Origin of the sequence: Pseudotabrizicola formosa, from assembly GCF_002900965.1 — a bacterium.
Classification (GTDB): domain Bacteria; phylum Pseudomonadota; class Alphaproteobacteria; order Rhodobacterales; family Rhodobacteraceae; genus Pseudotabrizicola; species Pseudotabrizicola formosa.
Window position 1 is genome coordinate 1 of record NZ_PJOM01000005.1, and the last position, 221,990, is coordinate 221,990.

At 62.9% G+C, this 221,990-nt stretch carries 200 protein-coding genes and 1 riboswitch; of the genes, 121 read left to right on the top strand and 79 right to left on the bottom strand.

The window, feature by feature from the left end; all coding sequences use genetic code 11:
• Positions 1 to 140: 140 nt before the first annotated feature.
• A complete protein-coding gene (locus CXR43_RS18245) occupies positions 141 to 332 on the bottom strand; it encodes a potassium-transporting ATPase subunit KdpA (RefSeq protein ID WP_354001018.1) in 192 nt (63 codons plus the stop codon).
• Between the two features lie 101 nt (positions 333 to 433).
• The gene (locus tag CXR43_RS15270) at positions 434 to 2,257 is read right to left on the bottom strand and encodes a hypothetical protein (RefSeq protein WP_146036534.1); all 1,824 of its coding nucleotides are present in this window, start codon (positions 2,255 to 2,257) and stop codon (positions 434 to 436) included.
• Between the two features lie 124 nt (positions 2,258 to 2,381).
• Between CXR43_RS15270 and CXR43_RS15275 the strand changes: the two genes are divergently transcribed.
• Positions 2,382 to 2,867 carry an FGGY-family carbohydrate kinase gene (locus CXR43_RS15275; RefSeq protein WP_103335433.1) on the top strand — a complete coding sequence of 162 codons (486 nt, stop codon included), beginning with the start codon at positions 2,382 to 2,384 and terminating at the stop codon, positions 2,865 to 2,867.
• Here the strand turns inward: CXR43_RS15275 and CXR43_RS15280 are convergent.
• The 8 genes from CXR43_RS15280 to CXR43_RS15315 form a co-directional block, all read right to left on the bottom strand.
• Entirely contained in the window at positions 2,864 to 3,802 is a 939-nt protein-coding gene (locus CXR43_RS15280; protein WP_168219861.1) for a choline/ethanolamine kinase family protein, read from the bottom strand. The genes CXR43_RS15275 and CXR43_RS15280 overlap by 4 nt on opposite strands.
• Positions 3,803 to 3,804: 2 nt before the next feature.
• Complete coding sequence (locus tag CXR43_RS15285) at positions 3,805 to 4,740, bottom strand: phosphotransferase (RefSeq protein WP_103335438.1); 936 nt, start codon at positions 4,738 to 4,740, stop codon at positions 3,805 to 3,807.
• Positions 4,737 to 6,020, bottom strand: a complete 1,284-nt coding sequence (locus CXR43_RS15290; protein WP_103335440.1) for a Zn-dependent hydrolase — start codon at positions 6,018 to 6,020, stop codon at positions 4,737 to 4,739. Before CXR43_RS15290 ends, CXR43_RS15285 begins: the two co-directional genes overlap by 4 nt.
• Entirely contained in the window at positions 6,013 to 7,854 is a 1,842-nt protein-coding gene (locus CXR43_RS15295) for an ABC transporter ATP-binding protein (protein ID WP_246831414.1), read from the bottom strand. The genes CXR43_RS15290 and CXR43_RS15295 overlap by 8 nt, the downstream gene beginning before the upstream one ends.
• A 4-nt stretch (positions 7,855 to 7,858) precedes the next feature.
• Complete coding sequence (locus CXR43_RS15300) at positions 7,859 to 8,806, bottom strand: ABC transporter permease (RefSeq protein WP_246831415.1); 948 nt, start codon at positions 8,804 to 8,806, stop codon at positions 7,859 to 7,861.
• Positions 8,770 to 9,750 (bottom strand): ABC transporter permease, encoded by a 981-nt coding sequence (locus CXR43_RS15305; protein ID WP_103335446.1) that lies wholly within the window; start codon positions 9,748 to 9,750, stop codon positions 8,770 to 8,772. Before CXR43_RS15305 ends, CXR43_RS15300 begins: the two co-directional genes overlap by 37 nt.
• A gap of 68 nt (positions 9,751 to 9,818) precedes the next feature.
• Positions 9,819 to 11,393: an ABC transporter substrate-binding protein gene (locus tag CXR43_RS15310; protein WP_103335449.1), complete on the bottom strand. Its 1,575-nt coding sequence runs from the start codon at positions 11,391 to 11,393 to the stop codon at positions 9,819 to 9,821.
• A gap of 70 nt (positions 11,394 to 11,463) precedes the next feature.
• A complete protein-coding gene (locus CXR43_RS15315) occupies positions 11,464 to 12,249 on the bottom strand; it encodes an inositol monophosphatase family protein (protein ID WP_103335451.1) in 786 nt (261 codons plus the stop codon).
• A 279-nt stretch (positions 12,250 to 12,528) separates the two neighbouring features.
• On the opposite strand from CXR43_RS15315, the gene CXR43_RS15320 reads away from it, so the two are divergent.
• The 4 genes from CXR43_RS15320 to CXR43_RS15335 all read left to right on the top strand — a co-directional run bounded on the left by CXR43_RS15320 (position 12,529) and on the right by CXR43_RS15335 (position 18,534).
• Positions 12,529 to 13,275, top strand: a complete 747-nt coding sequence (locus CXR43_RS15320) for a DeoR/GlpR family DNA-binding transcription regulator (RefSeq protein ID WP_246831416.1) — start codon at positions 12,529 to 12,531, stop codon at positions 13,273 to 13,275.
• 246 nt (positions 13,276 to 13,521) lie between these two features.
• Positions 13,522 to 15,795: a response regulator gene (locus tag CXR43_RS15325; RefSeq protein ID WP_103335457.1), complete on the top strand. Its 2,274-nt coding sequence runs from the start codon at positions 13,522 to 13,524 to the stop codon at positions 15,793 to 15,795.
• Between the two features lie 4 nt (positions 15,796 to 15,799).
• Positions 15,800 to 16,333: a putative pterin-binding protein gene (locus CXR43_RS15330; protein WP_210402106.1), complete on the top strand. Its 534-nt coding sequence runs from the start codon at positions 15,800 to 15,802 to the stop codon at positions 16,331 to 16,333.
• Between the two features lie 5 nt (positions 16,334 to 16,338).
• Positions 16,339 to 18,534: a hybrid sensor histidine kinase/response regulator gene (locus CXR43_RS15335; RefSeq protein WP_246831431.1), complete on the top strand. Its 2,196-nt coding sequence runs from the start codon at positions 16,339 to 16,341 to the stop codon at positions 18,532 to 18,534.
• Between the two features lie 6 nt (positions 18,535 to 18,540).
• Here the strand turns inward: CXR43_RS15335 and CXR43_RS15340 are convergent, their stop codons facing one another.
• Positions 18,541 to 20,319, bottom strand: a complete 1,779-nt coding sequence (locus CXR43_RS15340; protein WP_103335462.1) for an IlvD/Edd family dehydratase — start codon at positions 20,317 to 20,319, stop codon at positions 18,541 to 18,543.
• A 69-nt stretch (positions 20,320 to 20,388) separates the two neighbouring features.
• Positions 20,389 to 21,369, bottom strand: a complete 981-nt coding sequence (gene denD, locus CXR43_RS15345) for a D-erythronate dehydrogenase (RefSeq protein ID WP_103335464.1) — start codon at positions 21,367 to 21,369, stop codon at positions 20,389 to 20,391.
• Between the two features lie 151 nt (positions 21,370 to 21,520).
• Between denD and CXR43_RS15350 the strand changes: the two genes are divergently transcribed.
• The 6 genes from CXR43_RS15350 (at position 21,521) to CXR43_RS15375 (ending at position 27,346) form a co-directional block, all read left to right on the top strand.
• Complete coding sequence (locus tag CXR43_RS15350) at positions 21,521 to 22,237, top strand: FadR/GntR family transcriptional regulator (protein WP_103335467.1); 717 nt, start codon at positions 21,521 to 21,523, stop codon at positions 22,235 to 22,237.
• Between the two features lie 133 nt (positions 22,238 to 22,370).
• On the top strand, positions 22,371 to 23,537 hold the full coding sequence (locus tag CXR43_RS15355) for a fumarylacetoacetate hydrolase family protein (protein WP_103335470.1): 1,167 nt from the start codon (positions 22,371 to 22,373) through the stop codon (positions 23,535 to 23,537).
• A 1-nt stretch (position 23,538) separates the two neighbouring features.
• Entirely contained in the window at positions 23,539 to 24,093 is a 555-nt protein-coding gene (locus tag CXR43_RS15360; RefSeq protein ID WP_103335874.1) for a TRAP transporter small permease, read from the top strand.
• On the top strand, positions 24,090 to 25,367 hold the full coding sequence (locus tag CXR43_RS15365) for a TRAP transporter large permease (RefSeq protein WP_103335473.1): 1,278 nt from the start codon (positions 24,090 to 24,092) through the stop codon (positions 25,365 to 25,367). Before CXR43_RS15360 ends, CXR43_RS15365 begins: the two co-directional genes overlap by 4 nt.
• Positions 25,368 to 25,390: 23 nt before the next feature.
• A complete protein-coding gene (locus CXR43_RS15370) occupies positions 25,391 to 26,404 on the top strand; it encodes a TRAP transporter substrate-binding protein (protein ID WP_103335476.1) in 1,014 nt (337 codons plus the stop codon).
• Positions 26,405 to 26,488: 84 nt separating this feature from the next.
• Positions 26,489 to 27,346 (top strand): DMT family transporter, encoded by an 858-nt coding sequence (locus tag CXR43_RS15375; RefSeq protein WP_246831417.1) that lies wholly within the window; start codon positions 26,489 to 26,491, stop codon positions 27,344 to 27,346.
• 29 nt (positions 27,347 to 27,375) lie between these two features.
• Here the strand turns inward: CXR43_RS15375 and CXR43_RS15380 are convergent, their stop codons facing one another.
• The 3 genes from CXR43_RS15380 to CXR43_RS15390 are packed head-to-tail and all read right to left on the bottom strand — an operon-like array spanning position 27,376 to position 30,829.
• Positions 27,376 to 27,693, bottom strand: coding sequence for a hypothetical protein (locus CXR43_RS15380; protein ID WP_103335478.1), 318 nt, complete (start codon positions 27,691 to 27,693; stop codon positions 27,376 to 27,378).
• Complete coding sequence (locus CXR43_RS15385; protein ID WP_103335480.1) at positions 27,693 to 30,242, bottom strand: cytochrome c oxidase subunit I; 2,550 nt, start codon at positions 30,240 to 30,242, stop codon at positions 27,693 to 27,695. The genes CXR43_RS15380 and CXR43_RS15385 overlap by 1 nt, the downstream gene beginning before the upstream one ends.
• Entirely contained in the window at positions 30,239 to 30,829 is a 591-nt protein-coding gene (locus CXR43_RS15390) for a cytochrome c oxidase subunit II (RefSeq protein WP_210402107.1), read from the bottom strand. The genes CXR43_RS15385 and CXR43_RS15390 overlap by 4 nt, the downstream gene beginning before the upstream one ends.
• A gap of 144 nt (positions 30,830 to 30,973) precedes the next feature.
• On the opposite strand from CXR43_RS15390, the gene CXR43_RS15395 reads away from it, so the two are divergent.
• Positions 30,974 to 31,489, top strand: coding sequence for a DUF2231 domain-containing protein (locus CXR43_RS15395; RefSeq protein WP_103335486.1), 516 nt, complete (start codon positions 30,974 to 30,976; stop codon positions 31,487 to 31,489).
• Here CXR43_RS15395 and CXR43_RS15400 read toward each other — a convergent pair.
• From CXR43_RS15400 to CXR43_RS15410, 3 genes are all read right to left on the bottom strand, one after another.
• A complete protein-coding gene (locus CXR43_RS15400) occupies positions 31,471 to 31,947 on the bottom strand; it encodes a CopD family protein (RefSeq protein WP_103335879.1) in 477 nt (158 codons plus the stop codon). The two genes, CXR43_RS15395 and CXR43_RS15400, sit on opposite strands and share 19 nt — an antisense overlap.
• The gene (locus CXR43_RS15405) at positions 31,944 to 32,708 is read right to left on the bottom strand and encodes a cytochrome c oxidase assembly protein (RefSeq protein WP_246831418.1); all 765 of its coding nucleotides are present in this window, start codon (positions 32,706 to 32,708) and stop codon (positions 31,944 to 31,946) included. The genes CXR43_RS15400 and CXR43_RS15405 overlap by 4 nt, the downstream gene beginning before the upstream one ends.
• Positions 32,709 to 32,861: 153 nt before the next feature.
• Positions 32,862 to 35,321: a membrane-bound PQQ-dependent dehydrogenase, glucose/quinate/shikimate family gene (locus CXR43_RS15410; protein ID WP_103335488.1), complete on the bottom strand. Its 2,460-nt coding sequence runs from the start codon at positions 35,319 to 35,321 to the stop codon at positions 32,862 to 32,864.
• Positions 35,322 to 35,623: 302 nt separating this feature from the next.
• On the opposite strand from CXR43_RS15410, the gene CXR43_RS15415 reads away from it, so the two are divergent.
• From CXR43_RS15415 to CXR43_RS15435, 5 genes are all read left to right on the top strand, one after another.
• Positions 35,624 to 36,136, top strand: a complete 513-nt coding sequence (locus CXR43_RS15415; protein ID WP_103335491.1) for a 2Fe-2S iron-sulfur cluster-binding protein — start codon at positions 35,624 to 35,626, stop codon at positions 36,134 to 36,136.
• Positions 36,133 to 37,101, top strand: coding sequence for an FAD binding domain-containing protein (locus CXR43_RS15420; protein ID WP_103335493.1), 969 nt, complete (start codon positions 36,133 to 36,135; stop codon positions 37,099 to 37,101). Before CXR43_RS15415 ends, CXR43_RS15420 begins: the two co-directional genes overlap by 4 nt.
• Positions 37,098 to 39,272, top strand: coding sequence for a xanthine dehydrogenase family protein molybdopterin-binding subunit (locus CXR43_RS15425; protein ID WP_103335496.1), 2,175 nt, complete (start codon positions 37,098 to 37,100; stop codon positions 39,270 to 39,272). Before CXR43_RS15420 ends, CXR43_RS15425 begins: the two co-directional genes overlap by 4 nt.
• A gap of 231 nt (positions 39,273 to 39,503) precedes the next feature.
• Complete coding sequence (locus CXR43_RS15430) at positions 39,504 to 39,785, top strand: DUF2934 domain-containing protein (protein ID WP_103335498.1); 282 nt, start codon at positions 39,504 to 39,506, stop codon at positions 39,783 to 39,785.
• Between the two features lie 437 nt (positions 39,786 to 40,222).
• Entirely contained in the window at positions 40,223 to 41,227 is a 1,005-nt protein-coding gene (locus CXR43_RS15435) for a sensor histidine kinase (protein WP_146036535.1), read from the top strand.
• 12 nt (positions 41,228 to 41,239) lie between these two features.
• Here the strand turns inward: CXR43_RS15435 and CXR43_RS15440 are convergent, their stop codons facing one another.
• Positions 41,240 to 41,935, bottom strand: coding sequence for a response regulator transcription factor (locus CXR43_RS15440; RefSeq protein WP_103335504.1), 696 nt, complete (start codon positions 41,933 to 41,935; stop codon positions 41,240 to 41,242).
• Between the two features lie 413 nt (positions 41,936 to 42,348).
• On the opposite strand from CXR43_RS15440, the gene CXR43_RS15445 reads away from it, so the two are divergent.
• The gene (locus CXR43_RS15445; RefSeq protein WP_103335506.1) at positions 42,349 to 42,933 is read left to right on the top strand and encodes a TRAP transporter small permease subunit; all 585 of its coding nucleotides are present in this window, start codon (positions 42,349 to 42,351) and stop codon (positions 42,931 to 42,933) included.
• Positions 42,930 to 44,750 (top strand): TRAP transporter large permease, encoded by a 1,821-nt coding sequence (locus tag CXR43_RS15450; RefSeq protein WP_103335508.1) that lies wholly within the window; start codon positions 42,930 to 42,932, stop codon positions 44,748 to 44,750. Before CXR43_RS15445 ends, CXR43_RS15450 begins: the two co-directional genes overlap by 4 nt.
• 102 nt (positions 44,751 to 44,852) lie before the next feature.
• Here the strand turns inward: CXR43_RS15450 and CXR43_RS15455 are convergent, their stop codons facing one another.
• The 3 genes from CXR43_RS15455 to CXR43_RS15465 form a co-directional block, all read right to left on the bottom strand.
• Positions 44,853 to 45,959, bottom strand: coding sequence for a TRAP transporter substrate-binding protein (locus tag CXR43_RS15455; RefSeq protein WP_103335511.1), 1,107 nt, complete (start codon positions 45,957 to 45,959; stop codon positions 44,853 to 44,855).
• Positions 45,960 to 46,255: 296 nt separating this feature from the next.
• Positions 46,256 to 48,475: an NADP-dependent isocitrate dehydrogenase gene (locus CXR43_RS15460; protein ID WP_103335514.1), complete on the bottom strand. Its 2,220-nt coding sequence runs from the start codon at positions 48,473 to 48,475 to the stop codon at positions 46,256 to 46,258.
• A 98-nt stretch (positions 48,476 to 48,573) separates the two neighbouring features.
• Positions 48,574 to 49,302 (bottom strand): FadR/GntR family transcriptional regulator, encoded by a 729-nt coding sequence (locus CXR43_RS15465; RefSeq protein WP_103335885.1) that lies wholly within the window; start codon positions 49,300 to 49,302, stop codon positions 48,574 to 48,576.
• A 105-nt stretch (positions 49,303 to 49,407) separates the two neighbouring features.
• On the opposite strand from CXR43_RS15465, the gene CXR43_RS15470 reads away from it, so the two are divergent.
• Positions 49,408 to 50,094, top strand: coding sequence for a fumarylacetoacetate hydrolase family protein (locus tag CXR43_RS15470; RefSeq protein WP_103335516.1), 687 nt, complete (start codon positions 49,408 to 49,410; stop codon positions 50,092 to 50,094).
• Between the two features lie 26 nt (positions 50,095 to 50,120).
• Here CXR43_RS15470 and CXR43_RS15475 read toward each other — a convergent pair whose 3' ends face one another.
• Positions 50,121 to 50,798, bottom strand: a complete 678-nt coding sequence (locus CXR43_RS15475) for a FadR/GntR family transcriptional regulator (RefSeq protein ID WP_103335519.1) — start codon at positions 50,796 to 50,798, stop codon at positions 50,121 to 50,123.
• A gap of 299 nt (positions 50,799 to 51,097) precedes the next feature.
• Between CXR43_RS15475 and CXR43_RS15480 the strand changes: the two genes are divergently transcribed.
• The 17 genes from CXR43_RS15480 (at position 51,098) to gcvPB (ending at position 71,058) form a co-directional block, all read left to right on the top strand.
• Positions 51,098 to 51,922 (top strand): fumarylacetoacetate hydrolase family protein, encoded by an 825-nt coding sequence (locus CXR43_RS15480; protein WP_246831420.1) that lies wholly within the window; start codon positions 51,098 to 51,100, stop codon positions 51,920 to 51,922.
• Positions 51,923 to 51,987: 65 nt separating this feature from the next.
• Positions 51,988 to 53,016, top strand: coding sequence for an ABC transporter substrate-binding protein (locus CXR43_RS15485; RefSeq protein ID WP_103335888.1), 1,029 nt, complete (start codon positions 51,988 to 51,990; stop codon positions 53,014 to 53,016).
• Positions 53,016 to 53,825 (top strand): ABC transporter ATP-binding protein, encoded by an 810-nt coding sequence (locus CXR43_RS15490; protein WP_103335525.1) that lies wholly within the window; start codon positions 53,016 to 53,018, stop codon positions 53,823 to 53,825. Before CXR43_RS15485 ends, CXR43_RS15490 begins: the two co-directional genes overlap by 1 nt.
• Positions 53,822 to 54,688 carry an ABC transporter permease gene (locus tag CXR43_RS15495; RefSeq protein WP_103335528.1) on the top strand — a complete coding sequence of 289 codons (867 nt, stop codon included), beginning with the start codon at positions 53,822 to 53,824 and terminating at the stop codon, positions 54,686 to 54,688. Before CXR43_RS15490 ends, CXR43_RS15495 begins: the two co-directional genes overlap by 4 nt.
• Positions 54,689 to 54,691: 3 nt before the next feature.
• Complete coding sequence (locus CXR43_RS15500; protein WP_103335530.1) at positions 54,692 to 55,732, top strand: Ldh family oxidoreductase; 1,041 nt, start codon at positions 54,692 to 54,694, stop codon at positions 55,730 to 55,732.
• Positions 55,733 to 55,766: 34 nt separating this feature from the next.
• On the top strand, positions 55,767 to 57,299 hold the full coding sequence (locus tag CXR43_RS15505; protein ID WP_103335531.1) for an acyl--CoA ligase: 1,533 nt from the start codon (positions 55,767 to 55,769) through the stop codon (positions 57,297 to 57,299).
• Between the two features lie 88 nt (positions 57,300 to 57,387).
• Entirely contained in the window at positions 57,388 to 58,359 is a 972-nt protein-coding gene (locus tag CXR43_RS15510; protein ID WP_103335533.1) for a 2-dehydropantoate 2-reductase, read from the top strand.
• A gap of 318 nt (positions 58,360 to 58,677) precedes the next feature.
• Positions 58,678 to 60,057 (top strand): M20 family metallopeptidase, encoded by a 1,380-nt coding sequence (locus tag CXR43_RS15515; RefSeq protein ID WP_246831421.1) that lies wholly within the window; start codon positions 58,678 to 58,680, stop codon positions 60,055 to 60,057.
• Positions 60,058 to 60,073: 16 nt separating this feature from the next.
• Entirely contained in the window at positions 60,074 to 61,168 is a 1,095-nt protein-coding gene (locus CXR43_RS15520) for a M24 family metallopeptidase (RefSeq protein WP_267134645.1), read from the top strand.
• A 141-nt stretch (positions 61,169 to 61,309) separates the two neighbouring features.
• Entirely contained in the window at positions 61,310 to 62,887 is a 1,578-nt protein-coding gene (locus CXR43_RS15525; RefSeq protein WP_103335541.1) for an ABC transporter substrate-binding protein, read from the top strand.
• Positions 62,888 to 62,962: 75 nt separating this feature from the next.
• Entirely contained in the window at positions 62,963 to 63,940 is a 978-nt protein-coding gene (locus tag CXR43_RS15530; protein ID WP_103335544.1) for an ABC transporter permease, read from the top strand.
• Complete coding sequence (locus CXR43_RS15535; RefSeq protein WP_103335547.1) at positions 63,937 to 64,854, top strand: ABC transporter permease; 918 nt, start codon at positions 63,937 to 63,939, stop codon at positions 64,852 to 64,854. Before CXR43_RS15530 ends, CXR43_RS15535 begins: the two co-directional genes overlap by 4 nt.
• The gene (locus CXR43_RS15540) at positions 64,851 to 65,828 is read left to right on the top strand and encodes an ABC transporter ATP-binding protein (RefSeq protein WP_103335550.1); all 978 of its coding nucleotides are present in this window, start codon (positions 64,851 to 64,853) and stop codon (positions 65,826 to 65,828) included. The genes CXR43_RS15535 and CXR43_RS15540 overlap by 4 nt, the downstream gene beginning before the upstream one ends.
• On the top strand, positions 65,825 to 66,802 hold the full coding sequence (locus CXR43_RS15545) for an ABC transporter ATP-binding protein (RefSeq protein WP_103335553.1): 978 nt from the start codon (positions 65,825 to 65,827) through the stop codon (positions 66,800 to 66,802). Before CXR43_RS15540 ends, CXR43_RS15545 begins: the two co-directional genes overlap by 4 nt.
• Positions 66,803 to 66,913: 111 nt before the next feature.
• The gene (locus CXR43_RS15550) at positions 66,914 to 68,029 is read left to right on the top strand and encodes an ATP-NAD kinase family protein (RefSeq protein ID WP_103335891.1); all 1,116 of its coding nucleotides are present in this window, start codon (positions 66,914 to 66,916) and stop codon (positions 68,027 to 68,029) included.
• Between the two features lie 69 nt (positions 68,030 to 68,098).
• Entirely contained in the window at positions 68,099 to 69,505 is a 1,407-nt protein-coding gene (gene gcvPA / locus CXR43_RS15555; protein WP_103335555.1) for an aminomethyl-transferring glycine dehydrogenase subunit GcvPA, read from the top strand.
• Positions 69,502 to 71,058, top strand: coding sequence for an aminomethyl-transferring glycine dehydrogenase subunit GcvPB (gene gcvPB / locus CXR43_RS15560; protein ID WP_103335558.1), 1,557 nt, complete (start codon positions 69,502 to 69,504; stop codon positions 71,056 to 71,058). Before gcvPA ends, gcvPB begins: the two co-directional genes overlap by 4 nt.
• A gap of 13 nt (positions 71,059 to 71,071) precedes the next feature.
• Here the strand turns inward: gcvPB and CXR43_RS15565 are convergent, their stop codons facing one another.
• Entirely contained in the window at positions 71,072 to 72,208 is a 1,137-nt protein-coding gene (locus tag CXR43_RS15565; RefSeq protein WP_168219849.1) for an NAD(P)/FAD-dependent oxidoreductase, read from the bottom strand.
• A gap of 47 nt (positions 72,209 to 72,255) precedes the next feature.
• Between CXR43_RS15565 and CXR43_RS15570 the strand changes: the two genes are divergently transcribed.
• Positions 72,256 to 73,203 carry a dihydrodipicolinate synthase family protein gene (locus tag CXR43_RS15570; protein ID WP_168219850.1) on the top strand — a complete coding sequence of 316 codons (948 nt, stop codon included), beginning with the start codon at positions 72,256 to 72,258 and terminating at the stop codon, positions 73,201 to 73,203.
• Positions 73,204 to 73,205: 2 nt separating this feature from the next.
• On the opposite strand, the gene CXR43_RS15575 is transcribed toward CXR43_RS15570, so the two are convergent.
• Together CXR43_RS15575 and CXR43_RS15580 are read right to left on the bottom strand one after the other, a co-directional pair.
• On the bottom strand, positions 73,206 to 73,964 hold the full coding sequence (locus tag CXR43_RS15575; RefSeq protein WP_103335567.1) for an SDR family NAD(P)-dependent oxidoreductase: 759 nt from the start codon (positions 73,962 to 73,964) through the stop codon (positions 73,206 to 73,208).
• Between the two features lie 2 nt (positions 73,965 to 73,966).
• Positions 73,967 to 75,067 carry an NADH:flavin oxidoreductase/NADH oxidase gene (locus CXR43_RS15580; RefSeq protein ID WP_103335569.1) on the bottom strand — a complete coding sequence of 367 codons (1,101 nt, stop codon included), beginning with the start codon at positions 75,065 to 75,067 and terminating at the stop codon, positions 73,967 to 73,969.
• 109 nt (positions 75,068 to 75,176) lie between these two features.
• Here CXR43_RS15580 and CXR43_RS15585 point away from each other — a divergent pair, with 109 nt between their 5' ends.
• Positions 75,177 to 76,016: a sugar phosphate isomerase/epimerase family protein gene (locus tag CXR43_RS15585; protein WP_103335571.1), complete on the top strand. Its 840-nt coding sequence runs from the start codon at positions 75,177 to 75,179 to the stop codon at positions 76,014 to 76,016.
• Between the two features lie 29 nt (positions 76,017 to 76,045).
• Here CXR43_RS15585 and CXR43_RS15590 read toward each other — a convergent pair whose 3' ends face one another.
• Entirely contained in the window at positions 76,046 to 76,774 is a 729-nt protein-coding gene (locus tag CXR43_RS15590) for an SDR family NAD(P)-dependent oxidoreductase (protein ID WP_168219851.1), read from the bottom strand.
• Between the two features lie 137 nt (positions 76,775 to 76,911).
• On the opposite strand from CXR43_RS15590, the gene CXR43_RS15595 reads away from it, so the two are divergent.
• Genes CXR43_RS15595 through CXR43_RS15605 form a run of 3 tightly spaced genes read left to right on the top strand, consistent with a single transcriptional unit; the run spans position 76,912 to position 80,625 of the window.
• Complete coding sequence (locus CXR43_RS15595; protein WP_103335574.1) at positions 76,912 to 77,850, top strand: 3-hydroxyacyl-CoA dehydrogenase NAD-binding domain-containing protein; 939 nt, start codon at positions 76,912 to 76,914, stop codon at positions 77,848 to 77,850.
• Positions 77,847 to 79,511 (top strand): FAD-dependent oxidoreductase, encoded by a 1,665-nt coding sequence (locus tag CXR43_RS15600; protein ID WP_168219852.1) that lies wholly within the window; start codon positions 77,847 to 77,849, stop codon positions 79,509 to 79,511. Before CXR43_RS15595 ends, CXR43_RS15600 begins: the two co-directional genes overlap by 4 nt.
• Positions 79,501 to 80,625, top strand: a complete 1,125-nt coding sequence (locus CXR43_RS15605; protein WP_103335579.1) for an NAD(P)/FAD-dependent oxidoreductase — start codon at positions 79,501 to 79,503, stop codon at positions 80,623 to 80,625. The genes CXR43_RS15600 and CXR43_RS15605 overlap by 11 nt, the downstream gene beginning before the upstream one ends.
• Before the next feature lie 6 nt (positions 80,626 to 80,631).
• Here CXR43_RS15605 and CXR43_RS15610 read toward each other — a convergent pair whose 3' ends face one another.
• Positions 80,632 to 81,432, bottom strand: coding sequence for an IclR family transcriptional regulator domain-containing protein (locus CXR43_RS15610; RefSeq protein ID WP_168219853.1), 801 nt, complete (start codon positions 81,430 to 81,432; stop codon positions 80,632 to 80,634).
• A 268-nt stretch (positions 81,433 to 81,700) separates the two neighbouring features.
• Here CXR43_RS15610 and CXR43_RS15615 point away from each other — a divergent pair, with 268 nt between their 5' ends.
• Genes CXR43_RS15615 through CXR43_RS15670 form a run of 12 tightly spaced genes read left to right on the top strand, consistent with a single transcriptional unit; the run spans position 81,701 to position 94,054 of the window.
• A complete protein-coding gene (locus tag CXR43_RS15615) occupies positions 81,701 to 83,035 on the top strand; it encodes an ABC transporter substrate-binding protein (protein ID WP_103335583.1) in 1,335 nt (444 codons plus the stop codon).
• A 53-nt stretch (positions 83,036 to 83,088) separates the two neighbouring features.
• Positions 83,089 to 83,988, top strand: coding sequence for a carbohydrate ABC transporter permease (locus CXR43_RS15620; protein WP_168219854.1), 900 nt, complete (start codon positions 83,089 to 83,091; stop codon positions 83,986 to 83,988).
• A complete protein-coding gene (locus CXR43_RS15625) occupies positions 83,988 to 84,818 on the top strand; it encodes a carbohydrate ABC transporter permease (protein WP_103335588.1) in 831 nt (276 codons plus the stop codon). The genes CXR43_RS15620 and CXR43_RS15625 overlap by 1 nt, the downstream gene beginning before the upstream one ends.
• A 3-nt stretch (positions 84,819 to 84,821) precedes the next feature.
• Entirely contained in the window at positions 84,822 to 85,973 is a 1,152-nt protein-coding gene (locus CXR43_RS15630) for an ABC transporter ATP-binding protein (RefSeq protein WP_103335590.1), read from the top strand.
• Entirely contained in the window at positions 85,970 to 86,890 is a 921-nt protein-coding gene (locus tag CXR43_RS15635; protein ID WP_146036536.1) for a dihydrodipicolinate synthase family protein, read from the top strand. The genes CXR43_RS15630 and CXR43_RS15635 overlap by 4 nt, the downstream gene beginning before the upstream one ends.
• Positions 86,890 to 87,672: an SDR family oxidoreductase gene (locus CXR43_RS15640; RefSeq protein WP_168219855.1), complete on the top strand. Its 783-nt coding sequence runs from the start codon at positions 86,890 to 86,892 to the stop codon at positions 87,670 to 87,672. Before CXR43_RS15635 ends, CXR43_RS15640 begins: the two co-directional genes overlap by 1 nt.
• Entirely contained in the window at positions 87,672 to 88,370 is a 699-nt protein-coding gene (locus tag CXR43_RS15645; RefSeq protein ID WP_103335597.1) for an SDR family NAD(P)-dependent oxidoreductase, read from the top strand. The genes CXR43_RS15640 and CXR43_RS15645 overlap by 1 nt, the downstream gene beginning before the upstream one ends.
• Positions 88,367 to 89,746 carry an aminotransferase class III-fold pyridoxal phosphate-dependent enzyme gene (locus CXR43_RS15650; protein WP_103335600.1) on the top strand — a complete coding sequence of 460 codons (1,380 nt, stop codon included), beginning with the start codon at positions 88,367 to 88,369 and terminating at the stop codon, positions 89,744 to 89,746. The genes CXR43_RS15645 and CXR43_RS15650 overlap by 4 nt, the downstream gene beginning before the upstream one ends.
• 28 nt (positions 89,747 to 89,774) lie before the next feature.
• Positions 89,775 to 91,223 (top strand): NAD-dependent succinate-semialdehyde dehydrogenase, encoded by a 1,449-nt coding sequence (locus CXR43_RS15655; RefSeq protein ID WP_103335602.1) that lies wholly within the window; start codon positions 89,775 to 89,777, stop codon positions 91,221 to 91,223.
• A gap of 56 nt (positions 91,224 to 91,279) precedes the next feature.
• Positions 91,280 to 92,263 carry a TRAP transporter substrate-binding protein gene (locus CXR43_RS15660; protein WP_103335605.1) on the top strand — a complete coding sequence of 328 codons (984 nt, stop codon included), beginning with the start codon at positions 91,280 to 91,282 and terminating at the stop codon, positions 92,261 to 92,263.
• Between the two features lie 7 nt (positions 92,264 to 92,270).
• On the top strand, positions 92,271 to 92,774 hold the full coding sequence (locus CXR43_RS15665; protein ID WP_103335608.1) for a TRAP transporter small permease: 504 nt from the start codon (positions 92,271 to 92,273) through the stop codon (positions 92,772 to 92,774).
• Positions 92,771 to 94,054, top strand: a complete 1,284-nt coding sequence (locus CXR43_RS15670; RefSeq protein WP_246831422.1) for a TRAP transporter large permease — start codon at positions 92,771 to 92,773, stop codon at positions 94,052 to 94,054. Before CXR43_RS15665 ends, CXR43_RS15670 begins: the two co-directional genes overlap by 4 nt.
• 78 nt (positions 94,055 to 94,132) lie before the next feature.
• On the opposite strand, the gene CXR43_RS15675 is transcribed toward CXR43_RS15670, so the two are convergent.
• From CXR43_RS15675 to CXR43_RS15715, 9 genes are all read right to left on the bottom strand, one after another.
• Complete coding sequence (locus tag CXR43_RS15675; protein WP_168219856.1) at positions 94,133 to 95,431, bottom strand: type I glutamate--ammonia ligase; 1,299 nt, start codon at positions 95,429 to 95,431, stop codon at positions 94,133 to 94,135.
• Positions 95,432 to 95,489: 58 nt separating this feature from the next.
• Entirely contained in the window at positions 95,490 to 96,479 is a 990-nt protein-coding gene (locus tag CXR43_RS15680; protein ID WP_103335613.1) for a TRAP transporter substrate-binding protein, read from the bottom strand.
• Positions 96,480 to 96,509: 30 nt separating this feature from the next.
• Positions 96,510 to 97,781: a TRAP transporter large permease gene (locus CXR43_RS15685; protein WP_103335616.1), complete on the bottom strand. Its 1,272-nt coding sequence runs from the start codon at positions 97,779 to 97,781 to the stop codon at positions 96,510 to 96,512.
• Positions 97,782 to 97,784: 3 nt separating this feature from the next.
• A complete protein-coding gene (locus CXR43_RS15690; RefSeq protein ID WP_168219857.1) occupies positions 97,785 to 98,312 on the bottom strand; it encodes a TRAP transporter small permease in 528 nt (175 codons plus the stop codon).
• 114 nt (positions 98,313 to 98,426) lie between these two features.
• Entirely contained in the window at positions 98,427 to 98,891 is a 465-nt protein-coding gene (locus CXR43_RS15695) for a nuclear transport factor 2 family protein (RefSeq protein WP_103335622.1), read from the bottom strand.
• 44 nt (positions 98,892 to 98,935) lie between these two features.
• Positions 98,936 to 99,736, bottom strand: a complete 801-nt coding sequence (locus tag CXR43_RS15700) for an ABC transporter permease (RefSeq protein ID WP_103335625.1) — start codon at positions 99,734 to 99,736, stop codon at positions 98,936 to 98,938.
• On the bottom strand, positions 99,733 to 100,575 hold the full coding sequence (locus tag CXR43_RS15705; protein ID WP_103335628.1) for an ABC transporter permease: 843 nt from the start codon (positions 100,573 to 100,575) through the stop codon (positions 99,733 to 99,735). Before CXR43_RS15705 ends, CXR43_RS15700 begins: the two co-directional genes overlap by 4 nt.
• Positions 100,575 to 101,612 carry an ABC transporter ATP-binding protein gene (locus tag CXR43_RS15710; RefSeq protein WP_103335630.1) on the bottom strand — a complete coding sequence of 346 codons (1,038 nt, stop codon included), beginning with the start codon at positions 101,610 to 101,612 and terminating at the stop codon, positions 100,575 to 100,577. The genes CXR43_RS15705 and CXR43_RS15710 overlap by 1 nt, the downstream gene beginning before the upstream one ends.
• Positions 101,613 to 101,615: 3 nt before the next feature.
• Positions 101,616 to 102,809 carry an ABC transporter substrate-binding protein gene (locus tag CXR43_RS15715; RefSeq protein ID WP_103335632.1) on the bottom strand — a complete coding sequence of 398 codons (1,194 nt, stop codon included), beginning with the start codon at positions 102,807 to 102,809 and terminating at the stop codon, positions 101,616 to 101,618.
• Positions 102,810 to 103,070: 261 nt separating this feature from the next.
• Between CXR43_RS15715 and CXR43_RS15720 the strand changes: the two genes are divergently transcribed.
• From CXR43_RS15720 to CXR43_RS15750, 7 genes are all read left to right on the top strand, one after another.
• Positions 103,071 to 103,727 carry a cysteine hydrolase family protein gene (locus CXR43_RS15720; protein WP_103335635.1) on the top strand — a complete coding sequence of 219 codons (657 nt, stop codon included), beginning with the start codon at positions 103,071 to 103,073 and terminating at the stop codon, positions 103,725 to 103,727.
• A 172-nt stretch (positions 103,728 to 103,899) separates the two neighbouring features.
• The gene (locus CXR43_RS15725; RefSeq protein ID WP_103335638.1) at positions 103,900 to 104,799 is read left to right on the top strand and encodes a polysaccharide deacetylase family protein; all 900 of its coding nucleotides are present in this window, start codon (positions 103,900 to 103,902) and stop codon (positions 104,797 to 104,799) included.
• 19 nt (positions 104,800 to 104,818) lie between these two features.
• On the top strand, positions 104,819 to 105,508 hold the full coding sequence (locus CXR43_RS15730; RefSeq protein WP_103335896.1) for a glutathione S-transferase family protein: 690 nt from the start codon (positions 104,819 to 104,821) through the stop codon (positions 105,506 to 105,508).
• The gene (locus CXR43_RS15735) at positions 105,508 to 106,269 is read left to right on the top strand and encodes an SDR family NAD(P)-dependent oxidoreductase (protein ID WP_103335640.1); all 762 of its coding nucleotides are present in this window, start codon (positions 105,508 to 105,510) and stop codon (positions 106,267 to 106,269) included. The genes CXR43_RS15730 and CXR43_RS15735 overlap by 1 nt, the downstream gene beginning before the upstream one ends.
• A 153-nt stretch (positions 106,270 to 106,422) precedes the next feature.
• The gene (locus CXR43_RS15740; protein ID WP_103335643.1) at positions 106,423 to 106,842 is read left to right on the top strand and encodes a helix-turn-helix domain-containing protein; all 420 of its coding nucleotides are present in this window, start codon (positions 106,423 to 106,425) and stop codon (positions 106,840 to 106,842) included.
• A gap of 1 nt (position 106,843) precedes the next feature.
• Positions 106,844 to 107,551, top strand: a complete 708-nt coding sequence (locus CXR43_RS15745; RefSeq protein ID WP_103335646.1) for an autoinducer binding domain-containing protein — start codon at positions 106,844 to 106,846, stop codon at positions 107,549 to 107,551.
• A 101-nt stretch (positions 107,552 to 107,652) separates the two neighbouring features.
• Positions 107,653 to 108,537, top strand: a complete 885-nt coding sequence (locus CXR43_RS15750; RefSeq protein WP_103335648.1) for an acyl-homoserine-lactone synthase — start codon at positions 107,653 to 107,655, stop codon at positions 108,535 to 108,537.
• Between the two features lie 62 nt (positions 108,538 to 108,599).
• Here the strand turns inward: CXR43_RS15750 and CXR43_RS15755 are convergent, their stop codons facing one another.
• The 4 genes from CXR43_RS15755 to CXR43_RS15770 are packed head-to-tail and all read right to left on the bottom strand — an operon-like array spanning position 108,600 to position 113,321.
• Entirely contained in the window at positions 108,600 to 109,754 is a 1,155-nt protein-coding gene (locus CXR43_RS15755; RefSeq protein ID WP_103335651.1) for an OpgC family protein, read from the bottom strand.
• Complete coding sequence (gene mdoH, locus CXR43_RS15760; RefSeq protein WP_103335654.1) at positions 109,747 to 111,531, bottom strand: glucans biosynthesis glucosyltransferase MdoH; 1,785 nt, start codon at positions 111,529 to 111,531, stop codon at positions 109,747 to 109,749. The genes CXR43_RS15755 and mdoH overlap by 8 nt, the downstream gene beginning before the upstream one ends.
• Before the next feature lie 3 nt (positions 111,532 to 111,534).
• Positions 111,535 to 111,723: a hypothetical protein gene (locus tag CXR43_RS15765; RefSeq protein WP_146036537.1), complete on the bottom strand. Its 189-nt coding sequence runs from the start codon at positions 111,721 to 111,723 to the stop codon at positions 111,535 to 111,537.
• On the bottom strand, positions 111,720 to 113,321 hold the full coding sequence (locus CXR43_RS15770; protein ID WP_210402109.1) for an OpgD/OpgG family glucan biosynthesis protein: 1,602 nt from the start codon (positions 113,319 to 113,321) through the stop codon (positions 111,720 to 111,722). The genes CXR43_RS15765 and CXR43_RS15770 overlap by 4 nt, the downstream gene beginning before the upstream one ends.
• 489 nt (positions 113,322 to 113,810) lie before the next feature.
• On the opposite strand from CXR43_RS15770, the gene CXR43_RS15775 reads away from it, so the two are divergent.
• Both CXR43_RS15775 and tdh read left to right on the top strand, forming a co-directional pair.
• The gene (locus CXR43_RS15775) at positions 113,811 to 114,998 is read left to right on the top strand and encodes a glycine C-acetyltransferase (protein WP_103335659.1); all 1,188 of its coding nucleotides are present in this window, start codon (positions 113,811 to 113,813) and stop codon (positions 114,996 to 114,998) included.
• Between the two features lie 11 nt (positions 114,999 to 115,009).
• Positions 115,010 to 116,035 (top strand): L-threonine 3-dehydrogenase, encoded by a 1,026-nt coding sequence (gene tdh / locus CXR43_RS15780; RefSeq protein WP_103335901.1) that lies wholly within the window; start codon positions 115,010 to 115,012, stop codon positions 116,033 to 116,035.
• Between the two features lie 3 nt (positions 116,036 to 116,038).
• Here the strand turns inward: tdh and CXR43_RS15785 are convergent, their stop codons facing one another.
• Positions 116,039 to 116,509, bottom strand: a complete 471-nt coding sequence (locus CXR43_RS15785) for an Lrp/AsnC family transcriptional regulator (protein ID WP_246831424.1) — start codon at positions 116,507 to 116,509, stop codon at positions 116,039 to 116,041.
• A 105-nt stretch (positions 116,510 to 116,614) separates the two neighbouring features.
• Between CXR43_RS15785 and CXR43_RS15790 the strand changes: the two genes are divergently transcribed.
• The 10 genes from CXR43_RS15790 (at position 116,615) to CXR43_RS15835 (ending at position 127,559) form a co-directional block, all read left to right on the top strand.
• Positions 116,615 to 118,060 carry an aminotransferase class V-fold PLP-dependent enzyme gene (locus CXR43_RS15790; RefSeq protein WP_103335665.1) on the top strand — a complete coding sequence of 482 codons (1,446 nt, stop codon included), beginning with the start codon at positions 116,615 to 116,617 and terminating at the stop codon, positions 118,058 to 118,060.
• Between the two features lie 290 nt (positions 118,061 to 118,350).
• A complete protein-coding gene (locus CXR43_RS15795) occupies positions 118,351 to 119,829 on the top strand; it encodes an NAD(P)-binding domain-containing protein (RefSeq protein ID WP_103335668.1) in 1,479 nt (492 codons plus the stop codon).
• Positions 119,830 to 119,842: 13 nt separating this feature from the next.
• Positions 119,843 to 120,334, top strand: coding sequence for a CMD domain-containing protein (locus CXR43_RS15800; protein ID WP_103335904.1), 492 nt, complete (start codon positions 119,843 to 119,845; stop codon positions 120,332 to 120,334).
• Complete coding sequence (locus tag CXR43_RS15805) at positions 120,331 to 120,915, top strand: peroxidase-related enzyme (RefSeq protein WP_103335670.1); 585 nt, start codon at positions 120,331 to 120,333, stop codon at positions 120,913 to 120,915. Before CXR43_RS15800 ends, CXR43_RS15805 begins: the two co-directional genes overlap by 4 nt.
• A gap of 18 nt (positions 120,916 to 120,933) precedes the next feature.
• Complete coding sequence (locus CXR43_RS15810) at positions 120,934 to 122,052, top strand: NAD/NADP octopine/nopaline dehydrogenase family protein (protein WP_103335673.1); 1,119 nt, start codon at positions 120,934 to 120,936, stop codon at positions 122,050 to 122,052.
• 61 nt (positions 122,053 to 122,113) lie between these two features.
• A complete protein-coding gene (locus CXR43_RS15815; RefSeq protein ID WP_103335675.1) occupies positions 122,114 to 123,223 on the top strand; it encodes an ABC transporter substrate-binding protein in 1,110 nt (369 codons plus the stop codon).
• 95 nt (positions 123,224 to 123,318) lie between these two features.
• On the top strand, positions 123,319 to 124,290 hold the full coding sequence (locus CXR43_RS15820) for an ABC transporter permease (RefSeq protein ID WP_103335677.1): 972 nt from the start codon (positions 123,319 to 123,321) through the stop codon (positions 124,288 to 124,290).
• Complete coding sequence (locus tag CXR43_RS15825; protein ID WP_103335680.1) at positions 124,287 to 125,081, top strand: ABC transporter permease; 795 nt, start codon at positions 124,287 to 124,289, stop codon at positions 125,079 to 125,081. The genes CXR43_RS15820 and CXR43_RS15825 overlap by 4 nt, the downstream gene beginning before the upstream one ends.
• Entirely contained in the window at positions 125,074 to 126,156 is a 1,083-nt protein-coding gene (locus CXR43_RS15830; protein WP_103335683.1) for an ABC transporter ATP-binding protein, read from the top strand. Before CXR43_RS15825 ends, CXR43_RS15830 begins: the two co-directional genes overlap by 8 nt.
• 53 nt (positions 126,157 to 126,209) lie before the next feature.
• Positions 126,210 to 127,559 carry an MATE family efflux transporter gene (locus CXR43_RS15835; RefSeq protein ID WP_103335686.1) on the top strand — a complete coding sequence of 450 codons (1,350 nt, stop codon included), beginning with the start codon at positions 126,210 to 126,212 and terminating at the stop codon, positions 127,557 to 127,559.
• A 5-nt stretch (positions 127,560 to 127,564) separates the two neighbouring features.
• Here the strand turns inward: CXR43_RS15835 and CXR43_RS15840 are convergent, their stop codons facing one another.
• Positions 127,565 to 128,125, bottom strand: coding sequence for a helix-turn-helix domain-containing protein (locus CXR43_RS15840; protein ID WP_103335688.1), 561 nt, complete (start codon positions 128,123 to 128,125; stop codon positions 127,565 to 127,567).
• Between the two features lie 94 nt (positions 128,126 to 128,219).
• Between CXR43_RS15840 and CXR43_RS15845 the strand changes: the two genes are divergently transcribed.
• Positions 128,220 to 129,206 carry an EamA family transporter gene (locus CXR43_RS15845; protein WP_246831425.1) on the top strand — a complete coding sequence of 329 codons (987 nt, stop codon included), beginning with the start codon at positions 128,220 to 128,222 and terminating at the stop codon, positions 129,204 to 129,206.
• 37 nt (positions 129,207 to 129,243) lie between these two features.
• On the opposite strand, the gene CXR43_RS15850 is transcribed toward CXR43_RS15845, so the two are convergent.
• The 10 genes from CXR43_RS15850 to CXR43_RS15895 form a co-directional block, all read right to left on the bottom strand.
• The gene (locus CXR43_RS15850; RefSeq protein ID WP_103335694.1) at positions 129,244 to 130,302 is read right to left on the bottom strand and encodes a sn-glycerol-3-phosphate import ATP-binding protein UgpC; all 1,059 of its coding nucleotides are present in this window, start codon (positions 130,300 to 130,302) and stop codon (positions 129,244 to 129,246) included.
• Positions 130,303 to 131,106, bottom strand: coding sequence for a sn-glycerol-3-phosphate ABC transporter permease UgpE (ugpE, locus tag CXR43_RS15855; RefSeq protein WP_435530816.1), 804 nt, complete (start codon positions 131,104 to 131,106; stop codon positions 130,303 to 130,305).
• A 58-nt stretch (positions 131,107 to 131,164) separates the two neighbouring features.
• The gene (gene ugpA / locus CXR43_RS15860; RefSeq protein WP_103335700.1) at positions 131,165 to 132,046 is read right to left on the bottom strand and encodes a sn-glycerol-3-phosphate ABC transporter permease UgpA; all 882 of its coding nucleotides are present in this window, start codon (positions 132,044 to 132,046) and stop codon (positions 131,165 to 131,167) included.
• Between the two features lie 75 nt (positions 132,047 to 132,121).
• Positions 132,122 to 133,420 (bottom strand): sn-glycerol-3-phosphate ABC transporter substrate-binding protein UgpB, encoded by a 1,299-nt coding sequence (gene ugpB / locus CXR43_RS15865; protein ID WP_168219859.1) that lies wholly within the window; start codon positions 133,418 to 133,420, stop codon positions 132,122 to 132,124.
• 326 nt (positions 133,421 to 133,746) lie between these two features.
• On the bottom strand, positions 133,747 to 134,574 hold the full coding sequence (cysW, locus tag CXR43_RS15870) for a sulfate ABC transporter permease subunit CysW (RefSeq protein ID WP_246831426.1): 828 nt from the start codon (positions 134,572 to 134,574) through the stop codon (positions 133,747 to 133,749).
• Positions 134,571 to 135,413: a sulfate ABC transporter permease subunit CysT gene (gene cysT / locus CXR43_RS15875; protein ID WP_103335703.1), complete on the bottom strand. Its 843-nt coding sequence runs from the start codon at positions 135,411 to 135,413 to the stop codon at positions 134,571 to 134,573. Before cysT ends, cysW begins: the two co-directional genes overlap by 4 nt.
• Positions 135,410 to 136,396, bottom strand: coding sequence for a sulfate ABC transporter substrate-binding protein (locus CXR43_RS15880; protein ID WP_210402115.1), 987 nt, complete (start codon positions 136,394 to 136,396; stop codon positions 135,410 to 135,412). The genes cysT and CXR43_RS15880 overlap by 4 nt, the downstream gene beginning before the upstream one ends.
• Positions 136,397 to 136,407: 11 nt before the next feature.
• Positions 136,408 to 137,499 (bottom strand): sulfate/molybdate ABC transporter ATP-binding protein, encoded by a 1,092-nt coding sequence (locus CXR43_RS15885; RefSeq protein WP_103335708.1) that lies wholly within the window; start codon positions 137,497 to 137,499, stop codon positions 136,408 to 136,410.
• Between the two features lie 223 nt (positions 137,500 to 137,722).
• Positions 137,723 to 138,796: an FAD-binding oxidoreductase gene (locus tag CXR43_RS15890; protein WP_103335711.1), complete on the bottom strand. Its 1,074-nt coding sequence runs from the start codon at positions 138,794 to 138,796 to the stop codon at positions 137,723 to 137,725.
• 3 nt (positions 138,797 to 138,799) lie between these two features.
• On the bottom strand, positions 138,800 to 140,038 hold the full coding sequence (locus CXR43_RS15895) for an aromatic ring-hydroxylating oxygenase subunit alpha (protein ID WP_103335713.1): 1,239 nt from the start codon (positions 140,036 to 140,038) through the stop codon (positions 138,800 to 138,802).
• Positions 140,039 to 140,369: 331 nt separating this feature from the next.
• Between CXR43_RS15895 and CXR43_RS15900 the strand changes: the two genes are divergently transcribed.
• The 9 genes from CXR43_RS15900 to cobA all read left to right on the top strand — a co-directional run bounded on the left by CXR43_RS15900 (position 140,370) and on the right by cobA (position 151,573).
• Positions 140,370 to 140,951, top strand: coding sequence for an ANTAR domain-containing response regulator (locus CXR43_RS15900; protein WP_435530814.1), 582 nt, complete (start codon positions 140,370 to 140,372; stop codon positions 140,949 to 140,951).
• On the top strand, positions 140,948 to 142,123 hold the full coding sequence (locus tag CXR43_RS15905) for an ABC transporter substrate-binding protein (protein WP_103335716.1): 1,176 nt from the start codon (positions 140,948 to 140,950) through the stop codon (positions 142,121 to 142,123). The genes CXR43_RS15900 and CXR43_RS15905 overlap by 4 nt, the downstream gene beginning before the upstream one ends.
• Positions 142,124 to 142,409: 286 nt before the next feature.
• A complete protein-coding gene (locus CXR43_RS15910; protein ID WP_103335719.1) occupies positions 142,410 to 143,699 on the top strand; it encodes a CmpA/NrtA family ABC transporter substrate-binding protein in 1,290 nt (429 codons plus the stop codon).
• A 10-nt stretch (positions 143,700 to 143,709) separates the two neighbouring features.
• Entirely contained in the window at positions 143,710 to 144,594 is an 885-nt protein-coding gene (gene ntrB, locus CXR43_RS15915; protein WP_103335721.1) for a nitrate ABC transporter permease, read from the top strand.
• Positions 144,591 to 145,400 carry an ABC transporter ATP-binding protein gene (locus tag CXR43_RS15920; RefSeq protein WP_246831427.1) on the top strand — a complete coding sequence of 270 codons (810 nt, stop codon included), beginning with the start codon at positions 144,591 to 144,593 and terminating at the stop codon, positions 145,398 to 145,400. The genes ntrB and CXR43_RS15920 overlap by 4 nt, the downstream gene beginning before the upstream one ends.
• 5 nt (positions 145,401 to 145,405) lie before the next feature.
• Positions 145,406 to 147,832, top strand: coding sequence for a nitrite reductase large subunit NirB (nirB, locus tag CXR43_RS15925; protein WP_103335724.1), 2,427 nt, complete (start codon positions 145,406 to 145,408; stop codon positions 147,830 to 147,832).
• Positions 147,829 to 148,164 (top strand): nitrite reductase small subunit NirD, encoded by a 336-nt coding sequence (gene nirD, locus CXR43_RS15930; RefSeq protein WP_103335727.1) that lies wholly within the window; start codon positions 147,829 to 147,831, stop codon positions 148,162 to 148,164. Before nirB ends, nirD begins: the two co-directional genes overlap by 4 nt.
• Positions 148,161 to 150,758 carry a nitrate reductase gene (locus tag CXR43_RS15935; RefSeq protein WP_103335729.1) on the top strand — a complete coding sequence of 866 codons (2,598 nt, stop codon included), beginning with the start codon at positions 148,161 to 148,163 and terminating at the stop codon, positions 150,756 to 150,758. Before nirD ends, CXR43_RS15935 begins: the two co-directional genes overlap by 4 nt.
• Entirely contained in the window at positions 150,755 to 151,573 is an 819-nt protein-coding gene (gene cobA, locus CXR43_RS15940; protein ID WP_103335732.1) for a uroporphyrinogen-III C-methyltransferase, read from the top strand. The genes CXR43_RS15935 and cobA overlap by 4 nt, the downstream gene beginning before the upstream one ends.
• On the opposite strand, the gene CXR43_RS15945 is transcribed toward cobA, so the two are convergent.
• The 6 genes from CXR43_RS15945 to CXR43_RS15970 all read right to left on the bottom strand — a co-directional run bounded on the left by CXR43_RS15945 (position 151,570) and on the right by CXR43_RS15970 (position 157,307).
• The gene (locus CXR43_RS15945; RefSeq protein ID WP_168219860.1) at positions 151,570 to 152,511 is read right to left on the bottom strand and encodes an NAD-dependent epimerase/dehydratase family protein; all 942 of its coding nucleotides are present in this window, start codon (positions 152,509 to 152,511) and stop codon (positions 151,570 to 151,572) included. The two genes, cobA and CXR43_RS15945, sit on opposite strands and share 4 nt — an antisense overlap.
• A 66-nt stretch (positions 152,512 to 152,577) precedes the next feature.
• The gene (locus CXR43_RS15950; RefSeq protein ID WP_103335737.1) at positions 152,578 to 153,348 is read right to left on the bottom strand and encodes a glycosyltransferase; all 771 of its coding nucleotides are present in this window, start codon (positions 153,346 to 153,348) and stop codon (positions 152,578 to 152,580) included.
• A complete protein-coding gene (locus tag CXR43_RS15955; RefSeq protein WP_103335740.1) occupies positions 153,345 to 153,917 on the bottom strand; it encodes a DedA family protein in 573 nt (190 codons plus the stop codon). The genes CXR43_RS15950 and CXR43_RS15955 overlap by 4 nt, the downstream gene beginning before the upstream one ends.
• A 4-nt stretch (positions 153,918 to 153,921) precedes the next feature.
• The gene (locus CXR43_RS15960; protein WP_246831428.1) at positions 153,922 to 155,043 is read right to left on the bottom strand and encodes a ceramide glucosyltransferase; all 1,122 of its coding nucleotides are present in this window, start codon (positions 155,041 to 155,043) and stop codon (positions 153,922 to 153,924) included.
• Complete coding sequence (locus CXR43_RS15965) at positions 155,043 to 155,837, bottom strand: UDP-2,3-diacylglucosamine diphosphatase (RefSeq protein ID WP_103335742.1); 795 nt, start codon at positions 155,835 to 155,837, stop codon at positions 155,043 to 155,045. Before CXR43_RS15965 ends, CXR43_RS15960 begins: the two co-directional genes overlap by 1 nt.
• Before the next feature lie 138 nt (positions 155,838 to 155,975).
• Complete coding sequence (locus tag CXR43_RS15970) at positions 155,976 to 157,307, bottom strand: formimidoylglutamate deiminase (RefSeq protein ID WP_103335745.1); 1,332 nt, start codon at positions 157,305 to 157,307, stop codon at positions 155,976 to 155,978.
• 121 nt (positions 157,308 to 157,428) lie between these two features.
• Between CXR43_RS15970 and hutI the strand changes: the two genes are divergently transcribed.
• From hutI to CXR43_RS15995, 5 genes are read left to right on the top strand one after another with little or no spacing between them, the layout of a single operon-like run.
• Entirely contained in the window at positions 157,429 to 158,631 is a 1,203-nt protein-coding gene (gene hutI / locus CXR43_RS15975) for an imidazolonepropionase (RefSeq protein ID WP_103335918.1), read from the top strand.
• Positions 158,628 to 160,160, top strand: a complete 1,533-nt coding sequence (gene hutH, locus CXR43_RS15980; RefSeq protein WP_103335747.1) for a histidine ammonia-lyase — start codon at positions 158,628 to 158,630, stop codon at positions 160,158 to 160,160. The genes hutI and hutH overlap by 4 nt, the downstream gene beginning before the upstream one ends.
• A complete protein-coding gene (gene hutG, locus CXR43_RS15985) occupies positions 160,160 to 160,951 on the top strand; it encodes an N-formylglutamate deformylase (protein ID WP_103335920.1) in 792 nt (263 codons plus the stop codon). Before hutH ends, hutG begins: the two co-directional genes overlap by 1 nt.
• 12 nt (positions 160,952 to 160,963) lie before the next feature.
• Positions 160,964 to 162,649 carry a urocanate hydratase gene (gene hutU / locus CXR43_RS15990; RefSeq protein ID WP_103335750.1) on the top strand — a complete coding sequence of 562 codons (1,686 nt, stop codon included), beginning with the start codon at positions 160,964 to 160,966 and terminating at the stop codon, positions 162,647 to 162,649.
• Positions 162,646 to 163,152: a HutD/Ves family protein gene (locus CXR43_RS15995; protein WP_103335753.1), complete on the top strand. Its 507-nt coding sequence runs from the start codon at positions 162,646 to 162,648 to the stop codon at positions 163,150 to 163,152. Before hutU ends, CXR43_RS15995 begins: the two co-directional genes overlap by 4 nt.
• Here the strand turns inward: CXR43_RS15995 and hutC are convergent.
• The 12 genes from hutC to CXR43_RS16055 all read right to left on the bottom strand — a co-directional run bounded on the left by hutC (position 163,133) and on the right by CXR43_RS16055 (position 175,710).
• The gene (gene hutC, locus CXR43_RS16000) at positions 163,133 to 163,849 is read right to left on the bottom strand and encodes a histidine utilization transcriptional repressor HutC (RefSeq protein ID WP_103335756.1); all 717 of its coding nucleotides are present in this window, start codon (positions 163,847 to 163,849) and stop codon (positions 163,133 to 163,135) included. The genes CXR43_RS15995 and hutC overlap by 20 nt on opposite strands.
• Before the next feature lie 63 nt (positions 163,850 to 163,912).
• Positions 163,913 to 165,046, bottom strand: a complete 1,134-nt coding sequence (locus CXR43_RS16005) for an aromatic ring-hydroxylating oxygenase subunit alpha (RefSeq protein WP_103335758.1) — start codon at positions 165,044 to 165,046, stop codon at positions 163,913 to 163,915.
• Positions 165,047 to 165,166: 120 nt separating this feature from the next.
• Positions 165,167 to 166,399 (bottom strand): flavin-containing monooxygenase, encoded by a 1,233-nt coding sequence (locus CXR43_RS16010; protein ID WP_103335922.1) that lies wholly within the window; start codon positions 166,397 to 166,399, stop codon positions 165,167 to 165,169.
• A gap of 92 nt (positions 166,400 to 166,491) precedes the next feature.
• Positions 166,492 to 167,436, bottom strand: a complete 945-nt coding sequence (locus tag CXR43_RS16015; RefSeq protein WP_103335761.1) for a LysR family transcriptional regulator — start codon at positions 167,434 to 167,436, stop codon at positions 166,492 to 166,494.
• Between the two features lie 19 nt (positions 167,437 to 167,455).
• On the bottom strand, positions 167,456 to 168,127 hold the full coding sequence (locus CXR43_RS16020; protein ID WP_103335763.1) for a DUF1028 domain-containing protein: 672 nt from the start codon (positions 168,125 to 168,127) through the stop codon (positions 167,456 to 167,458).
• Positions 168,128 to 168,131: 4 nt separating this feature from the next.
• Positions 168,132 to 168,545: a RidA family protein gene (locus CXR43_RS16025; protein WP_103335924.1), complete on the bottom strand. Its 414-nt coding sequence runs from the start codon at positions 168,543 to 168,545 to the stop codon at positions 168,132 to 168,134.
• A 209-nt stretch (positions 168,546 to 168,754) separates the two neighbouring features.
• The gene (locus CXR43_RS16030; RefSeq protein ID WP_103335766.1) at positions 168,755 to 170,410 is read right to left on the bottom strand and encodes an amidohydrolase; all 1,656 of its coding nucleotides are present in this window, start codon (positions 170,408 to 170,410) and stop codon (positions 168,755 to 168,757) included.
• 1 nt (position 170,411) lies between these two features.
• On the bottom strand, positions 170,412 to 171,830 hold the full coding sequence (locus tag CXR43_RS16035) for an amidase (RefSeq protein ID WP_103335768.1): 1,419 nt from the start codon (positions 171,828 to 171,830) through the stop codon (positions 170,412 to 170,414).
• Between the two features lie 67 nt (positions 171,831 to 171,897).
• Positions 171,898 to 172,923, bottom strand: coding sequence for an extracellular solute-binding protein (locus tag CXR43_RS16040; protein WP_103335769.1), 1,026 nt, complete (start codon positions 172,921 to 172,923; stop codon positions 171,898 to 171,900).
• Positions 172,924 to 172,942: 19 nt separating this feature from the next.
• Positions 172,943 to 173,746: an ABC transporter permease gene (locus CXR43_RS16045; protein WP_103335771.1), complete on the bottom strand. Its 804-nt coding sequence runs from the start codon at positions 173,744 to 173,746 to the stop codon at positions 172,943 to 172,945.
• Positions 173,739 to 174,650 (bottom strand): ABC transporter permease, encoded by a 912-nt coding sequence (locus CXR43_RS16050; protein WP_103335772.1) that lies wholly within the window; start codon positions 174,648 to 174,650, stop codon positions 173,739 to 173,741. Before CXR43_RS16050 ends, CXR43_RS16045 begins: the two co-directional genes overlap by 8 nt.
• A 4-nt stretch (positions 174,651 to 174,654) precedes the next feature.
• On the bottom strand, positions 174,655 to 175,710 hold the full coding sequence (locus tag CXR43_RS16055; RefSeq protein ID WP_103335775.1) for an ABC transporter ATP-binding protein: 1,056 nt from the start codon (positions 175,708 to 175,710) through the stop codon (positions 174,655 to 174,657).
• A 296-nt stretch (positions 175,711 to 176,006) separates the two neighbouring features.
• On the opposite strand from CXR43_RS16055, the gene CXR43_RS16060 reads away from it, so the two are divergent.
• The 6 genes from CXR43_RS16060 to CXR43_RS16085 all read left to right on the top strand — a co-directional run bounded on the left by CXR43_RS16060 (position 176,007) and on the right by CXR43_RS16085 (position 182,005).
• Entirely contained in the window at positions 176,007 to 177,044 is a 1,038-nt protein-coding gene (locus CXR43_RS16060; RefSeq protein ID WP_103335778.1) for a substrate-binding domain-containing protein, read from the top strand.
• 81 nt (positions 177,045 to 177,125) lie between these two features.
• Complete coding sequence (pstC, locus tag CXR43_RS16065; RefSeq protein ID WP_103335780.1) at positions 177,126 to 178,586, top strand: phosphate ABC transporter permease subunit PstC; 1,461 nt, start codon at positions 177,126 to 177,128, stop codon at positions 178,584 to 178,586.
• Positions 178,586 to 179,950 carry a phosphate ABC transporter permease PstA gene (gene pstA, locus CXR43_RS16070; protein WP_103335782.1) on the top strand — a complete coding sequence of 455 codons (1,365 nt, stop codon included), beginning with the start codon at positions 178,586 to 178,588 and terminating at the stop codon, positions 179,948 to 179,950. The genes pstC and pstA overlap by 1 nt, the downstream gene beginning before the upstream one ends.
• Before the next feature lie 132 nt (positions 179,951 to 180,082).
• Positions 180,083 to 180,970, top strand: coding sequence for a YghX family hydrolase (gene yghX / locus CXR43_RS16075; protein WP_103335926.1), 888 nt, complete (start codon positions 180,083 to 180,085; stop codon positions 180,968 to 180,970).
• A gap of 99 nt (positions 180,971 to 181,069) precedes the next feature.
• On the top strand, positions 181,070 to 181,435 hold the full coding sequence (locus CXR43_RS16080) for a hypothetical protein (RefSeq protein ID WP_103335784.1): 366 nt from the start codon (positions 181,070 to 181,072) through the stop codon (positions 181,433 to 181,435).
• Between the two features lie 72 nt (positions 181,436 to 181,507).
• Positions 181,508 to 182,005, top strand: a complete 498-nt coding sequence (locus CXR43_RS16085; RefSeq protein ID WP_103335929.1) for a copper chaperone PCu(A)C — start codon at positions 181,508 to 181,510, stop codon at positions 182,003 to 182,005.
• A 39-nt stretch (positions 182,006 to 182,044) separates the two neighbouring features.
• Here CXR43_RS16085 and CXR43_RS16090 read toward each other — a convergent pair whose 3' ends face one another.
• The gene (locus CXR43_RS16090; protein WP_103335932.1) at positions 182,045 to 182,914 is read right to left on the bottom strand and encodes a MurR/RpiR family transcriptional regulator; all 870 of its coding nucleotides are present in this window, start codon (positions 182,912 to 182,914) and stop codon (positions 182,045 to 182,047) included.
• A 178-nt stretch (positions 182,915 to 183,092) separates the two neighbouring features.
• Here CXR43_RS16090 and CXR43_RS16095 point away from each other — a divergent pair, with 178 nt between their 5' ends.
• The 7 genes from CXR43_RS16095 (at position 183,093) to CXR43_RS16125 (ending at position 190,898) form a co-directional block, all read left to right on the top strand.
• On the top strand, positions 183,093 to 183,860 hold the full coding sequence (locus CXR43_RS16095; RefSeq protein WP_103335787.1) for an N-formylglutamate amidohydrolase: 768 nt from the start codon (positions 183,093 to 183,095) through the stop codon (positions 183,858 to 183,860).
• A gap of 3 nt (positions 183,861 to 183,863) precedes the next feature.
• Positions 183,864 to 184,370, top strand: a complete 507-nt coding sequence (locus CXR43_RS16100) for a TRAP transporter small permease subunit (protein ID WP_103335790.1) — start codon at positions 183,864 to 183,866, stop codon at positions 184,368 to 184,370.
• Entirely contained in the window at positions 184,370 to 185,713 is a 1,344-nt protein-coding gene (locus tag CXR43_RS16105) for a TRAP transporter large permease (protein ID WP_103335792.1), read from the top strand. The genes CXR43_RS16100 and CXR43_RS16105 overlap by 1 nt, the downstream gene beginning before the upstream one ends.
• 48 nt (positions 185,714 to 185,761) lie before the next feature.
• The gene (locus CXR43_RS16110) at positions 185,762 to 186,814 is read left to right on the top strand and encodes a TRAP transporter substrate-binding protein (RefSeq protein WP_103335795.1); all 1,053 of its coding nucleotides are present in this window, start codon (positions 185,762 to 185,764) and stop codon (positions 186,812 to 186,814) included.
• Between the two features lie 90 nt (positions 186,815 to 186,904).
• Entirely contained in the window at positions 186,905 to 188,272 is a 1,368-nt protein-coding gene (locus tag CXR43_RS16115; protein ID WP_103335798.1) for a glutamine synthetase family protein, read from the top strand.
• Between the two features lie 81 nt (positions 188,273 to 188,353).
• Positions 188,354 to 189,733, top strand: coding sequence for an aldehyde dehydrogenase family protein (locus tag CXR43_RS16120; RefSeq protein ID WP_103335801.1), 1,380 nt, complete (start codon positions 188,354 to 188,356; stop codon positions 189,731 to 189,733).
• Between the two features lie 4 nt (positions 189,734 to 189,737).
• Positions 189,738 to 190,898, top strand: coding sequence for an iron-containing alcohol dehydrogenase (locus CXR43_RS16125; RefSeq protein ID WP_103335803.1), 1,161 nt, complete (start codon positions 189,738 to 189,740; stop codon positions 190,896 to 190,898).
• Positions 190,899 to 190,952: 54 nt separating this feature from the next.
• Here the strand turns inward: CXR43_RS16125 and CXR43_RS16130 are convergent, their stop codons facing one another.
• The 4 genes from CXR43_RS16130 to CXR43_RS16145 form a co-directional block, all read right to left on the bottom strand.
• Entirely contained in the window at positions 190,953 to 192,014 is a 1,062-nt protein-coding gene (locus tag CXR43_RS16130; protein ID WP_103335805.1) for an ABC transporter ATP-binding protein, read from the bottom strand.
• Positions 192,014 to 192,796 carry an ABC transporter permease gene (locus CXR43_RS16135; protein ID WP_103335807.1) on the bottom strand — a complete coding sequence of 261 codons (783 nt, stop codon included), beginning with the start codon at positions 192,794 to 192,796 and terminating at the stop codon, positions 192,014 to 192,016. Before CXR43_RS16135 ends, CXR43_RS16130 begins: the two co-directional genes overlap by 1 nt.
• Positions 192,793 to 193,662, bottom strand: a complete 870-nt coding sequence (locus CXR43_RS16140) for an ABC transporter permease (protein WP_103335809.1) — start codon at positions 193,660 to 193,662, stop codon at positions 192,793 to 192,795. Before CXR43_RS16140 ends, CXR43_RS16135 begins: the two co-directional genes overlap by 4 nt.
• A 94-nt stretch (positions 193,663 to 193,756) precedes the next feature.
• Positions 193,757 to 194,860 carry an ABC transporter substrate-binding protein gene (locus tag CXR43_RS16145; RefSeq protein WP_435530815.1) on the bottom strand — a complete coding sequence of 368 codons (1,104 nt, stop codon included), beginning with the start codon at positions 194,858 to 194,860 and terminating at the stop codon, positions 193,757 to 193,759.
• 402 nt (positions 194,861 to 195,262) lie between these two features.
• Positions 195,263 to 195,455, top strand: a riboswitch (cobalamin riboswitch).
• Here CXR43_RS16145 and CXR43_RS16150 point away from each other — a divergent pair.
• The 5 genes from CXR43_RS16150 (at position 195,442) to CXR43_RS16170 (ending at position 200,735) form a co-directional block, all read left to right on the top strand.
• Entirely contained in the window at positions 195,442 to 197,439 is a 1,998-nt protein-coding gene (locus CXR43_RS16150) for a TonB-dependent receptor plug domain-containing protein (RefSeq protein ID WP_246831429.1), read from the top strand. It overlaps the preceding riboswitch by 14 nt.
• Before the next feature lie 53 nt (positions 197,440 to 197,492).
• Positions 197,493 to 198,344 carry an ABC transporter substrate-binding protein gene (locus CXR43_RS16155; RefSeq protein ID WP_103335818.1) on the top strand — a complete coding sequence of 284 codons (852 nt, stop codon included), beginning with the start codon at positions 197,493 to 197,495 and terminating at the stop codon, positions 198,342 to 198,344.
• A complete protein-coding gene (locus CXR43_RS16160; protein WP_103335821.1) occupies positions 198,341 to 199,327 on the top strand; it encodes a FecCD family ABC transporter permease in 987 nt (328 codons plus the stop codon). Before CXR43_RS16155 ends, CXR43_RS16160 begins: the two co-directional genes overlap by 4 nt.
• Entirely contained in the window at positions 199,324 to 200,067 is a 744-nt protein-coding gene (locus tag CXR43_RS16165) for an ABC transporter ATP-binding protein (protein ID WP_103335824.1), read from the top strand. The genes CXR43_RS16160 and CXR43_RS16165 overlap by 4 nt, the downstream gene beginning before the upstream one ends.
• On the top strand, positions 200,064 to 200,735 hold the full coding sequence (locus CXR43_RS16170) for an adenosylcobinamide amidohydrolase (protein ID WP_103335827.1): 672 nt from the start codon (positions 200,064 to 200,066) through the stop codon (positions 200,733 to 200,735). The genes CXR43_RS16165 and CXR43_RS16170 overlap by 4 nt, the downstream gene beginning before the upstream one ends.
• On the opposite strand, the gene CXR43_RS16175 is transcribed toward CXR43_RS16170, so the two are convergent.
• Positions 200,718 to 201,749, bottom strand: a complete 1,032-nt coding sequence (locus CXR43_RS16175; protein ID WP_103335830.1) for a LacI family DNA-binding transcriptional regulator — start codon at positions 201,747 to 201,749, stop codon at positions 200,718 to 200,720. The two genes, CXR43_RS16170 and CXR43_RS16175, sit on opposite strands and share 18 nt — an antisense overlap.
• A 43-nt stretch (positions 201,750 to 201,792) precedes the next feature.
• Positions 201,793 to 202,695 (bottom strand): GntR family transcriptional regulator, encoded by a 903-nt coding sequence (locus CXR43_RS16180; RefSeq protein ID WP_103335833.1) that lies wholly within the window; start codon positions 202,693 to 202,695, stop codon positions 201,793 to 201,795.
• A 149-nt stretch (positions 202,696 to 202,844) separates the two neighbouring features.
• Between CXR43_RS16180 and CXR43_RS16185 the strand changes: the two genes are divergently transcribed.
• The 9 genes from CXR43_RS16185 to gnd all read left to right on the top strand — a co-directional run bounded on the left by CXR43_RS16185 (position 202,845) and on the right by gnd (position 213,229).
• Positions 202,845 to 203,861 carry a zinc-binding alcohol dehydrogenase family protein gene (locus CXR43_RS16185; protein WP_210402110.1) on the top strand — a complete coding sequence of 339 codons (1,017 nt, stop codon included), beginning with the start codon at positions 202,845 to 202,847 and terminating at the stop codon, positions 203,859 to 203,861.
• A complete protein-coding gene (locus CXR43_RS16190; RefSeq protein WP_103335836.1) occupies positions 203,858 to 205,378 on the top strand; it encodes a sugar ABC transporter ATP-binding protein in 1,521 nt (506 codons plus the stop codon). The genes CXR43_RS16185 and CXR43_RS16190 overlap by 4 nt, the downstream gene beginning before the upstream one ends.
• Positions 205,375 to 206,373 (top strand): ABC transporter permease, encoded by a 999-nt coding sequence (locus CXR43_RS16195; protein ID WP_103335839.1) that lies wholly within the window; start codon positions 205,375 to 205,377, stop codon positions 206,371 to 206,373. Before CXR43_RS16190 ends, CXR43_RS16195 begins: the two co-directional genes overlap by 4 nt.
• A 65-nt stretch (positions 206,374 to 206,438) precedes the next feature.
• The gene (locus tag CXR43_RS16200) at positions 206,439 to 207,386 is read left to right on the top strand and encodes an ABC transporter substrate-binding protein (protein ID WP_103335841.1); all 948 of its coding nucleotides are present in this window, start codon (positions 206,439 to 206,441) and stop codon (positions 207,384 to 207,386) included.
• Positions 207,387 to 207,456: 70 nt separating this feature from the next.
• Positions 207,457 to 208,251: an L-fucose dehydrogenase gene (locus CXR43_RS16205; protein WP_103335844.1), complete on the top strand. Its 795-nt coding sequence runs from the start codon at positions 207,457 to 207,459 to the stop codon at positions 208,249 to 208,251.
• A gap of 8 nt (positions 208,252 to 208,259) precedes the next feature.
• Positions 208,260 to 209,768: a UxaA family hydrolase gene (locus CXR43_RS16210; protein ID WP_246831430.1), complete on the top strand. Its 1,509-nt coding sequence runs from the start codon at positions 208,260 to 208,262 to the stop codon at positions 209,766 to 209,768.
• A 39-nt stretch (positions 209,769 to 209,807) separates the two neighbouring features.
• A complete protein-coding gene (locus CXR43_RS16215) occupies positions 209,808 to 210,548 on the top strand; it encodes an SDR family oxidoreductase (RefSeq protein ID WP_103335848.1) in 741 nt (246 codons plus the stop codon).
• An 11-nt stretch (positions 210,549 to 210,559) separates the two neighbouring features.
• A complete protein-coding gene (locus CXR43_RS16220; RefSeq protein WP_103335851.1) occupies positions 210,560 to 211,405 on the top strand; it encodes a fumarylacetoacetate hydrolase family protein in 846 nt (281 codons plus the stop codon).
• A gap of 408 nt (positions 211,406 to 211,813) precedes the next feature.
• Complete coding sequence (gene gnd, locus CXR43_RS16225) at positions 211,814 to 213,229, top strand: NADP-dependent phosphogluconate dehydrogenase (protein ID WP_103335853.1); 1,416 nt, start codon at positions 211,814 to 211,816, stop codon at positions 213,227 to 213,229.
• Here the strand turns inward: gnd and CXR43_RS16230 are convergent.
• Positions 213,226 to 214,158, bottom strand: coding sequence for a LysR family transcriptional regulator (locus CXR43_RS16230; RefSeq protein ID WP_103335856.1), 933 nt, complete (start codon positions 214,156 to 214,158; stop codon positions 213,226 to 213,228). The two genes, gnd and CXR43_RS16230, sit on opposite strands and share 4 nt — an antisense overlap.
• 172 nt (positions 214,159 to 214,330) lie before the next feature.
• Between CXR43_RS16230 and chvE the strand changes: the two genes are divergently transcribed.
• The 6 genes from chvE (at position 214,331) to CXR43_RS16260 (ending at position 221,867) form a co-directional block, all read left to right on the top strand.
• Positions 214,331 to 215,398, top strand: coding sequence for a multiple monosaccharide ABC transporter substrate-binding protein (gene chvE / locus CXR43_RS16235; protein WP_103335938.1), 1,068 nt, complete (start codon positions 214,331 to 214,333; stop codon positions 215,396 to 215,398).
• Between the two features lie 72 nt (positions 215,399 to 215,470).
• Positions 215,471 to 217,000, top strand: coding sequence for a multiple monosaccharide ABC transporter ATP-binding protein (gene mmsA, locus CXR43_RS16240; protein ID WP_103335941.1), 1,530 nt, complete (start codon positions 215,471 to 215,473; stop codon positions 216,998 to 217,000).
• Positions 217,001 to 218,191 (top strand): multiple monosaccharide ABC transporter permease, encoded by a 1,191-nt coding sequence (mmsB, locus tag CXR43_RS16245; protein ID WP_103335859.1) that lies wholly within the window; start codon positions 217,001 to 217,003, stop codon positions 218,189 to 218,191.
• 8 nt (positions 218,192 to 218,199) lie between these two features.
• Positions 218,200 to 219,180 (top strand): AraD1 family protein, encoded by a 981-nt coding sequence (gene araD1 / locus CXR43_RS16250; protein WP_103335862.1) that lies wholly within the window; start codon positions 218,200 to 218,202, stop codon positions 219,178 to 219,180.
• 21 nt (positions 219,181 to 219,201) lie between these two features.
• Positions 219,202 to 220,944, top strand: a complete 1,743-nt coding sequence (gene araD / locus CXR43_RS16255) for an L-arabinonate dehydratase (protein WP_103335865.1) — start codon at positions 219,202 to 219,204, stop codon at positions 220,942 to 220,944.
• On the top strand, positions 220,944 to 221,867 hold the full coding sequence (locus CXR43_RS16260) for a Gfo/Idh/MocA family protein (RefSeq protein ID WP_103335868.1): 924 nt from the start codon (positions 220,944 to 220,946) through the stop codon (positions 221,865 to 221,867). The genes araD and CXR43_RS16260 overlap by 1 nt, the downstream gene beginning before the upstream one ends.
• Positions 221,868 to 221,990 lie beyond the last annotated feature (123 nt).

Consider the following 221,990-nt stretch of genomic DNA (forward strand, 5'->3'; position numbering starts at 1 on the left):
CGCGTGATCCACAAGATGTACCCTGCCCGCGCCAGACCCAATCCCGCTCTCCATTCTCCGACTCGCCCCATATTGCCTCCAGCCGGACCATGGGCCGCAAATCTTAAGAAAAACCTCCATCCCCTCCGAGATCACGTTCATCAGGACGCTGTGCAGCGGCTCTGTCTCGGGTGTGTTTCGCCCGAATACGCCTGCCAGTTGGTCTTGGTTACAAAGCTGACAGCCGTGTGGAAGGCCAGGTCAGGGGCCCGCAGGGGCGGCGAGGATCTGGCAATGGATGGCGTGTTTCTCGCTGAACGTCGTGCGTTCTGTGGCCCGCGCCGCGCAGGCACAGAAAGGGCAGCAGGCAAGAGGGAACAATCTAAAGCTTTAAAATGTCTGGAGCCGCCCGGTAGGGCGGCTCCAGTCAGAACTTTTCAAGGTGTCTGTCAGATCAGAAGCGTATGTTCATTCCGGCCGTCAAGGCAGTCGTGTTTGATGTCGACGAAATGGTCCGGCTGACCTCGGCCTCGAGGCTGTAATTTGGACCGATGTTGTAGGAGATATCCAAGCTTCCGCGGACAACACCATTCGTAGACCGTTCGATCGACATTTCGGCAAAATCCGCGATTTGGACTGACCCGCCGATCACAGCGTAACGGTAGAACTCGTCATCCGCCTCATAGGTGAGAGCGCTGGCGATGTCGCCTCCCTCTGTCCAAGCATCAGTTGCGCGTCTGCCCGTCACAAGGGCAACATGTGGCCGGAAGGTGCCAGAGTTGACGGCGGCCTTCACGACGACCCAACGATCGCTGGCGTCAAACGCGCCGGTGTTGGAAAACTCACCGATGGTGCGGCCGTAAGACACATCCTTATAGGCAAAATTTGCACTGCTCGACAGGGAGAAGCCCTCGAAGTCCTTTTTCAACCCTACCCCGAAGTGCCGTGTCTTCATTTCGCCACTGGTTGCGTTGGTCGAAAGGAGGTTAAAGCCACCAAAAACATGCACACCTTCCTGGGTGAGCTCGGAAAAACCGAAGCGCAGCAAGTTCGTATTCGCCGTCTCCCCAAATCCGATATTGCTGCTCAGGTGCCCTGCCTGTACGCCTTGGATGAACCCCAGGCCATAGAGATCAAGAGCGCTGGCAATGCGTTGCCCCTGATCCATGCGAGCGCTGAAAGGTTCAAGCGTCACACTCGAGAGCCGTGCTTCGCCGATGCTGCCGTCACTATAAACATAGCGTGCCTCTGTCGTTTCTTCGCGTGCGAGTGTCTGCACCCCATCAACGACAGAAGACTCATGGCGCAGAGTGCTGCTGAAGGTCTCCCCAACCACTGTTGGCCCCGACGCACTGTCTGTTGCGCTGCCGACATCCACCAATTCGCCGGTCAAGATGTCTTCCCCGCCGCCAGCGCCGCCTTCGACGGCAGATGTCGCAGCGGCAAAGGCGCTCGGGCCAAAGATATAGGCATAGCGCGCTGTCAGGATGTCCCCAGCATTCACGGCCGTCCAGTGCCAGCTCAGACCAATCGTGTCGTCACCCCGCCCGTAATTTACCGACTCGCCGCTTTCGTTTGTGTAAGGAGAGCCTGTGTAACCATCTGCTTCGGTCGTCCACCCACTGATGCCGGCATCGACATTGGCGTCAGTGGAGTACATTCCCAATGCGTAGCGCGAAACGATGGCTTCGGAAAACACGACATGGTTGTCTGGCACAGCGCCATAGCCAAGAACGTTGTCTGTGCTGCTGGAATCGCCGGGTTGCGGCATCGCATCGGGGTCGATGAAGCGACCAAACCAGACGTCTGCTGCGGCGCTCCCTGCGGTGATCCGCGTGGTGATGTCAACAAACTCACTTTCCGAAGGAAGGCTGTAGGTGTTTCGCAGGCTCCAGGTGCCGCCGCCAACCGTCCAGGTTCCAGTCCAGTCTGCCAAGCTTGCCGTTGGGGCCAAGCCGTCGGTCCATCCGCCTGCGATGTCAGCAGAATTCCCGGCATTGTTATTGGCCGTATTTACGCCATCGACTTTTACGCTGAATCCGTCGAAAGGGCTGCCTGGGGTCAGGTAGTCGCCTTGCTCACCATCTGCCGGGAATGATCCGCCGCCGGTCGCGTCAAACTGCAGCCCGGGCCGCGTGCCGTTGCCACTTCCAAAGGTGCCGGTGATTTCATTCACGCCAGCTTTTACAAAGCCATTTTCCAGCACGCCATTGTCAGCATAAGCGCCCCCGGCTACGATGGTCGCCGTAGCGCTTATTGCAAAAGTAATCTTCCTCATCGATCGAATCCTATCGTGGGCTTTCTTGTTTAAGGTTAACGTTTGGTTAACAATTAGTTGAAATGCCGACAATTTGTTGTGCGAAATCCCTATTTGTTGTGTTTTGCCGTGCTAAAAATGCAACATGGAACTGGTGGGTCGCCAGTCCACGCCTATGGGGATCAAGGCGGGCCAGTCCGCCACTGGCAACATCCTTGAGGCCATCGCACGCCGCGCTGGCTCTGATCTGGCGATGCTCAGCGGCAAGATCGCGGATCACGGGCCGGGCTCTACCGGGCTGTTGCGGATGGTGTGGGACAATGGCGACCGCACCGTGCTGGTTCGCCCGGACCTCGGCGGGGTGAGGCTGGGCTGGGATCTGGCCCATACCGCAGCCGATGAATTGCGTGCCGCCATCGAGGGCATGGCGATGCATCTCCGGCTGATCATCGAACGGATGAGCGAAGGGGGGCTGACGTTCCGGCGTGTGATCAACGCCGGCGGCATTCCGCAGAAGAACCGGGTGCTTAATCAGGTCTCTGCCACTGTGATGGGGGTCGAGGTGCACATGGTGTGGATCCGGTCCAATGCCTCCCGAAATTCGGGAAACCATGCTGTTTTCCCGCGCTAAAGCCGCGCCAGATGCAAGGGCCAGTCCGGATGTTCAAACAGCGAACGGGCGCGCATCTTTTTCCACATTCCATATTTGTGAAAGTCGAAGTCCAGCCGCGAGACTTTCAGCTGAACCATCGACCACAAGCACCATTTCACGTCGGCCAGCGCCTTGTGCACCGTGATGCGTGACACAATCTCAGGTCTTACACTGCCAAAGTACTCTTCGATCAGTTCCAGTTCGCGCTCTGGCTTGAAGAACATCTCTCCGAACCAGATCCCAAGATCATAACAGCGGTCGTTCATCGACGCATATTCATAGTCGATGAGCATGATGGACCCGTCCTTGCCGATCATGAAATTTCCGGGCATCGGATCGTTGAATGAGGTCACCAGATCAAGGCCAGAGGCGTGCATGGCATCGCGCGCCAAACGGGTGTTGAGGCGCAGCCAGTCTGCATCCTGATACATCGGTGCCCCAAGATCTCTGATCTGATCCAGGTGTTCATCGATCATGTCAAAAATCGTCTTTGTCAGGGACAGGGATGGCAAGCCGTGCATGACGCGGTAGGCGCTCATCGCGGCCTTGCACATCTGCAGATCGCGGAAATCGCTGTGGTTGGACGGGCGTCTGTCTTGGAGAAAATCGTTGATCTCGATCCCGCGTGCCGCAAGGTCATCGTGAACCTTTGGCCCCAGACCGGCCTTCGCAGCCTTGCGTGAAGCATCCAGCGCGGTTTCGCGGTCTATGAACATTTCGGTGCCTGCGCCCGGAACCTTGACGAACCAGTCGCCCGGACCTGCCGTATCGCGCACACGCCAGTTTTCGTTTGAAATGCCGCCAGATACAGCGCCGTAAACCATGGTCTGACCGCCCTTGAACAACGGGGCTTCGCGGATCGCAGCTTCGATGGTTTCTTCCATGGCGTTTTGCGCATTGCCCAAGGGTTTCATGGTCACGCTGCCCCCTTTGCTGTCAGGCGAACCCGTTCTTCAAACAAGGGGTGCTGCAAGGCCATCGTCAGTCGCAGCAACCGCCATTCGCCGTATTTGATCCATTCCACGGATTTACGTTCGGACTTATGGGCCATCAAGCCTGACCAAAGCGCATGCAGCATGTCATCCACATGCGACCACAGTCGGGCGCGGGCAAATGCAACCGGATCGAAGTGGCCGACATAGGCCTCGAACGCCGGCCGCATCTGGCTTTCGTGATCGGTCCGTTCGGCAAGCAGGCAGCCCAGATCGTAAAGTGGATCATTCATGCCAGCACGATCAAAGTCCACCAGCATCACCTGTGCGCCGGGTCCGATCATCAGATTGGAACAAGATCCGTCATTGCGGCAGGGTTTCAGCGGCACACCATCGGAGAGTCCTTTGGCCATCCAGACAAGGCTGCGCAGCCAAGCGATAGTGTCGGGCAGCGCCACCCCATCGGCTTTGTAGGCCGCGATCAGGTGATCGATTTCGGCAAAGGGATCAAATCTGTGGTCAATGACAGGGCCTGCGTGCAGCGTCTTCAGCGCCAGGACGGCGGATGTCATCACCGAGTCTTCTTGCAGGTCGTTTTGCCGCGCCGTAATCCAGTCTTCTCCAAGGCGGTCCATAGAGATTGCGCCTAAGCCCGTATCTGACCAGAGCACCTTCGGACCAACCCCTGCCGCACCCGCATCTCTTGCGGCCTGAAATGCCGCCTCAAGGTTGTAGGTCCCCTGCATTTCGGGGTGCATCCGTTTTACAAATGCGTCGGCGGTCAGGACGGAGCGGCTTTCAAGGGCCTTGTAGCTGGGGGAAGCGAGCGCCGAAGGGCCGTCAGAGACGACATCGGCCATTGAATACCCCGCAGCAGTGACAGCCTCTGCCATCATGGCATCTGTAACAAGTCCGGTCATTTTGCCCCCGCTGCCGTGTCAAGGCACCCGCCTGCCAGATCGATCCGGCGGATCATGTCCAGAACCACCTCGGCCCCTGCCCTCAGGTCATCTGCAGAAGTATACTCGTCGCATCGGTGGATCACGCCATTGACCGACGGTACAGCAAACACAAGGCTGGGCAGGATTGCATTCAGCGCAACGGCATCATGGCCTGCGATGGTATCGAGTCGCATGCGCGGCAGGGAAAACTGATCGGCAGCCTGTTCAGCCAAGGCCACCAATCGCGCATCGAACTTTCCGGCGGGGCGGATGTCAACGCCGACCACTTCGGCAGTGACTGAGGCCCGGCGCGCAAGCTCGGGCAGGGCCTTGCGCAACTCGGCCTCTGCCGCTGTCAGAGTGTCTGGCTCGGGGGCGCGCAGTTCTGCAAAAAGCACGGCCTTGCCCGGCACGACATTTGGCGAATTTGGCGTGACATCAACACGGGCGACAGAGGTATAAAGGGTGTCCTGGGCTTGATCGGCAAGCTCGCGCACCTTTGCAATGATATAGGCGGCCCCCAGAAGCGCATCCTGGCGGTCCTCCATCGGGGTCGGTCCGGTGTGGTTTTGTTTTCCCTCCACCTCGATGCGCAGTTTGACCGCGCCCCAATGCCGTACAAAGGGCGCAATCTTTGCGCCGCTGCGTTCCATGTGGCTGTCGCCTTCGATGTGGACCTCGATATAGCAATCGGGGCGCGGCCCTTCCTCTGGGCCCATGTATCCGGTCCGGGTCAATTCGGCCTCCACCGACGCGCCATCACGGTCTTTGCGCGAAAGGGCGAAATCGCGGGTGAGGGCACCCGTAAAGACCGATGATCCGAGCAGAGAGGGTTGAAACCGCGCGCCTTCTTCGTTCATCCAATCCGCGACGACATAGTTGCAGCGCGGCGTGATGCCGTTCAGGGTGCAGTGGGCGCGCCAGCTTTCGATGGCCACCAGTCCGGCGATCACACCGTATGCCCCGTCAAAGCGCCCGCCCTTGGGCTGGCTGTCCAGATGCGATCCGACCATGACCAGCGGCGCGCCGTCCTGCGCAATATCCAGCCGCCCGAACAGGTTGCCAATGGAATCGATCAGAACGGTGTAGCCGCGCCGTTCGAACTCGGCGCAGAGCCAGTCGCGCGCAGCTTTATGAGCATCTGTCAACGCCGGACGGTCTACGCCGCCATCGCCGGTGCTGCCAAACTCCGACACTTTCTCCATCAGCGTATCGAACATAGGCGCATCTATTCGCGCGAGTTTGGTGGTATCAGGCATCGGCAGTGGCTTTCGCTGTGGACGTGGCGTTCAAAAGAAAACAGGCGGCCAGCGCCTGGTCGCCCCGGCTGACAAGGGCGGGGTTTTCGCGGTAGCAACGGTCAAAGGCATGCGGGCAGCGACCGGCAAAGGCGCAGCCCGGTGGCAGGTCAATGGGCGAGGGTGGCTCGCCTTCCAGGAGGCAGTCTTCGGGACGATACCGCCGCTCTTCGAGGGTTGGGGCCGCGGACAGAAGCGCGCGGGTGTAAGGGTGCCCCGGATCAAAGAACATCCGCTCGTTGGGGGCGACCTCGACCGTTTCGCCCAGATACATCACGGCAATGCGGGAACAGACCTGACGCACCATCGTCAGGTCATGCGAGATGAAGATATAAGTGAACCCGTGCTGCGCCTGAAGGCGACTGAACAGGTCCAAGAGCTTGCCCTGCTCGGTCTGATCCAGCGCCGAGAGAGTCTCGTCCATGATCAGCAGGCGCGGCTCCAACACCATGGCGCGCGCCACCTGAAGCCTTTGGCGCTGTCCGGCCGAGAGACCGGTTGGCAGGAGGTCATAAAACCTGTCGCCTAACCCGACTTCGTTCAAGGCGGCGCGCGCGCGGTCCTGACGTTCCTTTTTGGTGCCGATGCCGTGAATTTTCAGGGGTTCTTCGACGATGTCACCAATGGAAGACTGGGGCGGCAGCGATCCGAACGGATCTTGCAGCACAAGTTGAAACCGTCTGCGCAACTGCCGCAGCCGCGCGGGGCTTGCAGTGCCTACATCTTCGCCTTCAAAGATGATCGACCCGGCGTCTGGTCGCTCCAGCCCGGTCAACAGACGCATGAGGGAAGATTTGCCGCAGCCCGACTCCCCCACGATTCCAAAATTGTCGCCGGGAAAGACGTCAAATTCCACATTGCGCACGGCCTGCACCACGGCCTTGCCTGCCTTGCCGCGTGTTTCATAGAATTTGGCCACCCCACGCACCGACATGATCGCTTGCCGGTTGCGGTCCTGCCGGTCGTCGCGCCCGTCTTTTCCGTTGGCCCAAAGCGTTGGCAATTCAGTGATCAGGGCGCGCGTGTAGCCATGTTGCGGCTCGGCAACCAGATCAGAGGAGGCTTGGCGTTCCACAACCTCGCCGGCGTGAAGCACCATCACCTCATTCCCCGCATCGCAGGCCACGGGCAGCGAAGAGCAGATGAACAGGATCGCGGTCGAGAACTCTTCGTTCAGCTCGCGCATCAGTTTCAGGATCTGGGCGGCAACCGTTACATCCAGAGGTTGGGTGATATTGTCGGCAATCAGCAAAGCGGGGTCTGAAATCAGGGCGTCGACGATCATTGCCCGTTGCATCATCCCACCCGAATATTGGAACGGGTATTCGTGAAAACGGCTGGCGGCCGATGGAATCTTGACGGCTTCGAGCAAGCGGATGGCCTTGGCCTGTGCGTCTTTTCCCGAAATCTCGGGCCGCACGGCGCGCAGCTTTTCAACCAGTTGCGCCCCCACCGTCATCGTGGGGTCCAAGGCCCCCGCGGGGTTGCCGCCGATATAGGCGATCTCGCGTCCGGCGAGGCCGCTGGCAAAGGACTTGTCGCGGATCAGGTCGCGCCCTTTGAACAGGATTTCGCCCGTCGTGATTTTCAACTGGGGTGCCATCCAGCCTACCAGTGCTCGGGCCAGCACCGTTTTGCCCGATCCGCTTTCTCCGATGACCGACAGGATCTGGCGGGGTTTCAGATCAAAGCTGATGTCGTGCAGGATCGTGCGGCTGACGCCTTCGCTTTGCGCGACCACGGTCAGGTTGCGCACGGAGAGCAGCGGTGCGACCGGGGATGAGGGGTCTGTCATCATCTCATGCGCCTCCGTAAATGCTGTTTCGGGCCCGCTCAAGGGACGACCCCATCAGATTGATGGATGTCAGCGTCAAGACCAGGAAAACTCCCGGCATTGTGGCTATCCACCAGGCGTTGAGCAGATATTTGCGCCCGTCTGCAATGATGTTCCCAAAAGTGGGGGTGGGCGGTTGTACGCCCAGTCCCAGGAACCCGAGGACGGATTCAAAGATCATCATGCGCGCGATGTCCAGTACCGCGACAAAGGCGATTGGTGGCAGGACCAACGGAAGGATCAACGTGAACATGATCCGCCAGTCGGTGGCCCCCAGAACCATGGCACCGCGCACGAATTCCTTCTTGCGCACCGACATGACACTGGATCGCATCACCCGCGCGTAGATGGGCCAGCCTGACAGGCCCAGAACCAGAATGATGGCCGGGATGGTCGGCCGGGAAACGCCCAGGATGGTGATGGCCAGAATGATCATCGGGATAGCGAGTTGCGCATCGGTCAGGCGCATCAGGATTGTGTCGACCTTCCCGCCGAAATAGCCAGAAAACAGCCCTACCATCGCACCGACGGCCACCATCAGGATGGTTGTCGAAATTCCGATCAGCAGCGAGTAGCGCAGCCCGACAAGGGAGCGCGAAAGCATGTCCCGGCCCAACTGATCGGTGCCAAGCGGGCGGGCCCAGCTCCAGCCTTCACCCATAAACAGGGGCGGCAGGAGTTTGGAGGAGATTGCCATTTTTGTCGGATCAATTCCGGAAAACATCGGATAGAAAATGGCGGCAAGAACGAGCGCCGAAAAGACGGCCAGCCCGATCTTGAACTCGATGGCGGCGTAGGCTTCCGACCAGATCCTGGCAGCAATCTTGCGGTCCTTGCGGGGCACCGGAAGATCAGAGGTCATGTCTTGGATGCTCATCAATATTCCAATCTTGGGTCGATTGCCGTTGCACAAAGGTCAACGACGATATTGATCAGGACAAAGGCCGCGGCGGTGACGATGGCAATGCCTTGGATGAGGGGAAAGTCTCGCTGCATCACGGCGTTGATCGTCAGAAGCCCGAGACCGGGATAGTCAAAGATAAATTCGATCACCAAGACGCCGCCCAGCAGCATCGAAAACTGCACACCAAGCAGGTTCAGCAAGGGCACCGAGGAGTTGCGCAGGGCATGGCGAAAGATGATCTGGTTGCGCGTCAGGCCGCGCACGGCTGCGATGTCGATGAAGTTTTCGCGCATCACCCCGGCCACAGACACCGTCAGGGTGCGGATGATGAAGGGCGCGATTTCAATAGCCAGAACAATTGCAGGGAGAATTGTATAGGCGAAGCCGCCATAGCCGATGGCTGGTAGCAGCTTGAGTTTTACCGACAGCAGCAAAGCCAGCACGATGCCAAGCCAGAAGTTCGGCAAGCTGACGAAAATGGATGACAGATACAGCGCCAGCTTGTCTGGAAAGCGCCCTGGCCTGAGCCCGCCCCACACACCGATTGGCACTGCGATGATCAAGGCAAACAGCATCGACAGCAGCGCAAGCTGCACGGTCATCGGGGCCGTCTGGGCAATAAGATCCCAGACTTCGGCGCGCTCGCTGCGGGTGTTGTCGTCAAAGCTGGCTCCGCCCACAGCCGCGCCGCTGGCGGGCCGCACAAAACTTTGTCCCAGATCGCCCTGCACGATGCCCCAGACATAGCGGCCAAACTGCTGATAGATCGGATCGCGCAGCCCCATCTCTTCGGCAATCTGCTCGATCAATGCTTCTGGGGCCATCCCGCCTGCCATCAGGCGCACGGGATCGCCCGGCACCACACGGAGCAGGGTGAAGATGACGGCGGACACAAGGAATACGATCAGCGCACCCTGAAGCAATCGTCTGGCAAGAAATCTGGCGATGAACATGGGTTTCTCCGGTCAGCGTGTCGAAGAAGGACCGGAACCCCCGCTGGCAGGGGTTCCGGCAATCCGTATCAGCCGCGCACTGCGCTGGCGGCATCCATCGTGCCGTCAGGATAGATGAACAAGTCTTTTACGTCGGCCCGAACCCCGTGCATCAAGACAGAGGTGAACAGGCTGTAGGCAGGAACCTTGTCGGCCAGCATCGGCATCAGGTTGGTTTGCAGGCTGGTCCGACGTGCCTCGATCGAGGGTGCATCGCGCTCTTCGTCCAGCGCCGCGTCGATTTCGGGGTCTTCGATCCCGCAGATCCGTTTCGATGTCGAATGGAAATGCGTGCGCAGGACCAGATCGGGTTCGGGCGAGGCACTGGTCCAGCCGCAGTCGATCATATGGCCTGGCCCGCCGCCGGGGCGGTCATAGAGCCGCTCGTTCCAGGCGGCGACTTCCATCACGTTCAGCGTGACGGGGAAGCCTTGTTCCTGCAGCATGGCGGTGATCACCTCGCCGTATTCCTTGGTTTTGGGATAGAAGCCGGTCGAGGTGATGTATTCCAGATCAGGCAGCCCTTCCCCCCCCGGATAGCCAGCTTCGGCCAGCAGGCGCTGGCATTCCTCGGGGTTGTATTCGGGATAGTTTTCCAGATCGATGTAGCCAAACTTGATCGGCGAGACAAAGTTCGACGACGGCTCGCCTGCGGTACCCATGACTTCCATGATCACGCTGCGGTCGATCGCGTGGCAAACGGCTTTGCGCACAAGTGGATTGTCAAAGGGCGGTTTCGAGCAACGGAACCACAGATACTTGTTTTCGACCGAAACAGCGCGGTTCAGCACAATGCCGGCTTCGCTTTCCAGTGTCGTCACCTGTTCCGGCTCCAGCCGTTCGATGACATCGGCCTGACCGTTCAGCAAGGACAGCATCCGCGTGGTTGAATCGCCCACGAAGCTGAAGTTCACGCCCGGCACTTTTGGCGCGCCGCGGAAATAGCCCTCGAAGGCGGTCATCAGCGTGTCATTCCCGGCCTGTTCCTTGAACCGGAACGGTCCGGTGCCGTTCAGCCGTTGCGACAGAGGTCCGTTCGGTCCAGCTTCGATATCCTTGGCCGACATGATTGGCAGGTAGGACGCAAGGAAGACGAACATCCCTGCGCCATATCCACCTTTGGTGGTGTCCACGATCACGGTGAAATCGTCGGGCGTTGTCACTTCGAACGTGTCGGCAAAGCCCGGATAGACTTGCCGCGCCCGCTCGGGCTGGGCGCCGTATTCGAAAGTTGCCTTCACGTCTTTGGCCGAGAAGGGTTCGCCATCATGAAACGTCACGCCCTCGCGCAGCTTGATCTCCAGCTTGAACGGGTCCAGCTGCGTGATCGATGTGGCCAGTTCGTAGACCACCTCATCCGGGTTGTCGGGCATCATCGGCGAGCGGGTCAAAAACCCCATGATGAAACCTTCAATGTTGAATTGCGACAGCGTTGTGTGCGCCATCGGATCCCAGTTTCCGGTGATGTTTTCCGCTGAAAGGATGGTCAGGGGCCGCGCCTCCTGAGCGAAGGCAGAGCTGAAAAAGAAGTCAGGATTCAGACGCATCGCGGCCATGGTCGCGCCTGCGGTCATGCCGTAGCGGAGGAATTTTCTTCGGTCCATTGTCTCACTCTCCTGATGGGGCCCGCAATGGGGCGGTTTTTTCATGATGGGGACGCGGTCTTTGTGCCGCTTATGTCACACGCAAGAGCTCAAGCTCTTTGAGCATCTGCGCGTGCAATTCAGGGGTGGCCGAGGCAAGTACGTCCCCGCCAGAGTCGATGCCAAGGTCTTGCCCTTGCCAATCAGAGATCACACCACCCGCGCCGCGGATCACCTGAACCACGGGCAGATAGTCATAAGGCTGAAGCCCGGTTTCCAGAACAAGGTCGCAATGGCCAGACGCCAAAAGCGCGTAGTTGTAGCAATCGCCACCAAAGCGCAGCAGTCTGACCCGTTCCCGAAGCCTGGTCAAAACAGGTTCGTTTTTGCCGGAAAACAACATCGGGTCCGTGGTATAGGCATAGCAAGTTGTCAGATCCCTGCAGCCGCTGGTCTTGACGGGTACGCCATTGAGCGTCGTCGGCATGCCCTTTATGCCGCACCAACGCTCTCCCATTGCGGGCATGTCGATCTGGCCTAGCTGCGGCTCTCCGTCCTTGAGCAAAGCCATGAGGCCGCCGAACATCGGATGCCCTGTCACAAAACTTTTTGTTCCGTCAATCGGGTCGACGACCCAGACAAACTCGCGATCAAGGTTAAGGTCACCATGTTCTTCCCCGAGGATTCCATGATCGGGATAGGCATTTTCGATCTTGTCGCGCAGAAACCGTTCGATACTGCGGTCAGCGATGGTGACGGGGCTGTCATCGCTCTTGTGTTCAACCTCGATGGCTTTTCGAAAGTGATCGCGTGCAATCTGTCCTGCGCCGTCTGCGGCGAGGTTCGCGAAATCCAAGGCAAGGTGCAAATCCAGCATACGGACCTCATGTGGACTATTTGAGGAGTGCATCGCAACCGATGGACTTGGTTAAAGCTGACTCGTGATCGCACACAAATCCACAAAAAAATCTCCAAAAGACACGCGTATCCATATTTAGCCCAAAATTTGGGCAGAAAATTCCGCTGTCAAGCTTAGCTGTCTGGCGAAACGGTCCCAAATCCACATTCGGGCTGGAATTTGTGGATTTCTGTCGCTATCGGTGGCGAATGACACTTTTCGGAGCGCGCAAGAATGTGGTCGCACGAGCGGCATTCCATGATCCTGGATCGGCTGTCCCGAGACGGGAAGGTGACAACCAACGAGCTTGCGGCCTTACTGCATGTCTCAAGCGAGACCATCCGGCGCGATTTTCTGGACCTTGAAGGGCAGGGCAATCTGAAGCGCGTTCATGGCGGCGCTGTTCTGTCAGATCGAAAGATTTTGCCGGAGCCCGCTTTCTCTGATCGTCTGAAAACGCATGCGGGTGCCAAAATGGCCATTGGCAGGGTTGCTGCCGGATTGATCCCGCCGGGCTCTACCGTCTTTGTTGATGCCGGCACCACAACACTTGCGTTCGCGCAAGAGATTTTAAAGCATCAGGACCTGCGGCTTATCACAAATTCCATCGAGATTGCGCAGATGGTGGCACCGTATCCGAATCTGGAGGTTTTGCTGCTGGGCGGCAAACCGCATTCAGAGGTACCGGCGACCTATGGGGAGTTGACGCTTTCAGAGGTTGATCGCTTTCTCGCGGATTTCGCGGTGATCTCGCCCGTTGCCTATCACTCGACGCGCGGAGCCACAAATTACGCGTTGCATGAGGCAGAGGTGGCGCGAAAAATGATTGTCTGTTCAAAGCGTTGTGTCATGTTGTGCCATGCTGAAAAAATATTCAAAGAGAGCCGTGTGGCGATCTGTCGCCCCGAAGAGATTGATCACCTGATCACGGATGGAAACACCGATTCACAGTTGTCTTTGCCAAGAGGGGAAGTCCATGTCGCACCGTTCCAAGGCGCGGAGTGACTGGGGCACATGTCGGTCCGCTGCATGATTGATGACATGGGATCGGACCTTTCGTCGCCAGCCTGCAAGTGAAGGCGTGGTGCGACCAATGGCATTCACGCGGTCCGGATGCACAGTTTTGGGGGTGGCAGCAGAAGGCCATCCGGAGAAAAGTCCCACTCTGACGCGTATCTTTGTGGGCGCACCGATTAACGGATCGTAAGCCCGCTGCGCTTAATCTGCCCTCAACCGCTATCGGAGGGGCCGGTGAAAGTCGCCGTGGTCGAAGACAATTCCGTGATCCGTGCTGTGCTGGTCGCGGCGATGGAAGGCTTTGCCGGGTCCGTCGTGACCGAGTTCTGCGCGGTGGGCCCCTTGCTGGACGCCTGTCGCGAGACATTGTTCGATGCCATCATTCTTGACTACCAGCTGCCCGATCAGACAGGGGTTGATGCCACGCGCAGGCTGCGTGCCGATCCGCGGTTCATACATGTGCCCATCATCATGGTCACGGCTGATTCTGACAGCGCCTTGCGGCTGGAGGCCATTCGTTCCGGGGCGACCGATTTTCTGACCAAGCCCGTCAATATTGAAGAGTTGCGTCTTCGGGTTGGCAATCTTCTGGCGCTGCGTCAGGCGCAGCTTGACGTTCTGGCGCGTGAAAAGCTGTTGGACGCGGTGATTGAATCTTCGACCGCCAGTATCGTGATCGGCGATGCTTCATTCCCCGATATTCCACTGATCTATGCAAATGGGGCTTTCGAGCGCTTGTCGGGCTTCACGCGCGACCAGGTGCTGGGCCGCAACTGCCGCCTTCTGGCCATGGAAGTGCCTGATCACCCGGTACGTTTGCAACTGCGCCAGGCGGTCTCCGCACGGGCGGGCGGCACATTCCGTCTGCGCAACCGCCGCCGCAACGGAGACGTGTTCTGGAACCAGATTGACCTGCATCCTGTCCCGGGGCCGGGCGAAAACGCGCGATTCATCGTTGCAACGCAGACCGACGTGACCGCAGAGGTGGAGGCTTCCCGCACGCGGGACAGGCTGGGTGCGCGTCTGAGCGATATTGCGCAGATCAGCGATGCCTGGTTCTTTGAATTTGACCGCTGGTTGTGCTTTTCCTACGTGTCGCCCGCCATGGCGAAGGCGTTGGATATCGCGCCCGAGCAGATCCAGGGTCTGTCAATCGATGTTTTCGCAGATCGCATCTGCGTTGACCCCGAAGGAGAAGGCGGTGATCTTCGCAGCTTGCTGTCGCGACGACAGCCGCTGGATCGGCTGCGCTTGCGGCTCAAGCGCCCCGATGGCACCTCCCGCTGGCTGCAAACCAGCACCACCCCATTTTACACGGCTGAGGGGGCATTTGACGGCGTTCGTGGTTTTGCCAGCGATATCAGTGACCTGATCGAGGCGCGTGATACCGCGCGCCAGGCCGCGCGGACTCAGGCCACTTTTGTCGCCATGATGAGTCATGAATTGCGCACACCGCTGACGGCCATCATCGGGCTGACCGAGCTGCTGGAGGGCAGTGATGTCTGTTCTACTGTGCACGCTGATCTGGCAACAATTCGGGGTTCCGCTCAGGCCTTGACTTGGGTTCTGAATGATGTGCTCGACCATTCTCAGCTTGAAGGCGGGCAACTGACACTGTCGGTTGTCGATTTTGACCTCGCGCAGCTTCTGGCGGGGCTGATCCAGTGGCACGGCCCGGCAGCGGGGGCCAAGGGGCTGTGGCTGCGGCTTGCCATCGAGGGGGACGCATCGCCCCACCGGCGCGGCGACCCGGACCGGTTGCGCCAGATCCTGCGCAATCTGATCGACAACGGTCTGCGCTTCACCCCGCAAGGCGGTGTGACGGTGACCCTGGTGCTGCGGAGTGAGAGCAGCATCTTGCTGCGCATTGCCGATACAGGCATCGGCATCGCACCCGAGGACTGGAACCGCATTTTTGACCCTTTTGTGCAGTTGGACGCCAGTATGGGCCGGGTGCATTCGGGCCGCGGTCTGGGGTTGACGCTTGCGCGCAAGCTGGCCGAGGCCATGGGTGGCACTCTTTTCGTGGACAGTCAGCCCGGCGCAGGCAGTGTCTTTGTCCTGGATCTGCCTTTGCCCCGCGGGGCATCTGCTGTCCTACCCCAACCCTTTTCGTTGCACGACACAGCGGTGCTTGTGGCCGATGACAACCGCGCCAACCGCAAGCTGCTTGAGATCATGCTGTCGCGCCTGGGGGCAAGGGTTACACTGGCCGAAAACGGACAGGCGGCGGTGCAAGCCTGGGCACCGGGCCGGTTTGATCTGCTGCTGCTTGACATCAACATGCCCGGGTTGACCGGCATCGAGGTGATCGTCCAGGTTCGCGCGCAGGAACGCGCTGCCGGTCTGGCCCCCATTCCAGCCTTGGCGGTCTCTGCAAATGCCCGGCCCGAGCAGGTGGCCGCCTATCTCGCCGCTGGGTTTGATGGCTGCATTGCCAAACCCTTTACCCTCGCCGCGTTGCAAAAGGCCCTCTCAGCGTCGGGACCCTCTCCCAAACCCAACTGATCTGGTGAAAGAAGTGAAAGTCATGCCGAGTTCTCGTATATTCTCCGTCTTGCTGACGCTCTGGTTTGGCGCGGTGGCCTCAGGCGTCTTTGCCCAGACGCTGGCGCAACCAGCGGATACGGTCATTCTGGAAGTCACCGGTCAAACGTCCGCCCCAGACGGCGCTGTGATCGCCGAGTTCGATCTGGCCATGCTCGACGCCTTGCCGCAGCGTGAAACCGTGACCAGCACGCCCTGGTTTGATGGTCCGCAGACCTTTTCAGGGCCACTTCTGTCCGAGCTTGTGAAGAGCCTTGGGGTTCAGGGCAGCGCGTTGCGGGTTGTGGCGATCAATGATTATGCGGTCGAAATCCCGGTCTCTGACCTGCTGGAATATCCTGTCATTCTGGCGTCGCGCCACAATGGCAACCTCATGCCATTGCGTGACAAGGGACCATTGTTTGTGGTTTTCCCTTTTGACGAGGTGCCCGCGCTCCAGAACGAAGTTTATTTTGCACGATCGGCCTGGCAAGTCCGGCGTATCGAGGTTCTTCCTTGATCAGCGTGTTGCCTCCGGCTGCCGGCCGCGCGCGCGTTTACCTCTGGCTCAACTTTCTGGCGGGCGCGGCGGTCTTTTTCATGGCCGTATGGGTCGTGTTCTTTCTGCGCCTGCTGGCGGCAGAGCGCGAAATCACAACGCGTGTGCGGGAAGATGCGATGTGGGCCGTGTTTCAGGCAGACCGCCACGCGGCTGCCCTGCTGCACATCCTGCGTGAGGGGGTGATGCAGGGAAACTCGGCCGGGTATCACGACCTGATGGTCGCATATGATGTCTTGTACAGTCGCGCGAAACTGCTGGAGCGTGGGGCCTTTGCCATTGATCTGAGTGGCCAGACCGCCTTGGGTCAGTTGAGCATCGCCCGCACTGCTGAGGTGACTTCGCTTGCCCCTGAATTTGATCGGCTGTCCCCGGCGAGCCGTGACTATCTTCTCGATCTCAAGCGCCTGGAACCGCGTATTGCAGCCCTGCGTGACGGAATGGGTCAGCTTGTGCTTGCCGCCAATGCGGCAGTCAGCGAAGGACGTGTCGCAGAGCGCGCGACACGCAAAGCCATCCATGACGGTCTTGGCTTGAGCGCTGCCTTTCTGGTCGTAGCCTTTTTCGGCATCGCAACACTGCTGTTGGTTCACATGCGGTTCTTGCGCCGGGCACATGCCCGACTGGCCCTGCTCCAACGCCGGAGCCTGCGCCAGGCCAACCGTGCCAAGGCAGCCAATGCGACGAAATCCATCTTTCTTGCCACCATGAGCCATGAAATCCGAACGCCTTTGAACGCGATCATTGGTTCAGCCGAACTGTTGGGGTCGGATGGGCTGGACACCACGCAATGCCAAAGGGTGCAGACGATCCAGAGTGCGGGGCAGCTGCTGCAAGATGTGATCAGCGACATTCTGGATTATTCCAAGCTGGAAAGCCGCGGGCTGGATCTGCAGCTTGTGCCGGTTGACCTGTCTGATGTTGCACGCACCATAGCCTCTACCTTTGAAGAGCGCGCAGCTGCGAAATCTCTGCGCCTGACCATCGCCTTTGAGCCCTGTCGCATCCGCACAGATCCGAGGCGTTTGCGACAAGTGCTGGTTAACCTGGTGGGCAATGCGCTGAAATTCACACCCAGTGGAGAGGTACGCGCAACGGCGGCGATGCGGGCCCCCGACCGGCTGCGCGTGGAGGTGATTGATACCGGGATCGGTATCCGGCCTGAGGATCAGGCGCGCCTTTTTCAGGATTTTGAGCAGATCGACGGCTCATATGCTCGCGCTTACGGTGGCACAGGGCTGGGCCTGGCGATCTGCAAACGCATCGCAACGGGAATGGGAGGTGAGATCGGGGTGATCAGTGCGCAGGGAAACGGCAGCACCTTCTGGTTCGAGTTTCCGGTTGAACCGTTGACGGATCTGCTGCCTGCCGCGGCTTTGTCGGAGCACCCTGCGCAGGGGGCGCTGGATATTCTGGTCGTCGAGGACAACCCGGTAAACCGCGCAGTCATCGCCGACCAGCTGGTGCAACTTGGCCATCGGCCCAGCATGGCCCAAGATGGATTTGTCGCTCTGGACCGGCTGGCAGCCGAGCGCTTTGACCTTGTTCTGATGGACATGCAGATGCCCGGCATCAGTGGCCCCGACACCGTGAAACGTCTGCGGGCCGGGGGCTGTGCCTTGCCGATCATCGGGGTGACGGCGAATGCAACGCGGGAGGATCGGAAAGCCTGCGAAGACGCCGGTATGAATGGGTTTCTGGCCAAGCCGGTCACCTTGGGCGCGCTGTCTGCCGCAATTTGCGACACGCTTTCCGGCGCAGCGCTGCGACCGCAGACTACGGTGTTTACGCCTGAAACCCCACATGCCCCTTCCAATCCCCAGCTTGACGACCTGCTGGCGTCTTTGGGTGCGTCGCGAGTGATCGGGCTGTTGGACCAGTTCGAGTGCACCTTGGCACAGACCCTGGCGGACCTCCATCACGCTCTTGAGCTTCAGAGCGACAGCGCGCTGGACGCAGCGCTGCATTCGCTCAAGGGCGCTGCGCTGACCCTTGGCCTTGTGCAGACCGCCGAGCAGGCGGAAGCGCTGCGCCCGCCCGGCCACGCGGCATCCGGTGCCGTTGATGCGTTGATGTCCCTGGCGCAAAGCGAAATCACGCGCGTGCAGGCTGGCCTGCGGCGCGTGACAGCGGTCGGATCATCGCCGATCGAAACGGTCTGATCCGGGTCAGTGATTGTGCCTTGGCAAGGTGCCGCTGATTTTCACAAACTTCTCCGCTCCGTCGATGGTCGCCCCATCGACGAGCTGGGTCACCGTGGCGCGATAAAGGTTCTGCCATGGCGTGGCCGAGGCGGGAACAGGGGGAAGGCCCTGTTGCTTGCGAACCTCAATCTCATCGGGGTCAACCAGCATGTCACAGCGCCCTGCGTTCAGGTCGATCCGTATCCGGTCACCGGTGCGCAGCCAGGCCAGCCCGCCGCCCGCCGCACTTTCCGGCGAGGCATTCAGGATCGAGGGGCTGTCGGCTGTCCCTGATTGCCGGCCGTCGCCAATGGTCGGCAGGCTGGTGATGCCACGCTGGATCAACCGGTCAGGGGGTTGCATGTTGACCACTTCGGCAGATCCGGGCCATCCCAGCGGCCCTGCGCCACGGATGACCAGGATCGAGCGTTCGTCGATGTCGAGCGCAGGATCATTGATGCGGGCGTGATAGTCTGCTGAGCCATCGAAGACAAAGGCAGTGCCCTCAAACACCCCTTCGCGCCCCGGCTCTGACAGGTAGCGCGCCCGGAACTCGTCCGAGATGACACTGGTTTTCATGATCGCAAAGTCGAACAGGTTGCCGCTCAGCACCAGAAAACCTGCCCGGGTCATCATCGGCGTCTGATAGGGCCGGATCACCTCGCGATCGTTTGCCTCGCGTCCGGTCAGATTGGCGGCCATGGTCTGGCCGGTCACGGTTGGGCAGGTGCCATCCAACACGCCGGCCTGGAGCAGTTCCCACATCACGGCGGGAACGCCACCTGCGCGGTGGAACCGTTCCCCAAGATAGGCCCCGGCGGGTTGGACATTCGCCAGAAGGGGTATGTCATACCCATGGGTCTGCCAATCCTCGGGATGCAGCTCCGCCCCCGCATGCCGCGCCATGGCCATCAGATGCGGCTGGGCATTGGTCGATCCGCCAATGGCTGAATTGACCCGGATCGCGTTCAGAAATGCGGCGCGTGTCAAGATCTGTGAGGGGCGCAGATCCTCGCGCACCAGTTCCACCGCTCGCAACCCAGTGCGATAGGCAATCTGTCCCCGTTCACGATACGCGGCCGGAATGGCCGCGCAGCCTGTGAGTGACATGCCAAGCGCTTCTGCGATGGCGTTCATGGTGGACGCCGTCCCCATCGTGTTGCAATGCCCGATAGAGGGTGCGGAATCGAGCGCGGTTTGCAGAAACTCTTCGCGGGTGATCTCGCCCGCCGCGAATTTCCGGCGCGACTGCCAGATCACGGTGCCCGACCCAACCAGTCGCCCCTCATGCCAGCCGTCCAGCATCGGGCCGCCCGACAGCACGATGGCCGGAAGATCCACCGTTGCGGCGGCCATGATTGCGGATGGCGTGGTCTTGTCGCAGCCCGTCGTCAGCACGACGCCATCGAATGGATAGCCATACAGCAGTTCGACCAGCCCCAGATAGGCAAGATTGCGGTCCAGCGCGGCTGTGGGGCGCTTGCAGTTTTCAAACAGCGGATGCGAGGGAAATTCGATGGCAATACCGCCCGCATCCCGGATTCCGTCCCGCACGCGTTTTGCCAGATCCAGATGGTGGCGGTTGCACGGGTTCAGGTCGCTGCCCGATTGCGCGATGCCGATGATGGGCCGCCCGGAGCGCAGTTCTTCGGGTGTGGTGCCGTAGTTCATGAACCGCTCCAGATAGAGCGCGGTCATGTCGGCATGATCGGGATTGTCGAACCAGTCCTGTGAGCGAAGACGGCGGGGCGACGGGTCGGTCATGGGATGTCCTTGTTCTTCTGCTCGGGCGGTTCAATGGGGGGAGGGTGAGATGCGGGCGCGCGCGCGCTGCTACCTCTGACCGTCTAACTCGTCTTCAATATGGGCGCGGATGATCTGGTCAAAACTGTCCTCGGCGGTAAAGCCAAGGGCGCGGGCGCGGGTGGCCTCGAACCCTGGGGCCCAGCTTTCGCACATGCGGGTGATGGTGGCATCAGGCTCGCGGCGGATCAGGGCGACAGCACTTTCCCCGGCGACGCGACGCAAGGCCTCGATCTGCTCCCCCACCGTGGCGCTGAGGCCAGGCATCGACAGGTTGCGCTGGGGGCCGACCGCGCCCAGGTCCATCGTCGCGGCGTGGATCATGAACCCCACGGCCGAGCGGGGCGAGGTGTGCCAGTGCCGGATGCTGTCAGGCACTGGCAGAATGGCAGGTTTGCCCACCAGAGGTTCGCGCAGGATGTTCGAAAAGAACCCCGAAGCTGCCTTGTTCGGGGTGCCGGGGCGAATGCAGATCGTGGGCAGGCGGATGCCGATGCCGTCAAAGAACCCGTGGCGGGAATAATCGGCCAGCAACAGTTCGCAAATCGCCTTTTGGGTGCCGTAGCTGGTCAGCGGGGTGGTGTGGAAAGTGTCCGGAATGGGATAAGGCAGGGGCGCGCCCATGACCGCGATGGAAGAGGCAAACACCAGGCGCGGGCGGTAGCCGTCGGCCAGATGCGCGCGGCGGATGGCTTCGAACAGATCGCGCGTGCTGTCGAGGTTGATGCTGTAGCCTTTCTCAAACTCCGCCTCGGCCTCGCCCGAGACGATGGCAGCCAGGTGAAAGATCACATCGGGCCTGCCGTCGATAAGCCGCTGTGCGATGCCGTCTGCAGAGAGATCCACGGCGAGGCAGTCTACACGGCCGGGGAAGCCGGAAGGTGGTTCTGGCACGATGACATCGACCAATGTCAGCCCAGAAACCTCGCGCCCTGCCAGACCGTCGCGCACCAGCCGGGCGGCAACCTTGCGGCCCAGCATGCCAGCAGCCCCGGTGATCAGGATGTGCATTTTCGTTCCCCCACAGGATACAGGCGCAAATCGCCCTCTTGAGTTCGTATGATTGTCTGATAACCTGAAAACATCAAGCCAAGAGAAAGCTTGGGAAGTTCGGCAGAAAAACTGGGGCAGATTTGCGACTGGCAAGCGAAGGAGCACGAGCATGACTGGCCCGCTTACCCAGATCAGTCGCACCGAGCATTTGCCTGCCCGCATTGCGTCCCACTTCGTGCGACAGATCCAGGAGGGGGAACTGAAGCCCGGAGACAGGCTGCCCACCGAAAACGAGATGTCGAAGAACTTTGGCGTAAGCCGCACTGTCATTCGCGAGGCGATTGCCCAACTGCGCAATGAAGGCATGATCGAAACGCGCCAAGGCGTCGGCGCTTTTGTCATCGGCCGCCCGACCCGCCATATCCGGCTGGATGATCGCCGCAAAATGGACCCCCATGGGTTCCGTGACCTGTTCCAGCTGCGGGTGCCGCTGGAAATCGAGGCGGCAGGGCTTGCCGCCACCTATCATCGTGCCGAGCATCTGCAACAACTGGATGAAGCGCTGCAACGGATGAACGTCACGGATGACGGGGCAGGCGACGGCATCATCGCAGACTTGGATTTCCATCGTGCCATCGCTACGGCAACGGGAAACGATTATTTCGTGCAGTTTCTGGGGGCGGTCTCGGACCGGATTTTGCAGACCATTGTCGAGTCGCGGGAGCGGATTCGCCTGGATAAAATCGTCGCAATCGTGAATCGCGAACATACCGAATTGCGGGATGCGATTGCCGCGCGCGATCCGGTGCGGGCGCGTGCCGCCATGCGGTCGCATATGGTTGGCTCGGCAGAGAGGATTGCGCTTCGTCTTGAATTTTACCTTTGAAGGGCTTGGATCGTCGCCTGCAAAAGATTCGGTAGACAGGCCAGAGAAGTCTCAAGTAGGGTTTAGTCATCATGTTGTCTGACATTGTCAGATCGTCAGGTGCTGGAGGCGCCGACGCAAGGGAGAGAGTGAATTGACGTCACATCAACTTTTGGCGGCTTCCGAGCTGTTGCCCGATGATGCCGCACGTGCGACGCTTGTGGGTCGGGTCTGGTCGGTTCAGCACGGCGGGCCGTGCCCGGTTGTGCTGCGCGACGGGCGCGTGTTTGACCTGACCGGCGTTTGCGCCACCATGTCTGGCTTGCTGGAGCGCAGTGATCTGCACGCTGCCTTGGCCTCTGACGGGCTGGCCGATCTGGGTCCGCTGGACGGGTTCTTGAACGGGGTCGCGGGTCATCTGCTGGCCCCCATTGATCTGCAGGCCATCAAGGCCGCGGGCGTGACCTTTGCCGACAGCATGCTGGAGCGTGTGATCGAAGAGCAGGCACGCGGAGACTCTGCGCGTGCCTCAGAGGTGCGGGCGCGGCTTGCCCCGGTGATCGGCGACAGTCTGCGCGGTGTTCAGGCCGGGTCCGAAAAGGCGGGTCAGGTCAAGGCGCTGCTGCAAGAGATGGGCCTGTGGTCGCAGTATCTTGAGGTGGGTATCGGCCCCGATGCCGAGATCTTCACCAAGGCGCAGCCGATGTCATCGATGGGCTGCGGCGATCTGGTTGGCATTCACCCGATGTCGGACTGGAACAACCCCGAGCCAGAGGTGGTGCTCGTCATCCGTTCAGATGGCACCATCGTCGGTGCCACGCTTGGCAATGACGTGAACCTGCGCGATGTGGAGGGGCGGTCGGCCCTGCTGTTGGGCAAGGCCAAGGACAACAACGCATCTTGTGCCATCGGGCCGTTTATCCGGCTTTTTGACGCTGGCTTTACGCAGGATGATCTGGACCGGACCACGGTGTCACTGCGGGTCGAGGGGAAGGACGGCTTTGTGATGACGGGCGAAAGCCCGATGCAGGCCATCAGCCGCAGCCCGGTCGATCTGGCAGGCCAGCTTCTGAACCGCTCGCATCAATATCCGGACGGGGCAGTGTTGTTTCTGGGTACAATGTTTGCCCCGGTGAAGGATCGCCGTGGCGCCGGCCAAGGCTTTACCCATGAAATCGGGGACCGGGTCGAGATCGCTTCTCCCCGTCTGGGGCGGCTGATCAACTGGGTGGATCGCAGCGACCGCTGCCCGGAATGGACCTTTGGCACCCGCGCCCTGATGCAGAACCTGATGGCACGTGGCCTGGGCGAAAGGCTTTGACATGACACGGATGTCGCGGGTCTTTTTCAGGTTTCTGGACATCCTGCTGGCCGTATTGCTTTCAGCCATGGCATTGATGGTCTTTGTCAATGTCGTGATGCGCTACACCATGAACTCGGGTCTGCCGTTGTCGGATGAACTGGCCCGCTTTGCCTTTGTCTGGCTGACCTTCATCGGTGCCGTTGTGGTCTATCACCATCGCCAGCACATGGGGATGGAGACGGTGGTCGCACAATTCGGTACGCGCGGGCGGCTGGTGCTGATGGGTCTGTCGGATGTGATGATCCTGGGCTGTGCGATCGTTCTGACACATGGCACCTGGAAACAACTGCCGATCAATGCGTCGATGAGCGCGCCGGTCTCTGGCCTGTCAATGGCTTGGGTCTATGGCATCGGTCTGTTTACCGGTGCCGGGATCATCGCAATCACAGTGGAGCGCCTGTTCAGGCTTGTAACAGGCCGCATCACTGAATCAGAGATTCGTGGCTTTGGCGGTGAAATGGAAGATCTCTACGGCACCGACGACAAGGTCAAGGCGGGAGATCGCGGGGAATGACCCTTCTGGTATTCATCGTGTCGCTGCTGGGGTCGATGGCGCTGGGCGTGCCGGTGGCCTTCGCGCTGATTTTCTGCGGCGTCATGCTGATGTCGTTCATGGGCATGTTCAACACCCAGATCATCGCGCAGAACATGCTGATCGGGGCCGATACCTTCACGCTGCTGGCGATTCCGTTCTTCATCCTCGCGGGCGAGCTGATGAATGCGGGTGGTCTGTCCAAGCGCATCATAGAATTTGCGATTACCTGCGTCGGCCATATCCGGGGCGGGCTTGGTCTGGTTGCGATCATTGCGGCAGTCATCATGGCATCGATCTCTGGGTCGGCTGCGGCGGATACGGCGGCGCTGGCCGCAATCCTGATTCCGATGATGGCGAAGGCGGGCTATAACGTGCCGCGTTCAGCGGGGCTCATCGCGGCGGGCGGCGTCATCGCACCCGTGATCCCACCGTCGATGGCCTTCATCATCTTTGGCGTTGCCGCCAATGTCTCGATCTCGCAGCTGTTCATGGCGGGGATCGTGCCGGGAATGCTGATGGCGGTTGCCCTTGTGGTGACCTGGCTGATCGTCGCCCGCAACGACAATGTAGAAACACTGCCACGGGTCGGATGGGCAGAGCGCGGCCGCGCGTCGGGTCGGGCGGCTTGGGCGCTCGGCATGCCGGTGATCATTCTGGGCGGCATCAAGATGGGCGTGGTCACGCCGACCGAGGCGGCCGTCATTGCGGCCTTCTATGCGCTGTTTGTCGGCATGGTCATCTACCGCGAACTCAAGGTTTCCGATTTGCTCGGCGTTCTGATCGCAGCTGGCCGCACAACAGCGGCCATCATGTTTCTGGTCTGCGCGGCGCTGGTTTCGGCCTGGCTGATCACTGCGGCCAATATCCCGAATGAAATCATCGGCTACATCGAGCCGCTGATCGAGAGTCCAAAGCTCTTGATGCTGGTCCTCATGCTGCTGATCCTTGTAGTGGGCACGGCCCTTGATCTGACACCGACCATTCTGATCCTGACCCCCGTGCTGATGCCGATTGTCGCGAAGGCCGGGATCGACCCGGTCTACTTTGGGGTCATGTTCATCATGAACTGCTGCATCGGCCTTTTGACGCCGCCGGTGGGGGTGGTGCTGAACGTGGTCAGTGGCGTGGGACGCGTGCCGCTTGGCAAGGTCATTCGCGGCGTCTGGCCGTTCCTGATTGCTCAGATTCTGGTGATCCTGTTGCTGGTGGCATTCCCCAGCATCGTGATCATTCCGGCAAGTTGGTTCTACTGACGACACATCCAAGGGAGGATACTATGAAACATTCCACACTGAAGACGGCGCTTTTCCTGACGACGGTTATCGCAGCGGCGAGTCCGGCCTTTGCCCAGTTCACCGAACGCACGTTCCGCGTCTCGAACGGTATCAACGAAGACCATCCGGTTGCCGTTGGCATGCAGGCCATGCAGGTGTGCCTGGATGAAAAGACCGGCGGCATGATGAAGATGCAGGGCTTCTGGGGCGGTGCTCTGGGCGGGGACCTGCAGGCCACGCAGGCCGTGCGCAGCGGGCTGCAAGAGGCGGTGGTGACCTCGTCTTCCCCGCTGGTTGGGATGGAACCGGCGCTGGGTGTCTTTGACCTGCCCTTCCTGTTCCGCACCCCGGAAGAAGCTTATGCGGTGATGGACGGACCGTTTGGCGAAAGCCTAAATGAAAAACTGGATGCGGTCGGTCTGGTCAACCTTGGCTATTGGGAAAATGGCTTCCGCAACATGTCAAACTCGCAGCGGCCCATCGAGACATGGGAAGATTTCGAGGGCATGAAGGTGCGGGTGATGCAGAACAACATCTTCCTCGACACCTTCTCGAACTTTGGCGCGAATGCCACGCCGATGTCTTTTGGCGAAGTGTTCTCGGCGTTGGAAACCAAGGCGATTGATGCACAGGAAAACCCCTATGTGACCATCGACACCTCGAAGTTCTATGAGGTTCAGTCCTACATCAGCGAAACCCGGCATGCCTATACGCCGTTCCTGTTCCTGTTCTCGAAGGCGATCTTCGAAACCTATTCGCCCGAAGAACAGCAGGCCCTGCGCGATTGCGCCACTGTCGGGCGCGATGTCGAACGCGCGGCCATTCAGGAACTAAACCTGGAGTCGCTGGCCAAGATGGAAGCGGCCGGGTTGAAGTTCAACACGATCTCGCCGGAAGATCAGGCAGAGATGCTGGCCAAGTCGCAGGTCGTCTATGACAAGCACAAGGAGTCGATCGGTGCGGATGTCGTCGATCAGGTGCAGCAGATTCTGAGCGAATTGCGCGCAGCCCAGTAAAGGCAAACTGAGTGACATAGACACGAACCAAGCGCCCGGGGTCGATATCGGCTCCGGGCGCCTGGATGATCACAGGGCCTTGAGATGAAACCGAAACTGACGGGCAACACCGCCGGCATTCTTTTGATGTTGCTCGGTATGGCTGCCTTTGCCGGAAATGATGCCATCGGCAAATGGCTGGTTGCCGATTACGGTGTGGCGCAGGTGATTTTGCTGCGCTCTGTGGCAGCACTGCTGATCATGGCCCCTTTTATCCTGCGCGGTGGCCAGGTTGTTGCCCGCATCCGCTCTGCCCCCCGCCCCGACCTGCAGGCCCTGCGCGCGGTTTGCGCCACGGCCGAAGTTTTCTGTTTTTATGCCGCCGTGTATTACATGCCCTTGGCTGATGTAATGGCGTTCTGGATGGCGGCCCCGATCTATGTTGTGGCAATCTCGCCCTTTCTGTTGGGCGAACGCGTTGGCAGGCGGACTTGGATGGCGGTTGCGGTCGGCTTTGTCGGTGTGCTGATCCTTCTTGCCCCCTCGCTCCAGCTTTCCGGCCCCGGGGCCCTTTTTGCCCTGTTGGGCACCGCAGCCTTTGCTGCCATCATGATTCTAGGCCGGTCCCTGCGCGAAACCGCTGACCGTGATCTGGTCCTTTTTCAGCTGGTGGCGGCGGGTGTTGCCGGGCTGGCCTTCGCGCCCTTTGACTGGCAGCCGATCCGTTCGGGCGGGGATCTGGCCCTGTTGTTTCTGTTGGGGGTGGTGGCGACCGCCGCACATATGCTGGTGACCCGGGCCCTGAAACTGGCTGATGCCTCCGTGGTGGCACCCTTGCAATATTCGTTGCTGGTCTGGGGCGTTGTCTTTGGATTTCTGATGTTCGGGGACGTGCCTGCGCCGGCTATGCTGATCGGGGCGCTGCTTATCGTATCATCAGGGCTGATCGTTCTGCGCCGCTGAACTCGGTCTGCGGGGGGGCGTCAGGCCGATCACGGCAGGGCCTGACAGGTCGTCAGGGTCACAACCGGCCAGAGGGTCAACAGGCTGGCGCACACTCCTATCCATCCGGTCATACGCAGCAGTCGGTGCTCCAGTGCCGGGCCCGTTGGTGCCGCCCGCAACAGCACAAGATGCACCGCCAGCCCCCCCAGCCAGACGGCGACCATGGCCACACCGTGCAATGACCCGAAGGGCGTGGAGACCGAAGGCCAGCCCCGGGCGCAGCCCAGACCATGCAGGGCATAGACCGCCGAGAAAAGACCCGCCCACAAGATCAGCGGGGCGGAAAAGGCCGCCAGCCAGCGCATCAGGCGATCTCCTGCAAGGTGATGACCAAGGCCGAGATCGCGGCTGTTACGGCTGCAAAATCCTGCCACAGCCGCCAGACCGGTGCCGTCCCTCTCCGGCCAAGTGACACCCGTCCATGACGATCATCGGTCCATGTCCGCAAGCCAAGCAAGGTGGCAATGCCCGCATGTACCGCGGCATAGGCCAAAAGAATGCCACGCAGGGCGTCGCGCGCGTGCTGACGGGGATCATCTAGCATGAGTGCCGCCCCCGCAATCGCCAGCAGCGCCACGCATCCCGCTGCGGTGCCAAGCAGAGCCCACAGCTGACCATGCGGGCTGGCACGGCCATCCTCGGCGCGGCGGGCCGCCAGCGCGGCAAAGGCCAGCATCAGAACAATGACGCTTGCCGTCAGCGGGGCCAGCAGCATGGGCAAGTCTGACGCCGGCGCAGGCCATCCTGGTGCCACGACTGACAGAAACGCCACACCGAACAGCAGCGAAGCAAACAGGGTGCCATCTGCGACCAGCGTGGCCACTGCCCCGCGATAGGCCAGAGAGCCGCGCGTGTGCCAGTGCAGGGGCAGCGCCAGATCCGGCGTCACGGCGACCGCCGCATGGTCTCGGGTGGTGCCCATGATATCGCCCCAGCGCCAGACGGCCAGGACGATCAGCCCCAAGGCCAGCGGGACAAGCCAATAGAGTCCGGCAAGCAAAAGCCCTACCAGAGTGCCGATGGCACCCGCTGTGATCAACGGCAGCACCGTGTTGCCGGGCAGTACGGCCACATGTGACGGTTTGCCCGTGCCAGGATCGACCACCAGAAGTTCGCGCCAACCACGGGGCGCACCGGGCAAAAGTCCTTCTCCGCGTGCCAGCGGCAAGATGAGGTCTGGCCCTTTGGGGCCCTGCATCGGAAGCGAGGCAAAGTTGTAGGCCGGTGCCGGCAGCACCATCGCCCAGTCCAGCGTGTCGGCCTGCCAGGGGTTGCGGCGGCTTTGGCGGCCAAAGAGAAATTGCATCGCGATGTCAAAGGCAAACAGCGCAAATCCGGTGGCCATGACCATGCTGAAGATCGACGAGATCAGATTGGGCAACACCCATTCCGGATTGTCAGGATAGATGTCGATCCGCCGTGGCATGCCCAGAAGTCCGGTCAGGTGCATGATGAAGAACGTGCCGTGAAAGCCGATGAGCACCAGCCAGAATGCGCCCTCTCCCAGACCCTTGATGCGCCTGCGCCCCGAAATCAGCGGCATCCAGTACGTAACGGCCGCCATCATCGGGAAGACAAAGCCGCCGATCAGCACATAATGCAGATGTGCCGTGACGAAGGCGGTGTCATGCGCCTGCCAGTTGAACGGCACGATCGCCAGCATGACCCCGGTCAACCCGCCCATGACAAAGGTCAGAAAGAACCCCAGCGCATAGAGCATCGGCAGATGCAGTTGCGGACGGCCTTTCCAGATTGTTCCGATCCAGGCAAACACCTGTACCGCTGTCGGCACGGCCACCAGCGCCGAGGCGGCACTGAAGAATGCCAACGCCATATGCGGAATGCCCACCGCAAACATGTGATGGACCCACAGCCCGAAAGACAGGAACACCAGGCCCATCACCGCCGCCACGATCGCGCCGTAGCCCAGGATCGTGGTGCGGCACATCACCGGGATCAGGGTTGACAGCGCCCCGGCTGCGGGGAGGAAGATGATGTAGACCTCTGGGTGGCCGAACAGCCAGAACAGATGCTGCCAGAGCAGCGGGTCTCCGCCGCGCGCCACGTCAAAGAACGGCCAGTCAAAGGCCCGCTCGACCTCGAGCAATATCGACCCGAGGATGAGAGGCGGAAACCCCACCAGCATCATGGCGGCAGTGCCAAGCATGTACCAGCCCATCAGCGGCATCTGGGTCAGCGCCATATTGGCCGCACGGCAGAACAGGATGGTCACGGTAATCTCGACCGCCGCCGCGACGGCTGAAATCTCGACAAAGGTGACGCCGATCAGCCAGATATCGGCATTGATCCCCGGTGTGTAGGTCTTGTCGGACAGCGGAGTATACATGAACCAGCCGCCATCGGGGGCCACACCGCCCAACAGTGACAAGACAATGATCAGCCCGCCAAACAAATAGCACCAGTACCCCAGTGCCGACAGACGCGGGAATGCCATGTCCCGCGCCCCAAGGATCTTGGGCAACAGCCACAGTGCCAAGCCTTCGAGCATCGGGATTGCGAACAGAAACATCATGATGCTGCCGTGCATCGTGAAGATCTGGTTATACAATGCGGTGTCAAGGAAGTCGCCGCGCGGCGTGGCCAGTTGCGCCCGGATCAGCATCGACAAGACACCGCCGATGGCAAAGAACACGAAAGCCGTCGCCATGAAGCGCAGGCCGATGGTGGTGTGGTTGACCGAGGTCAGTGTTCCGCGCCAACCTGGCGCATCGGTCCAGACTTTGGTCAGCTCCTTGTGCAGGCGCAGGGCGCGTTGCTGCGGGTTGGGGGTAAAGCTCTCCGCAACGGCCAGCAACGGATCTGAACCGGTTTTGCTCTGTGATCCCGTTGTCATGGCGAATCCTCCGGGCCGAACACATCAGCCTGCAGGTCGGGGAAGTCCCCCTCAGGGTAGACAACCACGGAAAACCGCATGGCACTGTGACCCACCCCGCAGAATTCGGCGCATAGGCCTTCGAGCACCTCGGGCACATCGGCCTGCAGTCGGGCGAGGTTCACCCGGCCCGGCACCGCATCCATCTTGCCGCCAAGGCGCGGCACCCAGAAGCTGTGAATGACATCGCTTGATGTGATCTCGATATCGAACGGCCGACCCGCAGGCACGTAAAGCACGCCCTGCGTGACAATGGCTGTGCCATCAGGCCCGGGCTGTGTAAACTCCCAGCCCCATTGCTGGGCATGTGCCGCGACACGCAGCGCGCCATCAGCACGGGCCAGGATGCGTTCGCCCACCCAGACGCCATAGGCCACAAGGACCACGAGCACCGACATGGTAAAGCCGACGCCCAGCCCCCAGATCCAGAGCCGTTCATTTCCCGTCCGGTTGGGGCCGCTCCGCCAGGCCAATGTCAGCAAAAGCAAGACCAGACCAGTGATTATCGCAGACCCGATCAGCATGGCCCACCACAGTCCCGCGACCATCTGTGACGATGGCCCTGCCGGGTCCAGCGTCGATAAAGGGCCGCCACAGCCCGTCAGGCAGGGAACAAAAATCCCCATCCGCGCTTTGTTCCGGTAGCGTGGCTTTTTGCCTCGCCCTGACTCAGGCTGTTTGAAAGGCCCGCCATGACCCGCAAGCCGTCTCGCCACTTTGTCGACCCCATCCAGAAATTCGACGCCTTTGACGATACGGAATCCGCCGTCGCCATTGCCGGACACCCGCTGCATGCGATGATGGTCGCCTTTCCCATCACACTGGCGTTCTGCACTTTTGCGGCTGACGGGCTTTATTGGTGGACCGGGGACGCTTTCTGGCCGCGCGTGGCCATCTGGTCGGCCGGAGTGGGTTTTTTCATTGGTGTTCTGGCCGGCATTGTCGGCACCGTCGAACTGCTTGCCGTGCGCGGCATTCGCGTGCGCTCGGCCAGCTGGACGCATTTCATCCTGGCAGTCATGCTGCTGTCGCTGCTGGGGGTGAACTGGGCGATCCGCCATGATGATGCTCAAGCCATTGTCTTGCCTTGGGGAATGCTGGTCTCGGCAATCTGTGCCGGGATGACAGCGATCACCGGATGGCATGGCGGTAAACTGGTGTTTGACTACCAGATCGGGACGAAAGATGATCACAGGGACCCCCCCTGAGGTTCAAGCGCCACTGCGGGCAAGAGGTTTGCCAGCCAGGCCAGATCAGGCTTGGCCAGGACCAGCCACAGGATGACCGCGATCTGCGTCAGCACCAGCGGCAGACCGATCAAGGGTGGCGGCATCTTGTAACGCCCCCCGGTTTCACCGGATCTCAGGATCAGATGGCCGAGCCAGGCGTGTACCAGCACCATCCCCGCCACGAAGGCCAGCTTGACCAGGAGCCATGGGTCATAAACCTCGGCCAGAAAAATCAGCAGGGTACCTGCTACAATGGCCACAATGGCCGCGGGCGAGGCAAAGGCGATGTAGCCGTAATGGGTGATCAGCCGATATTCCGTGAAGTCCGATTGCGTCTTGGCCCGTCGGTAATGGTGCAGCAATACGGGAAGACTCACCAATGCCGCCGACCAGCACAGCAAAGCTGCAATGTGCACGAACTTTACAACTGCGATCACGACACGAACCCCCGCGACCATGCGCGTGTACAGATGCGAAAGGCCAGGGCAGCAAGAGGCAAGAAGCCCGGCACCCACATGATCAGCCCCGCCAGCTGCTGATCCGCCAGAAGGCTCAGACCATAGGCCTCCGTGCCGAGCAAATGCAGCGGATAAAGCGCCGTTGGTGCAAAGGTCAGCACCGCCCCGATCAAGCCCATGATCCCCGCGAGCGCGGCGATCTGAAGGGCATCCATGAACACCACTTCGGCTTGCTGCTTGGGGCGCAGGACCGCTGACCAGAACACCCAGGCCGGGCCCAGCAGGGCAGCCTGCATCAGCCAATAGAGCGCCTCACTGTTCCAGGCAGCGGCATAGACTGACGGGACATGCCAAGCCAAAACCGCGCCCGCGGTCAGGATAAAGCCGATCCTGCCTGCGGCATGGAACAGCGGGAGGGCAATGGCGAGGGCCGGGGCAATCACGCTGATCAGAAGAATATGATGGACCGACCGGGCTGCAAACAGCGCGACGGTCGCCGCACACAGGGGCGACACAAAGGCCAAGATCAGCCCTGCAAAGGCGATGGCCAGCGCCCGGTGCTGTGCGGGACCGGAGATTGCCCTGTGCTTCATCGCCATGAGGGCGAGGCCAAACCCCAAGCCCAATCCTGCCAAGAGCACGGGGTCGACGTTCCACGCCGCCCATACACCGTCGGGCGCGACCAAGGGCCCGCAATAGGGAGTGCTGCCTTCAAACTGTGACAACGGCATCAATTTCATTTGCGGCACCACAGGATCAGTCTTCCCTTATTGCAGTTAAGTGGCGGCAGGGCCAAAGCTTTGCGTAGGCATGCAAACATCCAGGGCAATGGCCCCGCTTCTCCTTTGGTGAGCACTGCCGGAGCACTGATCCAACCATGGCAATCGCACAGACTAGGGCAGCGCATAGGCGATGAAGTGATCGCCAATCGGCGTTTCCATGAAATTGTGACCGCCCGCATTGATGATAAGATACTGCATCCCGTCTATTTCATACATGGCTGGCCCCGCTTGTCCGCCTGCTGGCAGACTGTCTTCCCACAAGACCTCACCGGTGGCGATGTCCATGGCACGGATCAGATCGTCGGTGGCCGCGGCGATGAAGATCAACCCGCCCGCGGTCACAACTGCACCACCATTATTTGGGGTGCCGATGTCCAGCGGCATCATCGAAGGAATGCCAAACGGGCCGTTCTTGCGCGCTGTGCCAAAAGGTTTGTCCCAGAGCACTTGCCGGGTGGCCAGATCGACCGCCATGATGCCGCCATAGGGTGGCTCTTTGCAGAGCAAGCCGGTGAGAGGCACCCGCCACCCCGCGTTAACTTTGATGGCATAGGGTGTATCCGCCTGCGGATTGTAATCTTTCGGCGTATCCTCGGCACCAGGTTCATCGATGGGAACCACGCCCAGCCGCTCGGCTTCGTCCCGTGGGATCAACCGGTTGAAGTTCGGTGTATCGTTGTAATTGGCAACCATGATCCCGCGCTCCGGATCGATCGCCACGCCACCCCAGTCTGATCCACCATTGTAACCCGGATACTGGATCCAGTCGCGGTCAACAGAGGGCGGGGTGTAGATGCCGTCGTAATGCGCCCGACGGAACTGGATGCGGCACCACAGCTGGTCCAGCGGCGTCATCCCCCACATGTGATGTTCCTGGATATCGGGCTTCAGGGTGCTGGGGAAATCGACCACAAAGGGTTGGGTCGGAGACAGGCGCTCTGACTCGACCCCTCCTTGAGGCACCGGGCGTTCCTCGACCTCCACCAGCAGTTCGCCGGTTTCGCGGTTGAAGATGAAGAACATCCCCAACTTGGTCGGCAGGATCAGCCCAGGGACTGGCCCATCTTCGGTTGGCACATTGATCAACGTCCCTTGTGACCCAAGGTCGTAATCCCAGACGTCATAGTGCACCGTCTGATAATGCCAGGCGACCTGTCCGGTTTCCACGTCCAAAGCGACCAGCGCGGTGGAATATGTATTTTCGGCTTCGGTCCGCGTGGCCCCCCAATAGTCGACCGAAGAATTGCCAAGGGGCAGATAGACAAGTCCGAGGTCATTGTCGCCGGATGCTATGGTCCACACATTGGGTGTGCCGCGGGTATAGGTTTCCCCCTCTGGCGGAAGGCCGGTTTCCCCCGGTCGTCCCATGTCCCATGCCCAAGCCATCTCACCGGTTTCGGCGTCATAGCCGCGTACCACCCCAGATGGCGCATCGCGCCGCTGGCCGTCACGCACCTGCGAATGCACCACGGCGATGTTGCGCACAACGGTTGGAGGGGAGGTCGGCGCGTACCAGCCGGGCACAGAATGGCCGATGCCCTCCTTCATATCGACCGATCCACCACTGCCAAATCCTTCGCACAATGCGCCGGTTCGGATATCGACGGCAATCAGGCGGGCATCAAGCGTATTCATAAGAACCCGCTGTGCACAGGGGGCATCTGGATCCAGAGTCGGCGACGCGTAATAGGCCAGGCCACGGCAGGTTGCGTTATAGGGAATGGCTTCGGTGGGAACCTGCGGATCATAGCGCCAGTTTTCCGCTCCCGTTCGGGCATCCACCGCAATGATCTTGTTCATCGCCGAACAGATCAGAACCTGATCCTCGATCTTGAGGGGAGTGTTCTGATTGGAATACCGCTCGTCATTCTGTGGCATGTCGCCTGTACGAAATTCCCAGACACGACGCAGACCGGATACATTTTGCGGTGTGATCTGGTCCAAGGGCGAATAGCGTGTCGCATGATGGCTGCCGCCATAGGCTGGCCAGTCCGCGCCCGCCTCGGGCATCGGAAATGAGGCGGTACTCTGTGAAGCGGTGGGCTCAGAATCGGGTGGCAGACTTGGTGTCTGGTCGATCAGGCGATCTGTGGGGGTGACGGAAGGCTCGGGAGTATCCTGTGCCAGCGCGGCACGGTTCAACGAAGGGTCCATCGCCAGCATTGTGCCCATCACCGCTGCGATTGACAGGACCCCTCGCTGCGCCGGAGCACCCAGCCGCCGAAGAGCCGGAATTGTTGCCAGCACCAGCACGAGGATCAGCGTCGGCGCGACCAGTCTTGGCACCTGCGCCCACCAGTTGAACCCAACTTCCCAGAAGGCCCAGGCAACCGTTCCAGCAAAGGTAAACGCATAAACCCAAACGGCCGCCATCGTCCTGCAAAAAAGACCATAGGCCGTCGCCAGCAGGCCCAGGCCCGCAAAAGCATAATACCACGACCCGCCCAGCAAGATCAGCCAAATGCCGCCGACAAAAATCGGTATGCCGAAGACAAGGATAACAACCGCAAGCGCCGTAACAGCGGCAAAACCTGCTCGGTTGGCGGGCGGGGCGTCAGAAAAATTGCGCATCGGGACTCCGCTGGAAAGGCCAATCCGTTGGTCAACCGCCGGATCACAATTACGTTCCCAGAAAAATGAGCGACGTCTGATGCGGGCAACAGGATAGCTCGGGAAGCGCCGGTCCCATGCCGCGGATGCCCATACTTTTGGCGCGGGTGCGGCGTCATCTGACGTCAAGAGGCCCGCGCCGGGGGGGTTGGCACTGCGCTTGTTTTCACCGCTGACACCCTGGCTTCGAAGGAACGAACCCGGCCGTGGAATGTTGTCATGGCAAGCCGCCCCTGCCGACAACCCCTGACGCCCGAGGACGCATGCAAATCTCATTGGATATCAACGGCAGCCTTCGGGATGTCTATCTGGACCCACGTACCACCTTGCTGGATGCCCTGCGGAGTCATCTTGGTTTGACCGGAACCAAGAAAGGATGCGATCACGGTCAATGTGGCGCATGTACGGTTTTGCTTGATGGGCGCCGGGTCAATGCCTGCCTGACCTTGGCCTGCATGGCTCAGGGGGCCAAGGTGACCACGATCGAGGGGCTTGGCAGTTCTGATGCGCTGTCTCCCCTCCAGGCGCAGTTTCTCAACCATGATGGATTTCAATGCGGGTTTTGCACACCGGGGCAAATCTGTTCGGCCACCGCGATGCTGGAGGAACTGGCGGCCGGTTGGCCAAGCCACGCCTCGACCGATCTTGAAGGACCATTTCCATTGAGCCATGCCGAGATTGCGGAGCGCATGAGCGGCAATCTGTGCCGGTGTGCCGCCTATTCCAACATCGTTGACGCCATACAGAATGCTGCAAAAGACGGTGACGCCAAATGAAGCCATTTGCCTATCATCGCGCCCAATCCCTGCGGGACATCCCGGACGGTGCGACCATTATTGCTGGCGGGACAAATCTGCTGGATCTGATGAAGCATGAAATCGCCACGCCGAACACTTTGGTGGACATTTCCCATCTCGACCTGAACCGCATCGAACCCGAAGCGGACGGGCTGCGCATCGGGGCCTTGGTGCGCAACAGCGATCTTGCGGCTGATCCAGTGATCCGCCGCGATTATCCCGTATTGTCGCGCGCCCTGCTGGCCGGAGCCAGCGGACAACTGCGCAACATGGCAACCACGGGTGGCAACCTGATGCAGCGGACACGCTGCCCCTATTTTTATGATCTGCGCACCCAATGCAACAAGCGTGCACCTGGCACAGGCTGTGCCGCGATGGGCGGTGTCATCCGCAACCACGCCATCTTCGGGGCCTCGCCCGACTGCGTCGCCACCTATCCCGGCGATATGGCAGTGGCCTTGTCGGCGCTGGGGGCAGAGGTGGAGATAGCGGGTCCGGACCCAAGGCGGGTGCCGGTTGCCGATTTCCATCTGTTGCCTGGCAATACCCCGCATGTAGAAACGCGTCTGAGGCCGGGCGAGATCATCACCGCGGTCATTTTGCCGGCACCGGTCACAGGCGAACAGCGCTATCGAAAGGTTCGGGACCGCGCGTCTTTTGCCTTTGCGCTTGTCTCGGTCGCGGCGGTGATCACCATGGTAGACGGTCGCATCACCCGCGCAGCGCTGGCCTGCGGAGGGGTGGCGGCAAAGCCGTGGCGCGACCCGGAATGTGAGGCGGCTTTGGTGGGCCGTGAGCCATCGGATGCGCTGTTTGAGCAGGCGGCCAGCCTGATGCTGCGCAGCGCCTCCAGTCAGGAAGGCAATGCCTTCAAGATCCCCCTTTTGCGCCGGACCCTGATCGCCACGCTGCGGGATGCAACCGGATTGGAGCCTGCCCCATGACCCAACACCTCAAGGTAGACGCGCCCGATCACGAAAGCCGGTTGGACCAGATGGCGCAAGGCGTGCTGGGCGAACCGGTTTCTCGCAGTGAAGGGCAGCACAAGATTACTGGCGGTGCCACCTATGCCGCCGATGCCGGGGCCGAAGGGATGGCTTACGGCGTGCTGGTTCAGGCATCTGTTTCCGCGGGACGGGTGACCGAAATCGGTGAAGTTCCCGGAGTGCTTGCTGTCATCCATGACCCACGCATGCTGCGACGGGCGGCACAGGGGATGTCGACCGAAGGCCCAGATGCCGGGCCGCAACAGGTTGACTTCATGGGGCAATCTGTGGCGCTGGTCGTGGCCGAAAGCCTAGAGGTGGCGCAGGCCGCCGCCCACGCCCTGCAGGTCCGCTATGAGGCCCGTCAGGTGCCGGTGATGCCGGATGCCGTTGACCCCGAGGTGCCAGAGGACAAGCAATCGGCCACGGGCGATCTGGATGCAGCAATGCGCGACGCTGCTTTCCGCGTGGATCAAGTCTGGCACACCCCATCCCAAGCCGCCGCTGCCATGGAGCCGCATGCCGCTGTGGCGCAATGGGCCGGGGATTGCGTGACGATCCGGGCAGGGTTGCAGATGCTTGGGTTCTGCCGCGAGCAAATGGCCGATGCCTTGGGCATTGACGTGGGTCAGGTCCGGCTGCTTGCCCCCTATGTAGGGGGCGGCTTCGGGTCCAAACTGGGCATCAATGCGGAAGCGGTCGCCGCTGCGATTGCCTCAAGACAGTTGGGAAGACCGGTCAAGGTTGTCATGTCGCGGCCACAGGTTTTTGATCTTGCACACAGGCGATCAGAAACCACACAGCGCCTTCGTCTGGCCTGCGACAGCAACGGTGTGCTTTCAGGTGTAGGCCATGAGGCACTTGTGTCGAACCTTCCTGGGTCCGAGTTTTCAGAGCCTGTAACGCAGGCGACGCCTTTCACCTATGACGCCGCCAATCGGCAGATCGTTCACAAGATTGCGAGGATCCACCGCAGTTGCGCCGGATCCGTCCGTGCCCCGGGCGAAGCGGTTGGGGTCACGGTGTTCGAATGTGCGCTGGACGAGCTCGCCGAAGCCGCTGGCATTGATCCGGTGGAGTTGAGGTTGCGCAACATCCCCGAAATGGAGCCCGGAACCGGCCGTCCGTTTTCCAGCCACAAGCTGGCCGAAGCCCTGCGTGAGGGGGCTGAGCGTTTTGGCTGGGCAGATCGGGTGGCACCGCGCGCCCGACTTGAAGGCGAATGGTACATCGGCATGGGCGTTGCTTCTGCGGTGCGTGTGAATTCGCTGGTCGAATCCCGGGCCAGGGTCACACTGACACCACAGGGCCGCGCCATCGTGGAAACCGATATGACCGATATCGGAACGGGCACCTATACGATCCTTGGCCAGATCGCTGCCGAAACATTGGGGCTTGATCTGGCAGGTGTCGATGTCAAGCTTGGTGATACCGATTTTCCGCGGGCTTCGGGGTCAGGCGGGTCCTTCGGAGCGGCCTCCAGCGGAACATCCGTCTATCTTGCCTGTGCCGAAATCCGCGACAAGATCGCTGACATGATGGGATGTGCCGAGGCTGGTCTGACCCTTCAGGACGGCACGGCGCGATGCGGCAACATCGTCCGGCGGCTTGACGATATCATCCGGACCCCTCTGGTCGGCGACGGGCATCTTGAGCCGGGCAAGACCGAAGACAGCGTGCGCCAGGCTACATGGGGAAGCCATTGGGCCGAGGTTGCGGTGAACCGCTGGACCGGTGAAACCCGTGTGCGCCGAATGCTGGGAGTCTTTGCCTGCGGCCGCGTCCTCAATCACAAGACCGCCCGCTCGCAATGCCTGGGCGGCATGACCTTTGGCATTGGCATGGCTCTCACCGAAGCGATGGAGCATGATCCGCGCGACGGCCATATGGTCACGCGGGATCTGGCCGAATATCACATTCCCTGTCATGCCGACGTGCCGCATATCGAGGTTCATTTTCTGACCGAACGCGATGCCTATGTCGGTCCTCTGCAAGCGAAGGGTCTGGGAGAGTTGGGGATCTGCGGCGCGGGGGCGGCTGTACTCAACGCAATTCACAATGCCTGCGGGGTGCGGGTGCGCAACCTGCCGGCGACCCCGGACAAGATCATTGCAGAACTGGAGATCTGATTCAGGTGCCTACCCAGAGAGTGTGACGCAGGCTGGCGCGGGCAACGCAGTCTGATTGCGAAGCTGGTCCTGATCTTGGGCGGCGAGCGATCTGCAGGCATCCATCGGCTCCGCCTGCTGTGCTGGTCACGGCCGTTGCAAGTTCGCATGAAGCTTTGCCAAACGTGCGGGAACAGGATGCCGCCTGCTCTGGTTGAACGCTTGTACGTAACCTAAGGGGAGCAAATTCAGATGACCGCGATTGAAGAAGACCGCATCCGCCAACGGGCCTATGAAATCTGGGAGGCATTGGGGTGCCCGGAAGGGTGCCACGAAGAGACCTGGCGGCAGGCGGAGATTGAAATTGCAGCGATGGACACCTATGGCCTCAACGCTGCTGAAGTCCGCACCATGCAGCATGCCGCTGCGGGGACTGACCCTGTGGCAGCTGATGCGTCTTTCGCCGAAGGGACAGACCCCGCTCCGCCCACGCTTGAGCAGCTCAAAGGTTGTCTGAGCGAAAAAGGCACCTAAGCGGGTCAGGGTCCCTGCTTGGATATCGCCACAACAAAGGTCAACGGCGCAAAGACCTGACGTCTGCCAGTTCTGGCCCTCTGCCCTGACCGTGGATCTGATGCGATCTGGCCCGCGACCCGCGTGGTCCAAACATGGCAACCTGTTCTTGAGTTCAGGGGCACGGCGGTGCCTCAAGATGTTGGGTGTCACCATTACTGCTCGGGCTTCTGGCCTGCCTTGCTTGGGATGTGGCGTGGCGCGCAAAAACTGCCCCTAGCGGGCGTTTATAGCGCTACACTGGCAATCAGCCGCCATAAGAACCTGTCTTGCACCCAGCTTGCTTGACTTTGGCACATGGCAAACGGATGTTTTGAAAAGACCTCGTAATTCCGAGACCTGTTGTCGGTCGTTGATGATGTTTTCGGCTCTAAGAGCAAAGTTTTGGAGAAGTTGAGTTGGACGATGAGTCCCACGTGCAAGCCGCTGATGTCTGGGATGAACGTCACCTGCGCATCGCGACGGGCGCGGCGGGAGTGGCGTTATGGTCTTGGAATGTCGATACGGATCGTATCACGATGGACAGCCGGGCTTTCGACCTTTGGGGATTGCCTCAAAAATCCAAGGTCACATTCGAAGATCTGTCAGCCTGCATTCATCCGGCAGACCTAGACAAGGTTCGGGCGGAGTTTTCGGCCACTAGGGATCTGCGCGGCCCGTATGAGATCGATTTCCGCATCCTGCACGGTGACCAGGAACGCTGGATTTCTGCCCGTGGCCGCGGTGAGGACGAGGGTATTGTTGGTCGGATCATGTACGGTGTCTTTCTGGATGTCACCTACCGGAGAAGTTTTGAAGAACAGCGCGAGCTTGTCGCCAGGGAAATGCACCACCGGATCAAGAATCTGTTCAGCCTGTCATCAGCACTTGCCTCGATCGCCGCCAGAAATACCGATACAAAACAAGAGATGCTTGAGGATCTCGCCCAGCGGTTTCAGGGCCTGTCAGCCGCGCATAATCTGATCTTTGCAAGATCTTACGATCAGAAAAAGGCGATCCGTCTGAATGAACTGCTCAGCGCCCTTTTGCAGGCCTATTTGCTTGATCCGTCTGCAGCGCAGAACATTTCCATTTCTGCGCCCGAGGTGCTGGTTGGCGAGCATGCGATCACGCCTCTGGCCATGATCATTCATGAGCTTGCCACCAACGCCACAAAATATGGGGCGCTTTCAAGTGACTCTGGCCGGATCGTTGTAACCGGTGAAGATGAAACCGACGTGGTCAGGCTGGTCTGGAAAGAAGCAGGCGGCCCGGCATCAGATCGCCTGGCATCAAAAAACGGCTTTGGAAACAAAATGACCGAGCGGGTCATTCAGCAATTCAACGGTTCGATTCATCGGGACTGGACGCCGGATGGTGTTCACATCACTCTGAGCCTGAACAGGGCTTTGCTGGTGGGGTGAGCGGTTGGCGGCTCAGCTGGTCTGTTGCGCCAACAGATACAGTTCCATCAACGCAGGAAGAGATTTCACCCCACATTTGTGCATCAAGCGGGCGCGGTGCCCTTCGACTGTCCGCTGGCTGATGCCCAGATCGGCTGCGATGTTTTTGTTTGCCATTCCGTCAAGCATCAGGGCCAGGATTTCGGATTCGCGTCGTGTGAGAACGCGGAACCGTGCTTTTGCCTTGTCGCGGAGAAGGGCTTGGGTGCGCAGTTCCTTGGCACCCTTGATTGCTTCGGAAATGCTTGCAATCAGCGCCGTTCTGTCTGCGGGCTTTTCGATGAAATCCGCGGCTCCAGTCTTCAGGGCGGCAACCGCAGTCGCAGCATCGCCCAGACCCGTTAGCATGATCGCCGGAGCCACCGATCCTTCCGCGCGAAGATTTTCTAGCAATGTCAAACCATTCATTCCGGGAAGCATGACGTCAATCACAAGACAGACATCGCCCGCAGGTCTTGGAGCGGCGAGAAAGGCTTCGGCGGAAAAGAAATCGCGCACGCGCCACCCTTCCGCCTCGAACATGTCACGGCTCGCTTCTCGCACTGCCGCATCGTCTTCAATCAGATAAATCGTGGCAGAGCCGGAAAGCTTTTGGCTAGTTGCGGGGCATGGTCCGTCCGAATGTGCGGCATCTGACCTTGACCGATCCGGATCGCGTAAAGCACACATGCGCCCCCCAAGAGCCCCCAGAAAATCTTCGAACAAAACTCACGGGCGCGTGAATGGTTCCCTCCCGATACGACACCGTTGCATGGCGCTCTGACTTGGCCCGGTTCGACACAAGCCAGCCCGGGCGACTCTGAGAGCGCCTCAGGCCCTGGTTGTGCGCCTGTTTTCAGGCATCCTTCGCAAGGCGAGCGGCGGGCTGGCCGAACTTATACACAGCGCCCACCATCCGTGGTCCAAATGGCCTTGTCGTCCACGCAAAATTGAAGGTGCGGCGGCGCAGATGCTGCGTTGACTGCGCTGCCGGATTTTGCGATTGACCCCCCGCACCTGTAGGGCCAATTGTACCAGACACAAAGTGCGGACCCGACCCGAGGCACATCGGGCGGGGGAACAGGGTCATGGGAGGCTATCGAATGGCGTTTCTTTTGGCGATCTCGCGCGGGATCGACCGTTTCAACGAGATTATCGGTCGCGGCGTGGCCTGGCTGATCCTTCTGTCGGCTTTGGTGAGCGCCGGAAATGCGGTAATCCGCAAGGTCCTGAACACCTCGTCAAATGCCTGGCTAGAACTTCAGTGGTATCTGTTCGGCGCCGCCTTCCTGCTGGCGGCCGCCTATACGCTGAAGCAGAATGAGCACATCCGCATCGATATCCTGTACGGCACGTTCAGCCGAAAGACTCAGCACCTGATCGACCTGTTCGGGCATGTGTTCTTTCTGATGCCCTTTGTCCTGTTGATGACGTGGTACTTCTGGCCCTATTTCACCCAGAGCTTTTTGAATCAGGAGGTGTCGACCAATGCCGGCGGCCTGATCATCTGGCCGGCAAAGCTCCTGTTGCTGGCGGGATTTGTGCTGCTCTCCGTTCAGGGTGTATCCGAAATCATCAAGAAGATCGCCATTCTTCGTGGCCTGATTGAAGATCCGCACCCGTTCGTGTCGACCCAGACGCTGGCCGAAGAAGAGGCCCTCGCGCTCATCCAGGACATCAAGAAATGATCGAATTCATCGCCCATTACCTGGCCCCGATCATGTTCCTGTCGCTGATCGGTTTTCTGCTGATTGGCTATCCCGTTGCCTTTGCCCTTGCGGCAAACGGGCTGTTGTTCTTCTTCATCGGCGTCGAGCTTGCCCCCTATTCCAATGGGCTGATCACCCTGAACTGGCCGTTGCTGAACACGCTGCCGTCGCGGTTCTGGGGCGTGCTGTCGAATGAGACGCTGCTGGCGATCCCGTTCTTTACCTTCATGGGCATCATTCTTGAACGCTCCGGCATGGCCGAAGACTTGCTGGACACCATCGGACAGGTGTTCGGCTCCATCCGGGGCGGGCTGGCCTTTGCGGTGGTGTTCGTCGGCGCGCTTCTGGCGGCGACGACAGGCGTTGTGGCGGCCAGCGTCATCGCCATGGGCCTGATCAGCCTGCCGATCATGCTGCGCTATGGCTATGACCGCAAGCTGGCCACCGGTGTCATCGCCGCGTCGGGCACGCTGGCGCAGATCATTCCGCCCTCGCTGGTTCTGATCATCATGGCCGACCAGCTGGGGCGGTCGGTCGGTGACATGTACCGCGCGGCGCTGGTGCCTGCACTGCTGCTGACGGCGATGTATACCGCCTATATCGTGGTGCTGACGATCATGCGCCCGAACGCCGCTCCCGCCCTGCCGCCCGAGGCGCGCACGCTGGGCAACGGTTTCCGGTCGCTGTTTGTCGCCGTGGCGGCTGTGGTGGCGATCAGCTACGGTGCACATGTCTGGCTCTATGAAAGCCAGGGGGGCAATGCCGATATTCTGGGCGTCGCGGTTGGCGTGATCGTGGTCTACTTCTATACGCTGGCTGACAAGGTGCTGGGTATGAACACCATGTCCCGGCTGGCGCAGCAGGTGATCATCGTGATGATTCCACCGCTTGCCCTGATCTTCCTTGTGCTGGGCACGATCTTCCTCGGCATCGCCACCCCGACCGAAGGCGGGGCCATGGGGGCTGTCGGCGCGATGATCCTGGCGGCCGTCAAGGGCCGTCTGAACTTTGGCGTGGTCAGCCAGGCGCTGGCGTCCACCACGCGGCTGTCGGCCTTTGTCTTGTTCATTCTCTTGGGCAGCCGGGTGTTTTCGCTCACATTTTTCGGGATCAACGGCCATGTTTGGGTCGAAGAGTTGCTGACCTCATTGCCGGGCGGCGAATACGGCTTTTTGTTCATCGTCAACCTGATCGTGTTCTTCCTGGGGTTCTTCATCGACTTCTTCGAGATCGTGTTCATCGTCGTGCCGCTGATCGTTCCGGCGGCAGAAAGCCTTGGGATCGACCTGATCTTTCTTGGCGTGATCCTTGGGATGAACATGCAGACCAGCTTTCTGACACCTCCCTTCGGCTTTGCGCTATTTTACCTGCGGTCCGTCGCCCCGCGTGGGTCTTATATCGACAAGCCGACTGGGCGGAGGATTGATGGGATCAAGACCACCGACATCTATCGCGGCGCGGTGAACTTTATCGCGATTCAAGTGGTGATGATCCTGATGGTCGTGCTTTTTCCGCAGATCGTAATGCACTACAAAGGGCCCGTGATCGACAGTTCTGACGTGCAGATCACCCTGCCGCAAGGCGGGGGGCTTGGTGGTGCGCTCGGCGGCGGCTTGGGCGGCGGGCTGGGTGGCGGCGGGCTTGGGGGAGGCGGTTTGGGCGGTGGCCTTGGCGCGCCGGGCGGTGGGCTGGCCCCAGGGGGTGGCACACCTGCGCCGCTTTCTCCGGCAATTCCGGCACCAGCACCTGCGGTCCCGGCACCTGCCACGCCTGCAACGCCGGCACCCGTAAACTGACTCTGGCGGCGTACCCGCCCCGATGCGGGGACGCTGTTCCGAACCAAAAGGCCCCGGGTTTCCCCGGGGCCTTTGCATTTCAGGCACTGTCTGGCACCAGGATCAGATCTTGCCGTTGTTCTTCTGGATCATCATGAACGTATCGTAGTTGTATTCCGCGATCTGCGTCCACTGATAGAAATCGCCGCGGAAGGCCTTGATTGAATCCCACAGCGTGGCAAATCCCGGATTTCCGGCCGATGTCTCCGCATAGACCTCTTCTGCGGCGTTGAAGCACGCTTCCAGAACTTCGGGGGTGAAGGGGCGCAACTGCGCACCTTGGGCCACAAGGTTTTTGACCGCGGTCGGGTTCTTGTGGTCATAGGACGACATCATGTCCATATTGACGGCCTGACAAGCGGTGCGCAGCAGCGACTGATAATTCGCAGGCAGCGCCTCATAGGCGGTCTTGTTGAACATGAAGTGAACCGTCGGCCCACCTTCCCACCAGCCGGGATAGTAGTAGTAGGGTGCAACCTTCACAAAGCCGAGCTTTTCATCGTCGTAAGGCCCGACCCATTCCGCCGCATCGATGACGCCACGTTCCAGAGACGGATAGATGTCGCCACCGGCGATCTGCTGCGGAACCACGCCCAGTTTTGACATGACCTGACCGGCAAAGCCGCCGATCCGCATCTTCAGGCCTGACATGTCGGCAACAGTGTTGATCTCGCGCCGGAACCAGCCGCCCATCTGCACCCCGGTATTGCCACCCGGGAAAGCGACCAGCCCATGCTGTTCGAGGAAGTTGTTATAGAGGTCGATACCGCCCCCGTAATAATGCCACGCATTCATGCCCCGCGCCGACAGAGAGAACGGCACCGCCGCCGCAACGGCATAGGACGGATCCTTGCCGAAGTAATAATAACCGACGGTGTGGCAGGCCTCGACGCTGCCGGCACCGACTTCGTTCGCGGCCTCAAGGCCAGGAACCAGTTCGCCAGCCGGAAAGACCTGAAGCGTGAAGTTGCCGTCTGTCGCCTCGCTCAGATACTTTGACAGCGTGTCAGCGCCCCCATAGATCGTGTCGAGTGATTTCGGGAATGACGATGTGAGCCGCCAGTTCACCGTCGGCGTGGTCTGGGCGACCAGTGGCGCGGCAAGCGTGGTTGATGCCGCAATCGCAGATCCGCCAATCGCCGCCTTACGAATAAAAGAACGTCTGTCCATGAATAGGTTACCTCCCCTTCGTGAAGTGCCAGGGTTCTGCCCGGTCACTGTTTGGTGCGCAAAGCCTAGTGAGGTTTGCGCCACAAGCAACCAAAATTGCGCGCTTTTGCGCCCGGTTTCGGGGGAAAATAAAAGGTGTCAGGGTGCCGCATCAGACAGGGCTCGCAGCGCTGTTTCTGAACCCGCATTTATGGCTGCATCGCGCGCCAGAATGCGCCGATCTCGCGGCCGTTTCTGTGCAAAAGATGAAAAAGCGGCAGGGCCCGTTCTCCTGGCCCTGCCGCACTGTCTCCGTCTCAGCCGATGATGTCTGTGAATGTGGCCGACGGCCGCATCACGGCAGCAACCTTCGCCTCATCGGTGTGGTAGTATCCGCCCAGATCCGCCGGGGTACCCTGCGCGCGACCAAGCTCCGATACGATCACCGCTTCCTTTTCGGTCAACGCCTGCGCGATCGGTGCGAAATGCGCAGCAAGCTCGGCATCTGCGGTCTGTTCTGCCAAGGCGCGGGCCCAGTACAGCGCGAAGTAGAAATGGCTGTCGCGGTTGTCCTTCTGGCCCACCTTAGCCTGAGGCGAATGGTTGTGGTCCAGAACGCCCTGGGTTGCGACATCGACCGCATCACCCAACACGCGGGCCTTGGCATTGCCTTTTGCCTCGGCCAGGAACTTCAGGCTTTCGCCAAGCGCACAGAATTCGCCAAGACTGTCCCAACGCAGGTGGCCTTCCTCGACCAGCTGCTGCACATGCTTGGGTGCTGACCCACCGGCCCCAGTTTCGAACAACCCGCCGCCGTTCATCAGCTTGACGATCGACAGCATCTTGGCGCTTGTTCCCAACTCCAGAATCGGGAACAGGTCGGTCAGGTAGTCGCGCAGCACGTTTCCGGTAATGGCGATGGATGTTTCACCCTTGCGGATGGTTTCCAGGGACAGGCGCGTTGCCTCGCGCGGGGCGAGGATCTGGAACTTGTCGGCCACACCCGCCGCCGCCAGCAGGGGTTTGACATAAGCGATCAGCTGGGCGTCATGCGCGCGGGTTTCGTCCAGCCAGAAGATGGCTTGGCAGTTTTCGGCTTTCTGGCGCGAGATTGCCAGATTGACCCAGTCCTCGATCGGAGCCTTGCGGGTAGAGGCGGCGCGCCAGATATCGCCGGCCTCTACGCTGTGCTGGTGAATCACATCACCGTTTTCCAGCACCATCCGGACGGTGCCATCGGCCGGAATCAGGAAGGTGGTCGGATGTGAGCCATATTCCTCGGCTTTCTGCGCCATCAGGCCGACGTTCTGCACTGTGCCTGCGGTTGACGGGTCAAGCGCGCCGGTCTGCTTGAAATAGCGGATCGCTTCGTCATAAACCGCTGCATAGCTGCTGTCCGGGATCACGCAGTTCGTGTCGGCCGGATTGCCGTCCGGACCATAGCCCTTGCCTCCGGCCCGGATGAGCGCCGGGATGGAAGCGTCGATGATGACATCTGACGGCACATGCAGATTGCTGATGCCCCGGTCGGAATTGACCATATACATCGGGGCTCGGTCTGCGATCACGGCATGAATCTGCTCGGCGATGGCCTTGCCTTCCGGCATGTCTGCAATCCGTTCCAGCATGGCACCAAGGCCCGAATTGGCATCGACCCCGGCCGCAGCAAGGGCCGGGCCGTGCGCGTCGAACACCGGCTTCAGGAATTGGCGCACGGCGTGGCCAAAAATGATCGGGTCAGAGACCTTCATCATCGTTGCCTTCAGATGGATGGAAAACAGCACCCCCATCTGTTTTGACGCGTCGATCTGTTCGGCCAGGAAGGCGTCAAGCGCGGCAGCTGACATGTAAGTGGCATCGACCACGGTGCCTGCGGGGTAGGATAGCTTGTCTTTCAGCACGGTTACGGTGCCATCTGCCGCGACATGTTCGATCCGCGCCGCCCCGGCCTGCCCAGCGGTAAGCGTCACTGAGGTTTCGTTCGACCGGAAATCTCCCGAGGCCATGGTGCTGACGCAGGTCTTGCTGTCTGCCGACCATTTGCCCATCGAATGCGGATTGGCCTTTGCATAATTCTTGACTGCAATTGCCGCGCGCCGGTCAGAGTTGCCTTCGCGCAGGACCGGGTTCACGGCAGAGCCCTTGATCGTGTCGAACCGGGCACGCACCGCTTTTTCCTCGGAGGTTTGCGGATCTTCGGGGTAGTCGGGAATGTCATAGCCTTGCGACTGCAGCTCTTTCACGGCAGCCATCAACTGCGGAACAGAGGCTGAAATGTTGGGCAGTTTGATGACGTTGGCATCTGGGGTTTTCACCAGATCTCCAAGCTCTGCCAGATCATCGGATTGCTTCTGCGCCGCCGTGAGCCGATGAGAGAATGCAGCGATGATCCGGCCTGCAAGCGAAATGTCCTTGACGCCCACCGAAACGCCCGCCGCCGCAGCAAAAGAGCGGATGATTGGCAAAAGCGAGGCAGAGGCAATCTGCGGCGCTTCGTCAACCTTGGTGTAGATGATGTCGGGAGTGGAATTGGCCATATCGTGAACCTGTCCTGTTTCGGTGCAAATGGTGTGACATTTCGTTAGCAGCATGCGGAAGGCGCGTCAGTCCCCAGAAAGCATGTCCGGGTCGAAAATTAGCCGAGCAGCCGGTTTTCGACGGTGCGCAGATGTGAGCGCATGGCATTCTGGGCGCTGTCGGGGTTGCGGCCGGCGATTTCATCCACAATCCGGAGGTGTTCTGCGAAACTGGAATGGTCTGTGGGCGGGCGTGTGCCGCTGCGCACCATTCGACCCCAGGACACCATACGCCGCAGCATGTTCAACTGGTCAAACAGCGCCAGCAAGGTGACGGATCCGCTGCTTTCCGCGATCAGACGGTGAAACTCGTTGTCGAGCGCTTCGTACTCTCGCCAGGTCGCGGCTTTCACGGCGCGATCGATGTTCAGGCGCATCTTGGAAATCGCTGCGGCAGAGGCATGCAGCGCCGCCTCACGGGTGATGGCAGGCTCAAGCGCGGCGCGTGCGCGCAGCACGTCCGCCGGGCTGACCTGCTGTGCCAGTTGCCCGAACGTATCCGCCTGCCCAGAAGAATGGGGGGCATCGGTCAGGAAGGTGCCCTTGCCGACATGGCGCCAGAGGCGGTTTTCTTCCTCAAGCACCTGCAAGGCCCGGCGCAGTTCGGCGCGGTTCAAGCCCAGATCTGCGCAAAGTTGCCGTTCCGGAGGCAGACGCTCGCCCGGTTTGAAGGCCCGGTCCGCAATATAGGCGCGCAACTGGGCCAGGGCGGCGGTACCGGATACGCCCGCTTCGCCCCCCGAGGGGCGTGCAAAAACGTCGGATTGCGATGGGATGTCATTTGGCATGCGCATTCAATATCTGAATTGGTTTGTCACGTCCAGAATGATCATGATTGATTTGGTGGTCGGAATCTGTGATCAAGGCGTGCCGCTGCACAAGGAAATGTTGCCATGTCAAATTACGCTTTCAGTCCACCGTCACCTGTAACTCTGCCGATCGAGGGGTCAGATGTCCTTTTCCCCGTCCGGCGGGTCTATTGCATCGGTCGGAACTATGCCGCCCATGCAATCGAGATGGGCCATGATCCCGACCGTGAGCCACCGTTCTTTTTTCAGAAGAATCCCAACAACTTGACCACCGGCGATACCTTTGCCTATCCGGATCAGACCAGCGATGTGCATCATGAGATCGAGATGATTGTCGCGCTCAAGTCTGGCGGCAAGAACATCCCGCTGGATCAGGCGCTCGATCACGTTTTTGGCTATGGCGTTGGCCTGGACATGACCCGGCGGGACCTGCAGGGCAAGGCCAAGGAAATGGGCCGTCCGTGGGAAATTGGCAAGGCTTTTGAAGAGTCGGCCCCGGTGAGCGCTTTGCGCCCGGTGTCAGATGTGGGTCACCCTGATGCCGGATTGGTTCAGCTCAAGGTCAATGGAGCGGCAAAGCAGACGGGTGATCTTAACCAGATGATCTGGAAAGTGCCGGAAATGATTTCGTATCTGTCTGATTACTTTGAACTGGCCGCGGGAGACGTGATCATGACCGGGACCCCGTCCGGGGTTGGCGCTGTGGTCCGTGGCGATGTGATGGACTGTCACGTTGCGGGCGTTGGCGACCTGAAAATCACAGTCATCTGAAGACTGTCGCTCTGAAGCCAAGGCTGTCAGCCTGCAAAGGCTGGCAGCACTCTCTCGCGAACGGACACCAGATGGTCACGCATCCGCAACGATGCCACCTGACCATCGCGGGCAAGAATTGCCGCGCAGATCGCATCATGTTCTGCAAAGCTCCGATGATCTTCCGGCGGCTTGCGGCTTGTTCTTGGCTGGCCCCAGACGGTGGATCTGCGCACCACGTTCAGAATGTCGAACAGGTAAATCAACAGCTTGTTGTGCGTGGCCTTGGCGATGGCATAATGCAGATTGTTGTCCCAGGCTTCATATATCCGCCAGTCATTCGCAGCATGGCATTTGTTGCTGCAAGACCGAATCTCTTCAAAATCGGCCCTTGTCCCGTAAAGTGCCGCCAGCCTCGCCAGTTCCGGTTCAATGACCAGACGCGCGGCAATGACCTGCGCCGGGCTTGCCAGCTCTCCCAGATAGGTCGCATCAGCAAGATTGAGGACCGGTCGCGCCCCGATGAAGGTGCCGCGTCCGACATGGCGCCAGATCAGCCCGTCTTTTTCCAGTTCCGCCAGAGCTTTGCGCAAATCCCCGCGCGTGACGCCAAACTGTTGCGCCAGCACACGCTCGGGCGGAAGTCGGTCGTTATGCTTGAACTGCTCGGCGGTCACATAGCTCATGATCCGCTCTGCAAGCAGCCGTACACCGGTGGAGTCCATCTGCACCAATCCTTTTATTGGTTATGCCAAAATTCTATGCATATGGCATAAACGTGGATAGCGTAATCCTCAGGAATGCGAATCCGTTCAGGTAGGTAGAGAACGGCAAACCAATTTCACAAGCAGAAAAGCCGGTCGGCGGCCAAAGTTCAAGGCGACCGCTCGTCCCTCATCCCTGACCAAGAAAGACCCTGCATATGCGCTTTGCGACCCTTCAGACATCCACCGGGCCGACCTGTGCGGTCCAGTTGAGCAACGGCCACTTTTTGCCGGTATCGGGTGCTTGCAAGGCCGCGGGTGTGGCGGACTCCGCCCTGTTGGACGGAAGCCTTCAGGTCCTGATCGAAGGCGGGGACGCGGCACTGTCTGCGGTCGCTGATCTGGTGTCGCGCGCAGAGGCAGAAGATCCTGCGCTGGCCAGCCTGATTGTCTCGGCACCGGTCTTGCTCGCCCCGCTGCCGCGCCCGCGAAAGAACGTGTTCTGTGTCGGGCGCAATTATGCCGAACATATCGCCGAAGGCGCGCGGGCCCAGAATACCAAGGTGGCCGTGACAGAGGTGCCCGTGTATTTTACCAAGCCCTGCACGGCCGTGATCGGACCGAATGCGCCAATTCCTGTCTTTCCCCATGTTTCCGAACAGATCGACTATGAGGTCGAGCTTGCAGTCATCATCGGAAAGCCGGGCCGGGATATTCCGAAAGACCGGGCCTATGACCACATCTGGGGCTATACAATCCTGAACGACATCACGGCGCGCGATGTGCAGCGCCGCCACGGCGGCCAGTATTTCAAGGGCAAGGGGCTGGATGGGTCCTGCCCGCTGGGGCCGGTTGTGGTCACGCGGGACGAGATGGCCGATCCGCAGAATGTCGGGTTGCGCACCCTGGTCAATGGTGCGGTGCGCCAGAACAGCACCACGGCGCTGATGATCTTCGACATCCCCACCCTCATTGCATCCCTCTCCGAAGGGCTGACACTGGAGCCGGGCGACATTCTTGCCACCGGCACGCCTTCGGGCGTGGGCTATGCGATGGAGCCGCCGTCTTTTCTGAAGGATGGCGACACGGTGGTTTGCGAAATCGATGGAATCGGGCGGCTGGAAAACCCGGTCCGCACCGCTTGAAACGACCCGGCCGGAAGAGCCGGGCGTCTCCGAAGTCTGAACATGAAATTCTGGGAGGAATGGAAATGCTGAATAGACGGATCTTCACGACGGCAGTGGCAGGCGCGATGGCGCTGTCGGTCTTTGGCGCGGGCTCTGCAGCGCTGGCACAAGAGCTTACGAAAGTAACCTTCGTGCAACCAAGCCCGTCGGCCATCAACTCGTTCAACGTGTTTGTGGCCATCGGCGAAGGCTATTTTGCCGAAGAGGGTCTGGATGTGTCGGTCGAGGCGATCAACGGGTCCGGTGCGGTGTTGCAGGCGCTTGCGTCCGGCCAGGCCCAGTTTGGCCGCCCCGGTCCCGGCCCGGTTCTGGCGGCGCGTGGGCGCGGTGAGGATTTCGTCTTCATCTACAACTTTTCCGCCAAGTCGAATTTCGGTGTCGTGGTTCCGGCCGACAGCCCGGTTCAAACCCCCGAAGATCTGCGCGGCATGGTGGTCGGCACCGGCACCGCAGATGGGGCTGAAGTGGGCTTTGCGCGCAACGTGATGTCTGGGTCAGGCATGACAGATGGCACCGATTACACCTTCCTGACGGTTGGAGATGGCGGGCCGGCGACGGCAGCGTTTTCATCGGGTGAAATTGCTGCCTATTCCGCCTCGGTGGCAGATGCCGCGATTCTGAATCAGCGTGGCGTATCGGTGCGCGATATCACGCCACCGGAATTCAGCCGCTTTTTCGGCAATGGTTTCGTGACCTCGGGCGCGCTGATCCGTGACAATCCGGACCTGGTGGAGAAATTCGTCCGCGCGATTCACAAGGGACATGTCTTTGCTTTGGATGACGCAAACCGTGAAACGGTTCTGGCCCATCTGGCTGCCGGAAACCCGCAGGAAAGTGAAGACCCGGCCTTTGCTGCTGCCCTGTTTGACGCGGTGAAAGACAAGACAATCCCGGTCGATATGGCAAATGGCTATGGCTATCAGCCGCCGGAAGTCTGGGAAGAATGGCAGGCGACACTGATTGCCGGTGGCGATCTGACCGGCCCGCTGCCTGATCTGACGGCGGCCTACACCAACGACTTCACGCTCAAGGTCAACGGGAGCGCGAACTGATGCAGGCTGCCGCAGCCATGACCGATCAGGCCACCCCGGTGCGAGAGCCTGTCTACCAGCTTCGCAATGTGGGCAAGACCTATGCGCGCAATGCGATCACGGCTTTGGAAGGGGTCAGCATGACCCTGACCAAGGGTAGTTTTTCCTCTGTGATCGGATCGTCAGGCTGCGGCAAGTCCACACTTTTGAAGATCATGTCAGGTCTCATCCCGCCCTCCACGGGGCGGGTTGTGCTGCAAGGCCGCCCCGTCACCGGCCCTCGCCGCGACATCGGCATGATGTTCCAGCAGGCCGTGCTGTTTCCCTGGCGGACCACGCTGGAAAACATCGTGCTGCCAATTGAAATCCGCGATGGCAAAGCCGCCGCCAAAGCCGCCGAGGTCCAGGCGCGCGAGTTGCTGGAACTGGTCGGCCTGAAAGGGTTTGAAAACACCTACCCGTCTGAACTGTCCGGCGGCATGGCGCAGCGCGCCTCCATTTGCCGGATGCTGATCACCCAACCCGCCGTGCTGCTCTTGGATGAACCGTTCAGCGCATTGGATGAGCTGACCCGAGACTTCATGAATATGGAGCTGCAGCGGATCTGCACGTCGCGCGGTGCAACGGCCTTTCTTGTCACCCACTCGATTCAAGAAGCGGTTATCCTGTCGGATGTGGTCTATGTGATGAAGCCCCGTCCCGGTCGGGTGGCCGAGGTGGTGCCCATCGACCTGCCGCGCCCGCGCACGCTGGACATGATGACCACGCCAAAGTTCGGCGCATTGGTCGAACATATCCGCAGTGCTTTGGATAAGGAGGCGTTCAAATGAGCAATCTGGAAACCATCGCAGACCGTTCGCCTGCAGCAGAAGATGATACCGTCTGGACCGAACACTCAAGCTGGATCGACCGTGTGCCCCGCGCGATCCAGATGCTCTTCGTCTTCGTGGTCTTTGTGCTGTTATGGGACACGGTCACCCGGTTTGGGTTTGTCAGCCCGATCATCCTGCCCACACCGCTTGAAACTTTCAACGACCTGATCTTTGTCGGCAAGAACCTTGTCACTGGCGGCTATATGCTGCCCGCGCTCTGGATCACGCTGAAAGAGGTGTTCTACGGCTTCCTGCTGGCCATCGCGATTGGCTTCACGCTTGGGGTCATCGTGGGCGAAACCGCCTTTGGCGAGCGGGCGATCATGCCCTATCTGGTGGCGATTGATACCATGCCAAAGGTTGCTTTTGCGCCCTTGTTTGTCGCCTGGCTTGGCTTTGACATTGACAGCAAGGTGGCCTTGGCCGCGTTCATTGCCACGTTTCCCATTATCGTTGGCACAGCTGCGGGCCTGCATGCTGCCGATACCAACAGCCGCAACCTGTTCAAGACCATGGGGGCCACCCGCTGGCAGACGCTTGTGAAAATGAAGTTGCCCATGGCGCTGCCACAGGTCTTTACCGGGTTGAAGATCGGTTCGGTGGGGGTGATGGCCGGGGCGATCACCGGCGAATTCCTCGGCGGCGGCAAGGGTTTTGGCGAGCTGATCCGCACCGCTGCCAGCCAATTGAACACACCGCGGGTGTTTTCACTGATCCTGTACCTGTCGGTAATCGGCCTTGGACTGTTTGCCTTTGTTTCCTGGGTCCAGCGGCGCTTCGTGTTCTGGCACAAAGAGCGGGTTTCGGCCGGGGGAGAATAGGCCATGTCCACCGTTGCTGTCGAAGCCCTGACCGGCTTTGCCACCCGCGCCTTCATCAGCCTTGGTGTCCCAGAACGGGATGCCAAGGCGGTGGCCGGTCTGATGGTCGAGGCCGATCTGCTGGGGTATGACACCCACGGCCTGTTCCGATTGCGACAATATGTGAACCGTCTGCGGGACGGCGGCTGCAACCCGCGCGCGCAGCCCCGGCTGTTGCGTGAAACATCTGCCACGGCGCTGTTGGACGGTGACAATGGTCTAGGCCATCTGGCCATGGCGCTTGCCTGTGATCTGGCAATGGTAAAGGCGAAATCGGCGGGCATCGGCTGGGTTGGTGTCCGGGGCGGCAACCATGCGGGCCCGGCGGCGCTCTACGTCAGGCCGCAGGCGGCAGCGGGCATGATCGGCATCTGCGCTGCGGTCGGCAGCGCCAATCATGTGGCCCCTTTTGGAGGCAGTGATCTGTTGCTGGGGACAAACCCGCTGGCCATCGCCACCCCTGGCGGCGAAGATCCCTTTGTGCTCGACATGGCGACAACCGTCGCTGCGGTCGGCAAGATCAAGACCCTTGCCCAGCGTGGTGAGCCGATGCCAGAAGGCTGGATGGTCGGGCGCGACGGGAAACCGCTGACAGATCCTGCACGCCGCGATGAAGGTTTTCTTCTGCCGATCGGCGGGCCCAAGGGCTACGGGCTGGCCATGGCAATCGGTTTGCTGGCGGGAACATTGAACGGCGCGGCGTTCGGCACCGATGTGGTTGATTTTACGACAGATACGGCCACGCCTACCAACACCGGTCAGTTTGTCGCCGCAATAAACATTGCGGCCTTTGGCGACCCCGCCGCCTTTATCGCCGCCGCGACCCGAGCCTTTTCCCAGATGCGGGCGTCAGATCCGCTGCCCGGCCACGAACCGGTCCGTGTGCCAGGGGATGGTCGAGAAGCGACCCGCGCGCGCCATCTGGCCAACGGCGTGCCAGTCCACCCGTCATTGCGCGCAGAACTCGGCCGTATTGCGGCTGACCTTGCCATCGCGCCAGTTTAGGCGCGCCGTCCCTCTTGCACAGGCAGATGATCCGATGACAGACACCATTGCCTCCCTTCTTGCCTCCGCCCGCCCCGATGCCGCCGCCATCGGAGCGCCTGACAGGGCTTGGCTCACCTATGCGGACCTCGCGGATCAGACCCGTCGCACCCTGGCGGCCCTGCATGCAGCAGGCGTCGGGCGTGGGGACCGGGTGGCCATTGTACTGCCCAATGGCCCGGAAATGGCCTCGGCTTTCGTCTGCATTGCACAAGGTGCCGTGACCGCGCCTCTGAACCCGGCTTACAAGCTGGACGAATTCGACTTTTACCTGTCAGACCTCAAAGCCCGGGCCATCGTCTTGCCCGAAGGCTATGACGGCCCTGCGCTAGAGGCTGCACATAAGCACAACCTTGCCATCCTGCGATTGTCCTTTGCCGATACCGACCCGGCAGGCCAGTTCACCCTCACGGCGCAAGGCACGACCGGGGCGGCACCAGATACCGCGCCGGCCGGGGCCGATGACGTGGCCCTGATCCTGCACACCTCGGGCACCACATCACGCCCCAAGATCGTGCCGCTGCTTCAGCGCAATGTGGCGGCGTCGGCCCGGCACATCGGTGCCTCTCTGGCGTTGGTGCCGCAGGACCGGTGCCTGAACATGATGCCGCTGTTTCATATTCACGGCCTGATCGCGGCGGTTCTGTCCAGTCTTGCGGCCGGGTCTTCGGTCTGGTGCACCCCAGGTTTTGACGCGATGCGCTTTTTTGGCTGGCTCGATACGGCGCGGCCCACGTGGTATTCGGCAGTGCCAACGATGCATCAGGCCATCTTGCAGCGCAGCGCGCGCAACGCCGAGATTCTTGCCCGGTCCCCTTTGCGTTTTCTGCGCTCGTCTTCGGCCAGCCTTCCTGCGCAGGTGATGCTGGAACTTTCCGCGACCTTCAAAGCACCGGTGATCGAGGCTTATGGCATGACCGAAGCCGCGCATCAGATGGCGTCCAACCCATTGCCGCCGCGACCTCAGAAGCCTGGGGCCGTCGGCATTGCGGCTGGTCCGGCCCTGAGAATCGCACATGAGGTGGAAGATCATCTTCTGGAGGGCGGAACGGGTGAGGTTGTTATCTCTGGTCCGAATGTTACACCCGGCTATGAAAACAACGATGCCGCCAATGCCAAAGCGTTCTTTGAGGCCGATGGCCTGCGCTGGTTCCGCACCGGTGATCAGGGCGCGCTGGATGATGAGGGCTATCTCACCCTGACAGGTCGATTGAAGGAGATCATCAATCGCGGCGGTGAAAAGATCAGCCCGCTCGAAGTGGATGGTGTGCTCATGGATCACCCTGCAGTGCAGCAGGTGGTGACCTTTGCCCTGCCGCACGCCAGTCTGGGCGAAGAGGTCGCCGCCGCTATCGTGCTGCGTGAGGGGCAGGAGGTAGACGAAGCCGCCCTGCGCGCCTTTGCCGCCACGCGACTTGCAGCCTTCAAGGTGCCGCGCCGCATTGTCATCCTGCCGGAGATCCCGAAGGGAGCCACAGGCAAATTGCAACGCATCGGCCTTGCGCAGAAACTGGGGCTGGCCCCCTGACTGATAAGCTGTTTCTAACTCTCTCCGCCGGAGGCACCGCCATCCACCACAGGTGCAGCCCTCTGGCCTCATGTGTTTCGGAGTCCCTATGAAAATCTGCATCTTCGGCGCGGGGGCCATCGGTGGCTATATGGGGGCCAAGCTGGCCGCTGTCGGGGCCGATGTGTCGCTGGTGGCGCGTGGTCCGCATCTGGCGGCGCTGCAATCCAAGGGTCTGACACTGATTGAGGATGGCCATACCAGCACGCATAAGGTGCGCGCCACCGATGATGCGCGCAGCCTTGGCCCGCAGGATTATGTCATCCTCACGCTGAAGGCGCATTCGGTGCCGGGTGTGGTGGATCAGATCACCCCTCTGCTCGGGCCTGACAGCACCCTTGTCAGTGGCGTCAACGGTGTGCCTTGGTGGTATTTCCATCGCCTTGGAGGCCCCTATGAAGGCACACGTCTGGCCTCGGTCGATCCCGGCGATGTGCAGTGGAACGGTTTTGGCCCCGACCGGGTTCTGGGCTGCGTGGTCTACCCGGCGGCAGAAGTGTCACAACCGGGCACCATCACCCATGTCGAGGGCAACCGGTTTTCCTTGGGTGAACCCTCTGGTGAAAAATCCGCCCGTGCGCAGCAGCTGTCTGCGGCGCTGACGGCGGCGGGCCTCAAGGCCCCTGTGCGGCCCCGTCTGCGCGATGAGATCTGGGTGAAGCTTTGGGGCAACCTGTCTTTCAACCCGATCTCCGCCCTGACCCACGCCACGCTGGACGTGCTGTGCACCGATCCCGGCACCCGGGCTGTGGCGCGCGGCATGATGATCGAGGCGCAGGCCATTGCCGAAAAGCTGGGCGTGAGCTTTCCGATCGACGTGGATCGTCGTATTGACGGGGGGGCAGCGGTGGGCGCGCATCGGACCTCGATGCTGCAAGACCTGATCGCGGGCCGCCCGATGGAGATTGAGGCTCTGGTAGGCTCGGTGGCCGAACTCGGCCGGCTGACCGAAACCCCAACACCCACCATCGACACCGTTCTGGCGCTGACCCGCTTGCGGGCGCGTTGTGCAACGGGTTGACGGTACCAGGTCGATGCTGATTGCTGTGCCTTGCCAGCCTGCCGTGGTGCCTGCGGCGCAAAAGGCATGCCAGATCAGTCCCGCCGGGCGGTGCGCCGGAAGCGGATAGGACCGTCCACCTTGGCCCAGCCCAGGGTCAACCCCACTGCGTTCCTCCCCTTGGCGACGGCGCGGCTCCGCCTTGCGCTCTGTCTGACAGGCAGAAAAAGTTCGCGTTATAAACAGTTGTGCGTTAAGCGGAGGGTGGTTGCACATCTGTGACACAACTCTGCATCTGGGAGGCATGTACAATTGAGAAATTCAGACGAGATATGGGCCTTGGTCGACGCCAAGAAAGAGCGGTTCACGGCGCTGGCTGACCAGGTCTGGGATGTGCCGGAAGTGCTTTATGAAGAATATGAAAGCGCGCGGCTTCACAGCGAAGCGCTGCAGGCCGAGGGGTTCCGCGTCACGCCAAATCTGGGCGGCATCGCGACGGCAGTGATGGGCGAGGCAGGGCAGGGCGGTCCTGTCATCGCATTTCTTGGCGAATACGATGCCCTCCCGGGGCTGAGTCAACGCGCCGGGTCCGACAAGCCCGAGCCTTTGGTGAAGGACGGCAACGGGCATGGCTGTGGTCACAATCTTCTGGGGGCTGGTGCGCTTGCGGCGGCCACTGCCGTGAAGGATTATCTGCAACGTCACGGATTGCCCGGCCGGGTGCGTTACTATGGCTGCCCCGCAGAAGAAGGCGGTGCTGCCAAGACATTCCTGGTGCGTGACGGACATTTTGATGATGTCGACGCGGCCCTGTCCTGGCATCCGATGTCGTTCAATGGCATCATCCCGCCACTCACACTGGCGGTCAGCATGGTGGATTTTCACTTCACCGGTCGGGCGGCCCATGCTGCCGTCGCACCGCATCTTGGCCGGTCCGCGCTGGACGCAGTTGAGCTGATGAGCGTGGGCGTAAATTATCTGCGCGAGCATGTGCCTCAGGACAGCCGCATTCACTATGCGTATCTGGACGCAGGCGGCCGCGCCCCGAATGTGGTGCAGGCACAGGCAACGGTGCGTTACTCCGTGCGGTCCTTGCGTGCGGCAGACATGCGCGATCTGGTGGCCCGGGTGACCAGGATTGCCGAAGGTGCCGCCCTGATGACCGATACGCAGATGCGGTCAACCGTGGTCACGGCGATGTCGGAAATGCTCGACAACCCGCCCCTGTATCAATTGCTGCATCACAATATGGCGCGACTGGGTCCGCCGGATTTTGACGATGAGGATCGCGCCTATGCCAAAAGGATGCAGGCGACCTTGTTGCCCGAGGCCATCGCGGCCGCCTTCGCCGGTGCTGGTGTCGCACCGGACCAATCCGCCTTGCACGAAGGGTTGGTTCCGCTGAACGCGCAGGGGGTGCCAATGCTGGGGTCGACTGATCTGGGTGATGTCAGTTGGGTGGTTCCCTTTGCGCAAGCCGGGCAAGCCACCCATGCGCTGGGCACTCCCGGTCATACTTGGCAGATCACTGCGCAGGGAAAGTCACCCGCCGCCCACAAGGCAATGATCAATGTTGCCAAGGTCTTGGCATCGACAGCCCTTGATCTTCTGACAGAACCAAAGCACCTTGCAGCGGCCAAGGCCGATCATGCAGGGCGGCTGGCGGTCAACCCCTATGTGCCGCCACTGGCACCGGAGGCCAAGCCGCATGTGCCCTGACAAAAGGAAGGTTATCGTGACCCAGACCCACACGCGTCTTGCTGCGCTGCGTGCCATCATGCAGCAAACCGGCACCACCCTGACTGCTCTTGCGCCGGGTGCCCATATGCATTGGGTGCTTGGCTATCACCCGCATCCGGACGAACGCTCCACCTATCTTCTGGTCGGCCCGGAGTCGGCGGCGATGGTCGTGCCATCGGTCAATGCGCAGGATATCGGGTCACGCGTCGATGTGCCGATGCATGTGTGGACAGATGAAGACGGCCCGTCGGCCGCCCTTGGCAGCGCCCTTGTTGCGGTGGTGCCGGCAGGTGCAGTGCGGGTATCGCTGGATGAGACGATGCGCGCAGACGCAGCGCTTTTGCTGCTTGATCAGTTGCCCGCGGCAGAGCGTAGCTTCGCGACAGAGACCGTCGGTGCCTTGCGGATGCGCAAGGATGACGCCGAATTTTCTGCGCTGAAGGCCGCGGCTTTGGTGGCAGACCATGCCATGCGGGCGGGTTTTGCGGCTCTGCGCCCCGGCCAGACCGAAAGGCAGGTGGCGGATGCAATCCGTGCAGGCTTCGCGCAGAAGAACACGCCCTCGGCCTTTTGCCTGGTGGCCAGCGGCCCAAACGGGGCCTATCCCCACCATTCAACGGGCGAGCGGGTGTTGCAGACGGGGGATGCCGTTGTCATCGACATCGGCGGCACCACGGGCGGCTTTCCCAGCGACATGACCCGGATGGCCATCGTCGGCCACGCGCCCGAGGGTTATGATGCGGTGCATGCCGTGGTCGAGCGCGCGGTGCAGGCCGCCATGGCTGCAGCGCGGCCGGGGGTGGCGGCACAAGCGGTCGACAAGGCCGCGCGCGATGTGATCACACAGGCAGGATACGGTGAATATTTTGTCCACCGCACCGGTCATGGCCTGGGGCTAGAGGTGCACGAACCTCCCTATCTGACCGCCACTTCCGAGACGGTCCTGCAAGAGGGGATGGTGTTTTCGATCGAACCGGGCATATACATCCCGGGTCGCTTTGGCATCCGGCTGGAAGAGATCGTCATCCTGCGCAAGGACGGGCCGGAAATCTTGTCGTCCCTGCCACGCACAGCTTTTGTCGCGGCCTGATCGGTTTGCCGCGCAATCCGACAATCGCCCAAAAATAGGGCTTGATTTGGGCGCGCAAAGCATCGCTTAATCCGCACTTATGTTCGCCAAGCGCACGCTGGAATCGGGCGCGGTGAGACTTCCAACCGGAGAGGAAATGTCATGAAAAGAAGCCTGTTTCTGTCAACCGCACTTGCGGTTTTGTCCTTTGGGGCAGCAGCACATGCCGAAACGCTGCGCTGGGCGCTGGCCGGTGACGCGCTGACGCTTGATCCGCATGCGCAGAACGAAGGTGTGACGATCATGCTGCAATCGCAGATGATCGAGCCGCTGGTGTCCCGCGCCCCGTCCGGAGAGCTGGAGCCCACGCTGGCGACGGAATGGGCCGTCAAGGCCGATGACCCGAACGTCTGGGTGTTCAAGCTGCGCGAAGGCGTGACCTTCCATGATGGCGCAACCTTTGACAGTGAAGACGTGGTTTTCTCGATGGACCGCGCCCGGTCGGAAGCCAGCCAGATGAAAGGCATCATCGCTTCGGTCGCCGAAGTGCGTGCCACGGGCCCCTATGAGGTGGAAATCGTCACCAACGGTCCGAACCCGATCCTGCCGGCCTCGCTGACCAGCATCATGATTCTGGACAAAGGCTGGACCGAGGCAAACAATGCCGTCACCGTGCAGAACGTCGCGGCGGGTGAGGTGACGTTTTCCTCGACCAACGTGAACGGCACCGGGCCCTATATGCTTGTCTCGCGTGAAGCTGATGCGCGCACGGTGATGCGCGCCTATGATGGGTACTGGGGCAAGGACGCGTTTCCGCTGGCCTTTGACGAGGTGATCTTTACCCCGATCCAGAATGCATCGACCCGCGTGGCGGCCCTGTTGTCGGGGGAACTGGACTTCATTCAGGACGTGCCGGTTCAGGACATCGAGCGGGTGAAGGCGACAGCTGGCCTGAAGGTGGAAAGCTCGCCTGAAAACCGGTCGGTGTTCTTTGGCCTGAACGTCAGTGATACGCTGGTGGCTGGCAACATCGACGGCAAGAACCCTCTGGCCGATGTGCGGGTGCGTCAGGCCATCAACATGACGATCAACCGCGATGCGATCCGCGATGTTGTGATGCGTGGCCAGTCGGTTCCGGCTGGCATCATCATGCCGCCCTTCGTCAACGGCTGGACAGAAGAGCTGAACGCCTATCCCACCCCTGACATGGATGCGGCCAAGGCGCTGTTGACCGAAGCAGGTTACCCCAACGGCTTCCCGATCACCGTCGATTGCCCGAATGACCGCTATATCAATGACGAGGCGATCTGTCAGGCGACGGTCGGCATGCTGGGTCAGATCGGCATTCAGGCCCGCCTGAACGCCACCTCGAAGGCGCTGTTCTTCCCGCAGGTCAACGCGATGGAAACCGATTTTTACATGCTGGGCTGGGGCGTTCCGAGCTATGACTCGGAATACATCTTCAACTTCCTCTATCATACGCGTGACGAGTCCTACGGCAGCTGGAACAGCACGCGCTATTCCAACGCCGAGCTGGATGCGCAGATCAAGGCCATCGCGGCCGAGGTCGATCTGCCCAAGCGCGATGCACTGATCGCCGAGATGTGGGAAACCGCAAAGAATGACCTGGCCTATATCCCGGTACACCATCAGGTGTTGAACTGGGCCATGAAGGACACACTTGCCGTAACGGTAGATGCTGACAATCAGGCACGCGTGAAGTATTTCGCGCTGAACTGATCCTGCCTTGGCCACAGAAAGATCCGGTGGCCGGTGCCGCCGGGTCTTTTGTCCTTTTACATCGAGAACGCCCTTATGCTTGCCTTTCTTATCCGGCGTCTGCTGCAGTCAGTTGTCGTCTTGCTTGTGGTGGGGGCTGTGTCCTTTGGCATGTTCCGCTTTATCGGCGACCCGGTGAACAACATGCTGGGGCAGGAACGCACGCAAGCCGATATCGCGGAATTGCGTGACAGGCTTGGTCTGGACCGGCCGGTGGTCGTCCAATACGCGGTGTTTCTGCGCAACGCCGTGCAGGGCGATTTTGGAACCAGCTACCGGCAAGGGCGGCCTGTGTCCGACATCATTGCGGAACGGGCACCTGCCACGCTGGAACTGGCGGCCGTGTCTGGCGTTATGGCTCTGGTGTTCGGGATCGGTCTGGGGGTCATCACGGCGATCAAACGACAAAGCTGGTGGTCCAGTGCCATCATGACGCTGTCGCTGGTGGGCGTATCCTTGCCGACTTTCCTGATCGGCATCCTGCTGATCTATGTGTTTTCCGTTCAGCTGGAATGGCTGCCCAGCTTTGGCCGGGGTGAAACGGTCAGCCTTGGCGGCTGGACCACGGGGTTTCTGACGCAATCGGGCATCACCGCGCTGATCCTGCCAGCCATCACACTTGGCCTGTATCAGATGACGCTGATCATGCGTATCGTGCGGTCTGAAATGCTTGAGGTGCTGCGGCAGGATTACATCCGCTTTGCGCGCGCCCGCGGCTTGCGGGACCGCTCGATCAATTTCCGCCATGCGCTGAAAAACACTCTGGTGCCGGTGATCACCGTGACGGGTCTGCAAATGGGCAGCATCATCGCGTTCTCGATCATCACCGAAACGGTGTTCCAATGGCCGGGTCTGGGCCTGTTGTTCATCAATGCGGTGCAGTTCGTCGATATCCCGGTGATGGCGGCCTATCTCATGCTGATTTCGGTCCTGTTCGTCAGCATCAATCTGGTGGTGGACCTTTTGTATTTCGCCATTGATCCCCGTTTGAGTGTGGAGGGAGCGAAAACATGATCCGCCGATTCGAAGCCTTCTGGCAGTCTGACTTTGGCTGGAAATTCCGCCATTCGCCGATGGCGATCCTGTCGGCGCTGATCACGGTTCTGCTGGTGGGGGCCGCTGTGCTGGCCCCGCTGATCGCGCCCTATAACCCGTTTGACTCGTCCAGTCTGAATCTGATGAACGGGTTTTCCGCCCCAATGGTCCCCAATGCCTTCACTGGCGATGTCTTTCTGCTGGGCACCGATGATCAGGGCCGCGATGTGTTTTCCACCATCCTGTACGGGTTGCGGGTCTCGCTGTTCGTGGGCGTTCTGGCCGTGCTGTTCGGGCTGGTGCTTGGGGTGACACTGGGGTTGATCGCAGGTTATGCCGGGGGCCGGGTTGATGGCTTCATCATGCGGGTGGCCGATATTCAGCTGACCTTCCCCGCCATTCTGGTGGCCATGCTGATCTTTGGCATCGCCAAGGGGATCATCGCGCCACAGTATCGTGATCAGATGGCGATCTGGGTGCTGATCATCGCCATCGGCCTGTCGGACTGGGTGCCGTTCGCCCGCGTCGTGCGCGGGGCCACGATGGTGGAGAAGAACCGCGATTATGTGCAGGCCGCTCGACTGATCGGGCGTAAACCAATGGCAATCATGGTTCTGCACATCCTGCCCAATGTCCTGAACCCCATTCTGGTGATTGCAACCATCTCGCTGGCGCTGGCCATCATTGCCGAAGCGACGCTCAGCTTTCTGGGCGTCGGTGCCCCGCCGACACAGCCTTCGCTTGGCACCTTGATCCGCATTGGGCAAACCTTCCTGTTTTCAGGCGAGTGGTGGATTTTGCTGTTTCCCGCCGCCACGCTGTTGGCGCTGGCGCTGGCCGTCAATTCTCTGGGCGACTGGTTGCGTGATGCCCTGAACCCGAGGCTGAAATGACACCTCCTGTTTTGTCTGTTCGCAACCTCGTGGTTGCCATCCCGTCACGGGCCGGTGTCAGCCGCCCGGTGAACAACATCAGCTATGACATCGCACAGGGCGAGATCCTTGGTGTCGTCGGTGAAAGCGGGGCCGGAAAGTCGATGGCGGGCAATGCCGTGATCGGCCTGCTGGACCGTCCCGCGCATATCGCTTCGGGGGAGGTTTGGCTGAACGGCAGGCGGATCGACAATCTGGGGCCCGAGGAGCTGCGCCGTATCCGGGGCCGCCAGATCGGGATGGTGTTTCAGGATCCGCTGACCTCGCTCAACCCGCTGCTGCGCATCGGCGATCAGCTGACCGAGACCATCCGCGAACATCTCCCGATGACAGCGGCCCAGGCGCGTGACCGGGCCGTGGCGGCGTTGGAAGAGGTGGGCATCCCTGCCGCAGCCGAACGGTTGAACAGCTATCCCCACGAATTTTCTGGCGGCATGCGCCAGCGTGTGGTGATCGCGCTGGCGCTCTGTGCAGAACCCTCGCTGGTGATCGCGGATGAACCCACCACCGCGCTGGATGTCTCGGTGCAGGCGCAGATCATCGCGCTCTTGAAGCGTCTGTGCCGCGACCGTGGCACAGCAGTGATGCTGGTCACGCATGACATGGGGGTGATCGCCGAGGCGGCAGACCGTGTGGCGGTGATGTACGCCGGACGATTGGCCGAGCTTGGGCCGGTGCGGTCGGTGATCAACACGCCGCGCCATCCTTATGCAGACGGGCTGATGGGTGCGATGCCGTCGCTTGCCGTGGGCCAGCGCCGGCTGCGTCAGATCCCCGGTGCCATGCCGCGTCCGATGAACATTCCCTCCGGCTGCGCCTTCAGCCCGCGTTGTCCGCGCGCAGCGGACAAGTGCCGGATCGACCCGCCCCCTACCCTTGGCGATGATCCGAAAGGCCGCGCCGCCTGCTGGTTCCCGATGGAGCATCCTGCATGACCGCTTTTGTCGAAGTCACCCGCCTAGGCCGCAGCTTTGATGTGTCAAAGCCCTGGCTCAACCGCGTGATCGAACGCCTGCCGCGCCGTAGGCTGGTTGCGGTGTCGGACGTGTCGTTCCAGATCGAGGAAGGGGCCGTCTATGCGCTGGTCGGCGAAAGCGGTTCGGGCAAATCCACGATCGGACGGATGCTGGCCGGGCTGATGACGCCCAGCGAAGGCGCGGTCCGGGTGGCCGGGTCTGATCTGCATGCCGATTCCGGCGCACGCAAGACGGCGCGCATCCAGATGATCTTTCAGGATCCCTATGCCAGCCTCAATCCGCGCTGGCGCGTGCGGCGCATCATCTGTGAACCGATGGTGGTGACCGGTGGAGAGACCGAAGGGTTGGCCGAACGCCTGCTGGAACAGGTGGGCCTGTCGGCGGAAGACGCCGACAAGTTCCCGCATGAATTTTCCGGTGGCCAGCGCCAGCGCATCTGCATCGCCCGCGCGCTGGCGGCCAATCCGCGCCTGATCATCTGCGACGAGCCGACCTCGGCCCTTGATGTCTCGGTTCAGGCGCAGGTCCTGAACCTGATGAGCGATCTGCGCGATGAGCTTGGCCTGACCTATATGTTCATCAGCCATGATCTGACAGTTGTGCGCCACATGGCCGACCGTATCGGTGTGCTCTATCTGGGCCGTCTGATGGAAGAGGCGACCCCGGCGCAACTTTTTACGCGGCCGCGCCACCCCTATACCCAGATGTTGCTGGCTGCCGCCCCGCTGATTGACGGCCGGACCCGCGACATTGACCTGCCGCGCGGTGAGGTGCCGGATCCGATTTCCCCACCGCCAGGCTGCGCCTTCAACCCGCGCTGCCCCTTTGCGGTAGAGCTGTGCCGCAAGCAGCGCCCAGAGCTGCGGGACGTAGATGGCGTGCGCGTCGCCTGCCACCTTGCGGAACAGATCGGCACCCCTCCGGCCCCCTGAGCCACGACCAGCCGGCGGGTTACCAGCGGTCTGGTGTATGCCCCACTCTCATGTTCCTTCTTTCATTTTCGCACAACTGTGCGCATAAAGAACGAATTGAAGGGTGCTTGGATGAAGATCGGTCTGGTTGTCAATCCTGTGGCAGGCTTGGGCGGTGCGGTGGGCCTGAAGGGGACCGATGGCCCTGAGACGGTGGCCGAGGCGCTGCGGCGTGGCGCCGTCGCACAGGCAGGCCCGCGCACGCGCCGGGCCTTTGCGCGTCTGGCCGACCGCGTTCCCGGAGCCGCGATCACCGTTGCCCCGGGCGCACAGGGGGCCGATTGGCTTGCGGGGCTTGATCTGTCCGTCACGATTGTGCCGCTGCCTGCCCCCACAGGATCGGCTCAGGATACGCGGGGCGCGGTGCTGGCGCTGCGTCAATGTGATCTGATTGTATTTGCCGGGGGTGACGGCACCGCCCGCGATGTCGCCGCCACACGTGCCGATCGCGCAGGCCTGCTGGGCATTCCCTGCGGGGTCAAGATGCACTCGGGCGTGTTTGCCGTTTCGCCCGAAGCGGCAGGCGCAGCCTTGGCCGATCTGGTCGCCAACCCCGACAGTCTGCGCTGGGATGACACGTGCGAAATCATGGATATCGACGAAGACATCCTGCGGGCAGGACGGCTGGTGCCGCGCCTGTATGGGCTGGCGCGGGTGCCACGGCTGCGCGCGCGGATACAGGCCGCCAAGGGCGGGCCGCGACAGGATGCGCAGGCGGCACTCGCAGGGGCCGCGGCAGAGATTGCCCGCCAGATGCAGCCTGGAACACTCTACCTCATCGGTCCCGGAACCAGTGCCGGGGCGGTGATGCAGGCGGCGGGGCACCGGCCCACACTTCTGGGCACCGATGCCTTGCTGAACGGCAGGGTTCTGGCCCGCGACGCCGGGTCAAAGGATCTGGAGTCCCTTGCACAGGACCGTCCGGTGAAAATCATTCTTGGGGTCACCGGGCGGCAGGGTTTCCTGCTGGGCCGCGGCAACCAGACCATATCCGACCGCCTGATCGCGCAGGCGGGCCGTGACGGGTTGATCGTCCTGGCCACCGCTGAAAAGCTGGATGCCTTGGCGCAGCCGGTGCTCTGGGTCGATACCGGTGATCCGGCGCTGGATGCTGCGCTGTCCGGTTTCGTTCAGGTTCATACCGGGCAGCGTCAGCGCCGGATGATGCGAATTGGCGCAGCCGCATAAAAGGACTTGTGCGCAGCGCGAACTTTTGTGCAAGAATTGCGGCGAAGTAGATTCGCAAAGGAGCGTGTGATGACGGGACCAGCCCGAGCCCATCCATGGATGGCCAATTCCGCACCGGGGATGATCGACGCCATGCTGGCCGAGATCGGAGCAGCCTCTCTGGCCGAGGTGTTCGAGCAGATCCCGCAGGACCATTTCCGCAAGACGCCGCTATCCCTGCCGCCGCAGCTGTCGTCAGAGATGGAGCTGAAGCGCGACCTGCTGGGCAAGCTGCGCAAGAACGCCACCTGTGAAGACAACCTCAGCTTTCTGGGGGCAGGGGTCTGGCAGCACCATGTTCCGGCGATTGTCGATGAGATCGTCGGACGCACCGAGTTTGCGACCAACGTCTGGGGCAGCTACCAATCCGACCATGGCCGCAATCAGGCGTGGTTCGAGTTTTCGTCCCAGCTTGGCGCGCTCTTGAACCTAGATGTTGTGCAGCTGCCGGTCTATTCTTGGGGCTGCGCTATCGGCCATGCCATCCGCATGGCCGCGCGCAAGACCGGGCGCAAGAAGGTGCTGCTGGCGCGGCTGTCCGATCCGGAACGGCTGTCGGTGATCCGCACCTATTGCCAGCCGCAAGAGATGGAAAGCGCCATCGAAATCGTATTGGTCGAACCTGATGCCAACTCTGGGCGTCTGGATCTGGCCGATCTGAAGGCGAAACTCGGCCCCGGTGTGGCTGCTGTCTATTTCGAAAATCCGGCCTATCTGGGCACCATCGAGACGGAGGCCGCAGAGATCGCCCGCATGACCCGTGCGGCCGGGGCTGAAACCATCGTTGGCGTCGACCCGGTCAGCCTTGGGGTGATGATGGCTCCGGGCGATTACGGGGCCGATATCGTCACCGGCCCGGTGCAGCCCCTTGGCGTGCACATGAACTGTGGCGGAGGCGTCGGCGGCTTCATCGCGTCGCGCGACGAGCCGGATTATGTGCATCAATACAACGGCTTTCTGGTCTCCATCGCCGAAACGGTACAGCCGGGGCAATTCGGCTTCGGTCTGGCCTGTCCGCATCAGAACTCCTACGGCCAGCGCGAGCATGGCAACGACTGGACCGGCAATTCCACATACCTGTGGGCCATCGCCGGGGCGGTTTACATGAGCCTGCTTGGCCCGGATGGATTTCGCGAGCTGGGCAACCTGATCATCTCTCGCGCTCGCTACGCTGCCCAGCAACTGTCGCAAGTGCCGGGGGTGCGGGTCCATTGGCAGGGCACCACATTCAAGGAATTTGTGGTGAACTTCGATGACACCGGCCTCAGCGTTTCTGAGATCAACGATCGCCTGCGGGCGCGCGGGATTTTTGGCGGCAAGGATCTGTCGGGTGAAGGCCTGGGCCTTGGCCAGTCTGCCCTGTGGTGCGTGACCGAAGTCCATAGCGCCGCCGACATCCGCCATGCCGCCAACACCCTCAAGGAGGTGCTGAAATGACCCGTTTGCCAACATTCCACGCCGCCAAATGGGACGAGCCCTTGGTGATGGAACTGGGCCGCCCCGGCGGGCGTGGCCAATTGTTCCCGGCCCCCGAGCCCGAGGTGACGGACGCCATCGGCGACAACCCGGTGCCAGCGGCGATGCAGCGCAAGGATCGCCCGGTTCTGCCTGAAATCACGGAATTCGAGGCGCAGCGGCATTACCTGCACCTTTCTCAGATGACCTTGGGGATGATGGGGGTCAGCTTGTTTGGCACCTGCACCATGAAGTACAATTCCAAAACCTCGGAATTTGCGACATGGCGGCCCCAGATCGCCGAGGTGCACCCTTATCAGCACCCCGATACCTTGCAGGGCGTGCTGGAAATCATCCATGACTTCGACGGCATCCTGCAATCCCTGTCCGGGATGGACCAGTTCGTGTTCCAGCCCGGCGGCGGGGCCGATGCCGCCTATACCATGACGGCGGTGGCGCGGGCCTATTGGGCCGACAAGGGCCAACTGGGCCAGCGCACCGAAATGGTCACCTCGATTCAGGCCCACCCCTGCAACCCCGCCACGGCGGCGGCGGCCGGCTTTACCGTGATCAACCTGCCGCTGGAAGAAAACGGCTATCCCTCGCTGGAGGCTCTGAAAGCCGCACTCAGCGAGCGCACGGCGCTCATCATGCTCAACAACCCTGACGACATGGGGATCTACAACCCGGAAATCCGCGAATGGGTGCAGGCGGCCAAAGATGTGGGCGCGCTGTGCTTCTATGATCATGCCAACTTCAACGGTGTCATGGGCAAGCTGTCGGCGCGGGAACTGGGCTTTGATGCCTGCATGTTCATGCTGCACAAGACCTTTGGCGCGCCGAAGGCGGGGGGTGGGCCAGCAGTTGGTGCCTTTGGGTGCTCGGCGGAACTGGCCCCTTACATGCCCGCGCCGGTGGTGGTGAAACAGGGTGACCGCTACGCGCTGGATGACGACCGCCCGAAATCCTGCGGCAAGATCCGCGAATTCTGGGGCAATGTGCCACAAGTGGTGAAAGCCTATGCCTGGGCCCGCGCCATGGGGGCCGAAGGCATCCAGATGGCCAGCGATATCTCGGTCGTGGCCAACAACTACATGGATCATCGCCTGGCCCAATTGCCTGGCATCGCCCGGTCCAACCCAGATGTGACCGCGCGTCGGATGGAAATGACCCGCTGGTCGCTCGCCCCTCTGCATGAGGAAACCGGGATCGGCACCGTGGAAATCGCCAATCGCATGGCCGATTACGGCATCGACCCGTGGTGGATGAGCCACGAGCCGTGGATCGTGCCACAACCCTTCACGCCCGAAGCAGGGGAGCTGTGGTCGAAAGAAGACATCGACCTGTGGATCGACGTGCTGGCCCAGATCATGCAAGAGGCGCGCGACAACCCCGAACTGGTGCGCACCGCCCCACACAACCAACCCATCGCGCAGGTCAAGGGCGATGCCTTTGAAGACCCGTCGCAATGGGCCATGACCTGGCGGGCGTATCAGCGCAAGCGCGATCAGGCCCAGGCAAAAGGCGCGGCCTGATCCGATGACCGCATCAGTCCGCCAGGACCGAAATGCCTTTCAGCGGCAAGGTTGGCGGCCGGCCCATGACAAGGTCGGCCGTGATCCGCGCGGTCATCGGCCCGGCGCTGAACCCGACCCATGGGAACAGCGCAAGGAAAAACCCCGGCAGCCCCGGGGCCTCGCCCAAGATTGGCCGCCAGTCCGGCGTGCCATTGACCCATGCGGTCCACGACCGCAGGGCGCGTACGCCCGCCACCGATGGCACCACCCCGGCGGCCATGCCCATGTTTCCGGTCAGACTGCGCGGATCGGTCACCAGCCCGTCACCGCGCCGGGCGGCGGGCCAGCCGCCGCCGATCACCAGCCCGCCATTGGCCACCTGTTTCAAAGACAGCTTGCCCGCCGCCGAATAGATCAGATGCGGGATGGTGGCCGCCATCGGCTCGGTCACCGTAACCTGCAACGGGAACCCGTCAATGCCCAGCGTCAGCCCCAGCATGCCAGCGATCTGCCCCGCCGCAGCGCCGGCGGCATTCACGACGCGGCCTGCCTGCACCCGGCCCTTGTCGGTCACAACCGTGTACCCGCCGCCTTCAGCCTCAATCGCGATCACGCGCGTATGACGGTGGATCACAGCGCCCGCCCGCTCCGCCGCCGCTGCGATGGCCGGGGTGGCCCGCAGCGGGTTGGCCTTGCCTTCGCGCGCGCAATACCCGGCCCCGATGGCATCCTCGGCCAGGTAGGGCGCGATGTCGCGCAGATCGGACCGGTTCAGCACAATCGTTTCAACCCCCGCCTCGGCCTCAATGTGCGCCTTGGCGGCAATGGCCTGCATCTGCGTCTCCGTCCGCGCCACCACCAGCCCACCGGCCAGCTTCACCTGCAAGTCCTCGCCCACGCGGTCAGACAGCCCCTGCCACAGTGTCAGCGAAGAGGTCAGCAGGCGAAGGCAGGGCGCGTAGGCGCGCGCCCAAGCCTCGCCATAGGCCACGAATTCCGGATACTGGATCTGCAGATGGATCGATCCCGCATTGGCCCCCGAGGCTTGCGCGCCCAATTCACCGGCCTCCAGCAGCAGCACATCCGCCCCGTCTTCGGCCAGATACATCGCCGTCATAAGGCCGGCGATGCCGCCGCCAATGACCACAACATCCGCTTTACTTTGCATCATACCCCATGTGCCGGCGTGCGCCGGTCGTCAGAAAGGACAAAGACATGAAAACCTTCTCCGGCAGTTACACTGTCACCGTGACCCCCTTCACCGAAGGCGGGGCAGAGATCGATTACGCCGCATGGCGCAAGTTCCTCGACTGGCAACTCGCTTGCGGCGTACCCGGCATCATCATCCTTGGCACCACCGGCGAATTTCTGACCCTGACCGATGACGAACGCGGTGCCTTCATCGAAGCCACGGTCAAGCATATCGCCGGACGCATTCCGGTGATGGTCGGCTCGATGAACGCCTATACGCCGAATGCCGTGCGCTATTCGAAACAGGCCGAAGATCTGGGGGCCGATGGTCTGATGATCATCCCACCCTATTACTATACCCCCACCGAGGACGAGATCTTCAATTACTACAAGGCAATCTGCGAAGGCTGCAATCTTCCGATCATGCTGTACAACAACCCCTTCACCTCGAACGTCGACATGTCGGCCAAACTGGTGGGGCGTCTGACCAAATCCTTCGAGCAGATCCGCTATATCAAGGAAGCCAGCCAGCGGATCGAGCGCATCCATGCGATCATTGTCGAATCCGATGGGCTGATGAATGTCTGGGCGGGTCAGCAGGTTCTGGAAAGCTACAAGATGGGGGCCAAGGGCTATGTGAACCCTTATGGCAACTACATTCCCCGCGCGAGCGTCAAGTTTGTGGAATATGCCGAGCAGGGCCGCTGGGATGATGTCTGGGCCATCCAGTCGCTGATCCAGAAGTTCGATGCGATCATCACCAAGGGCCATCCGCTGTACGGGCACCAGTGCTATTCCAAGGCGCTGGCGGCGGCGGCGGGCTATCCGGTGGGCGACGTGCGCGCGCCGATCACCACCTTTGCCAGCCTTGGCGATGAAGGCCGCGAAAGGGTGGCGGCGATGGTGCCGCTGATGGCGGAACTCGACCGGGTGGTGGACCGGATCGAGGCGCGCGCGAAAGCCGCGGAATAGGCTCATCGGATATAAGCCGCCCCGTTGACGTCAAGGGTCGCGCCGGTCAGATGCCGCGCGCGGCCCGAGGCGAGAAACACCGCCAGTTCGGCGATGTCTTGCGGTGGCACCCATTCGCCCATCGGCAGTTGTGCGGTGACAGCCGCCACCCCGCCCGTGCGTTCGGCGCTCTCCACGCTCATCTGCGTGGCGACCACGCCGGGGGCGATGACGTAGGCGAGGATGCCGTCCTTGGCATGGGTGCGCGCCACGGTTTTCGTGGCTGCCGCAATCGCCGCCTTGGTCGCGGCATAGGCGATGGCACCGGGATTGGTGGTGCCCCGCGTGGTGACCCATGAGCCGATGCCGATAATGCCGCCCGGTCGGCCAGCTGCCAGCCAGTCGCGCACCGCCAGCCGCATCAGCTGCGCAGGCGACAGCACGTTGACGCGCCAGGCCTCGTCCCAGGTCTCATCCCACAGGCCCGCATCATCCGCGATGCCCCCCGCCTGCCGCATGATCGCGGCATTGTTCACCACCACATCCGGCAGACCGTCCGCACAAACCTCGGCCCAGAAGGCCGGAAGGCTCGCCGGATCGCCAAAATCCGCCGACACAAGGCGTGCACGATCAGGGGCAGCGGCAACCGCCGCCTCTGCCCCCTCGCGGTCCCGCCCGTAATGCGCGATCACCTGCGCGCCTGCGCCCAGCATGGCCGAGGCGATGGCCGCCCCGATCCCTTTCGAGGCCCCGGTGACCAGAACGGTGCGACCTTCCAGCATGATTACTTCCTTGTGATAAAGGGTGTGTTGCGCAGCGCCGGGTTCGACCGCGCGTAAGACGCGGGCAGCACGATCTGCTCGCCAAGCGCCAGCGCCGCCCGCCAGGCCCAATGCGGATCCCACAGCATGCCTCGGGCGATCGAGATCATGTCGGCCTGGCCCGCCATCAGGATGGTCTCGGCCTGAACGGCTTCGGTGATCTGCCCGACCGCCATTGTGGGGATGTTGCTCTCTGACCGGATCTTGCCCGAAAAGCCGACCTGATAGCCCGGCCCCGTTACGATCTTCTGCCGGTTGTCCAACCCGCCTGATGACACGTCGATCATGTCACAGCCCGCCTCGCGCAGCGCGCTGGACAAGGCCACCGCCTCATCGGGAGTCCAGCCGCCCTCAACCCAATCGGTCGCAGACAGGCGCAGGATGACCGGATAATCCTCGGGCACCACAGCCCGCACCGCCCGGAACACCTCCAGCGTCAGGCGCAGGCGGTTTTCCAGCGATCCGCCATAGCGGTCGGTGCGCTGATTCGACAGCGGCGACATGAACTGGTGCAGCAGATAGCCATGCGCGGCGTGGATCTGGATCAGATCGAACCCGGCACGGACCGCGCGCTTGGCGCTGTCGGCAAAGGCGGTGATCAGATCGGCAATCGCCGCCTCGTCCATCGCACGCGGGGTGGGCCAGGTGTCCAGATAGGGCAGGGCGCCTGGCCCCACCGTTTCCCATGCAGCATCGCCCTGTGCCGGACCGCTGCCCTCCCATGGCGGCAGGGTACTGGCCTTGCGCCCGGCATGGGCCAGCTGGATGCCGATCTTGGCCGGGCTGTAACGACGCACGAAATCGACGACACCCGCAAAGGCCGCCTCCTGCGCGTCATTCCACAATCCGGGGCAGCCCGGTGTGATGCGCCCCTCGGGCACCACACCCGTGGCCTCGGCAATGATCAGGCCCACGCCGCCCAGTGCGAACTGCCCCAGATGCACCATATGCCAGTCCGACGGGACGCCATCTTGCGCCTGATACTGGCACATCGGCGCGACCACGATGCGGTTGGGCACCGTCAGGCCGCGGATGGTGATGGGGGAAAACAGGGTGCTTGCCATGTCCGTTCCTTTAATTTGTGATTGAACCCATGGTTCGTGCGATATATGAACTTATGTGCGTCATTATGATCTGCCTGTGAAGCCCCTGCAAACAAAAAGGACCAGCCCCATGACTGCTCTTTCTGTCGCCGCCAGCACGTTTCCGTTTCTGTATTCCCGCGATGGTCTGGATGCGCTGAAGCATTTGCGGGGGCTTGGCTTTGATGCCTTCGAGATGATGATCTTCCCTCCGCATTGCTGGCCGCGCGAGCTGAGCGTGGCACAGCGCCGCGAGACCAAGGCCTGGCTGAACGGCGAAGGTGCGCGCCTGACCTCTTTCTGCTATCCGCTGCTGGACAACAACCCGAATGGCGTTGACCGGCTGATGCGGGCCTATACGCTGGACCGCTACCGCGAGGCGATTGATCTGGCGGCGGAATGGAACTGCCCCTATGTCGTTGCCATTCCGGGCCCGGTCAGCTCGCTGATCAACCCGCCGCGCGACTGGATGCTGAACTGGTTTGTCGAAGGCGTGCAAGAACTGGTGCGCTATGCCAAGGGCACGGGGGTGGAAATCCTGCTGGAAAACGTGCCCTTCACTTTCCTGCCCACGGCGCAGGACATGGCCGATACCGCCCGGCTGATCGGGCCAGAGGTCGGCATCAACTATGACATCTGCAACGCCGCCTTCATCAAGGAAGACCCGGCAGAAGCGATCCGCATGCTGGGGCCGCTGGTCAAGAACGTGCATATCTCGGATTCGGGCTATGGCGAGTTCAAGCACGAGAAACTGGGCACCGGCATCGTTGATCCGGCTCCGGTGGCGGTTGCGCTGAAAGAGATCGGCTATACCGGTGCCACGGTGCTGGAGATCATCACCGACGCGCTGCTGCCGGGGGCTGATCCCGATGGTGACATCTTGGCCAGCAAGGATATTCTGGTCCAGAACGGCTGGCAGCCTCTGCGCTGAAACAGCTGGCCTGATCCCGCAACGCGGGATCAGGCCAGCCCCGCCTCGACCGGATAGACATGTCCCGTCAACCCGGCTGCGGCGTCACTTGCCAGAAAATGCGCCAGATTGGCCACGTCTTCCATGGTCGCCATCCGCCCCAACATGGTCTGCGCCGCCATCGCGCCAAGCGCCACCTCGGGCGGCGGTCCGCCTGCCGCATGTCGGGCAACCATACGGGATACGAGGGCCTCAGTGGCAATCGGTCCGGGCGCGAGCGCGTTCACCCGGACACCGCGCGTGCCAAGATCCATTGCTGCCGCCCGCATCACCCCGATGACCGCATGTTTCGACGCTGTGTAGAGCACCTGCTTTGGATGGGCGCGAAAGCCATTGATCGAGGCCATCACGATGCCTGACCCGTGACCGGATGCCGCAAGCGCAGCCGCAAAGCTGCCCAGCGTGATGGCAACGCCCCAGACATTGACCGTCATCACGCGGCTCCACTCTGCGGCATCCAGCTCGGTCACGCCACGCCAGGGTGGCACAAGGCCCGCATTGGCCACCACGACCGAAATCTTGCCCAGACGCTCGGCAAGCCCTTGCATCTGCGCCTCTGCCGCCGGATCGGTGAGGTCCTGTGCGACGCCTTCCCAACCGCGGGGCAAATCACCCAGCATCTCGGGCAGGTCGAGCGCCACGATCCGCGCCCCTGAGGCGGCCAGCCTCTCGGCGATCGCCCGGCCCAGACCGCCACCTGCCCCAGTCACAACAGCCACTCGGCCGGTCATGTCCTGCATCACGCTCATATTGCACGCCGCTTTCGTTCAGACTACAGTTCCATTTTAATTTCGCACTTTTGTGCGTCATGTGAACGAATGCAAGCGCAATCGCTTTAACTGGATGAGGCAGGCAGGTGACAGACACCCATCATGTGACAATTCTGGGCGCGGGATCGATCGGCCTGTCCTTCGCCGCCGTGTTTGCAGACGCCGGCTTTGAGGTGACCGTTTGTGACCCAGACCCAGTCCGCCGCGACCAGGCCCTTGGCGGTTTGGCTGTGCAGCGCGATGCCATTGCGTTGGCCGGCCTGCAGCGCGGTCTGCCGGGGCAGGTGACCTTTGCCGCCGATGGCAGTGCGGTCTTGCCCACATCCGCGCTGATCATCGAATGCGGGCCGGAGAACCTGTCCATCAAACAGGCCATCTTTGCCGACCTTTTGGCGCGATGTTCTGCCGACGCCATTCTTGTCACGGCCTCCTCTGCCATTCCGATGTCGCAGATCCTGCCCGCTTCAGCCGATCAGCGCCGCTGTCTTGTGGCCCATCCGGTCAACCCGCCGGCCGTGCTGCGGATGATCGAATTGTGCCCCGCGCCGGCAACCGAACCATCGGCAACCGACCGGGCTGCCGAGCTTTTCGCCGCCGCCGGTTTTGAACCGGTGCGCCTGGGCCATGAAATTGAAGGCTTTGTCCTCAACCGCCTGCAAGGCGCTGTGCTGCGTGAAGCCTACCGGCTTGTGGATGAGGGCGTCACCGATGTGGCAGGGATCGAGGCTGTGATGCGACTCGGCCTTGGCCCGCGGTGGGCGCTATCGGGCCCGTTCGAGACGGCCGAGCTGAACACCCCCGGCGGCATCCGGGCGCATGCGGCGCGGATGGGCCCCGCCTACGCCCGGATGGGGTCCGCGCGGGGTGAAACCGTGGACTGGCATGCCAGTCTGATCGACAGCGTCGACGCGCAGCGCCGGGCAGAGATCGCCGCCGACCAGCTGCCCGCCCGCGCAGCATGGCGCGCGCGCGCCGTCGCGCGGCTGGTCGCGGCGCGGGACCGCCTGATGGGGGAAAGACCATGACGGGACAGCCAGCTGGCCATTTCACCTTTGATGGCAAAAGCGTGCCGCTACGCCCTGGCCAATCTTTGGCAGCAGCCCTTACAGAGGCTGGTCTGCGCAGCTTTCGTCAGACTGCAAAGGGCGCCACGCGCGGCATCTTTTGCGGCATGGGCGTGTGTCAGGATTGTCTGGTTACCGTCAACGGTGCCCCGAACCGACGCGCCTGCATGACCCCCGCAGTTGCGGGACAGGATATCCGCACTCAGGTGCCCTTTCCTGATCTGGCAACTGCCCCCAACCCCCAGCCCGCCGCCCCGGCGCGGGTGATCGCGCCTGATCTGCTCATTGTCGGTGGTGGCGCGGGCGGCTTGTCGGCGGCCATCGCGGCGCGGCGGGCGGGGGCCAGCGTGACCATTCTGGACGAACGCAAAGTGGGCGGTGGCCAGTATTTCAAGCAATCTGCCGTCTCGGGCCCGCTGGATGCACAGCAATCCGCCGGGGCCGACCTGCTGGCGCAGGCCCTTGCCGCCGGGGCAGAGCTGATCGGCGAGGTGGAAATCTGGGGTGCCTTTGACGGCCTGCTGTTTCTGGCCGAACACAAGGGGGCGGCGCTGATCGCCCGCCCGCGCGCCGCCATCATTGCAACGGGTGCCTATGAGCGGCCCGAGATCCGCCCGGGTTGGACCCTGCCCGGCGTGATGACCACGGGCGCCGCCCAGACCCTGTGGCGCAGTTACCGCACCCTGCCGGGGAAGCGGGTCGCACTTGTCGGCTCGGGCCCGCTGAACCTGCAGGTCGGGCTGGAACTGGCCCAAGGCGGGGCCGAGGTGGTGATGATTGCCGAACGTGGCCCGGCTCCATGGCTGCGCCCCATCGCTGCGGCGGCGCTGGCCCTGTCCGGTCCGGCCCTCGCGTGGACCGGCCTGCGCTCGCTGGCCGATCTGCGCAAACGCGGCGTGCCGGTGCGCCATGGTGCGGCGCTGGACCGGATTGATGCGGCAGAGGGGGCCTTGCGTGTGACGCTCATGGGCGACCTGAGCCCTGTCATCGCCGATGCCGTGTTGATGAATGCGGGCTTTGACCCGCAGAACGAAATCCTGCGCCTGCTTGGGGCCGAGGCGATCTATGATCCTGCCTTTGGCCATCTGCGCATCACGCGCGACGACACCTGCGCCACCACCGTGCCAGGGCTTTATGCCGTGGGCGACTGCGCGGGATTGGGCGGGGCCCCTGCCGCGATGGCCGAAGGGCGCATCGCCGGACGCGCCGCAGCGGCGGCGTTGGGTTTTGGCGATGGCTATGACACGTTCGCCGATCAGCGCCAGCTTGGCCGCGCCCGCCGGTTTCAGCGGCACCTGTGGGCGTTGCACGATGTGGCCCCCCGCCTGCCCGATGTGCCGGACGATACCCTGATCTGCCGCTGCGAGGAAATCGATGCCGGACAGATCCGTGCCGGACTGGGCGAAAAGCCGGGTCATGCGGGCACGCTCAAGCGCGCCACCCGCGTTGGGATGGGCCGGTGCCAGGGGCGCTATTGCGGCCCGGTTGCCGCCCGGCTGGTGGCCGCCGCCACCGGCACCCCGGTTCAGGATCGAAGCTATTTTGCCCCGCGCGTGCCGATCAAGCCGGTGGCGATCTCTGCCATTCTGGCTGCAGAAGAGGCGCTGAAAGATGCACCCTGATGTGCTGGTGATCGGGGCCGGCATCACCGGCATGATGGCGGCGCTGCACCTGTCGGATGGGGGCGCGCGCGTCACCATGGTGGATGCGGGCGAAAACGCCGGCACCTGGGCCAATGCGGGCAGCCTGCATGTGCAGATGCAAAGCCGCTTCATGCGCCTCTACCCCGACCAGGTGCCGGCGGTGGAGGCATCCTTGCCGCTCTACAAGGCGGCGGCGGAGGAATGGGTGCGGCTTGATACGCTTTACGGCCCGTTTGAACTGGTCCGCAAGGGCGGGCTCATGCTGGCCGAAGGTGCCGAGCAACTGCGGTTTCTGGAGGCAAAGGCACAGCGCGAAACCGCGCGCGGTCTGTCGGTCGAATTGCTCGACCGCCCGGCGCTGGACCGGATCGCGCCTTGGCTGGGGCCGCAGATCGTGGGGGCAGAGCTGTGCCATGATGAAGGCAAGCTGAATCCGCTGATCGCGAATGCTCGCCTGCTGGCCGTGTTGGGCCAACGGGGCATTGCCACCCTCCGCGACCGTATACTGGCGATCTCACAGGACAAGGGCGGCATCACCGTTCAGGGCCAGAGCGCCAGCTACCGCGCAGATCAGGTCATCGTCGCCTCGGCCTGGGGCGCGGGCCATATGGTGCAGGGTCTGGGCGTGACCATCCCCACCCGGGCCGAACCGTTGCACATGAACATCACCGAAGCGGCAGCCGTCAGCATCAGCCATCTGATCCAGCATGCGGAACGGTCGATTACACTGAAGCAGCTTGGCCAAGGGCAGATCGTCATCGGCGGCGGCTGGCCCGCGCTGGATCGGGGTCGCAGCATGCCGCCCGGGGTTCTGGCCGCGTCGTTTCTTGGCAATGTGGCCCTGGCCGCACGGCTAGTGCCGCAAATCGGCGGGTTGCGGGTGATCCGCACCTGGGCGGGCATGAACACCACTGCCGACGGCGGCAGCACCATCGGGCGGCTGCCGCAGGCGCAGGGCGTAGTGATGGCCTTGCCCGGCGATGCGGGCTACACCCTTGGCCCCCTTGTCGGGCGGATGGCGGCACAGGTGGCGCTTGGCGCCCAGCCTGACGCCGACATGGCCCGATTTGCGCCGGCGCGTTTTGCGGCCTGAAGCGCGTCAGCGCTTCAGCGAATCGCTGATGTTGCGCACGGTGTCCTGCAACTTGGGCAGGACATATTCTATCGCTGCCGCGGGGCTCATGCGCACCGTCGGCACGCCGACATTTATGGCACCCACAAGGCCGCCGGCCGAATTGTGCAGAGGAACGGCAATCGACATCAGCCCGGTCTCCAGTTCCTGATCGACCAGTGACCAGCCTTGGTCGCGGACCTGTTCAAGCACGCGGCGGAATTCGCTGGGATCGGTGACGGTGTGCTCGGTCATCCGGGTCAGCGGAATGTGCTGCAGCATGCCCGGCCACATTTCAGGGGGCTGTGCTGCCAGCAGCACCCGCCCCGTCGCGGTGCAATGGGCGGGAAATCTGGCCCCGACGCTTATGCCGACGCTGATCACGCGGTGATATTGCGCGCCCGATACATACACCACGTCAAACCGGTCCAACACCGCCGCCGAAACCGATTCGCGCAGTTCGGTGGACAGATGGTCGATGAAGGGCCGCGCGATATCCCACGCCCCTTTCGAAGACAGGACGGAATAGCCCAGTTCAAGAACTTGCGGTGTCAGATCAAAGAGTTTGCCATCGGCCACCGCATAGCCTTCATGCACCAGTGTGAGCAAAATGCGCCTTGCACCTGCGCGCGTATTGCCGGTTTCGGCCGCCACTTCCGACAGGGTCATCTTGCGGCGCGTGCGGTTGAAGGCGCGCAAAACCTCAAGGCCACGGGCCAGGCTGGAGACATAGTCGCGCGGGTTCAACCCGCCGTTTTCGTCATCGCTCCAGTCGGGCGACGCGGTCATCAAACCTGTGCGCGCGGGGTTGCGCGGTGGAAGGACATCCACTGCGGACTCTGCCGGGACTTCGTCTTTTTCAATCACTTCCTTGGCCATAGGCCGCCTCCGTTAACGCATCCGGGTCTGGTCTGTGCGGCACCCTACGTAGCACAGCCAAAACACATCCTGTACCGGGAAATACGCTTGTTTAGGACTTGCTTTTCGATCGGGTTTCATTGTTATATCGCACAAGAGTGCGTTATGTGAACAATAACACTTCAGGGAGATCGCAAAAATGAAGAACACGCTCACTTTTCCGAACGGACTGACCAGAAGATCGATGCTCGCCGGGCTTGCCGCCGGCACCGCCGTATCCGCGCTGCCGCGCCGCGCGCATGCGCAGGATGTCACCCTGCGCTGGTGGTCGCCTCAGGGTGCCCCGGCACAGGCCGAAGCTTACAGATACCAGATCGCCGCCTTTGAGGCCGTCAATCCCGGCATCAAGGTGGTGTTCGAAACCACATCGGACGAAGGCTATGCGCCCCAACTGGCCGCCGCCTTTGCCAGCGGTGAGGTGCCGGATATCGTCACACACCTGCCATCCTTCGCGGTACAGACCTACTATTCCAATGGTCTGGTCGAGCCGATGGATGAGGTGATCGCCGCTGTTGGTGCGGACGATTATTATGAAGGTGCCAACGACGTCTTCAAAGCCGCTGACGGGAAGTTCTGCGCCACGGGCATCGGCAATACCGCGTCCGACATGCTGTGGCTGCGCCGGGATCTGATGGAAGCCAGTGGCATCGCCGAAGCCCCGAAAAACTGGGATGAGCTGCGCGCGGCCTGTCAGACGATGCAGAAAGACGGCATCTTTGGCGCACCGCTGCCCTATGGCCAGAACTCGATGACATCGCTGATCTTCATCGGTTTCATTCATCGCGCCGGCGGATCGGTGTTCACACCCGATCTGCAGCTCGCCATTGACTCTGACGCCACCCGCAATGCGCTGGAATTCTACAAATCCATGCGCGAACTCTGCCCGCCCGGAGCCACCAATTACAGCTGGGGCGAAAGCCTGACGGCCTTTGTTTCGGGGGCTTGCGCCACCGGCATCTATGCCGGCCGGGTGCTGGCCAACGTCACGGCGCAGAATCCCGGCATCGCCGATCAGATCACCTGCACCACCTACCCGACCATGCAGGCGGATATCCCTGCCTGGACCTTCAACGACTTCCCAAGCGTCTTCATCCCGGCGCAATCCAAGCAGAAAGAGGCCGCAAAGGCTTTTGCCGCCTTCCTGTTTGATCCCGAGGGCTACATCCGCCAGCTGCACGCGGCCCCCGGCCACGTTCTGCCAGTGCTGAAGTCAATCAGCGCGAACCCGACCTATCAGGCCAACGAGATCATCCAGAAATATTCGGCCGAGGTCGATCTGATGTCCTCTGCGGCGGCAGGCGGGTTCAACCTTGGCTATGAAACCAGTGAGCATGCCTCGAACGACAAGGCGGGTGAGGTGATTGCCTCGAACGCCATCGCCGATCTGGTGCAGCGCGTCGTGCTGAACGGCGACAACGTGGACACTGCGCTGAGCGATTGCTCCAAGGCCATTGAAGCCATCATGCAGGCATGATGCCCGCGCGGGCTGCCTGGCAACCGGGCAGCCCGCATCTTGAAGGAAATCGCATGACCACCCTGACCCAAACCCCGTTAGAGCGCCGCTATGCGCGGCTTGGCCTGCTGCTGATTGCGCCGACGGTGCTGATCTTCTGTGCCGTCATCATTTATCCGCTCGTCTCGGCGCTGTATTTGTCCCTGTTCAAGGTGTTCACCCCGACGCTGGAAAGCAGCTGGGTGGGGCTGGCGAATTATCGGGAATTGCTGGCAAGTGGCATGTTCTGGTCTGCGCTGGTCAATACCTTGGTCTGGACGGCGGGCACCCTGACGCTGCAGATCGTTCTGGGCATCGGGATGGCGCTGGTGCTGCATCAGAACATCTGGTTCCGGTCGCTCGCGCGGTCGCTGATCCTGTTTCCCTATTTTATCTCGACCGTGGTGGCGGTTCTGGTGTGGAAATGGGTGTTCAATGATCTTTACGGCATCCTCAACCACCTGCTGATGCAGGCGGGCATCACCAATATGCCAGTCGATTATCTGGGCAGCATGCCCAATGCGATGATCTCGGTCATTCTGGTGGGCGCTTGGAAGTACTTCCCTTTCGTGGTGATTGCCGTGCTGGCGCGGCTTCAGACCATCCCTGAACCGCTGTATGAGGCCGCCCGGATTGACGGTGCGGGGCCCATCGCGCGGTTCTTTGACGTCACCCTGCCACAACTGCGCGATGTGCTGGTGGTCATCATCATGCTGCGTGCGATCTGGGATTTCAAAGAGTTCGACCTGATCTGGCTGCTGACCGGCGGCGGACCATCCTCTTCAACCGAAACGCTGCCCATCGTGGTCTACCGACAGGCCTTTGCCCTGAACCAGATGGGCATGGCCGCTGCCTGGGCGGTGTCGATGATGGCAATCCTGCTGGTGTTCATGATCGTCTACATCCGCAAAACCCGCGACAAGGGGGCTGTCTGATGCGCAAGTTTCTTGGCCCCATCGTCCTGAACGTCTTTGCCTGGACAACCATTCTGGCGGTCGCCTTCCCGTTGTTCTGGATGCTGGTCACTTCGGTGAAGCCGCAGTCCGAGCTGTTCCGCCGCCCGCCGACCATGATGCCCGAGGTCTGGACGTTCGAGCATTACTGGCACCTGCTGACTCAAACGAACTTCCTGGTCTATTTCCGCAACTCGGTGATGCTGTCCACCGTGACAACGCTGCTGGTGGTGACGGTGGCCACGCTGGGGGCCTACAGCCTCGTGCGGTTCCGCTACCGGGGCCGTGAAAGCCTCGCCTTCATGGTGTTGTTCACCTATCTTCTGCCCTCCGTCGTGCTGATCATTCCGCTCTATCTGATGCTGGTCAGCCTTGGGCTGTCGAACACGCTGTTTTCCTTGGTGATCGCCTATACCACCTTTGCGCTGCCCTATGCGCTTTGGCTGATGCGGTCCTTCATGGCGGGTGTGCCGGATGATCTGGAATATGCGGCCATGGTGGATGGGGCCAGCCGGATGGGTGCCTTTGTCGATGTGATCCTGCCGCAGCTTCTTCCCGGCATCATCTCGACCGCGCTGTTCACCTTCATCCTTTCGTGGAACGAATATCTCTACGCGCTTGTCCTTGTGAACTCGGACGACGCGCGCCCGCTGACCACCGGCGTGATGAACATGCTGATCTCGTCCTTCAACATCGAATGGTCGCTGCTGATGGCCGCCTCGGTGATGATGAGCGTGCCCTTGATCATCGTTTTCGCCTTCCTGCAAAGCTATCTGACCCGCGGCTTCGGCGCGGGCGCCGTGAAAGGCTGACCCATGGCCAATGTCGATTTCCGCACCGTCGTCAAATCCTTCGGAACCTTTACCGCGCTGCACGGGCTGGACCTGTCAATCAAGTCCGGCGAATTCGTGGCCCTGCTTGGCCCGTCAGGCTGCGGCAAGACCACCACCCTGCGCATGCTGGCGGGACTGGAGTTTCCCACCTCCGGCGACATCATCATCGGGGACCGCCGGGTGAATGATCTGCCACCGGGAGAGCGGGACATCGCCATGGTGTTCCAGTCTTATGCGCTCTACCCGCATATGACGGTGGCCGAAAACATCGCCTATCCGCTCAAGAAACGGGGCGTGCCAAAGGCCGAGCGCGGCCCGATGGTCGCCAAGACTGCCGAAATGCTGCACCTCACGGCCCTGCTGGACCGCAAGCCCAAACAGCTCAGCGGGGGCCAGCAACAGCGTGTGGCTCTGGGCCGGGCGCTGATCCGCGACCCCAAGGTGTTTCTGCTCGACGAGCCGCTGTCAAACCTTGACGCCAAGCTGCGCAGCCAACTGCGGGCAGAATTGATCGAACTGCACCGCCGCCTTGGCCGCACCATGGTTTACGTCACCCATGACCAGCTGGAGGCGATGACCATGGCCGACCGCATCGCCATCATGGAAGGCGGCAACCTGCAACAGTTTGCCCCCCCGGCCGAAGTCTACGCCAGGCCCGCCAACCGGTTTGTTGCCGGTTTCATCGGCACGCCGGGCATGACGCTGATGGATGGCATGCTTGTACAATCTGGCAACGGCTGGGCCTTTGAAACCGAAGGCCTGCGCCTGCGCCTGCCCCGGCTGATCGACAGTGCCAAGCCTGGAGCCGCCGCCTTTGGCATCCGCCCCGAGGATGTGCACCTTGGCAGCGGCGATCTGACCGGTGAGGTGGTGCTGACCGAGGCAACCGGGCATGAAACCATTGTCACGGTCGCCATTGCGCCCGGCGTGCGGGTCATCGCCCGTATCCCCGGCACGCCCGCTTTGCGCATTGGCGACCGTGTTCCGGTCACGCTAGACGCCGCGCGCGCTCATGTCTTTGCAGCGGGCCCGCAAGGGGCCCGGCTGAACCATCCTTCCGGCACCGCTGATGCCGATGAAGCTTTCAATATCGCCACACCCCTGCGTGTGGCTTCCAAAGGAGTTCTGTCTTGAATCGCCATTCTGTCGACTGGGCGGGTCCAATGCCCGCGATCACCACGCCCTTCCGCAAGGATCTGTCGATTGACGAAGAGTCGTTCACAGCCAATATCGACCGCCTCTTTGCTGCCGGATCAACCGGCATGGTGGCGGCGGGCTGCACCGGGGAGTTCTGGGCGCTCAGCTTCAAGGAACGCGCGCGGCTGGCCAAACTGACCGCCGACGCTTGCCGCGGGCGCGGCCCCGCCATCGTGGGCACCGGGGCCATCCGCGAGGGTGAGGTGATCGAGCAGATCCACGCGATCAAGGAAGCGGGCGGCGATGGCGTGCTGGTGTTGCCACCGTTCTTCGCGCATCTGACCGAAGCCGAGATCATCGCCCATTTCGAGGCGGTCAACGCGGCCAGTGTCCTGCCCATCGTGCTCTACAACATCCCCGGCAATGCCGGAAATGCCATCACCCCGTCCATCGCCAGCCGCCTGGCCGATCTGGACAATGTGGTGGCGATCAAGGAATCCTCGGGCGACTGGAAGAATTTTCACGCCACCCTGATGCAGGTGCGTGACCGGATCCGGGTCTATTGCGGTCCGTCTTCGGTTTTCGGCGTCGCGGCCACGCTGGCCGGCGCGGATGGGCTGATCGACTGCTTCCCCAACGTCTGGGACAAGGGCTGCCTCGACCTGTGGCATGCCACAAAGGCGGGGCGGATGGACGAAGCCTGGGCTTTGCAGCGCACCGGGATCGAGATGACCGAACTTTTCACCACCGAGGGGCGCTCGCTTTATCCGGCCACCAAGGCTGCTATGAATTTCCTCGGTCTGCCCGGTGGCGGCGAGCCGCGCCCACCGCTTCGCGCGCTGTCGGGCGCGCCGTTGCAAGGGCTGAAGGCCGGAATGGAGGCGCTGTTGGCGCCGAATGCAAAGGTGGCATGATGGAACTGGGATTGAAGGGGCGGCGGGCCATTGTGACCGCTGCATCGCGGGGGCTGGGATTTGCGGCGGCGCGGTCCCTGGCACGCGAAGGTGTGTCGGTCGTGATGAACGCTCGCAGCGCAGGCCCGCTGGAAGAGGCGGCTCGCGCGATCCACGCCGAATTCGGGGTCGAGGCGATTCCGGTCGCGGTGGATTTCAACACCGCCGAGGGCCGTGCCGAAATTCTGGCGGCGGCCGGCGAGGTGGATATTCTGGTGAACAACCCTGGCGTGCGGCAGGTGCCCACCCCTTCGGCGCAGATCACCTCCGAAGATTGGCGGCACTGGCTTGAGGTGCATTTCCTGTCCTCGGTGGAAATGATCCAGGCGGTGACGCCGGGGATGATCGAGCGGCGCTTTGGCCGCGTCGTGAACATGAGCGTCAGTTTCATTAAGTTCCCGCAGGTGGGCTTTGCCCATTCCCACGCCGCCCGTCTGGCGCTGTCGGGTGCGGTGGCGGCAATGTCGCGCGAATTGTTGCCGCATAATGTGACCGTCAACACCGTCTGCCCCGGCCTGTTCGATACCGACGCGCTGCACACCAACCTGCACGGCCACGCCAAGCGCGGCAACACCACCTATGAGGCCATTTTGAAAAACCGGCTGGAAACCTGTCCGGCGGGCCGTCTGGGTGATCCGTCCGAATGTGGCGATCTGATCGCCTTTCTGTGCTCGGCACAGGCCGGGTTCATCTCGGGGCAAAACATCGTCAATGATGGTGGCGTCTATCAGGGGCTGTTCTGATGGCACGGGTGGCCCTTCTCTCCGGCGGCGGGCGTGGGCTTGGGGCCGCGATTGCCACCCGCTTGCTGGCCGATGGCTGGTCCTTGTCGCTCGGCCTGCGCGATGTTTCGCAAGCGAAACAATTCGGGCTGCCGGATCGGGTGCAGGCGGTGGCGTTTGACGCGACCGATCCTGCTGCGGCCTCTGCCTGGGTAGACGCAGCGGCAGAACGCTTTGGTCAGATTGACGCGCTGGTGAACAACGCAGGCATCATGAAGATGGTCGATTTTGACCGCGGCACCGAGGATGATCTGGACGCGATGTGGCAGGTCAACGTCAAGGCCCCGTTCCGCCTGATCAGCGCCACCCTGCCGCATCTGCGCAAAACCGGGCAGGGGCGGGTGGTCAACATCGCCTCCACCGACGCCAAGCGCTACCGGCAAGGCACCAGTGTCGGCTATTCGATGACCAAGCACGCGCTGCTCTCGATGACGCAGGCCGTGCGCGCCGCCGCCTGGGATGATGGCGTGCGCGCCACCGCGCTGTGCCCCGGGGCCATCGACACTGACCTCTTGGCCAATGTGGTCGGGGCCACCCCGAAACCCGATCGGCTGACCCCGGACACCGTTGCCGGCATGGTCGCCTTTGTCCTGTCGCTGCCCAATCAGGCCAGCGTGCCTGAACTGATTGCCAACACCCGGCTGGAGAGCCTGATATGACCCTTGATCCGCGCCTGAATGATGATCTTGCCGCCTGGGATGCCGCGCATTTCCTGCATCCCACCACGCATATTGCCAACCACGCCAAGGGCATGGTCGCAGGCCGCATTGTTACGGGCGGAGAGGGCAGCACGATTGTCGACCGTGACGGGAACCGCTTTCTTGATGGCTTTGCCGCGCTCTATTGCGTGAATGCCGGTTACGGTCGCCCGGAAATCGCCGATGCGATGGCGAAACAGGCGCATGATCTGGCATTTTTCCACAGCTTTGGCGGCCATGGGAATGAGCCTGCCATCCGTCTGGCCAAGATGGTGATGGACCGTGCCCCCGCGCATATGAGCCGGGTGTTCTTTGGGCTGTCCGGGTCTGACGCCAATGAAACCAACGTCAAGCTGGCCTGGCACTACCACATCCTGCGCGGCGAGCCGCAGCGGCGCAAGATCATCTCGCGCTGGCGGGGCTATCATGGCTCGGGCATCGTGTCTGGTTCCATGACCGGCTTGCCCGGCTATCACGCCCGCATGGGCCTGCCCTTGCCCGGTTTCCTGCACACCCATACCCCGCACCACCTGCGCCGGCCGCAGGATGACATGGACGAGGACACTTATCTGAACTGGCTGATCGCCGAGCTGGAGCAGATGATCGAAACCGAGGGCCCGGACACCATCGCTGCCTTCGCGGGCGAACCGGCCATGGGCACCGGCGGCATCATCCCGCCGCCCCCCGGCTACTGGGCGCGGGTGCAAGAGGTGCTGGACCGTCACGGCATCCTGCTCATCGCGGATGAGGTGGTGACAGGCTTTGGTCGTACCGGGTCGATGTTCGGGTCGGACCATTTTGGTCTGCGCCCCGATTTCATCACCGTGGCCAAGGGCCTGACCTCGGCCTATGCGCCCTTGTCGGGGTCGATCATCTCGACCCGCGTGATGGATGTGCTGCTGACCGGCTCGGAAGAGCATGGGATGCTGGCGCATGGCTTTACCTATTCTGCCCATCCGGTCTGTGCCGCGGCGGGTGTGGCAACACTGGAATTGGTCGACAGTCTGGGGCTGGTGGCCAATGCGGGGCGGGTGGGTGCCCATTTCAAGGGTGCGTTGCAAGACGCGCTGGGCACCCATCCGCATGTGGCGGAAATCCGCGGTGAAGGGCTGATGCTCGCGGTCGAGTTCATGGCCGATCCGGGCAAGCGCGAATGGTTCGCGCCGATGACCGTGGTGCCCAAGATCACCGCCGCCATGCTGACGCGCGGCGTGATCGCGCGGCCTTTGCCCGAAGGAAATATCGTCGGCTTCGCGCCGCCCTTGTGCCTGACCGTGCCAGAGGCGGACCGTCTGGTGTCCGCCCTCAAGGACGCGGTGGCCGAGGTTCTGGGCTGACAAAAGCCGCAATGACAAGGACGAAGACATGACTGATTTTTCCCATCTTGTGCGTGAGGCGAACCTGATCGGCGGCGCTTGGGTCGGTGCAGACGCTGGCACCATGATCGAGGTGACCAATCCCGCCAATGGCACGGTCATCGCCCGTGTGCCCAATGCGGGCGCAGATGAGACGCGCCGTGCGATTGATGCCGCCCATGCCGCCTTTCCCGCCTATGCTGCCCTGCCGCTGAATGAACGTGTGGCCATGCTGCGCCGCCTGCATCAGGCGATCATGGATCAGCAAGAGCCTCTGGCCCGGATGATGACCGCCGAACAGGGCAAACCCCTGTCCGAAGCGCGGGCCGAGGTTGGCTCCAGCGCGGCCTATGTGCTGTGGTTCGCCGAAGAGGCGCGCCGGATCTATGGCGAGATCATCCCCTCGCCTGTCGCCGGGCGGCGGCTGATGACGACCAAGCATCCGGTGGGGGTGGTGGCCGCGATCACGCCGTGGAATTTCCCCTCATCCATGCTGGCGCGCAAGATCGGGCCGGCACTGGCTGCGGGCTGTACGGTGGTGGTGAAACCGGCCAGTGCCACGCCGCTGTCGGGGCTGGTCTGGGGGCAGTTGGCGGAACAGGCGGGCTTCCCGGCCGGCGTGGTCAATGTGCTGACCGGCAGCGCCCGCGCCATCGGCGGCGAGATCATGGCCAACCCCAAGGTACGCAAGATCACCTTCACCGGGTCAACCGAGATCGGCAAAGACCTGATCCGCGCCGCCGCCGGCACGGTCAAGAGGGTGTCGATGGAACTGGGCGGCAATGCGCCCTTCATCGTGTTTGACGACGCCGATCTGGACCGTGCGGTCAGTGGCGCCATTACCGCCAAGTTCCGCAATGCTGGGCAAACCTGCATCTGCACCAACCGGCTTTATGTACAATCGGGCATCTACGACCGCTTCACCGCTGCCTTTGCCGAACGGGTTGCCGCGCTCAAGGTCGCGCCGGGCGATGAGGCCGGGGCCGAACAAGGCCCGATGATCGACGAAGCGGCGGTCGAGAAGATGGAGGGCCTTCTGGCCGATGCGCTCGACAAAGGCGGCCAGCTGGTCACCGGCGGCGGGCGGCACGCGCGCGGCGGGCTGTTCTTCCAGCCCACCGTGATCAGCAACGCCACCCCGGACATGCGGTTCAGCTCTGAGGAAATCTTTGGCCCTGTTGCCGCCGTCTACAAGTTTGACACCGAAGATCAGGCGATCAGCCTCGCCAATGACACCGAATACGGACTGGCCGCCTATGCCTTTACCCAGGACATGCGCCGCGTATTCCGCCTGCAGGACCAGTTGGGCTACGGGCTTCTCGGCATCAACGAGGTGCTGATCGTCACGCCCGAAGCCCCATTTGGCGGGATCAAGGAATCCGGCATGGGCCGCGAAGGCGGGCGCCAGGGGATCGAGGATTTTCTGGACCTGAAATACACGTGCATCGGCGGGCTTTGACCCGCCGCGACGCGCCCCTGCAGCAAACTGAACCATCAGCAAAAGGAGTCACCGAAATGTTTGCCCTGACCAGATCGGATTTCATGCGGGGGGCGATTGCGACCCTTGGCCTCGCGGTGCTTGCTGCCGCACCGGCATTTTCCCAGACCAGCCTGCGCTTTGCGCATTTTTCGGTCGAGGATGACCCGAACCACCGTGCGGCGACCGAACTGGCCGAACTGGTCGCCGCCGCGACCAATGGTGATGTGACCATTGCCATTTCGCCCAATTCGCAGCTGGGCGGCGAGGTGGAGGTGGTTGAAGGCATCCTGCTTGGCACCATCGACATGGCACCGCCCTCTGCTGCTGTGCTGGCCAATTGGGTGCCGGAAATGAACGTGCTGAACATGCCCTTCGTGTTCCGCGACTGGGACCACTATCAAAGCGTGCTGAACGGCCCGATCTATGATGAGCTGAGTGCTGCGGCGGCGCCCAAGGGTTTGCGCCTGCTGGGCTTCATGACATCGGGCCCGCGCCACATCATGACCACCTCTGCGGTAAACGGCATGGAAGATCTGGCCGGGCGCAAGATCCGGACGGTGCAGAACCCCGTCCATGTGGCCACGTTCAACGCTTTCGGGGCCAATGCGACCGCCATCGCCTATCCCGAAGTGTACAGCTCGCTGCAAACCGGCGTGGTTGATGGTGCGGATGCTGCCAATACCAACTACTTTACGGCCAAGTTCTATGAGGTGGCCCCGTTCTGGGCACAGGTCAGCTGGCTGTTCTACACCAACCCGATCGTGATCTCCGAAGCAAAGTTCCAGTCTCTTGATGCCGAAACGCAAGCGGCGCTGCTCGATGCGGGCCGCAAGGTGGGTCAGGATCAGCAGGCGGACTGGCGGGCGAGCGATGACAACCTTCTGGCCGAGCTGACCGCAAACGGTGTGACCGTCACCACCCCGGACCCCGCGCCGTTCCGCGCCGCAGCCGAGGCGATCTACGCGGAGTTTCTGACCACAGATGAAGAAAAGCGTCTTGTCGCGCTGATCAACCAATAGGCTGAGCATGCCCATAAAGCGCCTGATCACTCTGCTCCGATCCCTGACCACAGGCTTTGCAGTTCTCTGTTTCTGCTTCATGGTACTGGCGGTCACGGTGCAGGTGATCGGGCGCTACCTTTTGCCAATCAAACTGGGTAATGCCGTGGAAAGTGCGGCCTTTGCACAGGTCTGGCTCGCCTGTATCGGGGCTGGGCTGGCCCTGCGACATGGCGCTGTCTTTGCTGTGGATGCGCTGCCTGCCACCTTGCCGCTCTGGGCGGCGCGGGTGGTTTCGGTGCTGATTGCCCTGGGGTCTTTGATCTTTCTGGCCGTGCTGGTTTATGGCGGCATTCTTCTCATGCGTCAGGGGGCCTCACAAACCTCTCCCACCTTGCTCATGCCGATGTGGATCGTGTTCATGGCGGTTCCGGTCGGCATGTCCTTCATGGCGCTGGAAGTGGTGCTGCGGGTGGTAGACCGATGGTCAGACCCCTTCGCCCCGGTGTTCGAGATGGAGATGGCAGAATGATGCCGCTTGCCGGACTGGGCCTGCTGCTGCTTGCAGGGGGCGTGCCGATCTTTTTCGTGCTGGGGCTGACCGCGCTGATCTCGGTGCTTTATGCCGATCTGCCGCTGGTGCTGCTGGCGCACCGGTTTTATTCGGGCTTGAACAATTTTACGCTGATGGCCATTCCCTTCTTCATCCTGGCAGGCATGCTGATGGATGCGGGCGGGCTGTCCCGGCGGATTGTCGATTTTGCCATGGCGCTGATCGGCTGGGTGACCGGCAGCCTCTTGATGGTGGCCATCGTCGCGGCCACTGCCCTTGCCGCCATGTCGGGGTCGGGCAGTGCCGATACGGCGGCGGTGTCTGCCGTGCTGCAACCCGAATTGCGCCGGCGGCGTTACAATGTCGATTTTGCGGCCGCGCTGATTGCTGCCTCTGGCACGCTGGCACAGATCATACCGCCCAGCCTGATGCTGGTTCTGATCGGCGTGGTCAACAACCTGTCCATCGGGGCACTGTTTCTGGCGGGTATCCTACCGGGCCTGCTGATCTTGCCAGGGTTTTTCTACATCGCGCATCGCCATGCCTCGCGCGGGGGGCCGCAATACCGCGCCGCAGAGCCGTTCAACGGCCGCCGGTTGTGGCACAGCTTTGTTGCGGCGGTTCCGGCCTTCGGCATGGCGGTGGTGATCATGGGCGGCATCATCGGCGGCATCTTCACCCCGACCGAAGCGGCGGGGGCGGCCGTGGTCTATGCGTTGATCGTCGGGGCCTTCGTGTACCGCGAATTGACATGGGCGCGCTTTGTACACGCCATGGTGCAGGCCAGCGCCTTCACCTCTGGCATTCTGATCCTTGTGGCGGCGGCGACGACTTTCAACTGGCTGATTGCCGTGGCCGGTTTCCCAGAGATGATCAAGATCTGGTTCAGCGACAATATCAACAACTTCTGGATGTTCCTGTTGATCGTCAACGTGCTGCTGATGGCCTTGGGCATGGTGATGGAAAGCCTTGCCATCATCTTGCTGCTCAGCCCGATCCTGCTGCCGATTGCGGCGTCTTACGGCATCGACCCGGTGCATTTCAGTGTGGTGATGGTGTTCAACTGCGCCATCGGGATGATCACGCCACCCTTGGGCGGGGCGGTCTTCGTAGCCGCGACCATCGCCAGACGACCGTTTCTGGCGGTCGTGCGCCACATCTGGCAGCCCTGGCTGGTGATGACAGCGGTGCTGCTGCTGATCACCTTTGTGCCGGTGATCACCCTGATCTTGCCGCAACTGGCTGGCTATCTGAAATAGATGCCCCGGACAGGGTCATCGGACGTCTCTGACGGGGCAGTCGGAAGGGCGGCTGTCCTGCCAAAGCGACAGGTGGCGTCAATACACCAGCGACAGTTTTGCGGCGAGCGCGTCGAAACTATGATCGGCTGCCTGCAGGGCGTCATGTCGGCGACAGCTGTAATAGGCCGCCGCCAGATCCGGGCCAAACCACGTGGTTGCATCGGCAAGCGCCTGGGGGGTCAGCGCTGCGTCCAGAGCTGCAGGCAGCGGGCGCACCCGCAACGCCGCCCGCTGTTCCGCTGACAAGGTGTCAGGGTCTAGCTGCACATCCGGCGGCGAGGGACTGCCTGCTGCGATGCCGGCCAGCCCGGCGCGGATGAGTGCGGCCAGTGCCAGATAGATGTTCGCGGTCGCATCACAGACCCGGTATTCCACCGAGGCGCGCGGGCTGCTGCCGTCGGCTGCCGGCGCGCGTGGCACCAGCCGGATCATCGCTTCGCGGTTGCGCAGGCCGACACAGGTGAAGGCCCCGACCCAGGCATGCGGCCGCAGCCGGGCGTAGGAATTGGCCGAGAGCACGGTAAGTGGCACGAGGCTTTCCGCATGGTCGATCAGTCCGGCCACAAAGGGGGCAGAGCGGCCCGTCAGCCAATCCGACTGGCAGGTCACATTGCGCGTGCCATCCCAGAGTGAAAAATGGATATGCACGCCATTGCCCACCTCATCCAACGCCGGCTTGGGCAGGAAGCTGGCCCGCAGCCCCATGCAGCGCGCCGCATCGCGGATGGTTTCCAGCGTCAGAACCGTGCGGTCGGCCGCGCTGAGCGGATCGCTGGGCACCGAACTGATCTCGAATTGCGAGGCCCCGTATTCCGCCTGAAATTGCTCCAGCATGATGCCAGAGCGTTCCAGAGTATCCATCACCCTCTGGCCCAAGGGCGCAATGGCGCGTCCGGCAGACAGGGAAAATGCGACGTGGTTTGGCTCATTCAAGCCATGGACGGTGAATTCATGTTCGAGGGCGACTTTCATCGTCAGCCCCGTTGCCGCCAAATCGGCAATGGCGGCTTTCAACGCAGTCCTTGGGCAGCAGGCCCAGGCTGTGCCATCCATCTGCCGCGCATCGCACAGCGCCAGATCAAAGGCCGGCCCGCCCTGATGACCGCCCAGCGTGACGGTGGCGGCAGGGTCTGGCACGAAGCGGATTTCGCCCAAGGCGCCAAAGCCATTGTCGGGCGGCAAGCCGTTCAGCGCGCCGATGGTCAGGTTGGCGGGCACCCAGGGCAGCCCTTTGGCCATGGCTTCGCCCATACGGGCCTGCGGCACGGACCGACCACGCAGAATACCGTTCAGATCCTGATTTCCAAGAAACAGGAAATGTCCGGGGGACGCCATGTCATCTCTCCGCATCGGTCAAAGGGGATGGCGCGCGACTGGCGCGCCATCCTTGGGTTCAGCGGCCCAGAGCGGTCTGGATCCGGGCCAGATACTCCTGTGCCTCTGGCTGGTCCTTCAGGATCACATCCCAGGACTGCTTGGCCTTTTCCATGAACGGCCCAAGCTCCGGCTCGATGATCTCGACCCCGGCGGCGCGGGCGGTTTCGATGCCTGCGGCGGCAAGTTCGTCATGGGCAGCGATCCCGACAGCAATGGATTCGGTGGCCGCCGTCTGCACGATTTCCTTGAGGTCATCCGGCAGCCCGTCCCAGAAGGATTTCGACAGCAGGAACACGGTGGTCGACTGGTGCACGGTCAGCAAGGTGTAGCTGTTCACCGTCTCATGAAACTTGTCCGCGACCAGCGCGTCGGGCGAGATTTCGATGGCATCGACCACGTTGTTTTGCAGGGCCATGAACAATTCGCCATAGGCCATGGGGGTCGGCTGGGTGCCAAAGGCATTGTACGCCTCGACAAATCCCGGCGTCGGCAGTACGCGGATTTTCACGCCTGCCAGATCATCGACCGTTTCGATCTTGACCGGGTTGCGCGACGCCACGCTGCGCTCATAGCTCGACCCGAAGCCAAGGCCGTACATGTCATACTCGCCCAGCAGGTCCATCATCTCGCGGCCCATGTCGCTTTGCAGGATCTCATAGGCCTGCGCCTTGTTGTCGAACAGATAGGGCAGCGACAGAACGCGGTAGGCCGGCACCACGGTTTCGAGGGTGGACCCGCCGATGAATCCGCCGGTCAGAATGCCCGTGCGGATCGACTGGATCGCGCGGGTCTCGTTCCCGGCCTGCGCGCAGCACTGGATTTCCACATTGATCCGCCCGCCGGAGCGGTCTTCGACCAATCCTGAGAAATGGTTCAGGATCACCTGATACGGGCTCTGGTCGCTCAGCACATGGGCCAGCGTCATGTCATAGGTCTGGGCAGATGCGCCTCCGGCCAGCACAAAGGTGCTGGCGGCGGTTGCGATCATGGTCTTGAAGGCGTTCATGGGTCTTTCCTCCTGTGGTTTGGTTTTTGGTTATCGAAGCAGTGCCAGCGAGATGCCGGGGACGTAGGTAATGAGCATCAGGTTGCCGATCAGCACTGCCAGAAACACCAGCAGGGGCCGCATCAGCTGTTCCATCGAGATCTTGGCGATGCCGCAGGCAATGAACAGGTTGACGCCCACCGGCGGCGTCACCATGCCCACGGCCAGATTGATGATCATGATCATGCCGAAATGCACGGGGTGGACACCGTAGCTGGCAGCAATGGGTGCCAGGATCGGCCCAAGGATGATGATGGCGGCGAAGGTTTCCATGAACATGCCGACCCCGATCAGGAACACGTTGACCAGCAAAAGGAAGATCAGCGGATTGTCTGTCACCGTGCTCAGCATGCCGCCGATGATCTGCGGCGCGCGCATCAGATGCAGGGCGAACCCGAACATGGCGGCGAAGGCCACGATGATCATCACCACGGCCGAGGTCACGGCCGCCCCGGCAAAGATGCGGGGCATGTCACGCAGGCTGATTTCGCGGTAGACAACCACGCTCAGGAACATCGCATAGACCACTGCCACCACAGCAGCCTCGGTCGCGGTGAAGATCCCGCCAAAGATGCCGCCCAGGATGATCACCGGCAGGAACAGCGACAAGGAAGCGCGGACCGTGGCCGCCCAGACCCGGCGGACATAGGGGCCAAAGACGAAAGCTTCACGTTCGCCATAGCCCTTGACCATGGAGATCAGGATCACCGTGGCGATCAGCGACAGGCCGATCATCAGGCCCGGCAAAAAGCCGGCAATGAACATATCGGTGATCGATACGCCGGTGGTCACGCCATAGATGATCATGGCCACCGAAGGCGGGATGATCACGCCCAATTCCCCCGATGCCGCAGTGGTCGCAGCGCTGAACGGGCGCGGGTATTTCTGCTTTTCCATCTCGGGGATCAGCATTGACCCGACCGCCGCCGCCGTGGCCGCGGAGGAGCCGGAAATGGTGGCAAACAGCATCGAGGTCAGCACCACCGCCGCCGCCAGACCGCCCCGCACCCAGGCCAGCAGCGCCTTGGCCAGATCGACCAGCCGCTCGGCAATGCCACCGAACTGCATCAGCCGCCCCGCCAGCACATAGAGCGGCAGCGCCATCAGCGTGAAGCTGTCCAGCGATTCAAACACCACCTGCGGCACCGCGATCAGCGGGATGCCCCGGTCAAGCAGGATGGGCAGTGACGCCATTCCAAGCGCCAGCGCAATCGGCACGCTGATAAAGAACAGGCCCAGCAGCGTCAGGATCAGCGGAACCATGGCTCAGATCTCCGGCGCGTCATCGGCGGCGAAGCGGATATCGCGGCCGGAAAGACCAATATCGAGCACCAGCGCCAGTGCGTTGAGGATCATCAACCCTGCCCCAACCGGCATGGCCCAATACACGTAATCCTTGGTGATCCCCAGCACCGGGCTGGTTTCAGACCGGCCCAGATCGACAAAGGAGATCCCCACCCAGACCATCAATGCGAAAAACGCGACACACAGCACGATCGAGAGGTATCGCACCGGAATACCGATCCGCGCCGGCAATCTGCGCACCCCGAATTCCAGCGCGATCATCTGCGCGTGGCGCACGCCGACCCCGGCCCCGAGGAACACCATCCAGATCAGGGCATAGCGGGCCAGTTCCTCGGTCCAGGGGGCAGAGATGTTGATGCCGCCGGCCGTCAGCACGAAACGCACCGTCACCTGCCCGAAGACCGCCACCGTCACCACCATCAGCAGCAGGCCGACCAGGACCGTCACCGCGGCATTCAGTTTGTCGATGGCAGACAGGATGCTGTGCACAGGCGCTTTCCTCGGGTTGTGGTGCGGTTCCTCAATTAGTTCACCAGAATTCATTTGTGCGCAATAGTTTCTTTTGTTCGCATAATGAACATTTCACGATCTGATGCGCCGCGCTTAGTTCCGGCCAATCGGATGCATCCGTGCGCGATGGAAATCCTTGGTGCCGGCAGCCTTCAGCACCAGCCGGGTAATCTTCCATCCCGTGTCATCCCGCACAAAGGCGTGGTGATACTGCGCCCAGAGCTCGCCATCGGGCGCACCCGAATGATAACGGTGCCAAGCATAAAGATAGCAGATGCTGGTCGCCTGATCCGCGGTTTCGAAGCGGATATCGATGTTGGACACATGATGGCTTGTCGCCGCAAACAGGGTTTGCAGACCGGCAGCCACCCCCTTGAAGATCGCGTCCCGCCCAGTCAGCAGCGTCGCGTCCGGCCCGTAATCCACCACCGCATCAGGCGCGAAAAGGGCGGCAAGCGCCTCTGGCTCGTTGCGGTCAAAATGAAAGCAATAGGCCCGGATCACCCCCGCAATCGCCTCGCGGTCCATCAGTTGCTGTACAGCCGCACTATGACTCATCGCCTTATCCTTGTCCGAATGTGCGCCTGGCGCACATATGTTTCCTAAACAGGCTGATTTTTTCCAGCCAGCAGCCGTCGCATCAGCAAAAGCATCACCACGATCAGCCCTGACACACAGGTGCCGATCACCGCAATCGCGGGCACAAGGGGCGAATAATTGGTGGCCGTGCGCGAAAACAGCCACAGTGGCAGCGGCGTATCGGCCCCGCTTGTATAGACGGACAGCGGCAGGTTCGACCACGACAGCAGGAAGGCAAACAGCGCCCCCGAAAAGATGCCGGGCCACAGCGCTGGCAATGTCACCTCGCGCGCCACCTGCCAGCGTGACGCCCCCAGATCGAAGGCCGCCTCTTCCTGCGCCACGTCATAGCCAAACAGCCTGATCGAGATCACCAGCGTGACAATCGGCACGATCCAGACCGCATGGGCCACCACCGCGGTTTTCCAGCTCGGCGCAATCCCAAGTGCCGACATCGACAGCAGCAACGCCAATCCCAGCACCGGCTGCGGGAAAAAGATCGGCAGCACCAGTATCTTTTGAAACAGCCCGCGCCCGCGCCAGTCATGGCGGGCATAGGCCATGGCTCCGATGGTGCCTAAGGTAACAGACAACAGCACCACACAGACCGCGATCTGCAAGGAAATCACGTGCAGCGTCACCGTCGTGTAATCCGCCGCCGCTGCGCGATAGGCGTCCAGTGTCCATACCTTGTGCGGAAACCGCATGTAGCGGGTGTTGGCCAGCGAGGCGAGCACCACCGACACGATCGGCAGGTAAAGCGCCGTCACCACCGTGCCGACCCACAGCACCTTGAGCCACAGGATGTGCCGCCCGCCCCTCATCGCCGGATGATCCGGTTGAGGTCGATGCGCCGCACGGCGGGAAACACCAGCGCCGCCGTGACCGCAATCACCAGCACGGTCAGCGCCGCCCCCATCGGCCAGTCCTGCGCATAGTTGAACCGCTGCTCAATCGCCGCCGTGATCACCGTCACCGCCCGCCCGCCCAGGATGGCCGCCTCGGCATTGGCCCCAAGGCACAGCACGAACGTCAGCAACCCCCCCACCAGCAGCCCCGGCGCGGCCAGCGGCAGTTCCACCTCGCGCAGAACGGCCCAGCGGCCAGCCCCCAGATCCCGCGCCGCCTCGATCCGGTCAGCGGGGATCATCGCCACACCCAGCAGCATCGGAAACAGCATGAAGGGGAAATGAATGTAGATCATCCCCACCAGTGCCGCGAAGCGCGTGTTCAGAAATGTGCCGATCTGCACGTCGAACAGCGCGTTGAGCGTGCCCGCCAGAATTCCGCCGCCGGGCATGAGGAAGATCGACAGGCCAAACAGCCGCACGCTTTCCGAAATGAAGATCGGCAGTGCGATCAGCGCGGTCACGATGCTGGCCCACCGCCCCGCGTGGTGGTGCAAAATCTTGGCCGTGGGCCAAGCAAGCAGCCCGGTGATCAGCGTGGTCAGCGCGGCCCCGATCAGCGACCACATCAGGGGCACGCCATAGCCGTCGCCAAAGGCGGTCCGGTAGTTCTGCAAGCCAATATCGCCGGTCAGATCAAAGGTGCGCGGCGGCATCAGGCTGTACCAGACCACGATGGCCAGGGGTGCCGCAAAGAACAGCAGCATCAGCACGATCATCGGCAGTGCGTACCAGAACCCCGGATTGCGCCGCATCACGCGTCCACCCAGGCGATGTCGGCCATGTCAAAGCTGAACCGCGCCACCTGACCGATCTGCAAATCGGCCTGCGGTCCGGCGGCAACTTCGGCGATCAGCGCCGCCGCTCCGGCGCGCAGATGAAACTGCGTGCGTGACCCCAGCATCAGTCTTTGGGTCACCTCCGCATCGAAGCCGACTCCCGCATCCCCGCCCGGACGCACCGCTTCGGGCCGCAGCACGGCAAAGGCCCCCGCCGCCCCCGGTGCAGCCAGGCCAAGGTCGGTGAACACCGCTCCGCCACCGGCCTGCGACACCGGCAGAATGTTCACCTCGCCCATGAAGCCGGCCACGAACCGGCTGTGCGGGCGACGATATATCTCATCCGGCGTGCCGATCTGCTCAAACCGCCCGGCCCGCATGATGGCAATCCGGTCCGACATCACCATCGCCTCCTCAAGGCTGTGGGTGATGTAGATAAAGGTCTTGCCGGTGCGCTGATGCAGCTCCTTCAGCTCCACCTCCAGCGTCTTGCGCAGCCGGTAGTCGATGGCCGACAGCGGCTCGTCAAAGAACAGGATTTCCGGGTCCGATCCCAAGGCCCGCGCCAGTGCCACCCGTTGCCGCTCACCGCCCGAACATTGCGTCACCGGGCGGGGATAATAATCTTCGGGCAGGCGGACGAGGCGCAACAGTTCCAAGGCGCGGGCCCGCCGCGCCTCGGGCGGCACGCCCTTCATCTTCATCGCGAATTCGATGTTCTGCCCGACCGTGCGATGGTCAAACAGCGCCAGCGACTGAAACACCATCGCCGTGGGCCGCCGGTTGGCAGGCATGTCGGTGATGTCGCGCCCGCGCAGATGCAAGCTGCCCGCCGTGGGCACATCAAGCCCGGCAAGCAGCCGCACCAGCGTGGATTTGCCACTGCCCGACGGGCCGACGATGGTGAAAAACTCACCCTCGGCAATGTCGATCGACACGGCGTCCACGGCCGTTTTCGTCCCGAACCGCCGGGTCAGCCCTGTCAGCGACAGGGCTGGCGGAAGATGTGTCACGCCTCAGCCCCTTGCGCGCATCGCGGCGGCATAGATGTCATACAGACGGTCGTAATCCGGCACGATGTCGAACTCGACCGCATTGGCGATCCGCTCGTCAAACTCATCCCACTGGATTGCGGCCAGTTCTTCGGTGGAGAACCGCGACATCAGGTCGGGGTTGGCCATCTGCGCCACCGGCTGGAAGTTGCCGTTGCCGCGCGCCACGATTTCAGCCGCGTCCGGCGTGGTGATGAATTCCAGAAAATCAATCGCCTCGTCCAGCGGGTCGGGGTTCGCCACCGCCGAGTTGATCTCGATCCAGTTGATGCCGCCCTTGCCATCGGCGGGGCCGGAATTGGGGGTAATGGCATAGAGGTTACTGACCCCCTCCAGCCGCGCAGCGGCCGTGGTATAAGTGCCGCCGGTGAAATACATGTCGATCTCGCCATTCAGGATGGCCAGATTCAGCTGCACGAAATCGGTGGTGATCAGCTTGGCATTTTGAATCCAGCGCTTGGCCGTCTCTTCGAACCGTGCCACCTCTTCGTCGGTCTTGACCTTGAACGGATGCACACCGGCGCCCATGCAGATGTCCATCACATTCCAGTCTTCATAGGCCAGAATGCCGTAGCGCCCGCTGAAATCGGGGTTGTTGAACAGATCCCAGCCTTCGTCCTTTGCCAGATCGGGCGAAATCACATCGGAATTCACCACGAAGTCAAAGGTTTCATAGCGCTGCACCACGCCCAGCAGGTGGTTGCCATCCGCGCTCATCGCCCAAGGGTAGGGGGCGGCGAACTTGGGTTTCATCTGCGCATACAGCGGCTCGAACCGGTCGCGCGGCAATTCGCGGATCAGGCCCGCTGGCCACATCTCGTTCCGTGCCCAAGGGTTGTTGACGTTGATGAAATCCCAGACCGAGGTTTCCCCCGCCCGCAGCCGGTTCACCGAACTCGGGTCCGAGATGTGAATCTCATAGCGGATGTCGCCCCCGGTCTGCTCCTTCCACAGCGCCAGAAGCCGCGGGTCGGCATAGGCATCCCAGGTCAGCAGCGACAGGGGCCGCGATTGCGCGCGGGCTGCCATCGGCAGGCTGGCCGCCGCCGCTCCGGCTGCCAGACCTTGCATGAATTTCCGTCTGCTGAGGGAATGCTGCATCGGGGTGGAAAGCGGGTTGCGGGATGCCATCTGGCGCAGGACACGGTCGCTGTTCATGGGAACCTCCTTGTTCGCTATGTGAACTATTATGCGCGAATCGATTCATTTCAATGCATTTTCCGTCACTGCGGGAGCAATCGTCGATTTCCTCGCCGCCTTGATCCTCTGCTGTGCGAGCCTTTCAGCCCGTTCTGGCGGTAAAAACCCTTGTAAACACAGGCCTCGCACGCGCTCGGGCTTGGACGATGCCCTTGCCCAAGGGGGAGAAGTCATGAACACATGTGCGCAGAACCGCTCCTCTGTGATGAAAGGCCCGCCATGTCCTCCCCCTTCCTCTCCACCACATCGCGCGACATCCCGATTGTGCCGGACCGTGCGGCGCTCTTGTTCATCGATGTGCAGAACTTCTCCTGCCACCCTGACGGTGCGGAATGGGCCACGATGACCGCGCAAGATATGGCGCAGATCCGCGATCCTTTCCTGGCCCAAATGCGCGACCACGTGATTCCGCGCATGCAACGCCTGCAAACCGCGGCGCGCCGCGCCGGCATCGAGGTGATGTATACCACCATCGAAAGCCTGACGCTTGATGGCCGCGACCGCAGCCTTGACTACAAGATCAGCGGCTTCAACGTGCCCAAGGGGTCATGGGACGGCAAGGTGCTGGACCAGATCGCGCCGCAGGGCGATGAAATCGTGCTGCCCAAATCCTCCTCCTCTGTCTTTGTCTCCACCCATATCGACTATCTCCTGCGCAATCTGGGCGTGCAGCAGGTGATCATCTCGGGCGTTCTCACCGACCAATGCGTGGAAAGCGCGATCCGTGATGCCTGCGACCTTGGCTATCTGGTCACGCAGGTGACAGACGCCTGCGCCACCTTTGGCGAGGCGCGGCAGGCCGCGTCGATCAACGCGATCAAGGGCTATTGCCGCCAGATCACCACCGATGCGCTGATCGCCGAGTGGCAGGGCTGACCTGCCATTCTGGGCGCTGTGCGAACTTTCGTGCGAAAAATCTGGACAGGCGGGGCGATCCGTTTGTAGCATCGCGGGACGGCGACGACCTGCTGTCCTCGACCCGAACCGCTCATCCAAAGGTGATCCAGATGCCACAGACACGCCAGCCAACCACCATGGCGCGGGCCAGATGAACCCTGACCGCGTCTGGGAAACGCCCGAAGAGGACTGGCGCGCGCTGGTCAACCGCGTGCGTGCCGGGCAAGCGCTGAAGCCAAAGCTGTGGCCGGATGGCGCGCAATGCGCTGTCGCCCTGTCTTTCGACGCCGACCACGAGACGTTTGAACTGGGCCAGGGCCGCGCTGCCATCGGCCGGCTGGCCTGGGGCGAATTCGGGCGGCGCACCGGGGTGCCGCGCGTGCTTGACGTGCTGCACCGCCATGACGTGCGCGCCACCTTCTTCACCCCCGCCGTCGCCGCCCTGATCGACCCCGCCGCCATGCGCCCCATCACCGATGCGGGGCATGAAATCGGCGTGCACGGCTGGTTGCACGAAAACACCTCGCGCCTCGACCGCGCCACCGAACGCGAGCTGATGCTGCGCGCCCGCGACACGCTGGGGCAGATCACCGGCCAGCGCCCGGTGGGCCACCGCGCCGCGCAATGGGATCTGAGCCCGCACACCATCGAATTGGTGGCGGAACTGGGCTTTGCCTATGACAGCAGCTTGATGGCCGATGACGAGTGCTATGAGCTGGTCACCAACGGCACGCCCACCGGCGTGGTCGAGGTGCCGGTGGAATGGGTGCGCGACGATGCGGTCTACCTTCTCTTCAACCGCGACCCCGCAACCCGGCCCTGGACCCCGCCCGAAGCCGTGTTCGACATTTTTCGCCGCGAACTGGATGCCGCCTTTGACGAAGGCGGTTTGTTCCAGCTGGTGATGCACCCTTTTGTCATCGGCTACCGCTCGCGGATCTGGATCCTCGATCAATTGATCGCCCATGCCAAGGCGCGTGGCAAAATCTGGTTCGCCACACATGCTCAAATCGCCGATTGGGTCTGGCAACACCGCGCCACACCCGACTGACACCGCAAAGGACCGCACCATGCTGAAATTCTACTACAACGCTGCGCCCAACCCGCTCAAAGTTGCGCTTTTCCTTGAGGAATCGGGCCTGCCCTACGAAGGCGTGGCCATCGACACCAAGCGCGGCCAACAGCATGACCCTGCCTTCCTTGCCATCAATCCCAATGCCAAGGTGCCAGCGATTGCCGATGGCGATGTGGTGGTGTTCGACAGCAATGCCATCCTGCTGTATCTGGCCGAAAAGACCGGCATGTTTCTCCCCGAAAACAGCCCCGCCGCGCGCGGTGCCCTGCTGTCATGGCTGATGTTCATTGCCAGCGGCGTCGGGCCGTTCTCGGGGCAGGCCGTGCATTTTCGCAACTTCGCCCCCGGCGACAACCCCTATGCCCGCAAACGCTATGAGTACGAGGCCCGCCGCCACTGGCGTATCATTGACGACCGGCTGGGGCAGGGGCGCTACATGATGGGCGACACCTACACCATTCTGGACATGGCGGTCTGGGGGTGGGCCCCGCGCATCCCTTTCATGCTGGGCGAGGGCGCGATGGCGGATTTCCCCAATATCGCCCGCCTGATGGCCGAACTGGACGCCCGCCCTGCCGCACAGGCCGCGCTCACGCTGAAAGACCGCCATGCCTTCAAGGTGGAGATGGATGACGCGGCCATGCGGTCGATGTATCCGCAGATCTTTGCGCCGGACCCGGTCTGATGCGCACGGCTGTTGTCACCGGCGCAGGGTCCGGCATCGGGCGGGCCGTGGCGGCGCGCTTTGCCGCTGACGGAATGGCCGTTCTTTGCGCCGACCTGAACCAGACCGCGGCGCAGGCCGTCGCCGATGATTTGTCAGCCGCCGGGCATCCCGCGCGCGCGGTGCAGGCCGACATCACCGATGAAGCTTCCGTCGCCGCCATGGCTGGCGTGGCCATGGAGTGGACGGGCCGCATCGATGCCTGCGTCGCCAATGCCGGGGCCATGATCGAAGGCGATATCCTGTCCCTGTCGCTGGACGACTGGAACCGTGCGATGCTGGTCAATGCCACCGGAGCCTTCCTCACCGCCCGCGCCGTGCTGCCGCATCTTCTGGTGCAGGGCGGCGCGCTGGTCTTTACCGCCTCCACCGTCGGTCTGTCGGGGATGAAGGGGGTTGCGGCCTATTCGGCGGCCAAGGGCGCGGTCGTGGCGCTCACCCGTCAGCTGGCCGCAGATTTCGCCGGGCGCGGGGTGCGGGTCAATGCGGTGGCCCCGGGCGCCGTGCGCACGCCATTGTCCGAGTCGCAGTTTCGCGCCCGCGCAGCGGATGAGGCGGAATTTCAGACCCTTCTGGCCCAGGTCATCGGGCGGTACCCGATTTCGCGCTGGGGCACGCCCGAAGAGATTGCCGAGGTTGTGCTTTTCCTGGCCACCGACCGGTCATCCTGGATGACAGGTCAGGTCATTCCTGTCGACGGCGGGTTGCTGGAGCTGCGCTGACTCCCTCCCGCCGGTCAGCGTCCGCCAGGGCGCGGTCCAACAGGCAAGCCACCCCTGCGGAGGCTGCATCATTAAGAATGATTAACGATTGGTTGATCCAGAGACAGAGTGCTGTAAGATCAGTCATCCCGCAGATTTGACGGCATCGCTATCATGAACAGTGTAGACACATTTGTTGGCCGTCGCATCCGGCAGTTCCGCTGGGTCTGCGGTGTCACCCAGGCCGAGCTGGCCGCGCACCTGTCGGTTCTTCCAAGCCAGATCAGCGCCTATGAGGCCGGCACAGACCGGGTTCCTGCTGCACAGTTGCTGCAGATTGCCACCCTCCTTGACCTTCCCGTTGCTGCCTTCTTCGAAGGCATGGCGGCATCATCCGGTGCCGGTCGCAGCACGCAGCCAAAGGTGCCGAGCCCCGCCCCATCCGACCTGCCGTCAACGTCTCTTGGGATGACCGATCCGCGAAAAGTGGCGCTTCAGAACATGGCACAGACGATTGCCGCCCACTCTGGTCAGACAGCAACGCCGGCACTGGCCCGTACCAATCTGCGGCCTGCGTCCGCGGCAGAGCGCTAGGGTGAGCACCGATCTGATCGACCTTGGCAGCGAAAGCCGCAATGCCGGTAGCTTTGTTTCGTTCCTCGATCAGATCTGCGCCCGTTTCGAACTGGATCATGCGGCCTATGCCGGAACCAACCCGGTCGCCAGTGCCGTGCATGGCTATGTGAATTACCCGGACGCCTGGAAGCGCCACTATGCCGAAAACGGGTTGCACCGGATCGATCCGACCCTTCTGGTTGCCAGCCGGTCCATTGCTCCGGTGGATTGGAGCCGGCTGGATCAGACCGCGGGGTTTGAGAAAACCTTCCGCGACGCCCGCGATTTCGGCATCACCAATCGGGGTCTGACCATTCCGGTACGCGGGCCCTACGGCGATATCGGCATGCTCAGCGTAACCCGTGATTGCAGCGCGACAGAATGGGAAAAGCTGTCCCGACAGATTTTGCCGGATCTGCAGTCGGTCGCGGTCCATGTGCATGACACGGTGATGCGGTCTGATGTGCTGTCGCGTGCGCTGCGCTATCCGGCGCTTTCCACGCGCGAACGCGAGATCCTGCAGTGGATCGCTGCCGGCAAATCGCAGCAGGATGTCGGCGACATCCTGGGGATTTCGCATCGCACGGTCGAGGTGCACTTGCGGTCGGGACGCGAAAAGCTCTATGCGCTGACCACACCACAGGCCGTGGGCCGCGCCATCATGCTGGGTCTGATCTACCCGCTTTAGGCCTGTCATGGCCCCGATTACGGGATTCCCCTCATAGTCTCTGCCCTCTCAGACGCGTTAACCTTGATTCTGGGGAAGACCACTCATGTTTGGGGATAAATATGATCATCATCGTCGATGCACTGAACAAGGATCGTTTCGGCGACCTTCTGGATGAAATGTTCAAGCTTCGCGCCCGCGTCTTCGGCGACCGCCTGGGGTGGGAGGTCGAGATCATCGATGGCCGCGAAATTGACCAGTTCGACCGGCTTGATCCGGCCTATGTCATCGGGTTGGATGATGAGGGCCATGTCGTGTCCTGCGTCCGCGCGCTGCAAACCACCGGACCGCACATGTTGTCCGACGTGTTTCAGGTTCTGCTAGATGGTGAGCCGCCCCTGCGCAGCGCCACCTTGTGGGAATCCACCCGTTTTTGCGTCGATACCCAGCGGCTGTGCCGCGACGGCAATACGATGAAGGCGGTCTCGATGGCCACCTGCGAGCTGATGATCGGGTCGCTGGAATATGCGCGCCGCTCGGGAATTTCCGACATCATCACCGTGATTGATCCGGTGGTGAACCGGGTGCTGAAACGGTCTGACAACGCGCCTTATGATTATGTCGGGTCAACCAAACAGATGGGCAAGGTTCCTGCCATGGCAGCCCTGCTCGATTGTACCGAAGAGCGCATCAACCGCGTTCGCGCCTTTGCCGGCATCACGCATGATGTCTTTGCCAGCGAAGACGCTGTGCGTGACCTGCTGACCGCGCGCCATCTGGCCGAGTCGGGACGGGTGACTGCGCCGTCCGACTGGTCTGCGATGATCCTGTCTGATGCCCAAGAGCCGCTGCCAACGGTTCTGGTGGAAGACATTCAGGACTACTGCCGCGCGCAGATCGAGGCGGCCCGCACCGAAGAAGAACGCGCTGATGCGCTGCGTCTGGTCGGTGTCCTGGTCCGTGAAGGCATCCATCCTGCCCTGCATCAGGTGGTGTTCCAGAACTGAGCCGTGCGACCGCGGGCCTCAAGGCCGCAAGTGCCGGGCAGCAACCCTCTCGCGCCAGAGGATCAGGCCCGCGGTGCCACCGGCACTGTGGCGCGCCGGGTTTTGCGCAGGCTCAGCCATCCGGCCAGCGCAAACAGAATCGCGAACCCGGCTGCGATCAGCGCGGTGTCCAGCAGAAAGGACGGTCCCGCCATCGCCTTGGTCACCTGCGCCACATAGGCCAGCCCGGTGCTGACCGCAAAGACCGGCAAAGCATGCTGCCCAAGCGTCACCAGCGGTGCCAGCTTCGGGTTTACCGACAGCCGCGTCAGTGCGGGCAGGGCGCTCAGTACATAGGCCAGCGCAAGAATGTGCAGCAACCGGGGCAGGTGCAGAAAACTCTTGTCAAAAGATGTGAAGACAGACGGTGCACCAAGATATTCATGCAGCATCCACAACCCATGGCCGCCCCAGCTTGCAACCACCGGCACCCGCACCCAGACCGCCGCGATCAGCAGATAGGCCACCGCCAGCCGAAACGGCCATGGGCGCAGCGGCAGCCAGCGCCGCCCCTGCCGCATTGCAAGCCCGGTCAGCACACCCGCCACGAACACCACCTGCCAGGCCAGCGGATTGAAGAACCAGCCGTTTTCCAGCGGCCAGGTCGGCACCCTGATCCGGAAAACCCCAACCAGTACCCACAAGAGCAGCGACGCCAGCATCAGCCCGCGCGGCCAGCGCACACCCGCCGCCAGAATGGCCGGGGCAGCCATCAGCAGCGCAATATAGAGTGGCAGAATATCGGCATAGGCAAACTGATGGCTCAGGGTCATCAGCGCCGGAACAAAGATCATGGGATCTTCCAGCGCCGGGGCAATATTGCGCCGCACCGCCATGGCCGCCACTGCAGGATCGGGCACAGTCAGGAAAAACAGCGCGAGAATCCCCAGTACCACCAGTACATGCACCCACCACAGCGTCAGCACCCGTCGCCAGGGCCGCAGGGCCTGCGCCAGGGGCGGGTGCCGGTCGCGCAGGAAGATCGGGCCATAGGCCAGTGCGGTGGCAATCCCCGACATCAGGACAAAGCCTTCGGCTGCATCGGAAAACCCGAAATTGCGCGAGGTCAGATGTTCCCAGAGCGTGCCGGGAATGTGGTTGATGAAGATCATCATCAAGGCCGCGCCGCGCAACAGATCCACCCGGTAATCGCGCCGGTGCGGGGCCAGCTCAGGCAACGACCTTCTCCGCCATATCCGGGGGCGTCAGCCAGTCCCGAAGCACCGCATCATGGCGCGCGACGATCCCCGGAAGCGCCCGATCCTCGGGCACCGGAAAGCGGCCCCGGGCCGCTGGCTGCGAGGTCCACCAGATCAGCACCGGTGCCAGAAGCATCGGCAGCAGCACCGGCAGCAGCCAGAATGTCAGTGCTGGGGCAAAGACATGGGCCACGCCAAGCCCCACAACCCCCCAACCGCTGATCCAGCCGCCAGCAGCCCAGGCCTCGGCAAAATCCAGGCCGCCATCCCCGCGGTTGTTGGGTGGCCAGCCACTGTCGCGTCCCAGCAAGACCTGCACCACCGACCGGCTCTGGAAAGCAAGCAAGACCGGCGCAATCAGCGAGGACAGGACCAACTCGGTCAGCATGGCGCGCAATGACGCGCCGGTCCCGCCAAACGCGGCCGAACGGCCAGAGAGGGCTGCGTCCAGCACCACCAGCAGTTTCGGCATGACCAGCAAGCCGAAAACGCCCAGCGCCAGCCCAACCGCCTTTGCAGTCTGGTCATAGGGGAACACCGGGAAGGGCCAGTTTTCCTGTGGGAAATAATCCGGGCCGCTGGCCGTAGCGCTGGCCACCACCGATGCCGCGATAAACGCCAGCCAGATCAGAGGTGCGACATAGGCGAAAATGCCCTGAAACAGGGTGAATCTGCTCCACCCCTTCAGCCCCGGTGCCCCGATCACCTTGGAATGCTGCAAGTTGCCCTGACACCAGCGCCGGTCCCGCTTGGCATGATCGACAATGTTTTCGGGCCCCTCTTCAAAACTGCCGTCCAGATCATCATCCAGCCGCACGGTCCACCCGGCGCGCGCAAGCAGCGCTGCCTCGACATAATCATGGCTCAGGATATGCCCGCCAAAGGGCGCACGGCCCGGCAGTTCCGGCAATCCGCAGCTTTCGGCCCAGGCGCGGATGCGGACAATGGCATTGTGGCCCCAGAACGGCCCGGTGCGGCCCTGCATCGCCGCCAGCCCATGGGCGAAAACCGGCGAGTGGAACGAGGCCGCAAATTGCATCGCCCGGCCAAACACCGTCCGGGCCCGGATCACCCGGGGCAGCGATTGCAACAGGCCCAGCGTCGGATCCGCCTCCATCCGGCGGATCATGGTCAGAATCGTTTCGCCTTCCATCAGACTGTCGGCATCCAGGATCACCGCATACTCCCAGGCCCGGCCGGATGTGGCGATGAACTCCTCGATATTGCCAGCCTTGCGTCCGGTGTTCTTGGCCCTGCGCCGGTAAAAGATGCGACCCTGCCCGTTCTGCCGTGCCAGCAGCCGCGCGCACCATCTGCGTTCTTCGGCCGCAATCGTCTCATCCCGCGTGTCTGACAGAATGGCAAAATCCACCGTCACCCCGCCGCCTGCCGCCCGAAGGGAATCGTCCATTGCGGCGATGCGAGCGAAGGTGACGCTGGGATCTTCGTTATAGATCGGCACGATCACGACCGTTTTGCCGGCAATCGTGCCCCGCACCTCCGGGATCGGCGGCCGGGTGCCTGAAAACAGGCCCAGCATCGCCGTACCGGCCCCCCAGGCCAGCCACCAGGTTGACAGAAAGATCAGACCCGACCGGGCCAGATCCACTGCCGTGACCCCGTCTGCCGCGCCGTAGATGTGAAACACCATGCCCGCAGCGCTTGCCGACAGCAGGCTGAAGGCAAGCGCAAAGGCCCGCGCTCCCGTCGCGCGTTTTGGTGTCACAGGCGACAGGGCGACCGCGGACAGCGCCATGGCTTAGCCCACGCGGCCCATATCCCGGCGCAGCAGGGCCAGGACCATGCCAAGCCCACGCCACAGCGGCCCGGCCTCGCGGGTCAGGATTTGCTTTGGCATCGCCAAAGGGGCCACGGGAGGCAGCAGGCCATCCGGGTCGATCCCATCGTCGGGGTGTGTTTCTGCCACGGCAAGGGGTGCCATAATCATACGCTCATCCATTGATAGAGCCAATTTTCTGTCAGCTTGCGTCCGTAACCCGCCACATGCGCCACAAGTTCCACTGTGGCTCCCTGATCGGCCTTCACATCCACGACCAACCGCCAGACTGCATTATTTTCAATCTTTGACAGCGTTTTGACTATAATTTCACCGCCGGCGATGGTCACCACCGCGTCAACCTCGGCATCCGAAGGCAGACGCGACAACAGGCCTCCGGCGAAATCGACCACGAACTTCCGGCTGCCATCGGTATTTTCCACACCTGAGACCCCGCCGATCCCTGCGCGCGTTTTCTTGACGAAAGCCAGATCCGACGCCGGGTCGACCGGCAAGGCGCCCCAATGCAGGCGATAGCCGAATTCCAGCATTTCGCCGGGCACGGGCGGAGCCTCGGGCACCCAGAACGCCACGATATTGTCGTTGACCTCCAGCGGTGTCGGGATTTCCACCAGACGCACAGCACCCTTGCCCCATTCGCCCATGGGTTCCACCAGCAACGAGGGCCGGCGTTCATAATGCGAGACCGCGTCCTGATAATTCTCAAAATCCCGGTCCCGCTGCATCAGGCCAAAAGCCAGCGGGCTTTCCTCGACAAACCACGAATCCGACAAGCGGCTGGGGTTGTTCAGCGGGCGCCAGTTGCGGTCGCCGTCGCGGCGGTGAATGGCCAGCCCGTCGCTGTCATGCACGGCGGGGCGGAAATCGTCAAAATCGGTGCGGCTTTTCTCCGAAAACAGATACATCGAGGTCAGCGGCGCAATGCCGATCTGATCCACCTCTGTCCGGAAGAACAGACGGGCCGTCACGTCCATCACCGTATCGGTGCCGGGACGGATCACAAAGCGGTACGCTCCGGTGCAGCTTTCGCTTTCCAGCGCGGCATGAACCACCACATCCCGCGAGAAGGCGGCGGGCCGCTCCAGCCAGAAGCGCGAAAAGCGGGGGAATTCCTCGGGCTTGCCCAGCCCGGTGTTGATCGCCAGCCCGCGCGCCGACAGGCCATAGCCAGTATCCCGGCCAACGGCGCGGAAATAGCTGGCACCCAGAAACGCCACAACCTCGTCGAACAGGTCGGCGCGGTTCAATGGCGCATTCAGCCGAAAGCCGGCCACACCCGGCAGCGGCTCGTGCGGCGGCACCCGGTCGCTGATCCGGTCGTAATAGCGGAAATCATCGGTGGTGAACACCATCGGGCGCGCCACGCCGCCCTCAACCTCGAACAGCCTCACCGGTTCGGCAAACAGCCAGCCAAGATGAAAGGCATGCACGTGAAAGCCCGCATCGGTGCCTGACCAGCGCGCCTGTTCCGGATTGAACTGCACAGCCTGATAATCATCATAGCTGAAGTCGCTGAAGAAGCCGCTCGCGCGCTCTGCCGGGGCATGCGGCTCGGCAGCCAGGCTGCGCATTTCTTCGGTCAGGCGGTCGAAATCAAACGGCACACCGGCAGCCTCGGCGGGCGGCGGCGTCTGGGCATGACCGACGGTCACAAGCGCAGTGCTGCATTGCAGCAAGGCCGCCGTCCCAAGGAGCCCAAGGAAAGAGCGTCGCGGCATCATATCTGGCTGTCCCGGCATATCCGGCATTTTGGCTCCCGCACGTCGATTCGGTGAAAACTTAATGAAGTTCTCAGGTTATCAGGGGGCGCGCCAGACTGACTGCTATGTGCGCCACGCATGTCTGCCATGCTGCGTCTGCAAAGCATTTTCCCGAACTGCCCCCAAAAGCCCCCGGTCTTCATCAGTGGCGCAGATGGGGTATCGGACCCGCGCGCGTCAATGGTCCACGCGGCGTCGCATAAAATATTCTGCGACATCTGGCTGCTTTCCGCCGAATGACCAAGGCGTTTGCGGCCAAAACAGGTATGCTGGCGGTGCGATCAGCGGCAGACCGACCACCGGCGCAAAGCGCGTGCCGTGCCCCAAGCCGTTTGCGAATCGCCGGTCGCATCTGGAATTGTCGTCATACCCAAGCACCGCCGCGCAGAATTTCCGTGATTACGGATGATATTCTTTTATGTTGACATAAGGCACCGTCAGGCTCACCATCCGCAGCACCAAAATCAGGAGAGACCGATGTCGCGCACCGACTTTCTGCAGCATCTGGACCAGACCCTCGCCGGGATCGAGGCACAGGGCCTGTTCAAGCGTGAGCGCATCATGTCCTCGCCGCAATCGGCCCATGTCACCGTGGCAGAGCGGTCGCTGCTCAACCTGTGCGCCAACAACTATCTGGGGTTGGCCAATGACCCCGCGCTGATCGCCGCCGCCCATCGCGCGCTGGACGATCAGGGCTTCGGCATGGCCTCTGTCCGCTTTATCTGCGGCACCCAGGATCTGCACCGCCAGCTGGAACAGCGGATCGCGCAGTTCCTTGGCATGGACGACTCCATCCTGTTTGCCGCCTGTTTTGACGCCAATGGCGGGCTGTTCGAGCCCTTGCTTGGCCCCGAGGACGCGGTGATCTCGGATGCCTTGAACCATGCCTCGATCATCGATGGCATTCGGCTGTGCAAGGCAAAGCGCTATCGCTACGCCAATTCCGACATGGCGGATCTGGAGGCACAGTTGCAGGCTGCCCGCGCCGATGGTGCGCGCCATATCCTGATCGCCACCGATGGCGTGTTCTCGATGGATGGCTATCTGGCGAACCTGCCCGCCATCACCGCTCTGGCCGAAACATATGGCGCGCTGACCATGGTCGATGATTGCCACGCCACCGGTTTCATGGGGCCGCAGGGCCGGGGCACGCCGGCGCATCACGGCGTCAGCGTCGATATCCTGACCGGCACGCTGGGCAAGGCGCTGGGCGGCGCGCTGGGCGGCTATATCGCCGGGCCGCAGGCGGTGGTGGACCTGTTGCGCCAACGCGCCCGGCCCTATCTGTTTTCCAATGCGCTGCCCCCGGCCATCGTGGCCGCGGGTCTGGCGGCGCTTGATCTGGTCGAGGCGGCAGATGATCTGCGCGCCCAACTCTTCGACAATGCGGCCTACTGGCGCGCGGGCCTCTCCGACGCCGGATTCACCCTTCTGCCCGGCGAACACCCCATCATCCCGGTCATGCTGGGCGAAGCCACCCTGGCGCAGGCCATGGCAACGGCCCTTTATGACCGGGGGGTCTATGTCTCGGGCTTCTTCTTTCCGGTGGTGCCGAAGGGTCAGGCGCGTATCCGAACCCAGATGAACGCCGCATTGACCCGCGCCGATCTGGATTTCGGCCTCGATCAATTCCGTGCCGCAGGCAAAGCCACAGGGGTCATCTGATGCGCAACGACATGAAGGCCCTGGCCAAGACCAAACCCGAAACCGGATTGTGGATGGAGCAGCGCCCGGTGCCGGACATCGGCCCCGATGAGGTGCTGATCCGCATCCGCAAGACCGGCATCTGCGGAACCGACATCCATATCTGGAACTGGGACGACTGGGCCGCGCGCACCGTGCCGCTGGGTCTGGTCACCGGCCATGAATTCGCGGGCGAGATTGTGGAACTGGGCCGCAATGTCACCGGCCTTGCCATCGGTCAGCGTTGTTCCGGCGAGGGGCATCTGATCTCCAACCAGTCGCGCCAGTCGCGCGCGGGCAAGTTCCACCTCGACCCTGCCACCCGCGGCATCGGGGTCAATGAACAGGGGGCCTTCGCGCAATATCTGGCGCTGCCCGCCTTCAACGTGGTGCCGCTGCCGGATGAGATTGACGATGACATCGGCGCCATCCTCGACCCGCTGGGCAATGCCGTTCATACCGCGCTGTCCTTTGATCTGGTGGGCGAGGATGTGCTGATCACCGGGGCCGGCCCCATCGGCATCATGGCCGCCGCCGTCGCCCGCCATGTCGGCGCGCGCCATGTGGTGATCACCGATGTCAACCAAGACCGGCTGGATCTGGCCGCACAGGTGGCCGATGTCGTGCCGGTCAACGTCATGACCCAGGATCTGCGCGAGGTGGAAACCCGGCTGAAGATGAAGCAGGGTTTCGATGTCGGCATGGAAATGTCGGGCAATCAGGCGGCGCTTGATCAGATGATCGAAAACCTCGTCATGGGCGGTCGCATTGCCATGCTGGGCATCCCCCCCGGCAAATCCCCGGTGGACTGGAGCCGGATCGTCTTCAAGGCCATCACGCTCAAAGGCGTCTACGGGCGTGAGATTTTCGAGACCTGGTACAAGATGATCGCCATGCTGGAGAACGGCCTCGATATCCGCAAGGTGATCACCCACCGCTTTCCTGTCGACCAGTTCCGCGACGGGTTCGAGGTGATGCGCGCAGGGTCCAGCGGCAAGGTCGTGCTCGACTGGGGCTGACCGCTACAACAGCCGGTTCAGATCGGCCGGGCGGTTTTCAAAGATCTGTTCCATCGAGAACAGACCCGTCACCTTGTCGAATTCAAACCCGTCGATCAGCCGCTGATAAAACCGGTCATACCCCGCCATGCCGGGGGTGACGATCTTCAGCAAATAATCCCATTCGCCGCCGATCCGGTTGAAATCGATCACCTCGGGCAGGCTTTGCACATGGCGCGAAAAGCGGTCCACCCAATCGCGCGCATGGTGCCGGGTGCGGATCATCACGAACACCGTCAGATCCAGGCCCAGCGCTGCAAGATCCACCCGCGCCTGCGCGCCCGCCAAGATGCCAGCGGCCTGCAATGCCTGAATCCGCCGCCAGCACGCATTCTGCGACAGGCCCACCTGATCGGCAATCTGGCGCTGCGACAGCGACGAATCACGTTGCATCGTGGTCAGGATGCGCAGATCAAATATATCCATATTTTTCATATCTCGGATCATATGATCTGATATTTTGGATTTCCACCGAAATATCGCGGCATATGATCGCCCGAAACCGATCTATCGTGGGGAAAGACCAAGGAGTGCTGCCCCGTGACCAATGCCACTGATCTGTTCTTGCCATTCCGCGCTGCCTTACAGGGGGCAGATCCGCTGGCCGCGCTGCGGGCCGGGCTGATCGGGGAGGGCGCGCTGCTTGATGGCCCCTTTGGTCCCAAGCCGCTGATCTATGCCGATTACACCGCGTCGGGCCGCGCCCTGCGTCAGGTGGAAACCTTCATGATGGATCACGTGCTGCCCTGGTACGCCAACAGCCATACCGAAGCCTCGTTCTGTGGCGCGCGGATGACGCAGATGCGCCGCGCCGCCCGCGCCATCATTGCACGCTCTTGCGGGGCAGGGCCGGACCATGCGGTGGTGTTCTGCGGATCGGGGGCCACGGCGGGCATCAACCGTCTGGTGGCGCTGCTGGGCGCAGGCCCCGGTTGCCGGGTGATCGTCGGGCCTTATGAGCATCATTCCAACCTGCTGCCCTGGCGCGAGTCGGGGGCCGAGGTCATAGAGCTGGGCGAAGACCCGATGGGCGGCCCCGACCGAACCGAACTGGCACAGGTGCTGGCTTCGGCACCCAAGGGGGCGCGGGTGATCTGCGCCTTCTCTGCCGCGTCCAACATCACCGGCGAGGTGGCGGATGTGACCGCGCTGACCCGTCAGGTCCGGGCGGCAGGTGCGCGCATGGTCTGGGATTACGCCGGCGGCGGCCCCTATCTGCCGATTGCCATGTCACCGGCGCCCGATGCCGAGATCGATGCCATCGTCATATCCCCGCATAAATTCATCGGCGGGCCGGGGGCATCTGGCGTGCTGATCCTGCGCCGTGACGCCGTGGTCACGGAACGCCCCAGCTGGCCCGGCGGCGGCACGGTGCGCTTTGTCTCGCCCGGCGCGCATGATTACAGTCAGCGGATCGAGGCGCGCGAAGAGGCCGGCACTCCCAACGTGACCGGCGATCTGCGGGCCGCGCTGGCCTTCATGGTCAAGGAGTGCATCGGCACGGCCCAGATGGCGCGGCGCAACGCGGTGCTGGTGCAACGCGCCAATGCCGCATGGCAGGGCCAACCGCGTCTTGCCCTGCTCGGCCCCACGGACCGCAACCGCCTGCCGATCTTTTCCTTCCGGATCAAGGACGGGCAGGGCGGCTTTGTGCATCATCAGCTGATCACCCGGCTGCTGTCTGATCTGTACGGCGTTCAGGCCCGGGGGGGCTGCGCCTGTGCCGGGCCTTATGTGCACCGCCTGCTTGGGATCGATGCGGCGGCATCGGCCCGTCTGCGCCAGGCGATCCTGTCGGGCGATGAGCGTCAGAAGCCGGGCTTTGTCCGTCTCAACTTGTCACCGCTGATGGCGGACGATAAGGTGCAGACCATTCTGGACAGCGTCTCCGACCTGTCAGTCATCGCCGCAGATCTGTCGCGGCAATATCAGTGCGATTCTGCGAGTGCCATATTTTCGCCTATCCCAGAGGCAGCTTCGGCATGACCAGGCCGCATCGCGCGCCGGATCGTGAATTAAGTGATATTCTGGTAAAGAATTCTTGACATGGTAATCCGCTATGACAACACTGAATCCGTAATACTGGATGCCGCCCTATCGGAGACACCTGTCGCAATGGGTCAGAACCGTCACTCATCCCGGGGGGCAATCCCCCGGTCAGACGATCTTCCCCAGCCACCCGGCTCTGCCCGGTGGGGACAGATCAAAGCTGCGCAGCACGGTGCCGTCCCGGCCCTGCGGCTGTGCTCCAACGGCAACCGGCCAGAGGTTTCAAGATGACTGCACCTGAACCGCCCCTATCGGCCCATTCATCGGGTTTGGCACAGCTTGAGACGCGGCTGGCGCGTGATCTGCAGGATCTGTGCTATCCCCCCGCCAACTGGGTGCCGCCGCGGGAACAGGACGGCGAGGCCGTGGTGGATGCCGTGATCGTGGGCGGCGGCATGTGCGGGCTGGTGGCATGGCTGGCCCTGTCGCGTGCGGGCATCCGCAATGTGCGGATCATCGACCGCAATCCGCAAGGGCGCGAGGGGCCATGGGTCACCTATGCCCGCATGGAAACGCTGCGATCCCCCAAAACCCTGACCGGCCCGGCCTCCGGCCTGCCGTCCCTGACCTTTCAGGCCTGGTATCGGGCACAATACGGGCAGGCGGCCTGGGATGCGCTGGACAAGATCCCGCGTCCGATGTGGATGGATTACCTGTCATGGTATCGCCGCGTGATGCAGGTGCCGGTTGAAAACGGCGTGGCGCTGACCCGGGTGGAGCCCGAAGCTGGCCTTCTGCGCCTGCATGTCAGCGGCGCAGGCCAGAGCACCATCCTGACCCGCAAACTGGTCATGGCCACCGGGCGCGATGGCACCGGCGCCCCGCAGATCCCTGCTTTTGTGACCGGGCTGGACCGGGCCTTCTGGGCGCATTCGTCAGACCCGATCGACTTTGCCGCCCTGCGCGGCAAGCGCGTCGCCGTGGTCGGCGTCGGGGCCTCGGCCATCGACAATGCCGCCGAGGCGCTGGAGGCAGGGGCCGCAGAGGTGCGCCACCTGATCCGCCGCCCCAAAATGCCGACGGTCAACAAGTTCATGGGGATCGGCAGCTATGGCTTCACCTGCGGTTTCGCGGGAATGGATGACGCATGGCGCTGGCGCTTCATGAACTATTCCTTTGCCACCCAGACCCCGCCGCCGCGCGGGTCAACCCTGCGCGTCAGCCGCCATCCCAACGCCTATTTCCACTTCGGCAAACCCGTGGCCTCGGTGCGGCGCGACGCCGCGGCGCTGGAGATCGGCTTTGCCGATGGCACAAGGCTGGAAACCGATTTCCTGATCCTTGGCACCGGCTTCACGGTCGACCCGCTGTCGCGCAGCGAATTTGGCGCTGCCGCCGATGCCATCCAGCTCTGGCGCGATGTCTATACCCCGCCAAAGGGCGAAGAGTCGCGCGATCTGGGCCTGTTCCCCTATCTGAACCCCGATTTCACCTTCCGCGAGAAAGTGCCGGGCGAGGCCCCGTGGATCGGCAATGTCTATTGCTTCAACTACGGCTCCACCGTCAGCCTGGGCAAGACCAGCGGCGATATTCCGGCGGTGTCCATCGGGGGCGAATGGCTGGGCCGCGAAATGGCCCGCAAACTGTACCTCGAAGATATCGGCCATCACTGGCAGGCGTTGCAGGATTACGCCATCCCCGAACTGCGTGGCGATGAATGGCAGGCGTCCGACCTGCCCGCGCCCGCCGCGGCCTCTGTGGCGTGAGGAGCATATGGACATGACAGACACCCTCCAAAGCAGCGTTATTGCCAGCGTCCGGCCGCGCCCCGGGTCCGCGCTGGCGGCCGAGGTCGAAAACCGCCGCGACATCTTTGAAAAGACCGAGGCCGCCGAAGTGGCGGTGCTGACCCCGGTCGATCCGGGCGGGCTGTCGCATGACCTGCGCCACGCGCTTGCTGCACGGATCGCCGCGTTGCACGCCGAACCGGAACAGGCTTCCCGCTACGCCGCTGGGGTGACAGACGCTGCACTCCTTGCCGTGACCGACCCCGGCAGCGCGGCAGATGATCCGCGGGTGCAGGCCATGCTGGCCTTCACCGATGCGGTCAGCACCCATCCGCGCGACATCGTGGCGGCCGATGTGGCAGCACTGCAATCCGCCGGGATCTCTGACGCCGATATCGTGCGTCTGGCCGAACTCAACGCCTTTCTGGCCTATCAGCTGCGGGTGATTGCGGGCTTGCGTCTGCTGGCGGGGGTGCCGCAATGACCGACGAGATCATCCGCCGCTTCACCCGCAACGTCCCCGAATGGCGCCCGCGCGTCGTTCCGGTCAAACTGACTGACGCCACGCAGGACCAGTTGGACGCGCTTCAGGTCACGCCCTCGAACACCAAGGTCTCCGATTATGTGCTGGTGCTGGCGCATGATGTGGAAACGCTGAAAGTGCGCTCGCCGCTGTTCAACGCCATCATGTATGGCAAGGGTGGCCTCAGCCGGGCCGAGCGGGAATTGGGGGCGCTGGCCGCGTCGATCGTGAACCACTGCATCTATTGCGCCGCCGTGCACGCTGACCGCCATGCCCAGCTGTCCAAAGACAAGACCGTGACCGACAAGCTGTTTGCCATGGGCGAAAATGCCGACCTTGGCCCGCGTGACCGCGCCATCCTGACCTTCGGGATGAACCTGGCCCGCACCCCGCACAGCGCCAGCGCCGCCGATGTCGAGGCCCTGCGTGCCGCTGGCCTTGATGACGGGGAAATCCTCGACCTGATTTTGTCCTCCGCGCTGTTCGGCTGGGCAAACCGGCTGATGCACATTCTGGGCGATCCGGTCCGCAAGACCTCCTGACAGACCGAAAGGCAAGACATGACTGCAACATCTGACAGCCTGACCGTAGGCATAGCCGGTGCCGGCGCCGTGGCCTTTGCCACCGCAGCCTGTCTGGAACAGGCCGGCCATCGGGTCATCCTGTGGTCGCCTTCCGGCAAAAGCACGGCCCGTCTGGCGGCGGGCGCGCCGCTGATCGCAAAGGGCGCGCTGGAAGGCACGTTCCACCCCAAGGTCGCCGCATCGGCGCAGGATCTGGTGGCCGCAGCCGATGTGGTGATGCTGGCGCTGCCCGGCTATGGGCACAAGGCGGTGCTTGATGCGCTGGCCCCGCACCTGCGACAGGACCAGCCGGTGATCATCAGCTCGCACGCCTCCTTCGGCGCGCTTTATCTGCTGCAACGTCTGGCCAGCCGCGGCGTCCGCCTGCCGGTCACCGTCTGGGGTACCACGCTGGCCACCGCGCGCCAGCCTGATCTCGCCACCGTTTCTGTCAACACCATCCGCTCCAAAATCGACGCGGCCACCGTTCCCGTCGCGCAATCCGCCGACGGTCTGGCGCTCTGTCAGGCGTTGTTCGGCGACCGGTTTGTAGCGCGCGATGATCTGCTGGCCATTGCCTTGTCCAACCTCAACCCGCAGAACCACATGGGCATCGCCCTGTGCAACATGACCCGGATGGAACATGGCGAAACCTGGAGCCAGGGCGGCAATGTCACCCCCAATGTCGGGCGGTTGATGGAAGCGCTTGATGCCGAGCGTGTCGCGATTGCCACGGCCCTGGGGCTGAAGGTGCGCACCATCTTTGAACATTACCACCTGTCCTATCATGTCCCCATTGCCTCCATCGCTGACATGAACGCCGAGCTGCATGCCAAGGGCATCGGCGGGCAGGGCCCGGCCACCGCCGACAGCCGCTATGTCACCGAAGATGTGCCCTACGGCCTTGCCGTCACGGCGGCACTGGGGCAGATGGCGGGCCATCCGGCGGTGCTGCATCAGGCCGGGGTCGATCTGTTTTCCGCCCTCTATGGCCGCGATTTTCTGGCCGAGAATACGCTCCTGACCGCCATCGGGCTGGACCGCATGACCCTTGATCAGCTGCGCCAGGCCTGTCACGACGGACCCGCGCTGCCAGACAACAAGACGGGCAGTTGAACCCGCCGCAAAACAAGACTGCCACCGAAAGCCTGACCCCAACAGACAAGAGGATAGTCCCATGACCAAACTGCATCTGAACCGCCGCCGCTTTCTGCACGGCACCGCCCTGGGTGCCGCCGCCCTTGCCAGCCCGGCCTATCTGCGCCACGGCATGGCGCAGACCGGCGGCGAGGTGAACATCTGGACCTACAACAACTTTGTTCCCGATGATTTCAAGGCCCAGTTCGAGTCGGAAACCGGCATCAAGGTCAACATCCGTCTGGTTGACGACCAGGGCAAGCAGTTCAACCTGCTGGCCGCCGAACAGCCAAACCCCACCGTCGATATCCTCACCGTCGCCGGCCACCGCTACCTGCAGTTCATCGATTCCGACCTGCTGGCGCCGATGGACACGGGCCGCCTGTCCAACTGGGGCAACATCAACCCGGTGTTTTCCGAAAGCGACTGGGGCACGATCAACGGCGAAAAATGGGGCGCGCCCATCCTGTCGGGGGCCGAGGTTCTGGCCTATAACACCGAGGTCGTCAGCGCCGAGGAAGCCCAGAGCTGGGACACCCTGTTCTCGGATAAATACAGCCAGCAGACCGCCTATATCCTGCAAGACATGATGTCGGTGCTGATGCTGGCACGCGGCTATGACGGCAACATGATCGAATACCTGAACGACGAGGCCGAGGCCGCCCGCATCATGACGGAAATGCGCGATTTCCTGATCGAGCAAAAGCCACACGTCCGCAAATACTACGACGGCGGCGCCGAGGTGCAGCAGATGTTCGTCAATCAGGACATCGTGCTGGCCCATGCCTGGAACGGCCCGATCGCCACGCTGATCACCGATGGCTTCCCGGTGGCGATGACCATTCCGAAGGAAGGCAGCTACGGCTTTGTCTACACCTTCAACATTGCCAAGGGCGCGCCCAATGCCGACAATGCCTATCTGTTCCTGAATGCCCTGCTGTCCAGCCCGGAAATCGGCGCCAATCTCAGCCGCAGCTCGGGCTTCATCTCGACCTACAAGGACGTGGAACAGCACCTGACCGAAATCGAGCGCAAGGCCACCTCCTTCCCCGAAGAACAGCTGGCCGGCCTGCAATTCTTCCGCGCCGAAGCCAATGATCTGAAATACCGCCTGATGGATCCGGCGGTCGAACAGATCAAGGCCGCCTGATCCGAAAGCTGGTGGCACCTGTGGTGCCACCAGCCCCGGTCTTCCCTGCCGCAGCCGCCTGACGTCCCGCTCAGGCCCCCGCAAGGCATTTGCCCATGACCCTTTCCAACACGCGCCCCGCCTCCGGCCCGGCAGACCGCCCCGGCTTCTGGGGCCGGCTCAGCGGCTCCGGTCCCTATGCTGCCCTCACCGATGTGCTGCTGGCCTCTCCGCGGCGACAGTTTGCGATCCTGCTGATCGTTCCGGTGATCTGGGTTCTGCTGACCCATCTGGGGCCGATCCTGCAGATGATCAATGTCAGCCTGCTCACCAATTACCCGCCCGGGCCGAACAATGTGCCGACCTATACGCTGGAACATTACGGCAAGTTCTTCACCGACAGCATCTTCATCCAGCCCTTCCTGCGCACGCTGATCTTTTCATCCGTGCTGACCCTGACCACCCTCATCATCATCTATCCGGTGGCCTATTTTCTGGCCCGCCATGTCCGGCGCGACCGGCAGATGATGTTCCTGATGCTGCTTCTCATCCCGTTCTGGGTGGGAGAGATTGTCCGGATCTTCGCCATGATGATCCTGCTGGGCAACAACGGCGCGCTGAACCTTGCGCTGCAATGGCTGGGCCTGACCGAACGGCCGATCCCCTTCATGTACACCGGCTTTTCGCTCAGCGCCGGGATCATCTACCTGACCGCGCTCTACATGCTGATGCCGCTCTATTCCGCGCTCGAGAAAATCCCCCCCAGCCTGTTCGAGGCCGCTGCCGATCTGGGCGCCGGGCCATGGACGCGGTTCCGCCGCATCACCCTGCCCTTGTCGCTCGAAGGCGTCTCGTCGGGCTGTACGCTCGTGTTCCTGATCTCGACCGGGGTCTATGCCACGCCGGTCCTGCTGGGCGGCCCCAGCACCACGCTGTTTTCCGAGGTCATTGCCGGGTTCTTCCATGTCGCCGGTGACCAATGGCCGGTGGGTGCAGCCTTTGCCGTCATCATGCTGGTGACCGCATTGCTGCTGACCGGAGCGTTCACGAAACTGATGGCCCATCTGGCCGGGAGGGTAAAGCAATGACCCGCAACACCCGCATCCTGATGCAATGCATTTACTGGGCCTTTGTCCTCTATCTGCTGATCCCGCTCGCCCTGATGATGCTCATGGGCTTCAAGGATTCAAAGTTCATCGGCTTCCCGATCCGCGATGTGACACTGGATTGGTATCTGGCGGTGTTTCAGGACAGCCAGGTGCTCAACGCCATGGGCTACTCGGCGATCATCGGCGTCCTGTCCACGGCCATTGCCCTGTTCATGGGCACATGGATCGCGGTCGCCCTGACGGGCCGCAGCTTCTGGGGCCGGGCGATCCTTCTTGGCCTCACCCTTCTCCCCGCCGTGATCCCCGGTGTCATCTCGGCCATCGCCTTCCGCATTGCGGCGCGGCTGGTGGGGCTGGAGCCGGGCATGTGGGCGATCATCTGGTCGCATGCCATCCACAACGTGCCCTTCGTGGTGCTGGTCGTGATGGCCCGCCTGTCCACCCTGCCCAAAAGCTATGGCGAGGCCGCGCAGGATCTGGGCGCCGATCCGATCATCACCTTCTTCCGGGTGACACTGCCCTACCTCACCCCGGCCATGATCGGCGGCGGCATCTTCTGCCTGCTCCTGAGCTTTGACGACTTCGTCCGCTCCTTCTTCCTCGGCGGCTATGAACCCACCCTGCCGGTGCTGATCTTTGCCAAGCTCCGCTCTGGCATGTCTCCCGAAATCAACGCAATTTCCACAGTCGTTCTGGTGCTTACCGCTGTGCTCGGCCTCTGGGCCGAACGGTCGATGCGCGGAATGAAGAAGAGGGCCGCAAATGACTGATGCAAAAGACCCGATCGTCCGGATCGAAGGGGTCACCAAATCCTTCGGCAGCTTCACCGCGCTGCACGAGATGAACCTGAACATCGCCAGCGGCGAATTCGTCACCTTCCTCGGCCCCTCAGGCTGCGGCAAATCCACGACGCTGCGTATTCTTGGCGGGTTTGAGAAGCCCGATACCGGGCGTGTCATCCTGAACGGACAGGATGTCACCGCCCTGCCGCCCAACAAGCGCAATGTGAACATGGTGTTTCAGGATTACGCCCTGTTTCCCAACATGACCGTGCGCCGCAACATCGCCTTCGGGCTGGAGCTCAAGGGTATGGGCCAACAGGCGATCAAGGCCCGGATTGACGAGCTGGCGTCGTTCCTCGAACTCACCGCCTATCTTGACCGGCGCCCCGATCAGCTGTCGGGCGGCCAGCGCCAGCGTGTGGCCCTTGCCCGCGCGCTGGCCCCCGATCCGGCGCTTTTGTTGCTCGACGAACCCCTTGGTGCCCTTGATGCCAAACTGCGCGCGCAGGTGCAGGTCGAGCTGAAGGCGATCCAGCGCCGCACCAACAAGACCTTCTTCTTCGTCACCCATGATCAGGAAGAGGCGCTGACAATGTCAGACCGCATCGTGGTGATGAACAAGGGCCGCATCGAACAGGATGGCACGCCCGAAGAGCTGTATTTCCAGCCCGCAAGCCGCTTTGTCGCCGAATTCATCGGCGAGACCAACCTGCTGTCGGGCCGGGCCTTGCCGGGCGATCAGGGCGCTGCCGGGTTCGATTGGCAGGGCCATCAGCTGCGCGCCGCCGCGACAGTGGGCAAGACGGCCCCGGCCCAGGGGGCCGTCACCGCTTCCCTGCGCCCCGAGCGCATTCAGGTACAGCGGGACCGCCCCACCACCGAAAATGCGGTGCAGGGCCAGGTGGTTAACCGGCTGTTCAAGGGCCACCGGATGCTGCTGGATGTGGCGGTGGGCGATACGGTGGTGCAGGCCTATACCGATACCGACCGGGGCCGCGATCTGGCCGATGGTCCGGTCTGGCTGGGCTGGAACGCCTCCAGCCTGACCCTTCTGGCCGATTGACCCCCAGCGGGGCGTGACCGGGCACAACCGCCCGCGTCACGCCGGACACCATCATGACAAACCTTGCCCGGCCAGAGATCACCGCCTCCGCGATCACCCATCGCCGGGTTCTGAACATCGCGCTGCCCATCCTTGTGTCCAATGCCACGATCCCGCTGCTGGGTCTGGTCGATACGGCGGTGGTCGGGCAGATGGGGGCCGCCGCCCCCATCGGGGCCGTGGGTCTGGGCGGCATCATCCTGTCCACCATCTACATGCTGTTCACCTTCCTGCGCATGGGCACCTCTGGCCTGACCGCGCAGGCGCATGGCCGGGGCCAGCCGCGTGAAACCGCGCTTGTGCTGCACCGTGCCCTGCTGATCGCGGCGCTGTGCGGCGCGGGGATGATCCTCTTGCACATTCCGGTCCTGGTCGGGGCCTTCGCCCTGTCGCCCGCCTCGGACGAGGTGGAGGATCTGGCCCGCACCTATGTGTCAATCCGCATCTGGGGGGCCCCCGCCACCATCGCGCTCTATGCCATGACCGGCTGGCTGATCGCGCTGGAAAAGGCACGCGCGGTGCTGATGCTGCAACTCTGGATCAACGCCATCAACATTGCGCTCGACGTGCTCTTCGTCATCGTGCTGGGCCTTGGGGTGGCGGGGGTGGCCACGGCCACCCTCATCGGCGAATGGGCCGGTTTTGCCATGGCCCTCTGGCTGTGCCGCGCCGCCTTTGTCCCCGCCCTGCGCTCGCGCTGGGCCGAGATTTCCGAACGCGTGGCGCTCAAACGCACCATGTCGATGAATGCCGATCTGGTGCTGCGCTCGGTCCTGCTGCAGGCCAGCTACACCTCTTTCGTGTTTCTCTCGGCGGGGCAGGGCGATGTGAACCTTGCCGCCAATCAGGTGCTGCTGCAATTCCTGCACCTGTTTTCCTATATGCTCGACGCCTTCGCCTTTTCGGCCGAGGCGCTGGTGGGTCAGGCCGTGGGGGCGCGCTCTGTCGGCCCGTTGCGCCGCGCGGCCATCCTGTCCGGCAAATGGGCGCTGGGCGGCAGCCTTGTTCTCACCACCGCAGCCCTGTTCGGCGGCCCGCAACTCATCGCCCTGATGACCACCGCCCCCGAGGTGCAGGCCGAGGCGATGCGCTATCTGCCTTGGGTCTGGATCATGCCGCTGGCCAGTTTCGGCAGCTTCATCTTTGACGGCATCTTCATCGGGGCCACCATGTCGCGCCAGATGCGCAACGTGATGTTCCTCTCGCTCATCTTCTATCTGGCCACCATCCTGATCGGCCTGCCGCTGATCGGCAATCACGCCCTGTGGCTGGGGCTGATCGTGATGAGCTTGGCCCGCACCCTGCTGATGGCGCGCAGCTACCCGCAGGTCGAGGCCAAGGCCCGCCTGCCGCAAGCCGCATGACGCCGCTAGCTGTTCTGCACGATCAGGATGGCCCGCGCCGGTCCGGCCAGTGCCTCAATCCGGTGCGGGCGGTCGGCGAAATAGCGCGCCGTGTCGCCGGTGCCCAACTGCTGGCTTTCCTCCCCCGAGGTGACCGCGATCATGCCGTCCAGCAGGGTCAGATGCTCCCGGCAGCCCGGCCCATGCGGGTCGCTGATCAGCTTGCCGCCTTCCGCAAAGGTCAGGTCATACACCTCATGCACCCCCACCGCTTCGGCAGGCGACAGGATGCGGATGCTGACCCCAAGGCCGCGCCCGCCGATCACCGGGGCCGCCTCGGCCCGGATCACCTCGATCCTTGGGGTTTCCCGCGCCTCCAGCAGACCGGCGAAATCCACCTGCAAGGCCTGCGTCAGGTTCCACAGCGTCGCCACCGTCGGGCTGCTCTCGCCGCGTTCAATCTGGCTGACCATGGACCGGCTGACCCCCGACAGCCGCGCCACGGCATCAAGGCTCAACCCTTTGGCCGTCCGCGCCTCCTTCAAAGAGGCGGCAAGACGGGCGTGAATTTCCGAACGCGGGTTCATAAATGATCTCTGACTTGGGCCAAGACGCCATGCCGGACCGACGGGCGCACCCTGTGAATCGTGACCCAATACCGCTTGCATGGCAACATTTTAAGTGTCGCAGGCCGTGCCGGAAACGCCGGGTCAGCCGGCAGGCTGCTTTTGCCGGCGCGGAGTCTGGTCTTCGGGTCTTGGCCATGGCATCACACCCGTGATGGAACTCTGGATCGTCTTCACGGTTTTTGCCGCCCTCACGCAAACCCTGCGGTTCGCCTTGCAAAAGGCACTGGGGTCGACCGGGCTTTCCCCGGGCGGGGCCACCTTTGCCCGGTTCCTGTTTGCCGCCCCGCTGGCCACGGCAGCGGCCTATGCACTTTACCTGTCCTCCGGCGTCTCTCTGCCCATGCCCGGCGCGGTCTTCTTTGGCTATGTGGTCATGGGCGGCATCGCGCAGATCATCGCCACCGAACTGACCGTCCGGCTGATGGGAATGCGCAGTTTTGCCACCGGCATCGCCTTTACCAAGACCGAAGTGTTGCAGGCCGCGGTCGCCTCGGCGCTTATTCTGGGCGAGATGGTATCGCTGGGGGCCGCGCTTGCCATCGCTGTCGGCTTTGCCGGGCTGGTCTGCCTGTCCTTTCCGCGCGCGGCCGCCTTTGAAGGCCGCCCCGTCGCCTTCGGCCTTGCAGCGGGCGCGCTGTTTGCGGTGGCGGCCATCTGCTATCGCGGGGCCACCCTGTCGCTGGAACCGGCCCCGTTCCTGCTGCGCGCGCTCTTGGCCTTGGCGACGGCCACGGTGTTCCAGTCGGTCATCATGGCGCTCTGGCTCGCCTTGCGCGAACCCGGCGAAATGGCCCGCGTGTTGCACGGCTGGCGCCGCACGATGCCGGTGGGCCTCACCGGCCTTCTGGGCTCGCTGGGCTGGTTCGCCGCGTTTTCCCTGCAAAACGCGGCTTACGTTCGCGCGCTGGGGCAGGTCGAGGTGATCTTTACCCTGCTGTTCTCCACCCTCTGGTTCCGCGAAAAACTGGGCGGGCGCGAGGTGGCGGGTCTGCTGCTGGTCTCGGTCTCGGTGATCTTTCTGGTGCTCGGCACTGGTTAGGACGGGGCGGCCCTGCCGCCGCCCCTGTCCCAAGCGGTTACAACCGCTTGCCGGTCGCGGGCGAAAACAGATGGATGCGCCCCTCGGCCGCCGCCACATGCAGCCGGTCGCCACGTTTGGCCACCGTGTTGCCCGGCAGGCGCAGCGTCATCAGAACCTCTGACCCCTCGATGACGCCATAGCCAAAGGCATCCGCCCCCAGCCATTCCACCGACTTCAGCACCACCGGAATCGCTGGCGTTCCCGCCTCCACCAACACCATATCCTCGGGCCGCAACCCCAGCCGGACCTCGCCGCTGGCGGGCAGCCCCGGCAAGGGCAGGCGCTGACCGCCGGGCAGCACCGCCACCCCGGCCTCGGCCCGCACGGTAAAGATATTCATCGCGGGCGATCCGATGAACCCCGCCACAAACTCGCTGGCCGGGTTGGTATACACCTCATGCGGGGTTGCGATCTGTTCGGCCACCCCCTTGTTCATCACGATCAGCCGGTCGGCCAGCGTCATCGCCTCCACCTGATCATGCGTCACATAGAGCGTGGTCTGCCCGGTCCGCTGATGCAACTCCTTGATCTGCAAGCGCATCTGCACCCGCAGCTTGGCATCCAGGTTCGACAGCGGCTCATCGAGCAAAAACGCCGCCGGTTCGCGCACCAGCGCGCGCCCCATCGCCACCCGCTGCCGCTGCCCGCCCGACAGCGCGCGCGGCTTGCGGTCCAGATATGGCTCCAGCTCCAGCATGGTCGCCGCCTTCGCCACGCGGGCGTCAATCTCGGCCACCGGCATCTTGGCGATCTTCAACCCGTACGCCATGTTCTCGCGCACGCTCATATGCGGGTACAGCGCATAGTTCTGGAACACCATCGCGATGTCGCGCTCGCGCGGTTCCAGATCATTCACCACCCGGTCGCCGATGGAAATCGTGCCGGCGCTGATCCCCTCCAGCCCCGCCACCATCCGCAGCAACGTGGATTTGCCGCAGCCCGAAGGCCCGACGATCACCACGAATTCGCCGTTGGAAATGTCCATCGTGATCCCATGGATCACCTCTTGCCCGGCATAGCTTTTGCGCAGGTCGTTCAGTTGGATATGTGCCATTTACTTCTCCGTCTCGACAAGGCCCTTCACGAACCAGCGCTGCATCAGCACGACCACAAGGATCGGCGGCAGAATGGCCAGCACCGAAGTCACCATGACGAGGTTCCAGGGGGTATCGGCATCGGCAAAAGAAACCATCTTCTTCAGCGCGATGACGATCGTGTTCATTTCATTCGAATTGGTCACCAGCAGCGGCCACAGGTATTGCGTCCAGCCATAGATGAACTGGATCACGAAGATCGCCGCCACATTGGTCAGCGACAGGGGCCACAAAATGTCCTTGAAGAACCGCCAGGGTCCGGCACCATCCACCCGTGCCGCCTCCAGCAATTCATCAGGAATCGTCATGAAGAACTGCCGGAACAACAGCGTCGCCGTGGCCGAGGCGATCAGGGGCAGGATCAGACCGGCATAGGTGTCGATCAACCCCAGATCCACCATCACCTTGTAGGTCGGCTGAATCCGCACCTCCACCGGCAACATCAGGGTGATGAAGATCAGCCAGAAACAGGCCATGCGGAACGGGAACTTGAAGAACACGATGGCATAGGCCGAGGCCATCGAAATCACGATCTTGCCCACCGCAATCCCCACCGCAATCAGCGTGGTATTGCCCAAGAGCCGCCACAGGCTGACCCCGCCGATCCGGTCGATCTCGCCGGAAAACGCGGCGCGGTAGTTTTCGTACCCTTCTGCCCCCGGCAACAATGGCAGGGGCGGGCGCAGGATCGTCTGCACCGAATGGGTCGAGGCGATGAAGACATAATAGACCGGAAAGGCCACGATGATCACGCCAAGGATCATCCACAGATGCGCGATCGTCCGCGCCGCGCCCCGCGCCGCCAGCGGGCTGTGCGTTCCATTATCCATAATGCACCCGCTTTTCGATGAACCGGAACTGGAAGGCGGTCAGCGCGATCACGATCACCATCAGGATCACCGATTGAGCGGCAGAATCGCCCATGATCAGGTTGACGAACCCGTCGTTGTAAACCTTGTAGACCAGCGTTTCGGTCGATCTGCCGGGTCCGCCGCCGGTCACCGCATGGATGATCCCGAAGGTATCAAACAGCGCATAGACCGTGTTCACCACCAGAAGGAAGAATGTGGTAGGGGCCAGCAGCGGAAACACGATGGTCCAGAACGCATGCCTGCGGCTTGCGCCATCAATCGCCGCCGCCTCCAGCAAGGATTTCGGAATCGCCTGCAACCCCGCCACAAAGAACAGGAAATTATAGCTGATCTGCTTCCAGGTCGCCGCCGCCACCACCAGCGCCATCGCCTGCTCACCATCCAGCAGCGGGTTCCAGTTGATGCCCAACTGGCGCAAGGGCCAGGCCAATGTGCCAAAGGACGGGTTGAACATGAACAGCCACAGCATGCCCGCAATCGCCGGGGCCACCGCATAGGGCCAGATCATCATGGTGCGGTACAATCCCTTGCCCCGGATGATCTTTTCGGCCTGAACCGCCAGAAACAGCGCGATCCCCAGCGCAAAGAAGGCGACGAGCACCGAAAACACCACCGTGACCTGCAGGGCATTCAGATAGGCCGGATCGTTCAGAACCTTGCGGAAGTTCGCCAGCCCCACGAATTGAGACGACAGCCCGAACGGGTCTTCGCGCAGCACAGACTGGCGAAAGGCTTGCGCGGCAGGCCAATAGAAAAAGATCAGGGTGATCGCCAGTTGCGGTGCCAGCAAAAGCCAGGGCAGCAACTTGTGCGGAAAGACGGTGCGCCGCATCCATAGTCCTTGCGTTGCGAAAAAAACAAAGGCGCGCATCGGCGGGGGGCCGATGCGCGCCCGGGGGTGGCTGACTTAGCCGCCGGTTGCCTCGCGGATCGCGGCATTGCCGCGCTCGACCGCGTTGTTCAGCGCCTGTTCAGCAGTCTGCTGACCCGACAGCATGTTCTCATACTCTTCGTTCTGGATGTCGCGCAGCTGCGGCAGGTTCGGGGCGCGCACGCCTTTCGAATTCGCCGTCGGGGCCTTGCCCGACATCTGCAGGATCGGCACTTCACGGGCCGGGTTGGTTTCATAGAAGCCCGAGGCCTTGGTGGCCTCATAGGCGGCCAGAGTCACCGGCAGATAGCCCGACTGTTCGTGCAGATACTGCTGCACTTCGGTCTGCGACAGGTAGTTGAAGAAGGTGCCGACACCTTTGTACACTTCGTCCGACTTGCCGCCCATCACCCAGAGCGAGGCACCGCCCGGCGTGGTGTTCTGCGGCGCGCCTTCGGCCGTGTCGTCATACGGCAGCTGGCCGATGCCATAGTTCATGCCCGACTTGACGATATCGCCCAGCCCGCCCGAGCTTTCGGTCAGGATGCCGCACTCACCCGAGGTGAAGTTCTGCTTGGCTTCCGAGGTGCGGCCGCCATAGACGAACACGCCCTCTTTCGCCAGATCGGCCAGGGTCTGGAAGTGGTTGACGAAATTCGGTGCGTTGATCGCCAGTTCCGGGTTGCCGGCCAGACCGTTTTCGTTGCTGGCCCAGGACAGGTTGTTCCAGGCGGCAAAGTTTTCGGTGTGGATCCAGGTCAGCCAGGTCGAGGTATAGCCACAGGTGGCAGCGCCGCTTTCCTTGATCTGGCGCGCAGCGGCCCAGACTTCGGCCCAGGTGGTCGGCGGGGTATTCACGTCCAGCCCGGCCTTCTCGAAGATATCCTTGTTGTAATACAGGATCGGCGAGGACGAGTTGTAGGGGAAGGACAGCATTTCGCCTTCGGGGCTGGAATAATAGCCCACGATGCCCGGCAGATACTGGCTCTTGTCAAATTCGAAACCTGCCTCGCTCAGCACTTCGGCCACCGGCTTGATGGCCCCCTGCGCGCCCATCATCACGCCGGTGCCCACGTCGAACACCTGAATGATGTCCGGGGCCTGCCCTGCGCGGAACGCGGCGATCCCGGCGTTCAGCGTTTCAGGATAGGTGCCCTTGAACACGGGCATTACCTTGTATTCGGATTGGCTGGCGTTGAAATCGGAAGCAATTTTCTCGACCACTTCGGAGTTGGCACCGGTCATCGCATGCCACCACGAAATCTCGGTCTGCGCCTGCGCCGACATCGGCAGCGCGATCAGGCCAAGGGCCCACAGGTTCACGGTTTTCATCATTGTCTTCCTCCTAGGGATTTGCTGACTGGGCACCTATTCCCGAAAGACATGTCATCCATGTAACAATCGGCCTCCCCGGCACCCCTTCACCTGTTACAAAGGCCAATTTTTTACCGGCAAGTCAATTGTGAACCGTCATGATGCGGTTTTGCCCGCCGCAAAGGCCGGCTTCGGGCCAGGCGCGGGCGGTCATGCGGGGCAATGCCCCCGACGCCGGGCGCCTGGCCCAAAGGTAAACGAATCCTTAATGTCCCGGAGTCAAGTCATTGATATTGCATGATATTGAGGGGTGTAACACAGGGGGAACCCCGTGGTAAACCCGGCCCTCACGCACCCCGCCGCCCTTCCAGCACCGCCTTGACGACCAGCGCCACCAAGGCCAGCAGGGTCAGCACCGACGCCGCCGCAAAGGCCCCGGTCGCGTTCAGATCGTTGAACAACAGCTCCACATGCAGGGGCAAAGTATTGGTCTGGCCGCGGATATTGCCCGAAACCACCGACACCCCGCCAAACTCCCCCACCGCCCGGGCCGTGCACAGCACAGCCCCATAGAGCAGCGCCCAGCGGATGTTGGGCAGCGTCACCCGGGCAAACATCTGCCAGCCCGACGCCCCCAGCGTCAGCGCCGCCTGCTCCTGCTCCGACCCCTGCGCCTGCATCAGGGGCAGCACCTCGCGCGCCACAAACGGCGCGGTCACGAACATCGTCACCAGCACGATCCCGGGCAGCGCGAACATCACCTGCAGGTCATTGGCCTGCATCCACGGCCCCAGGATCCCTTGCCGCCCATAAAGCAACAGATAACAGATCCCCGCGATGATGGGCGAGATCGAGAAGGGAATCTCGATCGCCGTCACCAAAAGACTGCGCCCCGGAAAGCGGAACCGCGCCACAGCCCAGGCCGCCGCAATCCCGAAGGCAATGTTTATCGGCACCACGATCAGCGCCACAATACTGGTCAGCCAGATCGCATGCACGGTGGACGGGTCCATCAGATTGGCCGCATAGACCTGCCAGCCTTCGGCAAAGGCGCGCGCAAAGATATAAATCAGCGGCGCCACCACGATCAGCAGCGTCACCACGACCGCCACCCCGATCAACAGGCGCGGCATCATCCGGGTCCGGGTCGGGTCCATCGCAAGCGTCTGCATCATGCCCCCTTGAAGCGCATCGCCCAGGCCTGCAGCCGGTTCGATACCACCAGCAGCACCAGCGCAAACAGCAGGAGCACCAGCGCAATCGCCGAAGCGCCCTGATAGTCAAACTCTTCCAGCCGGATAAACGCCAATAGCGCCGCGATTTCCGTCTTCATCGGCAGATTGCCGGCAATGAACACGATGGCCCCGAATTCACCCAAGGATCGGGCGAACGCAATGGTGCAACCCGCCAGCCATGCTGGCAAGATCTGCGGGAACACCACGCGGGCAAAGATCGCCCCTTCCGACGCGCCCAGCGTGCGCGCGGCCTGCTCATAGGCCGGGTCCAGATCCTCCAGCACCGGCTGCACCGTGCGCACCACAAAGGGCACCGAGGTAAAGGCCATCGCCAAGGCCACACCCCAGATCGTGTAGACGATGGAAATGCCCTGCGGCTCCAGAAACTGGCCAATCCAGCCATTCGCCGAAAACAGCGCCGTCAGCGACAGCCCGGCCACCGCCGTCGGCAAGGCAAAGGGGATGTCCATCAGCGCGTCCAAGATCCGCTTGCCGGGAAACTCATAGCGCACCAGCACCCAGGCCATCAGCAAACCATAGACCGCGTTGAAAAGGGTCGCGATCACCGCAGCGGTGATCGTGACCTGAAACGCTGCCACGGCGCGCGGCGCCGTGACAATGGCCCAGAACCGCGCCGGGCCGATTTCGGCCCCTTTCAAGATCAGCGCCAGCACCGGGATCAGGATGATCACGGTCAGGTACAGCAGCGTCGTGCCAAGGCTCAGGGTGAACCCCGGCAAGACGCGCTTGGCGCGGACAGGCGCGGCAGCTTGACTCATTGGTTCACAAAGACCTGATCAAGGATCGCGCCATCGGCCAGATGATCCGCCCGCACGGCATCCCAGCCGCCGAACACCTCATCCACCGTGACCAGCCGCACTTCGGGGAAGTCGCCGGCGTATTTCGCGGCCACATCGGCATCGCTGACCCGGTAGAAGTTCTGCGCCAGAATATCCTGCGCCTCTGGCGTGTAGAGCCATTCAAGGTAGGCCGTCGCCACCTCGGTCGTGCCCTTCGCTTCGGCGTTTTCGGCCACAACCGCAACCGGGAAGGCCGCGAACAGCGACAGCGATGGCGTCACGCGCTCAAACCCCTGCGCCGCGTATTCACGCGCGATGCCGCCGGTCTCGGCCTCGAAGGTCACCAGCACGTCGCCCAGTTCCCGCTCGGCAAAGGTTTGCGTGGCGGCACGCCCGCCGGTGTCGAACACCGGAACCGAAGACAGGATGGCTTTCACGAATTCCTGCGCCTTTGCGTGGTCGCCGCCGTTCTGCTCCAGCCCGTAGGCATAGGCCGCAAGATAGGTATAGCGCGCGTTGCCGCTGGTTTTGGGGTTCGGGAAGATCGGGGCCACGTCTTCACGGGCCAGATCCGACCAGTCGCGGATGTTCTTGGGGTTGCCCGCGCGCACAAGGAAGGCGGGCAGCGAGTAATAGGGCGACGCCCCGTTCGGCAGCGCCTCGCGCCAGTTTTCGGGCAACAGGCCACCTTCGGCCAGCACGTCGATGTCGGTTTCCTGATTGAAGGTCACCACATCGGCCTGCAAGCCTTCCAGAATGGCGCGGGCCTGACGCGACGATCCGCCATGGCTTTGGTCAATCGTCAGATCGCGGCCGGTGTCGGCCTTCCACTTGGCGACGAACGCCGGGTTCAGCGCCTCGAACAGCTCGCGTGCGATGTCGTAGCTGACGTTCAGCAGGCTGTCTTGCGCAGCTGCCGGGGCGGCAACCCCCAAAGTGGCGGCCAGAACGGCGGCCTTGATCAATCCGTGTTTCATCGACGTATCTCCTTGAGAGGGGAAAGCGGCACGGCTGCTTGCGCGATGCCGTCCAATGGGAAAACCGCGCCGGTCAGCGGGCGCAGGCGGTATGCAGTGCCAAGGGTCAGATCCGGGGCCGAATGGCGCAACAGGTCCACCGGCACCAGGGTGCCATCGGCCTGCCGCAAGGTGGCGCGGATCATCGCGCCGTTGCTGGCCTTGTGGGTCAGCACCCAAGGGCTGGCAGGGTCGGCGTGCAGCGCAATGGCATCGGGGCGCAGGAACAGCTGTGCCGGGCCGTCGGCCATCGCCCGACGCTCCAGCCCGCTGGCGTCCAGCCCCGCAGCCTCGGCCCGGCCACCGCGCAGGGTGACAGGCAGCTCCACCACCGCGCCCATGAAGCGGGCGACAAAGGGTGAGGCAGGGGAATCGTGGATCTGGTCGGCGGACCCGATCTGCTCGATCCGGCCTTCGCCCATCACCACTACGCGGTCGGCCAGTTCGAACGCCTCTTCCTGATCATGCGTCACGAACAGCGTGGTGGACCCGGTTGCCTGATGCACCTCGCGCAGCCAGGCCCGCAGGTCGCGGCGGATGGCGGCATCCAGCGCGCCAAAGGGTTCGTCCAGCAACAGCACGGCCGGTTCGATGGCAAGGGCGCGCCCCAGCGCCACCCGCTGCCGCTGCCCGCCCGAAAGCTGCGCCGGAAAGCGGTCAGCCAGCTGCGGGATCTGCAACAGGTCCAGCAGATCATCAACCTTGGCGGCAATCACCGTCTTTGACGGGCGCTCGGCCTTGGGCCGCACGGTCAGGCCAAAGGCAATGTTGTCGCGCACGGTCATATGCGGAAACAGCGCGTAATGCTGGAACACAAAGCCGATCCGCCGTTTTTGCGCGGGCAGGGGCAGCCAATCCTGCCCATTGACCACCAGCCCCCCGGCATCGGGCCAGTCCAGCCCCGCAATGATCTTGAGCAGCGTGGTCTTGCCCGACCCCGAAGGACCAAGCAGCGCCACAAGCTCCCCGTCATTGATCGTCAGATCAATGCCGCGCAGAACAGCGGTCTGGTCAAAGCGCTTGGTCAGCGACGAAATGGCGATTGTCATGCGAGTCTTCCTGTGCTCGCGGTGACATGCGCTGATCGCCTGCGCAGTTCAATGGCCGCCCAGGGCGCCCAGCCGTTCCTTTCAGGGAGGATACGGGAACAACATTCCGGGCCGGCCATCGCGGCCGCGCTGTCGTTTGCCTGTGCCCCCGTCTTGCAGAACCCTGTGCGCCCGGGCCATGCCCCGCCATGACGCGGTTCTTTTTAACCCTACAGCGGGCGCGTCAGACCTCGACGCTGACCCGCCCGATCGGGTTGGAACAGCAGGCCAGAATGTACCCTTCGGCAATCTCGTCATCCGAGATCCCGCCATTGTGCACCATATGCACCTCGCCCGCCGTCTTGCGCACCTTGCAGGTGCCGCACAGGCCAAAGGTGCAGCCCGAGGGGATGTTCAGCCCCGCCTTGCGGGCCACGGCCAGCACCGTGTCGGTTTCCGCGCAGGCGGCGGTAACGCCAGAGCTGGTAAAGGTCACGGCAGCGCGGCTGTCGGCATCGGGCACCACATCGGTAATCGGCTCGGCATCGCTTTCCTTGCGCACCGGCGCGCCGAAGCTTTCCTGATGATAGCGCTCCATGTCATAGCCGATCGACACCAGCATCTCGCGGACCGATTGCATGAACGGTTCCGGCCCGCAGCAGAACACCTCCCGCTCAAGGTAATCCGGCGCCATCAGGCCCAGCATGATCTGGCTGAGCCGCCCCTGAAAGCCGTGCCAGGTGCGGAACGGGTCGGGCTCCTCGACCGTGAAGCGCAGTTTCAGCCCCGGCACCCGGTTGGCGAAATTCTCCAGCCGTTCGCGGAAGATGATCTCGGACGGGCGCTTGGCGGCGTGGACAAAGACGATGTCCGGCATCTCGCCCGAATCCCAGGCCCAGGTCGTCATCGACATCATCGGCGTGATCCCGGACCCCGCCGAGATGAACAGGTATTTCTGCGCCGGATGGCGATGAAAGCTGAAAATCCCCGATGGCCCGAAGGCCTTGATCCGCATGCCGGGCTTCAGGTGGTTCAGCATCCAGCGCGTGCCGATCGAGGTCGCCTGCGCCTTCACGGTGACCGAAATCGACAAGGGCCGCGACGGGCTGGAGCTGAGCGTATAGGTCCGCTGCACATTGCCACCGGGCACCGGCAAATCCAGCGTCACGAATTGCCCGGGCTGATAGTCGAACCACGCCCCCGATGGCGCGCGGAAGGTAAAGGTGGCGGTATCGGCGGTGTCGGGGACCACCATGGCGCATTCAAGCGGCTCGGAATCCTGCCACGGCTTTGCCGCCCAGTTCATCTGCTGCGCCATGGTCTATTCCGCCGCCATGCTGGGGGCCGGGGTCAGCTTTTTGGTCATCGACCCACAATACCAGTCGATGAACTGGATCACGCCCTCTTCCTGAATCGGCGAATAGGGGCCGGGTTCATAGGCCGGCGACAGAATGCCCTTCTGGTTTTCCTCGACCACCTGCCGGTCCTCGTCATTGGTGGCCAGCCAGACATGGGTCAGGGTTTCCAGATCGTAATCCTTGCCTTCGACCGCATCCTTGTGAACCAGCCAGGTGGTGGTCACTTGCGTCTCGGTCGGGCTGATCGGCAGCACGCGGAAGGTGATGGCATGATCGCCAAGGAAATGGTTCCAGGTGTTGGGGTAGTGATACATGAGCAGGCTGCCCGCATCGTTGAACGGCATCTGGCCCATGCGTTTGGCCACCGCGGCCTTGGTGCTCATCGTATAGCTTTCGGCGTTGTTCAGCAGCGGAATGCGCGCCAGCCGCCACTGGAAATCCGGGGCATGCACAAACCGCGACGGCAGGCCCGCCGCCTCGCAGCGCTCCCAATGCTCCAGAATTTCCGGGCTGGCCGAATGCGGCCCATCCATCGCCCCGATCTTGGGGTTATCCGAGAAGGTGCGGCATAGCGCCGGGTGCGAGCCACCACAATGATAGCATTCGCGGTTGTTCTCGATCACCAGTTTCCAGTTGCCCTTTTCGACAATGCTGGACGAAAACGCCACCTTGGTCTCGGCAAGGCCCGAGGGCGCCAGATAGGTCGCGGCGGTGCGGGCCAGATCGGCAATCGCAGGCGGCACTTCGGCCAGACAGATATAGACGACGCCGCCCAGATCGACGCAATGCACCTTTTTCAACCCATAGGCGGCGGGGTTGAAATCCTCGCCCATGTCACGCGCCCAGGCCAGCTTGCCATCCAGATCATAGGTCCACTGGTGATAAGGGCAGACCAGCTTGGTCACCGTGCCGCTGGTCTTGGCGCACAGGCGCTGGCCGCGATGGCGGCAGACGTTGTGGAAGGCGCGGATGCGGCCATCGGTGCCGCGCACGATCACCACCGGATAATCGCCCACCTGCAATGTCGCGTAAGATCCGGCCTTTGCCAATTCGCAGGCCGGCACGGCGAACAGCCATTCCTTGTACCAGATCTGCTCCAGATCGGTCTGATACACACCCGGATCACAGTAAAGGTCACGCATCAGGGCAAAATTTGCCTTGCGCGACTGGAGTTCGCGACGGATCTCGTTCTGGTTCAGCATCTGGACCTCGCCCTGCCCAATTCGCCGCTGTCGTCAGCGGCCCCTTAAAGCCGCAGAATATGCATTTGCAGCATGTGCCCTATCGCGGCGCCGACTTGACGTGATCGCTTTCCGACTTGGCAAAAAACCACAGGTCCGGCGGGCTTTGCTGCACCCGAGGCACGGCAGGTGAACAGGGCCCCAGCTTGAGTTCTTTTCGTGCTGAAGTTGTGGGCAGATGTCAGAAATTCAGGGAATTTCCGGGCAGTTTCCGGTCCCGCAGCGCGGCAGGGCGCAGGTCTTTCGCACCGGCGCTTGCCGCCGCGTTTTCCAAGCTGACGGGGTGATGGTCATGGCACGGCTTTCCATCATTGTGGTCGAGCGCGACAGGGACCGCGCGCTGCGCATTGTCGATGGTCTTATGGCCTCGGGCGATCATGCGATCACGGTCATTTCCGAAAAAACCGGCCTTGCCCGCAGAATCGCCGAGCAAAAGCCCGATATCGTGCTGATCGACGTGGCCGATCCGTCACGCGATGTGCTGGAGGAACTGGCACTGGTCTCGGGCCCGATGGAGCGCCCAGTGGCGATGTTCGTGGACCGCTCCGATGAACAGCTGACCCGTGCCGCGATCGAGGCCGGGGTCTCGGCCTATGTGGTGGATGGATTGCAGCCAGACCGGATCAAGCCGGTGCTGGATGCCGCCATCGCCCGGTTTCACATGTTTCAGAAGATGCGCGCCGAACTGGCCGCCACCAAGGCCGCGCTGGAGGATCGCAAGATCATCGACCGCGCCAAGGCCATCCTGATGAAGGCGCGCGGTATTGATGAAGAGGCCGCCTATGCCCTGCTGCGCAAGACCGCGATGGATCAGAAACGCCGTGTGGCCGACATCGCGCAGCAACTGGTCATGGCGGCAGGATTGCTGACATGAGCCTGATCCCCCTGCGCCTTGGCTATGTCCCGCTGACCGATGCCGCCCCCCTGATCATGGCGCAAGAGCTTGGCTTTGCGGCAGAGGAAGGGCTGCACCTCAATATGATCCGGGTGCAAAGCTGGGCGCAAAGCCGGGATCTGCTGGGCATGGGCGGCATTGACGCGGCGCATATGCTGGTGCCCTTGCCAATTGCGCAGACGCTGGGCCTTGGCCCCGATTATCCCCGGTTCGATCTGGTGATGATGCTGTCGGTGGGCGGGCAGGCGATTGCGGTCAGTGCCGCGCTGGCCGATGCAATGCGGGCGCAGGGCCATGGCTTTGGCTTTGACGATCCGGTGGCGGCCCGCACCGCCTTGGCAAGCGTCGCTGGCGGGCAATTGCGCGTGGGCGTGCCCTTCCCGTTCTCGACGCAGGCCGAACTGGTCCGGCGGTGGCTTGGCGGCACGGAACTGGCCGCAGGCGTGACCATCCACACGGTCCCCCCGCCGCTGATGGCCGACGCCTTGGCGGCGGGCGAGGTGGATGCCTTCTGCGTGGGCGAGCCCTGGGCCTCTTATGCCGTGGAAACCGGGGTCGGCGCGCTGTTGCTGGCGGGCCGGGCGATCTGGGCCTCGCCGCCCGAAAAGGGGCTGGTCCTGACCCGTGATTTTACCGAAAGCCGCGCGGAGGAAACCGGGCGGCTGATGCGCGCGGTCTGGCGCGCCTGCCGCTGGCTCGACCGGCCCGACAATCGCGGTACGGCGGCCGAAATCCTATCGCGGCCGGACTACCTGAACCTGTCACCGGAACTGACCGAACGCGGCCTTCTTGGCCGGTTGCACATCAGTGCGGCGGGAGAGGTGCGGCAGTTTCCCGGCTTTATCCGCTTTCACGAGGGCGGGGCGAATTTCCCGTGGCGCAGTCTGGCGGCGCTGCTGGCGCGGCGGATTGCCGGGCTGCACGGGCTGGACGTGGCGCGCGCGATGGAACAGGCGACGGAATGCTTCCGCACCGATCTGTACCGCCAGCATCTGCGCAGTGCGGGGGCCGATCTGCCGGGCGCATCGGCCCGAATTGAAGGCGCTATGGCGCATCCGACCGCTGTTGCGTCAGAGAAGGGCCAGATGATTCTGGCCCCGGATGCGTTTTTTGACGGCGAAACCTACGATCCGGCGTTTGCACTGCGCTGAAGGATTCAGCAGACCTAACCGCCTTTGCGCAAATGTCATGCTGCACCTGCGATGCAGCAGCGCAGCGCTTGACCGGCGAGCCGGAACGGTCGCATGCTGACAAGTAAGATCAAAGGCAATGGCGCTTTCGATCTGACCATCTTCCGCAAAGATGCGGTCCCCCAAAATGGCAACGCGGCCACCCGTCCTGACCTCACACCCGAGGCAGTGATCGAGGTGGCTTTTTGCCGTTCAGCCCAAGCCCGCCGCGCAGCCGCCGGCCCGGCCTTTGCCAGAGGACACGCCCATGACCCTGATCCAGCCCACCCGCCGCAGCTTTCTGAAATCCGCCGCCAGCGTCGCTGCAACCGCCGCCGCTGTCCGTCTTGCCCTGCCGGGCGGGGCATGGGCCGCCACGGCCACGCCCGAAGTCACCGGCTGTACGCTGGGCTATATCGCGCTGACCGATTCTGCGCCGCTGATCATCGCGCTGGAAAAGGGCTTCTACGCCAAACATGGCATGCCGGATGTGAAGGTGGAAAAGCAGGCCAGCTGGGGGGCCACGCGTGACAACATGGCACTGGGCGCGGCATCGGGCGGCATCGACGGCGGCCATATCCTGCGCCCCAAGGTGCATTTGTATTCCACCGGCAGCGTGATGCAGAACAACCAGCCGCTGCCGATGTATACCCTGCTCAACCTGAACGAGGACGCGCAGGCGATTTCGGTGTCCCAGACCTATGCCGACAGCGGCGTCGGGCTGGACAGTGCGCCGCTGCGCGAGATCTTCGCGGCCAAGCGTGCCGCAGGGGCCGAAATCCCCGTCGCCATGACCTTCCCCGGCGGCACCCATGACCTGTGGATGCGCTATTGGCTGGCCGCCGGCGGGATCGACCCGACCAAGGATGTCGATCTGATCGTGGTGCCGCCGCCGCAGATGGTGGCGAACATGAAGGTCGGCAATATGGAGGCCTTCTGTGTCGGCGAGCCGTGGAATGAACAGCTGGTCAATCAGGGCATCGGCTTTACCGCCACCACCACCGGCGAGATCTGGGCAAACCACCCGGAGAAGATCCTTGGCATGCGCGCCGAATGGGTGGACGCCAACCCCAATGCCACGCTTGCCCTGATGATGGCGGTGATGGAGGCGCAAAGCTGGTGCGACGATGCCGCCAACAAGGACGAGATGGCCGAAATCATCGGCCGCCGCCAATGGTATAACGTGCCGGTCGCCGATATCGTGACCCGGCTGAAGGGCGAGATCAACTATGGCAACGCACGGCAGGAAAGCCGCACCGATCTGGCCATGAAATTCTGGCGGAACGGGGCCACCTCTTTCCCGTGGAAGTCGCTCGATACCTGGTTCATCACCGAAAACAAGCGCTGGGGCTATTTCCCCGGCGATCTGGACACCAAAGCCGTCGTCGATGCCACCAACCGCAGCGACCTGTGGCTGCAGGCGGCGGCGGGTCTGGGAATCGACACCTCGGCCTTTGGCGACAGCCGCGGGGCAGAGACCTTCTTTGACGGCAAGACCTTCGATCCCGCCAACGCTGATGCCTATCTCGACAGTCAGTCGATCAAGGCCATGGTGTAAGGGGGTGGCCATGTCTGTCGTCGCACTCAAGAAAACCCCCGCCCCGGCCAAGCAGGCCCCGGCGCAGGTGCTGCCACTGCCGGTCCCTGCGAAACCCAGCCAATGGCTGCAGAAATCCGGGTCATGGCTGGTCTCCTCGGTGCTGCCGCCGCTGGTGGTGCTGATGATCCTGCTGGCCATCTGGCAGATCGCCTTTTCCGGCCCCACCGCCGGGCTGCCCACGCCCACCAAGGTCTGGGCCGAAAGCAGCGAGCTGATCCTAGATCCGTTCTTTGTCTACGGCTCGCAGGACATCGGCCTTGGCTGGCGGGTGCTGACCTCGCTGGAACGGGTGGCCTACGGCTTTGGGCTTGCCGCCGTGGCGGGGGTGTTGATCGGCGCGGTCATTGGCCAGTCGGCACTGATGATGCGCGGCTTTGACCCGATCTTTCAGGTGCTGCGCACCGTGCCACCGCTGGCCTGGCTGCCGATCAGCCTTGCCGCCTTCATGGACAGCCGCCCCAGCGCGATTTTCGTGATCTTCATCACCGCAATCTGGCCCATCATCATCAACACCGCCGCCGGGGTCCGCGCCATTCCCCAGGATTACCGCAACGTCGCCGCCGTCCTGCGCCTGAACCAGATCGAGTTCTTCTGGAAGATCATGGTTCCCTCTGCCGCGCCCTACATCTTCTCGGGCCTGCGCATCGGGGTTGGCCTGTCATGGCTGGCCATCGTCGCGGCCGAGATGCTGACCGGCGGCGTCGGCATCGGGTTCTTCATCTGGGATGCGTGGAATTCCTCGCGCCTGACCGACATCATCGTGGCGCTGATCTACATCGGAGTGACCGGCTTTGTGCTGGATCGTCTGGTGGGCTGGATCGGTTCCGTTGTCTCCCGGGGGACTGCATCATGACCATGGCACCGACCAGATACCTGCACATCGACCGTATCAGCAAAACCTTCACCAATGGCGCAAAGGTCACCGAGGTGCTGTCAGACATTCGCCTGACCATCGACAAGGGCGAATTCGTCTCGATCATCGGCCATTCCGGTTGCGGCAAATCCACCCTTCTGAACCTGATCGCCGGGCTGACCGACGTGACCACGGGTGCGCTGAAACTGGAAGGCCGCGAGGTGAACGCACCGGGCCCGGAACGCGCCGTGGTGTTTCAGAACCACAGCCTGCTGCCCTGGCTCACCGTCTATGACAACGTGAAACTGGCGGTCTCCAAAGTGTTCTCCGGCACCAAAACCCGGGCGGAACGGCATGACTGGATCATGCAGAACCTCGATCTGGTGCAGATGACCCATGCCGCCGACAAACGCCCCGGCGAGATTTCGGGCGGGATGCGGCAGCGCGTCGGCATCGCCCGCGCCCTGTCAATGGAACCCAAGGTGCTGCTGCTGGATGAACCCTTCGGCGCGCTGGACGCGCTGACCCGGGCGCATCTGCAAGACGCGGTGATGGATATCCACGCCCGCCTTGGCAACACCATGATCATGATCACCCATGATGTCGATGAAGCCGTGCTGCTGGCCGACCGCATCGTGATGATGACCAACGGCCCGGCGGCCACGATCGGCGAGGTGCTGGAGGTTCCCATCCCCCGCCCGCGCGACCGCATCGCGCTTGCCAGCCACCCCGATTACGTCCGCGCCCGCGAAGCGGTGCTGCGGTTCCTCTATGAACGTCATCGCTTCGTCGAAGCGGCGGAGTAACCGATATGAAACAAAAACTTGTGGTGATCGGCGCGGGCATGGCCTCGGGCCGGATGCTGGAGGCTTTGTTTGAGGCGGGGGGCAATTTCGATGTCACCCTGTTCAACGCTGAGCCGCGCGGCAATTACAACCGGCTGATGCTGTCGCCGGTGCTGTCGGGCGAAAAAACCTATGATCAGATCGTGACGCATGATGCGGCGTGGTATCAGGCCCACGGAGTCGATTGCCGCTTTGGTGAACCGGTCGTCAAGATCGACCGCACCAACCGCATCGTCACTTCCAACACCGGCGGCGTGCCCTATGACGCGCTGGTGATTGCCACCGGATCGGCCCCGTTCATCGTGCCGGTGCCGGGCAAGGATCTGCCGGGCGTGGTCGCCTACCGCGATCTGGAAGACACCAATGCGATGATTGCCGCCAGCAAACCCGGTGCCCGTGCCGTGGTGATCGGCGGCGGCCTGCTGGGGCTGGAGGCTGCCGCAGGCATGGCCGCACGCGGGGCCGAGGTCACGGTCATTCACCTGATGGGCCATCTGATGGAACGTCAGCTGGACCCCGCCGCCGGATACCTTCTGCAAAAGGATCTGGAACGTCGCGGCATCCGCATCCACTGCAAGGGGGCCACCAAGGCCATTCTGGGCACCGACAGGGTCGAGGCCGTGCTGCTCGAAGACGGCACCGTCTACCCCGCCGATCTGGTCTGCATGGCCGTGGGCATCCGGCCCGAGGTGCGGCTGGCCAATGACGCGCATCTGGAGGTGGGGCGGGGCATCACGGTGGATGACCAGATGCGCACCTCTGACCCGGCGATCTTTGCACTGGGCGAATGCGTGGAGCATGACAAACAGCTCTTCGGCCTCGTCGCCCCGCTTTACGATCAGGCCAAGGTGCTGGCCGCAACCCTGCTGGGGCAGCAAGCCGCCTTCAAGCCCGTCCAGACCGCCACCAAGCTCAAGGTCACCGGGGTTGATCTGTTCAGCGCAGGTGACTTTGCCGATGCGCCGGGGCGTGAGGATATCGTGTTCCGCGATCCGGGGCGCGGGGTCTACAAGCGCCTGATCCTTGAGGGTGATAAGCTGATCGGCGCGGTGATGTATGGCGACACCGCCGATGGCGCATGGTTCTTTGACCTGATCAAACAGGGCAAACCGATAACCGACCAGCGCGACACGCTGATCTTTGGCCCGGCCTTTCAGGGAGGTGCCCAAACGGACCCTCTGGCAGCCGTTGCAGCCTTGCCGCCTGAGGCGGAAATCTGTGGCTGCAACGGCGTCTGCAAGGGCAAGATCGTCACCGCCATCGGCGGCGGGGCCACCACATTGGATGCCGTGCGCATGGCCACCAAGGCCAGCGCCAGCTGCGGCACCTGCACCGGCCTCGTGGAACAGGTGATGGCCTTGACGCTGGGCGACAGGTTCAGTGCCAACACCAACCCCCCGATGTGCAAATGCACCGATCACACGCATGAAGACGTGCGCAGGCTGATCAAGTCGATGGGGCTGAAATCCATTCCCGCCGTGATGCAGGAATTGGGCTGGAAAACGGTTGGCGGCTGCGCGTCCTGCCGCCCGGCGCTGAACTACTACCTCATCGCCGACTGGCCGACCGAATACACTGACGACCGCCAGTCGCGCTTTGTCAACGAACGCAACCACGGCAATATCCAGAAGGATGGCACCTATTCGGTCGTGCCGCGCATGTGGGGCGGCGTCACCACACCCGCCGAGCTGCGCGCCATCGCCGATGCCGCCGACCGCTATGCCGTGCCGATGGTCAAGGTCACCGGTGGCCAGCGGATCGACCTGCTGGGCGTCAAGAAAGAAGACCTGCCCGCCATCTGGTCCGACCTGAACGCCGCAGGCATGGTCTCGGGCCACGCCTATGCCAAGGGTCTGCGCACGGTGAAAACCTGTGTCGGCACCGAGTTCTGCCGCTTTGGCACCCAAGACAGCACCGGGCTGGGGATAAAGCTGGAAAAGCTGCTTTGGGGGGCATGGACGCCCGCCAAGGTCAAACTCGGCGTCTCGGGCTGCCCGCGCAACTGCGCCGAAGCCACCTGCAAGGACATCGGCGTGGTCTGCGTCGAGTCAGGCTATGAAATCAGCGTCGCAGGCGCCGCTGGCATGGACGTGCGCGAAACCGAGTTTCTGTGCAAGGTCACCACCGAGGCCGAGGTGATGGAGGTGATCGCCGCCTTCACCCAACTCTACCGCGAAAACGCCCGCTACCTGCACCGCATCTACAAATGGGTGGCCAAGGTGGGGCTGGACTGGTGCCGTGCGCAGGTCGAAGACCCGGCCACCCGCCGCGCGCTCTATGACCGGTTCATGCTGTCGCAATCGGTCTACCAGACCGACCCATGGGCCGAACTGGCCGCCAAACCGGCGGATTGGGCCCCGATTGCCGACCTGACGCTGAGGGCCGCAGAATGAGCCGGTTCATCGACATCGCCGCCTTGGAGGATATTCCCCGTCAGGGCGCAAGGCTGGTCAAAACCGCGCTGGGATGTATCGCGGTGTTCCGCACCGCTGATGACCGGGTCTTCGCGCTGGAAGACCGCTGTCCGCACAAGGGCGGCCCGCTGTCCGAAGGCATCGTGCATGGCACTTCCGTTACCTGCCCGCTGCATGCCTGGGTGTTCGACTTGAACACGGGCCAAGCGCAGGGCGCAGATGAAGGCGCGGTGCAGACTTTTGCCGTGCAGCTGACCGCAGGGCGCGTGCTGCTGGATGCCACCCGCCTTGCCCGGCGCTCTGCCGCATGACCGCAGTCCGCACAACCTGCCCCTATTGCGGCGTCGGCTGCGGGGTGATTGCCACGACAGACGGCAAGGGCGGCGTACAGATCAAGGGCGACCCCGACCACCCCGCCAACCGGGGCCGGTTGTGTGTGAAGGGCGCGGCCTTGGGCGAAACCCTGTCCACCGAAGGGCGGCTCATGGCACCGATGATCCGGGGGCGGGAAGCCACATGGGATCGCGCGCTGGATGAGGTGGCCACGCGGTTCTCGCAAACCATCGCCAGGCACGGCCCGGATTCGGTGGCACTCTACGTCTCGGGCCAGCTGTTGACCGAAGATTACTACGTCGCCAACAAGCTGATGAAAGGCTTCATCGGCAGCGCGAATATCGACACCAACTCGCGGCTCTGCATGGCGTCTTCCGTTGCCGGCCACCGCCGCGCCTTCGGGTCAGATACCGTGCCAGGCCAGTACGAAGATCTGGAACTGGCCGATCTGGTGGTTCTGACCGGCAGCAATCTGGCATGGTGCCACCCGGTCCTGCATCAGCGCCTGATGGTCGCCAAGGCCGCCCGGCCCGCGCTGAAGATCGTGGTGATCGACCCGCGCCGCACCGCCACCTGCGAAGGCGCAGACCTGCATCTTGCCCTTGCCCCCGGCGCCGATGCCCATCTGTTCAACCTGCTTTTGTGCCACATCGCCGATCAGGGCCGCCTGAACCCGGACTTCCTGCCCCATGTGGCAGGGCTGGACGCGGCCCTTGCCACCGCCCGCATCAGCACCGCCGACGACACCGGATTGCCCCCGGCAGACCTCGCCGCTTTCCTCTCCCTCTGGGCCAGCACCAAGCGCGTCGTCACCGTCTATTCCCAGGGCATCAACCAATCCGACTCTGGCACCGACAAGGTCAACGCCATCCTGAACTGTCACCTCGCCACTGGCCGCATCGGCCGCCCCGGCATGGGGCCGTTTTCCATCACCGGTCAGCCCAATGCCATGGGCGGGCGCGAGGTGGGCGGGCTGGCCAATATGCTCGCCTGCCATCTGGATCTGGAAAACCCCACCCACCGCAATGCCGTGCAGGCCTTCTGGGCCGCCCCCACCATGGCAACCAAGCCGGGGCTGAAGGCGGTGGACATGTTCCGCGCGGTCGAAGAGGGGCGCATCAAGGCACTGTGTATTCTGCACACCAACCCCGCGGTCACCATGCCCGACGCCCATCGCGTGGCCCGCGCCATCGCCGCCTGCGACTTCGTCGCGGTCAGCGACATCTGGCCCAATACCGACACCGCCCGTCTGGCCCATGTGCTGCTGCCCGCCGCAGGCTGGGGCGAAAAAGATGGCACCGTCACCAATTCCGAGCGGATGATCAGCCGCCAGCGCGCCTTTGCCCCGCCCCCCGGTCAGGCCCGGGCCGATTGGTGGCACCTGGCGCAGGTGGCACAGCGCATGGGCTTTGCGGGGTTCGACTGGGACAGCCCGGCGCAGATCTTCGACGAATACGCCCGCCTGTCCGGCGTGGCGGGCCGCTTGGGTAGCGATTTCGACATCTCGGGGCTGGCCGGCACGGAGTACGAAACCTTCCCCCCGATGGTCTGGCCGCAGGCGGCGCGCAAGGGAGGGCGCTTCTTTGCCGATGGCCGGTTCCACACCCCCGACGGCCGCGCCCGGTTGCTGCCCGTCACCGCCCGCCTGCCCGCCCCCGCCACGCAAACCCTGCCGTTCCGCCTGAACACAGGCCGCGTCCGTGACCAGTGGCACACGATGACCCGCACCGGCATGGCCCCGCGCCTGACCCGGCATCTGGGCGAGCCCTATCTGGAACTGCACCCCACAGATGCCGCCCGCCTTGACCTCGCCCCCGCCGCACTGGCCGAGGTGCACAATGACCATGGCCGCAGCCTCCTGCGGGTGATGATCAGTGCCTCCGTGCAGCCCGGTCACCCCTTCGCCCCGATGCACTGGACGGGCGAGACCGCCCCCACAGGCCGCATCGACGCTTTGGTGCCCGCGCTGACAGACCCGGTCTCCGGCCAGCCCGCCAGCAAATCCGCCGCCGTGGCGATCCGCCCCTATGCAGCCCGCTGGTATGGCTTTGCCCTGTCACAGCGCGATGTGACCCCGATCTGCGACTACTGGGCCAAGGGTCGCATTGCAGGCGGCATCCAGCTGGAACTGGCGGGGCAGGCAGAGCCCGAAGACTGGGCCGATTGGGCCTGCACCCTGTTCGGCCTGCCGCCCCCGTCCGCCATGCTCTCCGACCCGGCGCAGGGCCTGCATCGCATGGCCTTTACGGCGCATGGCAGGCTGACCGCTGCCCTGTTCATCGCCCGCGATCCGGTGCTGCTGTCGCGCGCGCATCTGTCCACAGCGCTCGGTGACACCGACCTGTCGGTCCTCGCAGGCCGCCCCGCCGCCAACCGCCCCGATCCCGGCCCAACCGTCTGTGCCTGCCTGAACGTGGGGCTCAACACCCTCCTGCGCGCGATCAGCACCGATGGGCTGATGAGTGTCGATGCCATCGGTGCCGCCCTTGGCGCGGGCACCAATTGCGGCTCTTGCCGCCCGGAGCTTGCTGCCCTTCTGTCCCGCCACAGCCACCGCGAGGCCGCCGAATGAGCTTTCTTCAGAACCCCGCCACGATCATCCCCGGCGCTGACAGCCCAAGGCAAGGCCGCATCACCCTTGTCGGGGCCGGGCCGGGTGCGGCAGACCATCTGACACTCCGCGCCGTCCGCTGCCTGGGCCAGGCCGATGTGATCTACTATGACCGGCTGGTCGACCCCGAGGTTCTGGCCTTCGCCCGCCCCGGCGCAGAGTGCATCTTTGTCGGCAAGGAGGTTGGTGCCCACAGCTGGCCGCAATCCCGGATCGACGCGACAATCGTTGCCGCCGCCCTGCAGGGCAAGCATGTGGTGCGGCTCAAATCCGGCGATCCGTCAATCTTTGGCCGCGCCGGCGAAGAGATTGCCGCCGCCCGCGCCCATGGCATTGCCATCGACGTCATTCCCGGCGTCACCGCCGCCTCTGCCGCCGCCGCCAGCCTGTGCCAGCCGCTCACCCTGCGCGGCGTGACAGACCGGGTGGTGCTGGCCACTGCCACCTGTTGCACCGGCGACATGCCGTCAGGCGTGGCCGAAATGGCGCGGCCCGGCACCTCGCTGGTGTTCTACATGGCGATGAACCAGCTCGACGCGCTGACCGCGCAGCTGCTGCTGGCCGGGGTGTCCCCCGCTCAGCAGGTGACGGTTGCCGCCAATATCTCGCGCCCCGATGAACGTGCGATCACGACCACGCTGGCACGGCTGTCGCAGGATTGCCGGGCGGCACAGCTGCGCAATCCGGCGATCCTGCTGATCGAACTGGCAAAACTGGCCGGGGAGGCGATGGCACAGGTCGGGTCGGACCCTGCCAAAGTGGTCTGCCCTGCCTAAGACCCTGCATCCCGCAGCATAGCGCGCAGACTGTCCTCCAGCGCGATCTTCGGGGCCCAACCCGTGGCCGCCCTCAGGCGCGCGGGGCTGCCGATGCTTGTGCGGACAGCCGCGGGATTGTGCAGGCCGCCGTCGCGGATCACCGGCTGCCAGCCGCCAAGCCGGCACAGCAGGTCCAGAACCTGGTGCAAGCTGTGTCCCTGACCGCTGGCCACATTGAACATCCCCTGCGGACCTTTGGGCTGGCCCAGCCTCACCAGTGCCGCCGCCACATCGCGCACATCCACCCAGTCCCGCACCACCTGAGCGTTGGAAAGCGCGAAATCCGAAGGCTCCGCGCGCAGCTGCGCGGCAAAGAGCTGCGGCACCAGATGCGCAGGCTGGCCCGGGCCGGTCACATTGAACGGCACCGCGACCGCCAGATCAAGACCCAGCCGCTTGGCCTGTGCCAGCGCATGCAGCGTCACCGCCGCCTTGCTGACCCCATAAGCCCCGGCGGGGCGCAGCGGATGGTCTTCTCGGATGGCCTCCAGACCCTCCGGCATCGGCGCATAGATCGCGGCGGAGGACACCACCACCAGCCGCACGGGCCGCGGCAGGCCCGCCGCCGCCGCGATCAGCCGCGCCGTAGCGGTCAGATTGGCCGCCGTCAGCGCGGCCCGGCCCTCCTCGGTCGGGGGCGCTTGGGTCAGGCCAGCACAGTGGATGATGCCATCGGGCCGCAGGTCGGCCAGCAGGGCTTGCAGCGGATCGGTCACCAGATCGGCGCAACCTACCTCTGCCCCTGGCGGCACTGGCGCTGCCGGGGCCGTCCGGTACAGGGCAATCGCGCGATGACCGCTGGCCAACAGGGCCTGCACAACCGCCCCGCCGACAAAGCCGCCCGCGCCGGTGACCAGCACCCGCCGCCCTGTGTTGTCCTGCCTGATGGGGTCCAACGCGTCTTTCCGTGCCTGCCTGATGCAGCGCAGTTGGCGGCAAGACCCGGCGGCAATCAAGCCCTCTCAGCGCCCCGCATCCCCCTGTCTCGTGGCAAATGCGCCCTTGCCCTGCCGCAGCAATGCCATGCCGCCCCGCCCGGCCCCGGCCGGACCATACCGGGGATCAGCCCGGCGCAGATAGGCAATCTGGCGCAAGGTTGTCGTGACACAGACGGTTCCCAGAATGTCGCGCATCATGCCGATATCGGCCCTGATACCCTCCCGCCAGCCGGTCTTTGCGGCCTTCGACGGGCTGGACACGCGCGGCCAGCCGACAATCGCCACCGACAGACCGGCGGCCTGAATATGGGTGTTCAGGAACACCTCCAGCCCAAAGCGTGGCAGCGCGTTCAGCCCCGGCAGAATCGGCCGGATCAGCCACATCGGCAGCACCCGCTCGCCGGTGATGTAATCGACGCCCAGCCAGTGCCAGACTCTTGGCGCATTGCCCCGCAGCGACAGCGCCACATCGGTCCGCCCTTCGGCCACCGGTGCCAGCAACTGTGACAGGTCTGCCGCGCATAACCCGGTCAGATCGGCATCCAGCAACAGCACATGGCTGGTACGAACCTCGCGCAGCGCCTGCGCCACCGCCGCCGACTTGCCCCGGTTGGGCCACAGCCGCACCACCCGCACCCCGGCGACCCGGGCCACCGCCGCCGTGTCATCGCGCGATCCGTCATCCACCACCACAACCGACTGGATCATCGGGTGATTCTGCACGGCGGCCAATACGGCGGTGAGGCGCGCGGCCTCGTTATGTGCGGGGATCAGACAGGTGAAGGTGGGTGTCATGTGTCTTTCTCGCTGCGGGAGGTGAGATGAAAAAGGGCAAAGACAACAGCACAGAACAGCACCAGCAGTGCCGCGCCGATCAGCCCCAGACCGGCCCGGCCGGTCACCGCGCCAAACCACCAGCCGAAGGCAAGGCAAAGGCCGGTCTTGGGCAGGGTCGCCAGCGTGTTCAGAACCAGAAACCGCATCACCGGCATCCGGGCCATGCCCGCCGCCAGCAACACGGCAAAGCCTGCCGAATGCGTCAGCTTGCCCAGCACCAGAAGTCGCCCGCCATTGCGCCGGAAGGTCCGCAGCGCGCCCGCCAGCCGCCGCCGCGTCACACCAAACCGCCCCAGCCAGGGCAGCGCCAGACCGGCGCGCCCCCGGCGCCCGATCCAGTACAGCACGACATCGCCCGCCAGATCGGCCACGACCAGCACGACAAAGGCCAGTTGCAACGGCACCAGCCCGGCCTTTGCCAGATAGCCTGTCACCACCGACACCACCGGCCCTTCCAGCAGGGCCAGGGGCGCGATGATCAGCAATCCGTAGTCGCGGATCAGCGCACCGACATCCGCTTCGGTCATCCGCTTACTCGGCGGGCAGGGTGCGCGGCGCAGGCGACAGCACCGTGCCCCGCCAGTCAAAGCCCCGCCGCAGGAAGGTGGCCAGCCAGATCGGCAGCATCAGCAGATCGCGCAAGACCAATACCGGCACAGCCCACAGCCCCGCAGGCCAACCCGCGCGGGCGGCCACAAAGATCTCTGCCAGATACCACACAGCCGCATACAGCAGCCCGTAAACCGGATCGGCCCCCGTCATCATCAAGGCTCCGAAGGCAGCGGCAACCGGCACCAGACCGCCGTTCAGAACCTCAAGGGCGAACAGAACCGGAAAGGCGTCCCGCCGCACCCGGCTCCACCGCACCTGCCGGGTCCAGACCTGCGCAAGGCTGCGCCGCCCGATCGGCTGGGCAAAGGGCAGGGGGGTCAGCGTCACCTCGCGCCCCAGCGACCGCGTGATCTGCGTGGCGGCCGCATCTTCGGCCAGGGTCTGCCCCAAAGCCCGCAACCCACCGGCATGTTCCAGCAAGGGCTTGTTGAAGAACAGCGTCTTGCCCTGCGCAAAGGCGGGGCCGATGCTGGCGGCGGCATGTTGCAGCAGCGCCTGATTGCTGTTGAGAAAGGCACATTCCAAAGCGCCCCCCAGATTTTGCGGACGGCTCCCCACCGGGGGCGAAGACACCAGCCCGGTGGCGGGCCCCCAGCTTCCCACCACCGTCGCCAGATAATCCGGCGGCAGCATCAGATTGCTGTCGGTCATGCAGACCCAGTCCCCGCTGGCCGCAGCCCAGCCCTTGAACACATTGTTCAGCTTCGGATTGCCCGAAATCCGGTCCAGCCCGATCAGCAACCGCGCGGGTACCTGTGGGTTGCGCGCGATCAGACGGTTGACCAATGCGATCACCGGGTCATCCGGGCTTTGCGCGCAAAAGATAACCTCATAGCGCGGATAGTCCTGATCGAAGGAGGATTGCAGCGTTTCCGCGTCAAACGCATCCACCCCGCAAACCGGGCGCAGCAGGGTCACGAACGGGGTGCCGATCACACCTGCCGCCGGTGCCCTGCGCCGCAGCCGGTGCAGATACAGCCCCACGGCCCCCAGATGCGCCAGCAAAAGCACCGCCGCCACTGTGGTCAAAGCCAAAGCCATCATGTTGCCCCCTCCAGATCCTGCGCCGCCAATCCGCTGCGCAGGGCCGCAGCCTCTGGCCGCCAGCACAGCAGGCGCAGGCTGCCATCAGGCTGTTCCGACAGCGCCGTCATGCTGTCCAGCCAGTCGCCGCAATTGGCATAGGTCAGACCATGGTCATCATGCAGACCCGCGATGTGGAAGTGCCCGCAAATCACCCCATGCACCCCATGCGCCCGCGCCATCTCCACCAGCCGGCGTTCATGCCTGCGCCCCCGGTACAACAGCGAATTGACCCCGGCCAGCAGCGCCTCGATGGTGCTGCGCGCCTCTGCCGAACTGCCACGCCGCAGCACCGACAGCCCCCGGTCCACCCGCCGCAGCACGTGGTCGATCCGGCTGCCCAGACGGGTCATCGTATGAGACCGTACCGCGCGCGCATCCGCAATATCGCCATGCAGCACCAGATAGCGGCGCTGATCCCCGGCCTGATGGATCACATGATCCACCGCCGCCACGGCCAGATGCTTCGGGGCGGGGGCCTGCGTCGGGTCCGGGTCATGATTGCCGCGCAGATAGTGGATCACCGCCCCCGCCCTCTGCCGGTCGCGCAGGTGATCAACCACCTGCTGCGCCTCTTCGGTCCAATGCGGCAAGAGCGGCTGCCACAGGTCCAGCACATCGCCGACCAGAAAATAGGTCTTGGCATGGTTGTGCTGCAGGAAAGACAGGATCAGGTCTGCCCGGCTGCCCAAGGCCCCAAGATGCAGGTCTGACAGGAACAAGGCGCTGTGATGTCTGACTGATCCGGTCATGCGCCTGCTCCGCTTTGCCCTTTGCGCCAAGCCTTGGCGCAAAAGCGCAACGGTCGTGTGAAGGATTTGCTGCATTGCGGCGACAGTTGCGGCCAAGGCAGGCCCACTCATGGGCGCCGCGCCACCCGGCACGCCGGGTCAGATCAGCGCCCGACAGGCCTTTGCGGCGGCCTGCACGATGCCGTCGCGTGCGATGTGCCGCCCATCCCGCACCACATGCCGCCCCATCGCCCAGACATCCGCAACCGTCAGATCCCGCCCGAAAACCCAGCGGTCCAGCACATGGTCATCGGCCATATCAAGACCCATCGGGTCATGCAGCGCCACCAGATCGGCCGGCGCGCCCGCCGCGATCTGCGGGGCCGGGGCCCCAAGCGCCTGCGCCCCGCCACGGGCCGCCCCCAGAACCAGCCGCGCGCCGGTAGACCCGGTATCGGCACAGAGATTGCGCGCGCGGCGGTGCAGGCGCTGCGAATATTCCAGCATCCGCGCCTCTCCTGCCGCCGTGATCTGCACATTGCTGTCGGTGCCGAACCCGAACCGCCCCCCCGCCGCCAGAAACGGCTCGGCAGGGAAAATCCCATCCCCCAGATTGGCCTCGGTGATCGGGCACAGGCCGACCACGGCACCCCTGTCGGCAATGCCCTGCACCTCGGCCGGGGTCAGATGCGTGGCGTGGATCAGGCACCACTCCGGCCCGACCGGGGCCCGGTCCAGCAGATACGCCACCGGGCGCTGGTCGCAAAAGGCAAGGCAATCCTCCACCTCCTGCACCTGCTCGGCAATGTGCAGGTGCAAGGGCCGCCCCGGAAAGGCCTGCGCCAGCGCGGTGATCTGCTCCATCGTCGCCGCGCGCAGCGAATGCGGTGCCAGCCCCACCCGGTCCTGCCCCCGCGCCATCCCGTCGCAGGCCTCCACCAGACGCGCAAACCCGTCGATATCATCTAAGAACCTGCGCTGCCCCTCACCTGCGGGTTTCGGGCCAAAGCCGCCATGGGCATAGAACACCGGCAGATGCGTCAGGCTGATCCCGGTCTCCTCCGCCGCCGCGAAGATGCGGCAGGACATCTCGGCCGGGTCATCATAGCGCGACCCATCCGGGCGGTGGTGCAGATAGTGGAACTCCCCCACCCGGGTAAACCCCGCCTCGAGCATTTCCACATAGGCCAGCGCAGCAATCGCCTGCATCGCCTCCGGTGTCAGGTTCAGGGCAAAGCGATACATCATCTCGCGCCAGGTCCAGAAACTGTCTGGCCCCGGTCCGCGCTGTTCGGTCAGGCCGGAAAAGCCGCGCTGAAACGCATGGCTGTGCAGGTTTGGCAGGCCGGGAATCACACTCCCGGCCCGGTGATCCCCGGGCTGCGGCGGGGTGCCTGCCGTGACGCGCTCAATCCGCCCGCCCGCCAGCACCAGCCGCACATCGCGCGCCCAGCCTTCGGGCAGCAGAGCAGTCCGGGCGTGCAGCGTCATGGCGGTTTCCTCTGCCAAAGGGGCTATGCAAGTGATCTTTGATATGTATATACTTGAAACAGACGCAAAGGAAGCAAAACCTTTTCCACACACCCTTTCCCACCTGCCAAAGGGGGCCGCCATGCCAGCCACGCTCTGGACCAATGCAAGGGTTGTTACCGCCGATGGCGGCATCCCCCGCGCCCCGCAGCCGGGCGCGCTGGAGGTGCTGACCGAAGGCGGCCAGATCCTCGCCGTCGGCCCGGCGCTCCCCCGTGCCGGGGCCGCGATCATGGATTGCGCAGGCCGCCTGCTGACCCCCGCCCCGATCGACTGCCACACCCATCTGGTCTTCGGCGGCGACCGGGCGACCGAATTCGAAATGCGGCTCGATGGCGTGCCCTATGCCCAGATCGCGGCACAGGGCGGCGGCATCAGGGCCAGCATGCGCGCCACACGCGCCATGGATGTGGATTCGCTGGTGGCCGCCAGCCTGCCAAGGCTGGATCATCTGCTGGCCGAAGGCACCGGCACGGTCGAGGTCAAATCCGGCTACGGCCTGTCGGTTGCGGCAGAGCTGACCATGCTGCGCGCCGCCCGCGCGTTGGGCCAGGCACGGCGGGTGCGCATCTGCACCACATGGCTGGCCGCCCATGCCCTTCCGCCAGATTATGAAGGCCGCCCCGAGGCCTATATCGCCGAGGTGGCGATTCCCGGCCTGACCGCCGCCCATGCCGAAGGTCTGGTCGATGCGGTGGACAGTTTCTGCGAAACCATCGCGTTCACGCCCGACCAACTGGCTCCGCTCTACGATCACGCCCGCGCTTTGGGCCTTCCGGTCAAGATCCATGCCGAACAGCTGTCGCAGAGCGGGGGCACCGCCTTTGCCTGCGGCTACAACGCCCTGTCGGCAGACCATCTGGAACACGCAACTGCGGCAGACGCGCAGGCCATGGCCGCCTCCGGCACCGTGGCCGTGCTGCTGCCCGGTGCCTTTTATACCTTGCGCGAAACCGTCCTGCCCCCGGTGGCCGCCTTCCGGGCGGCGGGCGTGTCGATGGCGCTGGCCACCGATTGCAACCCCGGCACCTCGCCGCTGACCTCCATCCTGCTCACCATGAACATGGGGGCCACGCTGTTCCGCCTGACCGTGGCCGAATGTCTGCTGGCCGTCACCGCCCATGCCGCCCGCGCGCTGGGCCTGCAAGATGTTACCGGGCGCATCGCCCCCGGCCTCGCGGCGGATATGGCGCTGTGGGATGTGCAAACCCCGGCGCAACTGGTGGCGCGGATCGGATTCAACCCGCTGCATGCGCGGATCTATCAAGGAGAGCGGGTCGCATGACCGACATGATCCTGACCCCCGGCACAGTGCCGCTGTCTACCTTGCGTCACCTCTACTGGCAGGGCGGCGCGCCCAGCCTGACCCCCGCCTGCGCCCCCGCCGTGGCCCGCGCCGCGGCCCGGATTGCCGAAGTCGCCGCAGGCGACGCAGCGGTCTACGGCGTCAATACCGGCTTTGGCAAACTTGCCTCCATCCGCATCGCAGCGGGTGATGTGGCGCAGTTGCAGCGCAACCTGATCCTGTCGCATTGCTGCGGGGTAGGGGCCCCGCTCGACGCCTCCGTGGTGCGCCTGATCCTGACGCTCAAGCTGATGTCACTTGGCCGCGGCGCCTCCGGCACGCGGCCAGAGGTGGTGGCGCTGATTGAGGGGATGCTCGCCCATAACATAATGCCGGTAATCCCCGAAAAAGGCTCGGTCGGCGCCTCTGGCGATCTGGCCCCGCTTGCCCATATGGCAGCGGTGATGATCGGCGAAGGCGAAGCCTTTGTCGGCGACACCCGCCTGCCGGGGGCGCAAGCCTTGGCAAGCGCCGGTCTGGCCCCGGTGGTACTGGCCGCCAAGGAAGGTCTGGCGCTGATCAACGGCACGCAGGTCTCCACCGCCCTCGCCCTCGCCGGCCTGTTCCGGGCCGAACGCGCCCTGCGCGCGGCCATCGTCACCGGCGCGCTGTCCACCGATGCCGCCATGGGCTCCACCGCCCCCTTTGCGGCGGAAATCCACGCCTTGCGCGGCCATCGGGGCCAGATCGACGTGGCCGCCAGCTTGCGCGCCCTGCTGACCGGCAGCCAGATCCGCGACAGCCACGTAACGGGCGATGAACGCGTGCAAGACCCCTACTGCATCCGCTGCCATCCACAGGTGGCGGGGGCCGCGCTGGACATTCTGCGGGGCGTCGCCCGCACGCTGGAGATCGAGGCGAATGCCGCAACCGACAACCCGCTGGTCCTGTCGGATGGCTCGGTCGTCTCTGGCGGCAATTTCCACGCCGAACCCGTGGCCTTCGCCGCCGACATCACCGCCTTGGCGGTCGCCGAAATCGGCGCCATCGCCCAACGCCGCATCGCCCTGCTGGTCGATCCCGCGCTGAACTTCGGCCTGCCGGGGTTCCTCACCCCAAAACCGGGCCTGAACTCGGGCCTGATGATCGCCGAAGTCACCTCCGCCGCCTTGATGAGCGAAAACAAGATGCTGGCGCACCCGGCCTCGGTCGATTCCACCCCCACCTCGGCCAACCAAGAGGATCACGTGTCGATGGCCTGCCACGGCGCGCGGCGCCTGCTGGCCATGACCCAGAACCTGAACTGGATCATCGGGGTTGAGGCGATGGTGGCCGCGCAAGGTGTCGAAATGCGCGGCCCACTCACAACCTCCCCCGCCTTGCAGGCCGCGATTGCCGCAATCCGCGCCCAAATTCCGGCGCTGGAGGCAGACCGCTTCATGGGCACCGATATGGAGGCGGCGGGCGATCTGGTCGCCTCCGGCGCGCTGGAGGCGGCCGGCGCGGACCTTCTGCCATGGGTGGCATGATGTACCCCGTTCAGGTGCGCCGGGGCGACGGCCCGCTCATCCTCGCCTTCCCGCATGTCGGCACCGAACTCCCGCCACAGGTCGCCGCCCGCCTGAACGCCGAAGGCCAGCGCTTGCGCGACACCGACTGGCATATCCACACCCTCTACGCCAACCTGATCCCTGGCCTGACCACCGTCACCGCCACGCAATCGCGCTATGTGATCGACCTCAACCGCGACCCGTCAGGCGCCAGCCTCTACCCCGGCCAGACCACCACCGGCCTGATCCCGGAGACCACCTTCGACAATGTGCCGATCTGGCAGCAGCCGCCCGGCCCGCAGGATGTGGCGCATTGGCTGCAAGCCGTGCACCAGCCCTACCACGCCGCCCTCGCGTCTGAAATCGCCCGCGTCCAGGCGCGCCACGGGGTCGCAATCCTCTATGACTGCCACTCCATCCGCTCGCAGATCCCGTGGCTGTTCCCCGGCACACTGCCCGACCTCAACATCGGCACCAACAATGGCACCACCTGCGCCCCCGAACTGGAGCAAGCGGTGACCCGGATCGCCGCCGCCTCCGGCCACACATGGGTGCTGAACGGGCGCTTCAAGGGCGGCTGGACCACCCGCCACTATGGCCACCCCGAGGCGCAAGTGCACGTCCTCCAGATGGAACTGTCGCAGATCACCCATCTGGAGACCGAAGCCCCGCCCTTCGCGCTGCACCCCGCCCGCAGCGCCCATCTGCGCCAGACCCTTACCCAAATCCTCGCCACGCTGGCCGATCTGGCCCCGCGTCTGGCCCGCTGACAGGAGGCAAACATGACCCGCCACAACACCCGCGACATCTACCCCGCCACCGGCACCGACATCACCTGCAAAAGCTGGCTGACCGAGGCCGCCCTGCGCATGCTGATGAACAACCTGCACCCCGATGTGGCCGAAAACCCGCATGAACTGGTGGTCTACGGCGGCATCGGTCGCGCCGCCCGCACATGGGAGGATTTTGACCGTATCTGCGCCTCCTTGCGTGACCTCGAGTCAGATGAAACCCTGCTGGTGCAATCCGGCAAGCCGGTCGGCATCTTCCGCACCCACACGGATGCCCCCCGCGTGCTGATCGCCAATTCCAACCTTGTCCCCCACTGGGCCACATGGGCGCATTTCCACGACCTCGATCGCAAGGGCCTGATGATGTACGGCCAGATGACCGCCGGGTCCTGGATCTACATCGGCACCCAAGGCATCGTGCAGGGCACCTATGAGACCTTCGCCGAAGCCGGTCGCCAGCATTACGACGGCAGCCTGAAAGGCCGCTGGATTCTGACCGCGGGCCTGGGCGGCATGGGCGGCGCGCAACCCCTTGCGGCGGTGATGGCAGGCGCCTGCTGCCTCGCCGTGGAATGCGACGAGACCCGCGCCGATTTCCGCATCCGCACCCGCTATTGCGACGCCAAGGCCCATACCTTGGATGAAGCCCTCGCCCTGATCGACCAATGGACCAAGGCGGGCGAGGCGAAATCCGTCGCCCTGATCGGCAATGCCGCAGACATCTTCCCCGAGATCTACCGCCGCATGCAAGCGGGCGAGCCGATGCCCAACACCCGCCCCGATATCGTCACCGACCAGACCTCGGCCCATGACCCGCTCAACGGCTATCTGCCCCGCGGCTGGACCGTGGCCGAATGGCAGGCAAAACGCGAAACCGACCCCGCAGCGGTGGAGGCAGCCGCCCGCGCCTCGATGCGCGACCATGTGGCGGCGATGGTGGGCTTCTGGAACGCGGGCGTGCCGACGCTGGATTACGGCAACAACATCCGGCAGGTCGCCAAGGAAGAAGGCTTGGAAAACGCCTTTGCCTTCCCCGGCTTCGTCCCCGCCTATATCCGCCCGCTGTTCTGCAAAGGCATCGGCCCGTTCCGCTGGGTGGCCCTGTCGGGCGACCCCGAGGACATCTACAAGACCGACGCCGCGATGAAGAAACTCTTCCCCGACAACACCCATCTGCACCGCTGGCTTGACATGGCGGCTGATCGCATCGCCTTTCAGGGCCTGCCCGCCCGCATCTGCTGGATCGGTCTGGGCGACCGCCACCGCGCCGGGCTGATGCTGAATGACATGGTCCGCAGCGGAGAGCTGAAAGCCCCCGTGGTGATCGGGCGCGACCATCTGGACTCCGGCTCCGTCGCCAGCCCAAACCGCGAGACCGAGGCGATGAAGGATGGCTCCGATGCCGTCTCCGACTGGCCGCTGCTGAACGCCATGCTCAACGTGGCGGGCGGGGCCACATGGGTGTCGATCCACCATGGCGGCGGGGTGGGCATGGGGTTCAGCCAGCATGCGGGCGTGGTGATCGTGGCCGATGGCAGCGACGAGGCCGCCAAACGGCTTGAACGCGTGTTGTGGAACGACCCCGCCACCGGCGTCATGCGCCATGCCGATGCGGGCTATGACACAGCCCGCACCTGCGCCGCAGATCACGGGCTGCGCCTGCCGGGCCTCCTGTGAACGGCCTCTATCCCGCCGCCGCCCGCAGCTTCCGCCCGTGGAAGAACGGCGGCGGCCAGACGGCAGAGATCCTGTGCTGGCCCGAAGGGGCGGGCCTCAAAGACTTCACCCTGCGCCTCAGCACCGCGCGGGTGGAAACCTCCGGCCCGTTCTCGCTGACGGTGATCGAAGGCGGCGCCATGGTCCTGACCATCGACGGCAAGACCCACCCCCTCGGCCCCGGCAGCCCGCCTTTCGCCTTTGCCGGTGATACCCCCTGCACCGCGCAACTGACCGGGCCGCCGCTCCTTGATTTCAACGTGATGACCCGCCGCCCCCTGCGCGCGCGCGTTACCACCGGCCCCTTGGCCCCGGACGCCCGCTTTGCCCTGCTGCTGGCCCCCGCCGCCGGGCTGGCACGGCTGGATCTGCTGGATCTGCACCAGGCCGACCCAGGTCTGCTGGCGGCACTGACCGGCACCCCCGCCATCGCGGTCCACCTGCCTAGCCCGCCTCCGGCGTGAACCGGCTGACCAGCTGGTGCCTTGCGCCGGGGTAGGTCTGGCTGACCAGGGTCACCCAAAGCCCCGCACTCTCGGTCCGGCGGGTGACTTCCAGACAGGCCTCCCCCACCGGCAGCGCCAGGGCCCGCGCCATCGGCGCAGGCGCGTTCAGCGCCCTTATGCGGTGCTCGGCCGATGTCCACGGGATCTTGCGCAACAGCCATTGACCGGGGGCGACAGCACGAAAATCCTGCTCCAGCGCGGCAGGCGCGCTGACCGGGTTGATGATGCGCGCCTCATGGCAGAACGGTTGCTCTCCGGCATAATGCACCCCTTCCAGAGCCAGCACCTCGGTCGCAGCGTCAAGGCGCGCGGCCTGCATCTCATCCTTGCGCGGCGGGCGCAGCGCCCGCAGCGTCAGCGCAAACCGCCACTCCAGACCAAGTGCGCGCACCTCGGCCTCGATATCGGGAATCGCCATCACCGCCGCCTGCGCCATCGGCTGCGCCACAAAGGTGCCCAGCTTCTTGCGCCGCACCAGAAAGCCTTCGCGGGTCAGCTGGCCCAGCACCTTGTTCATCGTCATCCGCGACACGCCATGGCGTTCCGCCAAAGCCGTCTCGAACGGCAGTTGAAACCCCGGCGGCCAGTCACCACCGGTGATCCTGTCGCGCAACTCTGCAAGGATGCGGTCGTGATGGGTGGTGCGGCTGTCCACTTGGCCCTCGCTCTGGTCAGGGACCAACCTAGACGCGCGGGGCAGGGGGAACAAGCGGCGGGCTCAGGGCATCTTGCTGGCGATATAATTGGCGAATTCGAAATTCGGCCGCTCCAGATGGCTCAGCGCCCCGGGGGTGGACAGATCCGCACACAGCCCCCGGTACACCCGTTCCACACAGCCCTTGTCTTCCACATTCACATCATCCAGCAGCGCCTTCAGCGCCGCGAAATGCGCCGGGGCCTCCGGGTCCGCCGCCCAATCGGGCGCAAGGCCGCCGCCAAACAGCACATGCACCTTGCCCGGCCCGTCGGGCGTCAGGCACAGATACCAGAAATACCCCGGCGTCAGGGTGATCAAGAGGGCAGGGTAGATCGACAACAACCAGGTGATCCGCCGCTCCTCCCCCACCAGCGTGGTGTTTGACGGATGCGCCAGCGTCAGCGGCAGGGAGTCATTCTTGACGATGTAATGGTAATTGAACGCCGGAAACCCTTCGGGGCAGGTCATCTTGAGCAGATCCACCGTGCCGCCGATCGTGTCCTGATGGCAGACCGGCAGGTGATAGCTTTCCATGAAATTCTCGGCCAGCACCTTCCAGTTGGTGTTCCAGTGAAACTCCTCACGGAACGCCTCCACATATTTCCCCATATCCAGATAGCCGACCAGATCCTCCACATCGCGCAGCACCTCTGCGGGGGGCGGCGCATCCGGGTTCAGCGTGACCATGATCCAGCCCAGCCAATCCTCCACCCGCACCTTGGGCAGCGCGATCTGGTCCTTGCAGAACGATTCATTGAGCGTCATCGCAGGCGCCCCGCGCAAGCTGCCGTCAAGGTTATAGGTCCAGGCATGATAGGGGCAGACGATGGCCCGTGTATTGCCGCGCCCTTCCAGCAGCGTGCTCATCCGGTGGCGGCAAACATTGGACAACCCCCGCAGCACGCCCTCACGGTCGCGCAGGATGATGATCGGCTCGCCCGAGATTTCCATCGTCAGGTAATCGCCGGGGTTGGGCAGCGCATCGGCCCGCCCGGCACACAGCCAGTCGCGGGCAAAGATATGCTCCTCCTCCAGCGCCGCAAACTCCGGCGAGGTATAGACCGATTTCGGCATCGCCTTTGCCCGCGCGAAGGGCTGCGCCACATTGGCGCGCAATTCGGCAAGGGGGGTCAGCTCCGGGTCGTGGCGGGTCATCAGACACCTCCGTCTGCCATGGGTTCCTGTGTCAGAATGCGCAAGCATCGCCTCTCGGGCAAGCGCGCTGTGGCCGGATCGCCGTCCTTTGCGCGCGGCATCGGCCGGGGTGCCTGCGGCTCAGGCATGTGCAGGCACCCGCGCCGCAATATGCGCGGCCAGCCGTTCCGCATCGCGCCAGGCCCCCCAGATGAAGGCCGACCCCCGGCACGACAGCCAGGGCAGCCCGACGAAATACAACCCCGGCACCTGCGCCACGCCCTCGCGGTGCAGCGGGCGGCCCTGCGCGTCGAAGGCATCAATCTTGATCCAGCCATAATCCAGCGCATAGCCCGTGGCCCAGACAATGCTGGTCACCCCCTCTGCCGCCAGATCCAGCGACAGCCGGGGCTGCGTCACACAACCCGGCAAGGGCGCAAATACCCGCGCGCTTGGCTCCTCGGGCAAGCTCAACCCATGGGCGGCGGCATAGGCATCCGCCTCATCCAGCACCGACAGGTAATTGGCATCCCCCCGCGCGATGTTCTGCGCCAGATCACCGTTCACCGTCACCGCCCCATCGGCAAAGCCATTGGCCCGCCCCAGCAGCACCACGCCCTGCGCGGCCAGCCGGCGGAAATCCATCGTCTGCCCGCCATAGGCCCCGCTGACCGCAATCGTCACATGCTCGGTCCCCGGTTCCTTGGCCTTGGCGTCCCACTTGCCCAGTTTCCCCAGCCACCAGACGAAATCCTGCCCCCGGTAGCGCCGTGGCGGGCGGTCATGCGGCCCGACCGACAGAAACACCTGACGCCCCGACCGCTGCAATTCCTCGGCAATCTGCGCGCCCGACGATCCCGCCCCCACCACCAGCACCGCCCCCGCAGGCAACTGGCCGGGCGCCTTGTACGCGCTGGAGTGCAGCTGCATCAGCCCCGCCCGCGCCGGCACCATGTCGGGGATCAGCGGCTTCTGGAACGGCCCGGTGGCCACCACCACCTGCGCGGCTTCGATCACCCCGTCCCGGGTTTCCGCGCGAAACCCCGCCGCCGTGCGGTGCAGCGCCACCACCTCCACCCCGCAGCGCACGGGGGCGTTGATCTTCGCCGCAAAGGCCTCGAAATACGCCGCCACCTGCTCTTTCCCGGCAAAGGCATCCGGGTCCAACCCTTCAAATTCCTGTCCGGGAAAGCGGTCATGCCAGGCCGGGCCATTGGCCACCAGCGACTCCCAGCGTTCCGACCGCCAGCGTTCGGCAATCCGCGCGCGTTCCAGCACCAGATGCGGCACGCCCCGTTGCGCCAGATGGGCCGAGGTCGCAATCCCGGCCTGACCGGCCCCGATCACCAATGTGTTGACAGTCTCCACAGCCATCGGCCACCCTTTCCGCAACAGGATGCCCACAGACTACCCCGCCCCCTGCTTTGGAAAAACCATGACCTGTCTTAGCTTTGCTTAGGCACCGCCTAAGCGCCGGGGTCCACAACCGGGCGCAGGCTGCGCACCTTGTCGGGCGTCAGCGCCTCGCGGCAATGGGTCACAAAGCTGCGCACCGTCAGCGCGGCCTGCGCCCCCGGCGTCAGGATCAGCCCCAGCCGCATCGGCCGCACCGCCCCCACCAGCGGCACAAAGCGCAGCGGCTGGCCATCGGGCGACCGGTCCGACCAAGGCCGGATATTGGCGATGGAATAGCCAAAGCCTTGCCCGACAAGGCTTTGCATCACCCCCATGTCCCGCGTCCGCTCCACGATTCGCGGCTTGACCCCATCCGCCTCAAAGCAGGACAGGAAATAATCGGCCGACAAGGGCAGATCCAGCAGCACCATCGGATGCGCGGCCAGATCCTGCGGGGTCACAGTCTCGCACCCGGCCAGCGGATGGCCAACCGCCAGCACGGCATAGGGGGTCAAGCTGACCAGCGGCACAAATTCAAGCTCCGCTGGGATGTTGAGGTCATAGCCCAAGGCGGCGTCCAGCGTCCCCTTGCGCAAGCCGTCATACAGCTCTGGCTGGTCGCCTTCGGACTGGTGAAACGCCACCTGCGGATGCAACAGCGTGAAACTGCGCCGCAGCTGCGGCAGAATCACCTGCGCAAAGGTGATCAGCCCGCCCACATGCAGCCGCCCCTGCACCGTCTGCGTGATCGCCCCCGCCAGATCGGTCAACTGCCCCGCCTGCGCCAGAACCTGCCGCGCGTGGTCAGACAGCTGCCGCCCCGCACTGGTCAGCGACAACCCCTGCGCATGGCGGCGCACAAACAGCTGCACCCCGAATTCCTGCTCCAGATGCGCAATCGCGGCCGAGATTGAAGGCGACGACACATTCACCCGCTCCGCCGCCAGCGCAATCGACCCGGCCTCGCCCACCGCGACCAGGTATTCCAGCTGCCGAAGGGTGAATCGCAGGGGCATGGCGGCCTTTCAGACGGGATCATTCATCGCCGGGCACCCCATAGCTGGGGGCGGCGCTCGGGTCTGTCGCGCGTTGCACATAGGCCTGCATCTGCGGATGATACACCTCCCACGCCGCCCGCAGCATCCCGATTGGGTCATCCGCCCAGTCGATCCGCAGATCGGCCAGCGGCCAGCTCAACCGGTCCGCCAGCATCAGCCCGGCGGAATGCACCGGCCCCGCCTCGCCCCCCGCCGCCAGCCCCGCCTCCAGCGCCAGCATCAGCCGCGCCCCCAGATCGCCCGTCGCGGCCTCAAACCCCGCAACCATGGCGGCGGGAACGGCCTCATGCGCCAACAGATTGCCCCCCGCCGCACAATCCACACCCGCCGCCTCGCCCCATACCCCCAACACCTGCCGCCCGGAATGAAGGGCGGTATGCCCCTGCGCATCGATCACCAGCAATTGCCGGTAATCGATATGCGCCCGCCCCGCCGTCACCCTTGCCAAAGCCTCCGGCGCAGATCGCCCGGCTGCCATCTGATCCAGCAGCATCGGCCCCAGGCCTGGATCGGTCACATTCTGGCTTGCCACCGCCCCCACCCCGGCCCGCACATGCGCACAGCGCGCCGCCACGGCAGGCGAGGATGAGGCGATAACCATGCCGAACTGGCCGGTGCGCGCACAGCGCGCGATCAGCGAAAACGTCATGGCGCTAATCCGGGATCACGGCGGTGCCGTCAATCTCCACCAGCCAGTCCGGCCGCGCCAGCGCGGTCACCACCACCCCGGTGGAAACCGGATGCACATCCTTGATATATTCGCCCATGGTCCGGTACACCGCCTCGCGGTGGCGCACATCGGTCAGGTAGACCACCACCTTGCACAGATGTTCCATGCTGCCACCCACCTCCTCCAGCAGCTGCCGGATGTTCTGCATCACCTTATGGGTCTGCTCCACCGGGTCATGGCTGCCGATGTTCTGCGCGGTGTCCAGATCCTGCGGGCACTGGCCGCGCAGGAACACCATGCGCCCGCGCGCCACCACGGCCTGCGCCAGATCATTGTCCAGCTTCTGTTCGGGATAGGTGTCCTTGGTGTTGAACTTGCGGTGGCGGGTATGGGCCATGGGAACCTCTGTGATCGGGGGCGATGCCGCAGCATGCACCCTCCGTGGCTAAAGAAAAAGCACGGCATCCTGTCCCGCTGCTTAGGTTTTTCCTAAGCCGGCACCTCCGCCCCTTGCGCACAAACGTCATGACGTAAACCATACGCAGGCCAGACATGGATCAGACGCAAATCATACCTGAAATTTCAAGCATTTTCAGACGCTTGCCGTCACATCGCCTGATGCGTGATCCGCCCGCCGCAAACCGTCAGCGCGATGGGGGTGGACCCAAAGGCCTCGGGCGCCAGCGCCTCCACATCGGCGTCAATCATCACCAGATCCGCCGCCATCCCGGGCACCAGCCGCCCGACCAGCGTGTCCCGATGCGCCGCCCAGGCCCCGCCCGCGGTATAGGCGTGCAGGCTGGCCATCAGCCCCACCCGCTCATCGGCGCATCCGTCATAGGGCGCGCGCGTCAGCGCCGCCTGCAAGCCGCGCATCACCGATACATCGGTCACGGGCCAGTCACTGGCAAAGGCCAGTGCAGCCCCTTGATCCGCAAGGGTTTTCCACAGATACGCATCCTGCCATCGCGCCTGCCCGATCCGCTCCAGCGTCGGCATCAGCGGAAAATCCATCGCGCCGGGCGGGTGCGGCGGTTGCAGGCTGGCGGTAATGCCAAGCGCGCCAAGCCGGGGGATATCGGCAGGGTCGATCAGCTCGATATGCTCAATCCGGTGCCGGCTGTCGCGGCGGCCATTGGCCTGTTGCGCGGCCTCATAGCCGTTGATCGTGGTGCGCACCGCCCCGTCTCCGATCGCATGGACCGCAATCTGCAGGCCGCGCCGGTCGATCTCTGTGGCGATCCGATTGAAAATATCTTGCGAAAACAATGGCTCAGACCGATGCCCGGGCTGGTCCGGATAATCACGGATCATAAAGGCCGTCCGGCTGTCGACCACCCCATCCATGAACATCTTCACAAAACCCGCTTGCAACCAGTCATCGTTGAAGTCGCGGGTCATCGCCTCGGCCCGGTCCAGCGCCGACAGGTCCATATGCGGCTTGAAGTGGAACGGCACCTTCACCCGCGCGGTCAGCCGCCCCTCGGCCTGCATTTCTCGCAGCAATTCAAGCGTATAGCGGTTGCCATCCATGTTCACCATGCTGGTGATGCCATGCGCCGCACAGTGCCGCAGCCCCGCCTCGATCTTCGCCTTGTCAATCGCCCGCTCCGCCGCGTTGGGCGGTGATGCAGGTTCCTCGCCGGTCGCAATGCCAAGGTTCAGCCGCGCCTCACCCCCAAGGGCAATCACCGGCGCAAAGGCTTCAAATTCAAGCAGTTCCCCGGTGGCCATGCCATCGGACCCCATCACCACCTCATGCCCATGGGGCGTGTCCAGCCCATGCAGAATGCCCGCTGCGCGCAGGGCCGCCGTATTGGCCCAGACGGTGTGATGGTCATGCGAGGTCATCGCAATCGGGCGGTCGGGCAGGATCGCATCCAGATCATGCCGGGTGACCGGATGATCCAGCATGGCATAATCCGCCCCTTGGGCCATCAGCAGCGGCCGGTCCGGATGTGCCGCGCCAAACCGCCGGAACGCATCCGTCAAAGCCTCCATCCCATGCAGGCCCGACACATGCAGATGCCCCAGCTCGGCCCCGCCCAGCACCAGATGCAGGTGGCTTTCCACAAAGCCCGGCAACACGGTACGTCCTTTCGCATCAATGACTTGCGTGGCCGGCCCCGCCAGAGCCTCCACTTCGGCGCGCGTGCCAAGGGCAAGGATGCGCCCCGCCGCAATGGCCACCGCTTCGGCACGAGGGCGGGTGGCGTCCATCGTCAGGACGCGGGCATTGGTCACGATCAGATCGGGTGTCATCTCAGTCCTCAAGTTGCGGCGGGCGTTTGCGCGGCCAGTCGGTGGCAAGGTGATAGGCCTGACCCATGGCCAGAACGGCGGCATCGGCCCCCACAGGCCCCGCCAGTTGCATCCCCATCGGCAGACCATTGGCCCCAAAGCCAACGGGCACCGACAGGGCAGGCAGCCCGATCAGGCTGACCGGAATCACCACTTCCATCCAGCGGTGATAGGTGTCCATCGTCACCCCGTTGATCTCTTGCGGCCACCGCCAGCCGACCGGGAAGGGCCAGACCTGCGCCGTCGGCAGCGCGATCGCGTCAAACCGGGTGAACAGCCGCGCCATATGGGCATAATAGCGGCTGCGGATGGTCGAGGCCTCAAACACAGCCTGCGCCGTAAGACCTTGGCCCTGCTCGATTTCCCACAGCGTTTCGGGCTTCAACAGCGCCCGCTTGGCGGGGTCGTCATAAAGCGGCTTCATCCGCCCCGCGTTCAGCATCGCGCGCAGGGTGGTCCAGGCCTGCCACAGCTTTTCGGCGGGGAAGGGCGGGGCAACCGCCTCGACCTCGGCCCCTTGCTCGGCAAAGACCTGCAACGCCGCCTCGCACAGCGGCACGATCCCCGGTTCCATCGCATAGGCCCCGCCCCAATCGGCCAGCCAGGCAATGCGCTTGCCCCGCAGGCTCGCCTGCGCCAGTCCCGCGGTAAGATCCTGAACCGGCACTGAAAACGGCACCTCAGGGTTTGGCCCGGCCTGCACCTGCAACAGCCGCGCCACATCTTCGACAGTGCGGCCCATCGGCCCTTCGGTGGCCAGGGTGGCAAGGAAGGTATCGCCATCGGCATCACCGGGCACCAGCCCCCAGCTGGGCCGGAAACCATAGACGTTGCAGAACCCCGCCGGGTTGCGCAGAGATCCCATCATGTCGCTGCCATCGGCCACCGGCACCATCCGCGTGGCAAGCGCCGCTGCCGCGCCGCCGGATGACCCGCCCGCCGTGCGCGTCAGGTCATAGGGGTTGCGGGTGGCCCCGAACACCGGATTGAAGGAATGGCTGCCATGGCCCCACTCCGGTGTATTGGTCTTGCCGATAAAGATCGCCCCCGCGGCGCGCATTCTTGCCGCCAGCAGATCATCAGCCTGCGGCACATGATGCGCAAACAGAGGACTGCCCCACGTGGTCCGCAAGCCCTTGGTCGCACACAGATCTTTGACCGCCAGCGGCAGACCGTGCAGCCAGCCCTGCGGTGGTGCATCATCCGCCGCCCGTGCTTTGGCCATCAGCGCATCGGCATCGCACAACGACACCACCGCATTGACCTGCGGGTTCACGGCGGCAATCCGTGCCAGACAGGCCGCCATCACCTCGGACGGGGCCAGCTGCCGCGCCGCGATCATGCGGGCCAGATCGCTGGCAGACTGCTCGCACAGCTCCATGCTGTTTACACCTTTGGGGTCAAAGCTGTGGGGGGCAGACCGCCCCCCACGGACAGGCGAGGACAGCTTACTTCAGCAATTCGGTCCAGATTGCCGTCATGTACTGCTGCGCCGTGGGCGAGCAGGTGGGCAGGAACACGCCCGCCGCCTGGTGCTCTTCGGGGGTCACCACCTCGGGGGCGGTTTTCATGTCTTCGGGCATGAAGGCCTCGGAACCCGCTATGCCGTTGTTGTAGCGCGCAAAGGCCGAGATCATCGCGGCATTTTCCGGCTCCATGATGAAGTTCATGAAGGTGTATGCTTCCTCCACATTCTGGGCGTCGGCCAGCAGCATCACCGAATCCATGAAGATCGGATAGCCTTCCTTGGGGTAACCATGTGCAACGGTGTCATTGGCCAGACGTGCCCGCATGCTGGACCCGTTCCAGTTGACCGATGCCGCCCAGTCATTGTTGGCCAGTTTTTCGGTGGCCCCGTAATCCATGCTGATCCAATGCGGCTTGGCGGCCAGCAGCACGTCACGGGCCTTTTTCAGCACTTCGGTATCTTCGGTGCAGGGCTCGCCGCCGACATACATGACAGCAAGGTTCACCACATCGGTCATTTCAGGGACAACGTTGATCTTGCCTTTCAACTCATCCGGCACGTCCAGAAAGATCGCCGATGTATTGATGTCGCCAGTGTAGACGGCGGTGTTGACCGACATGCCGATCGACCCCCACTGCCAGGGAACCGAATGCGTGCGGCCCGGATCCCAGGCCACATCCATCCATTCGGGGGCAATATTGGCGTGGTTGGGCAACTTCGCCATGTCAAGTTCAACCGCCAGCCCCTTTTGGACAAAGATCGGGACATAGTTGGTCGAGGGCACCACCAGATCAAAGCCATGCCCGCCGGCCTCGATCTTGGCCAGGGCAGTGTCGTTGCTGTCGTAATCGGTGACGGTGACCTTGATGCCGGTTTCCGCCTCGAACTTTGCCAGCAGGTCCGGCCCGGTGTAATTGCCCCAGTTGTACAGGTTCAGAACCCCTTCGGCCTGTGCCAATGAGGTGGTTGCGGCCAGAAAGGCCAGAGCTGTCAATGTGCGTTTCATCGGTCGTCTCCCTGTGATGTCAGTTTTTTTTGCGCGTCAGGATGAAGAACAAGGTCAGCAAGATCACGGTCAGCCCCAGAAGGGCGGTCGAGATGGCGTTGACCTCGGGCGTGATGGCGCGTCGCATCTGGCCCAGCATGTAGGTGGGCAATGTGTCCTGCCCGCCCGACTTCACGAATTCGGTGATCACCACGTCGTCAAGGCTGATCACAAAGGCCAGCATCGCCCCGGCGGCAATGCCGGGGGCCAGCAGCGGCAGGGTAACATGGCGGAAGGTCTGCCAGGGATTGGCATAAAGATCTGTGGCCGCGGTTTCGAGGGACAGGTCCATCCCTTCCAGCCTTGCGCGGATCGGCAGATAGGCGAAGGGCGTGCAAAAGGCGGCATGGGCCAGGATCAGATAGCCCAACCCCTGATAGCCGGTGGCCTGTTTGACCACGCCGAACAGGATCAAAAGCGCTACGGCGGTTACGATTTCCGGCACCATCAGCGGCTGGTTGATCACCACATAGATAAAGGTTTGTCCGCCAAATGCCGCCCGCCGTGTGGTGCCAAGGGCTGCCATGGTGGCCACGGTGGTGGCGATGGCACTGGCGCAGGTGGCGATGATCAGCGACCGGGCAGTGGCACCCTTGACGGCCTCGTTGTTCCAGGCGTCGGCATACCAGTGCAGCGACCAGCCCTCCCACACGGCGACAGAGGGGCCCGAGTTGAACGAAAACACCACCAGGGTCAGGATCGGCAGGTACAGCAGGACAAAGACCGCAATGGCCACGCTGGCAAAGCCGGGCAGACGCGACACTTCGAACCTGCGCTCAGCCATGCGGGTTGCTCCCCTTTGTGCTGGCGCGGACATAGATCAGCAGGGCGGCCATCACGATCAGCAGCAATGCCATCGACAGGGCCGCACCAAGTGGCCAGTTGCGCCCCTGACCGAACTGCAATTCGATGAAATTGCCGATCATCATGTTCTTGCCACCACCCAGCACGCGCGGCGTGACATAGGCCCCGAGCGAGGGCACAAAGACCAGGATCGATCCCGCAATGATGCCCGGCTTGACGATGGGCAGGATGACATGGCGCAACACCTGCAACCGGCTGGCGTAAAGGTCATACCCTGCCTCCAGCAGCTTCATGTCAAAGCGGTCGATGGCGGCGAACAACGGCAGCACCATCAGCGGCAGGTAGACATAGGCCATGCCGATGAACACGGCCGTATCGGTGTTGATCAGGCGGATCGGTTCGGAAATCAGCCCGAGGCTGATCAGCACCGTGTTCATCAGCCCTTCATTGCGGATCACCTCGTTGATGGCAAAGGTGCGGATCAGCAGGTTGGTCCAGAATGGGATGGTGATCAGGAACAGCCACATCGCGCGCTGCGCCGGGGGGCGGGTGGCAATGAACCAGGCGGTCGGAAAGCCAAGGGCAAAGGTCAGGGCCGTCGTCATCAGTGACAGCTTCACCGAGCGCCAGAAAATCGTCAGATGCGCGTCGGCCAGATTCATCGTGCCGTCAAAGATGTCACGGGTGAACAGGATGCCGACCCAGCCATCCAGACTGAATTCCCATATCACATTGCCATATTGGCCGGGGGTCAGAAAGGAATAGACCAGCACGATCAGAAGCGGGCCAGATGCCGCGAGAAACAGCAGGCTCAGCGCCGGAGCGGACAGAAGCCAACCATTGCGGCTGGATTTTCTGCGCTGGCTTTGTTCGGCGGGGCTCATGGCGCTACTCCCGGATCAGCCGGGCAGCGCCCGGTTGAAAGGTCACGGCGACGGGCTGACCCGTGGTAAAATCCGCACCGCCATCCACGGGGCTTGGCACGCGCGCGGTCAGGGCGGTGCCGTCTGAAAGCTCCAGATTGACGTGAATATCGGTGCCGAAATAAACGACCCCCGTGACCGTAGCGGCAAGGCCGGCCCCAACCCCTGCCGGGCCAAGGCGCAGCTGTTCGGGCCGCACGATCAGCACGCTGCCCTCTCCCTCGGCGGCAATCACATCGCCTGTACTCAACCGCGCGCCTTGCGGCGTTGCGGTCACCGGCAGGAAATTGGTCTCGCCAATAAAGCTGGCGACGAAGCGGTTGACCGGGCGGGTGTAGATGTCTCGCGGTGCGCCGACCTGCTGAATGCGCCCTGCGCTCATCACCGCGATCCGGTCGCTCATGGTCAGGGCTTCTTCCTGATCATGGGTGACAAAGACAAAGGTGATGCCGGTTTCAAGCTGCAACCGCTTGAGTTCCACCTGCATTTCCTTGCGCAGCTTGAGGTCCAGCGCCGACAGCGGTTCATCCAACAGCAGCACCTTGGGGCGGGGGGCAAGCGCACGGGCGAGGGCCACGCGCTGTTGCTGGCCGCCGGAAAGCTGGCTGGTCTTGCGCTCGGCCATCGCTTCAAGCTTGACCAGTGCAAGCATTTCAGCCGTTGTCGCTGCAATCTCGGCCTTTGGCCTGCCCTGCATCTTCAGGCCAAAGCCGATGTTTTCTGCCACGGTCAGATGTGGAAACAAGGCGTAGGACTGAAACACCGTGTTCACCGGGCGGCGGTTGGGCGGCATCTCGGTCACATCGGCGCCGTCGATCAGGATCTTGCCAGCCGTCGGCATCTCGAACCCTGCGATCAGGCGCAAAAGCGTGGTCTTCCCGCAGCCAGACGGACCCAGCAACGTAAAGAACTCTCCGGTTGCGATGTCCACCGAGACATCATCCAAGGCGCGCAGCGCGGCGGCTCCCTGACCGAAGGCCTTGATGATCTTCTGCGCGGTGATCGCCGCCTTTTGGGTCAAGTGACTCGCTCCCTCATATTTTGATCAATCTGATCGTTGCTTGCGCAATGGGGCAAGCAAAACCTTTCCCGTCGCCTCTCGAATGTGACATTCAGCCTGCGGATCGCCCAATTTGCCGACCCGACATTGGGCATCGCCGTGGCGCGTTTGCAGGGAGGCTGCGGCAAGGGCGCACCGGGCACGATGCGGGCCGACTGTCATCCAACCTTCACATAACAGAGATAAATGCGTCATGCGGCGGCGCTATTCCCACCGGCAGGTCGACTCGACGGCCATGAGATTTAAAGGAGCGATCCATGAACATGTTTAAAATTTCCGCCTCGGCGCTGGCAATCGCCGCTGCTGCCACCGCTGCTGATGCGCGCGATCAGGTGCAGGTCACCGGATCTTCGACCGTTCTGCCCTATTCGACCATCGTGGCTGAAGCATTCGGCGAAAACTTTGATTTCCCGACCCCGGTCGTGGAAGGTGGCGGTTCGGGCGCTGGCCGCAAGAAGATGTGCGAAGGCGTGGGCCCCAATACCGCCGACATCGCCAACTCGTCGTCGCGCATCACCAAGGGCGACTATGAGCTGTGCATGTCCAATGGCGTGACAGAAATCATCGAAGTCCGCTTTGGCTATGACGGCATCGTCTTCGCCTCGGACGTCAACGGCCCGGAATTCGCCTATACCCAGGCAGACATCCATGGCGCTCTGGCTGCCAAGGTTCTCAAGGACGGCGCTCTGGTCGACAACACCGCCAAGACCTGGGCAGATGTTAACCCTGCTCTGCCGGCTCAAGACATCCTGGTCTTCGTTCCCGGCACCAAGCACGGCACGCGCGAAGTGTTCGATGAAAAGGTGATCCTGCAGGGTTGCGTTGACAATGGCACGTTCGAGGCCCTGAAGGCTGCTGCAAACGGCGACGAGGATGCTGCCGAGGAAGGCTGCATGGCGCTGCGCACCGACGGCCTGTCCGTCGATATCGATGGCGACTACACCGAAACCCTGGCCCGTGTTGACGCCAACAAGAACGGCATCGGCGTGTTCGGTCTGTCGTTCTACCAGAACAACACCGACAAGCTGCGCGTCGCCACCATGAGCGGTGTGATTCCCACCACCGAAGCCATCGCTGCCGGTGACTATCCCGTGTCGCGCCCGCTGTATTTCTACGTCAAGAAGGCCCATCTGGGCGTGATCCCAGGCCTGCAGGAATACATCGACTTCTTCGTGTCGGATGACATGGCAGGACCGGATGGCCCATTGGCCGCCTATGGCCTGGTGTCCGACCCGGAACTGGCTGCGACTCAGGCCATGGTTGCTGCCGGAACGCCGATGGCACCGATCGAGTGATCGACCGAAACATCGAGAGAGCGCGGCGTCGCGCTCTCTCTTTCCTTTCGCCCACGGGCGTCTCCTGAAAGCGGTTTTGCCATGAGTGTCGGCCTTCTTTCCCTGATCGTCCTTGTCATTTCGGCGGTGGGCTTCGTCATGGCGCGTGCCCGCGCCCTGAAAAGCGCCGGTGGCAATGTCCGGGCCCTGCATTCGCTGCCGTCCTACTATGGACAGGCAGCTCTTCTGTTCACGGCTGTCCCGGCCTTTGTGCTGATGGCCCTGTGGCTTTTGATCCAGGGGCCGATGATCGATGCACGCATCATCGGACAGTTGGGGCCAGACGTCGCCACCGATGCAACCGCCGCGAAACTGGCGATGAGCGACGTGCGCCGCATCGCCGGTGGTCTTGATGCCTTGCAAGTGCAGCTTGGCCTGTCAAACGCGGACCTCAGCGCGTTGCGCGCAGAGGTGAGCGATGTCCGCGCCAGTCTTGCACAGGTCGGTGTCGCTTTGGGCAGTGACATCAGGGCCGAGGTCTTCGAGGCCGCCAAGGCCTATCGTATCGCGCAATCCTCCAGCGCGTTGGCAATGAGCATCACTGTTATCCTGACGGCACTTGCCGGTTTTGGGTTTGCAGTCATGCGGACCACCCGCGATTTCCGCGCGCGCAACGTGACAGAGCAGTTCATTCTTTGGGTCTTCATCGCGGCGGCGACGGTCGCCATCCTGACGACCATCGGCATCGTCCTGTCGCTGCTGTCAGAATCGATCAGGTTCTTCAGCCAATACCCGATTTCCGAGTTCTATTTCGGCACGGTCTGGAATCCGCAGTTTCGCGGCGGGTCTGACCTTGGCCTTCTGCCCTTGCTGTGGGGCACGCTTTACATCAGCTTTGTCTCGATGCTGGTGTCCGTGCCGCTTGGCCTGTTCACGGCGATCTACACTGCCGAATATGCACCCCAGCAGGTGCGCAATGTGATCAAGCCACTCATCGAGGTGATCGCCGGCATCCCGACGGTTGTCTTCGGTCTTTTTGCCCTTGTGACGGTTGGCCCGTTCTTGCGCGACTTCATCGCCGTGCCGACCGGGCTTGGCAATTCCGGATCGTCCGTGATGACCGCCGGTCTGGTCATCGGCATCTTGAACACGCCTTTCATCTCGTCCTTGGCTGATGACATCATCAACTCGGTGCCTAATTCCCTGCGCGAAGGCTCTTATGGTCTTGGGGCCACCAAATCGGAAACGATCCGTCAGGTTGTGTTGCCGGCCGCTTTGCCGGGGATCGTCGGTGCGGTGCTGCTGGCTGCAAGCCGTGCGATCGGCGAGACGATGATTGTGGTGATGGGGGCAGGCGCAGCTGCCAAACTGGGGCTGAACCCCTTTGAAGCGATGACGACGATCACCGTGAAGATCGTCAGCCAGTTGACGGGTGACCTTGCCTTTGACTCGCCCGAAACGCTGGTGGCCTTTGCGCTTGGCCTTACGCTGTTTTTCTTGACGCTGGGGCTCAACATCTTTGCCCTGTGGTTCGTGCGCAAATACCGGGAGCAGTACGACTAATGACCGACATATCTCAATTCCCCGCGAGCGGCGCGCCTCCGGCGCGGGCCACAAGCTCGCTCATGGCGAATACGCCTCGCACCCTGCGTCGCAACGCGGCTGAAAAGCGGTTCCGCCTTTATGGGCTCATCGCGGTCTCTATTGCGCTGACAACCCTTGCGATCATGCTGTTCACGATCTTTCGGGACGGGTCATCCGCCTTCGTTCAGGCCAAGATTGTCTTCCCGGTGGCCATCGACGCGGCTGTCGTTGACAAGGCTGGCACCCGCGATCTTGCCGAGATGTCAAAAGTCACGACTGTCGGCTATGGCCGCGTGCTCGGGGCCTCTCTGGTGCAGCATCTGACCGACCGGAACATTGTGGTCGACGGCAGCACAGAGAAAGAAATCGCCGACATGATTTCGAAGGATGCTCCGGCACGCCTGCGGGACATGGTGCTGGCAGACCCTTCTTTGGTCGGCCAGACCATCAGTTTTGAGGCCTTCGCCACCGGCCGGATCGACGGGTACCTCAAGGGACGCGTGGATCGTGAAATCGCGGCACGCGACTCGAACGTCTCGGTGCTGCAGCTGGACCTGGCAGATGCCATGGTGGACGCCGGCATATTGAAAAGCAGCTTCAACTGGCGCTTCATCACCGCGCCGGACGCCTCTGACCTGCGTCCCGAGGCTGCGGGCCTGGGTGTGGCCTTGCTGGGCACGCTTTACATGATGGTTCTGGTGTTCATCTTCACGTTGCCGCTGGGTGTTGGTGCCTCGATCTATCTGGAAGAGTTCGCTCCGAAGAACTGGTTCACCGACCTTGTCGAGGTGAACATTTCGAATCTGGCAGCTGTGCCGTCCATTGTTTATGGCATTCTGGGTCTTGCGGTCTTTATCAACTTTGCCGGCCTGCCCTCCTCTGCGCCATTGGTCGGTGCCCTTGTCCTTACGCTGATGACCTTGCCGACGATCATCATCGCGACACGGTCCGCCATCCGCGCCGTGCCGCCCTCAATCCGCGATGCTGCCCTTGGGGTCGGTGCGTCCAAGATGCAGATGGTTTTCCATCATGTCCTGCCCTTGGCCGCGCCCGGCATTCTGACCGGAACGATCTTGGGTCTTGCCTCGGCGCTCGGGGAAACCGGCCCGCTGCTGCTGATCGGCATGGTTGCCTTTGTGACCAATTATCCGGCCAGCCCGTTTGATGGCGGTGTCATGGACCCGGCGACGGCACTGCCGGTGCAGGTCTATTCCTGGGCCTCGCGGTCCGATCCGGCCTTCATCGAGCGGTCGTCCGGCGCGATCATCGTGCTGCTGGCCTTTCTTGTGGTGATGAACGTCGCGGCGATCCTGTTGCGTCGCCGGTTCGAGCGGCGCTGGTAAGCCGCGATTCTTCAAACGCGCTCATCATGACGGGGGGCTTGCCGAAAGGTGGGCCCCTCTCGCATTTGTGACGCTGGTCAACGCGCGCTTCGGACTTAAGCTGTCAATGGAGTCAGCAGGATGGAGACCGGCATGAACAGATTGACCGCCAAGGATTTTCACCCCGATCTGCTGGAGCTTTACGATTTTTATGCCCATGGCAAGATCACGAAACGTGAGTTTCTGGATCGGGCAGGCCGGTTCACTGTTGGCGGCATGACCGCTATGGCGCTCTTGTCGGCAATTTCGCCCAACTATGCGTTGGCCCAGCAGGTGGCCTTTACCGATCCCGACATCGTTGCCGAATACATCACTTATCCTTCGCCCAACGGTCATGGCTCGGTGCGCGGCTATCTGGTGCGGCCTGCTGCGGCGACCGGCCGGGTGGCCGCAGTGGTGGTGGTCCACGAAAACCGCGGGCTGAATCCCTACATTGAGGACGTGGCCCGCCGTGTGGCCAAGGCAGGCTACATCGCGCTGGCCCCGGACGGTCTGTCATCAGTCGGCGGCTATCCCGGGAATGACGAAAAAGGGCGTGCGTTGCAGGCCCAGGTCGACCCGACAAAGCTGATGAACGACTTTTTCGCGGCGATCGACTTTCTGATGGCCCATGAAACGACCACCGGGAAGGTCGGGATCACCGGCTTCTGCTATGGCGGCGGCGTGTCGAATGCGGCAGCGGTGGCCTACCCGGAGCTGGCTTGCGCCGTGCCGTTTTACGGGCGTCAGGCCGCGGCGGAAGATGTGCCAAGGATCAACGCTCCCATCCTGCTGCACTATGCCGAACTCGACACCCGCATCAATGAAGGCTGGCCAGCCTATGAAGCCGCGTTGCAGCAGGCGGGCAAGACCTATGAGGCACATATCTATCCCGGCGTGAACCACGGGTTCCACAATGATTCTACCCCGCGCTATGATGAAGCGGCGGCCAAGCTGGCCTGGGACCGTACGCTGGAGTGGTTTGCCAAGTATCTCGCCTGATGCGTCAGATCTGCACGCGGCACAGGTCCGGGGCTGGCCAGATCGGGGTGACAGTGTGACCGGTTGCACAGGGCCGCATTTTGCGGCATCTGAACCGCCATGGTTCTGCGTCTGATCATGCGGTTGCGCCGTCTTGTCCTGATCGCCTTGCTGGCGGTTGGCCTCGCTGTTTCCGGTTTCGGACATCGCGCCCCGATGGCACAGGATGCGCAACTCGAGGCGCTTTTGCTGTCCGGCTTTACCATGGCCGATCTGTGCACCCCGTCCGGCTCGGATGAGGCGGCATCTGCTGTTCCCTGCCTTGCCTGCACGCCCTCGGGTCCGGTTCTTATTCCTGCCCTGGGCTGCATGTTGCGCCCGGCGGATGTGCAGGTGCTTGCGGCCGTGTTTGCCCCGCGCGAACGCAGAACCGTCGCCAGCGTTCATGACCCCGCCCACGCGCCGCGTGCGCCGCCCCTGGCCTGATCCTGTCTGTCTGAATCCTATCCAGTCCTGACAGCCGGCACAGTGCCGCGCTCAAGCCAAAAGGCAATTATCATGAATGCTCGTCTTTCTTCGTTCCGTCTGGCCCCCTCGCTGCTGGCCCTATGTGCAGCGCTTGCCCTGGCAACCGCTGGGCACGCCCATGGCGTCACTGCGGGTGATCTGGAAATCATCCATCCCAATATCCTTGCACCGGCACCTTCGGCCAAGTCGGCGGCGGGCTATATGGGCATCGCCAATGCCGGCACCACCGCGGATCGGTTGATCGGCATCGAAGTGCCCACGGTCGCGCGGTCCGAACTGCACACCACCGAACACGGCACCGATGGCGTGGCGCGGATGATGCATGTCGACGGCATCGAGATCCCGCCGGGTGAAACCGTTCTGCTGGAGCGTGGCGGCATGCATATCATGCTCATGGGCCTGACCGGCCCATTGGTCGAAGGCCAGATGGTGCCTGGCACACTGGTCTTCGAAAATGCGGGCCGGGTCGAGGTCGAGTTCAGCGTCGACCCGTCGGATGGCGTCGATCATTCCGACATGGGACACTGATCCCGCAACCCCCCGTGGCGGTCTGCTGCCACGGGGCTCCTATCGGTAGCGCCGGAAAAACCGTGATCGGTCGTACAGCGTTTCCATCCGTTTCATCCGGCCTTCGGTTTCCGCCCATGTCCGGCTTTGCACACTGGCGAGCAGCGTTTCCACCAAGACCAGAATCGACACTGTGGAATCCCAGGCCGAAGGCGCCTCGATATGTGCGGTCAGGGTGTGGCGGGCGTGCGCGGCGGCGGGGCTGACCCAACGGTCGGTGATCACCACCACCTCTGCCCCCTGTTCCACCGACAATTCCACCAACTGGAGCACCGAGTTTTCATAGCGGCGGATATCGAACGCCACCAGAACATCGCCGGGCTTCATGTCCAGCAGGGCGGGGGGCCAGGTGTTCGACATGTCGGACAACAATGTGACCTCGGGCCGCACCACCTTCATCAACGATACAAGATAGTCGGCATGGGCATGGGTGATGCGCCCGCCCATGGCAAAGATCCGGCGCGACGGGTCGGCCAGAAGGTTGGCCACCGCGTCGAAATCGCCATGGTTGATCTGACTCAGCGTCGCTTGCAGATTGGCCACCACCGCGGCGGCAAAGCGGTTCAGGATATGGGTGTCGGGTGCCCCCCCGGCCCAACGATCGTGCTTGACCAGCGGCGATTCGAGCATCGCCCCCACTTCACCGCGCAGGGCCGACTGAAAGTCAGGGTAGCCCCGGTAGCCCAGCTTCTGACACAGGCGCACCACGGTGGGGGTCGAGACCTCTGCCGCCCGTGCCAGGGCCGTGATGGAGCCAAGCGCTGCCACCGGATACTGGCGCAGGATATGGGTTGCCACCTGGCGTTCTGCGCGGGTCAGATCGGGCAGAGCGGCGCGCAGCCTGTCTTCAACGCCAAGGGGAAGGTCCATATCCATGCCTTTCCTGCCAGAATTGTGCCCCGCATAACGCCAGCGGAACGGTCGATTGCGCATCACTGTGCTGGATTTCCGAAATGATTGTAACAGAAAATGCGCAGAAGAAAAATTCTTGACAGAACCGTGTCAGATCAGGAACCCTGACGATACCAAGAGGGGCACCGAGTCACTGATGAGCCTGCAGTCCATCCAGACCGATTTTGTGGCATCTGTCGAAAACCGCGATGCTGCAGGGGCCATTCTGCTGGTCTGCGAGCACGCGAGCAACGCTTTTCCAGCGCCCTGGGGCCGGCTTGGCCTGACCGATGCGCAAGCCCGTGCCCATGTGGCCTGGGACCCGGGCGCGCTGGACCTGTCGCGCGCCCTTGCCGCACGTCTGGATGCCGCGCTGGTGCATGCCCCGGCCAGCCGGTTGATCTATGATCTGAACCGTGGCCCCAACCGCGCCGATGCCATGGCCCCGAGGTCCGAGGTGCACGACATTCCTGGCAACACGGGCCTGACCCCGCTGGACCGCCTGCACCGGGCCGAGGCGCTGTATCTGCCGTTTCACACCAGCCTGCAGGCCGAGATCGTGCGGCGACTGGCGCTCGGTCGGCCAACGGTTCTGATCACGATCCATTCCTTTACGCCGGTCTATCACGGTCAGCACCGCGCGGTGGAGTTCGGCGTGATCCATGATGCCGATGACCGCATGGCCCGGGCCATTGTGGCGGCGGCACAGGACCTGTCCGGGCTGGCCTGCGCGCTGAATGAACCTTATTCCGCTGCCGATGGTGTGACCCATACCTTGCGCCTGCACGCCACGCCCTATGGTCTGGCCAATGCGATGCTGGAAATACGCAATGATCTGATTGCCACGCCCGGCCAGGTGGAGGCCATGGCCAGTCAACTGGCCCCGGTGCTGCAAACGGCACTTGCCACCATGGCGGAGGGCTGATCGATGCCGCGTTTTGCCCTTGCCTTCGTGCGGCTGGTGGACCGCCTGAATTACGGCGTGGGCCGTATGGCGATGTACCTTTTGTTTGTTCTGATGGGCATCCTGATGTGGTCTACCATCAGCAAGGCCGCCTTCACCCCATCGCTCTGGACGCTGGAAATGGCCCAGTTCGTGATGGTGGCCTATTTTGTGCTGGGCGGACCCTATGCGATGCAGATGGGCAGCCATGTGCGCATGGACCTGTTCTATGCGAAGCAAAGCCCGGTGCGGCAGGCGTGGTGGGATGCGATCACCGTGCTGGCACTGATCTTCTATCTTGGGGTGATGCTTTGGGGGGCCGTCGATTCCACCCTGTATTCGCTGCAATACAACGAACGCAGCCCCACAGCCTGGCGACCCTATCTCTGGCCGATCAAGGTGATCCTTTGTGTCGGATTTTTTCTCATGCTGTTGCAGGCCCTCGCTGCGCTGATCCGTGACCTGGCCACCATCCGCGGGGACACCATCTGATGCCCTATGAGATGATTGCCGCCCTGATGTTCTCGACCATGCTGCTGATGATGATGACCGGGCAGCGGGTGTTCGGCATCATCGGCTTTGTTGCGGTGGTGGCGGCCATTCTGCTCTGGGGGCAGGGGGGCGAGCAGATGGGCTTTTCCGCCACGATGAAGCTGATGCGCTGGTATCCGCTGTTGAGCCTGCCGATGTTCGTGTTCATGGGCTATGTGATGTCGGAATCGCGGCTGGCCGATGATCTGTACCGCATGTTCTACCTGTGGTTTGGCCGGGTGCGCGGCGGTCTGGCGGTGGGGACGATCCTGCTGATGGTGCTGATCTCCGCAATGAACGGGCTTTCGGTCGCCGGCATGGCCATCGGGTCAACGATCGCGCTGCCCGAACTGCTGAAGCGCGGCTATGACAAGCGCATGGTCACCGGCGTCATTCAGGCGGGCTCCAGCCTTGGCATTCTGATCCCGCCTTCCGTCGTGCTGGTGCTCTATGCGATGATCGCCCGCGCGCCGGTGTCAGAGTTGTGGCTGGCGGGGCTGATGCCGGGCCTGCTGATGGCGGCCATGTTCATCCTTTATATCCTTCTGCGCTGCCGGTGGCAGCCCTGGCTCGCCCCGGCGCTGTCGGCCGAAGAGGCGTCGCAGATCACCCGGGCCGAAAAGCTGCGCAGCCTGCGGGCGGGGCTGCTGCCTTTTGTCATCTTCGGCGCGATGATGCTGCCCTTCATCTATGGCTGGACCTCTTTGGTCGAAAGCAGCGTGATCGGTGTGGCGGCAACTGTGGTCGGGGCGGTGATCAAAGGCACCTTCACCCGCCAGGTTTTTGAGGTTGCGACCCGCAATACTTTGGGCATCACCTGCATGTTCATGTGGGTGATCCTCGCCGCCTTGTCCTTCGGCGCGGTGTTTGACGGGCTCGGCGCGGTCAGGGCGGTTGAGACGCTGTTTGTCGACCGGCTGCACATGAGCCCCTGGACGATCCTGATCCTGATGCAGCTGTCCTTCCTGCTGATGGGGATGTTTCTGGATGACACGGCGATGCTGGTGATCGTGGCACCCCTGTATGTGCCGCTGGTCGCAATGCTGGATTTCGGGATGCCGCGGCTGGATGTGCTGGTCTGGTACGGGGTGCTGTATACCATCACCTGCCAGATTGCTTACCTCACGCCGCCATTTGGGTATAACCTGTTCCTGATGCGGGCCTTTGCGCCCAAGGAAATCAGCATGGGCGATATTTATCGCTCGGTCACGCCGTTTGTCGGGGTGATGATTGTGACCCTTGGGCTGATCATGGCCTTTCCACAAATCGCGCTTTGGCTGCCGCATCTGATCTATCGAAACTGAGGTGCGGACATACCGCGCCCATTCCCCCACCAACAAGAGGTATCAAAGATGACAACATCCAGACGTTCCTTTCTGACCAAGACCGCCAGCCTCGCCGTGGGCGCTGGGGCGGCAACCCTTGCCACCCCCGCAGTCACCCGCGCGCAGGACGTGATCAAATGGCGGATGCAGACCTATGCCGGGGCGGCATTGGGCGAAGAGGTGGTGAAACCCGCCATCGACGCCTTCAACCGCATGGCTGCCGGCCAGATGGAGATTGAGCTGTTCTACGCCGATCAGCTGGTGCCTACAGGTGAGCTGTTTCAGGCCATGCAGCGCGGGACCATCGACTGCGTGCAGTCGGATGACGATTCCATGGCCTCGCCCACCGAGGTGACCGTGTTCGGCGGCTACTTTCCGATGGCGCTGCGCTACAGCCTCGATGTGCCGGCGCTGTTCAACAAATACGGGCTCAAGGAAATTTGGGAAGAAGAATATGCCAAGGTGGGCGTCAAGCACATCTCGGCCGGGGCCTGGGATCCGTGCCATTTTGCGACCAAGGATCCGATCAACAGCCTCGCAGATCTGCAGGGCAAACGCATCTTCACCTTCCCCACCGCTGGCCGTTTCCTGACCCAGTTCGGCGTGGTGCCTGTCACCCTGCCGTGGGAGGATATCGAGGTTGCAGTGCAGACCGGCGAGCTGGATGGCATCGCATGGTCGGGCATCACCGAGGTCTACACGGTGGGCTGGTCGAATGTGACCAACTACTTCCTGACCAACAATATCTCGGGTGCATGGATCGGGCATTTCTTTGCCAATATGGACAAGTGGAATGCTTTGCCGCCGCATCTGCAGGAAATGCTGGCGACCTGTTTTGAGCAGTCGCATTACTACCGCCAGCACTGGTACTGGGCCGGTGAGGCTGACCTGCGCCTGAACGGCGGCAAGCTGCAGCTGACCACCATTCCCGATGAGGAATGGGCCACTGTAGAGGCGGCCGCCGTGACGTTCTGGGATGAAATCGCCGCTGAATCCGAGGTCAAGGCCAAGGTTGTGGCGATCTTCAAACAGTATAACGAGGTGCAGCAAAAGGCCGGGCGCCCCTATCGCTATGGCTGATGTTTCGCATGCGAAACAAGGGGGGTGCGCAGTCGGCGCGCCCCTGTCTATGCAAGACCATGATCGAATAATGACGGACGGGGATAAGGAATGCCGGGCAATCTGACGCTGGACGCTTTGCGCGAAATGGTGGACGCGGGCACTGTTGACACGGTTCTGGTGGCTGCGGTCGACATGCAGGGCCGCCTGATGGGCAAACGGTTTCATGCCCGGTTCTTTCTGGATGGCGGCTACAAGGAAACCCATTGTTGCAACTACCTGCTGGCGGTCGACATGGAGATGACCACGGTGCCGGGATATAAATCCGCCGGCTGGGAGCAGGGTTACGGCGATTACATGATGAAGCCGGATCTCGACACGATGCGTGTGGTGCCATGGCTGCCGGGCACGGCGCTGGTGCTGGCTGATCTGATGGACCATGCGGGCAAGGAAGACATCACTGTAAGCCCGCGCGCCATTCTGAAACGTCAGGTCGCCCGCGCGCGCGCCTTGGGGTTTGAGCCGATGATGGCGACGGAGCTGGAGTTCTACATCTTCGAAAACGCCTATGACGACCTGCGCGATGGCGGGCTTGCCCGGCTGAAGCCGATTTCCGGCTATAACGAGGATTATCACATCTTCCAGACCACCAAGGAAGAAGGGCTGATGCGCGATGTGCGCAACGGTCTGTACGCCGCCGGCATTCCGGTGGAGAACACCAAAGGCGAAGCGGATGCCGGCCAGCATGAGGTGAATTACCGCTATTCTGACGCGCTGGATACGGCGGACAACCACATCATCGTCAAGCAAGCGGTCAAGGACATTGCCCATGCCAAGGGCAAATCGGTGACCTTCATGGCCAAGTATGACCACCGCAAGGCCGGGTCTTCCAGCCATGTGCACCAAAGCCTGTGGACCAAGGACGGCAAGCCGGTGTTCTACGATCACGACGACGCAAACGGCATGTCGGCCACGATGAAGCAGTTTGTGGCCGGTCAATTGGCACATGCGCAGGAAATCACCGCTTTCCTTGCGCCTTACGTGAACAGTTACAAGCGCTTCACCATCGGCATGTTTGCGCCCACCAAAGCCGTGTGGAGCGCAGACAACCGTACCGCGGGGTTTCGCGTCTGCGGCGCGCATACCAAGGCGGTACGGGTCGAATGCCGCATACCGGGCAGTGACGTGAACCCGTATCTGGCCTGTGCCGCCTTGCTTGCGGCGGGTCTGGCCGGGATCGAGAGCAAGATGGACCTGGAGCCCGAGATGAAGGGTGATATGTACACCACAAAAGGTATCCGCGAAATTCCGCACAACCTGCGTGAAGCAGCGGATCTGCTGGACGGGTCAACGATGCTGCGTGCGGCCTTTGGGGATGATGTGGTGGAGCATTACACCCATGCTGCCCGCTGGGAGATTGCCGAGACCGACCGTGTGGTGACAGATTTCGAACTGCAGCGCCTGCTGGAGCGGGCCTGAGCACATTGAGGGGGGCGGGCTTTACCCCGCCTTTGCCTTGCAACAGAGGTGGGGTGAACCCCGCCCTTTGAGGACGCGACGATGAAGCCCATCCAACTGATTTCCCCGGTCGATGGCCGGGTCTATGCTGAACGCAGCCCGCTGGCCCCCGAGGCGGCGCAAGCCGCCGTTGCGCGGGCCCGCGCTGCGCAAAAGGCTTGGGCGGCGCGCCCGCTGGAAGACCGCATCGCGCTGGTCAAGGCGGGTGTTGCCCGGCTGAACGAGATGAAGGACGTGATCGTCGAAGAACTCGCCTGGCAGATGGGCCGGCCGACCCGTTTCGGGGGAGAGTTCGGTGGGGTGAATGCCCGCACCGAATACATGGCCGAAATCGCTGCCGAAACCCTTGCGCCGACGGTGATTGAAGACAGCGACAGCTTTCGCCGCTATCTCGCGCGGGAAGCTTTGGGCGTGGTCTTGATCATCGCGCCGTGGAACTATCCTTATCTGACCACCATCAATACTCTGGTCCCTGCCCTGATCGCGGGGAACACTGTGGTGCTCAAACATGCCAGCCAGACCCTGCTGGTGGGTGAGCGGCTAGCAGAGGCGTTCCATGCAGCGGGTGTCCCCGAGGACGTGTTCCAGAACGTGGTGCTGGACCATGCCACGACCGAAGGCCTGATCAAGGGCCGCGCTTTTGATTTCATCAATTTCACCGGCTCGGTCGCAGGGGGGCAGGCCATTGAACGGGCGGCTGCGGGCACCTTCACGCCGCTGGGGTTGGAACTTGGCGGCAAAGACCCGGGCTATGTGCGCGCCGATGCGAACCTTGATGCTGCCGTTGACACGCTTATGGATGGCGCATTGTTCAACGCGGGCCAATGCTGCTGCGGGATCGAGCGGATCTACGTGCATGAATCGCTTTATGATGCCTTTGTCGAAAAGGCTGTGGCATGGACCAACACCCTGAAACTGGGCAATCCGTTTGAGGCGGACAGCACGATGGGCCCGATGGCGCATGCGCGCTTTGCACGCGTCGTGCGCGATCAGATCGCCGAAGCGATTGCCGCCGGAGCGAAACCGCTGATCGATCCGACCAAGTTCCCTGCCGATGACGGGGGGGCCTACCTTGCGCCACAGGTGCTGGTGAATGTGGATCATTCGATGCGGGTGATGACCGAGGAATCCTTTGGGCCCGTCGTGGGCATCATGAAGGTCAAGGATGACGCCGAGGCCATTGCCCTGATGAACGACAGCCAATACGGCCTGACCGCCAGCATCTGGACGCAAGATTATGACACCGCCGCCGCCATCGGCGCGCAGATCGAAACCGGCACCGTCTTCATGAACCGTGCCGATTACCTCGACCCGGCGCTGTGCTGGACGGGCTGCAAGAACACCGGGCGCGGCAGCTCGCTGTCCTATCTGGGCTTCCATTCGGTAACCCGCCCGAAATCCTATCACCTCAAGAAAGTCTGACCTCATGTCGCACGGCGTGCCCCATCGCAACTGGTCCTATCCGACCGCCATCAAATTCGGCGTTGGCCGGATTTCCGAACTGGCCGATCATGCCAAGAGCATCGGCCTGACCAAACCACTGCTTGTCACCGACAAGGCCCTGGCCAGCCTGCCGATCACGGCAGAGGCGCTCTCGGTGCTGGATGCCGCCGGTCTGGGCCGCGCGGTGTTTTCCGAGGTGGACCCCAATCCGAATGAAAGGAACATGGCCGATGGCATCGCCATCTATCTGGCGGGCGGGCATGACGGGGTGATCTGCTTTGGCGGCGGTTCGGCGCTCGATCTTGGCAAGATGATCGCGCTGATGGCACATCAGCGGGCGGATCTGTCGGTCTGGGATCTGGAGGATATCGACGACTGGTATACCCGGGCGGACGGTGACAAGATTGCGCCCATTCTCGCAGTACCCACCACGGCAGGCACAGGGTCCGAAGTGGGGCGTGCAGGTGTGTTGACCAATTCGGAAACCCACAAGAAGAAGATCATCTTCCACCCCAAGCTGATGCCAGCAATCACGCTGTGCGACCCGGCCCTAACGGTGGGGATGCCGAAGTTCATCACCGCAGGCACCGGCATGGATGCCCTGGCCCATTGCCTTGAGGCCTATTGCAGCCCGTTCTACCACCCGATGAGCCAGGGCATCGCGCTGGAAGGGATGCGGCTGGTGTTTGAGAACCTGACCATCGTTTACGCAGAGCCCGCCAACCTGATGGCGCGCGGGCATATGATGTCTGCGGCGGCGATGGGGGCGGTGGCGTTCCAGAAGGGGCTTGGCGCGATTCACAGTCTCAGCCACCCGGTCGGGGCGATTTATGGCACCCATCACGGAACCACCAATGCGGTAGTGATGCCGATAGTGCTGGATTTCAACCGCGCCGCGATTGAAGGCCGGATCAACGCAGCCGCCGCCTATCTGGGCATTGCAAGCGGGTTTGACGGGTTCCGCGCGAAGGTCATGGAATTGCGTGAAACGCTGGCGATCCCGGCCAACCTGACCGCCATGGGCGTCAAAGCCGATGATCTGGACATGCTGACCGATATGGCGCTGGAAGACCCGTCCTGCGGTGGCAACCCGGTTGCGATGACGCGTGAGAACACCCGCGCGCTGTTTGACGCCTGCATGTGACAAAAGGAACGGCGGCGGGGGGAACCCCGCCTTCGTTTTGGGATCAGGCGACTCTTACGCCTTCAGCAGGATGAAGTCCCGGCCCGAGAGGCTGACCTCGACCGCGCTGCCCACGACGGGCGGCGGGGTGTCAGGGCGGTTGAACGTATCCAGCGACACCGCAGCGCCCGCCAGATCGGCCTTCAGACGGATCACCGATCCCATGAAATGCACATCCGTGACCTGTGCCGTCAGCAGCGACTCTGCATCGGGCTGGCGGCCCAGACGCAGGGCTTCGGGGCGAAGCGCGACCGACAGGGTTTCACCCGCGCGTGCTGCCAAGGGTGCATCGGGCAGGGTCAGGCTCTGGCCCGCCAGCGTGACGCGGCCAGAGGCCGGATCGGCGACCTCGACCTCGAAGGTGTTCAGCGTGCCGACAAAATTCGCGACAAACTTGGTGCGGGGGCGGTTGTAGATTTCAAACGGTGCGCCGACCTGCTCGGCCACGCCACCATTCATCACCACAATCCGGTCGGAAATGCTCATCGCCTCTTCCTGATCGTGGGTCACGAAGATGGTGGTGATGCCCAAGTCCTGCTGAATCTGGCGGATCTGGTTGCGCAAGGACACGCGCACCTTGGCATCCAGCGCTGACAGAGGCTCGTCCAGCAACAGCACCGACGGGCGCGGCGCAAGCGCGCGTGCCAGAGCCACCCGCTGCTGCTGACCGCCCGACAGCTGGAACGGATAGCGCCCGCCCAGATCGGACAGGCCGATCAGCGCCAGCATCTCGGCCACCCGCGCCTCGCGCTCCGCCCGTGGCGCGCCTTTGACCTTCAGTCCGAAGGCCACGTTGTCAGCCACGGTCATGTTGGGAAACAGCGCATAGGCCTGAAACATCATGCCGATGTTGCGCGAATTGGCTGCCAGGCCGGTCACATCCTTGCCGTCAATCGTGATGTCGCCTGCCGTGGGCTGTTCAAACCCGGCGACCATCCGCAGCACTGTGGTCTTGCCGCATCCAGAAGGTCCGAGCAGCGAGATGAACTCGCCCTTCTCGATATCCAAGGTGAAATCCTTGACCACGCGGTTCTGGCCGAAGGTTTTCTCAAGATGAGTCAGGGTCAGGAAAGACATCAGGCTTTCGCCCTTTCGTGTTTGGAGAACCGGGTGACAAGCTGGATGAGTCCCATGCAGGCCCAGGTGATGGCAAAGGCAATCACGGCCAGAGCCGAGGGCTCGTAGGCGCGGTTCGCGCCAAGGATCTGCATATAGGGGCCGAAGGCTGGCCGGTTCAGCAGCGCCGCCATGGTGAATTCGCCGATGACGATGGCAAAGGTCAGGAATGCGCCCGACAGCACCGCGCCCAGCACATTGGGCAGGATGATGCGCGACAGGATGGTGCCCCAGCCCGCCCCAAGGCTCTGCGCGGCTTCGGTCAGCGTGCCCACGTCAATCGTGCGCAGGCCCGTATCCACCGCGCGGTACATATAGGGCAGCGCCAGGGTGGCATAGCCGAACATCAGCAGGATGTTGGTGCCCATGGCGCTGCCGGTCAGCGGCAGCCAGCTGGAGGTGTTGTACAGCCGGATATAGCCGAACACGATCACGATGGCAGGGATCACCAGCGGCAGCAGGGTGATGAATTCGACCACCGGGCGCAGTTCGGGCATTTTCAGCCGCACCCAATAGGCGGTGGGCACGACCAGAAGGATGCCAAAGGCGATGGTGAACAGCGCCATGACCACGGAATAGCCAAACGTCGCCTGAAACTGCGGGTCAACGAGCACCGCGCGGTAGGCGTCCAGCGAATAGACGCCGCGCCGCATGCGCAGCGAAAATTCCGTCATCCCGTAGAGTGGCAGTAGGAAGAAGACGATGCCGGTCAGCAGGGCACCCCAGGCGAAGAGACGGGTCATTTCAGCCACCGTTCAGACCGCGCGCGCAGCCAGATATACAGCGCATTGGCCAGCCCGGTGATCACGATCATCCCGAAGGCCAGGGCATAGCCCAGATTGGGGCTGCCCAGCACGTCGCCCCGGATCTGGGCAAACAACAGGATCGGGGCAATGTTCAGCGACGGTCCGGTGAGCGCGATGGCCGTGGCGACAGCGCCAAAGGCATTGGCAAACAGCAGGGCCATGGTGCCAAGGATTGATGGCAGCAGGATGGGGAAGCCGACCATGCGCCAGTATTGCGGCCCGGTGGCCCCCAGGATCGCCGCCGCCTCGCGCCATTCGCGTTTCAACCCGTCCAGTGCAGGGGTGATGATCAGGATCATCAGCGGGATCTGGAAAAACAGATAGGTCACCGTCAGCCCCCAGGCCGACAGCAGGTTCCAGCCATAGGCGCGCAGGTTGATGCCGAATTCGGTGCGCAGGTACAGGGTGATGATCCCGGCTGGCCCCACCGTTGCGATGAAGGCAAAAGCCAGTGGCACACCAGCAAAATTCGAAGCCACGCCAGAGAATGTCATCAGCGGGTTGCGCAGGCCTTTTGCCGTATTGCCCACCGTGATTGCCGCGGCCATCGCAAAACCGATCACGCAGCCCAGCAGGGCCGACCAGAAGCTGATCTTCACCGAAATCCAATAGGCGTTGCGGATCGTCGGCGTGTTGAGGCCGATGATGTTGTCGAGCGTAAAGTCGCCCTGCGGGGTCCGGAAGGCGCCGATGACGATATAGAGCGTCGGCAGGATCAGGAACAGAACGGCAAAGGCGAAGAACGGCAGCACGCCCAACCAGCGCAGGGGCAGATGTTGGCTCAGGGTCACGGGCTTGGCCATGCGGTTCGGTGCTTTCGCAGGCGACACCCTTGGGTGCCGGATCAAGAAGATCGGTCCGGCCCTAAGGGGGCCGGACCAGAGCTGTCAGGCTCTCTTATTCGACGACGTTTGCGCCGACAACGCTGTCCCAGCCGGCCTTGACGGCATCGGCATTGGCATTCACGGCGTCGATCGTCGGGAACACGGCGCGCTCATAGGCTTCTGCCGGCGGCAGGGCATCCATCAGCTCTTGCGGAACAACGCCCCGCGCCACCAGATCGTTGAAGCGGATCGGGTGGCAGTAACCCGCCAGCCAGCCCAGCTGACCTTCGTCGCTGTAGAGGTATTCCATCCACAGTTTTGCGGCATTGGGCTGCGGCGCATAGGCAGAGATCGCCTGAACATAGACCCCGGCCAGCGTGACATCCGATGGCACGATCACCTCAACCGGTGGGTTGCCGCCCAGCGAGTCGCGGGTCGCCAGGGCATTGTAGTCCCACTGGATGACGATGGGCGTGGTGCCCTGGGCCAGTGTGCCGGCCTTGCCGATGACCGGCACGAAATTGCCCGCGTCGTTCAGCTCTTTGAAGAACGCAAGCCCGGCCTCGGCTGCTGCCGCACCGGGTTCTGCACCGCGGGCCATCCCGGCGGCCAGAACACCCAGAATGGCCTGGTTAGAGGCGCGCGGGTCGCCTGCCAGAGCCACCTGTCCGACATATTCCGGCTTGAGCAGGTCTGCAAAAGAGGTTGGCGGGTTCGGCACCAGATCGGTGTTCACGGCAAAGGACATCACGCCGTAATAATCGCCGTACCAATGGCCGTCGGCATCCTTGGCGTCATCGGGGATCGTGTCCCAGGTCGAGACCTTGTAGGGCTGCAGCAGGTTTTCCGCCTGAGCTGCCGGGCCGAAGGACAAGCCAATGTCCAGCACGTCGGGCGCTTGCGGGCCCTTGTTGTTCATATTGGCCTTCACAGCCTCAATCTCATCTGCCGAACCGGCATCCGGGTTCAGCTCGTTGACGGTGATTTCGGGGTATTTTGCCTTGAACCCGGCGATCACGTCGCCATAGCCACACCAGGAATGCGGCAGGGCAATGGTGGTCAGCATGCCTTCGGCTTTTGCGGCGGCTTCGAGCTCGGCCATCGACTGGGCCGATGCCAGCGGTGCGGTCATCAGCATCGCAAGGCTGGTCGTCAGCCCCAGCATTTTCTTTGTCATCATTGGAGTCTCTCCCGGTTGATCATTTCTGTCCCGCTTGCCTCTCCGTTCCGACTGCCCGATCAACCCGAACGGATTCGCGGTTTATCGGCGAAGGTTAAGGGCGCAGTGGCGAGTCAGACAAGCCACCTATCGCGGTCGTGTGACAATTTTTTCACAACAGGATAGGCTGAAACAATTATATCGGCTTTTCAGAGACTTTGTCCGGCGGCAGGTGGCGCTGATCGCCCATTGCCTGGGCAGAATGGTGACCGTCAGGGGGCAGCGCCAGCGTGCCCCTTAGATCGGGGCGCTATTGCGGTCTGGCTTGTCAGTTGTCCCGCCTGTTGCCTTGTCGAGTGCCGTCGGCCACAGTTTGGTGCCAAGGACGGGTCTTGCCCTTGACTTTGAGGCGTGCAGATCCATAGAAGCGCTGATCCAAGTTCCGGCACGAAACCGGATGAAAAGGGAACACGGAAGGGGCAAGCCCCAGGCCGTGGCTGCCCCCGCAACTGTGAGCGGCGAGCGACGTTGAGAATACCACTGGGGCAACCCGGGAAGGTCAACCGAGCGACGACCCGCGAGCCAGGAGACCTGCTTGGATGATCATCCTTTCCGGGCGCGGGGCGTGCCACGGGAGCGGTTTTTCCGCAGCGGTGACACTCTCGCATCGTCTGTGGAAAGCATCAGGCTTTCCCGGATCAAACCGCATTGCGGGTCGTCTGACCCGTCCGGCCAAAGGAACGCATCAGATGCATGGCATCTCCAGACTGGCACTTGTCTCCGCCCTTGCCACCACCGCCCTTGCCGACCCGATATGGGCACAAGACGGCGCTGACATCGCCCTTGATGAAATCACGGTCATCGCCTCGACCGAACCCGTGCCGCTGGGGCGGACCGGGGCCACGGTGAACGTGGTGTCTTCGGAAGACCTTGCGGCTGCCGGAAATCAGTCGGCCGCAGCTTTGTTGTCGCGGCTGCCAGGCGTCAGCATGTCGCGCAACGGCGGGCTTGGCACTTCTACGGCATTGCGCATCCGTGGCCTTTCCGGCCCCTACATCGGCGTGCGTATTGATGGCATTGATGTGGCAGACCCGTCGGGCACCCAATGCGCCTATGACTTCGGGTCCACCACCTCGGGCGGCCTGTCGCGGATCGAGGTGCTGCGCGGTTCGCAATCGGCCCTGTTCGGGTCCGAGGCGATTGGCGGCGTGGTTGATATCACCACCTTCCGCGCCACCCAAGAGGGGACCGAGGCGCAGGTCACGCTGGAGGCCGGCTCTGATGCGACCTATTCGGGCAGCGCATCGGTCGGCGTCAAGACTGACCGCGCCGAACTGGCCTTTACCCTGGCGCGGACGGTTACCGATGGCATCTCTGCCTATGCTTTCGGGACCGAGGATGACGCGTTCCGCGCGACCACCCTGTCCTTCTACGGATCTTACGCGGTGACTGATACGCTGACCCTTGGCATGAATGGCTTTGCCCGAGACAGCTATTCGGAATTTGACAGCCAGTACGGGGATAGTGCCGAGACTGAATCCGGCAAGCTGCGGGCCCTGCGCGGGTTCGCCGCGCTTGCAGCAGGAGCGACAGAGCACGAGCTGTCCTTTGCGCGCACCACGACGGAACGTGATTATCCGCTGGGCTTCCTGCGACTTTACAGTGGGGAGCGCGAACAGCTTGCCTACAAGGGGCGCTGGCAGGCCGGAGACCGTCTGTCTGTCAACTGGGGCCTGGACCGGACGTCAGAGACCTTTGGCGCGGGATCAGCCAGCGGCACATCGCGCACCACGTCGGCCCTGACCGAAGTGCTCTATGCGCCCAGTGATGCGCTGGATCTGTCGCTGGCGCTGCGCCATGATGACCATAGCCAATTTGGCGGTCAGGCGTCAGGTCGCGCAGCATTGGCCTGGCGTCCGAACGGCGACTGGGTGATCCGTGCGGTCGCCGGAACAGGCTTCCGCGCCCCGTCGCTTTACGAACTTTATGGGCCGTTTGGCACCATCGGCCTGAGGCCAGAGGAAAGCCGCAGTTTTGAACTGGGAGCCGAATACCTGCTTCCAGCAGGCGGATCGCTGCAAGCCACCCTGTTTGACACGCGGATCGAGGACAAGATCGATTTCGTCAGCAGCAACTATCGCCAGACCTCAGGCACCACCCGCACGCGCGGCATCGAACTGATCGGGCGCACCGCCATTGCCGAGGGCTGGGAGGTGTTCGGAAACTACACCTTCACTGATGCCTCGCTGGTGTCGCGCACGGGTGTGACAAGTGAAGCAATCCGCGTTCCCCGCCATGATCTGGTGCTTGGGGTTGAAGGACGGTTGGCCGAAGGCTGGACCGGACAGGTCACCGTGCAGCATGTGGCCGGCCTCAAGGATGATTATTACGATCTGTCGATCGGCCCCTTTGGGGCTACCCGTCGGGTTGCGTTGCCGGATTATACGATTGCCAATGTCAGCCTCGCCTATGAGGTCAATGACAAGACAACGGCCTATCTGCGGATCGAAAACCTGTTCGACGAGCAATACCAGACCGTCACCGATTACGGTCAGCCCGGCCGTTCGGTCTTTGTCGGTCTGTCGGCCCAGTTCTGATGGTCTCTGGTCGGGCGGCGCAGGCGGCCCGGCCACTTTGCGAAAGGCGATCCATGATCGTTCAGGTGCTTCAACTGGCAGTCAGGCGGGTCTGTGCGGTGCTGTGCACCTTTGCGATCTGCACGCCCGGTCTTGCCGAACCGCCAAGCCGCGTTGTCTCGATCAACCTGTGTACCGATCAGCTGGCCATGTTGCTGGCTGAACCCGGTCAGCTGATTTCGGTGTCTTTTCTGGCCCAGGATCCGCGGTCTTCGGTCATGGTGGACCAAGCCATGGCCTATCCCGCCAACCGTGCCCTTGCGGAAGAGGTCTATCTGCTCAACCCTGATCTGGTCCTGGCCGGCACCTTCACTGCGGGGGCCACCGTGTCGATGCTGAAGCGGCTGGGCATTCCGGTGGCGACCTTTCCGCCTGCCGCTTCCCTGGCCGAGGTGCGGCAGGGCATGATTGACATGGGTGTTGCCCTTGGCCAGCGGGACAGAGCGGCGGCAATGCTCGCCCGCTTTGATGCCGGGCTGGCGGAAGCGGCTGGGGCCGCCCCGGACGATCGCCCTACAGCTGCCACTTATGCCGCCAACGGCTACACCCCCGGCGGGAACAGCCTGTCTGGCGACATCATCCGCGCTGCCGGTTTCCGCCATCTTGCGGCAGAGCTTGGCCTGACCCAAGGTGGCTTTCTGCCGCTTGAGGCGCTTGTTCTTGCCGCCCCTGATCTGGTGGTGGTGGGCGAGACCTATCCTGGAAATTCGCGCGCCGAAGAAATTCTGTCGCACCCGGCGCTGATGCAACTGCGCGGAGGGCGCGAGACCCTGGAAGACCGCGACTGGGTCTGCGGCCTGCCCAGCGTGGTGGATGCCGTCGCCCGGATGCGGCACGCGCGCGATGCCATCGGGTCTGTTCCATGACCTTCCACAGGTTGCTCATGGGGCTGACGATTCTTGTCACGGCCCTGTTCACACTGTCGCTGGTCACCGGCGTGGCACCGGTCGGGGCCGGTGAAAGCCTTGCCGCGCTGCTGCGCGATGACGGTGGGCCGCTGACCATGGTGATGCGCGAGATCCGGCTGCCACGCGCGATCCTCGCCGTGATGATCGGTGTCAGTCTTGGGCTGTCTGGGGCGGCGATGCAGGGATTCTTGCGAAATCCGCTCGCAGAACCGGGATTGATTGGCGTCTCATCCTCTGCCGCTCTGGGGGCGGTTCTGGCCCTTCAGACCGGATTTGCAATGGCGTTCACGCTGGCACTGCCCTTTGCGGCCTTGCTGGGGGCAGTCCTTGGTGTGGGGGTGATCCTGTTTCTGGCCGGGCCGGGAGGCGGGGCCTTTATCCTGATCCTTGCGGGCATCGCCCTGTCGGCGCTGACTGCGGCACTGACCTCGCTGGTGCTGAACCTGTCACCCAACCCCTTTGCCGCGAACGAGATTGTGTTCTGGATGATGGGCTCGCTGGCGGACCGGTCATTCTCGCATGTCTGGATGGCGCTGCCGATCATGGCATTGGGCTGGCTCGCATTGGCGCGCACCGGGCGCGGGCTGGAGGCGCTGACGCTGGGCGAAGATGCGGCGGCCTCGATGGGGTTTGATCTGGCGCGGCTGCGGCTTTTGGTGCTGGGCGGTGTTGCAGCCTCGGTGGGGGCGGCGACGGCGGTGGCGGGGGCGATCGGCTTTGTCGGGCTGGTGGTGCCACATGTGCTGCGGCCGCTGGTGGGCGGCAGCCCGTCGCGGCTTCTGCCAGCCTCGGCGCTTGGGGGGGCGGCGCTGCTTCTGGCGGCGGATATTGCTGTGCGGCTGGTCTTGCCGGGGCGTGACCTGAAGCTGGGAGTGGTGATGGCCCTGGTTGGGGCACCGATCTTCCTGCACCTGCTCTGGCGCATGCGGGGGCAGACATGACCCTCCTGACGCTGAACAACCTGACAGCGCGACGCGGAGCCTGTCCAGTGCTGTCGGGCATATCGCTGCAGGTTGGCGCGGGGGAATGCATTGGCCTGATCGGCCCGAATGGTGCAGGCAAAACCACATTGATGCGCGCAGCCCTTGGGTTGATGCCGTCCGAGGGGCAGTCGTCGCTGCTGGCGCTCTCGGCTTCGGCCCGCGCGGCGCAGGCCGCCTGGTTGCCGCAATCACCCGAAATTGCCTGGCCGGTGACGGTGCAGCATCTGGTGGCTTTGGGCGCGATGGCGCGGGGGCGCGGTCCGGATCATGCAAGCGTGGACCGGGCCATCGACCGCATGAACCTTGGCGCCTTTCGTGACCGCGCCGCAAATGGCTTGTCAGGGGGCGAGCAGGCGCGGGTGCTGATCGCGCGGGCGCTCGCGCAGGACACGCCGCTGCTGCTCACCGACGAGCCCATTGCCGGGTTGGACCCGGCCCAGCAGATCCGCACCATGCGCGTGTTCCGTGATCTGGCAAGCGAAGGGCGTTCGGTGATGGTGTCGCTGCACGATCTGGGGCTGGCCGCGCGCCATTGCACGCGGATCATTGTTGTGGACAAAGGCGGCATCGCGGCCGATGGCCCGCCAGAGGCCGTGTTGACCGATGCTCTTATGGGCCGTGTGTTCGGCGTGACCGCGTTCCGGGCCGAGACCGTGCAGGGCCCGGTCTTTCAGCCAATGGAAACGCTTGTCCCATGATGACTGTCACGCTGGACCGCCCTTGGCTTGTGGCAGACCTTCAGCGCCCGCGCCGGATCTTGTCTTTTGCTCCGCATCGGCCCGGTTTTGTGACGGCCCGCCATGTTTTATGGCGAGAGGTGCGCAATGCCGACCTGACGACGGGTTTTGATGTGTCGGACTGGTTCGTCCGTGAGCTGGCGCAGCAGGGGCATGCAGAGGCGGTCGGCATGCTGACCTCGCGCGATATCGGTCGGTTTGTCCAGGCCGAGGCCCGGGTCGAGGGATATGAGGCTGCCTGTTTGGCGACTGTCGGTCTGGGCAATGCCGAAGCGGTCGGGTCGCGCCTGCCGATGCCACCGGGTCAAGGCGATTACGGCACCATCAACATTCTGGTGGTGATCACCCCGGGCCTGACCGAAGCCGCGCAGATCGAGGCGCTGAGCATTGCCGCACAGGCCCGCACGGCTGCCATCATGGACTGCGGGTTGCGCCTGCCGGATCGGCGCTACGCCACAGGCACCGGTACCGACTGCATCGCCATAGCGGCCGATCCGGGGGGCACCGATTTTGCCGGGCTGCACACGGCCGTGGGGGAAGCCATCGGCCAGGCGGTGCGCGGGGCGGTGGCCCAAGGCGCGGCGGAATGGCTGGTCGAAAACGCGCCGGTGTCAAACCGACTCGGGTAGGTGCAGATCCGGCGTCAGAAAATGCTGCCCCCCGGTCGGTTGCAGCCCATTCTGCGCTGCCTCCGCCGCAAGGACCACCAGATCGGCGCACAGCTGCGGCAGCGGTGTCGCGATCACCATTGTCACATGGCGGGAGATCAGTGCGGTCCTGCTTTCCGGCGTCAGCTCGTTGACGATCAGCGCCACGTCTCCGGGGACGCGGGTTTCGCGCAGCGCGGCAATCGCCCCTTCCATCCCACCGCCCGCGCAATAGATGCCACGCAGATCGGAATGGCGGCCCAGCAGGTCCAGCGTCGCCTCATAGGTCAACTGCCGGGTTTCAAGGTTCACAAGCGTATCCAGCACATGAAACGCAGGCGCATGCTCGCGGATATAGCTGCGAAAACCGGTTTCCCGCAGTTCGTGCCCGTGCCAGCGGGTGCCGCCGATGAACACTGCAATCTTGCCGGGATCGCGCGAGGCAAGGCTGATCATCTGCGCCGCGATCCGTCCGACCTTCATGTTGTTCATGCCGATGTACTGTTGCCGCACCCCTTGGGCAAAATCGTTGAGCAGGGCAAAACAGGGTATCCCCGCTGCATTGATCCGCCGGACAGCCTCGGTCACCTCGGGGTGGGCGACAGCGGTCGCGGCAATCGCATCCACCTTGCCGACCATGCCTTCCATGAGCGCGACAAAATCTGCCGGTGTCTGTGATGGGGCAAAGGTGATCTGCACGCTGGCCCGCACGCCAGCCGCCGAGGACACCGCCTTTTCGATCTCGGACCGGAACTGCTGGTAGAACGCCTGCCGCTCCTTGTGCAGCACGACGCCCAGCCGCAACCTCGGCCGCGCGTCTTGGACCCGTTGCCCGATCAGCGGGGCCGCGTGGTATCCAATGCGCCGGGCCGCCTCATACACCCGGTTGGCCGTGTCTTCGCGCACCTTTTCGCGGGCATTCAACACCCGGTCTACTGTGGCCGGGGACAGTCCCGCCTCGCGCGCGACATCATGAATGGTGGGGCGGCGGGCCATGATCCTCCCGGGGGTTTTCTTCGGTGTAACGGCAACGACAGCGCTACGCCAGATGATGCCCCCGCATCGACGACAGCAGCGTTTCTTTCGACGTGGCCAGATGGCCCCGCGCCCGCGCCTCGGCGGTCTGGATGTCGCCTGCCTGCAGTGCCGCGATGATTGTCAGATGTTCGCGGATCGCCGCCTCGTTGCGGTAGCGCTCCATCGTTTTGTCCCATTGGTAGTGATAATGAAAGATCAGTGAGATCACCTTCTGGAACTCGGCCACAAAGCGGTTGCTGACCACGGAATTGATCAGTGCATGAAACCGTCCGTCCAGCCGCGAAAAATCATGAAAGTCGCGATCAATGCGGTCAAGCAGGTCCAGATGTTCGTCGTGGACAGCTGCCAGTGCCGCCCAGGCCGGATGGTCGCCGGGCAGAGCGGCGAACACCCGTATGGCGTTCAGTTCCAGCACCTGGCGAAATTCTGACAGTTCCACTGCATAATCCGCGGTAAATCCCAGCAAGCGCCAACCGCCGCGTGCACGCCGTTCGATCAGCCCCGATTGGCCAAGACTGGCCAGAAACTCCTGCAAGGCATGCGGCGGCACGGCGAATTGCCGGGCCAGCTGGGTGATGTTCAGCGCCGTCCCCGCCGGCACGTCAAAGCGCAGCACCCAGTCCAGAAACCGCGCCTCAAGCTCTTCGCGGCCGATATAGTCTTCGCGCAGCGGCAAGCGGTCTTCCTGGCCGGGCAAGCGCGCCAGTCGTTTGTCGCGTCCGCTGCCCTGCAGGATGCCATCGGCCGCCAGTTTCTGCACCACGGCGCGGACCACCGTGCGCGACACGCCAAGCGTCCTTGCCATCTGCACTTCGGACGGCAGGCCTGCGCCCAGGCTCAGCCCGGACAGCATGTCGAGCATGGCATTGTGTGACTGGCGAAAACGGGTGTCGGTGCGCGCCATCGGGTGTTTCCCCTTCGGTTCCTGTTTCTATGCATTAAAAAATTAAAAACACTTGGCAAGGGAAAATCGACGCGCCATGGTGTCTTTAATGATAAAAACCACCGTGTGAGTCGGTGGCGCTGTCGAAGCCTTGGGAGGGGTTGCGGAGGATGGATGGTGCGGTCGGTCTGACCATGCTTTGTGGCAGCTGTGCGGCCCCTGGTCAGTTCACCCTGACGCAGCGCCCGCTGCCGCAGACCGCGCCGGAGGGCTGGGTGCTGGTCGACATCGACGCGGTGGGTCTGTGTGGCACAGATTTTCACATCTTCGAGGGCAAACACCCGTTTCTCGACTATCCCCGCGTGATTGGCCATGAACTGTCGGGCCATGTGGCGCAGGCGACCGGCGTCTGGTCGCAGGGCGCTCCGGTCGTGATCAACCCCTACCTGTCTTGCGGAATCTGCATCGCCTGCTGCAAGGGCAAGCCCAATTGCTGCACCGATATTGCCGTGCTTGGGGTGCATCGCGACGGTGGCATGTGTGCCCGGATTGCGGTGCCTTCGGGCAACCTCTATGACGCTTCAACCCTGCCAAAGGGTGTGGCGGTGCTGACCGAGTTTCTGGCCATCGGCGCACATGCCGTGCGTCGTGCTGCGCCGCAAGCCGGGGACAGCGTGCTTGTCACGGGGGCGGGCCCCATCGGCCTTGGCGTGGCGCTGTTTGCCAGGGCGCGCGGAGCCACGGTGCACCTGCGCGATGCCAGTTCTGCCCGGCTGGATGCCGCGGCAGGGTTCGGTTTTGCGCTAAGGCATGGCGTGACCGATCCCTTGCCGGAGGGTGGCTTTGATGTTGTCTTTGACGCCACCGGCAATTCCCGGGCCATTCAGGATGGTTTTGCCCATGTCGCGCATGGGGGCACCTATGTTCTGGTTTCGGTGGTCAAGGACGACATCACCTTTTCCGACCCAGAGTTTCACAAACGCGAAATGACCCTGATGGGCAGCCGCAACGCGACTGCAGAGGATTTCGCAACGGTGATGCGGGCCCTGAGCGACGGAACCATCGATGCGGGCCGCATCATCTCGGAAACTCTGCCGCTTGCAGATTTGCCTGCGCGGTTTCCGGCTTTGGTCGCCGACCGTGAGGCGCTGATAAAGGTCGTCGTGCAGATCGGGGATCGGTCATGACGCCTCTTGTCCGCATGACCGGCATCGACAAACACTTCCCCGGTGTGCATGCCCTGCGCGCCGCACGGTTTGACCTGATGCCGGGCGAGGTTCATGCGCTTATGGGGGAAAACGGTGCGGGGAAATCCACGCTGATGAAGGTGCTGTCGGGGATCTACCAACCCGATGGTGGCACGGTCGAGGTGTCGGGCGAGCCTGTCACCATCAACGGCCCGCGCGCGGCGCAGGCGCTGGGGATCGGCATCATCCATCAGGAACTCGCACTGATGAACGACCTTACGGTGGCGCAGAACATCTTCATCGGCCGCGAGCCCCGCCGCAGCTTTGGCCGGCTGGACGAGGCACAGCTGAATGCCGACGCAAGCGCAATCTTTGCCCAGATGAAAGTGCATATCGACCCGAAGGCAGAGGTTCGGACCCTGTCGGTCGCGCGTCAGCAGATGGTCGAGATTGCCAAGGCGCTGTCCTTTCGGTCGGGCATCCTGATCATGGATGAACCTACCGCGGCGCTGAATGATGCCGAGACCAATGAGCTGTTTGCCATTATCCGCGGCCTCAAGGCCGAAGGTGTCGGCGTGGTCTATATCAGCCACAAGATGGACGAGATCCGCCGCATTTCTGACCGCGTGACCATCATGCGCGACGGGGCCTATGTCGGCACCGTGCACTCCGCCGAGACCCCGATTGAAACCATCATAAGCATGATGGTCGGACGTGATCTGGAAAGCGTGCATGTCGACATTCCCGACCTTACGGCAGCACCAGTGGCGCTGGAGGTGCGGGGCCTGAACCGGGGCCGGATCATCCGCGATGTGGGGTTCAGCGTCAAACAAGGCGAAATCCTTGGCTTTGCCGGGTTGATGGGGGCCGGGCGCACCGAAGTCGCCCGCGCCATCTTTGGGGCCGATCCGCGTGACGGCGGCGAGATCATCGTGCACGGCAAGCCTGCCACCATCCGCACGCCCAAGGATGCCGTCGCTGCCGGCATCGGCTATCTGTCCGAGGACCGTAAACACTTCGGCCTCGCGCTCGGACTTGATGTGCGCGCGAATGTGGGCATGACCAGCCTTGCGCGGTTTTCCAACGCCATGGGTGTGCTGGACGAAGCGGAGCTGGAAAAAACTGCCCGCGATTACATCGCGCAGCTGGCGATCCGCACCCCGTCTGACCGGCAGGAAGTGCGCCTGCTGTCGGGCGGCAACCAGCAGAAGATCGTCATTGCCAAATGGCTGCTGCGCGATTGCGACATCCTGATCTTTGACGAGCCGACCCGCGGCATCGATGTCGGGGCAAAGGCCGAGATCTACCGCCTGATGCAGGCGCTGGCGGCGGATGGCAAGGCCATCATCGTCATCAGTTCCGAACTGCCCGAGGTGCTACGCTTGTCGCACCGCATTGCCGTGATGTGTGAAGGCCGTCTGACGGGCATTCTGCCCGGTGGCCCCGGCACGCGTCAGGAAGACATCATGCGCCTTGCCACCATGAAGCACAGCGCAGTTGAGGAGGCCCTAGCATGACAACTCTGCCCGCAGCCACGCCAGCCCGCAAACCCGCCTCGGGTGCGCAGCAAAAGCTGCTGGCCTTTGCCAGCCTGATCGCGCTCTTGGTGTTCTTCTCGGTGGCCTCGCCGAATTTCCTGCAAACCTCGAACATGCTGGCCATTTTGCAGGCCACGTCGGTCAATGGGGTGCTGGCGATTGCGGCCACTCTGGTGATCATCACCGGCGGCATCGACCTGTCGGTTGGCACATTGATGACCTTTTGCGCCGTCATGGCCGGGGTGATCCTGACCAATGCGGGGATGCCTCTGCCGTTCGGGATCATTGGTGCGATTGCAGTGGGTGCAATTTGCGGCACGATTTCCGGCACGCTGGTCGCCAAGATGAAGATCCCGCCCTTCATCGCCACGCTGGGCATGATGCTGATCCTCAAAGGTCTGTCACTGATCATCTCTGGCACCAAGCCGATCTATTTCAATGACACGCCGGGTTTCTCGGAGATTTCCACCGGGTCGCTGATCGGGACCTTCGTTCCGTCGGTTCCTGTGCCCAACGGTGTGCTGATCCTGTTCGTGCTGGCGCTGGTGATCAGCTATGTGCTGAACCGCACGGTGCTGGGGCGTTACTGCTTTGCGCTGGGCTCGAACGAAGAGGCCGTGCGCCTGTCCGGTGTCAACACAGACGCCTGGAAAATTGCAATCTACGCCCTGGCCGGCAGCATCTGTGGCATCGCCGGACTGATCATCGCCTCACGCCTGAACTCGGCTCAGCCGGCGCTGGGGCTGGGGTATGAGCTTGACGCCATCGCTGCGGTGGTGATTGGCGGTACCTCGCTTGCAGGTGGGCGCGGCTCTATCCTTGGCACCATCATCGGCGCGCTGATCATGGCCGTGCTGCTGAACGGTCTGCGCGTCATGTCCGTGGCGCAAGAGTGGCAGACCGTCGTGACCGGCGGCATCATCATCGCCGCCGTCTACGCCGACATGTTGCGCCGTCGCCGTGCGGCCAGCTGACACATCAACCAGAGGGCGACGAACGCCCCGCATTCATCAACATCGACACCATGGGAGGATACCCGATGTTCACCAGACGCACCCTGCTTGCCGCCGCATCCGCCACCGCGCTGATGCTGTCTGCCAGCCTCGCCACAGCGCAGGACAAGATCCTGATCCCGCTCGTCTCCAAGGGCTTTCAGCACCAGTTCTGGCAGGCCGTGAAGGCCGGTGCCGATCAGGCTGCTGCCGAATTCGGCGTCGAGGTCACCTTTGAAGGCCCGGACACCGAGTCACAGGTCGATCGCCAGATGGACATGCTCTCTGCGGCACTTGCGCGTCAGCCGGCAGCCCTTGGCTTTGCCGCGCTGGACAGCCAGGCCGCGACCCCGCTGCTGCGTCAGGCGCAGGAAGCGGGTATCCCGGTCATCGCCTTTGACTCTGGCGTCGACAGCGATATCCCCACCACCACCGTCACCACCAACAATGTCGCCGCGGCGGCCCTTGCTGCCGACAAGATGGCGGAACTGATCGGAGGCGCGGGCAAGGTGGCGCTTGTGGTGCACGATCAGACGTCACGCACCGGGATCGACCGGCGTGACGGGTTCGTGAATCGGATGGCCGAGGCCTATCCGGATGTCGAGATTGTCGATATCCAGTATGGCGGCGGCGATCAGCTGATGTCGACCGAGATCACCAAGGCGATGCTGACCGCACATCCCGACATGAAGGGCATTTTCGGGGCCAACGAAGGCTCGGCTCTGGGGGTGATCAACGCGGTGCGCGAAACGAACACCCAAGGGCTGGTCGTCATCGGGTACGACTCGGGCGCGGCGCAAAAGGCTGCCATCAAAGACGGTTTGATGGCGGGTGCCATCACCCAAAGCCCGGTTGGCATGGGATATGAAACGGTCAAGGCCGCAATTGCCGCGACCAAGGGCGAAACCTTGCCAAAAACCATCGACTCGGGGTTTGCATGGTATGACGCCACCAATATGGACGCGCCAGAGATCGCGGCCGTTCTGTACGATTGATCCCTGATCAAGGGAAAACCGGGTGGCCCTGCATCGCGCAGGGCCACCCAGACATGTCAAGGAAGACAAGATGGATCTGGGCCTGAAAGACAAGATCGTTGTGGTCACCGGCGGCGGCTCCGGCATCGGTGCCGCGATCAGCATGGCGCTGGCAGAGGAGGGCGCGATCCCGGTGATCTATGCCCGCCGCGCGCCGGAGGATGGTTTTCTCACTGCGCTGACGGGCAGATCCCCCAAGGCGGGTTGGGTCAAGGCCGATCTGTCGCGTGATGAAGACTGCCGAAGCGCGGTCGCACAGACCCACGCCCGTTGGGGCCGGGTCTATGGCCTGGTCAACAATGCCGGGGCCAATGACGGGGTAGGGCTGGATGCAGGTCCCGAAGCCTTCCGCGCCTCGCTGAACCAGAACCTGATCCATTACTATACCCTTGTTCATCTGTTGATGGAGGATCTGAAAGCCGAAAAAGGCGCTATTGTGAACATCAGTTCCAAAACTGCCATCACCGGGCAGGGCGGCACTTCGGCCTATGTCGCGGCCAAGGCGGCACAGCTGGGGCTGACGCGCGAATGGGCCGCTGCCCTTGCGGGCGATGGCGTCCGCGTCAATGCGGTGATTCCGGCCGAGGTGATGACCCCGCTCTATCGCCGCTGGCTTGACACGATGGATGACCCGGATGCCAAGCTTGCCGAAATCACCGCCCGCATCCCGCTGGGCCAACGCATGACGCTGGATACCGAAATGGCCGCCACCACGGTGTTCGCCTTGTCGGAACGGGCGGCGCATACCACCGGGCAATGGCTGTTTGTCGATGGTGGGTATACCCATCTTGACCGCGCGCTCTCCACCCTTGCCCCAACGACCTGAGGCCCAAATTGCCCATCAGCATCCGCCTGAACCCCGATGACAATGTCGATATTGCCCTGACCGATCTGGCACCGGGGGCGCAAGCGCTTGGGGTGACAGTCACCACATCTGTCGCGCGCGGCCACAAGCTGGCGAACCGTGCGATCCGTGTGGGCGAAAACATCCGCCGCTATGGTCAGATCATCGGGGCTGCCACGCAGGATATTCCCCCGGGCGCGCATGTGCATGTGCACAATATCGCCATGTCCGATCACGCGCAGGATTATGCCTTTGCCGCCGAAGCGCGGCCGCTGGCCCCTGCCACGCAACAGCGCACCTTCATGGGCTTTCGCCGCCCTGACGGCAAGGCCGGCACCCGCAACTACCTTGGCGTGCTGACATCGGTGAACTGCTCTGGCTCCGTTGCCCGCTTTATCGCGGAGGAGGCCGAGAAATCCGACTGGTTCAAGGCGCTTGGCAATGTCGATGGCATCGTGCCCATTGCCCATGCCTCGGGCTGCGGCATGTCGGGGTCGGATGAAGGCTATGCCACCCTGATGCGCACGCTGCAGGGCTATGCGCAGAACCCGAACTTTGGTGGCATTCTGCTGGTAGGTCTGGGCTGTGAAGTCCTCCAGATTCCAGATCTGGTCGGTCGGGGCCGGATGCGGGCCGACAATAATTTCCGGCATATGACCATTCAGCAGATGGGCGGCACCCGCAAAACCGTGGAGCGAGGGGTCGAGGCGCTGCGCGAAATGGCCGACATTGCCAACGCCTACACCCGTGAGCCGATTCCGGTATCGGAACTGGTGATCGGCATGCAATGCGGCGGATCGGATGGCTATTCCGGCATCACCGCCAATCCAGCGCTGGGGGTGGCCTCTGACCTCTTGGTGCAGCATGGCGGCACCACGATCCTGTCGGAAACCTCGGAAATCTATGGAGCAGAACACCTGCTGACCCGCCGTGCGGTCAGTGTCGAGGTGGGCGAAAAGCTGATCGAGCGCATCCGCTGGTGGGAAGATTACACCGCCCGCAACAAGGGGGAGATGAACAACAACCCCAGCCCCGGCAACAAGCGCGGCGGGCTGACCACCATTCTTGAAAAATCCCTCGGCGCGGTCGCCAAGGGCGGATCGGCACCGATGGAAGACGTGTACCTGTTTGCGGAACCCATCACCAAAAAGGGCTTCGTCTTCATGGACAGCCCCGGTTACGATCCCTGTTCCGTCACGGGCCAGATCGCCGCCGGTGCCAACCTGATTGTCTTTACCACCGGGCGCGGGTCGGTCTCGGGTTACAAACCCGTGCCCTGCATCAAGGTTGCCACCAACTCCGAAATGTTCCGGCACATGGAGGAAGACATGGACCTGAACACCGGCGATATCATTGACGGCGGGGTCACGCTTGCCGACAAAGGTGCCGAAATGTTCGAGCAATTCATCCGGGTTGCCAGCGGCGAGATCACCAAATCAGAGGCTCTGGGTTTTGGCGGCGCGGAATTCGTGCCCTGGCAGATTGGGGCCGTGATGTGATCCGGCACCTGAGGCGATAGGGACAACAGACAAGGGTGCTTGATGGGACGGTTGAACGGAAAGACGGCGCTGATCACGGCAGCGGGGCAGGGCATTGGCCGCGCCTCGGCGCTGGCGATGGCGCGAGAAGGTGCCACGGTCATTGCGACCGATATCAACGAGGTCGCCTTGGCCGATCTGGCAGCGCAGGGCATCAAAACCCGCGTGCTGAACGTGCGCGACCCCGCCGCCATCATAGCACTTGCGGCAGAAGTGGGCCGGGTCGATGTGCTGTTCAACTGCGCGGGCTTTGTCGCCAATGGCACGATCCTGGACTGTGACGAGGATCAATGGGACTTCAGCTTTGATCTGAATGTCACCGCCATGTACCGCATGTGCCGCGCATTCCTTCCCGCCATGATTGAGGGCGGTGGCGGGTCGATCATCAACATGGCCTCGGTGGCCTCATCCATCATCGCGGTGCCCAACCGCTTTGCCTATGGCTGTACCAAGGCTGCCATCATCGGACTGTCAAAGGCGATTGCGGCTGATTTCATCACCAAGGGCATCCGATGCAATGCGGTTTGTCCGGGTACAGTGGACACGCCCTCGTTGCAGGAGCGGATGGCGGCGACCGGCGACTACGAGGCCGGGCGCAAGGCCTTTATCGCCCGGCAACCCACGGGCAAGCTGGCGCAGGCCGAAGATATCGCAGCGCTGGTTGTTTTCCTCGCCTCGGACGAGTCTGCGTTCGTTACCGGCACGGCCAATGTCATCGACGGCGGCTGGTCGAATACCTGAAAGGATCTGATATGAAACTTCTCCGTCATGGCGCTGCAGGCGCTGAACGTCCCGGTCTGTTGCACACGGACGGGACCATCCGTGACCTGACCGGCATCGTGCCCGATATTGCAGGGGATGTGCTGTGCGATTCCGGCCTGTCGAGCTTGCGCGATCTGGATGCAGGCCGTCTGCCGGTCGTGGCGGCGGACACCCGTCTGGGGCCCTGCGTTGCAGGCACGGGCAAGTTCATCTGCATCGGGCTGAACTACGCCGATCACGCCGCCGAATCCGGCATGCCGGTGCCGCCGGAGCCGGTGATCTTCATGAAGGCCACCAGCGCCATCGTCGGCCCCAACGACCCCATCATCATCCCCCGCACATCCGAGAAAACCGACTGGGAGGTGGAGCTGGCCGTGATCATCGGGACGCGGGCAAAATATGTGTCCGAAGCCGAGGCGATGGCCCATGTTGCGGGGTATGCCGTGACCAATGATGTCAGCGAACGCGCCTTTCAGGCCGAACGCGCCGGGCAATGGACCAAGGGGAAAAGCTGCGACAATTTCGGTCAGCTGGGGCCGTGGCTGGTGACACGCGATGAGGTCGAAGACCCGCAGAACCTGTCAATGTGGCTGACGGTGAACGGGCAGACCATGCAGAACGGTTCGACCCGGACCATGGTGTACGGCGTGGCGCATGTGGTCAGCTATCTGTCGCAGTTCATGACCCTGCATCCGGGCGATGTGATTTCCACCGGCACGCCTCCGGGGGTGGGCTTGGGCATGAAGCCGCCGCGTTACCTGAAGGCCGGTGATGTGGTGGAACTGGGCATCGCGGGGCTGGGCCAGCAACGGCAGGATGTGATTGCCGACGCCTGAGGGATGGCGCCGGGCCCGAACCGGCCCGGCCCTCTTGGTGGGTTTCTCATGGCTTCCCCCTGTGTTACAGATTATGAAATTCAGCTATATCAATAGCTTGTCGATCCGATTTAACCGTTGGTTAACCTTTTCCCCGGGCGTGGTGGCTGACGGAGTGCCTGATGGAGTACCTGATGATGGGCTTGTGGCGGGCGTCGCCGGGGGGCCAGCCCCCCGTCGCTGCGCGCGACTCCCCCCGGGATATTTTTGAACAGGCAATAGGCACAAGGGCTGTGCGCTGTCGTGGCGGTCCAGCCCTTGTTTTGGTTTGACGGTCCCGGGCCTTGGCATTAGCTGCCTTGGGGATTGCACGGGCGTTTGCCGGGCTTTCCTGATGACATTCCTGAGATCCAGAGGACCGTGACCGCCATGACACAGACCCCAGTCGCTGCGACCCATACCGGCCTGATCGGCCTTGGCACCATGGGGGCGGCGCTTGCGCTCAACATCGCCGAGAAAGGCTTTCCGATCGCGGTATGGAACCGGACCGGATCGGTGACGCAGGATTTTCATGCAAACGCGGGCGATCTGGCCGCGCGGATCACCCCCGCCGACACGCTGGAAGCCCTGGTGCAGGCGATTGCCCCGCCGCGTGCCATCATCCTGATGGTGCCGGCGGGACAGGCGGTGGATGATCAGCTTGCTGCGCTGGCGCCGCTGCTTGGCCCGGACGATCTGGTGATCGATGCGGGCAATGCCAATTTCCGCGATACCAACCGGCGCGACGGGGCAGACCTGCCGTTCCGCTTCATGGGCATCGGCGTTTCGGGTGGTGAAGAGGGCGCGCGGCATGGGCCGTCGATCATGGCGGGCGGGTCAGATGCGGCCTGGGGCCAGATGAAAGACCTGTTGCAGGCCATCGCGGCCCGCGCCGAAGATGGCAGTCCCTGTGCGGGCCATATGGGACCATCCGGTGCAGGGCATTTCGTGAAGGCGGTGCACAACGGCATTGAATATGCCGATATGCAGATGATTTCCGAGGTTTATGGCGTGATGCGTGATGGTCTGGCGATGCAGGCCACAGAGATCGCCCCGGTCTTCGCCCGCTGGAATGAGGGCACCCTTCAGTCCTATCTGATCGAGATTTCCGCTGCCGTAGCGGCGGCCGCCGACCCATCAGGCGAGGGGCAGATGCTGGACATGATTGTCGATGCGGCCGGACAAAAGGGCACCGGGCGCTGGACCGCCATTGAGGCGCAGCACCTGGCGGCCCCGGTGCCGGTGATCGAGGCGGCGGTGATGGCGCGCAATGTCTCGGCCCGGCGCGACGAGCGGGCCGCGGGTGAAGCGCGCTTTGGCAAGGCCGCGGGCGCGGTTGACCTGTCGCTCGAGGATCTCGAAGCGGCGATGATTGCGGGCAAGATCCTGTGCTATGCGCAAGGTTTTGCCATGATGACGGCGGCGGCAAAGGAGTTTGACTGGGCGCTGGACATGCCTGCGATTGCGCGGGTCTGGCGGGCTGGCTGTATCATCCGGTCATCCATGCTCAACGATATGGCGCAGGCTCTGGCCGAAGACCCGGCGCGCAACCTGACTCTGGCACCTTTCTTTGCCGGGCTGCTGGAAGATAGCATGCCTGCGCTGCGCCGGGTGGTGGCCGGGGCGGCGCTGCAGGGCCTGCCGTTGCCCGCGTTGTCGGCAGGGCTTTCGTGGTTCGACCTGATGCGGCAGGCGCGCGGCACCGCCAACATGATTCAGGGTCAGCGCGATTTCTTTGGCGCGCATGGCTTTGAGCGGCTGGATGGCAAAGATCTGCCGCACGGGCCTTGGGGAAACGCGGCCTAAGCCCCAGAGGTCAGTTGACCCTGACGGATGATCTGGTCGATCAGGCGCGACAGGGCGGGGGTGATCGCCTGCCCTTTGCGGGTCATCAGCCCATAGGACCCGACGTTGATCTGCAGCGGTGACTCGAGGGTGACATAGCCGCTGCCGGGGGTGCAGAACACGTCCGTCACCGCGCGGGCCAAGGGCGCTATCGCATTGGTCTGCCGCACCATCGTCAGGGTGAGCAGAAAGGAGGCCGTCGTCAGGCTTTGCCGGGGCGGCGGCAGGTCGTGCTGTGCAAAACCGTGTGCCATGGCGCGGCCAAGCGGCGAGGGTGCCGCAGGCATGACCCAGTCAAAGCGCATCAGATCGGACAGGGCGGCGGGGCTGGTGCCGGCCAGCGGATGATCTTGCCGCACCAGAAGGGCCACCGGTTCGGTGCCCAAGGGCTGAGTGGTGAAATCCTCGGCGTCGCGGGCATCGGTCGGGCGGCCCAGCACCAGATCCAGCCGACCGGCACGCAACTCCTGACACAACAGGGCAGAGGGGGACACAGACACATCAGCGGTGATGTTGGGATGGGTCAGGCGCAGCGTGCGCAAGGCGGGAAGCATCAGCGACAGCGCCGGGGCGGTGACGGAACCAAGCTGCAAATGGCCAGAATCGCCCGAGGCGAGGCCCGAGATTTCGGTGGTTGCCTCTTGCAACTCGGTCAGGATGCGGCGAGCGCGCGCGGCCAGGGCCGCGCCGACCACCGTCAGGGCAATGCCCCGGCCAGAGCGTTCGTGAATGGCCTGGCCCAGAATGGCCTCGATTTCGACGATCAGCCTGGAAGCGGTCGGCTGCGAGACGCCTGTGAGCTCGGCAGCGGTGGTGATGCGACGGGTCTCGGCCAGATGCGCCAGCAGGCGCAGATGGGTCATTTTCAGGTGGTGGAGGGGTAAGCTCATCTTGCCAGATCTATATCATATGTGAAGTATATGCTTCAGGTAATCTCATTTGACGCTGATGTATACTTCGATCAATGTCCCGCGTGATCGCGGTCCAGGGGCGCAGAACGCACTGGAACGGACGAACCGCCGCGACATTGCCGTGTTTCCCGGCATTTGGGAGGAGAGAGATATGCAATTCACAAAACGTGCGATTCTGAAGCTTGCGGTTGCCGCCACACTGCTGGGCAGCCCGGCCTTTGCGCAGGACAAGGGCACCGTTGGCATCGCCATGCCGACCAAGTCCTCGGCGCGCTGGATCTCGGACGGCGAGTCGATGGTGAAGCAGTTCACCGAAGCCGGCTATGCCACCGATCTGCAATATGCCGAGGATGACATCCCGAACCAGCTGGCGCAGATCGAGAACATGATCACCAAGGGTGTGGATGTTCTGGTCATTGCGGCGATTGACGGCACCACGCTGTCGAACGCGCTGGAAAATGCGGCGGCCAGCGGGATCAAGGTCATCGCCTATGACCGTCTGATCCGCGAAAGCGGCGATGTCAGCTATTACGCGACCTTTGACAACTTCAAGGTTGGCGTGCAGCAGGCCGAAAGCCTGGTCAAGGGGTTGAACGAGCGGTTCCCGGGCGTGAAGCCGCATAATGTGGAACTGTTCGGCGGCTCGCCAGACGATAACAACGCGTTCTTCTTCTACAATGGCGCGATGTCGGTTCTGCAGCCGCTGATCGATTCCGGCGATATTGCCATCCCGTCGGGTCAGATGGGCATGGATGTGGTTGGCACGCTGCGTTGGGATGGTGCCGTGGCCCAGTCTCGCATGGATAACCTGCTGTCGGCCAATTATGGCGACAAGGTGCTGCACGGCGCCCTGTCACCCTATGACGGGCTGTCGATCGGCATTCTGTCGTCGCTGAAAGGTGTGGGCTATGGTTCGGGCGATCTGGCGATGCCGATCGTGACCGGGCAGGATGCCGAAGTGCCAAGCGTGAAGTCGATGATCGCGGGCGAGCAGTATTCGACCGTGTTCAAGGACACCCGCGAACTGGCCCGCGTGACCGTGGGCATGGTCGAAGCCCTGCTGACCGGGTCGGAGCCAGAGATCAACGACACCGAGACCTATGACAATGGCGTCAAGGTCGTGCCGTCCTATCTGCTGGAGCCGGTCTCGGTGGACGCGTCGAATTACGAGGAGATCCTCGTGGGTTCGGGCTATTACACCGCCGAGCAGCTGCAGTAATCCATAACGACCCTTCCGGGCCTGCCTGCCATATCAGCGCAGGCAGGCCCGGTTTCCTTGTGGGAGGGGATGATGACGACGCTTCTGGAAATGCGTGGGATCAGCAAGCTGTTCCCCGGCGTGCGCGCGCTTGACCATGTGAACCTGTCGGTCGAGGCCGGCGAGATCCACGCGATCTGCGGCGAGAACGGCGCGGGCAAATCGACGCTGATGAAGGTGCTGTCGGGGGTCTACCCGCATGGCAGCTATGAGGGCGACATCGTCTATGACGGTGAGACTGTGGCGATGAAGTCCATCACCGAGTCCGAGGCCAAAGGCATCATCATCATCCATCAGGAACTGGCGCTGGTGCCATTGCTGTCGATTGCCGAGAACCTGTTTCTGGGCAATGAGGTGGCCAAGGCCGGGGTGATCAACTGGCCGCTGGCGTTTCAGAAAACCTCTGCGCTGCTGCAAAAGGTGGGCCTGAACGAAGCGCCGACCACGATTGTCGGCAAGCTGGGTGTGGGCAAGCAACAGCTGATCGAGATTGCCAAGGCCCTGGCCAAGGATGTGCGCCTGCTGATTCTGGACGAACCCACCGCCGCCTTGCAGGAGAACGACAGCCAGAAACTTCTGGATCTGATGCTGGAGCTGAAGGCGCAGGGGGTGACGCAGATCATCATAAGCCACAAGCTGAACGAGATTGGCCGCGTGGCGGACCGGATCACCATCATCCGCGACGGCAGCACGGTTTCCACCCTCAACCGCGCCGACATTTCCGAGGACCGCATCATCCGCGACATGGTGGGGCGTGACATGGCGCACCGCTATCCCGAGAGGACGCCAAATCCCGGTGAGGTGCTGATGCAGGTCAAGGGTTGGAACGTGTTCCATCCGGACCAGAAAGACCGCCAGATGATCCGCAATGCCGCGTTCACCGTGCGCAAGGGCGAGATCGTCGGCATTGCCGGGCTGATGGGGGCCGGGCGCACCGAACTGGCGATGAGCCTGTTTGGCCACAGCTATGGCCGCAACATCAGCGGCGAGATCGCGATGGGCGGCAAGCCGGTGGATACATCCACGGTGACCAAGGCCGTGGCGGCGGGGCTGGCCTATGTGACCGAGGACCGCAAGGCGCTGGGCCTGATCCTGGAAGAACCCATCCTGCGCAACATCAGCCTGGCCAATCTTGCCGGGATCGCCCGGCGCGGTGTGCTGAACCAGCGGCGCGAGGCGCAGGTGGCGGAAGACTATCGCCGCGCCATGAACATCCGCACCCCGAATGTGCAGCAAAAGGTGGTCAACCTGTCGGGCGGCAACCAGCAGAAGGTGGTGCTGTCGAAATGGCTGTTCACCGATCCGCAGGTGCTGATCCTGGATGAACCCACACGCGGCATCGACGTGGGCGCAAAGTTTGAAATCTACAACATCATGAACCAGCTGGCCAATGATGGCCGGGGGATCGTGATGATCAGCTCGGAAATGCCCGAGCTTCTGGGCATGTGTGACCGCATCTATGTGATGAACGAAGGCCGGATCGTGGGAGAGTTGTCCCGCGCCGAGGCGTCGCAGGAACGCATCATGGCCATGATACTGAATTCTGTCGGGAAGGCGGCGTAAATGTCGGAAAAGACTTATCTGAGCAGTCATCTGCGCGAATACGGGATGATCATGGCGCTGGTCGCCATCGTGTTCTTCTTCACGGTGATCGTGCGCGCCAGCATTGATGTGGATTTCCTGTCGGCGCAGAACATCACCAACCTGTTCTTGCAGAACTCTTACGTCATCATCATGGCGCTGGGGATGCTGCTGGTGATTGTGGCGGGGCATATCGACCTGTCGATCGGGTCGGTCGTGGGTTTTACCGGGGCTGTCGCAGCGGTGCTGACGGTCAATCTGGGCTGGCCGGTGCTGGCGGTGATCCCGGCCTGTCTGATCGTGGGCGGGCTGATCGGGGCGGCGCAGGGGTACTGGGTGGCCTATTGGAAGATCCCGTCCTTCATCGTGACGCTGGCGGGCATGCTGGTGTTTCGTGGCCTGACGCTGTGGCTGCTGAACGGCCAGAACATCGGGCCATTTCCGCGCAGTTTCCAATCGCTCTCGACCGGCTTCATTCCGGACCTGTTTGGCGATGCTGATCAGGCATTGCTGGGGCTGGAGCGGCTGAACGGCACGGCGCTGCTGATCGTGGTGGTGGCGGCCTGTCTGGTGGTGTGGCTGGGCCTGCGCAAGCGTGCGCAGGACGCGGGCTTTGGCGTGACGCCCGAACCAGCGGCGGTGTTCTGGATCCGCAATGCCATTGTCTGCGGCGCGCTTATTTTTGTCGGATACAAGCTGGCGATTTTCCGGGGCCTGCCGAATGTGGTGATGGTGCTCGCGGTGCTGACGGTGATCTATGCCTTCTTTACCGAGCAGACCACCAGCGGGCGGCGCATCTATGCCCTGGGCGGCAATGAAAAGGCGGCAAAGCTGTCAGGGATCAAGACCGAACGGCTGGTGTTCTTTTGCTTTGTCAACATGGGCGTTCTGGCGGCACTGGCTGGGATGATCGTGGCCGCGCGCCTGAACTCTTCCACCCCCAAGGCCGGGGCGGGGTTTGAGCTGGACGTGATTGCCGCCGTGTTCATCGGCGGGGCCTCGATGACGGGCGGATCGGGCAAGATTGTCGGTGTCGTGGTCGGCGCGTTGATCATGGGCGTGATGAACAACGGCATGTCGATCCTGGGCATCGGCATCGATTATCAGCAGGTGATCAAGGGGCTGGTGCTGCTCGCCGCTGTCATCTTTGACGTTTACAACAAAAACAAATGAGGGCTGCCATGCTGTTGTCGCAGATCAGAACAGAAACAGGCGTTGCCGTGGTCGCCCGCGAAGGATCGGAGGCTGCCATCGTGCAGGGCGCGGTCAGCACCTATGCGCTGGCCATGGAAGCGGCAGAAACCGGCCGGTCCCTGGCGGCGGTCGTGGCCGCCCATGGCCTTGGCCCGGCAGTGGATCTGTTGCGCGCGGCCGCCGAAGGGCGCTTGCTTGCCCCGATCACCCATCCGGACCCGGCGCATCTGCATCTGACCGGGACGGGGCTGACCCATCTGGGCAGTGCATCCACCCGCAACGCGATGCATGCCAAGGCGACTGCGGATGATGCCACCGACAGCATGAAGATGTTCCGCATGGGGCTGGAGGGCGGCAAGCCTGCATCCGGCCCCGGCGTGCAGCCGGAATGGTTCTACAAGGGCAATGGCGTGCATCTGGTGGCGCCGGGTGCGGCGCTGACCTCGCCCGGGTTTGCGCTGGATGGCGGTGAAGAGCCCGAACTGGCGGGGATCTATGTGATTGCAGCGAATGGAACGCCCTGCCGGGTTGGCTGGGCCCTGGCCAATGAGTTTTCCGACCATGTGACGGAACGGATCAACTATCTGTATCTGGCGCATTCCAAGCTGCGGCAGGCGTCAATCGGCCCGGAAATTCTGGTGGGCGACCTGCCTGCCGATGTGCGCGGCACCAGCCGCATCCGCCGTGCAGGCGCGGTGATCTGGGAAAAGCCCTTCCTGTCGGGCGAGGCCAACATGTCGCACAGCTTTGCCAATCTGGAACATCACCATTTCAAATATGACGTGTTCCGCCAGCCCGGCGATCTGCATGTGCATATGTTCGGCACCGCCACCCTGTCCTTTGCCGATGGCATCAAGACCGAACCGGGCGATGTGTTCGAGATCGAAGTGCCCGATTTCGGCCTGCCGCTGACCAATCCGCTTGCCGTTGCACCCGAGGCCGGGATGCACACGGTTCATGCCCTGTGAGCCAATTTCCGTGAGGACATCATGACGTTCAAACCCGCCCAATGGCCCCGCAAACTGCGCTCTCAGGAATGGTTCGGCGGCACGGGCCGCGATCAGATCTATCACCGGGGCTGGATGAAAAATCAGGGCTTCCCGCATGATTTGTTCGATGGGCGCCCGGTCATCGGCATTCTCAACACCTGGTCGGAACTGACGCCGTGCAATGCGCATCTGAATGATCTGGCACAGCGGGTGAAGAACGGGATCTATGAGGCGGGCGGCTTCCCGGTCGAAGTGCCGGTGTTTTCCGCCAGCGAATCCGCCTTCCGCCCCACCGCGATGATGTTCCGCAACCTGGCGGCGATGGCGGTGGAAGAGGCGATGCGCGGCCAGCCGATGGATGGCTGCGTGCTGCTGGTGGGCTGTGACAAGACCACGCCATCGCTGCTGATGGCCGCCGCCTCCACCGACCTGCCGTCGATCGTGGTGACAGGCGGGCCGATGCTGAACGGCTACTATCGCAACGAACGGGTCGGGTCTGGCACCCATCTGTGGAAGTTCTCCGAAGCCGTGAAGGCCGGCGAGATGACGGCGGAGGAATTTGCCGAGGCCGAAGCCGGCATGTCGCGCAGCCCCGGATCGTGCAACACGATGGGGACCGCCAGCACGATGGCCTCCATGGCCGAGGCGCTTGGCATGGCGCTGTCGGGCAATGCCGCGATCCCGGCGGTGGACAGCCGCCGCCGCGTGATGGCGCAGATGACCGGGCGGCGCATCGTGCAGATGGTCAAGGATGACCTGAAGCCCTCGGACATCCTGAAAAAAGAGGCGTTTGAAAACGCCATCCGCACCAATGCCGCCATCGGGGGCAGCACCAATGCCGTCATCCACCTGCTGGCCATTGCGGGCCGTGTCGGCATCGACCTTAGCCTCGATGACTGGGACCGCTGTGGCCGCGATGTGCCCACCATCGTCAACCTGATGCCATCGGGCAAATATCTGATGGAGGAATTCTTCTACGCGGGCGGCCTGCCGGTGGTGATCAAGCGGCTGGGCGAGGCGGGGCTGCTGCACAAGGAGGCGCTGACCGTGTCGGGAGACTCGATGTGGGATCAGGTCAAGGATGTGCGCAACCACAACGAAGACGTCATCCTGCCCGCCGACAAGGCGCTGACCCAGTCGGGCGGCGTGGTGGTCGTGCGGGGCAATCTGGCACCGAAAGGCGCAGTGCTCAAACCCTCTGCCGCCAGCCCGCATCTGATGGTGCACCGGGGCCGCGCCGTGGTGTTCGAGGACATCGACGACTACAAGACCAAGATCAACGATGAGGCGCTCGACATCGACGAGAGCTGCATCATGGTGATGAAGAACTGTGGCCCAAGGGGCTATCCCGGCATGGCCGAGGTCGGCAATATGGGCCTGCCGCCCAAGGTGCTGCGCAAGGGCATCACCGATATGGTGCGCATCTCTGACGCACGCATGTCAGGCACGGCTTACGGCACGGTCGTGCTGCACACCTCGCCCGAGGCAGCGGCGGGCGGGCCGCTGGCGGTGGTGCGGAATGGCGATTTCATCGAGTTGGATGTTCCCAACCGCCGCCTGCATCTGGACATTTCCGATGACGAGTTGACAGCCCGGCTGGCGGCATGGGTGCCCACGCATGACCTTTACCCCTCGGGCTATGGCTGGCTGCACCAGCGCCATGTCGAGGGGGCCGATACCGGGGCCGATCTCGATTTCCTGAAAGGCCCGCGCGGCGCGGCGGTGGGACGGGATTCACACTGATGCCCGAGCGCAAGAACATTGCCCTTGTCGGCATCGGCAAGATTGCGGTGGATCAGCATGTGCCCGCCCTTGCCGCCAGTGCCGACTGGCAGCTCGCCGCGACCGTATCGCGCTCTGGCACGGTGGACGGGATCGAAAGCTTTGCCGATATGGAAACCATGCTGGCCGCGCGGCCAGATATTGCCATGGTCTCGCTCGCCCTGCCGCCGGTGCCTCGCTATGCCTATGCCGAAGCCGCTTTGCGGGCGGGTCGGCATGTCATGCTGGAAAAGCCGCCCGGGGCGACGCTGGCGGAAATCCATGCGTTGCAAACGCTTGCCGATGCGCAGGGGGTGACGCTTTACGCCACATGGCACAGCCGCATGGCCCATGCTGTGGCCCCCGCAAAGGCCTGGCTCGCGGACAAGACCATCACCCGCGCCCATATCACCTGGCGCGAGGATGTGCGCAAATGGCATCCTGGCCAGGATTGGGTGTTTGAACCCGGCGGCATGGGCGTGTTCGATCCCGGCATCAACGCGCTGTCGATCCTGACCGAGATCCTGCCCGCCCCGGTGCATCTGCAAGGCGCTGATCTGGAATTCCCCGCCAACCGGCAGACCCCGATTGCCGCCCGGCTGCGCTTCAGCGGCAATGTCACCGCCGATTTCGACTGGCGCCAGACGGGCCCGCAGACCTGGGACATCGAGATCGACACCACCGCAGGCCACATGGCCCTGCGCATGGGCGGCAATGTGCTGGAGCTTGACGGTCAGCCGTCACAGGGCGCAAACACCATCATGGACGAATATCCCGCCCTCTATGCCCGCATGGCCCAGCTGGTGGCGGAGGGGCGCTCAGAGGTTGACCTTGCCCCGATGGTCCATGTGGCTGACGCGATGACCCTTGGCAAACGCGTCGTGACAGACCATTTCACCTTCTGACCCCATTATCTGTTTTCAAATATCCCACGGGGGTCCGGGGGTGTGAAACCCCCGGTTCCGCCGGCCAACAATCGGAGACTGACATGCTGACAGGCAAGCACCTTATCGCGGGCGACTGGGTTT

Bases quoted from the DNA above. Each gene is read 5' to 3' on its own strand.
- CXR43_RS15270 (WP_146036534.1), bottom strand. From the start codon at position 2,257: ATGAGGAAGATTACTTTTGCAATAAGCGCTACGGCGACCATCGTAGCC.
- CXR43_RS15275 (WP_103335433.1), top strand. From the start codon at position 2,382: ATGGAACTGGTGGGTCGCCAGTCCACGCCTATGGGGATCAAGGCGGGC.
- CXR43_RS15280 (WP_168219861.1), bottom strand. From the start codon at position 3,802: ATGAAACCCTTGGGCAATGCGCAAAACGCCATGGAAGAAACCATCGAA.
- CXR43_RS15285 (WP_103335438.1), bottom strand. From the start codon at position 4,740: ATGACCGGACTTGTTACAGATGCCATGATGGCAGAGGCTGTCACTGCT.
- CXR43_RS15290 (WP_103335440.1), bottom strand. From the start codon at position 6,020: ATGCCTGATACCACCAAACTCGCGCGAATAGATGCGCCTATGTTCGAT.
- CXR43_RS15295 (WP_246831414.1), bottom strand. From the start codon at position 7,854: ATGACAGACCCCTCATCCCCGGTCGCACCGCTGCTCTCCGTGCGCAAC.
- CXR43_RS15305 (WP_103335446.1), bottom strand. From the start codon at position 9,750: ATGTTCATCGCCAGATTTCTTGCCAGACGATTGCTTCAGGGTGCGCTG.
- CXR43_RS15310 (WP_103335449.1), bottom strand. From the start codon at position 11,393: ATGGACCGAAGAAAATTCCTCCGCTACGGCATGACCGCAGGCGCGACC.
- CXR43_RS15315 (WP_103335451.1), bottom strand. From the start codon at position 12,249: ATGCTGGATTTGCACCTTGCCTTGGATTTCGCGAACCTCGCCGCAGAC.
- CXR43_RS15320 (WP_246831416.1), top strand. From the start codon at position 12,529: ATGATCCTGGATCGGCTGTCCCGAGACGGGAAGGTGACAACCAACGAG.
- CXR43_RS15340 (WP_103335462.1), bottom strand. From the start codon at position 20,319: ATGACCGACCCGTCGCCCCGCCGTCTTCGCTCACAGGACTGGTTCGAC.
- denD (WP_103335464.1), bottom strand. From the start codon at position 21,369: ATGCACATCCTGATCACCGGGGCTGCTGGCATGCTGGGCCGCAAGGTT.
- CXR43_RS15350 (WP_103335467.1), top strand. From the start codon at position 21,521: ATGACTGGCCCGCTTACCCAGATCAGTCGCACCGAGCATTTGCCTGCC.
- CXR43_RS15360 (WP_103335874.1), top strand. From the start codon at position 23,539: ATGACACGGATGTCGCGGGTCTTTTTCAGGTTTCTGGACATCCTGCTG.
- CXR43_RS15365 (WP_103335473.1), top strand. From the start codon at position 24,090: ATGACCCTTCTGGTATTCATCGTGTCGCTGCTGGGGTCGATGGCGCTG.
- CXR43_RS15370 (WP_103335476.1), top strand. From the start codon at position 25,391: ATGAAACATTCCACACTGAAGACGGCGCTTTTCCTGACGACGGTTATC.
- CXR43_RS15375 (WP_246831417.1), top strand. From the start codon at position 26,489: ATGAAACCGAAACTGACGGGCAACACCGCCGGCATTCTTTTGATGTTG.
- CXR43_RS15380 (WP_103335478.1), bottom strand. From the start codon at position 27,693: ATGCGCTGGCTGGCGGCCTTTTCCGCCCCGCTGATCTTGTGGGCGGGT.
- CXR43_RS15385 (WP_103335480.1), bottom strand. From the start codon at position 30,242: ATGACAACGGGATCACAGAGCAAAACCGGTTCAGATCCGTTGCTGGCC.
- CXR43_RS15390 (WP_210402107.1), bottom strand. From the start codon at position 30,829: ATGGTCGCGGGACTGTGGTGGGCCATGCTGATCGGGTCTGCGATAATC.
- CXR43_RS15395 (WP_103335486.1), top strand. From the start codon at position 30,974: ATGACCCGCAAGCCGTCTCGCCACTTTGTCGACCCCATCCAGAAATTC.
- CXR43_RS15405 (WP_246831418.1), bottom strand. From the start codon at position 32,708: ATGAAATTGATGCCGTTGTCACAGTTTGAAGGCAGCACTCCCTATTGC.
- CXR43_RS15410 (WP_103335488.1), bottom strand. From the start codon at position 35,321: ATGCGCAATTTTTCTGACGCCCCGCCCGCCAACCGAGCAGGTTTTGCC.
- CXR43_RS15415 (WP_103335491.1), top strand. From the start codon at position 35,624: ATGCAAATCTCATTGGATATCAACGGCAGCCTTCGGGATGTCTATCTG.
- CXR43_RS15420 (WP_103335493.1), top strand. From the start codon at position 36,133: ATGAAGCCATTTGCCTATCATCGCGCCCAATCCCTGCGGGACATCCCG.
- CXR43_RS15425 (WP_103335496.1), top strand. From the start codon at position 37,098: ATGACCCAACACCTCAAGGTAGACGCGCCCGATCACGAAAGCCGGTTG.
- CXR43_RS15430 (WP_103335498.1), top strand. From the start codon at position 39,504: ATGACCGCGATTGAAGAAGACCGCATCCGCCAACGGGCCTATGAAATC.
- CXR43_RS15440 (WP_103335504.1), bottom strand. From the start codon at position 41,935: ATGTGTGCTTTACGCGATCCGGATCGGTCAAGGTCAGATGCCGCACAT.
- CXR43_RS15445 (WP_103335506.1), top strand. From the start codon at position 42,349: ATGGCGTTTCTTTTGGCGATCTCGCGCGGGATCGACCGTTTCAACGAG.
- CXR43_RS15450 (WP_103335508.1), top strand. From the start codon at position 42,930: ATGATCGAATTCATCGCCCATTACCTGGCCCCGATCATGTTCCTGTCG.
- CXR43_RS15455 (WP_103335511.1), bottom strand. From the start codon at position 45,959: ATGGACAGACGTTCTTTTATTCGTAAGGCGGCGATTGGCGGATCTGCG.
- CXR43_RS15460 (WP_103335514.1), bottom strand. From the start codon at position 48,475: ATGGCCAATTCCACTCCCGACATCATCTACACCAAGGTTGACGAAGCG.
- CXR43_RS15465 (WP_103335885.1), bottom strand. From the start codon at position 49,302: ATGCCAAATGACATCCCATCGCAATCCGACGTTTTTGCACGCCCCTCG.
- CXR43_RS15470 (WP_103335516.1), top strand. From the start codon at position 49,408: ATGTCAAATTACGCTTTCAGTCCACCGTCACCTGTAACTCTGCCGATC.
- CXR43_RS15475 (WP_103335519.1), bottom strand. From the start codon at position 50,798: ATGGACTCCACCGGTGTACGGCTGCTTGCAGAGCGGATCATGAGCTAT.
- CXR43_RS15485 (WP_103335888.1), top strand. From the start codon at position 51,988: ATGCTGAATAGACGGATCTTCACGACGGCAGTGGCAGGCGCGATGGCG.
- CXR43_RS15490 (WP_103335525.1), top strand. From the start codon at position 53,016: ATGCAGGCTGCCGCAGCCATGACCGATCAGGCCACCCCGGTGCGAGAG.
- CXR43_RS15495 (WP_103335528.1), top strand. From the start codon at position 53,822: ATGAGCAATCTGGAAACCATCGCAGACCGTTCGCCTGCAGCAGAAGAT.
- CXR43_RS15500 (WP_103335530.1), top strand. From the start codon at position 54,692: ATGTCCACCGTTGCTGTCGAAGCCCTGACCGGCTTTGCCACCCGCGCC.
- CXR43_RS15505 (WP_103335531.1), top strand. From the start codon at position 55,767: ATGACAGACACCATTGCCTCCCTTCTTGCCTCCGCCCGCCCCGATGCC.
- CXR43_RS15510 (WP_103335533.1), top strand. From the start codon at position 57,388: ATGAAAATCTGCATCTTCGGCGCGGGGGCCATCGGTGGCTATATGGGG.
- CXR43_RS15525 (WP_103335541.1), top strand. From the start codon at position 61,310: ATGAAAAGAAGCCTGTTTCTGTCAACCGCACTTGCGGTTTTGTCCTTT.
- CXR43_RS15530 (WP_103335544.1), top strand. From the start codon at position 62,963: ATGCTTGCCTTTCTTATCCGGCGTCTGCTGCAGTCAGTTGTCGTCTTG.
- CXR43_RS15535 (WP_103335547.1), top strand. From the start codon at position 63,937: ATGATCCGCCGATTCGAAGCCTTCTGGCAGTCTGACTTTGGCTGGAAA.
- CXR43_RS15540 (WP_103335550.1), top strand. From the start codon at position 64,851: ATGACACCTCCTGTTTTGTCTGTTCGCAACCTCGTGGTTGCCATCCCG.
- CXR43_RS15545 (WP_103335553.1), top strand. From the start codon at position 65,825: ATGACCGCTTTTGTCGAAGTCACCCGCCTAGGCCGCAGCTTTGATGTG.
- CXR43_RS15550 (WP_103335891.1), top strand. From the start codon at position 66,914: ATGAAGATCGGTCTGGTTGTCAATCCTGTGGCAGGCTTGGGCGGTGCG.
- gcvPA (WP_103335555.1), top strand. From the start codon at position 68,099: ATGACGGGACCAGCCCGAGCCCATCCATGGATGGCCAATTCCGCACCG.
- gcvPB (WP_103335558.1), top strand. From the start codon at position 69,502: ATGACCCGTTTGCCAACATTCCACGCCGCCAAATGGGACGAGCCCTTG.
- CXR43_RS15565 (WP_168219849.1), bottom strand. From the start codon at position 72,208: ATGCAAAGTAAAGCGGATGTTGTGGTCATTGGCGGCGGCATCGCCGGC.
- CXR43_RS15570 (WP_168219850.1), top strand. From the start codon at position 72,256: ATGAAAACCTTCTCCGGCAGTTACACTGTCACCGTGACCCCCTTCACC.
- CXR43_RS15575 (WP_103335567.1), bottom strand. From the start codon at position 73,964: ATGCTGGAAGGTCGCACCGTTCTGGTCACCGGGGCCTCGAAAGGGATC.
- CXR43_RS15580 (WP_103335569.1), bottom strand. From the start codon at position 75,067: ATGGCAAGCACCCTGTTTTCCCCCATCACCATCCGCGGCCTGACGGTG.
- CXR43_RS15585 (WP_103335571.1), top strand. From the start codon at position 75,177: ATGACTGCTCTTTCTGTCGCCGCCAGCACGTTTCCGTTTCTGTATTCC.
- CXR43_RS15600 (WP_168219852.1), top strand. From the start codon at position 77,847: ATGACGGGACAGCCAGCTGGCCATTTCACCTTTGATGGCAAAAGCGTG.
- CXR43_RS15605 (WP_103335579.1), top strand. From the start codon at position 79,501: ATGCACCCTGATGTGCTGGTGATCGGGGCCGGCATCACCGGCATGATG.
- CXR43_RS15610 (WP_168219853.1), bottom strand. From the start codon at position 81,432: ATGACCGCGTCGCCCGACTGGAGCGATGACGAAAACGGCGGGTTGAAC.
- CXR43_RS15615 (WP_103335583.1), top strand. From the start codon at position 81,701: ATGAAGAACACGCTCACTTTTCCGAACGGACTGACCAGAAGATCGATG.
- CXR43_RS15620 (WP_168219854.1), top strand. From the start codon at position 83,089: ATGACCACCCTGACCCAAACCCCGTTAGAGCGCCGCTATGCGCGGCTT.
- CXR43_RS15625 (WP_103335588.1), top strand. From the start codon at position 83,988: ATGCGCAAGTTTCTTGGCCCCATCGTCCTGAACGTCTTTGCCTGGACA.
- CXR43_RS15630 (WP_103335590.1), top strand. From the start codon at position 84,822: ATGGCCAATGTCGATTTCCGCACCGTCGTCAAATCCTTCGGAACCTTT.
- CXR43_RS15640 (WP_168219855.1), top strand. From the start codon at position 86,890: ATGGAACTGGGATTGAAGGGGCGGCGGGCCATTGTGACCGCTGCATCG.
- CXR43_RS15645 (WP_103335597.1), top strand. From the start codon at position 87,672: ATGGCACGGGTGGCCCTTCTCTCCGGCGGCGGGCGTGGGCTTGGGGCC.
- CXR43_RS15650 (WP_103335600.1), top strand. From the start codon at position 88,367: ATGACCCTTGATCCGCGCCTGAATGATGATCTTGCCGCCTGGGATGCC.
- CXR43_RS15655 (WP_103335602.1), top strand. From the start codon at position 89,775: ATGACTGATTTTTCCCATCTTGTGCGTGAGGCGAACCTGATCGGCGGC.
- CXR43_RS15660 (WP_103335605.1), top strand. From the start codon at position 91,280: ATGTTTGCCCTGACCAGATCGGATTTCATGCGGGGGGCGATTGCGACC.
- CXR43_RS15665 (WP_103335608.1), top strand. From the start codon at position 92,271: ATGCCCATAAAGCGCCTGATCACTCTGCTCCGATCCCTGACCACAGGC.
- CXR43_RS15670 (WP_246831422.1), top strand. From the start codon at position 92,771: ATGATGCCGCTTGCCGGACTGGGCCTGCTGCTGCTTGCAGGGGGCGTG.
- CXR43_RS15675 (WP_168219856.1), bottom strand. From the start codon at position 95,431: ATGGCGTCCCCCGGACATTTCCTGTTTCTTGGAAATCAGGATCTGAAC.
- CXR43_RS15680 (WP_103335613.1), bottom strand. From the start codon at position 96,479: ATGAACGCCTTCAAGACCATGATCGCAACCGCCGCCAGCACCTTTGTG.
- CXR43_RS15685 (WP_103335616.1), bottom strand. From the start codon at position 97,781: ATGGTTCCGCTGATCCTGACGCTGCTGGGCCTGTTCTTTATCAGCGTG.
- CXR43_RS15695 (WP_103335622.1), bottom strand. From the start codon at position 98,891: ATGAGTCATAGTGCGGCTGTACAGCAACTGATGGACCGCGAGGCGATT.
- CXR43_RS15700 (WP_103335625.1), bottom strand. From the start codon at position 99,736: ATGAGGGGCGGGCGGCACATCCTGTGGCTCAAGGTGCTGTGGGTCGGC.
- CXR43_RS15705 (WP_103335628.1), bottom strand. From the start codon at position 100,575: ATGCGGCGCAATCCGGGGTTCTGGTACGCACTGCCGATGATCGTGCTG.
- CXR43_RS15715 (WP_103335632.1), bottom strand. From the start codon at position 102,809: ATGAACAGCGACCGTGTCCTGCGCCAGATGGCATCCCGCAACCCGCTT.
- CXR43_RS15720 (WP_103335635.1), top strand. From the start codon at position 103,071: ATGTCCTCCCCCTTCCTCTCCACCACATCGCGCGACATCCCGATTGTG.
- CXR43_RS15725 (WP_103335638.1), top strand. From the start codon at position 103,900: ATGAACCCTGACCGCGTCTGGGAAACGCCCGAAGAGGACTGGCGCGCG.
- CXR43_RS15730 (WP_103335896.1), top strand. From the start codon at position 104,819: ATGCTGAAATTCTACTACAACGCTGCGCCCAACCCGCTCAAAGTTGCG.
- CXR43_RS15735 (WP_103335640.1), top strand. From the start codon at position 105,508: ATGCGCACGGCTGTTGTCACCGGCGCAGGGTCCGGCATCGGGCGGGCC.
- CXR43_RS15740 (WP_103335643.1), top strand. From the start codon at position 106,423: ATGAACAGTGTAGACACATTTGTTGGCCGTCGCATCCGGCAGTTCCGC.
- CXR43_RS15750 (WP_103335648.1), top strand. From the start codon at position 107,653: ATGATCATCATCGTCGATGCACTGAACAAGGATCGTTTCGGCGACCTT.
- mdoH (WP_103335654.1), bottom strand. From the start codon at position 111,531: ATGGCGCTGTCCGCGGTCGCCCTGTCGCCTGTGACACCAAAACGCGCG.
- CXR43_RS15765 (WP_146036537.1), bottom strand. From the start codon at position 111,723: ATGATTATGGCACCCCTTGCCGTGGCAGAAACACACCCCGACGATGGG.
- CXR43_RS15770 (WP_210402109.1), bottom strand. From the start codon at position 113,321: ATGCCGGATATGCCGGGACAGCCAGATATGATGCCGCGACGCTCTTTC.
- CXR43_RS15775 (WP_103335659.1), top strand. From the start codon at position 113,811: ATGTCGCGCACCGACTTTCTGCAGCATCTGGACCAGACCCTCGCCGGG.
- tdh (WP_103335901.1), top strand. From the start codon at position 115,010: ATGAAGGCCCTGGCCAAGACCAAACCCGAAACCGGATTGTGGATGGAG.
- CXR43_RS15785 (WP_246831424.1), bottom strand. From the start codon at position 116,509: ATGAAAAATATGGATATATTTGATCTGCGCATCCTGACCACGATGCAA.
- CXR43_RS15795 (WP_103335668.1), top strand. From the start codon at position 118,351: ATGACTGCACCTGAACCGCCCCTATCGGCCCATTCATCGGGTTTGGCA.
- CXR43_RS15800 (WP_103335904.1), top strand. From the start codon at position 119,843: ATGACAGACACCCTCCAAAGCAGCGTTATTGCCAGCGTCCGGCCGCGC.
- CXR43_RS15805 (WP_103335670.1), top strand. From the start codon at position 120,331: ATGACCGACGAGATCATCCGCCGCTTCACCCGCAACGTCCCCGAATGG.
- CXR43_RS15810 (WP_103335673.1), top strand. From the start codon at position 120,934: ATGACTGCAACATCTGACAGCCTGACCGTAGGCATAGCCGGTGCCGGC.
- CXR43_RS15815 (WP_103335675.1), top strand. From the start codon at position 122,114: ATGACCAAACTGCATCTGAACCGCCGCCGCTTTCTGCACGGCACCGCC.
- CXR43_RS15820 (WP_103335677.1), top strand. From the start codon at position 123,319: ATGACCCTTTCCAACACGCGCCCCGCCTCCGGCCCGGCAGACCGCCCC.
- CXR43_RS15825 (WP_103335680.1), top strand. From the start codon at position 124,287: ATGACCCGCAACACCCGCATCCTGATGCAATGCATTTACTGGGCCTTT.
- CXR43_RS15830 (WP_103335683.1), top strand. From the start codon at position 125,074: ATGACTGATGCAAAAGACCCGATCGTCCGGATCGAAGGGGTCACCAAA.
- CXR43_RS15835 (WP_103335686.1), top strand. From the start codon at position 126,210: ATGACAAACCTTGCCCGGCCAGAGATCACCGCCTCCGCGATCACCCAT.
- CXR43_RS15840 (WP_103335688.1), bottom strand. From the start codon at position 128,125: ATGAACCCGCGTTCGGAAATTCACGCCCGTCTTGCCGCCTCTTTGAAG.
- CXR43_RS15850 (WP_103335694.1), bottom strand. From the start codon at position 130,302: ATGGCACATATCCAACTGAACGACCTGCGCAAAAGCTATGCCGGGCAA.
- ugpE (WP_435530816.1), bottom strand. From the start codon at position 131,106: ATGATCCTTGGCGTGATCATCGTGGCCTTTCCGGTCTATTATGTCTTC.
- ugpA (WP_103335700.1), bottom strand. From the start codon at position 132,046: ATGCGGCGCACCGTCTTTCCGCACAAGTTGCTGCCCTGGCTTTTGCTG.
- ugpB (WP_168219859.1), bottom strand. From the start codon at position 133,420: ATGATGAAAACCGTGAACCTGTGGGCCCTTGGCCTGATCGCGCTGCCG.
- cysW (WP_246831426.1), bottom strand. From the start codon at position 134,574: ATGATGCAGACGCTTGCGATGGACCCGACCCGGACCCGGATGATGCCG.
- cysT (WP_103335703.1), bottom strand. From the start codon at position 135,413: ATGAGTCAAGCTGCCGCGCCTGTCCGCGCCAAGCGCGTCTTGCCGGGG.
- CXR43_RS15885 (WP_103335708.1), bottom strand. From the start codon at position 137,499: ATGACAATCGCCATTTCGTCGCTGACCAAGCGCTTTGACCAGACCGCT.
- CXR43_RS15890 (WP_103335711.1), bottom strand. From the start codon at position 138,796: ATGGCGCAGCAGATGAACTGGGCGGCAAAGCCGTGGCAGGATTCCGAG.
- CXR43_RS15895 (WP_103335713.1), bottom strand. From the start codon at position 140,038: ATGCTGAACCAGAACGAGATCCGTCGCGAACTCCAGTCGCGCAAGGCA.
- CXR43_RS15900 (WP_435530814.1), top strand. From the start codon at position 140,370: ATGGCACGGCTTTCCATCATTGTGGTCGAGCGCGACAGGGACCGCGCG.
- CXR43_RS15905 (WP_103335716.1), top strand. From the start codon at position 140,948: ATGAGCCTGATCCCCCTGCGCCTTGGCTATGTCCCGCTGACCGATGCC.
- CXR43_RS15910 (WP_103335719.1), top strand. From the start codon at position 142,410: ATGACCCTGATCCAGCCCACCCGCCGCAGCTTTCTGAAATCCGCCGCC.
- ntrB (WP_103335721.1), top strand. From the start codon at position 143,710: ATGTCTGTCGTCGCACTCAAGAAAACCCCCGCCCCGGCCAAGCAGGCC.
- CXR43_RS15920 (WP_246831427.1), top strand. From the start codon at position 144,591: ATGACCATGGCACCGACCAGATACCTGCACATCGACCGTATCAGCAAA.
- nirB (WP_103335724.1), top strand. From the start codon at position 145,406: ATGAAACAAAAACTTGTGGTGATCGGCGCGGGCATGGCCTCGGGCCGG.
- nirD (WP_103335727.1), top strand. From the start codon at position 147,829: ATGAGCCGGTTCATCGACATCGCCGCCTTGGAGGATATTCCCCGTCAG.
- CXR43_RS15935 (WP_103335729.1), top strand. From the start codon at position 148,161: ATGACCGCAGTCCGCACAACCTGCCCCTATTGCGGCGTCGGCTGCGGG.
- cobA (WP_103335732.1), top strand. From the start codon at position 150,755: ATGAGCTTTCTTCAGAACCCCGCCACGATCATCCCCGGCGCTGACAGC.
- CXR43_RS15950 (WP_103335737.1), bottom strand. From the start codon at position 153,348: ATGACACCCACCTTCACCTGTCTGATCCCCGCACATAACGAGGCCGCG.
- CXR43_RS15955 (WP_103335740.1), bottom strand. From the start codon at position 153,917: ATGACCGAAGCGGATGTCGGTGCGCTGATCCGCGACTACGGATTGCTG.
- CXR43_RS15960 (WP_246831428.1), bottom strand. From the start codon at position 155,043: ATGGCTTTGGCTTTGACCACAGTGGCGGCGGTGCTTTTGCTGGCGCAT.
- CXR43_RS15965 (WP_103335742.1), bottom strand. From the start codon at position 155,837: ATGACCGGATCAGTCAGACATCACAGCGCCTTGTTCCTGTCAGACCTG.
- CXR43_RS15970 (WP_103335745.1), bottom strand. From the start codon at position 157,307: ATGACGCTGCACGCCCGGACTGCTCTGCTGCCCGAAGGCTGGGCGCGC.
- hutI (WP_103335918.1), top strand. From the start codon at position 157,429: ATGCCAGCCACGCTCTGGACCAATGCAAGGGTTGTTACCGCCGATGGC.
- hutH (WP_103335747.1), top strand. From the start codon at position 158,628: ATGACCGACATGATCCTGACCCCCGGCACAGTGCCGCTGTCTACCTTG.
- hutG (WP_103335920.1), top strand. From the start codon at position 160,160: ATGTACCCCGTTCAGGTGCGCCGGGGCGACGGCCCGCTCATCCTCGCC.
- hutU (WP_103335750.1), top strand. From the start codon at position 160,964: ATGACCCGCCACAACACCCGCGACATCTACCCCGCCACCGGCACCGAC.
- CXR43_RS16005 (WP_103335758.1), bottom strand. From the start codon at position 165,046: ATGACCCGCCACGACCCGGAGCTGACCCCCCTTGCCGAATTGCGCGCC.
- CXR43_RS16010 (WP_103335922.1), bottom strand. From the start codon at position 166,399: ATGGCTGTGGAGACTGTCAACACATTGGTGATCGGGGCCGGTCAGGCC.
- CXR43_RS16015 (WP_103335761.1), bottom strand. From the start codon at position 167,436: ATGCCCCTGCGATTCACCCTTCGGCAGCTGGAATACCTGGTCGCGGTG.
- CXR43_RS16020 (WP_103335763.1), bottom strand. From the start codon at position 168,127: ATGACGTTTTCGCTGATCGCGCGCTGTGCGCGCACCGGCCAGTTCGGC.
- CXR43_RS16025 (WP_103335924.1), bottom strand. From the start codon at position 168,545: ATGGCCCATACCCGCCACCGCAAGTTCAACACCAAGGACACCTATCCC.
- CXR43_RS16030 (WP_103335766.1), bottom strand. From the start codon at position 170,410: ATGACACCCGATCTGATCGTGACCAATGCCCGCGTCCTGACGATGGAC.
- CXR43_RS16035 (WP_103335768.1), bottom strand. From the start codon at position 171,830: ATGGAGCTGTGCGAGCAGTCTGCCAGCGATCTGGCCCGCATGATCGCG.
- CXR43_RS16040 (WP_103335769.1), bottom strand. From the start codon at position 172,923: ATGAAACGCACATTGACAGCTCTGGCCTTTCTGGCCGCAACCACCTCA.
- CXR43_RS16045 (WP_103335771.1), bottom strand. From the start codon at position 173,746: ATGGCTGAGCGCAGGTTCGAAGTGTCGCGTCTGCCCGGCTTTGCCAGC.
- CXR43_RS16050 (WP_103335772.1), bottom strand. From the start codon at position 174,650: ATGAGCCCCGCCGAACAAAGCCAGCGCAGAAAATCCAGCCGCAATGGT.
- CXR43_RS16060 (WP_103335778.1), top strand. From the start codon at position 176,007: ATGAACATGTTTAAAATTTCCGCCTCGGCGCTGGCAATCGCCGCTGCT.
- pstC (WP_103335780.1), top strand. From the start codon at position 177,126: ATGAGTGTCGGCCTTCTTTCCCTGATCGTCCTTGTCATTTCGGCGGTG.
- pstA (WP_103335782.1), top strand. From the start codon at position 178,586: ATGACCGACATATCTCAATTCCCCGCGAGCGGCGCGCCTCCGGCGCGG.
- yghX (WP_103335926.1), top strand. From the start codon at position 180,083: ATGAACAGATTGACCGCCAAGGATTTTCACCCCGATCTGCTGGAGCTT.
- CXR43_RS16080 (WP_103335784.1), top strand. From the start codon at position 181,070: ATGGTTCTGCGTCTGATCATGCGGTTGCGCCGTCTTGTCCTGATCGCC.
- CXR43_RS16085 (WP_103335929.1), top strand. From the start codon at position 181,508: ATGAATGCTCGTCTTTCTTCGTTCCGTCTGGCCCCCTCGCTGCTGGCC.
- CXR43_RS16090 (WP_103335932.1), bottom strand. From the start codon at position 182,914: ATGGACCTTCCCCTTGGCGTTGAAGACAGGCTGCGCGCCGCTCTGCCC.
- CXR43_RS16095 (WP_103335787.1), top strand. From the start codon at position 183,093: ATGAGCCTGCAGTCCATCCAGACCGATTTTGTGGCATCTGTCGAAAAC.
- CXR43_RS16100 (WP_103335790.1), top strand. From the start codon at position 183,864: ATGCCGCGTTTTGCCCTTGCCTTCGTGCGGCTGGTGGACCGCCTGAAT.
- CXR43_RS16105 (WP_103335792.1), top strand. From the start codon at position 184,370: ATGCCCTATGAGATGATTGCCGCCCTGATGTTCTCGACCATGCTGCTG.
- CXR43_RS16110 (WP_103335795.1), top strand. From the start codon at position 185,762: ATGACAACATCCAGACGTTCCTTTCTGACCAAGACCGCCAGCCTCGCC.
- CXR43_RS16115 (WP_103335798.1), top strand. From the start codon at position 186,905: ATGCCGGGCAATCTGACGCTGGACGCTTTGCGCGAAATGGTGGACGCG.
- CXR43_RS16120 (WP_103335801.1), top strand. From the start codon at position 188,354: ATGAAGCCCATCCAACTGATTTCCCCGGTCGATGGCCGGGTCTATGCT.
- CXR43_RS16125 (WP_103335803.1), top strand. From the start codon at position 189,738: ATGTCGCACGGCGTGCCCCATCGCAACTGGTCCTATCCGACCGCCATC.
- CXR43_RS16130 (WP_103335805.1), bottom strand. From the start codon at position 192,014: ATGTCTTTCCTGACCCTGACTCATCTTGAGAAAACCTTCGGCCAGAAC.
- CXR43_RS16135 (WP_103335807.1), bottom strand. From the start codon at position 192,796: ATGACCCGTCTCTTCGCCTGGGGTGCCCTGCTGACCGGCATCGTCTTC.
- CXR43_RS16140 (WP_103335809.1), bottom strand. From the start codon at position 193,662: ATGGCCAAGCCCGTGACCCTGAGCCAACATCTGCCCCTGCGCTGGTTG.
- CXR43_RS16145 (WP_435530815.1), bottom strand. From the start codon at position 194,860: ATGACAAAGAAAATGCTGGGGCTGACGACCAGCCTTGCGATGCTGATG.
- CXR43_RS16150 (WP_246831429.1), top strand. From the start codon at position 195,442: ATGATCATCCTTTCCGGGCGCGGGGCGTGCCACGGGAGCGGTTTTTCC.
- CXR43_RS16155 (WP_103335818.1), top strand. From the start codon at position 197,493: ATGATCGTTCAGGTGCTTCAACTGGCAGTCAGGCGGGTCTGTGCGGTG.
- CXR43_RS16160 (WP_103335821.1), top strand. From the start codon at position 198,341: ATGACCTTCCACAGGTTGCTCATGGGGCTGACGATTCTTGTCACGGCC.
- CXR43_RS16165 (WP_103335824.1), top strand. From the start codon at position 199,324: ATGACCCTCCTGACGCTGAACAACCTGACAGCGCGACGCGGAGCCTGT.
- CXR43_RS16170 (WP_103335827.1), top strand. From the start codon at position 200,064: ATGATGACTGTCACGCTGGACCGCCCTTGGCTTGTGGCAGACCTTCAG.
- CXR43_RS16175 (WP_103335830.1), bottom strand. From the start codon at position 201,749: ATGGCCCGCCGCCCCACCATTCATGATGTCGCGCGCGAGGCGGGACTG.
- CXR43_RS16180 (WP_103335833.1), bottom strand. From the start codon at position 202,695: ATGGCGCGCACCGACACCCGTTTTCGCCAGTCACACAATGCCATGCTC.
- CXR43_RS16185 (WP_210402110.1), top strand. From the start codon at position 202,845: ATGGATGGTGCGGTCGGTCTGACCATGCTTTGTGGCAGCTGTGCGGCC.
- CXR43_RS16190 (WP_103335836.1), top strand. From the start codon at position 203,858: ATGACGCCTCTTGTCCGCATGACCGGCATCGACAAACACTTCCCCGGT.
- CXR43_RS16195 (WP_103335839.1), top strand. From the start codon at position 205,375: ATGACAACTCTGCCCGCAGCCACGCCAGCCCGCAAACCCGCCTCGGGT.
- CXR43_RS16200 (WP_103335841.1), top strand. From the start codon at position 206,439: ATGTTCACCAGACGCACCCTGCTTGCCGCCGCATCCGCCACCGCGCTG.
- CXR43_RS16205 (WP_103335844.1), top strand. From the start codon at position 207,457: ATGGATCTGGGCCTGAAAGACAAGATCGTTGTGGTCACCGGCGGCGGC.
- CXR43_RS16220 (WP_103335851.1), top strand. From the start codon at position 210,560: ATGAAACTTCTCCGTCATGGCGCTGCAGGCGCTGAACGTCCCGGTCTG.
- gnd (WP_103335853.1), top strand. From the start codon at position 211,814: ATGACACAGACCCCAGTCGCTGCGACCCATACCGGCCTGATCGGCCTT.
- CXR43_RS16230 (WP_103335856.1), bottom strand. From the start codon at position 214,158: ATGAGCTTACCCCTCCACCACCTGAAAATGACCCATCTGCGCCTGCTG.
- chvE (WP_103335938.1), top strand. From the start codon at position 214,331: ATGCAATTCACAAAACGTGCGATTCTGAAGCTTGCGGTTGCCGCCACA.
- mmsA (WP_103335941.1), top strand. From the start codon at position 215,471: ATGACGACGCTTCTGGAAATGCGTGGGATCAGCAAGCTGTTCCCCGGC.
- mmsB (WP_103335859.1), top strand. From the start codon at position 217,001: ATGTCGGAAAAGACTTATCTGAGCAGTCATCTGCGCGAATACGGGATG.
- araD1 (WP_103335862.1), top strand. From the start codon at position 218,200: ATGCTGTTGTCGCAGATCAGAACAGAAACAGGCGTTGCCGTGGTCGCC.
- araD (WP_103335865.1), top strand. From the start codon at position 219,202: ATGACGTTCAAACCCGCCCAATGGCCCCGCAAACTGCGCTCTCAGGAA.
- CXR43_RS16260 (WP_103335868.1), top strand. From the start codon at position 220,944: ATGCCCGAGCGCAAGAACATTGCCCTTGTCGGCATCGGCAAGATTGCG.